Origin of the sequence: Paraburkholderia tuberum STM678, from assembly GCF_902833905.1 — a bacterium.
Lineage (GTDB): Bacteria > Pseudomonadota > Gammaproteobacteria > Burkholderiales > Burkholderiaceae > Paraburkholderia > Paraburkholderia tuberum.
On sequence record NZ_CADFGP010000005.1, the window covers coordinates 1 to 226,010 of the forward strand.

Genomic DNA, 226,010 nt, shown 5'->3' on the forward strand with positions numbered 1-226,010 from the left:
CCGCCCAAATTACGAGAGTAGACGCGATCCGGCCAAAGTTTACAAGCACGGCTTTCAAGTCATTGAATGTAAACGGCTTGCTGGCGCGGGCGGCTGCCGCAGCGAGATGTGTATAACGCTATGGGTCATAGCGGCGGACAGCAGGTAAGTCTTTTATTATGGGAGAACAGATGACAAACGACTTCTTTAACAAAAACAGCCAATATCTCAAGACCGACGAGAATGAAGAGTGGACCGAGGTCGGCACTGCCATTACCAATACAACTCCCGGGTCAATATCCAATGTCATAATCAATACGACGCCTATCTGTCCAAACATGAGCAACAAGGAATTCAGAAAGGAGGTCATGCGGGCACGCGATGCTGGCGTTTCGTTGATTAAGGAGCGCATTGCAGCAGTGGCACGTTGGGACGCAAAAGAGCGGGACCGTGCCGAAATTTATTTCGCTCGCGCAGATGAAGAAATCCGAAGCACTTTGGCTGTTGGTCTGCCGCGCCTGCTAGCTGCGATGCAGGAGCTTGTACCAGAAAAGATTGTTCGATGGGACAGCGTACTGAACAGGAGCCTTACATGCACAGTTGCGCTAGATAGCGGCGACAATCACGCCGCAGTGTGCAAACCCGATTCCCAAAAGCGCGTTATCGCTATCTACTCGAAGTTTTGCAATATCTCACATGGCGAGTTGTTTCACGAGTGCAAGATCAAGACGTTGATTCACGAGTGCACCCATTATACGGATACTTTTAATTCGATCGATGAGGTATATGCAGATACCGAGTCAGGAGCGAAATACTTTGCGAAAAATCATCCTGACCTCGCAATCAGAAATGCCGACAACATAACCGGCTATATTGCAACATTCGATGGGCGAAATATCAGATGAGTAAGAAGCTGAAAGTGAGGGGCAGTGTTGTGATCGTAGCGCTTGCCATTTCGGCTTGTTCTTATGGATCGGCTGGCGCATGTACCATCGGGGAAGAAGCAGAGATTGAATTGCCAGTCAATACAACTGCGCTGACCAATGCAAACAGGCTCGCAATTACGGATGCTGTCATTGAGGCGAAAAAATGGCCCGACGTTCAGATTCAGGCGGTTATTATGGCTGGCGCATATACTGTAGAGCGTAATCTGGATCAGTTGAAAGAAGACCGGGCTAGAAACGTCAAGGTGTATTTGCAACAGCTTGGTATAAGAAGTGAAAATATTTTGATCGAGAAGCATACTTTCACGGATGAAATGGTGGTGAAGCGTCCTGATGGCACACTTAGTTACCGTCAGGTCTTCGTAGAGTTCAAGCCGATCTGTAACGGTAGCTGTGCGTGGATGTGCGACGATCCAAGGGTGACGCCGCGCAGCAAGGTTATCAACCCGTAAGCACACGAACAGGGCTCCGCCGAAGCGGGGCCCATTCATAGACAGGTCAGGCAGGCAAGCGGCACCATCACGACTGGGCATAGGCGACATCGCCGATGAACTCGATGCCGGTAAGCATGAAGCCGTTAGCGATGGTGTTCAAAACTTGCTCAAGCCGCGATTGATTTTCCGTCTGGCCATGCCGCCATGAATACGGTGAGATGACCCGATGCTCTTGTTCTGCTAGCGCCTTCCAGGCTTAAAACTCGCCGACCACTTCATCGCAGGCAACTCAACGAGCCGATAGAACACATAGGCGGCCGGCACCGCGACCAGCATATAGCCGAACGACGGCCAGATCGACATCTGCAGCGACGAACGAAACAGCCACGCCGACAGCAGTACGAAGATCGGCAGATGGATCAGATACAGCGAGAAGCTGAAGTCGCCGACGCGCGACAGCAGGCGCGCTACTGCATCCGACCCGGCACGAAGCAGCGCGCGCACGCCGCCCGTTTCACGCCGGGGGGCATGACGTCCATCGAGCGCCTTGTACAGATAGCACGCAAAGCCGAGCGCCCATATCTGGAACGCGCCGTACTGGCCGAAGTGAAACGCGACGCAGCCTGCCGCGATCAATACCGCCGCGAGCACGTACAGCGATGCCGGCGCACGCGCCGCTCGCACGCTGCGCGCTTTGGCATCGGCGATCCACGCACCGAGCGTCCAGGAGAACCAGTACGACGTGAAGAACTGCACATCGTGGCGCTCCAACCCGTACGCGGACGCAACGTTGATCGCGCCGACGAGCGCGAGCACGGCGTTCATGCCGATGCGTCTGCGTAGCGCGAACAGCAACGGATAAATCGCATAGAACTGCACTTCGAGCGACAGCGTCCACAGCGCGCCGTTCGAGCCATACGTTTTACCCGCCACACCCTGCAGCGAAAACAGGTTGACCAGAAACGGATGCCAGCCGATGTCGCGAATCTTGTGACTGACGGGCGGCAATTGCAGGCTCAACGAATCGAGCGCGAAGGTCAGTACGAGCGCCGCGAGCAGCACCGGGTAGATGCGCGCGAAGCGCCGCAGCCAGAAGTTGCCTGCATCGAGCCGGTAAGCGGGATTGCCCGCGAGCCGCAGCGCGCCGCCGCGATGGATGCAGTAGCCACTGATGACGAAGAACATCGGCACACCGGCCGAGCCCCATGCGATCGGAAACGTCAGGTACGCGGCGAGACTACTGGGACTCAATGAATGTCCGACGCTCTGATGAAACGCCTGCATGCCGACCCACACGATCTGGCGGCAATGAAAGTAGGCGACCAGCAGCGCGGCGAAGCCTCGCATCGCGTCGATCGCGTGCTCCTTGCCGGCGCTATCGACACGCGCGTCGCTGCGCGCATGCGCCGCGGCCGGGTTTTTCTCCGGGCGCGGCAGCGGGGAGAGGGGCAGGGATGAGCCGGCGGCATCCAGTGCTGGGTCGCTCATACGCGGTCCTTATCTGAAGCGGAAAAAAGAAAAAATTGCGCGGAACAGGCCTTCGAGCGGGCGTCTTGCGCACCCGCGACGCATCCATCCTAGAGCACCGCAATCCTGAAAAATGATTAAAAAATTCCATTTCGCATTGAATCCGATATCGATTTTGTGACGAATTGTAATTGCGCGTCGACGTATGGGGTATCGAATTATTTATCGCTTTTGTCGTGCTAATTTAAAGCAAGGATTTTCTGACCCCGAGGTGAAGTCATGAACCTGCATTTACTGGCCGGCGTGGCCGTCCTGCTGATCCTGGTGGCCGCCTCCGCCTACCGCGATGCCTTGCGCAACGAGCCGATCCGTCGTTACCGGATGAACCCAGGCAAGCTGCCACCGGTCGACGAACAGGAATGACGTGCTGCCGAAGGCGGTCATCGGGTCGCCAGGCGACCCGTGCCAGGGGTCGTCCGAAAGGTAAGACTTTCGGATTTGCTCGATCACCAACTGGCAATAGATACGTAATAATTTCATAATTTGTTCACAATATCGCATTGAGATTAATGCGTGAATTATCCGAATTAAATCGGAGAAAAACGCTTGCGTGAACCTCGCAGTTTTTCTGCTAGTCTTGCGCCGGCATTGATTGGCCGCCAGGTCCGCGAACACACCAATTTCTAACCGATGTGGGAATGCCTACCATGCTGAAAGTCACCAAAGCCGTGTTTCCCGTAGCAGGCCTCGGGACACGATTCCTGCCGGCTACCAAAGCAAGTCCGAAGGAAATGCTGCCGATCGTGGACAAGCCGCTGATCCAGTACGCGGTCGAAGAAGCGATCGACGCCGGCATCACCGAGATGATCTTCGTGACGGGCCGCAGCAAGCGCGCGATCGAAGATCACTTCGATAAATCCTATGAGATCGAGTCCGAACTCGAAGCGCGCAACAAGCAGAAGCTGCTCGACCTCGTGCGCAGCATCAAGCCGGCCAACGTCGACTGCTTTTACGTGCGCCAGGCCGAAGCGCTCGGTCTCGGCCATGCGGTGCTGTGCGCCGAAAAACTGGTGGGCGACAGCCCGTTCGCGGTGATTCTCGCCGACGACCTGCTGCATAGCGCGAAGCCCGTGATGAGTCAGCTCGTCGATACCTTCAACCACTATCACAGCTCGGTGATCGGCGTCGAAACGATCGCGCGCGAGGACAGCCGCTCGTACGGCGTCGTCGACGGCCGCGAGTGGGAAGACAACGTGATCAAGCTGTCGGGCATCGTCGAGAAGCCAGCGCCGGACGAGGCGCCGTCGAATCTCGGCGTGGTGGGCCGCTACGTGCTGATGCCGACGATCTTCAAGCATATCCGCGCGCTGAAGCCGGGCGCGGGCGGCGAGCTGCAACTGACCGACGCGGTGCAGTCGTTGCTGACCGAGGAGCAGGTGCTAGCGTATCGCTACTTCGGCACGCGCTTCGATTGCGGCAGCAAGCTCGGCTATCTGAAGGCGACCGTCGAATTCGCACTGCGCCATCCCGAGGTGAAGGCTGAATTCGAGGCGTATCTGCAAGCCTTTATGCAGAACGAGGCGTCAGGTGGCGAGGCGTCGCAATTGACGGCAGAAGCCGCGTGAAGTGACACCACCTGGAAGGAAAAACGGGCGCCGCATTACACGGCGCCCGTCGTCGTTTCGGCCGGACGGCCTCAACCCCGCTTCTTCACCTCGAGCCGGAACTTGTGCAGCAACGGCTCGGTATATCCGCTCGGCTGCTGGCGCCCCTCGAAGACGAGCGCCTGCGCGGCCTTGAACGCGATCGTGTCGAAGCCGGGCGCCATCGGCTGGTAGAGCGGATCACCGGCGTTTTGCGCGTCCACCACCTTGGCCATGCGCTTGAACGTCTCCTCGACGAGCTCGCGCTTGATCACACCGTGATACAGCCAGTTGGCGATGTGCTGGCTCGAAATACGCAGCGTCGCGCGGTCTTCCATCAGGCCGACGTTGTGAATGTCCGGCACTTTCGAGCAGCCGACGCCCTGGTCGATCCAGCGCACCACATAGCCGAGAATGCCCTGCGCGTTGTTGTCGACCTCGGCGCGGATTTCGTCGTCGCCCCATTGCGCCTTTTCGACGACCGGAATCGTCAGCAGGCCGTCGAGCAGTTCGTCGCGCACCGTCGCATAGTCGGTGCGTTCGAGTTCCTGCTGGACCGCCTGCACGTCGACCTGGTGATAGTGCAGCGCGTGCAGCGTCGCCGCGGTCGGCGAGGGCACCCACGCGGTGTTCGCGCCGGCCTTCGGATGGCCGATCTTCTGCTCTAGCATTGCGTGCATCAGGTCGGGCATCGCCCACATGCCCTTGCCGATCTGCGAGCGGCCGCGCAAGCCAGCGCTCAAACCGACCAGCACGTTGCTGCGCTCGTACGACGTGATCCACTTGCTCGACTTCATGTCGCCCTTGCGCATCATCGGGCCCGCTTCCATCGCCGAGTGCATCTCGTCGCCGGTGCGATCGAGGAAGCCCGTGTTGATGAACGCAACGCGCGCCGACGCTTCGGCGATACAGGCGAGCAGATTCACGCTGGTGCGGCGCTCCTCGTCCATGATGCCCATCTTGATCGTGTTGCGCGGCAGCTTCAGCAGGTCTTCGACGCGCGCGAACAGTTCGCTCGCGAACGCGACTTCGGCCGGTCCGTGCATCTTCGGCTTCACGATATAGATCGAGCCGGTGCGCGAGTTCAGCTTGTTCTGGCGGTCGCGCAGCGCGCACAGCGTGGTGATCACCGCGTCGAGAATGCCTTCCGGAATCTCGTGGCCGTCTTTCGTCAATACGGCCGGGTTCGTCATCAGATGGCCGACGTTGCGGATGAACAGCAGCGAGCGGCCATGCAGCTTGACCTGCGACTTGCCGTCGGCGCCGATGTATTCGCGATCGGCATTGAGCCGGCGCGTGAAGGTCTTGCCGTTCTTCGTGACCTCTTCGGTCAGGTCGCCGCTCATGAGGCCGAGCCAGTTGCGATAGAGCTGCACCTTGTCATCGGCGTCGACGGCCGCGACCGAGTCTTCGCAATCGATGATCGTGGTGACGGCCGCTTCGACGACGACGTCCTTGACATGGGCCGCATCGGTCTTGCCGACCGAATCGTTCGCATCGATCTGGATCTCGACGTGCAGGCCGTTGTGCTTAAGCAGCACCGCCGATGGCGTGCTCGCGTCGCCCTGATAGCCGACCAACTGCGCAGGTGTCTTCAGCGCCGTGGTGCCGCTCTTCAGCGCGACGACCAGCCGGCCGTTCTCGACGCTATAGCGCGTTGCGTCCGCGTGCGAGCCGTTCGCGAGCGGCGCGGCCTGATCGAGGAGCTTGCGCGCGTACGCGATCACGGCGGCGCCGCGCACCGGGTTGAAGCCCTTCTGCTTTTCCGCGCCGTCCGTTTCGGGGATCGCGTCGGTGCCGTACAGCGCGTCGTACAGGCTACCCCAGCGCGCGTTTGCGGCGTTCAGCGCGTAGCGCTGGTTCGACAGCGGCACGACGAGCTGCGGGCCGGCCTGTCCGGAGATTTCGCTGTCCACGTGGTCGGTCGTGGCCTGGACGCTGGTGGGCACGGGCACGATGTAGCCGATGCCTTCGAGAAACGCACGATACGCGCGCAGATCCCGCACCGGGCCGGGATTGGCCCGATGCCAGTTGTCGAGTTCGCTTTGCAGGCGGTCGCGCTCGGCGAGCAACGCCCGATTTTTGGGCGCCAGCTCGTGCACGAGGGCGTCGAATCCCGACCAGAAAGCGGCGCTGTCGATACCGGTGCCGGGCAGGGCTTCGGATTCGACGAACTGGTCGAGGTTGGCGGCGACCTGCAGTCCGCCGCGCGGGTTCATCTGAGTCATCGACTGCTCCATCTGTTATGGGACCGACGAGGGGGCATCGGTCCGCGTTGTGTCTCGGGATTGCTTTGGCGCTCGGCGCTTTACACGCCGAGCGCGTGAATGCCGGCTTTCGCGATCTGCGCATCCTGCTCCGACTTGACGCCCGACACGCCGACCGCGCCGACCACGTGGCCGTCGACGATCACCGGCACCCCGCCTTCGAGCGTGCCCTGCAGCGGTGCGCTGAGGAACGCGGTGCGGCCGTTGTTGATCATGTCTTCATAGACCTTGGTTTCGCGCCGGCCGAGCGCCGCGGTGCGCGCTTTTTCGGTCGCGATATACGAGGTGGAGGGCGCCGCGCCGTCGAGACGCAGCACCGCGAGCGGATGGCCGCCGTCGTCCGCGACGACGATCGCGACAGGCCATTTGTTCTTCTCGGCTTCCGCGCGGGCGGCATCGACAATGCGGGTCGTCTCGGCGACGGTCAACACGGGTTTGCTCAGCATAATGAATTTCCTGTCTCGGTGATGGGAAGGTGGCTTCTACAGCTTCTTTCGGTAACCGGCGATGCGGCGCTTCAGAAGATCCTCGGGGCTCCGTTGCAAGCTTCTTGCGGCTCTCCGGCGCGCGCCTGATTCGACGATTTTACTTCCGCGCGAGGCAGCGCGAAACGGCGGCCTCGCCAGGCGGCTCTGCCCGTGCGCTCGACAGTGCCGCCGCAACGCCACGCGCCGGGCGGTCCACAAGCGCGGCCTGGTTCAGAAATAACGAGGTAGACCAGCCGATGAGCTGGTTTTCGAAGCCTTCATTGCGGCCAGACAATGGTCGCGCCGCGAGCCGTAGCGGGGGCGACGGCTTCGGTTCATCGTCGGATCGCGGCAAGCGAACTAGGCCCGGTTCACGCTTTCACGAGTGAGCCAGACCCGCGCATGGGCGACGCGAACACCGCTTAGCCGCCCCCGAACCAGTCGAAGCCAGTGGAAGGCAGCCGAAACTGGCTGATACGCCCGAAGAAACGTTCGATCTGCGTTCGACCTCTATCAGGTCGGTTTCCCGCACTCGCCGACAATGAGGCCAACCGGGGCAGCAGCATTGACTATGATCGCGCTGTCAGTCCGGACCACACGATGACGGCTCGGCGGTGCGACCCAGTCAGCGATCGGGGCGCGTTGATGAATGGCGATCGCGGAGAAATCCTTGCACCCGGTTTTCGGGGCGACGTCCGAGGTCGGGTGCGCGATGGCAAGCTGGGCGAAGCCCAAACATATTCCAGCGCATAGTGCAGGCAGCGTACGCATGGTGTGGCCTCCTGTGCGAGAGAACCAGTAGAGTGCCAGTCAACTGTCTGTCAGCTTCGATCAGTGGGGCTCTGCAGCGATCAACCTTGCCCCGCGTCGGCAGTGGCGGATCGATCGTTGGCTCGTTGAAGGCACGACAGGCCTGGTACGCTTTCAATCTATGCAGTGGCGATTAAAGCAGGCTTAAAGGCTTTCCCCGTGCCGGCACGATGATGATCGCCCGTTCTCTCCGCTGTGCGGGAACACCTTGTGGCAGGTGCCTGCTACCCATACGCCGAAGGCCCGGCAAACGAAGAAGGTGGACCTGCACGAGTCGCCGGTCGGAAGCGTCGGGGCGACGCTCGACGAGCCCGGCGGCTTCGCAGCGGGACACGAGCGCCGCGGTGCCGTTGGGCGCGGCCTGCAACCGTTCAGCCAGTTCGCCGATACTGGCCCAGGAGCGGTCGGGAAATCCCCTGACGTGAAGGAGCATCTGATATTGCAGAGGCGTGACTCCTTCCGCGTGAGTAATTTCTTCCGAATACCGCAGGAACCTGCGTAACTGGTAACGGAATGCCGACATGGCTTATCGCAACTTCATCGTCGTGAAGCAATCCGATGCGGCGTTCGAAGTGATCAGCGAACTCCGGCAGCGCCGCGCGGTGATGGCGGTGGTCGTCGTCGATGCCGCTGTCGATGGCGCGTTCGACGTGTCCGGCGTGATTGCGAAGGAGCATATTGCGCACGCCGTCGCCCGCAGTATCGATATTTTCCAGCCCCGGGCTCGCAGAAGGACCGCCACGTCGACGCAATCCGTGCGCGTCAACGACGCTTCGTATGCCGTGCACGGCAGGGGTCTCAAGGTGGGCGATCGGATTGCTGAGGACTTGATGCCGCCGGATTCATCGGGTCACTGGGCCGGGATGAGGTTGTCGAGCGGCTCGCTTCGCGCATCGATTGGTGATCTCGATCTCGGTAGGTGATAGGCGAGCCGCGCGACACCGCGCGCTCGACCGGCCGCCACGGATCGATGTAGCGGTAGCGAGGCGGGCTGGTATTGCGTGACCGTGGCAGGAACTTCCCGCGTCCTCGACCATATGCCGCGGCTATGCCTCCTCGCCTTTTTCATCCTGTCCGATAACGACGCTCGTCGACGACGCAAACATGTAACGCGGCACATCCAGATTCTGGGGCGCGGGTTTGTCTTTGAACACTCGACCGGCCAGGTCGTAAGTCGAGCCGTGACAAGGGCACAGAAAGCCCCCGGGCCAATCGTCGGGCAGACTGGGTTGCGGCCCGGGCTGGAAGCGGGGCAGCGGGGTGCAGCCGAGATGGGTGCACACGCCGATCACAACGAGTATGTTGCGATGATCCGGGCGCGACCGGTATTCGTTGTTGCAGTAGGCCGGCAGCGGTATCGAGAACGGATGCTCGGTATGCGGGTCGGCGACCATCGGGTCGGCCTTGAGCACGGCCGCCAGCATCTCGTTGGTTCTGTTGACGATGAAAATCGGCTTGCCGCGCCACGCCACGGTCATCATGCTGCCAGGCTCGAGTCTGCTGATGTCGGCGCTGACCGGCGCCCCGGCTGCCCTCGCACTCGCTGGCGGCGCAAACGAGTCGACAAAAGGAACGACGACCGCCACGCCTCCTATGGCGCCGACGGCCGATGTGGCGATGAGCCATCTGCGGCGGGTTTCGTCGAGAGGCTCGCTGGAACCGTTTTTCATGGCAAGCTCCGAGTCGGTTCGGTTGCCCATCGCGACTTTTCACGAGTACCGTTTACGAATGCACCGCCGCGGTCGTCACGCGCCGGAAAGCCGGCGAATCGGATCGCGTGCGGCCAGAAACGCGAAACGCCGGTCTACATCGACCACAGGAACACTTCATGCACATGCGACGACGGAGCGATATTCACGTCCCTGCGCTCCGTCTTGCCGTTATATGTGGCGCTTACGCTATACCGGCCGTGAGGCAGCGACGCCAACAGGAAAGGACCCTTTGCGGTGGTCTGCAATATCGTATTGCCGTGCATGTCGGATAGCGTCACCGGGATATTCGCAAGGTATTCGTTGCCGCTAGCCGCCTTGCCCGCAAACTCGAGCGTGAGTGGATACCTTGGCATGACCTCCTTGATAGCGGTGGATTGGCCAAGGCCGATCCCGCCGCTCAGGAACGTAACCTCACCCTCGTGCTGTACCGCGGGTAAAGGCTGAGTTGCCGCGAACGCGTATTGGACGCTTGCACTCAGTGCGAGTGCCGTCAAGCCAACTTTGACGATTGCGTGCTGGTTCATTTCGAGCTCCTCGTAAAGTGTGGCGATGAGGTACGCGCCGCCACTGCGCTGCCAGGGTCTATTTGCATATATAAACAGACCCTAGCCCATGTCGATGGTGACGAACATGCGCTGTCCGTCGCGTTGGACCAATAGCGCGACCGCGTTACCGCTGTTCGCCGCTTTCCGCCGGAACTGGGCGGGACTTGATACATGAGTGCTGTCGACCATCAGGATGATGTCTCCCGGTTCGATGCCGGCGAGCGCGCCGGCCCCCGTGCTTTTTTCGACCAGGACACCACCTTCGACACCTGCGTCGTGTCGCTCCTGTGCGGTCAAACCACGCACGGTCAACCCATCGGGCGCTGCGACCTGCGCAATGGCCGGGGTCTCGGCAGGAGTGGCATTCAGACTGCCAAGCGCGACTGTCGTATCGTGCGTGGCGTTATCGCGCCAGTACACGAGATGGACGGATGTGCCCGGTTTGAGATCGGCTACTGTGACGGGCAACCGGGTCGAATCTGGAATATCAACGCCATTGATCTTCATGATGACGTCGCCTGGTCTGAGACCGGACCTGGCAGCCGGTCCTCGCGGGTCGACCGAGCTGACGAGCGCCCCTTGCGGCCTGTTCAGACCGAAAGATTGCGCAAGCGGCCAGCTGACATCCTGAATCGTGATGCCGAGGCGTCCGTGTTCCGCCTCGTGGTGCAGTTGCAACTGTCGGGCAACTTTCATCGCTTCATCGATCGGCAGCACGAACGCGGCTCCTTCAACGTCGCCGATCTCTTTCGTGATAGGCATTTCGATCCCAATGACGTTGCCGTTCAGACCGAACACCGGGCTGCCTGCATCGCCCGCATTTTCGGTCACGTCAGTCTGGATAAGCGGTACATACGACTCGCCTGGCAAAGCCCGCGACATGTTGCTGATGATGCCTGCCGTCACCGTGTCGTTCAGTCCATAAGGGGAGCCGATCGAGACGACCCACTGACCGGCCTTGTTCGCGGACGGTGAGCCAATTTTGACTGTCGGCAGTTTGGTGGCGGGAATCTTGAGCAGCGCGATACCGCTCGCTGGGTCGTCGCCGACCACCTTGGCCTTGAACTTGCGACCGTCCCTTAGCGTCACGCTGATTCGGGTTGCTTTCGTTATCAGGCTGGAGTCGGTGAGAATGTATCCATCGGCGGCGATGATGAATCCTGAGCCGCTGCGTTGCGAAGCCAGGCCTGCCGCGCCAGGAGGGGCGTAGGCGAACTGCTGGAACTGCTGGGTAAATGGATCGTCTTCGCTGCCGGCCGGCGGCCAGAGGGGAGTGACGGTGGCGACGGGTTGAGCCGCTGTCACGCTGATATTGACGACTGCTTTGCCTTCTTCGCTGACGAGGCGCGAGAAGTCCGTCACTATCGCGGGCGCCGTGTCGTGGCCTGGAAGCCTGGCAGCCGGCACATTCGCGCCGGAGCTTACGTTGTTCGGAGGGGATTGCGCCATGCAGCCCGCGGACACCGCCACGGTCAGACATTCCACGATCAGGAAGTACTTGAGTTTGTCGCGTCGCATCACATGCCCCCCGACACGAGCAGTTGAGTCGGTTGAGTCGGAGTAACGCGTCTGTCCGATGCGTTCTCCATGCTGCTGTGATTCGACTCTAGGTCGCCACTTTTAAAACAAGCTTAAAAAAACCCGATGAGAGGGTCCGGCTCGCACGTCCCCGTCAACGCTAATTTCGGTACTATACGGATCTACTTTCAGTCCCCGATTTTCGCCGGAACTGCGCTCCCGACGCGCGTGCAACCATGCCTACCATCAACGAACTATTCGTCTATCCGATCAAATCCTGCGCGGGCATCGCGCTCACCGAGGCGCGGCTGTTGGCGACGGGCCTCGAATACGACCGCAACTGGATGATCGTCGATCCCGAAGGCGCGATGTTCACGCAGCGCGCGTATCCGCCCATGGCGCTGATCAAGGTCGAACTCGGCGCAGAGGATCTGATCGTCAGCGCGCCGGGCATGCGTGAGCTGCGCACGCCGCTCGATGCCGCGCGGCTCGCCGCGGCACCCAGGGTCGCTACCGCGGTGTGGCGCGACGCGGCCTACGGGCTCGACACCGGCGCAGAAACGGCGGTCTGGTTCACGGAGTTCCTCGGTCTGCCCGCGCGCTTGCTGCGCTTCGATCCCGAGCGGGAACGCGTCGTCGATCCGGGCTATACGGACAGCACGGGGGGCGCCACGACCTTTTTTGCCGATGGCTTTCCGCTGCTGGTGGTCGGCCAGGCCTCGCTCGACGATCTGAACGCGCGCCTGAACGGCAAAGGCGCACCGTCGATCAGAATCGATCGCTTCAGGCCCAATATCGTGCTCAGCGGCCTCGATGCCTATGAAGAGGACTATGTCGAGACACTCGCCGTCGGCGCGAATGCGGACTCGAGCGCGCGCGTCGAGTTACGGCTCGTCAAGCTGTGCACGCGCTGTCCGATGCCGACCATCGATCAGGCGCGCGGCGCGCCCGATCCCGACTGGCCGAACGAGCCGACCGACACGATGCTCGGTTACCGAGTCAGCGAGCGCTTCGACGGCGCGGTCACGTTCGGCAACAACGCGCTGGTCGCGAGCGGGGCGGGGGCCTGGCTGCGCGTCGGGCAGCAGGTCGACGCGGAGCTCGGGTTCGGCGATTGATGGGATGAAAGGCGGGCGAGGCCCGCTTCGAGCGCCGATCAGGCTGCCCGCGCCATGGCCGACGCGGGTAGTGTTTGTCCATCTCGAATCACGCGCGCCTGCGGCGCGAGCGTCACGATGTCGGGATTCGCGAGGTGGTCGAGCAGCACGACGTCGGCGGCCGCGAGCGCCTTGACGGCCTTCAGGGTCAGCAAGTCGAGGTCGCCCGGGCCGGCGCTCAGCAGCGTGACCTTGCCGGTGTTGGTGTTCATGTCGGTGTCCTTATGCCGTTGGTTTCCGTTGGCCCGAAACGAAAACGGCGCCCGCCCGTGAAGATCACGAGGGGACGCCGTTGTCCGTTGCATTGCCTGTCGACGGTTGAGTCTGCGCGTCGCGACGACGTTGCCGCGATGACGTTGCGCAAGAGCAATGCAAGGACCACGCCATCGATCCGATCAAGGCGCGCAAGCCGTTGCCGCACATTGCGATTCACGCGGAAAACATGACGGCGATCGCACGCCCGTGCGCCTTCGTTTCGCACGTCGACAGTGCTGCGTCGCACCATCCCTGTGCCTGGCCGCCTCAAAACGCGTCGCGCGCGGGATCCGCTCCGAAGCCGCGCGACTTGCCGCAAATCCCCGCCACACCGCGCTTTCGGGCGCATTTATCGAAATTGGCACAGCCCTTGCGATAGGCGTTGCCATCGGACCAACGTGGGTTCGTCGCGCTTGCAGCACAACTGCACGCGCCCCGCAGCACCCAACAGGACAACGGCGTCCCCCGAATTCGGCCCCTCGGCTGGATTCGCGGGACGCCGTTTTTTTTTCCGCAATCGCTTTCGCCAGACACCAGAGGACAGCGTGCTCATGAAAATCATCGTTATCGGTCACGGGATGGTCGGCCACAAACTGGTCGAATGCCTGGCGCAACGGGCCGCGCACGATCTCGACATCACGGTGCTGGGCGAAGAATCGCGACCGGCCTACGATCGCGTGCATCTGTCCGAGTTCTTCTCGGGCAAGACCGCCGATGACCTGTCGCTCGTCGAGCCGGGCTTCTTCGAGCGCCACGGCGTGCAACTGAAGCTGAACGCGCGGGCGGTCGCGGTCGATCGCGACGCGCGCACGGTGACGGTCGCGACCGGCGAAACGCTGCCGTACGACCGCCTCGTGTTCGCGACCGGCTCCTATCCGTTCGTGCCGCCGGTGCCGGGCCGCGAGCGCGGCGACTGCTTCGTCTATCGAACGATCGACGATCTCGAAGCGATGCGCGAATGCGGCGCCCGCTCGAAAACGGGCACGGTCGTGGGCGGGGGCCTGCTCGGTCTCGAATGCGCGAAGGCGCTGCGCGACATGGGTCTGCAAACGCACGTGGTCGAATTCGCGCCGCGCCTGATGGCGGTGCAGGTCGACGACGGCGGCGGCCGGGTATTGCGCGGCCGGATCGAAGAGCTTGGCGTCACGGTGCACACGCAGAAGAACACGACGGCGATCGTCGACGGCGAAGCGGGCACGCACCGCATGCAGTTCGCCGACGGCAGCCATCTCGACACCGACATGATCGTGTTCTCCGCCGGCATCCGTCCGCGCGACGATCTCGCGCGCGCATGCGGCCTCGAACTCGGCGCGCGCGGCGGCATCGCCATCGACGACGCGTGCCGCACCAGCGATCCGCACATCTATGCGATCGGCGAATGCGCGCTGTGGCACGGCCAGCTGTTCGGACTCGTCGCGCCCGGCTACGAGATGGCGCGCGTGGTCGCGAAGCAGTTGCTCGGCGACCCGGCCGAATTCGCGGGCGCCGACATGAGCACGAAGCTGAAGCTGATGGGCGTCGACGTCGCCAGCATCGGCGACGCGCACGGCAATACGCCGGGCAGCCGCACCTACCAGTTCAGCGACGAACGCAAGCAGATCTACAAGAAGCTCGTCGTGTCCGATTGCGGCAAGCATCTGCTCGGCGGCGTGATGGTCGGCGACGCGAGCGAATACGGCACGCTGCTGCAGATGATGCTGAACCGCATCGAGCTGCCAGCGTCCCCCGAGTTCCTGATCCTGCCGCAAGCGGACGGCAGCGCGAAGCCGGCGCTCGGCGTCGAGGCGTTGCCCGCGGCCGCGCAGATCTGCTCGTGCAACAACGTGTCGAAGGGCGAGCTGTGCGCAGCCGTGTGCGCGGGCGCGACCGACATCGGCGCGTTGAAGAGCGCGACCGGCGCGGGCACCTCGTGCGGCGGCTGCGTGCCGCTCGTCACGCAGGTGATGAAGGCCGAGATGAAGAAGCAGGGCCTCGCGGTGAACAACCACGTCTGCGAGCACTTCCCGTATTCGCGCCAGGAGCTGTATCACCTCGTGCGCGTCGAGGGAGTGCGCAGTTTCGGCGCGCTGCTCGCCAAGCATGGCCGCGGGCTAGGTTGCGACATCTGCAAGCCGGCGGTCGCGAGCATTCTCGCGTCGTGCTGGAACGAATTCGTGCTGAAGAAGGAGCACGCGTCGCTGCAGGACACCAACGACTACTACCTCGCGAACATCCAGCGCGACGGCACCTATTCGGTCGTGCCGCGCATGCCGGGCGGCGAAGTGACGCCCGACGGCCTGATCGCGGTCGCGCAGGTCGCGAAGAAATATGGCCTCTACACGAAGATCACCGGTGGCCAGCGTGTCGATCTGTTCGGCGCGCGCGTCGAGCAATTGCCGTCGATCTGGGAAGAGCTGATCGCGGCCGGCTTCGAATCGGGTCACGCGTACGGCAAATCGCTGCGTACGGTGAAGTCGTGCGTCGGCTCGACGTGGTGCCGCTATGGCGTCGGCGATTCGGTCGGTCTCGCGGTCGAACTCGAGAATCGCTACAAGGGCCTGCGCACGCCGCACAAGATCAAGTTCGGCGTGTCGGGCTGCACCCGCGAATGCGCGGAAGCGCAGGGCAAGGACGTCGGCGTGATCGCGACCGAGAAGGGCTGGAATCTGTACGTGTGCGGCAACGGCGGCATGAAGCCGCGTCACGCGGAACTGCTCGCCGCGGACCTCGATAAGGCGACGCTCGTGCGCTATATAGACCGCTTCCTGATGTTCTACGTGCGCACCGCCGACCGACTGCAACGCACCAGCGTGTGGCGCGACAACCTCGAAGGCGGGCTCGACTATCTGATCGACGTGATCGTCGACGATCGCCTTGGCGTTGCCAACGAGCTCGAAGTGGAGATGCAGCATGTGGTCGACACGTACGAGTGCGAATGGAAAAAGGCCGTCACCGATCCCGAAACGCGCAAGCGCTTCCGCCATTTCGTCAACAGCGTCGAGTCCGATAGCAACGTCGCCTTCGTCGAGGAGCGCGGACAGATCCGGCCGGCAACGCCCGCCGAGCGGCAGGTGCAGCGCATCGCGATTCCCGTTGTCGTCGAGACGGTTTGACCTCATCCGATTCCCGCTTAACTCAAAAAGAGCCCAGTCATGAAGAACGAACGCTTGCCCCGCGCCTGGACCGCGATCTGCGCACTCGACGACATCGTGCCGAACACCGGCGTTTGCGCGCTCGTCAATGGCGAACAGGTGGCCGTGTTTCACGTCGATGGCGGCCAAGTCGAGTCGCCGGCCGAGCCCGCGGTCTACGCGATCGAAAACTTCGATCCGGGTTCGCACGCGGCGGTGCTGTCGCGCGGACTCGTCGGCAGCCTCGGCGAGCGCATCGTGGTCGCGTCGCCGATCTACAAGCATCACTTCGATCTGCGCACCGGCGAATGCCTCGAAACGCCGTCGTATTCGGTCAGCGCATTTGCCACGCGCGTCGAAAACGGCCAGGTGTGGGTCGCGGTTTGAGGTAGCGGCCTTTGTCCATCGTTCTGATGTTTCAACCCGATCATTCGCGCATGTCTGCTACCAGCGTAAAGAGCGTGTGTCCGTATTGCGGCGTCGGCTGCGGCATGGTGCTGCACGTCGAGGACGGCCAGGTCGTGAAGATCGCTGGCGACAAGGAGCATCCGGCCAACTTTGGCCGGCTCTGCACCAAAGGGCAGTCGGCCCACGTCGCGCTGCGCAAGTCGGGTCGTCTCGAAGGCGCGTTCGTGCGTCGTGCGCGCGACGAAGACCCGGTGCCGCTGCCGATGGCGCAGGCGCTGAGCGATACCGCCGCGCGTCTGCGGCGCGTGCTCGACGAGCATGGTCCCGATGCGCTGTCGTTTTACGTGTCGGGGCAGATGTCGCTCGAAGCGCAGTATCTGGTCAACAAGCTCGCGAAGGGCTTTATCGGCACGAACAATATCGAAGCGAATTCGCGCCTGTGCATGGCGAGCGCGGCGAGCGGCTACAAACTGTCGCTCGGCGCGGACGGTCCGCCCGGCTCGTACGAAGACTTCGATCACGCGGATCTGTTTTTCGTCAGCGGTGCGAATATGGCCGACTGCCACCCGATCCTGTTCCTGCGCATGATGGATCGCGTGAAGGCGGGCGCGAAGCTGATCGTCGTCGATCCGCGCCGCAACACGACCGCCGGGAAAGCCGATCTGTTCCTGCAGATCAAACCCGGCACCGACCTCGCGCTGCTGAACGGTCTGCTGCATCTGCTGCACGAAAACGGCGCAACGGATGCGGCTTTTATCGCCGAACACACCGAAGGCTGGGACGCGATGCCCGCGTTTCTGGCCGGGTACACGCCGGAGAACGTCGCCCGCATCACGGGCCTCGCCGCCGACGACATCCGTCGCGCCGCGCAGATGATCGCGTCGGCCAAAGACTGGATGAGTTGCTGGACGATGGGCCTGAACCAGAGCACGCACGGCACGTGGCACACCAACGCGCTGTGCAATCTGCATCTGGCGACGGGCCGCATCTGCCGGCGCGGCAGTGGGCCGTTCTCGCTGACGGGCCAACCGAACGCGATGGGCGGCCGCGAAATGGGCTATATGGGCCCTGCTCTGCCGGGGCAGCGTTCGGCGCTGGTCGCCGCAGATCGCGCGTTCGTCGAAGCACTGTGGGGCATCGCACCGGGCACGCTCAAAGCGGACGCAGGCACCGGCACGATCGACATGTTCGCGCGCATGGCCGCGGGCGACATCAAGGCGTGCTGGATCATCTGCACGAATCCGGTCGCGACCGTCGCGAACCGGCAGACCGCGATCGCCGGTTTGCGCGCGGCCGAACTCGTGATCGCGCAGGACGCGTTCCTCGATACCGAAACGAACCGCTACGCCGACGTGCTGCTGCCCGGCGCGTTGTGGGCCGAAGCCGAAGGCGTGATGGTCAACTCGGAGCGCAATCTGACGCTGATGCAGCAAGCCATCGAACCGCCCGGCGCGGCGCTGCCCGACTGGCAGATCATCGCGCGCATCGCGTGTGAAATGGGCTTTGCCGATGCGTTCAGCTATGCGAGCGCCGACGAAGTGTTCGCCGAACTCACGCGCGCGGCGAACCCCGCGACCGGCTACGACCTGCGCGGCGCGAGCCATCGCCGCTTGAAGGACTCGCCACTGCAGTGGCCGATCGCGTCGGCCGATTCGTCCGAGCGCAATCCGCTTCGCTATCTGAATGACGGCGTGAGCCAGACACTCAGGGAGTCGGAAGATGGCGGCCACCCGCGCATTGCTTTTCCGACCGCGAGCGGCAGGGCGAAGTTTTTCGCGCGTGCGTATCAGCCCGCGGCCGAGTTGCCCGATCGCGAGTTTCCGATCGTGTTGAACACGGGCCGTCTGCAGCATCAGTGGCACACGATGACCAAGACCGGCAAGGTCGCGATGCTGAACAAGCTGAACCCCGGACCCTTCGTCGAAATTCATCCGGACGACGCGGCCGAACTCGGGATTCGCGCGAAGGACGCGGTCGAGATCCGTTCGCGGCGCGGCCGCGCGGTCCTGCCCGCCGTCGTCACCGATCGTGTGAGCGCGGGTCAGTGCTTCGCACCGATGCACTGGAACGACGTGTTCGGCGACGAACTGTGCATCAATGCGGTGACCAACGACGCGGTCGATCCGGTTTCTCTGCAGCCCGAACTGAAAGTCTGCGCGGTCGCGCTGAGTCCGGTGACGGCGGATCGCGACGCGAGCACTCGCAATGACCACGATGCGCTCTCTACCCCCGCCGACGCAGCGGTTTTAGCGCCAAGCGCGAAGGATCAACCCATGCCTCGTATCGAAGCCCTCACGACTTTGCTGCAACTGCCGCCCGAGCCCGCGCCCATGCCGTCGCTCAGCGACGCGGAGCGCGCTTATCTGGCGGGTTTCGTCAGTGGCCTGCGTTCGGCCGAAGCGCAAGGTCTCGTCAACGTGCCGGTGCTGCCGCACAGCGCACCGTTCGATGCGGTGAAGCGGCTCTATGTCGATGGTCTGCTTGCGGGACTGTATAGCCGCAGCGCGACGACAGCCCAGACGCCAACCGCTGCCTTGCGGCCGAATCTCGCACAGGAAGAGCCACGCGAATCGGGCGTGCGCATCGTGCGCGTGCGGCCGAAGGTCACGCTGTTGTGGGCCTCGCAAACCGGCAACACCGAGTCGCTGACCGAGCGTTACGCGACGCGTCTGATGGAATCGGGCTTCGAAATCCGCACCGCGTGCATGGCCGACTATTCGTTCGCGACGCTCGCGAAGGCGCAATACGTGCTGCTGATGACGAGCACGTTCGGCGACGGCGATGCGCCCGACAACGCGCAGGACTTCTGGACGCAACTGAACGCCGCCACGGCGCCGCGCCTCGACGGCGTGCGTTTCGCGGTGCTCGCGCTCGGCGATCGCAACTACGATCAGTTCTGCGGTCACGGCCGCCGTCTGGACGAGCGGCTCGCCGCGCAGGGTGCGCTGCGTCTGACCGAGCGTGTCGATTGCGATATTGAATATCAGCAGGGCGCCGATGCATGGCTCGAACGCGTGATCGTCTGCATCAAGCAGGCGGATGCCGCGCTGTACGCGGTGCCGCCGGGCGGCATGATCAACGCGGTGGTGGGCGCGGTGCCGACCAGGGCGCGGCCGGCCGCGTCGCGCGTCGTCGGCAATCTGCGCCTGAACCGGCAGGGCGCCGCAAAGGATACCCGCTACGTGTCGCTGCAAACGGGCGAGACGAACCTCGAATACGAAGCGGGCGATGCGCTCGGCGTGTGGCCGAGCAACTGCCCCGAACTCGTCGACGAACTGATCACGCTGAGCGGTCTGCACGCGGAGGCATCGGTGCACGTCGCGGGTATCGGCGACATGCGGCTCGCCGATGCGCTCGGCAAGCACTACGAGATCGCGCGGCCGAGCGCCGAAGCGCTGGCGTTCGTCGCGGCGCGCAGCGGCAACGGCGCGCTGGGCGATCTGCTCGCGCCCGAACGCAAGGCGGATCTGAAGCAATGGCTATGGGGACAGCAGCTCGCCGACGTATTGCACGAGTTTCCGGTGAGCCTCTCGGCCGCCGAGCTGACCGGCATGCTGAAACGCCTGCAGCCGCGTCTGTATTCGATCGCATCGAGCCCGAAGGCGCATCCGGGCGAAGTGCATCTGACGGTGTCGGCGGTGCGGTATACGAATGGGCGGCGGCACCGCAAGGGCGTGTCGTCGACGTTTCTCGCGGATCGCGCAAGCGACACCGACGTGCCCGTGTTCGTGCAGAAGTCCGCGCACTTTCGTCCTCCTCATCAATCGGACACGCCGATGATCATGGTCGGGCCGGGCACCGGCATCGCGCCGTTTCGCGGCTTTCTGCACGAACGGCAGGCACGAGGCGAGCGCGGACGCAACTGGCTGTTCTTCGGCGAACAGCATGCCGCGACCGACTTCTACTATCGCGACGAACTCGAAGCGATGCGCGCGAGCGGTCTGCTGACCCGGCTCGACGTCGCGTTCTCGCGTGACCAGGCCGACAAGATCTATGTGCAGGACCACATGCGCGAACACGGTGCGCAACTGTGGGCATGGCTCGAAGACGGTGCGCACTTCTATGTATGCGGCGACGCGAACCGGATGGCGCGCGATGTCGATGCGGCGCTGAAGGACGTCATCACGACTCACGGTGGCATGAGCGAAGAGAAAGCACTCGAATACGTGAGCCGTCTGACGCGCGAAAAGCGTTATGCACGCGACGTGTATTGAGCCGCCGATGCGTTGCAGAAGATGCCTTTAAAAAGGCCTCGTAACGGACAACACGATGGCATGACGCTTGCGTGTCGAGTCCCAGTGAAAACTCCGGGCGACATGCCGGCGCAAAACACAAGTAACGCAGCAACTGGACTACCCGGCATTTTATTTACTGAGGATCTCTGATGAAAAACGTGATTCACTCCCTGCGAAGCGGTGATTGGCGCGCACTCGTCGCCTGCTTTCTGTATTTCGACACGGGCTTCACCGTCTGGGTGCTGTATGGGCCGCTCGCGCCGTTCATCAGCAAGAGCATCGCGATGACGCCCGCGCAGCAGGGTCTGCTCGTCGCGGTGCCGGTGTTGTCCGCGGCGATTCTGCGCGTGACGCTCGGCAATCTGTATCAGTCCGCGCATGGCAAACGCATTGCGTTGATGGGCGTGCTACTGTCGGCGGTGCCGACGATCGTGCTGCCGTTGCTGCAATCGGTGCCGTCGTACGAAATGCTGCTGGTGCTCGGCGTGTTCCTTGGCGTCGGCGGCGCCAGCTTCGCGGTCGCGCTGCCGATGGCCGGCAGTAACTATCCGCCGAAAGTGCAGGGCCTCGTCTTGGGACTGGCCGCGGCCGGCAACATCGGCGCGGTGCTCGACGGCTTTCTGTTCCCGCAACTGGCGACGCGCTACGGTTGGCAACTCGCCGCGGGCGGCGCCTTGCCGCTGCTCGCGATCGCCGCGATCACGCTGTACTTCTGGGCCAACGACGCGGGCGTCAAAACCGGCAGCGTGCTGCGCGCCTTCGGCAGTTTCGCGACGACGCTGGTCGGCCTGATCGCGCTCGTGCTGCTCGTCGAAGCGGGGCTATTCGGCGCGGGCAAGACCGGCGTGCTGCTGCTGCCGGTGATCGGTGCGCTGCTGGCGATCGCGGTGCTGCCGCAACGCTACCGCTCGGTGCTCGCCGAGCGCGATACATGGGTCATCATGCTCGTCTATAGCATCACGTTCGGCGGTTTCGTCGGTATGTCCTCGTATGTGTCGCTGCTGCTGACCAACCTCTATCAACTGTCGAAAATCGACGCGGGCCTGTTCATGGCGCTGCTCGCCGCGACCGGCGCGATGGTGCGCCCGCTCGGCGGTCTGATTGCCGACCGCGTGTCGGGCGTGCGCGCGCTGACCGTGCTGCTGGCGATCATCGCGGTTTGCGATTTCCTGTTCGCGGCGGCGATGCCGTCGCTCGCGGGCGGCATTGCGTTGCTGCTCTGCCTCTATGTCGCGTTCGGACTCGGCAATGGCGCGACGTTCCAGCTCGTGCCGCATCGCTGGGCCGGCCGCACCGGGCTGATGTCCGGCATCGTCGGCGCGGCGGGCGGCATCGGCGGCTTCTATCTGCCGGTCGTGATGGGCATCGCGAAGGAAAGCACCGGCAGCTATCAAATGGGCTTCGCGACGTTCGGCACACTGTCGGCTTGCGCGTTCCTTGCGATCGTCGCGCTGCGCCGGCCGTGGATGGCGTGGTCGATGCAAACCGGCGTCATGCACGCGCATGCGACGGAGTAAGGCGCCGCGCTCGCGCGTCTGGCGTGCGCTGTCCAACGCCGAGGAATTCGGCAAATGGTTCGGCGTGAATCTCACCGGCAAGCGGTTCGTCGCGGGGCAATCCACGCAGGGGCACATCACCTATCCAGGCTATGAGCATCTGCTGATGAACGTGCTGGTCGAGCGTGTCGAGCCCGAGCATCATCTGTCGTGGCGCTGGCATCCGGCCGCGATCGACATCACGATCGACTACACGCCTGAGCCGACCACGCTCGTGGAATTCGATCTGAGCGACGTCGAGTCGGGCACGCTGCTGCGCGTCGTCGAATCGGGCTTCGACCAGTTGCCGGTCGGGCGCCGCGCGCAAGCGTTCCGGCTGAACGACGGCGGCTGGGAGCAGCAGATGGTCAACGTCGAGCGATATGTCGGCGCGAGCTAGGGCGGCCCCCGCGAGGGCGGGCCTCAAGGCGGCGACACTGCGCAGTTCGGCGGCGGTGTTCGCGCGGCGCTCGGTGACGAGACGCGTCTGCGGCTTGTCGCGGCGTTGTGCGCGGGCAGTGCGATGTCGATCGCGCAGCTGACGGCCGGCACCGACATCACGCGGCAGTCGGTCACGCAGCATCTGCAGGTGCTGGCCGACGCGGGCCTCGTGCACGACGTGAAGGTCGGACGCGAGCGCCTGTGGGCGTTCGAGCCCACGCATCTCGACGCGGCACGCCGCGCGCTCGACGCGATTTCGCGGCAGTGGGATCAGGCGCTGCTGAAGCTGAAGACGATGGTCGAAGAATGAAGGGCGGGCGTCCGTGGTGATTGCACGAACCGAGCCGGCCCGCGGATTGGCCGCCTGCCGGTAGGCTGTACGCGACGGCGGGTGCCGCATTTTTTACCGACTGCGAGCGGCACGTCGTGCATGGAAGCGCGGAACAACGCAAAAAGGGGCCAAAAAATTGGCCCCCAATCCGCTGTAAAAAAGGAAGAAAAACGAGCCCGCGACTAATCGGCGATCCGCTTGTCGGCCAGCGCGTTCTGGCAGTCGGCCAGAACCTGCCGGACGAGCCGGGCTTGCGGGTCGAGTTCGTCGGTATCGAGAATTTCTTCAACCGCGTCGCGCGCCCAGTCGGCATCGACGAAGCGCGCGTGGCGCCGCGCGATTTCGACCGCGGTGGCCGACAGCTTCGCGACGCACAGCCAGTCGGCTTCGCGCGCGCGGCGGTCGAGCCACTTGTGCGCGGACTGCACGTGAAACGCCGCGTCGGGCCAGTCTTCGTTCAGATAATAAGCGCCGAGGCTTCCGCATGTGAGCCAGCACAACAGCTCCAGGCGGTCACGGGGACTCAGATGTTGGCGTACATCACTCATGGCGACGCTCGCTGCAGTAAATGGCTTCCCGGTGAGGCCGGCGGGCGCCGTCCTCCGCTTTTTACACACGCTTTTTACAAACAGTAGCATGCGGAATTCCCGGGCGGCAATTCCTGACCACCCTTAGCGTGCGGCGCCGCCACAGGTGGGGTTTTCGGGCGGTGCGTCAGCGTGGTGCGCCGGCGATCTGATCGCCCCGGGACGACCCGCCGCAGCCGAAGCGCCGGCATTTACCGGCTCGCAGCGGTTCCCGGCGCGGCTTCAACGTTCGCCGCGCGTCGTCGCGACGATGAAAAACCGCGGAAACGGCAGCAGCACCGTGCCATCGGCGAGCGCCGGGTAGGCTCTGACGATTTCGTCGCGATAGCGTTGCACAAACGCGCCGCGTTCGGCGTCGTCGAGCGCGGCGAGAAACGGCCGCAGCGCGCTGCCCTTGAACCATTCGACCACCGCGTCGGCGCCCGCGAGCGGGTGGTGATAGACCGTGCGCCACACGTCGACGCGCGCACACAGCGGCTTGAGCAGCGCGTAGTACCAGTTTGCGTCGTAGCGCATGGTGCGCTCGATACCGTTCAGCTTCGTCGCCCAAGGCCCGTCGATGGCGATTTCGCGCAGCAGCCGGTGCGCCGGTTCGTCGAGATTGTCGGGCATCTGCACGGCGAGGCTGCCGCCCCTGGCAAGTTTTGCCACCAGCGCGGGGAACAGCCGCTCGTGGTCCGGCACCCATTGCAGCACCGCGTTCGCGAGGATCACGTCGTAGGGGCCGTGCGCGTCCCACGTCGAAACGTCGCTGATCTCGAAGCGACATTGCGGCAGCCGCCGACGGGCCGCCGCGATCATGTCGGCGGAGCTGTCGATGCCGCTGACCGACGCGCCCGGCACCCGCTCGGCCAGCACCTCGGTCGAGTTGCCCGGGCCGCAGCCGATGTCGACCGCGAGCCGCGCGCCGTTCAAGGGCACCGCCGCGAGCAGATCGCGGACCGGCCGCGTGCGCTCGTTCTCGAACAGCATGTACTGCTTCGCGTGCCAATCGCTATGCTCGTTCGTGGTTTTGTCGGTCATCTTTTGCTCCTTCGCGGGGTTCGTTGCGGCCTCATTCTCGGCCGCTGACAGCCTAGAGTAAAATGAATTTATAATCCCGATTACTTCATTTTTCTAATGAAAATCGACACGCTCGGCGTGCAGGCTTTCGTCGCGATTGCCGATCGCGGCAGCTTCCAAAGCGCGGCGGATTCGCTGCACGTCACGCAAACCGCGATCACGCAGCGGCTGCGCAAGCTCGAAAGCTATCTCGGCGTCACGCTGATCGAGCGCACCACGCGTTCGATGGCGCTCACCGAAATCGGTCGCAATTTTCTGCCGCAGGCGCGTCGGCTGCTCGGCGAGCTGGCGGACGCGCTCGTCGAGATCCGCGAAACGGGCATCGCGCGACGCGGCGACGTGTCGATCGCGTGCGTGCCGACCGTCGGCGTTCAGTATCTGCCGCGCATCCTGCAGGCGTATTCGGCGCGCTATCCGCACAATCGCATCAAGATTCTCGATCACGCGTCGTCGGCGGTGGAGGAGGCCGTGTTGCGCAGAGAGGTCGAGTTCGGCATCAATATCGCGCGCGAGCATCATCCCGATCTCGCCACCGTGCCGCTCACCGAAGACCGCTACGTGCTGATCTGCCACGAGGACCATCCACTCGCGAAGCGGCGGCGCATCGCATGGCGGCAGTTGCAGCCGTTCCCGCTGATTTTCGCCGGCGAGGTCAGCGGTAATCGCGCGCTGCTCGACGTCGCGCTGGAATCGAGCGAGCTCGCGCTGCGTTCGTTCTACGAGGTGCAGCGCAGTTCGACCGCCGTCGGACTCGTCGCGCAACGCGTCGGCGCGGCCGTGGTGCCCGCGCTCGCGCTGCAGAACGGCGCGTATCCGAGCGTGCGCACCGTCGAGCTCACGCAGCCCACCGTGTCGCGCACGCTGGTGCTCGTCGCGCGCAAGACCGCGCAGTTGTCACCGGCCGCGCAGGCGCTGTACGACATGATCCGCGAACAGGCGACGCTGAAAACCGGATGACGGCGCGCCGCGCGCAAGGCAAACTGGCTGGCTTCCGAGTTTCATTCCTTCAACCCGTTCAATCCACGCGGTACCCAACGACTCATGCTGCAGATACTCGGCAAGACCACCTCGATCAACGTGCGCAAGGTGTTGTGGACCTGCGCGGAACTTGGGCTTGCGTTCGAACAGGAAGACTGGGGCTCGGGCTTTCGCTCGACCGAGGTCGCCGAATTCCGCGCGCTGAACCCGAACGCGATGGTCCCCGTGATCCGCGACGGCGACTTCGTGTTGTGGGAATCGAACTCGATCATCCGTTACCTCGCGAACCGTTATCGGGGTGACGGGCTGTATCCGGCCGATCCGGTCGAGCGCGCGCGCTGTGATCAATGGATCGACTGGCAGGCGAGCGAATTGAACCGCTCGTGGAGCTACGCGTTTCTCGCGCTCGTGCGGCACTCGCCCGAGCATCAGGACCCGCGCCAGATCGCCGCGTCGTGCGCGAACTGGTCGAAGCATATGGCGATCGTCGAGCAGCAACTCGCGCGCACCGGTGCGTATATCGCGGGCGACGCGTTTTCGCTCGCCGATATTCCGATCGCGCTGTCCGCGAACCGCTGGCTCGAAACGCCGCAGCAGCACGACGATTTGCCGGCGCTGGCCGCTTATATGGCACGCCTGGCCGGGCGCGACGGGTATCGCAAGCACTGCCGAAACGGCACGCCGTAATCGTTGATTCGCGCGCTTCTGCAATCTGCCGGTGCTTACAGAAGCCGCCTTCAATGCTGACGCTCTGCTTGTGAATTCCCGCGCTCGACGGCTTCTGCGCGGTGCACCCCGCGTCGCCTACAATGGCGGCCATCTAGCGACATTGAAGGTTCAACGATGCGGTTAACGAAATTCGCGCTGGCTTTGCTGGCGGCGTGCTTCACTCTGAACGCGAGCGCCGAAATGACGGCCGCGCAATACAAGCGCTGGGCACACGCCGACAACAACTCGATCTATGCGGCGTACATCACGGGCACGATCAACGCGTTCGGCTGGGCGAACGGCGATCTGGTCGCGAGGAAACAGCCGCAGCTGTTCTGTCCGCCACCAACGCTCGCGATCGGCAACCAGACGGTCTATCCGTTGCTCGATGCGTTCTTCGCGAACCATCCGGGCATTTCCGAGGATTTTCCAATCGGGCTCGCGATTCTGCGCGCGTTGCAGGGCGCGTATCCGTGCTGACGTGTTGAAGGAGTGAGGGGAGGGAGGCAAAGAGGGGCAACCTCAGGGGCGAACTCGCGAAACGGGCCCGCCCCCGCTGGATCAAACCTGCACGAGATTCGGAATCTGCACGTCCGGATTGACGTCCGCGTCGTAATCGACGCCCTTCATTTCAAAGCCGAACAGGCGCAGGAAATCGGTCTTGTAGCCCGCGAAATCGGTGAGTTCGTAGATGTTGTCGTTGCTCACCTGGTTCCACAGCTCCTGCACGCGGCCTTGCACCTGCGGATCGAGTTCCTTGTAGTCGGCGCGCAGACGGCCTTCGTCGTCCAGATGCGGCTGGCTGCCATAGAGGCTGTCCTTGTACAGGCCGTAGACCTGCTCGATACAGCCTTCGTGCGTGCCTTTTTCCTTCATCACCTTGAAGAGCAGCGACAGATAGAGCGGCATCATCGGAATCGCCGAGCTTGCCTGCGTGACGACTGCCTTCAGCACCGCGACGCGCGCATCGCCGCCCTTGGCCGCGAGCTTTGAGCGGATCCCGAGCACTTTCTGGTCGAGATCTTTCTTGGCCGCGCCGATCGAGCCGTTCCAGTAGATGTCGTGGGTGATCTTCTCGCCGAGGTAGGTGAACGCGGTGGTCCTGGCGCCGTCGGCGAGCACGCCGGCAACGCCCAACGCGTCCATCCACATCTGCCAGTCCTCGCCGCCCATCACCGCGACCGTGTGCGCGATTTCTTCCGGCGTGGCCGGTTCGAGCACGGTTTCCTTGATCACTTCCTTGTCGGTGTCGATGCCGCGCAGATTGACAGCCTTGCCGATCGGCTTGAGCACCGAGCTGAACACTTCACCGGTCTTCGGGTGCTGGCGCTTCGGCGCCGCGAGGCTATAGACGACCAGATCGACCTGGCCGAGATCGCGCTTGATCACTTCGATCGTGCGCGCCTTCACTTCGTCGGAGAACGCGTCGCCGTTGATGCTGGTCGCGTACAGGCCTTCGGCGGTGGCGAACTTCTCGAACGCCGCGGTGTTGTACCAGCCGGCCGTGCCAGCCTTGGTTTCGCTGCCGGCGCGCTCGAAGAACACGCCGAGGGTCGACGCGCCCGAGCCGAACGCTGCGCTAATGCGGGCGGCGAGGCCATAGCCGGTCGACGCGCCGATCACGAGCACCTTCTTCGGGCCGTTGGCGATGGGGCCGCGTGCCTTCACATACTCGATCTGTTCCTTGACGTTGGCTTCACAGCCGGTCGGATGGGTCGATACACAGATGAAGCCACGCACACGCGGTTTGATGATCATGAAGCACCTCTTGTCGGAATTGGCGACATTATAGTGGCCCCGCCGGAGCCGCACTCCATGCCGCGAACGAAGCAAAAACCGGCGTACCCCCCACATCTTGGTACGATTGCGCCTTTCCCAGCCGACGACAGCAAGTGAAGCGCCTCTTTTCCTCCTTTCTGGCGGCCCTCGACAAAGGGCTGACGCTCGCGAACCCGCTGTTCGCGAAGGCCGCATGGCATCTGCGCCATCCGACCCGCCGCACGTTCGCGTGGGGGCTCGCCGCGCTGCCGGTGCTATTCGTACTGTACGTGCTGCTGCTGATTCCTTTCACGCCGAGCATCGGCGACATCCGCAAGGCCAAGATCGAGCAGCCCGCGCAGATCCTGTCGGCGGACGGCAAGCTGCTCGCCGAGTTCAAGCCGTCGAACCGCGAGTGGGTCAAGCTGAAGGACATCTCGCCGAACGTCGTGAACGCGCTGATCGCCACCGAGGATCACCGCTTCTATCAGCATTTCGGGATCGACTGGCGGCGCACCGCTTCGGCCGCGCTGCACACGTTCTCCGGCGACCGCCAGGGCGGCTCGACGATCACGCAGCAGCTCGCGCGCAATCTGTATCCCGACGAAATCGGCCGCGCGCCGACGTTGACGCGCAAGCTGAAGGAAGCGATCACCGCACTGAAGATCGAGGCGTTCTACACGAAGGACGAGATCCTCGAAACCTACCTGAATACGGTCCCGTTCCTGTACAACGCGTACGGCATCGAGATGGCTGCGCGCACCTATTTCGACAAGTCCGCATCCGACCTGAACGTGCTCGAAGCGGCGACGCTGACCGGCATGCTGAAGGGCAACGCGTACTACAACCCGGTGCTGAACCCCGAGCGCGCCTTGCAGCGGCGCAATACGGTGCTCGCGCAGCTGGTCAAGTACGGCAAGCTGACACCCGCCCAGTACGACACGCTCGCCCGCAAGCCGCTGCGTCTCGACTTCGAGCGCCAGATCGAGCCGCCCGGACCCGCGCCGCACTTCACGCAGCAACTGCGCAAATGGCTCGTCGCGTGGGCCGATCGCAACGACTACAACATCTATTCCGATGGACTCGTCGTGCGCACGACGATCGACTCGCGTCTGCAGACGATGGCGACCCAGGCGGTCACGCTGCAGGGCAACCAGTTGCAGAACATCGCGAACTCCGCGTGGGGCACGCGCGCGGGCTGCTCGGCGGACAAGGACCTGCTGCGCACGTTCCTGCGCGAAACGCCTGATTTCCGCGCGGCCAAAGACACGGGCCTCGCCGACGACGAGGCGCTGAAACGCCTGCTCGCCGATCGCAAGCTCGTGCAGAGCGTGTGCGACACGAAGACGCGCGTGCAGGCCGACTTCCTCGCAATGGACCCACGTACCGGCGAGATCAAGGCGTGGGTCGGCAGCCGCGACTTTGGCGTTGATCCGTTCGATCACGTGCAGCAGGCGCGCCGTCAGCCGGGCTCGACCTTCAAGCCGTTCGTCTACGCGGCGGCCTTCGAGGCCGGCGCGAAGCCGGACGACAAACTGCCGGACAATCCGGTTCAGATCGAACTCGCCGGCGGCGAAATCTGGAAGCCGAACGACGAGGACGAGCCGAGCGGCCGCATGATCAGCCTGCGCGACGCGCTCGCCTATTCGCGCAACCGCATCACCGCGCAGGTGATGGAGTCGGTGGGTCCGAACAGGGTCGCCAGGCTCGCGCGCGCGATGGGCGTGCGCGACAGCCAGCTCGACCCGGTGCCGTCGCTCGCGCTCGGCACGAGCCCGGTCACGCTTAAAGAAATGGTGTCGGCGTACGGCACGATCGCGAACCTCGGCGGCTACGTCGAGCCGCTGATGGTCACGCGCATCGAGGACCGCAACGGCAACCTGCTCGCCGAATTCAAGCCGGCCACGCCGAGTCGCGAGCTGCCCGCCGACACGGCGCGCACGCTCGTCGACGTGATGCGCGACGTGATCAGCCGCGGCACCGGCGCGAGCATCCGCACGCGCTTCGGCGTGCGCGGCGATGTCGCGGGCAAGACCGGCACGACCCAGGGCAACGCGGATGGCTGGTTCATCATGATGCAGCCGCAACTGGTGGCGGGGGCATGGGTCGGCTTCAACGACAGCCGCGTGACGCTGCGCAGCGATTACTGGGGGCAGGGTGCGCATAGCGCGCTGCCGATCGTCGGCGATTTCTTCCAGCGCGCGCAGCGCTCGCGGCTCGTCGACAGCCACATGAAGTTCGATACCGCGCAGCAGCCGGGCTGGTTCGCCGAGCGCGCCGAACGCTTGCGCGACTGGATCGGGCACCTGTTCACGCGCACCCCGGCGCAGCCGGACAAGCAGGTCGTGGCGCGTGCTCCGGCGCGGCGCGCGCCGGTCGCGTCGGTGCAGCCACCGACGTCTGCCGTGGCGGCACCGGCGGCGGTGTCAGAGGCAGCGGGCGCGTCCGCGGTGCAGGGCGAAGCGCGCGCGTTGCCGCCGTTGCTGCCGGCGCCGGGGTCGGGGTCGGCTCCCGCGCCGGCGCCGGGTAATACCGTCGACGGTGAAGCGCACGGCGGCGGTGCGGCAGCGCTCGCGCCAACCCCGACGCCGGACGACATCGTGCCGCCCGATGCGGGCGGTCAGGGCACAGAAGGGTCGAATAACGGCAGCGGGGCGAATTGAAGGCGACCCGGGCAGGCTGCCCGGGTGCGTATTGAACGGCGCGTGGGACTAGCGCTAAGACCTCGCGACCCCCGCTTCACCCGGCGATCGCGCATGCGGATTGCCATGCGTCGTCTCGAGCGACGTGTCGTGATGCAGCAGCAACACCGCCGCCATGCCGATGAGTCCCGCGCCCGACAGGCATAGCAGCCCGGCGCCGAAGCCGCCGGTGCTGTCCTTGATCCAGCCCATCGCGAACGGCCCGAAGAAACCCGCCAGATTGCCCAGTGAGTTGATCGCGGCGATGCCGCCCGCGGCCGCCGCGCCCGACAGGAACGCGGCCGGCAAGGTCCAGATTACCGGCAGGCAACCGAAGATGCCGAAGCCGGCAATCGATAGCGCGATCATCTTCTGCACCGGATCGTCGAGGCCGGCCGCGGCCGCGATGCCGGCCGCCGCGACGAACAGCGCAATCGCGACGTGCCAGCGGCGTTCGAGGTGGCGATCCGAATGCCGTCCCCACAAAATCATGCTGACGAGGCCGACCACGTACGGCAGCGACGTCACGAAACCCGTCTGCAGATTAGTGAGGCCGAACGACTTCACGATCTGCGGCAGGAAGAAGCTCAGGCCGTAGTTGGTCGCGTTCGCCCCGAAATAGATCAGCGCGATGGCGAGCACGCGCGGATTGATCAGCGCCTCCTTCACGCTGAAGTGGCGCACCGCCTCGCGATGCTCGCGCTCCTGCTTCTGCCGCGCGATCAGCCAGTCGCGCTCCTCGGTGCTGAGCCAGATGGCGTCGGCGGGCTTGTCGGTCAGATACAACAGCACCGCGACCGACAGCAATACCGCCGGCGCCGCCTCGATCAGATACAGCCACTGCCAGCCGCCGAGTCCGCCGTGGCCGTCGAGCGACAGCAGCGCGCCGGAGATCGGTCCGCCGATCACCGTCGACAGCGGAATCGCCGCCATGAAATAGCCGACCACGCGCCCGCGATACGCGGCCGGAAACCACAAGGTCAGCAGAAAAATGATGCCCGGGAAAAAGCCGGCCTCGGCGACGCCAAGCAAAATGCGCAGGCCGAAAAACACGTGCGCGGGCGAGAGCCCGGTGAAGCGCGCGATGTCCGGGATGAACGCCATCGCGCCCGCGAGAATACCCCACGTAAACATGATCCGCGCGATCCAGCGGCGCGCGCCGAATCGTTCGAGCAGCAGGTTCGACGGCACTTCGAAAAAGAAGTACGCGATAAAGAACACGCCCGCGCCGAAGCCGAACGCGCTCGCGGACAGATCGAGCGCCTTGTTCATCTGCAAGGCCGCGAAGCCGACGTTGACGCGATCGAGATAGGCGATGAAATAGCACAGGATCAGGAACGGCACGAGCCGAACCGTGACGCGCTGAAGGGTACGTGCCTCGAGATCCATATATGTCTCCTCCGGTTCGGCGACCGGTGTATGCCGCTATGTGGTGGGGTCCGTCTGCGGTTCGAAATGCCGGTCCGTCGAACAGGCATCGTTACAGACTAGACGCTCAAAAGGGATTCCGGAAGGTCTTTTGTGAACCATGTGGTCCGCTCATTGCCGACGCCGTCGCGGCGTGGCGCTCGCGTCCATTGTTGGGACTCGCGCAACAGTGTTTTCGGTTGTATCGGCTGATCTTGGGCGAACGATTCCGGATAATTGCTGCCTGACTAATCAGTTAAAAATGCAGGTGATCCACGATGTCGAATCAGGGTTCGGACATGCTCGCTGAGGCGCGAAAAACGGTGCGGGTACGCGAAGTCGCGTCCGTCGCACGAGCGGAAAGCACGCAAAGGAAGAGGGCGCCGCTGCCCACGCGCATGCGCGGGGTGGCGGCGGTGGCGGCGGTGGCGCTCGCGTGCGCGAGTCTCGTCGGGTGCGCGTCGAGCACGGATGTGGTCGCGAGCGGCAAGCCCGGCAGCTACACGGTCGCCGCCAGCGCGACCGGAGGACGCATGGCCTGGGCGCGCGCGCACGAACTCGCGATGAACGAGGCGCGCGACTACTGCGATCGTCTCGGTATGCAAAGCAGCGTGAAGACGGAGACGGTCAGCGGCGTCAGCGCGATGACCGAGCACGGGTCGTCGGTCAGTTTCGAGTGTCATCCGCGGTTCTGACGCAGCGTTGCGCGCGGGCGGCGGGTGCCGCCGCCCCATGACGATCACTTTTTATCGAACGTCACCAGGTGTGGGTCGTTCGTATCCGCGACGAAAATCGCGAGCAGTTTTGCCGGTTCGGTCGTGCTCGCGTTCTCGCTGACCGTGTGATGCGCGCCGGGCTTCTCTGTCCACGATTCGCCCGCATGGTAGACGGGCTCGGCGCCGTTATCGATACGGCTGCGGATCGCGCCCGCCAGCACATAGCCCACCACGAACGCCTGACCATGCCGATGCGGCGCCGAGTTGCCGCCCGGCGCGTAGTCGACGACGAGCGCGGTCATCGTCTTGCCCGGCACGTTCGCGATCGGTACGGCGAAGGCGGGGGTGATGGTTTCGTGAGGGGCTGCGCTCGCCTCGCCGGTGTCGCGCCGGCATAGGCGTACTGCCACGTACCCGTGAGCGCGGCGCCGGCGAGCAACGCCGACGTGAAAACTGTGCGGATCGTGTTCATGGCGTCACTCCGCGTCAGCCTGACACAGCGCTTCGGTTGCGTGGTTTGCCGCGCGTGCGCCTTGTGCCCACCGCGCCGCAACCGTGGCCAATTCTCCACGCGCACGTTCGAGCGCCGCGGCCCGCGCTTCGGGACTGGCGAACTGCAGCGGCTGCGCATCGACGAAAGTCGGCCCTGCGACGCCAAGAAAACCGAATGCCGCCTTCAGCGCCGGCGTCAGCGCATCCATCGATTCGTACGGCGAGCCCGCGCGCAGATCCGCGCCGCGGCTCGTGATGAACAACACCTTGTGCCGGCCGAGCTGTCCGACGATGCCGCCGTCTTCCGCGTGCAGATAGGTCACGCCGGTCCGCGTGATGCTATCGATGAACGCCTTGAACGCAGACGGCATCGACCAGTTGTACATCGGCATGGCGAACACCAGCGCGTCGGCGGCGAGAAGGCGCGCGCACAGGGCATCCGATGACGCCAGCGTCGCCCGCATCGCCGCCGTGCGCTCGTGCGCGGGCGTGTACGTGGCGATCGCGAACGCTTCGGTGACGTGCGGTGGCGTGTCGACTGTCAAGTCCAGATAATCGACGTCGAAGTCGACGCGTGCTTCGCGCAGACGCTCGAGAAAATAGCGGGCGAGCGCGCGGGAATTGGATCGCTCGCGTTTCGCGCTGGCCTCGACGTGCATGATCTTCATGTGGTCCATCCTTGCGGTGGGTTTGACGTGAGATCAGGTTAGAGGGTCGACTGGCTTGGTGGAATAACCGGTTTTGTCGAATTCAAGGTAACCACTTATCGCGACTCGCGTGGTGACATGCCGCCGGGGCGCCGGCAGTCCTCAGTCTTCGCGTGGTTTGGCGTTGGTCGAACGTTTGACGAACGGTGCGCCCGAGAAGCCCACCGTCGCGCGGCCCTGCACGGGTGATGTTTCGCGGGCGCGGCGGGCAGGGCGCGCGGACGTTTTTTCTGTTCGCGCCGTCTCGATCTGACGCGAGAGCGTGCCGATACGCTCGCGCAACAGGTCGGTCGCCGCCACCCGTTCAGCCAGCAACGCATCCTTTTCCGCAAGCTGCCCGCGGGTCGCGGCATGCCGCGCAGCGGAGGCAGCCAGTTCTGCCTTTGATGCGGCCAACTCGTCCCGAATCGCGTCGCGCTCGGCCCGCGATTCGGCTTCGAGCGTCGCCGCCCGCTCGTGACTCGCCTGGAGCTCCTTGCGCAGACGTTGCGCCACCGCTCGTTCACCGTCGATTTCGAGCAAGGCGCGCTTTTCCGCCGCGGCGAGCCGCTGCTCGTTCTGCTCGTGCGAGCGGCGCAGCTTCGCGAGTTCGTCGGCGAAATCGCGGCGGGCATCGGCGAGCGCGGCGGCTCCTGCCGCGATTTCTTCCTTCGATGTCGCCAGTTGCGCCGTCAGCATGTCGTTGGCCGTCTGCAGCTCGACGATGCGCGCGTCGAGTCCGGCAATCCGCGCGCGCAGGGTCGCGACATCGTTGGCCGCCTGTTCGGCCTTGTCGACGGCGTCCTGACGCTGCCTGTCGTGTTGCTTGGCCTGTTCTTGCGCGGCGGCGATTTGCGCGTCCGCGTCCTGCCTGAACACGTCGAGCGCGGCGTTCGCGGCGTCGCTCGACAGACGCCACAGCTGGGCCGCCAATTCGCCGGCAGCCGCTGCGACCTCGGGCGGCAAGTCCGGACGGCCGACGTCCACACGCGTCTTGTCGCGCACGTCGGTCCAGAAATCGCGCAACGCTTTGGCCGGCGCGCTCATGCTGCCTTTGCGCACCAGCTGGTACAGACGGTTCGCGGTCGGTGTTTCGCCGTAACGGAAAAACAGCAACGCGCAGACCTCGCGATAAAGCGTCTGCGTGTCGGACGCGTTTTGACGGGCGACTTCGATGTCGGCTTCGAGGGTCATGGTGGAAGCGGCTTTGGGGGAATATGGATGCGTTGATAATACAACGTAAAACGCACCATATACTACACAATTCAATCATCAACACGACATTAGTACTATAATGTCGTGTTCATGATTGGCGTCCGGATTATTCAATCGACGGGTCGGCAGCGAATATCGATCAGAGCGCGGGGAACTGCATTTCGCGCTTGCATGGAACGGGAAGCCGCACCATGCTGCAACGCAGGCTAAAGCGCGCCAGCGTGTGTCGGGCCGCCGTCGGTCAGTGCGTGCGCGCTCGCGCTGCGATCGTTTCGAGTTCTTGTTCAGCGAGATCGAACGCGCCACGAATCGCCGCCTCGGCGTTGTCGCCTGCGCAATGAGCGATCGGCTTGAATTCGTGCGCGGGCGTGATCAGATCGAGTCGCACGTCGTAAAGCAGGCTGCTGCGGTCTGGGCGTAATGCCTCGATCGCCAGATGGCAGTTCGACAAGAGCGCTTCGAACCGCGCGAGACGCACCAGTTGCGCACCTGCCTCCGCTTCAAGCTGCGCCGCGCCTGGGAAGCCAAGATAGACAATCTGCATGCCGATGCCCATCCTCCGCTCCCCTCTCGTATATGGTCCGGACGCTCTGCGAGCCGTCCGCGGTCAGCGCCAGTTACCACCGGCTTATAGTGTTACGACGCAAAACGTGGTCATTGACCTAAGTCAAGCGCGATGAAGAGCGGTGCAAGCGGTCATTGGTCCGCGCGCGTCACCGAATGCCTATCGGCGCTTAAAACCGCGCGCTCATCGCAGGTACCTGTTCATCGGGCGGGAACACATCCCACGAACCGGTGCCGTTCCGGAAAAAAACGATCGTCAGGCGTCTTGAAGAAATCGCGCCTTCGAGCCGGACATAACGCGCCCGCGTGATCGCCATGCGGCCGGTGCGCACGACATGCGCGGGTGTCGCGCGGGTTGGCGCAAGCCATTTCTCGACCAGTGCCCGCAACGGAATGACAGTGTCGTTCATTGCCTACTCCTCAGTCTCGCCGAGCTTGACGCCGTGCAATGCGGCGTGCCTTCGAATCTATTATTGGCAACGGACCGCGTTATCTAAATCAGCGACGGCGGAAACGCGGGTAGTCCGTGGAGACCGATCGTAGGAATCGGCTGACCCTCGATGAACGATCGGACGACAGCGTCACCTTGGCGCGGACTGATATGCTCGCGTGCACCGGCGGCCTGCGTCATCTCGCCGAGCGCATCCATGCGCGAAACTCGCCTTCGACCGCGACGATCGCATCCGCGCAGGTCGAATACAGCAGGCTCGCTTTGCCGTCGGTGTCGTACATACCGCGGCACATCGCTTTCAGCTGGATCTGCGTGTTACCTTCGTCGGTGTGCTCCTTCAGCGCCGCGAGATACACGAAGCCGAACGAATGCGGTCGCGCGGTTTCGATCTGTGTGTCGTCAGCGCGAACGATCCGGCTCGCCGAATGGGTGGCGACGAACGCGCGTGCGCGCGCCCACGCCGCCTCGCAATCGTCCTGGGCTTCGCAATGCACGGCGGCCTGCTGGCGCGCCTCGAACAGCGCGACCTCCTCGCGACGGAAGGCCGCTTCGCGCGCCGCGCTCGCGCAGCCGGCGATCAGCACCGGACCGAGCATCGACACACAGAGCCAGCACGCGGCGCGCTTCATGACTGCCCCCGTGCCGACGTAGCCGGCGGCACGCAGGCGCCCGTCGCGGCCAGTTCGGCGATTTCGGCGATTTCGGCGGTGATCTCGTCCTGCCGGACGATCCGGTAGTCGCGCGTGAGTTCCTGCAGCCGGTCCTTCACATGACGGCTCGCCGCCAGCATCGCCCCGACGCGCGCGGCGGCGATGCCGCGCATCGCGCCGATCACCGTGTCGAGCTGTCTCGCCGAGGCAATGCGGCTCTCGATCTCACTGAGTTTGCTGCTCATCGCGGCTCCAATCTGCTTGCGTCGCGTCCGCCCACGGCGCCCGCGTCGCGCACTCCACGATCGGTTCTGGAATCCCCACGATAGCGGTACGCCGCGGATGAAATCTGATCCTGATCAAACCTCGCAAGCGACACCGGCCGGGGACACGCGCCGAGACCCGCGTCGCGATGCCGAACCGCGCTTTATTGACGACGATCAAGCCGAACCTGCGCGACGCGCTTACGCTGGCGATGCACACGGCCACGGCCACGTGATCACCCCGCAGCGAGGACGACATGAGAGTGGCTCTGATCGTTTCGATTCTGTTTGCGCTGCTTTGCATGTCCGGATGCGGGACCGATCCGGCGCCGGCTGCCGATCACGAACTCGCCGCGGCGTTCGCCGACGTGCTGGACCTGTACGACGCACGCCTCGACCTGACAGCGCAGGCGCTCACGCTCGCGCGCGGGTATCTGCCGCCCGATGCGCCGGTGCTCGCGAAAGTGGCAAGGTCACGCGCGGCCGTCGCGGATCTGCAGGCGTCGCCCGCGCTGCTCGATTCGCCGGCTTCTTTTGAACACTTCGATGTCGCGCAACGCGATCTGACCGACGCGATTTCGCAACTGCTGATCGCCTGCGAGGGTGTCCACCGTCTGAGCGCGAGCCCGCCGTTTCACGCGCTGCAGTCGCGGCTCGCCTCGTCGGCCGGCCGGATCGCCTTCGCGCGCGAGCGCTACGACGAAGCGGCACGGCGCTACGACGCGGCGCGTCACGGCTTGCCTTTGCACCTTGCGGATGTCATGCATCCGCAGCGCGACAAGCCGACTTTCACGGTGCCGGACCCAACGCCTGTCCACCGTCATCCACGCACCGACTTCGGCGCGTTGCGCGGCTCGCTGCGGGTTTAGCGCGCTTGATCTGCGTCATCAGCCGCGCTTACGCGGCCCCTGGACTCGATCTCAGCACGGGCAGCCGCCCGTCTCTCCATGTTCAACCACGGAGCACCGGCGACGAGCTACAAAAGCATTCTCGTTCATCTCGATACGAGCGCGCGTGGCGCAGTTCTGATCGGCAGCGGACTGGCATCGGTTGCCCTGACTCAGCGTTTCGTCGACAAGCACAGTCTGGTACTCGGTCAGAAATGTGCTCGGTACTCAACGGCGCGCGATCGAATCGCCTAACTTTTCGTCGTGCTCAGCGGCGTCAGATAGAAAGTACTCTCTTCTCGCCTCTCGATAACACGCGGGACGTAGGCGTCGTACCCAGCGTGACCTATCGATTCCATATTCCAGTTGCACGTCTCAGCATCTACCGCGTGGATCTTCGGCAGCGGGACTGGTGTTTCCACCCGGTCTTCACCTGCTGGTTTGTCCTGATGGATCTTTCTTTGCCATTTGCTGCTCCGGGGAAAGTTTGGAAGGCCGCGATGGCAGACACGATGCCGACAGCGGGTTGTGGTGATCAATACTCTTACTACCGCTTATCCGACATGCAAGGATTCAAGGCTTCCCGTTAATCGCCGTCAGATATCGTGCGATCTGATCAACCTCATCGACAGCCAGCGGCGCACCGTAGACCGCACGCATCTTGGCCACTTCCGCTTTCCACTCCTGAAACGACAATGGCGGTTGCCGGGTGACCATTCCGGCTGAATGGCAAATCACGCATTGCGCGTTCGCGAGGTTCGAACCAACGCCGGGCGGGAAAGTCAGGCTGCCATTGGGCAGCGTGACGTCGACGGTCCGGATTACGGCAGCGCCTCCAGGCTTGTCCGGCCCAGCCATGGCAGACGCGCTCACACAACTCGCCCATACCAGCAGCACTGCAGCAGACGCTTTCATGTTCGCCTCCTCACGCGACGACCACAGTTGCCGATTCGACGACATTGCGCATATAGCCGCCGCTGTTCCAGTTCGGTGTGTCCGGCTGCTCAACGCCGTTCTCGTTGACCGCCTTCACCTTCAACACAAACTCGCCGGCGTAATGGGGTGTGAACTGCGCATCCCAGCGGCGGAAGCTGTATTTTCCATAGCTTTTTTCAAGGCGCGCCGGCATCCATGAACCGCCCCCGTCGGAGGAAAACATAACCCGCTGCACACCCGCGTCGCCACCGAATGCGATTCCCCTGACCGTCTGCGTCCGCATCACGGGGAGCACGGAACCGTCGCCGAGGTTCGTGAAGAACGATCTTGGCACCATCCGGTTGATGGGCACCGTCTTGACGCCAGTCTGTCCGGGTTCGACATTCGCGTGAGGTGTGTCAGGAATCTGGTACGCCTTGGCCATCCAGAAATTCTCGTCCGGCCGGTCGATGACCTCGATGTCGTTCAGCATCTTCATCCAGTATGTCGAATACCAACCGGGTACCACGAGCCGCAACGGGAACCCGTTCAGAAACGGCAACGCCTGGCCGTTCATCCCGAACGCCACGATCACTTCGCCGTCGCGGGCATGGTCGACAGTGAGCGTTTTGATGAAGTCGGGCGTGGCCGCGATCACCCCTGTGTCGAGCCCATTGAAACGAACCTGAACGGCGCCCGCCTTAACCCCTGCCCGATCCAGAATATCCTTGAGCCGCACGCCGGTCCACACGGCGTTGCCCATCGCGCCGTTGCCCCACTCTCCGCCGGCCACACGCGGTTTGAAGAAACCACGAGAGTTGCCTGCGCACTGATTCACGGCAGCCACTTCGACGTGAGCAAAGCCATTCATGATTTCGCTGACGCTCAGGCTAAGTTCGCGGCCGACCAGTCCCCGCACCACCAGTCGGAAGGCGCCGCCGTCGACCCGGGTCGGAATGCCGGCCAGATGCCAACGCACGAAAAACCGGTCATTTGGGGTGAACACGCCTGCGTCGAATACGGAAAACGGTGTTTCGAGCAAAGGCGGGCGGCTTCGCAAGAGGAGCATCTCACCCTTATGCGGAAACCCACTCGTCAACTCTCGCAGACCGTTCGCGAACGGCAGCGTCACTGCATTGGCAGCCCACGAGCGGCGTACCCAACCGCCACCCATGCCTATCAGGCCGCCTGCCGCCAAGGCATGAACGAACTGTCGGCGTTTCGTCCCGTATTCGTCTCTCATTGTGGTCTCCTGTGCACGCCTATCGGCTTCTTTACGTCCCTATCGGGTCTGCGGAAATTAAGGAAACGCAGGTATGGTCGGATCCGTGTCCTCGACCTCCGCTGCGCTGCGCAAGCGTCGCTGCGGGCAAGTCTTCGAGCGGTACATCGGGGCGGGCCAGCACGTGGATATCCGCCATTCGACGCGCTTGAGAAGGAGTTCGTCGATGATCCCTTTTGCGCTCTCGACGTTGGGCAACAGGAAATAGATGCGCCTCATCTCGTGCCTCCTGTAGGGAATACCCGGAACCCCGGCCGGTCACCCATGACTGTGCGCCACCCCAACCCGCGCGATGTGCAAGGAAAATCTGTCATTCAATATAGTCTCAATTCCGACTGACTTCCTTCGTCGCACCGATCAGACTGACCCGATCCGGCTGGCATCCTCGGAGAGTGTCATCGTGGACGACCAGCGCGCACTACAAAGCGTCGACGCGGTTCACATCGGGAAGCCACGGGAGCATTCAACATCGCACGCTCTGCCGCCATGTCGCTCGTCTACAAGCCGCGCCGATAAATCTGAAGCGGTAATGGACCAGCCAGCGCAGCACACGGGCAGCGAACATTTCGGCCAGATTGATTTGCATCAAATGCGGCGGCGGACACGTCACTAAGCTTGGTGGTGATGCCCGTCAGATTGGCGGCCATACTGATCCTGGACAACATCGTCCGGGCGGCTCGTTAGGGTGTCCGCATATTTCAAATGGAGTTCGCCATGTCCCACAATGCCGACGAAGTCGCCTACCTGCTAGACCGTGCGGCCTCGCTTGACGCCGCCGCGCGGGCATTGTCGGTTGCGCTGGAGGCGCCCTGCCATGAACCCCGCTTCACACTCAAAGGTATCGTGTACGAGGCGTCAGGCAACAAGCCCGGCTTTACCGTCGCCCTCCACGGCGTCACCTTGCTGCCCGTATATGAACACGTGCTGGACCGATCTGGCGACAGTCCCGATCTCTTTGCAAGGATTCAACTGTGCTTGCCAGGCGACGGCACGAAACCGGGTAAAGTTCTGATCAGCCTGCTCGTAGCGGACACCGGCGACTACTCGGACGATGGCACATCCAGTTTGGCCTACAGCACCTACGACCCTACCGGCCGACCCAGCGACCTCTGTCGCTACAGACTCTCGCTTGCCATTGCCGAGGCAGTACAGGCCTCTTTGCCGGTGCTATCTCCCACCGACGCGTCAGCGCGGCCGGCGAAAGACGACGCACTGCGCGTAGCCTGACGCAACGCGGCAGCACACATCGCGCACCAGCGTCTAACCAGCACGAAGACGATTGACACGCGCGCGCAGCGCATCGATTTCGTCGAGCAGATCGAGGGCGAGCGCGATGCCAGGAGGGTTGATTTGAAGATCGCGTGCGAGCCGCTGTGCGGTCCGTACGCGCCGAAACGCCGCACCACTGAAACGCCATTCCTGCGGTTGATCCCCCTTGGGTTCGAACACGCCTTCGGAGACCCAAAGCCTCAATTCCTCTTCCGATGCCCCGCTCGCCCGACTTAATTCGACGAGCGTAAACTCGACACTCTCGTCGACAACCTGTCCTTGCAGGCAGGTCGTCGTCCTGGTCTCTTTCACGATGATCCTCCATAAAAGTGCGCGCGCGGATCGAAGTTGAAGGCCCGTTGCATCGATTCGTAAGCGGCCTCCGCCGTTTCGCTGTCCGCCGGCGGCAGAACGATGTTCAGTATCACGTAGAGATCGCCAGGCGGGTTGGCGGGGATCCCCTTGCCTCTGAGTCTCAGGCGTCGGCCGCCAGCGGAACCCGGCGGTATTGTCATCTCGACCATACCATCCGGCGTCGGCACCGCGATCTTCGCGCCCAGCGCGGCTTCCCACGGCGCGACCGGCAATTCGAGCGATACGTCGCGGCCGTCGACGCGAAAGCGTGGATGTTCGCGAAACCCGATTTCCAGGTAGAGGTCGCCAGCGTCCGCGGGCGTGGCACCCGCGCCGCCCTGGCCGCCGAGCCGAAGATGCTGGCCCGCGCGTATCCCTTTCGGAATCGATATGTCGAGCGTGCGCGATTCCAGTGCGACATGGCCTTGCGCATCGATCACCGGCACTTGCAGCGAAATCGAACGCTGCGCGCCGCGATACGCGTCTTCGAGATCGATCAGCACTTTCGCGTGATGATCTTCGCCTCGCACGTTGAACGCCTTGGGCCCCGCACGCGCATGCGCGCCGCGCGCGCCGCCGAACATCGACTCGAAAAATTCATGGAAGTCGGTCTGCGCACCCGGCTGACTGCCCGCGCCGCGGAATTCGAAGCCTTCGTCCCAGTTAGGCGGCGGCTGAAAATCCTGACCGTCGCGCCATTTGTCGCCCATGCGATCGTAGGCGGCGCGCTTCTCGGGGTCCTTGAGCACCTCGTAGGCCTCGCCCAACTCCTTGAAGCGGTCTTCCGCATCGTCATGCTTGCTGACGTCAGGATGATATTTGCGCGCGAGCTTACGATACGAACGCTTGACGTCTTCCGGAGAAGCGCTGCGTTCGAGACCCAGGATCTCGTAATAGTCCCTGTATTTCATTTTGGAGGCTGACCGATGAGGAACGGGGGCGGCAATATGGGTCCAACGCGCCAGTGGCGGCGCCCGGTTCACTTTATACCAATCCGGACAGCCCGGCAGAGCCGCGGCAGTTCTCTCGCCGACGGCCGGCCGTTCAAATACCCGGCATGACCGGATACGGCTCCGTATGGTCGTCGACGCCCTTCACGCCGGGGATGCTCTCGGCTGCCACGCGAACCGCCTGAACGGACTCCGCCGAGTGGAAGACGCCCCAGAGATGGATCACGCCGTCGCTCACGACGATGTTGCGTCCTGCGAATGCCCACTTGTGGCCGGCCAACTCGCCCATCAACATCGCACGAATCTCCCGGTCCGTGACGTCGGCGCCGGCGTCGCGCGCAGGCTCCTCCGGGAGACTGGCCAATGCCTGAATCAGATTGGCTCGGCTGATAATGCCGCTCATCTTGCCGGCCCTGGTCACGGGCACACGTTTGATATGCTGCGTTTCGAGAAGTGTGGCGACGTCGCTGATCGGCGTGTCTTCGTCCACGGAGACGACCTCGCGCGACATCACGTCTTCGACTTTCAGTCCATGCGACTTCACATAGTTGCGAGCGTCGTCGCTCGCGGAGAACAGGTCGAGCCATGACGAACGCACGGGTTTATCGGTGTCGAGCTCGACGCGTCGAAGCAGATCGCCTTCGCTGATCATGCCGACGATAGCGTCGGCCGCATCGACTACCGGCGCGCCACTGATTCTCTTTTCCACGAACATCCTCGCGACTTCGCGCACCGTCATGTCGGGCCTGACGGATACCACGTTACGGGTCATTATGTCGAAAGCACGCATGGCAAGTCTCCTGACTATTGCGTTGAGTGTGGTTTGAGTTGAGCTTGGTCTGCCGCCTGAAGCGACAACGTCTTTGACATCTTCAGTTGCATCCACACCATCCCCTCGCGCAGCCCGGCGAGCACGGCTTCGCGTTCGCTCGGAAGTACGCTGCTGTGCGTGAACTCGTGGGTGAAGACGCCTTCCGGTGTCGTGTGACTGAGCTGTATCGAGCAGTTGAAACCGCCGGCCGTCGGATGCGTCACGACCGATACCGACCAATGGCCGTCGCCAACTTTTCCGGAAAGCGTCATGAGTCGCTCCTGATGTTTCACGCAGATGAAGTGACGCGGGCGCACGCAAATGCGCGCCGGCCGCCACGCCGCAAGCTAGCCCACGGTCAGATTGTCGATGACCGCATGCACGCCCGGCGCCGACCACGCGGCCCCGCGCACAGCCGAGCGCTCCGCCGCCGAATCGAGCTTGCCCGTCAACGTCACGGTGCCTTCGTGTGCCTTGATCGCGATATGCTTCGCTTCACGGTTCGTGTGACGCTGCAGGGCCTGGCTGATTTGCTCGCCGATATCCTGCGCGGCCGCGTCGCTAACAATACGGATCACGTTCGATACGCCCGTCACGCCACGCATATGCGAAATGGTGCGGGTCGCGACATGACTCTGATAGGCATTGTCGACTTCGCCGCTTAGTGTCACCCAGCCCTTTTCGACCTGCACCTTGACCGACTCTTCGCTCAGCCCGACGGTCCAGCGCAGGATCGTGCGAACGGCTTTGGCGATGTCTTCGTCGGTGCGCACATCCGTATGCAGCAGGCGAACATCCATTTCCACGACCACGGCCTTCACGCCCGCGACACGTTGCGCCGCCTTTTCCGCCGCGACTTTTTCCGCGTAGCTGACCGGGTGGCCGGACAGCGTGACGACGCGGTCGCATACTTCGACGCCGATGTCCGTGACGCTGACGGCCGGATCCCAAGCCAGCTCTTCTTCGACCTGCTGCTGTAATTCCATGTCTGACTTCATTGCCTGCTCCTTGTTGGCATGCAAGGGTTGCCGCTGCGCCGGGACGTACAGCGGTGCGCCCGGCGCCGCGCCAATCAGTTGATCGGCAGGCGTTTGCGCGCGGAGGCCGCTTTCTTGGGCAGCGTCAGCGACAGCACGCCGTCCTTGTACTGCGCCGTTGCAGTGGCTTCATCGATCTCGCTCTGCAGCGAGAACGAACGGCTGATGGCGCCCGAATAGCGTTCGCGACGAACCACGCGTTCGCCCTCCTTCAGCTCCTGCTTACGCTCGACCTTGGCGCTGATCGATACGAGATTGCTGTCGATCTTCACGTCGATATCGTCTTTCTCGACGCCGGGCAGTTCGGCTTTCACGGTGTACTGGGTATCGCTCTCCGTCACATCGATCTTGATATCTGCAAGCGGCGCCTCCCCGCCCGCGCCACCGCGCAGTGGGCGGAACAGGCCCTGAAAGAGATCCGACATGGGTTCGATTGCAAACGGGTCAAAACGGGTCAAGTTGCTCATCGTGTTACTCCTTGGATCATCCATTACGGTCATGGATAGGGGGCTGGGTTAATGGCGCGGGTGCGCATGCGTCCGCGCAACGCGCCGGTCAGGACACTTCATTAATCACTTTCAGCGCATGCGTGTCCGCGGCACGGCTGAAGGTATCGTAGGCACCGGCCACGTCTTCGAGCTTGAAGCGGTGCGTAATCGGCCGCGCGGGATCGATGCGGCCCGCTCGGACCGTCTTTAGCAGCATCGGCTCGTCTCGGCGTGCGCAATGCGCACGTACTCGGCCTGGGTGCCATCAATCTTGTTGCCCAGAACCCAGCCGCCCGTATGTGCTAACTCCGTTGAGGGAAACTGGCCCGCCATACGACCGACTTTAGGCCGTCCCGCGCCACATGGATTGACATGTATCAAGCGATAGTCGTCGGTCGCCGCCCGCTCGAAACGTTCTCCGCGCCGCTTCAGCCCATATGCATCCCACCGTTGATGGCGAAGTTCGCGCCGGTGACGAAACCTGCGTCGTCCGAACAGAGGAACGCCACTAGCGCGGCCACTTCGTCGGGTTGCCCGAGGCGGCCAACCGGAATCTGCGGCAAGATCTTCGTCTCCATCACATCCTTCGGGACGGCCGCGGTCATCGCGGTCGCGAGGTAACCGGGCGAGACGGTGTTGACCGTCACGCCATGTTTCGCAACCTCCAGCGCCAGCGACATCGTGAAGCCATGAATCCCCGCTTTCGCCGCCGCGTAGTTGGTCTGGCCGAAGGCGCCGCGCGCGCCGTTCACCGAGCCGATATTCACGATGCGCCCGAAGCGTTGCGCGACCATCCCGCCGAGCAAGGGCTTGGTCATATTGAACAGCGAGTCGAGATCGGTGCGTAGTACCGCATCCCAGTCGTCCTTGTTCATTTTCGCAAAGCTCGAATCGCGCGTGATGCCGGCATTGTTGACGAGAACGTCGACCGCGCCGAATTCGTCGAGCACGCGTTCCGCGCAATGCGCGCACGAATCGAAACGGGTCACGTCGGCTTCGTAGGCATGAAAACGGCGGCCGGCGTCGCGCTCGCGCACCAGCCAGGTGGCGACGTGATCGTTGCGTTCCGAATGCGACATGGCGACCACCATGCCGGCATCGTGAAGGCGTCGGCTAATGGCGGCGCCCAGTCCGCCCATACCGCCAGTGATGAAGGCAACGCGCTTAGTTGACATGCTGTTCTCCTGATTGCGCAAAGCGGCGTGCCGTCGCGGGAGGCGTCGCCGAATCCGTGCGCCAACCGAATGGCGCGCCGCCGTCCAGCGCGTTCCTGACCGTCTGTTCGAAGCGCCGCATCCAGTCCTGCAGCGGCAGCGTCGCGAGATCCATGCCGGCGCCCTGCTGCCGGTTGCCGGTCCATGCGGCATGCCATCCGGCGAGCGCGTCACGCATGTCGTCGCTGCAAGCGGTTTGGTGCCGAGCCGCCGAAACGAGCCCCTGTTGCCAGAGATTCGTGGTAGCCGCCATGTAGTCGCGCAGCATCGTCTGATAGTCAGGACGATGCTCAGGCGTCGGCGGCGCTTTCCCGAACCAGCAGCACGGGGCACGGCGAATGCCGCACGAAACGCTCGGCGACGCTGCCGAGCACCATGCGCCGCATGCCGCGCCGGCCATGCGTACCCATCACCACCAGATCCGCGCCGCGCCGCTCGACACAGCGTGCGATGCAACTCGCGATGTCTTCGGCGATGCCCTGGGTTTCGATGATTTCAGAATCGCCGGCCACGTCGAGGACTTCCATTTTCGCGAGTGCGTCGTCCAGCAGGCTTCGTCCGACCTGGCGCGCGGCATCGGTCAACAGATGCGGGTCGCACGCGCCCGCGTAAATAAAGGCCGCCGACTGGTCGATCGCATACGCTGCGGTCAGCTTCGCATGCGCCAGCTTGGCCATACGGGTAGCCTCACTAACCGCGCGTTTCGACGCCTCGCTGCCATCCACGGCAACCAGAATGTTTTGGTACATGACTTGCTCCTCGTAGGGCATTAAAAAGCGCTGCCGTCGCACGACTCGTTGCGATGATCAGGACCGGCTACGCACCGGATTGCACGCCAGTTGCTCCTCGGCGGAATTGAATGCCGCCTGGATCGCTGCTTGCGCGTTGGCGTCGACACAACGTTTGATCGGGACGAGTTCGCCGCTGCGCATGATCAGGTCGAGCCGGGCCTCGAACAGCCGACCGCGCGCATCGCCTGGCTGCACGTTGGCCCGATGGTCAGGAAGCGCGGCATGGACCGATTCGATCACCAGATCACAACCCGCGATTGACCTGCTGAACCGCTCCAGGCGCACCAGTTGCGAAGCCGCCTCAGCTTCGATTTGCGACGTCCCGGCAAAGCCGAGATAGACGATTTGCATGCCGACTCCCATGTGCCCTCTCCCAGGCTTCCAGCGTTTTCGCGCGGGTTCCGTAGCGAATTCGCCCGCTGCAGTGGCGGGGGTGAGTTGACGAGACGCAACCGGCGGGATGATTGGATCATCGGCTGGGACGGTTTGAGCCACTTGACTTGCGTCAAGACATCGAGTGGATGCCGGCCTTTCCCTGATCACTGGACCATCGTATGAGGGCAGCTTCGGGCGAACTTGATGCGGATCACAAAGAGGCGAGATACGCAGCGCAGCGCCGACCGCGTCGCCTTTGCGAATCAACCTGAGTTCGACGTCCGCCCGAGCGCGCCGCCGCGATCGTTGCTTGATCCAACTCAATCGGATCACCCGAGCCTCGCGTATGTTGGAACAACGCCCGCTCTGCGCGGCAGGGCGGTCCGGCTGCAGTTCGATTGCAGCGAACCTCGACAGGGAAAACAACGTGCAAAACTCTGATCCGATTCACGCACATGCGCCGCGCGCCGACGTCGACCGTGACGGCCATCCCGCGGAGAACGGCAAGTTCTATCTTGTCGGCGGCGGCATCGCTTCGCTGGCGGCCGCTGCCTTCCTGATCCGCGACGGCCACGTGCGCGGCTGCGACATCACCATTTTCGAAGCGCTCGACAAGCTGGGCGGCAGCCTGGATGGTGCGGGCAATCCCGAAAGCGGCTATGTCGCGCGCGGCGGGCGCATGCTCGAAAGCAAGTATCTGTGCACGTATGACCTCTTCTCGTCGATCCCCACACTGGACGGCACTAAAAGCGTGACGCAGGAAATCTTCGACTGGAACGAAACCATGCGAACCTCGTCGCGAGCGCGGCTCGTGCGCGAAGGCAAACGCGAAGACGCGCCGGCCTACGGGCTCGATGAAAAGCATCTGGTGACGCTCGGCCGCCTGTCGATCGAACCGGAAGCGATGCTCGGCGCTAGCCGGATTGCCGATCACTTCGACACCTCCTTCTTCGAAACCAATTTCTGGCTGATGTGGTGCACGACGTTCGCATTCCAGCCGTGGCATAGCGCGGTCGAATTCCGCCGCTATCTGCTGCGTTTCGCGCATATGTCCACCGGTTTCAACCAGTTGCACGGCATCATGCGCACGGTCTATAACCAGTACGATTCGATGATCCGGCCGCTGCGCCGCTGGCTCGACGACCACGGCGTGGCATTCCGGCAGGACACCCGGGTCACCGATCTTCGCTTCGACGAAACGGGCCCACTGAACCGGGTCAGCGCAATAGCGGGCGAAACGGCGCACGGGCGCTTCGATCTGCCGGTCGATCCCGCCGACAAGGTGATCGTCACGCTCGGCTCGATGACGGCCGCCTCCAGCCTGGGCGGCATGGACCGTCCCGCGCCGCTGGATACGGTCGACGCAACGGGGGCCTGGAGCCTGTGGAAAAACATCGCCTCGGGCCGGCCGGAATTCGGTCATCCGTCCATCTTCGCCGATCATGTCGACGCGTCGAAGTGGCTCTCCTTCACGGTGACGCTGCGCGACCCGACGCTGTTCCGGCTGATCCGCGATCTGACCGGCAATGTGCCCGGCGAAGGCGGCCTGATTACTTTTCCGGAGTCGAACTGGCTCGTGTCGATCGTGCTGCCGCATCAGCCGCATTTCATCGGTCAGCCGGCGGACGTGCAGGTGTTCTGGGGGTACGGCTTGCGAGTCGATCAGCCCGGCGACTTCGTCGACAAGCCGATGCAGGCCTGCACCGGCCGCGAGATCCTGACGGAGATCGTAGGTCATCTGAAGATGCAGTCGGAGTCGGCCCGAATCCTCGAGCACGCGGTTTGCATTCCCTGCATGATGCCGTTCATCACGAGCCAGTTCCTGCCGCGCCGTCGCGGCGACCGGCCTGCCGTGGTACCTGACGAATGGCGCAATCTCGCCTTCATCGGGCAGTTCTGCGAGTTGCCCGACGACGTCGTGTTCACCGTCGAATACTCGGTGCGCTCGGCGCAGAACGCGGTGTATGCACTGCTCGGGCTCGATCGGGCCGCACCGGCTGTCTACAAGGGGCAGCATGACCCGCGGATCGTCTACAAGGCATTCGCGACGCTGCGGGACCATTAGCGAGGTGATCGGGTGGAAGTCGACAGTTTGCGGCATACCAAAAGCGTGCGGACGCTGCTCGCGCGTCTGAAGGAGCATCCGCTGGCCCATGTCGGTCCGGGCCTCATCACGGGCGTCGCCGATGACGATCCGAGCGGCATCGCCACTTATTCGCAGGCTGGCGCGCAGTTCGGCCTGAACATGCTGTGGACGATGCCGCTCGCCTTTCCGTTGATGGCCGCGGTTCAGTCGATGTGCGCGAACCTCGGCCGGGTGACCGGCAAAGGGCTCGCCGCCAACATCAAGAGCGCGTTCCCACCTGTCGTGCTGATGGGCGTCGTGTCGTTGCTGCTGGTCGCGAACGTGCTGAACATCGCCGCCGATGTTGCCGCGATGGGCGAAGTGGCGGAACTGGTGAGCGGCGTCGACCGGCACCTGATGACGGCCTGCTTCGTGTTCGGCACGCTGCTGCTGCAGGTTTTCGTTCCGTACCATCGGTACGTGTTCTTTCTGAAGTGGCTGACGGTCTCGCTGCTCGCCTATGCCGTCGTGCTGTTGACCGTTCAGGTGCCCTGGCGCGAAGTGGCCTGGCGCATGCTGTGGCCGCATCTGACGCTGAACGGCAACGCGGCGGCGATGGTCGTCGGCGTGTTCGGCACCACCATCAGCCCCTACCTCTTTTTCTGGCAGGCATCCGAAGAAGTGGAAGACATGCACGCTCATCGCGGCGGTGTCGCGCTCATCCTGGATGCCGGAGCGGCGCCCCGAGAGCTTGAGCGAATTCGCTGGGACACATGGTCCGGCATGTTCTATTCCGACCTCACCGCCTTTTTCATCATGCTGGCGACTGCCGTCACGCTGCACGCGGCCGGCGTGACCGATATCACCACAGCGGCGCAGGCGGCGAGCGCGTTGCGCCCGCTCGCCGGCGACTTCGCTTACCTCCTGTTCGCGGCGGGCATCCTCGGCGTCGGTCTGATCGGCGTGCCGGTGCTGGCGGGTTCAGGCGCGTATGCGCTATCCGAAGCGATGGGCTGGCATGAGGGGCTCGAGCGCAAGGTGCGCGACGCACGCGGCTTCTACGCGATCATCGCCGTAAGCGTGCTGGCCGCGCTCGTGATCCAGTATTCGCCGATCAGCCCGATGAAGGCGCTGTTCTGGAGCGCGGTCATCAACGGCGTGGTGGCGGTGCCGTTGTTGGTAGTCGTGATGATCCTCGTGTCGAGGAAATCGGTGATGGGCGCGTTCACGGCCAGCAAACCGCTGATCGTGCTCGGCTCGATCGCCACCTTGGTGATGGGCGTGGCCGCGCTGCTGATGTTTATTCCCGGGTAAGAGAAAAGCAGGAAAAAGCACACCGCGACACGGTCACAGTGAACGTGCGATGCGGTTGTGCATTCGCATGCTGGATTCGCAGCGCATGCCACGAGCATAGGCGCGGTTGAGCGAATTCTCATGATCCATATCAAGCGACGAACCTGGCCGTCATGACGGGGCATCGTTGCGTAGGAAAAACCTGACAAGCATGCAGAACGTCCTACCTGAAGCTCGGTGCCACCTGATTTGTACCGGCCGGGTGCCGACCCATACTGGATTCGTGACAGCCCGAATCGATTGCCCTCGCGATGCGCCCGGTGCGCGTGCCGAGGTAGACCCGTAAGGAGACCGGCCATGTCGGACACAGCCTTTTTCGCCCGCGCCGCGACATCGGCGGAACCATCACAGGACGCGCGCAACGCGATCCCTGAATTCGATGCCATCCTCGCGCTCGCGCGCGAGTCGGGGCTGCTGATTACGCTCGACGGACAGATCGGCCGCGAAAAATACCAGAGCATCGGGGGCTCGCTGCATGCGTTCAAACGCTTCGCCGAAGCGCTGTGCGATACCGTCGGTCAGCGTGCGCCGGTCTGACGGAATGCAGGACGCCAGCAGCCGCGTCTCCGAAACAGATGATGCAGATCAACTCACCGGAGCCTCGGCATGACTTAATCGACGTACCTGAAACTCACACGGCATCGTGTCGTGTCGGAGCCATCGTGAACGACAACCTTTTGCGCAACCGCACTTTCGGCGAAATCGAAATCGGCGAGTCGGCGTCGCTCGTACGCGTGGCCCTGCAGAACGATATCGATCTGTTTGCGGCCGTATCGGGCGATCTCGATCCCGCGCATGAAGATGCGGCGATCGCCGCGGGCGCGCTGTCCGGCCATGGAGTCGTACACGGCATGTGGACCGCCGCGCTGATTTCCGCGCTGCTCGGCAAGCGGCTGCCCGGCCCCGGCACGATCTGCCTCGGCCAGACCCTGCAGTTCCGTCATCCTGTCTCAGCGGGGGACAGCATCACCGCGATGGTCAAGGTGAAGGAAAAGCGCAGTGACGGACGCATCGTCCTGCTCGACATCTGCTGCACGAACCAGAGAGGCGACAGCGTGCTGCTCGGCACGGCAACGGTCGTTGCACCGTCGATGCCGGTAGTGTGGCCATGCACCGCGAATGCCGAAGTCGCCTTGCGACGTCACGACCGCTACGACGCGTTTATGCGGCAGGCGCGCGTGCGTCCCGCATTGCGCACGGCGATCGTTCACCCCTGCTCGGAAGAAGCCATCCTGGCAGCGATCGAAGCGCGCGACGAAGGCCTGATCGAACCGGTGCTGATCGGCCCCGAAGCCAAAATCCGCGCCGCTGCCGAGGCCGCCAATCTCAGCCTCGCGGGTGTGCCGATCGAAGCGGTCGAGCACAGTCATGCGGCGGCTGCGCGTGCCGTGGAAATGGGCGCGACCGGCCGGATCGCCGCGTTGATGAAAGGCAGTCTGCACACGGACGAACTGCTCGGCGCGGTCGTCGCGCGGACATCCGGCTTACGCACTTCGCGGCGCATCAGCCATGTCTATGCGATGGACGTGCCGGCCTATTCGAAGCCGCTGGTGGTCACCGACGCCGTGGTCAATATCACGCCATCGCTCGACCATAAGCGCGATATCTGCCAGAACGCCATCGACCTGTTGCACGTGCTGGGCATCGAACTCCCGCGGGTCGCGGTCCTCGGCGCGATCGAAACGGTCAACTCGCGCATGCCGACCACGCTCGACGCTGCCGCGCTGACCGTCATGGCCGCGCGCGGTCAGATCACGGGCGCGCTAGTGGACGGCCCGCTCGCCTTCGACAATGCAATCAGCCTGGCGGCCGCGAAAATCAAGCAGATCGATTCGCCCGTGGCCGGTCAGGCGGACATCCTGCTGGCGCCAGATCTGGAAGCCGGCAACCTGCTCGCCAAACAGCTCATGTACTTCGCCGGCGCCGACGCGGCTGGTCTCGTGCTCGGCGCGCGGCTGCCGATCATCCTCACGAGCCGTGCCGACAGCGTGCGCGTAAGGCTCGCATCCGCCGCACTCGCCAAGCTGACGGCGGAACGTGCGCTGGCAGGCTCAGGGCGCCCGTGAACGGGGCGTTTGCGGACCAGCGCGCCCCGTCGTCTTCAGGTTCCACTGTCCCCGCCCCCCCAGTCGCACGGTTGATCTGAATCAACGCCGCAGCGCCATCGGCTCATAGACTCAGTTCACATGGTCGGGCGCCGCCCATTCACTTTCCGGGAGCTTTGCAATGAGCTACAAAACCATCGTCGTTCATCTGGATACGAGCCGGCGCGCGCATCCGCGGCTCGAAATCGCGCTGCGCCTCGCGAAGCACTTCGGTGCCCATCTGACCGGCGTATTCGCCCTGTTCAGTCCCGATCCGCGCTCGCTGTACGTGATGGCCGGCACCGCCAGCTACTACGCGACGCATGAGCAGCTGCGCGCCGAGCGGCGCGGCGCGCTCGAACGCCTCTTCCATGCGGAGCTGAGCCGGGCCGGGGTGGCGGGCGAGTGGGTCGCCGTCGATCAGTCAGCCAGTCTCGCGGTGCCGCACCGGGGACGCTGCGCGGATCTGATCATCGCCGGCCAGGACGATCCGGATGATCCGGAGTCGTACGTCGGCAACTATTTCCCCGAAAACCTGGTCATGTCCGCGGGCCGGCCGGTGCTGCTGGTGCCGAACGCCAGCAGCGTCACTTCCCCCGGCGGCCATGTGATGGTCGGCTGGGACGGCAGCCGCGAAGCCACCCGTGCCGTGCATGACGCGCTGCCGTTCATGCGCACAGCGCGGCTCACCACGATCGTCGCGGTCAACGGCGCTCGCAGGGAAACGGGCCCCCGTCTTCCGGGCGCCGACATCGCAGCGGTGATTGCGCGGCACGGCATCAAGGTCGAAGTCAAGGACGTCGAAGCCGGTCCGGCCGCGTCGGTTGGCGACACCCTGTTATCGGAAGCAGCCGGGCTCGGTGCGGACCTCCTCGTGATGGGAGCCTACGGCCATGCCCGCTGGCAAGAACTGGTGATGGGCGGCGCAACCCGCACGGTGCTGCAGTCGATGACCGTGCCGGTGCTGATGTCGCACTGATTCGAAACGGATTCTCGTCCAGATCCCGTTCGCGCCGGACCAGCAGGACCGGTACCTCGGTGCGCCGCAAGACGGCTTCAGCCACACTGCCCACCAGCAAGCGTCCTATCCCGTGCCGTCCATGCGTGCCCATCACGACGAGATCGGCTTCGCATTCGCCGGCGATACGGCAGAGCACACCCGCGATGTCCTCGCCGTACGCGTCGACAACTCGCGTCAAGCCACGCACCCCACGCTGCTCGAATAGCGCGCGAGCATCTTCCAGCGTCGCCATCGCGGCCTCGGCCGACACCGTCGAGCGGCTCTGCTGATCGATCAGGCCGATGCCGACGTCGACCATTTGCGCAGCATGTTCGGCGACGAATACCGCTGTCACGGTCGACTGTGCCGCCTCCGCGATGGTCAGCGCTTCCTGAAGCGCGAGTTGGGCTGCTTGACTGCCGTCGATTGCTACGAGAATCCGCTTTTACATGACATGCTCCTGAACTTTGACGCATCCCCAACGAATGCGTCATCAACCGCAGCTACTGGCATGATCCGTGCGAATCGCGCAAAATAAACAGCGCAGCATGGTCTGTCGCCCATCGCAGAGGCTGCCGGCGGCCGGCGTCGTGAGTTATCCGTTATCCATCGAGGCGCGCATGCCCCTTCGCGATAAAACGCCCTTCGCGCCCGGGCCGTCCTTACGGTCGCGAGTCGCGACCTATGTACGACACCCTGTGTTCGTCGGCGCGCTGGCCTTCGTCGTCGGGCTCACACTGGCGCTCGGCATCTGGCGCCGGCTGGCGCAATGGTCGCTGCGCGAAGCCCCGCTCCGGGACAACAGCTTGCTGACGGCATGCATCGCCGCTGCCTGTCTGTTCGCCGTCGTGGCCTTTCTGCTTGCCCGCGCACGCGGCGTCTCGACCTTGACTAGCGAGGCGCGAAGCCAGTCGAGCGTCAACGAGGCACGCATGATGGCGATCATCCGCTCGTCGATGGAAGCCATCATCACCATCGATGAACGACAGAAGATTGTCATCTTCAACCCGATGGCCGAACAGGTATTCGGCTGCAGCGCGGCGGACGCGCTCGGCGCTTCGCTGTCGCGCTTCATTCCGGAACGTTTTCGCGCGGCGCACGAGCGGCATGTCGACCAGTTCGGCGTCACGGGCGTGTCCGACCGCCAGATGGGCAAACAGCAGCGCGTGCTATTCGGGCTGCGCAGCAACGGCGAAGAATTTCCGATCGAAGCGTCGATTTCCCAGGTGGCCGACGGTGACAGCAAGCTGTACACAGTCATGCTGCGCGACATCACGGAACGGGTCAAAGCGGAGAACGCGCAGCGCAAATCGCGCGAGGAATTGCGCGAACTGTCGGCCAATCTGCAGATGGTTCGCGAGGACGAAAAAACCCGTATTGCCCGCGAATTGCACGACGACCTCGGCCAGCAGTTGACCGCACTGAAAATGGACCTTTCATCGGTCGAACAGGCGCTCGAAGCCACCGCCGAGTCCGGGATTCTGCGGCAACTCAGCGACATGCGACGGCTGATCGACGCGACGGTCGCGTCGGTGCGCCGGATCGCGGCCGACCTGCGCCCGGTCATGCTCGACGATCTCGGCCTGATCCCGGCCATCGAATGGCTCGCCAACGACTTTACGAACCGCTACGGCATCGAGGTGAAACGTGACATCGAAGTCGGCGACACACCCTTTACGCCGGCAGGCGCAACCACACTATTCCGCATCGTGCAGGAGGCGCTCACCAACGTCACCCGCCACGCGCAAGCCACGCTCGTCACGCTGACGGTGCGCCGCGAAGAGGACGCCTGCATTGTGCGAGTGGCGGACAACGGTCATGGTGTGGGCCGTTCGGACGCGCGCGCCGAAAAATCGTTCGGGCTGCTCGGGATCCGCGAACGTGCGCATATGCTAGGCGGCACCGTCGAAATACATACGTCCAGCGGCAAGGGCTTTTCACTGACCGTCACGTTTCCGGCCGCGGCCGTGCAACAGCAGGAGACGCTAACATGATTCGCGTGCTGATAGCCGACGATCACGCGCTCGTGCGCGATGGCCTGCGACATATTTTGCAAAACACAAACGGCTTCGAAGTGGCCGGAGAAGCCAGCGACAGCGTCAGTACGATTGCTCTGGTTCGCTCGCACCCGGCCGATGTGCTGGTGCTGGATCTGTCGATGCCGGGGCGCAACGGCGTCGAGTTGATCAAGCAGATCAAGGACGAGATGCCAGCGCTGCGCATTCTCGTACTCACCATGCATGCGGAGCAACAGTACGCCGTGCGTGCTTTCAAAGCCGGTGCATCGGGCTATCTCACCAAGGAGAGCGCGAGCGCGGAACTGGTCTCGGCGGTGAGCAAGGTCGCCTCCGGCGGCGTCTATGTCAGTCTCGCGATGGCCGAGCGCTTCGCGCAAAGCCTGAACGAGCCCGCCGACACACTGCCCCACCAGCGCCTGTCGGATCGCGAATTCGACGTTTTCCGGCGCATCGCCGCAGGACAAACCCTCACGGAAATTGCCACCGAATTATGTGTCAGCAGCAAGACGGTAAGCACCTATAAAACCCGCATTCTCGAGAAAATGCAGATGCCGCACGAAGCCGCGCTGGTGCGCTACGCGCTGCGCCACAAGCTGCTCGGGGAAGACGACGAAATCTAGCGCCGTCACGGCGCCGCTGTCACTGGGTCCGCTCCGTCGTGACCCCCGTCACATCCGTGGCTCCTCGCGCGGCTGCTTTGCCGTCACAGAGTGTGTGTAGGAAATTTCCTACAACACTTCGCGCTCGCCTACCCGAAGCTCGTTCCCCGCTGATTTTATTTTGAGATGACGCGGCCGATACTTCGAGCCATGAACACAAGCCCGTCACACCCAGCCGTACGCGTGTTCCTCGTGGACGACGCGATTTCGATCAGGAAACGGGTCGCCGCGCGTTTCGGTGCGATCGAAGGCGTCGAGATCGTCGGTGAAGCGGAGGAACCCGGTGCGGCACTGGACGGCATCGGCGCGACGGCAGCCGACGTCGTGGTGATGGATTTACATCTGAGCGGCGGCAGCGGCATCGACCTGCTGCGCAACCTCGCGCAGAGCATGTCCACCGTGATCACGATCGTACTCACGAATCATTCGGGCACGTGGTTCAGGCAGGCGTGCGTCGCCAACGGCGCGCAGTACTTCTTCGACAAGACCAGTGAATTCGATCTTGCATGCAACACCATCGAGCGAATTGCCCACGAGCATTGCGCGCGCGGTCTCTACCATCTCGGAGCCCATCATGTCTGACGTTGCCGAATATTCCCAGACCCGGACCATCGCGCAGATTCCGCTGCACGCGCTGAAAGATCCCGGATTCGCACCGGCCCGGCCGAAGCACGGCGGCGCCAACTGCCCGAGTTGCGCGATGCGTGCTTCCTGCTTGCCGGAAGGTCTGACGGCGACAGAGACCGAACGGGTCGACGCGCTGATCTGCCCTTCGCGCACGATCAAAAATGGCGAATCCCTGTTTCGCGCAGGCGATTCGTTCCAGAGCATCTACGCAGTTCGCGCGGGCTCGTTCAAGACCGTCGTGATGCATCGCGACGGCCGTGAACAGGTCACCGGGTTTCATCTTGCGGGCGATGTGCTGGGTCTCGACGGCATCGGTTCAGGCAAGCATAGCTGCGATGGGCTCGCCATCGAGGACAGCAAGGTCTGCATCATCCCGTTCCATTTGCTCGAAGCCATGTGCCGCGACGTCAAGGCATTGCAGCAGCATGTGCACAGGTTGATGGGCGGCGAGATCGTGCGCGAGGCGACGCTGATGATGCTGCTCGGCACGATGTCCGCGGACCAGCGGGTCGCGACGTTCCTGCTGAACCTGTCGGGCAAGCTCAAGTCGCGCGGTTATTCGCAGGCGGAATTTCATCTGCGCATGACGCGGGAAGAGATCGGCAGCTACCTCGGGATGAAACTCGAAACCGTCAGCCGTATGCTGTCGAAGTTTCAGAAGGACGGCCTGCTCGATACCCACGGCAAGCAGATCAGGATTCTCGACAGGGAAGGTCTCGCCCGCGTTTAGCCGCGCGCGCTCGCCGCCGTTTGATCGGAGTCAAGCCCGCCGTAGCGCATCAGACACTCGTCGCCGGCTCGCCATTGCTGCTGTGCATCGGCACCGGCACGGACGACGCGGCCGCATGGCTCGCGGCCGGGCAGGCGCTCGAACGGGTGCTGCTCACCGCCGCCTCCGAAGGCATGACGGCTTCCTACCTGAATCAACCGATCGAAGCGGCTTCGCTGCGCGAGCGCCTGCGCGCCGCGCTCAATCTGGACGCCGTCCCGCAACTGCTGATCGGGGTTGGCCGTGGCGGCGCCGTGCGGCATTCGTCGCGGCGCCCACTTGCCGAAGTGGTGTCGTAGAGCGGCGCAGTCAAAGGGCCGATCAGCGACCCGGCCGCGCGGCTTCAATCGCGGAAGCGAAAGTAGCCGCTGTGCATCATGACCGGCTTCGCGCCCACTTCTTTCAGCAAATTTCGCGCGGCGGCCTCGATGGGCAGCCGGTGTGTATCGAACGCTTCGATCAGATCGTCTTCACGCAACGACGGCGCGCCGAAGTGGTCTTCCAGCGCCTCCGCGGTAATGGCGCACTGCACGCGCTCACCGTCGACCTCCGCCGGAAAGGCGACGACGAGATCGCGCGCGCAGTACTCGGGACGTTCCTGCGGGAAATGGATATGCATGGCCGGTACCTGTGAGAGTGAAAGTACGTGGCTTGAACAAAGCCGACGGAAGCGGCGCGGATAACCAGAGTGCGGCCACGCTCGGCGCTCCGATGTGTTCAGAATAGACCCGCTTGAAACGTCGCCAATTTTTTGGTGGCGATCCTGGCTGACTCGGATCAAGCGGGTGACATCACCTGACGGCAGGCCTCGAACAGCCCCATGTTCGCGAAAGCCGGTTGATTTGAGTCAATCATTAAATGCCGCGGTGGTCGTGCAGAACGTCTATCTCTTCTGCGCGGCCGGAGGACTCGCTGTCGCGGCGCGCGGCTGGCTCAACCGCAGTGCGCTGAGCGTCGAAATGCGCCTGCCGCGCGACAGCATTCCGGTGCTCGCTCAAACGGTGGGCAACTTTGATTTATCCGCTGGCGCCGGCGACGCCCGATGACTCACGCAAACGCTCGATGGAGCGCGGGCAAACGTCGGCTTGACGTGAGTCAATTGCAACCGCGTCGTCAAACGTAGACTGAGCCTGCAACCTTTCGTGGAGTGCGTCTCGTGAAAGCCATGTTTCCGCCGTACCTGGCCGCGCATGTCGTCGGGCTCCTGCTGACAGCAAGCGGCGCGGCGTTCGCGCAGTCCGAGCCGACCGCCCTCGTCGATCAACAGCATTGCATGTTCTGCCATACCCGCGACGCGCCGTTTCTCGCCCCTTCGTTCCAGCAGATCGCGGAACGTTATCGCAACGAGCCGAATGCGCAGGTGATGCTCGAACACAAACTGCGGGTCGGCGGCAAGGCGCATTGGGGCGACATGGCCATGCCGCTGCCGCCAGATCGCGGTGGACCGCTTACGCCCGAAGACGCCCACACGCTGATCCAGTGGGTCCTGAGTCAATGAACAGCAACGAACCGACTAGCCGCTTACTGCGGACGCACTTGGTACAGATGGAGAAAATCATGCGCCTGACCATCCACCTCGACACATTCGACCGTGTCAATCGGATGGCATTCGCCATCCTGTGGCTCGACAACGAAACGCGTCAATGGTCGCGCGAGGGGCACCTGGGCCTCGAACTGCCCGAATGGGGCACGCTGCAAGTCGACTGCGGCAATACACTCGTGTGCGGCCCGCACGATTCGGTGCCCTGCTGTGTGCTTGAGGGGCTTGATCTGAACGTGTCCGGCGGCCCGTTCGAAGGTGAGGCCGGGCGTGCGCAATGGTGCGCCAATGCAGGCAGGACGCTGATGAGCGGCCACTGGCACATTCAATGTGTCGACCACGAGGGCGCGGAGCCTGAAAATGGCATTTTCGCGGATGACGACACTGCCTGAACCTTATTTGAACCGTCACGACAACGAGGTGCGCTCATGGGATTGACCGCGGATCTGGACGGCGTACGGCACGCGTATGGACTCTGTTTCGTGCGCGCCCCGTGGGCCTATTTCACGCGTGTGCCACTCGATCAGCAATGGGGCGACGGCTGGGAACAGGTGCCGTATGAACAACATGCCGGCGTCCCCTACGCTGACATGCCGCAGCAGATTCTGACGGTCGCCTTCGACGGTCCCTTGTATCCGCCCGATGCGGGCTACGACGGCAAGACGCGCAGCGTCATCGAGATCAATCGGGGCGACGCTCCGTGGCTGCGCACGCAGGATCTCATCAGCAACGCGCCGATTCACATCATGGCTGGCGTGACGCTCGAATCGTTTGTCGAGCAGGTCGAGCTTGCTGGCGGCCGCGTGTTTGCTCCGCTCGGCTGGGGCGCGTTGCGGCTCGAACGTTGCGAGCGGGACCAGCCGGGTGACGCGCCGGCGTCGACGGCTTCCGCACCTAAGGCGAGCAACGTCTGAGGCGCACGCTGCGCGGGCCTCGATCCCGCGCCCTCCACGCATCGCCCTCCCGGCGCCATGCCCGCGAACTCTCACTCGAAAACTTGCCCGGTCATTGCCCGCTCTCCCATCCCCCACCCAGCGCCGCATATAACGCGACCGTATCCTGCAGCCGTTGCGCCACGCCCTGTAGCCACGCGATGCGCGCCATGAACTCGGCTTTCGTGTATGCGACGTAGCCGAGCGATTTCACCACTTGCTTGATATGCGCGATATCGGCTGGCGACTTCGGCTCGACGAGGATGTACGAGGTGGTGTAGCGGGTCGTGGGGATGTAGGTGATAGCACGCTTGTAAGTGGTGTAGAGCGTGGGTGTGCCGAACAGGCCGCTGCTCGCGACAGTCGCGATGCCGACCACCACGCCGCGATGATCGTTCAGCTCGAAATCCGTGCCGAGCGTGGGGTTCTTCAGCTTCACTAACTCGGCGATCGTCGATCGCGATGAAGCCGTTCTCGGCATAGATGTCTTCGATCTTGCCCTGCTTCATGATCGGCCAGCCGAACAGGCTGGCGTCGTCGAGTCCGATCACCGTGACGGCCTGATAAGTGCCGTCGCGCAGCTTGACCAGCGCGCCGCCCGAATACAGCGGCACCGCGTATTTGACGCCGTCGGTGCTGCGTACCGCGTCGAGGACGTAGTCCGGCATGCCCTCCTCCAATCCCGGCCAACGCTGTGAAAATGGCCACTGCGGCGACGATGATTCTTGGTTCTGCGCGGACCATGATGTCCTTCCTCCGTCAGTTGACGCACGCGATGTCTGAGCGCGTGTCGGCTTGCGAGCCGTCGCGACGAATCCATCATCGACCCGATAGCGCTATTGCAATTGATACGCGTCAAGCATCGGTTGCTTTGCGTGGTCAGTGCCACGTGACGGCAGGCGCGGCGACATCCGGCCGGGGAAATGTTGCAGTGCGCCCGTCAGCGTGCGTCGCGGTGGCCGAGGCCGCAGTGGTCGGCCGTCCCGACGATACCTTCGGGGAAGCGATCGTGGCGTTCATGGTGCTCAAGACGGCGCGGCCGAACGGCCCGGACCGACGCGTCTGATCGCAACTCGTCGTTCATCGCGTCGCCCCATCTCGGCCGACGGCAATCGAGACGCATGAAAGCCGCAGATTAGCGAGCCTATCGGCCTCATTCATATGAATTTCACCTATTTTTCGAAGACATAGGTTCCCGGCGCGTCGCAGAAGGCGCCGTCGACTGCACGGGCAGTCACCTCCCCGCTCGACTGCTCGCGTAGCCACTGGTTCCAGCAGAGCCACCACGACCCCTCGACAGGTGTGGTCTGGGCGAGAAAATCGCGGCGGCTGCGGTAAGGCGCTCCGCGAGGACGGGTTACACATCGGTAGTAACGGCCCACATGGCCGGGCTCGGACACGATTCCCGCATTATGTCCGCCTGCCGTCAGCAGGAAAGTCAACGGATTATGCGTCAGCAGATGCAGCATGTAGACCGAGCGCCAGGGTGACACGTGGTCCCGCTCCGTCCCGACGACAAAGGTCGGCGCTTCGATGTCGGACAAGGCGACAGGCCGGCCATCGACACAGTAGCGTCCCTCGGCAAGATCGTTGTTCAGGAATAGCCGCGTGAGGTACTCGCTGTGCATGCGATAAGGCAGGCGCGTGGTGTCGGCGTTCCACGCCATCAGGTCGTTGGGCTTCGAGCGCCGTCCGAGCAGGTATTCGCTCATCATCCTCGACCAGATCAGATCGCGCGCATTCAACAGCTGGAAAGCGCTCGACATCTGCCGTCCGTCCAGATAGCCCTGGTGCCACATCAATGCGTCGAGCGCGGCAAGTTCACTCGCATCGATGAACAGGCCCAGTTCGCCCGGCTCAGCAAAGTCCGTTTGCGCCGCAAGGAGCGTCACCGTCTTCAGTTCGTGCCCTCTTCCATCGCGAAACAGCGCTGCAGCCGCCATCGCGAGGAGCGTGCCCCCAAGGCAATAGCCGACGGCATGCACCGGCTGTGCATGACGTAGACGGACCTGAGCCAGCGCGGCAAACAAACCGTCGCGCAGGTAGTCGTCGAGTCCGACGTCACGAAACGCTGCGGGCGGGTTGCGCCACGATATTGTGTACACCGTGTAGCCAGCGTCCACGAGATAGTGAATCAGGGAATTGTGCGGCTGAAGATCGAGAATGTAGTACTTCATGATCCACGACGGGACGATCAGGAGCGGTTCGCGCGCCACGGTGGCTGTTGCAGGCGCGTACTGAATCAACTCGCACAAAGCGTTGCGCCACACTACCTTGCCCGGGGTAATGGCCACGTCTTTTCCGGGCAGCCACGCATGCGAAGGGGATGCCAGGTCGTCTTTCGCCGCGCCGGCAAGCTCGCGCAGGTCCTCGAGCCAATGCTGCATGCCCACCGCGAAATTCAGTCCGCCGCTTCGCCACGCCGCCGTCTGTATCGCGGGATTGGTTGCGATGCAGTTGCTGGGTGAGCATGCGTCCAGCCATTGGCGCACGAGGAAGCGCACCAGTTCCTCATGATGCCGTTCGACGCCCGGTATCGCCGTGGTCGCCGCTTCCCACCATTGCTGGACTTGCAGGAAGGCATCCCGATATAGCCAGTAAGGCCACCGCGACCATGAATCGGCAGAGAACCGAGGGTCCTCGCTCACCGGCTCGGCGCGCCAATGAGCCGTAGGCGCGACCTGTATGTGTTCTGTCAGCTCGCTATACGCCATTGCGCACCGGTTCACCAGGTCGAGTGCCTTACCGGGCGAGAGCATCATGTGCAGTGCCCAGTCTTGGGCCGCCATGAATATCGAAGCCGGCGACAAACCGCCTGTCAGCGCCGCGACCGCCGCGTGCGCGGCCAGGTCCAGTTCGTTGCGCGAAAGTGCAGGCACGGGCGCGCCATGGCCGTCCCGCGCCCCGGACAGTTGGTTGGCACCGGCCAGGGTAGTCGGCTGAGATGGAGAGCGCTTCATAGCTTGCGGCGCATGGGGGAATTCAGTCGGATCGTCTACGCTCACGTTCGCTCATCCTTGTCGAGGTCATCGTGTATGAATGCCGCGCCTGATGGCCGAATCCGCGCTCAATGGCGCTAGCCGCCATGCGAGCCAGAGCGGGCGCGGGGCACGTCCCTTCGCCATCGAAGCGCAGCAGCGCTCAACCGGTTGCGACTGCGTCTGGTCGGCGTGCCGGGCACCGCGGACGCACGTTGAACAACTGTCGGGCATCCCTGATACCAGCAGTGAGACTACGTACGCGGCTGCGATGCGGGTTGATTTGCATCAACGAGAACCGGGCAACCATGAGCGCCGTACGATTCATGCGCGGCGAGAAGGCTCAGTTGACACGCATCAAAGCACAGGCGTTCAGCGCGGCTATGGTGAAAACGCGTGCGCGGTTCACCTGCGCATGCACCGGCGCTGACCTTGAACGGAGTCGATCATGACCGATATGCAACTGCTGTCCTATGAACCGGCGCCCGGACGCGCCCCCGCTCGTACCCGCGGCGAAACGCCTGCCGTGATCGCGCTGCCCAGACCTGACATGGCCGGCGGCGTGCCGCTGATGAAAGCGCTCGCGCTGCGCGCCAGCACCCGCGAATTTTCCGACACACCCTTGATGCCCGCGACGCTTGGTGCGCTGCTATGGGCGGCGGACGGCGTCAACCGTCCGGCGACAGGCGGCCGCACGGCGCCGTCGGCCCATGCGTTCAATGAAATCGACCTTTATGCGGTGCTGCCGAACGGAGTCTATCGGTATGATGCGCCAAACCATCGGCTCGTACTCAAACAGGAGAGCGACGCGCGCAATATGACGGGATACCAGGATTTTGTCGGCGACGCACCGCTCGATCTCGTGTATGTCGTCAACATGTCGCGCCTGCTGACGATGCCGCCTCAGCAGCGCGATATTTTTTCCGCCGTCACAGCGGGCGCGATGGCACAGAACGTGTCGCTGTATTGCGCTTCAGCCGGACTCGGATGCGTCGTACGGGGTTGGATCAATCATCGCTCGCTGAGCGACGCACCTCTCGGCGAATATCCAGCACGTTCGCGAGGAGGAAAAAACCCGTATCGCGCGCGAGCTGCACGACGATCTCGGCCAGCAACTGGCTGCATTGAAAATTGAGGTCGCCAGAATCGAAAACCGCGCCGAGGCCGCCATGACGGCATTGGCCGATGCGGATCTGGGCACCATATACGCGTTGATCGATCAGCTCGTTGGGTCCGTGAGGCGAATTGCTGCGGACCTGCGTCCCGCGATGCTGGACGATCTCGGCCTGATCCCGGCCATCGAATGGTTCAGCGACCAGTTCTCGGCGCGGCATGGTGTACGCGTCATCCGTCACATCGGCGCAGATGATATCGACTTCAATGGCGAGAGTGCGTCTGCGGTGTTCCGAGTCGTCCAGGAAGCGATGACCAACGTCGCACGCCATTCAGGCGCGACCGAAGTGACGCTCAAAATCGTGCGAGACGGGCCGAACTGTATCGTCAGCATCATAGACAATGGTCGAGGGTGCTTGAGCGATAGGCGACCCGCAAGGAATTCGTTCGGCTTGTTGGGCATGCGCGAGCGTGCCGTAGCGCTCGGCGGCGAATTACGGATTCGGACTGCCCCTGAGCAGGGCTTTGCCCTATCCCTCTCATTGCCGCTTGCGATGGTCGAGGGCAAAGGACAAAGGTAAGCTGCCCGAGAACGTCAAAAGCGCAGCGGTCATCGCCTGCAAGTGCGCGGGGCGCTTGCGGACCACGTCGAGGATCGAACGCAGGAAGCCCAAAGGACCCGCACGCCGCCGGACTTCGACCTCGTGCATCCGTTCGTGGTCCCCTTCGAGTTCGGAGGCAAGCCGCCCGGCAAGCTCTGCCGTCGTCTTACTGCGCGAATAGCAGACCATCGGCACCGTGTGCGACCACGCGCAGGCGTAGACATGACGTCGCCGGCGTACAGCTTGCCCGCCTCGGCATCTGGCCTCACCACGGCCCGCACGATGTCTCGATTGGTCAACACGCCGAGGGGCACGCGTACGGCCTCGTCCTCTCGCACCGCAACGAGATCTCCGGCGTTCACTTCGCCCCGTCCGTTCGGCCTGCAGCTGTTCGCACGAGTCCATCTGGTTCACGTCCTCGCAAACGAGTGCGAACGGGAAGCCGGCATTCGCCTACGCATACGATGGCCGACGCCGCCACGATACCGAACGCCAGCCGTTCGAATCTGCGAAAGAAGCGATACATGGCAGTGCTCCCTGCATCACGGCCACGCGTGGCCAGTGAGCGTTGCGCTGCACGGGCGACCAGCGCGCCCGTGGGGCGTTTCATTCGACGTTCGGCAGACTGACGAGCGTGCGCACGCCGGTCGCGCAGCAACCACATCGTGCTGCCCAGCGTCGCCACGCCGTCCGCGACCGTGATAGGGATCGCCCGCGAACTCCCGCTGCACGCCGCGCGCGAGAGCCGCATAAATGGGCTCGGCAACGTGGGCCACGGCGTCGCTGTCGGGTACGTCGAGCCGGTTGGTGTCAATCGAACTAAACATAGAACCGCGGCATCGGCTGAAACCCGCGTCAGGCCGCGACAACGTTGATGAACATCAAAAACATCTACTCACTTCGTGGCGTTCTGGAGAGCTTTTCCGCCGAGTGTGCTGCCAGGAACCACGATCAGAGTCAGCTGGAAAGAGTCCACGCGACAGGTACTGGCCGTCACCATCCTCAGCGCATCCGGTCTTGAACGCACGTACGCGGTGCGAAGGTGTAGCCATCGTAACGACGGAGCAATGCGATGGAGAACACCAGCGCTCAGCGCGACAAAGGACGCGGCGAATGCGAGCACGCATGCGCACCCAGCGCGGTGGCCGCTTCATCTTCCGGCTCCGCGGACAGATCCCGTTTGAAAGTCTCGGCGAGGAAAAACGCGCACACCAGGCTCAGCAACCCCGTCGCCGGATCATGACCGACATCGGTGCGCGTTATCGTGGGTACGTGGCCGATGACGGACGCGGTTTCACCTACGGTCCGGCGAATCCGAGCGAAGCGCGCGGCCCTGGCACCGGTCACGGCACCGGCATAGACCCGGAAGAAGAAGCGCCGTGGATCGGGCCGGGCAACAGGACCGTGCTGCAGGAAAACATGGTCTTTACCATGAAGGCGACCATCACGGTGCCGAACGTCGGCGGTTTGCGCACGGAACGTATCGTGCGGTTGACCTCGGGCGGCGTCGAAACGCTCGACCAGTTCAGACCCCCTGATCGAACCGCGCAAGGTGATTAGCTCGCTACCGACTCACGACGACAGATCCGCCAGCCGCCCTAACCACAGACCTTCAGGCACGTTGCGCTCGAGGAATATGTTGCAGGCGAAGTCCGCGTTGCGCTCGGGAAAGTCTTCGCGGTAATGACCACCCCGGCTCTCGCGCCTGACAAGCGACGCCGAAGCCATCAATTCACCGACCTGGATCAAGTTCGCCAATTCGATGCCCCGCATGAGCTCAGCCGGCGTGCCGATCACCGTGTCGTGAAACAACTGGTTTCGCGTCTCCCTGCAGACACGCCTGAAGGTCCGAAGCCCGGCTTCCTCGCGCACGATCAGCAAATACCGGTTTGCACACTGCTGAATCCGTGCTTTCAGTTCGTCCAGCGTGTGCCTGCCATTTCGGCGGAATTGCGTGGCGACCGTGCGGTTGTCGTCCAAGGCCCCGGTCATCGCGCGGTGCGTCATCTTTTTCGCGCGTTCGGCCGCGGCGAGGCCCGCCCGGCGGCCGAAGACCTGGCACGTCAGGGCCATATTGCCGCCGAGACGGTCTGCGCCATGTGGACCCGCTGCCACCTCACCCGCAGCGAACAGACCCTTCAGATTGGACTGTGCGTTTTCGTCTATATATAAACCGCCGTTGATCGCATGCGCGGAACAGGTGATCTGCACTCGGTCCCGATAAAGGTCAACGCCGTGCTCCTTATACCATTGGCAGGTTAGCGGCCACATCCTTGCAATGCTGCGGCTCTTGTCGGCCAGTATCGATTCGAGATCGCATCCGGCGAAGTCGAGAAACACGCCTCCTTCAGCCGTGCCGCGGCCATCGTTGAGTGCCTTCTGAATCGAAATTTCGACGTAGCGTGAGATGTCGCTCGAGCTGAACGGAAAGTGCCGCTCTTTTTGCCGAATGACGTCTTCCTGAGCCAGCCCCGTCGGCAGATAGTCAGGGACGAACGCCCTGCCATCGCGGTCGGTGAGATTCGGGTGCGCGTCCCACAGGTAGTTGCCGAACAGGTTGACGAAAGGCGTCAGCACGCTCACACCGGCCTGCATGAACTCCATGTTGACCAGTCGCGCGCCCGCGCGATAAGCCATTGCATAGCCGTCGCCGGTAATGTCCGATGGATACAGGTTTTGGGCGAACAGCTGACTTGCACCCCCAGTGGTAAGAATCGTCGACTTGGCACGGATCAGCATCGGGTTTCCATCCGAATCGATCGCGTATGCGCCGAGACATTCGCCGTCCTGCGACAGCAGGTCGACGATCATCAACCGGTCCATGACCTTGATGCCGCGCCGGGACGCTTCGGTCCCCAGCGATTTCACGATTGGTTTGAAGTGCTCATGAATCACATGCGAGCGCGGTTTGGAAGAAAAGCATGCGCGAAAAACCAGGTAGTGGTCGTCCTCGCGCTCAAACTTTACGCCGTATCGTTCGAGGTAGCGCAGAGACTCATGCGCTTCGTTCGCGAGAATCGCGCTCAAGCGCGGGTCCGCCATGCCTTGAGCGGCGTGCAGGATATCGGCGAGAAAAACATCAGGATTATCGCTGTGATCCCCTGCTCCGTCCGGCACATTGAAGGCGCCTACTTCAGCTACGCTATGAAACGTCGCGCCGCTTTTGCGAAATTCCCCTTTGATCACAACCAGCACGTCAGCGCCGCTGGAATCCGCCTCGAGCGCGGCCCGCAGCGCAGCGCCGCCGCTGCCAACGACCAGCACATCCGTACTGACTTCCCTGCACCTGTCACTCATGCCTGCTTCCCCTGTTTTCATCGACGCGTACGGCACGCTCGCCGCATGGATGGCTTCAACCCCGCTTCACGCGACTCCGCCTTTTGCCGCGGCCGCCGCAACGGCCTCGGCGTCCTCGGCAACGCCGATTACGCCGTCCGCCAGCAGCGAGTCGATCATCGGCCGGTTCATTCCCACCCCTGACAAGATGTCGATCGTGTGCGCGCCCAACCGTGGCGGCGGCATACGGATAGCTGGCGCGCTGCCGTCGTAGCGCACCGGGTGATTGACGAGCGTCACTGGGGTGCCGGTTGCACCCTCGACTGTCTCGAAGCTCTTCAAGTGGCGCACCTGCGGATCGGCGACCACCTGCGCATAGTCGTTGACGCGCGTGTGCCAGACATGATGCCGTTCGAATAGTGGCAACCAGTGTGCCGTCGTGTCCTGCGCAAGCCGGCGCGCAAGCCGGTCGGAGATTTCCTGCTGCTCGTCGAATGCGCGCTTCGCGGGAATCCGTTTCTTTTCCGGGATCTCGAGGATCTGATAGATGATGTCGAGAGGACTCAGCGACAGTGCGATGAAACCGTCCGCAGTGGCATATATGCCGTACGGTGCGGGGAAGTACCAACCTGATACACGCCCCGCCTGTCGCACGTCGTCATGGCCGTCGCCGTTCAGGAAACACGTGAGAGACTCCTGTTGCAGATCGAGCGCAGCCGCCAGCAAGCTTACGTCGACCCGGCAGCCCTCGCCCGTACGCTCGCGGTTGAGCAGTGCCGTCAGGATACCGTTCGCATACAGCGCAGCGCCGTGATGATCCACGACAGACACGCCCACCGCGCGTGGACCGTCCTCCCGGCTTCCGGTGATTGTCGCGATACCCGACATGGCCTGAATGATCAGGTCCTGCCCCGGCCGGCCGGCATAGGGTCCATCCGGACCGAATCCCGAGCCGGACGCATAGATGATGTCCGGCTTGACTGCCTTGAGTGCCTCGTAACCCAATCCCAGCTGTTCCATCACACCGGGGCGGTAATTCTCGGCGACCACGTCGACTTGAGGCAGCAAGCTCATGACGATATCGATCGCCCGCGGGTCCTTGAGATTCAAAGCCAGACTGCGCTTATTGCGATTACCCATCAAAAGCAGCATCGTCTGCCCATCGATGGCGCGGTTCGCGCCGCCCCACTTGCGCTGAAATGCGCCGTCGACGGGTTCGACCGATATGACGTCGGCCCCGCAATCGGCGAGGTGCTGCACGCCCAAAGGCCCCATCAGAAAATGATTGAAGCTGAGAATGCGGATACCATTCAGCCCGTTCATATAATCTCCGTTACGTCGTGAGTCCGGCTGTCGGGTGAGATGGACCAGGGTTCTACTGCACTCCGCGTTCGCCCTGAACATTCGGAAGACCGCGGCGTGGATATCTGCATCGATGCCGGTCAGAACTAAAGGAAAGCGTTGCCGATCGCGTCGAGAGGCGCATGCGCGAGGCACCAATGGTCAGCGACCCTTGAAGCGCGGCGGCCGCTTTTCGACGAATGCGCGGTGGCCTTCGGCGCGATCCTCGGTCTTGAACACGTCGAGATTCGCCTGATGCTCGCACTGCAGGCCTTGTTGAAGGTTGGTCTCGAACGAATCGAGCACGGCGCGCTTGGCCAGTCGAACCGCGAGCGGCGCGCGGGCGGCGATCAGCGACGCGATCTCGACGGCGCGTGCGATGCTGCGTGCCGGCGCGACGACCTCGGTCACAAGTCCGTGGCGCTCGGCCTCGGCTGCCGTCAGCGGCTCGCCGGTAAGCACGAGTTTCATCGCCAGTGTCTTGCCGAGCACCCGCGGCAGGCGCTGGGTCGCGCCATCGCCCGGAAGGGCGCCGATGACGATCTCTCGCTGCGAGAAGGTCGCGTCGTCCGCCGCGACGACGATATCGGCCAGCATCACCAGCTCGTGGCCACCACCGATGGCGAAGCCGTTGACCGCGGCGATCAGCGGCTTCGGAAAGGTTTCAATCGCCTTCCAGCTCGCGAGGCGCACCGGGTCCGCATACGCTGCGACCCCGCGTGCCGCCATGTCGGCAATATCCGCACCGGCGCTGAAGAAACCCTCGCCGCCGGTGAGCACGACAGCCCTGACTTCGTCGCTGACTTCGGCTGCCGCGAGCACGCGCGCCAGTTCCACCAGCAGCGGCACACACAGCGCATTGCGCTTGTCGTGATGATTCAACGTGATTAACCAGACGAAGCGAAGTGGTTGTTCGAGCTTCAGGTACTTCAGGTCCTCGAATGCGGCCAGCGGGACCGGCGCCGCGCCGCTTCGCTCGACGTGAGTCGTGTTCATGATGAGCCTCCGTTCTCGTGTTATTTGATTGCCAGCAAGTTCGGCAGGAAGCGTGGGATATGCGGGAAGACGATGATCAGCAGCAGGTCGACCGCCAGCGCGAAGATGAACGGCAGGATCGCCCGAGTCGCTTTTTCGACGGACACGCCGCCGATGGACGCAGCCGTAAAGAGGCAAAAACCGATCGGCGGCAGGTTGATGCCGATGGCTGAGTTGACCAGTACGATGACGCCGAACACCACCGGGTCGATATGCATTTGCACGACGAGCGGCAGGAACACAGGGATCACCACCGCAATACTCGAGATCGTTTCGAGTACGGTATGGGCTACCAGAAGAAAGAGATTGATCAGGATCAGCAACACGAACGCGCTGGTCGTCACGGCCAGGAAGCTGTTGGCGACGTGTAACGGAATTTGCGCCTCAATCAGATAACGGCCGAGCACGAACGCGAGCCCGAGAAGAAACGATACCCGCGTGGTATTGATGGCCGTGCGCGTGAGTATTTCCCCGAACTGCGACAGCTTGAGCGACTTGAAGATGAAGGCGCTCACCAGCGTCACATAGAACGCCGCGACGACGCCTGCTTCTACCGGCGTGAAGACGCCGCCAAGGATCCCGCCCAGAATGATCACGGGCGTCAGCAATGCCCAGATCGCCTGTCTGAAAGTCGTCCACAGCCGCCTGGCGGAAAACGCTTCGACCGCCGTATAGTTCTGGCGCACGGCAGTCAGGTAGTTCACGAGCATGAAGGAAACGACCACCAGCAGCATCGGCACTATCCCCGCGACGAACATCGTTCCGACCGAAACGTTGGCGGTGTAGGCGTACACCAGCATGCTCATCGACACGGGCGACAGCAATCCGAGTGAGCCCGCTGCCGACTGCAGCGCGACTGCGAACGCGCGTGAATATCCCTGCTTGACCATCCCGGGGATCATGACCGAGCCGATCGCTGCGGTATCCGCAGTCGCCGAACCGGAGAGGTCGGCGAAGAACATACTCGCAACGATCGTCACCTGTCCGATGCCGCCGCGCATGAAGCCGACAAGCGCCTGCGAAAAGTCGATGATCCGGCGCGAGACGCCGCCCGCATCCATGATTGCGCCTGTCAACATGAAGAACGGGATGGCCAGCAGGCCGACGTTATTCAGGTTCGAAAACAGCTGCTGCGGAATCACCAGCAGCGGGGTTCCATTCAGCGTCAATGCAATCGTCGCCGCAATGCCGATGCAAATGGCCACCGGTACACCCAAGCCGAGGAACCCGGCGCCTAGAGCGAGTGCCCACATGTTGATTCACCTCAGATATGTTCGGAGACGCCCTGCAACAGAGACTGCCTCGTTTGCGCGCCGGGCGCGAGATGAGAAACCGCGATTCGGACCGCGGAATGAAAGACCAGCAATGCGCCGCAGACGGGAATCGAGAGATATGGGTACACCATTGAGATCGGCAGAGAGGTCGCAGTTTCGGTGCCCATCAGCTCCAGCATGTCGCCACCGTACATAAGGAAGACCACGCCGAGCGCGAGGACTACGCAGTCGGTAAGGTCCGTCAGTGTCTGCGCGAAAGCGGGCGGACAACGGTCGGCCAGTACCCGCACCTCCGGATGAACCCGCAGCTTGGCTCCTGCCGCCGCACCGAGGCACGTGAGCCACACGAACAGATAAGCCGCGAGCTCGTCGGACCACGACAGCGAGTTGTGCAGGATGAAGCGGAAGACCACCCCGAGGCCAGCGACGAACACCATCATGAGAAGTAGTCCACCGCATAGGAACAGCGTGATCTTCAGGACCAGGTCATCGATAAACAGGAGATTACGGGCAAGCTTTTCCATGGCACTCTCCCTTCATTTCGAAGCGACAGCGGACTTGTCGGCCGCCTTGATTTCCTGATAAAGCGCCTGGCCATCGGGAATGTCGCTGAGCAGGCCCTCGCGCGCCCTTGCGGTCGCGGCGGCCCACGGCACCGTGTTTATCTCGGTCACCTGGGTGCCATTCTTCTTCATCGTTGCGAGCGCGTCGTCGTACTCGTGCTTGTATTCCTTCATGTCATAGTCCGCGGCGACGGCGGCAGCGGCATGAAACGCCTGCTGCTCGTCAGGCGAAAGACGCGTCCAGGCGCTCTTGCTGATTGCCAGCACCACGGGCAGGTAGTTCACGTGGGTCAGGTAGTAATGCTTCGCGACATCGGAAAATTTGTCCTGGATGAACTGCTCCGGTGACGTATCGCCGCCGTCGACCAGGCCTTGCGAAAGCGCCAGAAATAACTGGTTATAAGGCAGCGGCGTCGGATTTGCGCCCAGTGCCTTATAGCCCGCGATATAGCCGCGACTCTGCATCACTCGAACTTTCATATCCTTCATGTCATCGAGCGAGCCGACGGGCTTTTTAGCCGTGAACAAATTGCGTTCGCCCACCGACAGCCACGTCAAGCCGATCATGTTGACCGCCGGCATCATGTCGAGGAACTTGCGGCCGACCGGTCCTTGCAGAAGCCGGTTGGCGTCGTCGATGCTGCTGAAGAGATAAGGCGTATCGAAGATCTGCCACTGCTTGATCGTGTTTCCGATCGGCGCCTGTGCGGAAATCATGAGCTCCTGGGTGCCGGTGCGCAGCGCTTGTGCCATCTGCACTTCGCCGCCGAGCTGTGACTGCGGAAAGATCTCGATCTTGACCTTGCCGTGGGTTCGCTGCGCGACCTCCTTCGCGAACACTTGGGCAGTCAGCTGATAGTGGTTGTCCGGGGCGAGGGTGTGGCCCAGCTTCATGACGATCGGCTCGTCCGCACGGGCAACGCTTGCGACAACGACGCCCGCTGCGAGCAGCGTACCCACCATCATGGTGCGCCATGCGCGGCGCGCGCTGAAGAATGATTTCATTTCGTCTCCTTCCGTACTGGAATGTAATTTTCGCGCCGCGTCAGGCCGATCCGTCTGCAGGCGCTCCAAGTATTCGTGAGTGCACGCAACGGGCGTTAGGACCGGCCGACCGATTTCTTGTACTTTTTTACGGCGTCTTCGATAGCACGCGTTTGCCAGACTGCCTGGCGATTTATCCGGCGCACACGAGGCGAAAACCCTTGGTGGTATTGACTGATAGCTGACCGGGGGCAATCCGCGGCCGCTTGCGGATCGGCCGAAGACTGCAATCACTGCGTGCATACAGTCAAAAAAGTCCAAGCATTCGCCCAAACCGTCCTAACGGTCAGCAACCCGCACTCATTAAATTTGAGTCACACCCGCCGGCCCCAATCAACAAAGAACAGGCCGGCTCCGCAACCGACTCTCACTTCCAGAACCACCATGGCCAAACGCCCGCACATGGATTGTTACGCGGTCGGCGACACTGCCGATTTCGCCAAGACCGTAACTGAATTCGATATCTACGGCTTCGCCGGGATCGTCGGCGATTTCTATGCGGTGCATTTGAACGAGGAATTCGCCAAAACCACGCGCTTCGAGAAGCGCATTGCGCAAGGATGTCTGTCGGTCGGCTTCTTATCGACCGTGATGGGCTATATGGCGCAAAAGGCGCCGAGCCCCGGTGCGGTTTCTTACCGATACGACATCACGTTCAATGCGCCGGTATTTATCGGCGACACGGTCACCGCCCGCCTCACGCTGCGCGAGAAGGACGACGATCGCAACATGTGCGTTTTCAGGGCAGACGTCACGCGCCAGGACGGCACGCTGGTCGCATCTGGCGATACCTATCTGAAGGTGCTGTAACGCAGCCCCCTGCTTCAACCCATCTCCCGCTTTTTCACAGAGTCGAACATGCCGCATTGGTTAAACGAACAACACACCGCGATACGCGACGCCGTGCGCCGTTTCGCGGAAAACGAAATCGCTCCTGTCTCGGAAGAGCTTTGGGAAGCGGAAGCCTTTCCTTACGACATCTGGAAGCGTGCCGGCGAGCTCGGCTTCGCCGGCCTGCCTTATCCGGAGAGTTGGGGTGGCGGCGGTGGCGAATGGCTTTCCTATGTAATCGTGTTAGAGGAACTCGCACGGGTAGATTGCGCAATCGCCAACTCTCTAATGGCCAATTCGACGGTCGCAAGCCTGCTTTCCAACTATGGCACCGATGAGCAAAAGGATCGTTATTTGTGCCCTATCCTCGACGGCCGCAAGGTCGGCGCGATCGGATTATCGGAGCCCAACGCGGGCTCCGACGCGGCCAACATCGCGACGCGTGCGACGCTGGAAGGCGACCAATACGTCATCGATGGATCGAAGACCTTCATTAGCAATTCCGGCACGGAAGTGACCGGGCCGGTCGTCATCGCCGCGGTAACGGGAACGCGCCCCGACGGCCGCAAGGAAATTTCTAACTTCATCGTGCCCAACGGCACCCCCGGTTTCAGCTACGGACGCAAACTGCGTAAGATCGGCTGGCGCGCATCGAGCACCTACGAGTTGTTCTTCGAGCGCTGCACGATCCCGACCGCCAACCTGCTCGGCGAACGCGGTGCGGGCTTGCGACAGACGCTCGCCCAGATCAGCACGGGCCGAATCCTGATCGGCGCGCTCGCGCTAGGCATCCTGCAGGGTTCACTGGATCGGTCGATCGCGTACATGAAGGAGCGGCGCGCATTCGGCAAGCCGATCGCCGAGTTCCAGTCGCTGCAGTTCAAGATCGCTGACATGGCGGCCCACGCGCACGCCGCACGCCTGATGCTCTACGATGCCGCCGCGCTCAAAGATGCAGGCGTTCGCTTCGATCAGCAGGCGTCGATGGCCAAGCTCTTCGCCACCGAGCGCGCGATGGAGGCGGCTCATCAGGCGTTGCAGATACATGGCGGTTACGGCGTGATGAGCGAGTACCCAGTGTCGCGCGCATTCGGCGACGCCAAGGTGCTGGAGATCGTCGAGGGCACCTCGGAGATTCAGAGAATGATCATCTCGCGAAACCTGCTTGCCTGAACCCTCAGTCAAACAGATACGGACACGCGGTCGGGAGACAAGTCATGCTGGAAGGCATCAAGGTGTTAAGTTTTACTCACTTCTTGCAGGGCCCCGCCGCCGTGCAGATGTTGGCCGACGTCGGCGCGGGCGTGATCAAGATCGAACCGCCGGGCGGCGCGTTCGAGCGCAGTTGGACCGGCTTCGATGCGTATGTCGAAGGTGTGAGCATGTTTTTTCTGCTCGGCAACCGCAATCAGCGCAGCATCTCGCTGGATCTGCGCGACGAGCGCGCGCGAGAGATCGTCTGGCGGCTGATCAAGGAAGCCGATGTCCTGATCGAAAACTACCGGCCAGGCGTCCTGCAGCGCATGGGCTTCGGTTACGACGATGTCCGCGAGATCAACCCGCGGCTCGTGTACTGTTCGTGCACCGGCTACGGGTCATCGGGACCGTATCTCAAGCGGCCAGGGCAGGACCTGCTGCTGCAGGCCATCAGTGGCATGACGATGCTCTCCGGCGAGGCCGATTCCCCGCCCACGCCCGTCGGATCCGCGATCGTCGACCAGCACGCGGCGGCGTTGGCAGCCTTCGGCGTGGTCGCGGCCTTGCAGGCGCGTGAACGCACCGGCAAAGGCACGCTGGTCGAAAGCAACCTGCTCAACGCGGCGCTCGATCTTCAGATCGAGCCGTTCACCTACTACCTGAACAAGGGACCACTCTGGCCGCGCACGAACCCGCCGACCGGCAGCCGGTTCCATCCGTCGCCCTATGGGGTTTACAGGACTCTCGACGGCTGGATCGCCGTTTCGCTCACGCCCACTGAGAAGCTGGCGGCGGCCTTGTCTCAGCCCGTGCTGGCCGGGTTTTCGCACCCAAAGGACAACGTGCGCCGCCGCGACGAATTGAACCGCATCGTTTATGACGCGCTGACTGCGCGCACGACGGCCGACTGGATGACGACCTTCGATGAGCACGACATCTGGTACGCGCCCGTGAACGACTACCCTCAGGTCGAGGCCGACCCGCAAGTGGCGCACAACCGCATCATCATGGAGGTCGAGCATCCGCAGGCCGGGCCGATTCGTTTGCTCGCGCATCCGGTTCGATACGACGGCGCAGCACCACCGCTCACCCGTCAGCCGCCGCGGCAAGGCGAACACACCCGCGAGGTGCTCGCCGAACTGGGCTACGAGCCGGACGAAATCGATACGCTGGTCGAAGCGGGCGCGGCGCTGACCGGGCGGAGAACTGCATGAACACTCATCTGAATCAGTGCCACGAGATGCTGCGCTTTGACGATATCCAGATTGGCCGCTGCCAGGTACTCGTGCGTACCATCGCGGAAAGTGACGTGAACGCTTTCGGCCATCTGTCGGGCGACCTCAACCCCTTACACATGGATCAGCACTTCGCGGCACGCACGCCATTCGGCCACCGCGTGGCGCACGGCCTGCTGACCGCGGCATTGGTGTCGACGACCCATACCGGGTTGACCGGTCCCGGCTTCGTCTACGTCGGGCAGGAGTTGCGCTTTCTCGGACCCGTCTTCATCGACGACACGATCAGGATCCATGTGACCGTAGTCGAGAAGAAACCCGCCAAGCGCATCCTCGTGATGGACACCATGGTTCGCAATCAGGACGGCAAGCCGGTGCTGACCGGACTGTCGGCGCTGAAGGAATTGCGTTTCCAATGATCTGACAATCGGCAGGCGAGGCCAAACCTTTGCGGGTTTTCGACAACAGCCGTCACGCCGCTTTGCTAATTACAATTACACTACGTTCGATGCCGACCGGCGAAGGAGAAACAGCACGCTTGATTTAGCCAAGGAGTGAGCTGGCCAAGCGAGCCAAACAAGTGAGCTGGATGCAGGAGACAGATTAAATGCTTAGAGGTTGTGGTTGTCAGTTGCCGGTCTTCAAGATCGCCAACTATGAGTATGGGTCGCGAATCAAGTCGATCGACTTTCATTTCGCACCCCTCGAAGATATGAAATCGACGTTGCCGTATCCTCATCGGCACGAGTTCTATCACATCGTCTGGGTCGTGTCGGGCAGCGGTCACCACATCATCGACTCGATTCGCTACGAGGTGCGGCCCAATACGCTGTTCTTCATGGCGCCGGGCCAGATCCACGACTTCGCGTTGTCCGAAGATACAGTCGGCCACGCGATCAGTTTCTCGTCCGAATTTTTCGCCTTCAAGGTGCAGAACCGCCATTCGCAGACGGAAATTCCGGTCTACGATTTCGAGCGAATTCCGAACACGGTTTATATGAGCGACGCACAAGCTCAGGACCTTCATCATGTGCTGGATGGAATCGATGCGGAATATCAGGGTGAAGAGGCAGGCTACGAGGACGTCATCTGGTCGTATCTGCGCGTTCTGCTAATCAAGTCCGTGCGCCTGGGCGGCGACGCCGTGACCGACGTCAATTCGTCGCGTAGCGTGCTGTTGTCGCGACGCTTCAAAAGTCTGCTGGAAAAACATTTCACCACGGTCCACGACGTCGCTCGCTACGCATGCCTGCTGAACGTCACAGAACGCGCGCTGAACGATGCGACGCGCCAGGCGCTCGGCAGCACGGCGGCCAAGCTGATTCGTGAACGCGTGATGCTGGAAGCGAAGCGTCTGTTGCTGCATTCGGAGGTCAATGTGGCGGAGATCGCAACACAGCTTGCCTTCGACGACCCGGCCTACTTCAGCCGATGTTTCCGCAAGCACACGGGCCGCTCGCCAATCGACTTCCGCCGCAGCCTGGAGAAACTGAGCATTTGAAGCAGTGGGACGATAGGCGTCCGGGTGCGACGTAGGAAAGTCCAATATAAGCCGCGCTTCGTCCTAACCGCTGGAACCGCCGCGCTCCTAGAATTTGCGTGCCCCCGTCACTCGGGAAACGCGAAAATCATCAGGAGACAAAGGCGTGAATGCTTCGTACCAAGACCAAGGACTGTCCTCTGACCGGTCCGCCCTCTTCACCGATATCCTCGATCGCATTGCGACCAAAGTTGCAGAGGACGAGCCGACGCTCGGCGTCGAATTCCCCCAGATCACAGCGCCCGACGGAAAGTGGGTCCGGCTTCCGGCGTCGCTGTCCGCAGGCTACAGCGGTTCAGCGTGGAGCCACGGCAATTGGTTTTGCGGGTTCTGGGTCGGACTTTTGCTGACGTCGTATTTGCACACCGGCAACGACAAATACCTCTCGTGGGCCCGCGAGCGCATGCGTCTCGTCGCGCAGCGCGCGCAGGATCCTAACACGCACGACATCGGCTTTATCTTCGACAGCAGCGCCGTCCCGGGCTACGAAATCACCCGCGACTCGTGGTACGCGCACATTGCGATGGAAGCCGCGGACAAACTGCGCGCGCGTCTTGTCACCACGCGCAGCGGCGCCTATCTCGCTTCCTGGGGTCCGCTTGACGATCCGCGCGGACGCAGCGCCTCGGCTATCGACACGATGGCTAATCTATCGTTGCTTTACTGGGCGGCGAACCATTCCGGGGACGGCAGTTATCGCCTCGCCGCCGAAGCGCACTCCGTCATGACCGCCAAGGCGTTTATCCGCCCCGACGATTCGACTTATCACGCGGTGGAGTACGACGTGACAACCGGTGCGCGCCAGCGCGGCTACACGTTTCAAGGCGCATTCGACGAATCGGCGTGGAGCCGGGGCCAGGCGTGGGCCGTCTATGGCTACGTGAACACGGCGCGTGAAACCGGCAAGCGCAACTGGCTAGACCTTGCCGGGCGGCTAGCGGCGTACTATCTGCGCCGGCTCGATGGACGTCCTGTGCCACCGTGGGATTTCGACGCCACTGGCGCGGACGCGGAAATCAAGGACACTGCCGCAGCAGCGGTGATGGCGTCAGCGCTGATCGAGATGGGCCGTCTGCATCCCGACCCTGCTGATGCGCTTCGCTGGCGCGAACACGGACTCGCGATGCTCGAAGCTCTATGTCGTGACGAGTTTGCCTACGAACCTGCGCAGCGGGGACTTTTGAGGAATTCCTGCTATTCGAAGCCGCACAATGAAGGTGTCGATGGCGCGACGATGTTCGGCGATTTCTTCTTCGCGGAAGCACTGAGTCGCGTGATGCTGCCAGGCAGGCTTCGGCCGGCCGACCCGCAACGCGTATCGCTCGCTTGAAGCGTATCTCCCTCGCGGTTCCCAACTCTCGCTAGCCAGGCCGTCCATGATATCGAACGATCTTCCGCATTTTGTACCTACTGACCTACCCGATGCCCTGCTGGTCGGACGCATCTGGCGAAACGCGCCGATTGACGGGCCGTCGGTCGTCGTTGTTCGCGCCGGTCAGGCCTTCGACATCACGGCGTCGGCGCCGACGACCTCCGATCTGTTCGAGCACGTGGACCTCGTCGAGTTTGCGCATCACGTCGAGGGCGAGGCGCTCGGTCCCGTCGAGAACATCGGCCGCGCATTGCTGGCGCCGTGCGATCTTCAGGCCATCAAGGCATGCGGCGTGACCTTTGCCGTGAGCCTGCTCGAACGGGTCATTGAAGAACAGGCCAACGGCGACGCGACTCAAGCCGACATGGTCCGGGCGACGATCGCGCAACTGATCGGCACTGATCTCTCCAGGATTCGCCCCGGCACGGCAGCTGCCGACTGTCTGAAGCGGGAACTGGAACGGCGCGGCGCATGGTCGCAATATATGGAGGTCGGCATTGGGCCGGACGCAGAGGTGTTCACCAAGTCTCAACCGATGTCGGCGGTCGGCTACGGCGCGGACGTTGGGCTGCACCCGGCCTCCCGCTGGAACAATCCCGAGCCAGAAATTGTGCTGGCGGTAAACAGCCGCGGAACGATCGTCGGCGCAACCCTCGGCAACGACGTCAATCTCCGCGACATCGAGGGCCGCAGTGCGTTGCTGCTCGGCAAAGCGAAAGACAACAACGGCTCATGCGCGATCGGTCCTTTTATTCGGTTGTTCGATGAACGCTTCACCATGGACTCGGTGCGGGCGGCCAGCGTGTCGCTCAGGATAGAAGGCGCGGACGACGGATTTATTCTCGAAGGCGTGAGCCACATGCGCGAGATCAGCCGTGACCCAGAGGAACTTGTGGCCCAGACTGCCGGGCCGCATCACCAGTATCCAGACGGCTTCATGCTGTTCCTCGGCACGATGTTCTCTCCAATTGAAGACCGGCATGCTCCGGGCAGCGGCTTCACGCATCACCTCGGGGACAAGGTGACGATTGCAACACCGGAGCTCGGCGCACTTGTCAACACCGTGCAGTCGTCAACCGAAATCGCGCCCTGGCGATTCGGCGTACGCGCTCTTTACGAGACCCTTGCAAAACGGCGGGCGCTTACCCGCGCCATGGCGTAGGTACCATTCACGTGGACCGCCTCCGCTGATTCCAGCCTCGCCAAGCTACAAAGACTTTGTTCGCGAATCAGCGGAACGGGATACTAAATTTAGAAGCCCGGCGTCAGGACGACTTTCCCTGACGCCGTCCTGCCGTTCTGCAAATCGTCGAACGCCTGGCTTCCGGCATCGAGCGGCCGCACGTCGAGCCAATCCAGCGAACCGAACGCGCCTTCGTGCAACGCCGAAACCGTCGCGCGAAGATCCGCCATCGTATAGGTGTACGTACCCAGCAGCGTGATTTCAGCGAGCGTCAGCTTGCGCATATCGATTTCGCTTGCCCAGTCCTGGAGGCCGATGTGCATCACGACGCCGCCAGGCTTCACCGACGATAACGCGAGCGCGCGTGTCGGCTTTGCGCCCACGGCATCGATCACGAACTCAAACCGGCTTTCAGGCGCCGGCGCGTCCAACGGATCCCATGTCTCGCACTGCGCATGCTGCTGCGCCGATCGTCGACGCAGCGGATTGACCTCCGCCATTTCAACCGACCGGCAGCCGTACGATTTCAGTAACAACGCCGACAGCAATCCAATCGCCCCGCCGCCAATGACCAGCGCGCGGGTTTCCGGCAACGGTCTTTGCAGCGCGCGCATCGACAGATTCAGCGCATGCAGCGCCGTAGCAGCCGGCTCGGTCACCGCGGCGTGCGTTGCAGGCATCTCCTGCGGAATTTCGACAACGCATCCCGCAGGCAACGACATATATTGTGCAAATGCACCCGGACGCGTCATGCCGACCATCGTCCGGTTCGCGCACAGATTGTCGCGCCCCTGCACACAATATTCACAGTGCCCGCAGGTGATCAACGGATTGCCCGTGACGCGCAAGCCTTTCATCAGATGCGGTGCGCGCGTCTCCACGATCGTGCCGGCGAACTCATGACCGAGAATGAGGCCGGGTTTGCGTCGCGGATCGTGGCCGTGGAATGCATGCATATCGGAGCCGCAAATACCGACCGCATCGATCCTGAGTATCACCTCGCCGTCGGCTGCCAGCGGTTCGGGCCGATCCAGCAACTGGACCTCATTGGGCTGCGTGTAGACAAGTGCTTTCACAAGCGTTCTCCGTCGTGCAATTGCGTTACCGCCTACCGCGCGGTGTACCCGCCGTCGACCATGATGGTCTGGCCCGTGACGTACGCGGACGCGTCACTCGCAAGAAACACCGTGACGCCATACAGATCGTCGAGTTGTCCATTGCGTCCGATGCACGTGTTCTGCGCGTGCATGTCCGCGACGCGCGCGTCGTTGAAAACGGGAGCCGTCAGCGCAGTGGGGAAAAAGCCCGGCCCAATCGCGTTGCACGTGATGCCGTAGCGTGACCACGCCTGCGCGATAGCACGCGTCAATTGCACGACACCGCCCTTCGCCGCGCCGTATGGCGCGCTATCGTTGAATGCACGGTATGACTGCAGCGACGCGATGTTGATGATGCGACCATGTCCGCGCGCCTTCATCGAGGGTGCGAGCGCCTGCGTCATGAAGAACGGCGCGCCAAGATGCAGTGCGAGCTGCTGTTGCCACGCTTGCGGCGTCACTTCATCGAATGGTTGACGCAGATTGACGCCCGCCGCGTTGACGAGAATGTCAATCTGGCCGTGCTGTGCCGCTGCATCGAGCGCGCAGGCGCGCGCCGCATGCGCGTCGCTCAGATCGCATGCGTGCATGTGCGCATCAATTCCGTCGTCCCGCAGCCGCATTGCCGCTTCGTCGAGCGCATCACTTCGCCGCGCCACCAGCACGACGCGCGCACCCGCCCCGCCCAGCGCGCGCGCCATCGCTTCGCCGATGCCCGAGTTGCCGCCGGTCACGAGCGCGGTTCTGCCATTCAGGTCGAATAGTCGAGCGATATTCAACGGTGTCCTCCTTCGTCGTACCGATTGCACATGCCGATGGCGTTCATACCTGTACCGGTTCGCCACGCACGAATGCTTCGTCGGGAAAGTACTTCTGCAAGCGGTCGTCAGCGGTACGGGCGTGGGCTTCCATGCCTTCGAGCCGCGAGATACGCGCCGTCACTTCGCCAATGCGCTTCGCCGCATCGCGCGTCATGCGCTGCCACGTCAGCGTCTTCACGAACTTGTGCACCGAGAGCCCCCCTGAATAGCGCGCTGCGCCCTTGGTGGGCAGAACGTGATTCGGACCGCTCGCCTTGTCGCCGAATGCGACCGTCGTTTCTTCGCCGAGAAAGAGCGAGCCGTAGCACGTCAGATGTTCGAGCCACCAGTCCAGATCGGCAGCCTGCACTTCGAGGTGTTCCGATGCATAGCGGTCAGACACGTCCACCACTTCCTCTCGCGTGTCGCACAGGATCACTTCGCCGTAGTCGCGCCACGCGGCGCCTGCGGCATCGCGTGCGGTCGGCGGCAACGCATCGATGAGTTGCGGAACCCGCTCAATGACCTCGTCGGCGAGCGCCTTCGACGTCGTGAACAACCATGCCGGCGACTCGTGGCCATGCTCGGCCTGGCCGACCAGATCGCTCGCGACCATCGCCGGGTCGGCACTGGCGTCGGCGATCACCGCAACTTCCGACGGCCCCGCAAAGACGTCGATCCCAACCTTGCCAAAGAGCGCGCGCTTCGCCTCCGCGACGAACTTGTTGCCCGGCCCCACCACAACGTCCGCCTGCTTGCCGGTAAAAAGCCCATACGCCATCGACGCGATCGCCTGCACGCCTCCCAGCGTCATCACGACATCGGCGCCTGCCGCCTTGAACGCATACAGCACATACGGATGGATGCCGCCTCCGCGAAACGGGCTCGAACAGGCAATCACCGTCTTCACGCCCGCTGCCTTGGCAGTCGCAACGCCCATGTATGCCGACGCGATATGCGCGTACCTGCCAGCGGGCGCATAACAGCCGACCACGTTGACGGGCACCACTTTTTGCCCTGCCGTCACGCCTGGATACAGTTCGACCGAGAAATCCCCAATCGAGCGCCGCTGTGCGAGCGCGAAGTCGAATACCTGTTGCGCGGCGAAATCGATATCGGCCTTCACGTGCGCGGGCACTTCGAGCGCACGCCGTTCGATCTCATCGGCGCAGACGATGATCGGACCGTCCCAGTTATCGAGTTTCTTCGCATACGCACGCGCGGCGTCTTCGCCATGCGCCTGAATCTGCGCAAGCATTTCACCGACGACCTGTTGCGCCGTCGCGGTCTCGGTTTCCGGCGTCTTGGCTGCTTTCTTCAGGTAAGTCACGCTCATCGCCTTCTCCTTCATCGATGTTAAAAATAATGCAAGCGCTTGCAGCGAGGGGCTTTTAAAAGGCCACACCGTGGCCTTTTTGCGCGATCGCGACCGCGCGTCATTTGCTGCCGTCCATTGCGAACGCCGCGAGTTTAGGGTCGTCCAACACACGCTTCATCGCGCTGTCGTCGATATAGTCTTTTGCTTCGGGGACGGACGCGAGCGCGCCCGATGCATGCATGAACTGCGCGATCTTCGTGAACGAATCGTCGGCCTGCGATGCGCCTTTCGTGCGGTCCATCGCGGCGAGTTGCTGCTTCAGGTCGAAGGTCGGGCGCGTAGCGAATTCCTTGCGCATGGAATCGTCGCTGATGTTGACGCCGCCCTCCTGGTAAAACTTCTTCATCATCGCGACGGCCTGGTCAGGGTGCGCCTTCATCCACGCCCATGCATGCAGATAGACGGCGAGAAACTTTGCCACCTCATCGGGATGCTGCTTCTCGAATTCGCCACGCGTGACGAGCGCGCCGGGCACCGATGCGCCGCCGTCCTTACCGGAGCACAATACGCGCGCGCCCGCCTTCTCTTCGAGCGTGTAGTCATACGGCGCCCACACGCCCGCGTAATCAGCATTGCCCGACGACACAGCCGAAATGATCTCGGCCTGGCCCATGTTCTTGAGCGTCACGTCAGCCTTCGTCAGCCCATACTTTTTCAGGCATGCCTGTACCGCGTAATCACCCGTCGAGTTGGACGTCAACACGATGGTTTGGCCTTTCAGCGACGCCGGATTGCGGCGCACCGCGTCATAACGCGCCTTGCTCGCCATCAGAACGTTGCCCTGCGATTCGTCGTTTGTCAGGCCGATCACCTGAATGCCGAAGCGCTGGTAGCCGAGCACGGCCGGCACGGAACCCGTGCCGCCCACGTCCCAGGATTTCGACGCCGCCGCCGCAATCTGCGGCACGCCGGCGGGAAACACCGAAAACTCGGGCTTCAATCCGACCTCCGCCCACCACCCTTTTTCGGTTGCGACATAGAACGGCAACGCCCAATACAGCGCGGGCTGATAGCTGACCCTGATCGGAGTGAGATCGGCGGACCACACCGTGCCCGGCAACGCCGCACTGCCCGCGCAGAGCAACGCAATGAAAGGGATCGCACGCAGACGTTTCATGTTGGTCTCCTGTTTTATGGGGTATTGCACTCAGCCGTTGGAACCGGTGGCAGTTTTATGCAGCTTCATGCAGCGACACGTTCGACAGCGCCGTGTTCGTCGCGCAACGACTTCCAGATATGCGTGCGCAACCGGACGAACGATTCGAGATCCATCACGTCTTCGATCCGCTTGCACGCGTCCCAGCCATGCTGCTCGCGCACGGACTTCACATCGATCACTTCTTTCACGCGCCCCGGCCGGCCCGTCATCACGACGACGCGATCCGCGAGATACACCGACTCTTCGACCGCGTGCGTGATGAACAGCACCGTGCGCGGATTCACGCGCGTGAGCCGCACCAGTTCTTCCTGCATGACGACCCGGGTTTGGGCATCGAGCGCGCCGAACGGCTCGTCCATCAGCAGCACGCCGGGGTCGAGCGCATACGCGCGCGCGATCGCGACGCGCTGCTGCATGCCGCCCGATAGTTGATGCGGATACGCCTGCTCGTAGCCGCGCAGATTCATCAGCGACAGATAGCGTTCGATCGTTTCGCGTCTTGCGTCGGCGGCCATGCCCTTCGCGCGCAAGCCGAGATCGATGTTGTCCCACACTGTCTTCCATGGGAACAGCGCGAACTGCTGAAAGACGACCGCGCGATCGGGTCCTGGCCGTGTCACCTTGCGGCCCGCCACCGTCACGCTGCCCGAAGTCGGAAACTCGAGACCCGCGACCATCCGCAGACACGTCGTCTTGCCACAGCCCGACGGCCCGACGATCGCAACGAATTCCTTGTCGGCGATTTCCAGTTCGACGTGTTCCAGCGCGACGACGCTCGCCTTGTCGCGCCTGAACATGCGGGACACATCATTGAAACGAATCATGCTCATCGTGCGCTCCGTCACGTTTGAGAGAGTGAAGCCACGGTGCTAGTGCCGCGCCACGCGCCGGTTGCGCATCGCGTACGCTTCGATGCGTCCAAGCAGCAGGTCGATTGCCGCGCCCACCATACCGATTGCGATCATCGCGCTCATCACCGTCGCCGTGTCGATTGCCGCTTGTCCCTTGACCATCATGTAGCCAATGCCGCTCGACGCGACGATCAGTTCGGCGCCGACCAGCGACATCCAGCCCAGTCCCGCCGCGACGCGCACACCTGCGATCACCGACGGCAACGCGCCTGGCAGCAGCACTTCGCAGACGATCATCCGGTTCGACGCGCCGAGCATGCGCGCCGCTTCGAGCAGCCTGGCGTCGACCTGCTGCGCACCGCGATAAGCATTGACGACGCACGGCGGAAACGCACCCGCAAAAATGATCAGCACCGGGCCACCGATGCCCGTGCCGAACCACAACGCGGCAAACGGCACCCATGCAATCGGCGCGATGAAACGCACGGTTTCGAACAGCGGCGTCACGCAGTAGTCGAGCCAGCGGAACCAGCCCATCATCAGACCGAGCGGCACGCCCAGCGCGACGGCCAGCAAAAAGCCCATCAGATAGCGCTGCAAGCTCGACCACAGATGCACTTCGAGCGTGTAACCGACAAACGGATGCGTGAGCAGATCGGCAAACTTGTGAACGACTGCAAGCGGCGTCGGTAGAAAGATCGCGGGGACGAGTTCTGCTGCCGATGCCAGCCACCAGATGCCGAAGAATGCGATCAGCCCCGCGGCATTCAGCGTCCAGAGCGGCACGTTGCGTCGAGCCACAGCACGCCCAGGCTCGCTGACCATCTTGCGCTGGCGCAACGTGCGTGCCGCACTGCCGGACTCGCGATCGACGCCGACGGGCTCGATGTCAGGATGCGCGACACCGCGCAGATGACCCGGTTTCATCTGTTCGCTCTCCAAGGCATGAGTTGCCGTTCGATTTGCCCAAGCGCGACCGTCATCAACCATCCACACAGCGCGACCGTCAGCATCGCAACGACGATCATCGCCGGATAGATGTCGAGCGAGCCTTGCGTCAGCAGATGCCCGAGACCTTTGACCGAACCGATCAGTTCGCCCGCCACGAGCGTCGTCCATGAAGCCTGCAATGACAGGCGCAAGCCTGTGAAAATCATCGGCAGCGCGCCGGGAATCATCACTTCCAGCACGAAGCGCGAACGCCGCAAACCCAGCATCTCGGCGGCTTCGAGCATCGGCACGTCGAGATTGCGCACGCCCGCGAAACTGTTGATCACGCATGGCACGAACGCCGCGAACCAGATCACCATCACCTTCGCGGAGTCGCCGAGTCCAAGCCAGACGATCGCGAGCGGAATCCACGCGAGCGGCGGAATGGGTCGCAACAGCAGAAAGATCGGGTTGAAGAACGCTTGCGCGCGCGCCGAGTAGCCCATCCATAGGCCGAGCGGCACACCCGTCACCGCCGCCGTCGCGAAGCCGTATAGAACGAGCTTCACGCTCTGCACGATGTGCTGGTCGAGACGGCCGTCGGCATAACCGACCGTCACCACCTGGGCAAGCGCCTGCCAGGTATCGAACGGAGTGGGGAATCTCGACGCTGCGACGATGCCTGTGAGAGCCGTCAGCACGTACCACGCGGCGAGCGTTGCAGCGAGCGTGCCGATGCTGCACAGGAAGCGCGGTGAACGGAATGCGGGGAACACATTGTCTCCTGCCTGTTCAGCGGGCGTGAAATGCAACGCGCCGCGCAATGAAATGTAACCGCTTGCATTTGAATATAGACGCTATGATCACGGGTCACATCGGGATTTATACCGATTCGAATGATGTTGTACTGTCGTTCGCTTGCAATCGGGCACTACAATCAATTGAGCCTATCCAAACCGGTCTGATCTGCCGCAATGAATACCTTGCCACGCGCCCGTATCAGCGATGTCGCCACACTCGCCGGCGTCTCGACGGCAACTGTGTCGCGCGCTCTCTCCAACCCCGACATGGTGAAAGCGGACACGCGCGCGCGCATCCGTGATGCGATCGCCACGCTGGGATATGTGCCCGACGGCGCGGCGCGCGCGCTTGCGCTGGGCCGTGCGCGAATGGTCGGCGCAATCGTGCCGACGCTCGACAACGCGATCTTCGCGCGTGCGGTGCAAGGCTTGCAAACCACACTGTCGAATTCCGGCTATCAGTTGCTGATCTCCGCGCACGAGTACAACCTGTCCGCGGAAATCGAAGTCGTGCGCGCGCTGCTGGAACGTGCTGTCGACGCAATCGTTCTGGTCGGCACCGACCATGCGCCGCAAACCTATGAACTGATTCGCGCGAGCCACGTCGCGCTGCTGCTGACCTGGTCGCACGCCGAGCGCCCCGGCGCAGCCGGCAGCGGCGACGCAGATACACCGCCGTCGATCGGCTTCGACAACCAGTTGATCGGGCAACTGGCCGCTGAACATCTGCTCGAACTCGGTCATCGCCGCTTCGGCGTGATCTCGGGCTTCACGCGCCATAACGACCGCGCGCGTCAGCGGATCGAAGGCTTCCGGCGAACCCTTGCACAGCACGAGATCCGTCTGCCTGATGCGAACATCATCGAACAGCCGTTCGGCTTCGAAGGCGGTCGCGCCGGGCTCAAGCTACTGACGCAATTGCGCCCTGCTCCAAGCGCCATTTTCTGCGGCAATGACGTGCTCGCGCTGGGTTGCCTGTTCGAAGCGCAATCGGCCGGTATCGCCGTGCCGCAGCAGTTATCGATTGTCGGTTGCGACAATCTGCCCATCGTCTCGCAGATCACGCCAGGTCTCACTACCGTGCTGTTGCCCACTTACGAACTCGGCGAACGCGTCGCGCGCGCACTGCTGCGCTGGCTCTCGGACGGCGTGCCGCCGCAGCGCGAGTGTCTGCCGATCGAACTGATCGTGCGTGGCACGAGCGGCCCGGCGCCCGCGTGAAGTGCCCGGGTTCCTTTCGGCGCATTCGCGCATCACGCGACCAAGGTCTGCAACTGTGTGAGCAACGCATCGGGAATCTCGATTCCATCGCGGCTTGCCGCGTCGGCCAACGCATGCCGCCGTTGCCCTGGCAAACGGACATCCGCATCCTGCAACATCGCCGCGACAAGCGCCTCGACCCGTTCTACGTACATCTCATTGCCCGCCAGCGCGCCCGGATCGATGGCCCAGAACAGATGGCCGATCCGCGAGCGTGCCCCCTCCTCGGTCAGGAACGAGCCCGCTTCATAGCCGAAGTTCGCGCCCGCCAGCGCCGCCGCCAGCAGTTCGACCATCAGCGCGAGCATCGCGCCTTTCGCGCCGCCGAACGGGAGCATCATGCCGTCGAGCGCCGCCCTGGCGTCGGTGGTCGGCGTACCGTCACGGGCGGTCGCCCAGCCGGACGGGATGGGCTTGCCTTCGCGCGCCGCAACCATGATCTTGCCGCGCGCCACTTGCGACAGCGACAGGTCGACCATCAATGCGTCGCCATTGCGGCGCGGAAACACGGCGGCAATGGGATTGGTGCCGAATAGCGCATGACGCCCGCCCCACGCGGGCATCGCCGCCGGCGAATTGCTGAACGCAAGGCCCACCATGCCCGCCGCGCCGATCGCCTCCAGGTGATATGCGCCGACGCCGAAATGATGGCTGCGGGTCACGCTCGCCACTGCGCTGCCGTGTTCGCGCGCACGGCCGATCAAGGTCTCGACAGCAAGCGCGCAGGCGGGAAACGCCATGCCATCGGCGGCATCGACGAGCACGGCGGCGTTGCGCGTCGCAACAATGGAGGGCTTCGCCTGCGGATCGACGCGCCCGTTGCGCAACTGCGCGACGTACATCGGCAAACGCGAAACACCGTGCGACGACAACCCGCACGAGTCCGCATACACCAACGCGCGGGCCGTGGCCGTCGCGGTCTCCGGCGTTGCGCCCGCGTTGCGGACGGCGCGCGTCGCAAGTTCTAGCAGTTCGTCGGCTGAGACTCGCGTCATCGTGAAATTCCTTCGGTTACGTGTGAATCACGCTGCGCAAGCAGGGCCTCCGTCACGCGCGCCGCAACGAGCGTGCTGACACGTTCGTTCGACTGCATGGTCAGCCCCGCAATGTGCGGCGTGAGAATGAGGTTTGGTGCGTCGGCCAGCGGGGAACGGGCGGCGAGCGGCTCATCGTTGAAAACGTCGAGCGCCGCGCCGCCAATGCGGCCTTCGCGCAACGCCAAGGCAAGCGCCGCTTCATCGACGATCCCGCCGCGCGACGTGTTGACGATGATCGCGTGGCGCTTCAGCGCCGCGAGTTGCGATGCGCCGAGCAGATTGCGCGTGCTGTCGACGAGCGGCACATGCAGCGTGATCACATCGGCGGCACGCAACGCTTCGTCGATGCTCACGCGGCGTGCGCCGGTCGCGGCCCAGCACGCCGCGTCGGCCGGCTGCAGCGGATCGTAGGCGAGCACCTGCATGCCCAGCGCGCGCGCGAGCTGCGCAACGAGTTGCCCGATGCCGCCGAAGCCGATGACGGCAAGCGTGCTACCCGCCGCTTCGCGGCCATTCGAAAGCGCCGCGCGCGGCCATTTGCCCGCCGCGACCTCCATGCTCGAACGGTATGCACCGCGCAGCAGCATCAGTGCCGTGGCGAGCACGTACTCGGCCACCGCGCGTGCATTCGCACCCGTCGCCGGGAACACCGATACGTTGCGTTGCGCGCATGCGTCCAGATCGATGTTGTCGAGCCCGACGCCCAGACGCCCCACTACGCTCAGACGCGGCGCGGCATCGAGCAGCGCGGCCCTTACCTGCGTGCGATTGCGCACGATCAGCGCGTCGGCATCGGCCAGCAACGCGTTCAACGCAACGGGTTGATCGACGAGCGACGCATCGGCATGCACGTCGAAGTGCTCGCTGAGCGCTGCGACTGCGCAAGTATCGATGAATTCGCTGATGACGATCTTCTTGCGCGTCGCGCGCGGATTCATATTCAGGTTCGTGCTCAATTCGAGCGCTCCTGTATATACGCGGGCGGCGCCATGTCGTTGACATCGCTTGCGTTCGCTTGCGGCTCGCCGCGTTGAACTTCCGGCGGCGCGGCCAGCAGTTTGCGCGCGGCCTGCACATCGAATGCGCCTTCCCAGCGGGCGACGACAATCGTCGCCACCGCATTGCCGATCATGTTCACGATCGCGCGAACCTCGTTGAGCACGCGATCGATACCGAGTATCAGCGTAATGCCCGCAACCGGAATGATGTTGTGCGTCGACAGTGTCGCCGTCAGTGCGACCAGCGCCGCACCCGCCACGCCCGCGCCGCCCTTTGACGTCACCATCAATATCGCCAGCAGCCCGATCTGTTGCAGTAGCGTGAGATGGGTATTGGTGGCCTGCGCGATGAAGAGCGAGGTCATCGTCAGATAGATCGCGGCGCCGTCGAGGTTGAACGAATAGCCCGTCGGCAGCACGAGCCCGACTACCGGCTTCGGACACCCAAGCCGTTCGAGCTTTTCCATCAAACGAGGCAACACCGATTCCGTTGTAGACGTGCCCAATACGATCAGCAGTTCCTCACGCAGATACTTGAGCAGCGGCCACAACCCCACGCCCGCCCAGCGGCAGATCGTGCCCAGCACCAGGGCGATGAAGAGAAAGCTCGTCAGATAGAAGCACACGATCAACAGACCGAGTTGCTGCAACGTCGAAATGCCATATTTTCCGACTGTGAACGCCATCGCGCCGAACGCGCCAAGGGGAGCCAGGCGCATGATCATTTCGACGATCCGCATCAGCGCTTCGCCGCTCTGTTCGATCACGCGCGACAGGAAGCGGCTGCGCCGCGACATGATCGATAGCGCGATGCCGAACAACACCGAGAACAGCAACACCTGCAACAGATCGCCCCGCGCGAACGCGCCCACGACCGAATTCGGCACGATCTCTTCGAGGAAGCTGGTGTTCGACTGCGCGTGAACTTCCGTCACGTAATGGCTGACTGCATGCGTATCGAGCGTCTTCGGATCGATGTTCAGCCCGGAGCCGGGGTGCAGCAGATTGGCGACGACAAGGCCGATGACGAGCGCCACCGTCGTCACCGCTTCGAAGTACACGATGGTTTTGAGGCCGACGCGCCCGACCTGCTTGAGATTCTCCATCCGCGCGATGCCGACGGAGACGGTACAGAAGATCACCAGCGTGATCAGCATCTTGATGAGCCGGATAAAGGTATCACCGAACGGCTTCATCTGGACGCCGAGATCCGGCCAGAAATAACCGACGAGAATGCCTGCCGCAAGTCCGATCAGAACCTGCACGTAAAGATGTTTTAGCACGCGCAAGATGGTGTCTCCTCCACTCGCTGCTGCTGGAAAATGGAACAGCGCCGTGCGGCGCGTGCCGGGCTTCTCGGGCCCGAGACGTCACGCGTGCGCGCGCTGCTGCGAAAACTCCATTGAATACGGGGGATCCGAAGCTGACGCGAAGCTAACTGTCATCGCAGCCGCCTGCGCGATCAGGATTCATGCGCTATGCAGCGCGGCCCGTCGCGAGGACGGGCCCGGAGAAATTACGCGCTTTCGAACAGGCGCGTCAACACGAACTCGCGGTGGCCCAGCGCTTCCGCCGACGTAAAGCGCCCGTTCGCGGTGCGCAGCATCGATTCCAGCAGTTTGTCGCCAGCCTGATCGAGATTCTGTTCGCGCTGCAACAGTCCCGACACATCCACGTCGATATGCTCGCTCATCGTGCGCACCGTACGCGGGTTCGCGCAAATCTTGATGACAGGCACGATCGGATTGCCGATCACGTTGCCCTGCCCGGTCGGGAAGAAATGCACGGCAAAGCCCGACGCGGCGCACAGCGTCACCATCTCGGCCGCGGCTGACGACGAATCCATGAACCACAAGCCCGGCCCCGTCGGTTCCTCGGCCTTGTCGAGCACGCCGTCGACTCTGCACTTCTTGCCGATCTTCTGGATATTGCCCAGCGCTTTTTCTTCGATGGTCGTCAGGCCGCCCGCGATGTTGCCTTTGGTCGGCTGCGACTCCGACAGATCGTCGGTCTTCCAGCGGTTGATCATGTCCTGATAGCGGTCGAACATGAACTGGAAGCGCTCGCGCACCTGGTCGTTCGCGCAACGCGCCGCAACGATCTGCTCGCCGCCCGTGAGTTCGGACGTCTCGCCGAAGACGAGCGTCGTGCCCAACCCGTAGAGCTTGTCGAACGCATTGCCGACAGTCGGGTTCGCGCCGCAGCCGGACGTGGTATCGGATTCGCCGCACTTCGTGGATACCCACAGGTCCGAAATCGGGCATTCTTCGCGATCGAGCGACGTGGCGTACTGCACCATCTCTTTCGCGGTTTTCGAGGCACGCATGATCGTATCGTGATCGCCATGCAGTTCGATGCCGAAGCCCATCACCGGCTTGCCTGACTTCGCAATGCCGTCTACGACGCGTTTGGTCCAGCCTTCCTCGATCCCGATCACGACGACCGCCGCGACATTCGGGTTGCAGCCGGCGCCGATCAGCGTGCGGAAATGCAGATCGAGGTCGGCGCCGAACTGCAGGCGGCCGTATGGATGCGGTAGCGCCATCGTGCCTTTGATGGCCGTTTCGACGGCCAGCGCGGCGGCGTTCGACAAATCGTCGACGGGCAGGATGATCACATGGTTACGCACGCCGACGCGTCCATTGGAACGGCGAAACCCGCGGAAAGTGGTGTTCTGGTCAATCACGCTCATGGTGGCTCTCTTCGATCTGGCTCTGTTGAGTGGGGAAGCTCGCTCGCAATGTCGATGCGCGAGCTGGTCGATCCTCGCGCCGGTTACCAGCGCTTCGTCTTGATGTTGTGAACATGCGCATGTTCACCCGCGCGGATCGGCGCAACGACCTTGCCGATGTCCACGCCGTACTTGAACACCGTGTCGCCGACCGCCATGTCTTTTAGCGCCACCTTGTGACCGATCGGAATGTTCTGTTTCGCCGAGATCGTCACGACCTCGTCGTCGTCCATGATCCACGCGTTCAATTGGGTCCCCGCCTTGATGCCTTCGACAACCGCCACACCGACGGTGTCTTTCGCTTCGTGCAGCACGATATGAATCGTTTTGCGGTCTGACGAAGGGCTGGCGGAAGATCCTTCACCGGGTTGTTGCGGTGCACCTGCTGCGGTGTGGCTCATCAGTTGTCTCCAGTCTGTTGGTACGGTTTGGTTCGCCTGCGTGAACCCATCTTAGGCGGCACATTTGCATATGTCAACCAGATCATCTATATGTGTTTGATGAACCGTATGAAGTAGAATCAATTGAAAGACAGCAGCAGTGAAGATGCAACGACAGGATGAGAACGATGAATACGTTGACGACGGGTATCAATCTACCGAACGGTGCGGCCGCCACGCCGGCAATCGGCGGCACGCGCTACAAGGAAGTGAAGAATGCGATGCTGGCCGCGCTGGCCGCGCACGAATGGAAGGGCGGCGAAACGATTCCTTCGGAAAAGCGGCTGGCCGAACGCTTCGGCGTATCGATCGGCACGCTGCGCAAGGCAATCGACGAACTGGTGGCCGACAACATTCTGGTGCGGCATCAGGGGCTCGGTACTTTCGTCGCGCAACACCAGCGTGATCGTCATTTCTTCCGCTTCTTCCGCATCGTCCGCCAGGACGGCGACAAGACCTACCCGAGCGTAACGCTCGTGCAGTTCAGGAAGGCCAAGGCTACGCGCGATATCGCGACGCTGCTGAAAGTCGAAACGGGCGCGCGCGTGTTCACGTTCATCAACCGTCTGGCGCTGCATGGCGAAACGGTGATGATCGACAACATCACCGTACCCGAGGCGCGTTTTCCGGGCCTGACGGAAGCCGCGCTGCGCAGCCGGCCGAGCACGCTGTACAACTTCTATCAGGATGCGTTCAACATCAACGTGCTCGGCACCGAGGAACGCGTGCGCGTCGCGGTAGCCAATGAACTCGAAAGCAAGCTGCTGGAAGTGCCGCACGGCACACCGCTTCTTGAAGTGCGGCGCGTCGCGTATTCGTACCATCAGGCGCCCGTCGAAGTGCGGATCTCGCATGCGAACACCGCACGCTACGAATACGTCGGTGCTTCGGCATCGCACGAAGAGCCGCTCTGACAAGGCCAGAAGCCAAGCGCGGTGCGCAGCGCCAAAAGCCGCCGGCCGCGCGCCGCACATGTCACGTTTTCCCGCATTTGCAATCAACAGCACGATCACCTACACTCGCTACTCATACAGATGAGTTAAATCACACGGCACTGAATTCGCTGAATGCCACGCTCACCGAAGCAAGGCATTTCACGCGCGATCCGGTTGCCCACAACACACCATCTGTGAACCTGATTCCGGCCGCGTCGCGCAAACCGTTTTGTCGCGAGCAGGCCGGCAACAAGGAGACACTCACGATGCGTACCCCGCCTCATCGTCATCCCGCTCATGTCCTTCATGTCGCGCCTTGCCGCGTGACGCATGCGTTGCGCCGGCCGCAGCCACGCGAGACCGAATAAGCACACGCAGCCCCCACCCATCCGGTTTATCCGGTGTCGCATTTCAACAGATTGGCCGTGCCGTTCCTGTCGCAAGGAGTGTCCAGCGATGAGCCTTCGTAAAGTTGCCGTATTTCTCTCAACGCTGCTCGCTCTCGGCGCAGCTCTCACCAGTGCGCCCGCCCGCGCCGAACTGTCGGAGATCCGGATCGCGCGCCAATACGGCGTCAGCTATTTGCCGCTGATGCTGATGCAGGATCAGAAGCTGATCGAAAAGCACGCCGCGCAACTGGGCGTGCCGAATCTGAAAGTGTCATGGGTCGAATTCGCGGGCGGCAACGTGATGAACGACGCGCTGCTGTCCGATTCGTTGCAGATCGCGTCAGGCGGCGTCGCGCCGCTTGTGCTGCTGTGGGCCCGTACGCGCGGCACGCCCGTCGAGGTCAAGGCGCTGTCGGCGATCAATTCGATGCCGCTGCTGTTGAACACCAACAATCCGACGGTGAAAACGTTGAAAGACTTCACCGGCAAGGACAAGATCGCGCTGCCCGCAGCGAAGGTGTCGATCCAGGCAATCACGTTGCAAATGGCCGCGGAAAAGGCCTTCGGCGCAGGCAACCAGGGGCAGCTCGATAAATACACTGTCTCGCTGGCTCATCCCGATGCGCAGCAGGCGCTGCTGTCGGGCAATAGCGAAGTGACCGCGCATTTCGGCTCGCCGCCGTTTCAGGAACAGGAATTGGCCCACCCTGGCGTGCGCACCGTTGTGAATTCGTATGACGTTCTGGGCGGCAAGTCGACATTCAATCTGGTCTGGTGCATGACGAAGTTCTATCAACAGAATCCGAAACTCGTGCAAGCCTTCATGGCCGCGCTCGACGATGCCGAAGCGCAGATCACCAGGGACAAGCACGCGGCCGCACTCGCCTACCTGCGCATCAGCAAGGACAAGAGCAATGTCGCCGACATCGAAAAAATGATTTCGTCGCCCGATGTCGCCTTCACGACCACGCCCGAAAACACGCTCAAATACGCGGATTTCATGGCACGCACGGGCCTGATCAAGACCAAACCCGCCTCGTGGAAGGACATGTTCTTTCCGACCGCCCAATCGCTTCAAGGGAGTTGATCATGCATCGCACGCGTGCTGGAGCCACCCGCGCCACATCCTCGCCGAGCGGCATGCCGTTACTGGATGTCGCCGGCGTAACGCTGCAATACAAGACGCCGCGGCATCTCGTGATGGCAACGTATCGCGTCGACTTTCAGGTATTCGAAGGCGACCGTTTCGTTTTGCTTGGGCCATCGGGTTGCGGGAAGTCGACGTTGCTCAAGAGCGTCGGCGGCTATCTGCTGCCGACGGAAGGTTCGATCACGCTGAAGGGCAAGACGGTGACGAAGCCGGGCCCCGACCGGATGATGGTCTTTCAGGAATTCGACCAGTTGCTGCCGTGGAAGACGGTCAAGCAGAACGTGATGTTTCCGCTGCTCGCTTCGCACCGGCTGTCGGCGCGCGAAGCGGAACAGCGCGCGATGCATTACATCGACAAGGTCAACCTCACGAAATTCTCGGACAGCCATCCGCATACGTTATCGGGCGGCATGAAGCAGCGCGTGGCGATTGCGCGCGGCATGGCGATGGAACCGGACATCCTGCTGATGGACGAGCCGTTCGCCGCACTCGATGCGCTCACGCGCCGCAAGATGCAGGACGAACTGCTGACGCTATGGCAGGAAACGCGCTTCACCGTGCTATTCGTCACGCATTCGATTCCGGAAGCGATCAAGGTCGGCAGCCGGATTCTGTTGCTGTCGCCGCACCCGGGGCAGGTCAAGGCAGAACTCGATACGGCGGCGGCAGGCGAATCCGCTGCCACGCTCGAAAAACGCATCCAGCACATGCTGTTCGAAGACGAAATCCACGAGGCAGAGAATGTCTGACGCTACCGCACACGGTTCCTCATCCGTCCATCCGCCCCGTGACGACATGATCACGCGCGCGCCGCGCGGCGAGATCATTCGCGAACCCAGCGATGCACAGCATTTCAGCGTCGTCGAAAAGCCGCTGTCACTGTTCGAGCGCCTGTACAACCAGAGCTGGCTGCGCAAGTTCCTGATCCTCGCGCTGCTCGCGCTGGTCTGGGAAGGCTACGGACGCTGGCTCAACAATCCGTTGCTGTTTCCCACTTTCAGCGCGACCGTCGACGCGTTCTGCACGAGCATCGCAAACGGCGAACTGCCCGGCAAGGCATGGGCGTCGATCCACGTATTGCTGCTCGGCTACGGCTGCGGTCTGCTGCTGGCCGCGTTGCTGACGGCCGCCGCGATCACCTCGCGCATCGGCACGGACTTTCTCGAAACGATGACGTCGATGCTCAACCCGCTGCCCGCCATCGCGCTGCTGCCGCTCGCGCTGATCTGGTTCGGGCTCGGCAACGGCAGCCTGATCTTCGTGCTCGTGCATTCGGTGACATGGTCGGTCGCGTTGAATACGCACTCGGGCTTTCTGTCGGTGAGCAACACGCTGAAAATGGTCGGGCGCAACTATGGCTTGCGCGGCGGGCGCTACGTCGCCGCGATTCTGGTGCCCGCTGCGTTCCCGAGCATTCTGACCGGCCTGAAGATCGGCTGGGCCTTCGCGTGGCGCACGCTGATCGCGGCGGAACTCGTGTTCGGCGTGAGTTCGGGTTCCGGCGGCCTCGGCTGGTTCATCTACGAAAACAAGAACCTGCTCGACATCGCGAACGTGTTCGCGGGTCTGTTCACGGTGATTCTGATTGGCCTCGCCGTCGAAAACCTGGTCTTCCGCGTACTCGAACGCCATACCGTGCAACGCTGGGGCATGCAGTCGTGAAGCATGGCGTGCACGCCCGGGAGGCTCGTTGCTAAGCGCCGACATCGCGCTGCTGGTGATTGGAGGCAGCGCGGTCGCGGGCTTCGTGTCCGGGCTGGCGGGATTTGCGTTCGGTCTCGTCGCGATGGTGTTCTGGGCATGGGCGCTGCCGCCGCAAGCGATCGGGCCGATGCTGGTGGTCGGCTCGCTGGTCGGACAGATGCTAACCGTGCATACGGTGCGCTCGCAGATACGGCCGAAGATCATCGGTCCGTTCATCGCAGGAGGCATCGTCGGCGTGCCGATCGGCGCGACGCTGCTGCCGTTCATCGATCCCGTCGGCTTTCGGATCGGCGCCGGTCTGCTGATGATCGTCTATTGCGGCGTGATGCTCGCCGCGAAAGATCTGCCGACGGTGACGGCAGGCGGTGCCTGGGCGGACGGCGGCGTCGGCGTGGTCGGCGGCATTCTGGGCGGCATTGCGGGGCTCGTCGGTCCGGCACCGACCATATGGTGCATGCTGCGCGGTCACAACAAAGATACGCAGCGCGCGATCTGCCAAAGCTTTTTCATCGCGATGCAATCGCTGACGCTCGTCACGTATGCACTGACGGGCCTGATCGGCAAGCAGACGCTAGTACTCTTCGGCTGGATGCTGCCGTCGTCGCTGCTGTTTGCGTGGCTCGGCTCACGGCTTTATCGGCGTCTGTCGGACACCGCGTTTCGGCGGGTGCTGCTTGCGCTGCTGTTCGCTTCGGGCGTGGCGCTGCTGGGCTCATCGCTTGTTCACGCGATAAAGTAATGCCGATGCGGCAACGTCAAGCGGAGTGAGCGTCATGAGTGCGATTCGCTATTTCGTCACGTTTCTGTCCGTCGCGCGCCACGGCTCTTTCGCCGCAGCCGCCGACGAAGTGTGTCTCACGCAGGCCGCCGTGAGCCTGCAGATGCGTTCACTGGAACGCGATCTCGACATCGTGCTGTTCGAACGGAGCGCGCGCTCGGTCGCATTGAGCGAACAGGGACGCACGATCGTGCCGCTCGCCGAAACGCTGGTCGCCAACTATCGGCGGATTCTGGCCACGGCGGGCCGCGACGAACTGGCGGGCGTCGTGCGGGTCGGCGCGCTGGTGTCGTCGCTGATGGGCGCGTTCGCCGATGCGATGCTGAATCTGAAACGCCGCTACCCGCGCCTCGAACTGAAGCTTTTCACTGGCCTGTCGAGTGACTTCACGCGACGCGTGGAGAACGGAGAACTCGACGCCGCCATCGTCACGCAGTCGCCCACCGGCTTTCCCGCCGCGTTGAAGTGGACGGTGCTGTATCACGAGCCGATGGTGCTGATCTCGTCGGCTGACAATCCGCGCGCGCAAGTCGACACGCTGCTTCGTGAGCCGTTCATCCGTTTCGACCGGCAGACGTGGACAGGCATGCTGATCGACGACGCGCTGCGCGGCCTCGACGCTTCCGTGCACGACATCATGGAGCTGAACTCGCTCGAATCGATCTGCGAAATGGTGAAGCGCGGTTTCGGCGTTTCGGTAGTGCCGCGTCTCGCGAATGCGAACTGGAATCACGAATCAGGGCTGCGCGTGACCGAGTTGCCCGAGCGGATCGCGCCGCGCCGCGTCGGCCTGCTGGAACGGCGCGAACACGGACGCGAAGCGTTCACGGCCGCCGTGAAGCGTCACTTCACGACGGCGGCCGACGTTTCCGCCAGTGGCAATGATTCGTCGAGCAGCGACTGACCAGGCTTCACGCGCGTGAACTGCACGCGTCGGCGGCTGGTTTCGAAGGCGTTCTGCTGAAGCCGCAGGCATACATACTCGGATGTGTCCAGATCTCCGGCGTCGGGAAAGTCTTCGCGGAAATGCGCGCCGCGCGAATTCTCGCGCAGCAACGCCGACTCGGTGATCGCGCGGCTAACGAGCGTCAGGTTGTGCAGGTTCATCCAGTCGTGCCACGATAGGTTGAAGCGCAGATCGCGTCCGTCGACACCCGTGCGGTCCAGCCGTTCGCCGATGTCGATCAATGCGTTTCTAGCGCGCAGCAAGCCCTGCTCGTCGCGCAGGATGCCGACGTCGCGCCACATCAACTCGTACAGGTCGTCGCGTATCGATTCGAGATCGCCCGCAGGCTGGCCGAGCGGCCGCGTGCAACGTTCGATGGCGCGCTCGATCTGACTGGCATCGGCGGTGGCGAGGCGCCCATGGCGCGGCACCCAGCGCGCGAGCGTCTCACCCGCAATGCCGCCGAACACCGTCGAATTCGCGACGCCGTTGCCGCCCAGCCGGTTCGCGCCGTGCACGCCGCCCGCATCCTCGCCCGCGACGAAGAGGCCCGGCAGCGTCGTCGAACAGTCGGTCTCGAACAGCACGCCGCCCATCATGTAGTGCGCGGTCGGCACCACTTCGACCTGGCCGCCCGCCAGATCGAAGCCGCAATCCGCGCAGCGTTCGACCATGCCCTTGAAACGCTGGCGCACGCTGTCGGGCCCGAGATGATCCATGCGCAGATAGACGCCGCCGTTCGGCGTCGTGTTGCCCGCGCGCAGTTCACGGAAAATGCTGCGCGAGACGATGTCGCGCGTCGCGCGCTCGCCGCGCGGATCGTAGCGGTGCATAAAGCGCTCGCCGTCGCCCGTCAGCAGATAGCCGCCCGCGCCGCGCAGCCCTTCTTCGAGCACGGTGCCCGTCATGCGGGTATGAGTGCCCGCCAGCAAGCCCGTCGGGTGGAACTGCACCATCTCCATGTCGCGCAACGTGAGGCCGGCACGCAGCGCCATCGCCATGCCGTCGCAACTCTTGTCTGCGCTCGGCGTGTGGTACTTGTACATCGTGGGGCCGCCGCCCGTCGCGAGCAGCACGGCCTTCGCGCGCACGAAGACGAATTCGCCGCTGCGAATGTCGATCATCAGCACGCCGGCCAGTGCGCTGCCGTCTTCGGACTCGATGAATTCCACCGCGCGATGTTCTTCGAGCCGCTCGATCCCGCGCGCCCACACCTGTTCGGCAAGCCGGTTGATGATCTCGATGCCAGTCTGATCGCCCTTGTGCACCGTGCGGTCGAAGGTTTGCCCGGCGAATGCCTTCTGCTTCAGCGTGCCGTCCGGGTTGCGGTCGAAGAAGCAGCCCAGTTCGTTTTCGAGTTCGTTGATCCGCTCGACCGCGCGTGTCACCAGCGTCCACGCGAGTTCCTGGTTCGACAGCCATTTGCCGCCTTCGATCGTATCCATGAAGTGACGTTCGATCGAATCGCCCTGTGCCAGCGCGACGTTATAGCCGCCCTGCACCATGCGCGTACAGCCGCATTTGCCGAGCAATCCTTTCACGGCGATCGTGATGCGCAACTGCGGCGCGTCGGCCTGCGCATGCAGCGCGGCAAACAGGCCCGCGCCGCCGCTGCCGAGAATCAGGATGTCGGTATCCACGTGCTTCATGGTCGGTTCCCGTGATGAACGACGCTGCGTTCGTTCAGCTTTTGATGCCCAGCGACGCGAGCACCGCTTCGCGCCGCTCACGCGTGCTCTGCTGGACCTTCGTGTAGACGCTGCCGCCGTGACTATCCATCGCGACGAGCAGCGGGCCGAATTCGCCGATCCTGAAGCGCCATAGCGATTCGGGGTTCAGGTCGTCGAGATCGACGTCTTCGATCTGTTCGATCCATGTCGTCTCCAGCGCCGCCGTGCCGCCGACGATCGCGAGATACACGCCGCCGTATTTTGCGAACGCATCGCTCGACGCCTGCCCGAGCCCGCCCTTGCCGATCACGATGCGCACGCCGTACTGCGCCATCAGCGCCGCGGTGAAGCGCTCCATGCGTGCGGACGTCGTCGTGCCGACGCAGACGGGCTCGTAGCCCGCCGGATGTGCGTCCGAGCGTGGCACCTTGCGCACGTTCGGCGCGGTGTGAATCACCGCATGGCCGCGCAGATCGAAGCGAGTCGTGCGGCCACGGTCGAACATATGGATCTGCGTGGCGTCGCGGATGCCGAACAGCGTGCCTGTCAACGTAACGGTGTCGCCCGTGCGCAACGCGCGAATCTGCGCTTCGCTAGCAGGCATGGACAGCGTGTGATGAGTCATCGATCGTTCCTTGACGGTGTGCGTGCCGATGCGGACAGCCCGCGTGTCAGTAGCCGTACTCGACGCCCGCCGGCGTCAGCGTGGCGCGCGCGCGGCGGGCCGAATGACACTGCATGTTCACGGCGACCGGATTCATCGTGATATGCGTCGCCGCCAGTTCGAGGTGGACCGCGAACGATGTCGCGTCGCCGCCGAGCCCCTGCGGGCCTACGCCCAGGCGGTTCACCGCGGCCGACAGTTCCTGCTCCAGCGCGGCCGCCGCCGGATCGTCGCAATGCGTACCGAGCGCGCGCGTCGCGGCACGCTTGGCGAGCCACACGCACAGATCCGATGTTCCGCCGATGCCCACGCCTACAATCGTCGGCGGACACGTCTTGCCGCCCGCATCGACCACGCAGTCGATCACGAAGCGTTTGATCGCGTCGACACCTTCCGCCGGAATCGCCATTTTCAGAAACGAGTTGTTTTCCGAACCGCTGCCCTTCGGAATCATTTCGATCACGAGCGTGTCGGCTGTCGAGTCGAAGTCGATATGGATCGCGGGCATCAGCACGCCGCAAGACGAATGTTCGTTGTTCCGCGTCAACGGATGCACGACCGACGAGCGCAATGGATGCTCGCGCGTGGCCCGTTCGCAGCCGCGCCGGATCGCTGCTTTCAACGCGACGCCGTCGAGCGCGAGGCCCGTGCCGATCGTCACGTTGTAGATCGGCAGCCCGGTGTCCTGGCACAGCAGGTTGTCCTGATCTTCGGCAATCGCGATATTGGTGCGCATTGTGCCCAGCACGCGGCGCGCGGTGTCGTCGGTTTCAGCGCGTTCGAGGCGCGCGATACCGTCCTTGATGTCGGGCGGCAAATGCTTCAGCGCGCGTATGTACAACTGCTTCGCGACCTCTTCGATCTGCTGGATGTCCATTGATGAATCTCCGTCGGGGGACCGTACGTTCACGACGTGAGCGACAGCGCAAACGCCAGCCCGATGACCAATGCGCCGCCCGCTGTCGCCGCGATCAGGTTCTTGCGCAAACCGCTCCATGGCCGGTATTCGATGAGCAGAATGCGCACGCCGCCGAACAGATGCGCGGCCAGCAACGTGACGAGGCCCCACTCGGCGAATACGAAGGCGGGTTGCCTCGTCACGGCGAGAAACGACTCGAACGATGCTGCGCCGTGCAAAGCGGTGCCGAGCGCCCAGAAGTGCAGCGGCAGAAAGAAGGCGAGCGCGAGTCCGGACAGACGGTGCACAAGAAAGGCCCACCACGCGGGATGGTTGCGCGCGCGCGAGTCGGCGCGCCGGCCAGGGGTGCGGTGTCCCGCGTGGTTCGTGTCTGTTGCTGGTTTCGCTGCGCGTGCCATGTCGCTCATTGCGGCCCTCCTACCAGCGCGAAGACCGCGCGCAGACCGGCAATCGCCAACGCAATGCCGACGATCACGCTCGCCACCCCGACGCTGCGCCCGCGCCAGCCGAGCCACTCCTCGGCGATCCTTCTCAAGCCGACAGGCACATGCGCGGACGACGCAAGCACGAACACTGAATAGAACACCGCCCACGCCGTATTGCCGTGCAGACGCGCGATCACGTTCGCCGCGCTCAGCCCGCCATGCACGACGATAATCATGGTGACAAGATGGACGGCCACGCATAAGGTCAGCACCATCGCCGACAGGCGCTGCAACTGCCAGCCGCTCATCATCGCGGTTCTCCTTTCGGCGCATGGCCGCGAAGCCGCTTCAGGCCAGCAATGCTGGCCGTCGGCTGCAGCGACTTGGGACACCGTTCGGTACACGAGCCGAGCGTATGGCACGAATGACAGCCTGCGTCGTTGGAGACGGCTGCGACGCGGGTTTGCTGCTGGATGTCGCGTACGTCGTTGACGAGCGTCCACGCACGATTGAGCGCGGCGGGTCCGAGATAGTCGGGGTTCCATGCGACCACGTCGCAGCTCGCATAACAGACACCGCAGCCGATGCATTCAATCCCCGCGTCGGCCGCCTTGCGTTCGGCGGAGGCGGGATCGACGCAAGCGGCAGGTTCGTTACGCGTGTGCTCGCCCTTGAAATAGCCCTTCGCGTCGCGCCATTTGTCGAAGAAGGCGGTCATATCCGTCGCCAGATCCTTGATGACGGGCAGGTGATTGAGAGGCGCGATTTCGAGCACGTCACCGGCATGCTTCATGACTTTGGTGACGTGCGTGCGGCAGGTCCATCGCGCGCGGCCGTTGACGGTCATTGCGCATGAACCGCACATGCCGACCCGGCACGCAAAGCGATAGGACAGCGTCGCATCCAGATGGCGCTGGATGTGGATCACCACGTCGAGCACGGTCTGACTTTCCATGCGCGGCACGTCGAAGCGCTGAAAGCTGCCTTCGTCGTTACCGCGCCAGACGTCGACCTTGAGTTGCGGGGGAGTGGTTCGCATCGTGACCGTTGAGGTTCGAATGATTGCGAAGCCAGTCTAAGGGGCGCGCGTCGCCCGTCAAAGCCAAAGATTCTTGTTGCAAGCTCAAGGTTTTTTTATGCTCGCGGGCGTGTGAGTGCCTGTGAGAACGCTCTTGAAACCGCCCCACCAGGCTTGTCATTTCAGAGTGCTCGAAATTCCGCGCTAACATATGTTCGATTGCCCAATTGGAGTGCGTACGCACTCGTCGACGCCTGGGAACGCCGCCGCGTCCGCGGGTCTAGGGGATCCTGAGTTGCCGCAACACGCAACTAATTCGCGAAGTCGGACAGCTTTAGTCAAACGGTCTGCAGAATGAGAAAACGATTACCTCCGCTTAACTGGTTGCGCGCATTTGAATCCTCTGCCCGGCATCTCAGTTTCACCCATGCGGCGACAGAGTTGAGCCTGACCCAGGCGGCGGTAAGCCAACAGGTGAAGGGACTCGAGTCGCAGTTGGGGGCAGTCCTCTTTAAGCGCTTGCCAAGAGGACTCGAGCTCACGGAGGCCGGGCTAGCCTATTTGCCGGTTGTCCACGAGGCCGTAGAGCGACTGGCGGCCGCAACTGAAGAGATCTTCGGGCAAGGTCACGGCAGAGTCCTTACCGTTCGGGTCAGCCTGGTGTTTTTTACCCATTGGCTGGCAATGCGCTTACCCGACTTTCGTGAACGCCACCCCGAGGTCAATCTGCGTATCACCAGCAACATATGGGGGGGCGATTCGAGCGTGACCGACGTCGAAGCCGATATGGAAATCCGCTATGGACATGGAGAATGGACGGGACTCAAGGCCGAGCGGCTGACCTGGGATACGTTGCTGCCGGTCTGCGCCCCATTCTTGCCCTCCGAACAGGCACCACTGGCTACTCCGAAGGATCTCCGTTACCACGAACTACTCCACGTCCTGGGCTACGAGGAGGGCTGGGGATACTGGTTGAAGAAAGCAGGCGCGGGACAGGTCGACTCTTCGAAGGGAATGCAGTTCGATACCTTGATCTCTGCTTTGAGAATGGCCGAGCTTGGTCAAGGGGTGGCCTTGGCGCGCTCGTCGCTGGTCCAGTCGATGCTGGACACCGGGCAACTGATAGCGCCTTTCAAATCCCGGCTTACGACCAGTGAAGCTTTCTACCTGGTCTATTCTCCTCACAGCATCGTCAACCCTGATGCCGCGGCGTTCGTGGCCTGGTTGAGTGCGAAGGCTCAGGAGGGGCGTGCGCGGAACTGATCAGGCAGGTTGACATCCCAGTCCATTTCGCCGGGCTGCCAGTGATCGACTGGTCATTTCCTGCGTGTTCACTCCGCCGGCCTCAGCCATAAATAAAATAGCCCCATCCTCGTTTTTTTTATTGCTTTACCGGCTCCCCGTTGTATCCGACAGTGATCCCCAGTTCGTCGCCAAGGCCCCTCGCCTCGCATTCGAAATGCGGTTGATTGGTGCTGGCGGCGACCCACCACAATGATGACCTGCGGTTCGGAAGATCTGCAGGTCCTGGAGATGAGTCGGTGAGCCATGGGAAAGCATGATCAACTGCCTTTTAGCGGCGTGAAAGTCATCGACTTTGGCCAGTACATCGCCGGCCCGGCCGTGGCGATGATCCTGGCGGATCTCGGCGCCACCGTCATTCACATCGATCCCCCTGCTGGGCCGCTTTGGGACAGCCCGGCCAATGCCGTACTGAACCGCAACAAGTATTGCTTGCAGCTTGACCTGAAGTCCGCGCAGGGGCTCGAGGCGGCCATGGCATTCATCGCGCGTGCCGATATCGTGATCGAGAACTTCCGGCCGGGCGTCATGACCCGGTTGGGTCTGGACTTCGCCGAGCTGCGTCGTCAAAGGCCCGAGCTCATTACCCTGTCCATCCCTGGCTTCGCCAGCAACGACCAGTTGCGTCGTCACTGGCGCGCCCTCGAGCCGATTATTGCGTCGGCCTCCGGGGTATTCACCGATATGGGTCAGAACCGCGTACTGATGGGAATAAACCCGAGCTTTTCGCCGCTGCCGCTAGCCTCGTCCTACGGCACCATGCTGGCTGTCTCCGCGGTGGCACTCGCTCTGCAAGCGCGGGAGCGCACGGGAGTGGGTGATCAAATCGAGGTGCCTCTGGCTGCGGCGGTGATGGAGGGGCTGTCTTACAACTCGATCAAGATCGACGGTTATCCCGAACGCTACAAGACCTTGCGCGAAAAGGAAATTGAGCGGCGGCGGTCGGAAAATCTTCCGATGAACCTCAGCTACGAAGAACTGCAAGAATATCTCGACCCCTTTTACCGCACCTACGAGTGCGCGGACGGTCGCAAGTTCTATGCGGTATGCCCGTCACACCGCTCGCACGCCAGGCGTTGCCTTCAGGCGATGGGGTTGTACGAGGAAATGCTATCTGCCGGGCTGCCGACAGTGAGCGACCCCTACCTTCCTATCTCTCAGTGGGAGGGGGACGCCTCACTCGGTGTCTACCCGTTGCCTGACCATTGGGCCCGGCGCATTTCGGCACGCATGAAGGAGGTGTTCCTGACCAAGACAGCGACCGAGTGGGAAAAAATTTTCGGCGAAGGCCGGTTTCCCGGTGCGCCCCACCGATCGACTCAAGAATGGTTGCATGACGAGCACGCCAACGCCGCGGGTCTGGTGGTCGATGTCGACGACCACCAGTACGGCAACATGAAACAGCCCGGCGCGATCGCCTGGCTGGAAGACAGTGCCGACTTGATGCTCTCGCCCGATTCACGCCGCACGGTGAGTCTCAAAGAAGCCCTGGCCATCCTGGATAAGTGCGCGCCCACGGCACTGCCGCCCCCATCTGAACAGCATGTTGGCGGCTGGCTTGACGGTGTGCGTGTCCTCGATCTGACCAATGTCATCGCGGGTCCGCATTCGACCTCCTACCTCGGCCGGTTCGGCGCCGAGGTTATCAAGCTCGACCCCGTAACGCCCAACTATGATCCCTGGAACACAGTGGTCTTTGGCATGTCTTCGGGCCGCGGCAAGCAAAGTGTCCTGGTCGACCTGAACCACCCTGACGGACGCGAGGTGTTTAACCAATTGGTTCGTTCGGTCGATGTGATCGTGATGAATGCACCGGATCGTCAACTGGCACCTTTGGGTCTTGACGAAGCCAGTCTCCAGGCCGTCAACCCTGGCGTGATCTTCTGTCAACTGGATTGCTTTGGGGGACCGCGTCGCGGCCCGCGGACCGATTATCTCGGTTACGACGACTTGATCCAGGCCAGTACCGGCATCATGCTGCGCTTCGGCGGCGGCATGGCAACGCCAGAGGAACACGCTCACGTCGGAACCATTGACGTGAATTGCGGGTTCGCTGCAGCGCTCGGCGTTGCCGCCGCGTTATATCGCAAAGCCAGAACCGGCCAGATCAGCCGCGCCCGGACCTCCCTGGCATCGCTCGGCAACCTGGTGCAGATTCCCTTCTGCTACGACTACCCACGGCGGGCCCCGTTCGATGAGCCTTCCGGCCGTAGCGCCCAGGGCTTTGGCAACCTGTCACGCTTCTTTCGGGCCGCGGATGACTGGTTGTATGTGGACGCCAGCGAAAAGGAACTGGACAAGCTAAACGCCGTAGAGGGGCTGACGGGCATCCGCGACGCGGCAGATCCCGCAGCGTTTCTCAGTTCCGCGTTCGCCACGGCCTCCGCCGAAACCTGGCAGACGCGGTTGCAAGCGGCCAATGTGGCGGCAGCCATTCCGGACAATATCGACAACTTGCGCCAACGCTACAGCCGCCCTGCAGACAATCGTCCGGGTATCGATAACGCCAGCTATTCATTCAGTGTGTATGCCGAGCATCCGAGTGGACGACGCGTCATCCAACTCGATCCTTTTGCGATTCGCCCTCACGTTGCTCCGATCCGCGCACTGGCGCCAGCAGAAAAGTTTGGTGCCTCGACCCGAGGGGTTCTGCGCAAGATGGGCTACAGCGATACCCAGATTGCGACGTTGATTGCGCGAGGGGCGGTCGGCGAAAGCTGGTGCGAAGAGTACTTGCCCAGCTGAACACATCACCGTTGCGGGCAAGCCGGAACAAATCGCGGCCGATAGCAGCAAGCACCCTAGAAGAAAAAAGGCTGTAGCGAAGGGGTGTTCGAATATTTATAAGATTGGAGACGAAGATGCACGTACGACACCGCAAGCTCCCGGGTACCGAAAACACCCGGCGAGGCGCAGAAATCGTTATCGAGAACCTCAATCGAGCTACGCAGCACATGGCGCGAAAACGCCCATGGCGAGGCACGGGGAAGGAGGTACCCTGTGCGCCTCCCTGTCGCCTCAGCCGATCTGCAGACACAGCACTACCGCCTGCGCTGCCAGGTGCCTTACGCACCGAAAGACATTGAGGGTAACGATCATGCAAGACCAGGGCAATACATTTGTGAGCTTCCGCAATGTTCGGAAGACATACGACGGAGAAACGCTCGTCGTCAAAGACCTGAATCTCGACATCCAGAAGGGGGAGTTTCTCACTTTGCTTGGTCCGTCCGGCTCGGGAAAGACCACCTGTCTCATGATGCTCGCCGGGTTTGAATACCCAACCGATGGAGAAATCTGGCTGGATGGTCAGTTACTTAATCGTATTCCGCCGCATAAACGCGACATTGGAATGGTATTTCAGAACTATGCACTCTTTCCACACCTGACCGTCGGACAGAACCTCGAGTATCCCCTCAAGGTTCGCAAGATGCCGCCAGACGAGCGGGCCGCGCGCGTCAAGCGGGCGCTCGAGATGGTCCATATGGAAAAGCTGGGTAAGCGAATGCCAGGTCAGCTCTCAGGCGGTCAGCAACAGCGAGTGGCGCTTGCGCGTGCGTTGGTGTTCAACCCAAAGCTTGTGCTGATGGACGAACCGCTTGGCGCGCTGGACAAACAGCTGCGCGAGCACATGCAGATAGAGCTCAAGGCATTGCACGAATCTCTTGGCCTGACCTTTGTGTACGTCACACACGATCAAGGTGAGGCGCTCACGATGTCTGATCGAGTAGCGGTCTTTGATCAGGGGGTGATCCAACAGCTCGACCGGGTCGACTCGCTCTACGAATCGCCGAGGAATCTGTTTGTAGCCAACTTCATTGGTGACAGTAACCGGGTGGAAGGCACCGTCGTAAGCCGGGATGGTAATTATTGCGAGTTGCGCATTGCAGATGGTACGACCGTACGTGCGCTGAATGTTGCCGGGCTCAATGTGGGTAGCCACGCCACAGGGGTGATCCGTCCCGAGCGGCTCTCGATTGGACGGCAATCCGAACAGCAGCGCAATGTCATCAACAGCGAAACGCTTGGGATGATCTACTTCGGCGATCACGTCCGGCTACGCTGCCGCTGCCCCGGAGAAACAGAGTGTTTCGTGAAGGTTCCGCTCGGGCAGGACGGGGCGGCCCATGTCCAACCGGGAAATCGAATCGCGTTGTCGTTTCATGAAGATCATCTGAGAGTCTTTAATTGACCACGCGTAGCGAAATCACCTTGTGCCAAGGAGAACGAAATGAGGTTCTTTAGAAATACGGTCGGCGTGGCTGCCATGATGTGTTGTTCCGCTTTCGCATTGGCCGATGGCCTTACGACGGTCAATTACGGTGGCGCCGTGGGGAACGCCGAGAAGGCTGCCTGGGTTGAACCGTTCTCGAAAGCGAGCGGTATTCCGACGAATGCGATTGAGTACACGGGCGAAATGGCCAAAGTCAAAGCGATGGTCGACGCCAAAGATGTCACGTGGGATGTCGTTGAAGTCGAGTCGGCAGACATCGGACGCGGCTGTCAGGACGGACTCTTCGAGAAGCTCGACTGGTCGAAGATCGCGAAAAAGGGTGATCTGGTGCCTGGATCGGTGACTCCCTGCGCTGCCGGCACATTCGTGTGGTCGACCGTGCTCGCATACAACCCGACGCTGACGAAGGGCACGCCACAGGGCTGGAAGGATTTTTGGGACGTCAAGAAATTTCCTGGCAAGCGTGGCATGAAGAAGGAGGCGCGTTATAACCTCGAGTTCGCACTGATGGCAGATGGCGTTCCGGCAAAAGACGTGTACACCGTGCTGGGCACGGAGGCTGGCGTCAATCGGGCGTTCAAGAAGATGGACGAACTCAAGCCATACATTCAGTGGTGGGAGGCCGGCGCACAGCCGCCGCAGTTCCTGGTCGCCGGTGACGTTTCGATGTCCACCGCGTATAACGGCCGCATCGACGCCGCAATGCGGGCAGGAAACAAGAACCTGGGTATCTCGTGGGACCAAAGCATCTATGAACTGGACTTTTTCGTGATTCCGAAGGGCTCGAAAAATAAGGATGCAGCCGAGAAGTACATTGCCTACGTGCTCGAACCTCAGGCTCAAGCTGCGTTCGCGCGGCACATTCCGTACGGGCCAACCAACAAGAACGCTTTAAAGTTGCTCGATGCAGCCACTCTTGAAAACCTGCCTAACTCGCCGAAGAACGGCAAAACCGCTATCCCCAACGACGTAGAGTTCTGGACCGACCACGGTGATGCGCTAGAACAGCGTTTCACCGCGTGGGCAGCGAAATAACGCGAATCGCGTACCCATCGCTCGAACGCATGGGTACGCGAAGGAGAGAGACATGAGCGCGGTAACTACTCAGCAGCAGGATTGGCATTTGCGTGAGCTCAAGCGATCGCTTAGGAACGTGAATTTACGTAAGCAAATGGCGGCGCTGGCGCTGGTCGCTCCTCTTGCTATTTTCATTTTTCTGGTATTCGTGATGCCCGTTGCATCCATGATTTCGCGGTCTATTCAGAGTCCGGAAGTCGTTGACGCGTTGCCAGACACGACGGCGGCGCTGCGAAACTGGGATCGGAAATCGGCAGTTCCGGATGACGCTTTTCGCGGGCTGATGCTGGATATCGAGCGCAACGGCGGGAACAACAGTTCGGGTACCGCTGCCGGTCGACTGAACGGGCAGAAGGAGGGTTTCCGTTCGCTGTTTTACAAGACTTCCAGCGCACTTCCGTTCGGCGACGATGATTCGGCGCTGCCGGCACACGAGGTTCGACAAAAGCTGATCGAAATCGACAGGCGTTGGGAAGATCCCGGTTACTGGCAGGTAATCGCTAAAGATTCATCCCGATACACAAGCCAGTATCTCCTCGCGACGATGGACTACCGTCGCAATTCTGCCGGTGACATCGTTCCGGTTGATCCAGGCGCCTCGGCATATCGGGAGGTATTCAAGCGAACGTTCGTGATTAGCGGCCTGGTAACGCTCGCCGCGCTGCTCCTCGGCTACCCCCTGGCATACTGGATCTCCAGTCTGCCGGCGGGTAAGGCAAATCTGCTGATGATCCTGGTGCTCCTTCCCTTCTGGACTTCGATCCTCGTGCGGATCTCCGCCTGGATTGTCATCCTTCAAGGATCGGGCCTCGTCAACAAGGCGTTGCTGTCGTTGGACCTGATATCGTCTCCATTGACACTGCTGTTCAACCGGACGGGGGTGCTGATCTCGATGACTCATATCCTCCTGCCGTTCATGATTCTGCCGCTGTACAGCGTCATGAAATCAGTGCCAGCCAGCTATACGAAGGCAGCGATCTCGCTGGGTAGTCACCCGTTCGGCGCGTTCTGGAAGGTCTACTTTCCGCAAACGCTGCCAGGAGTCGGCGCCGGCGGACTGCTGGTATTCATCACGGCTTTGGGCTACTACATTACTCCGGCATTGCTGGGCGGAGCCGGCGACCAGATGGTGAGCTACTACATCGCCTATTTCACGAATGTGGCCTTGAACTGGGGGATGGCGTGCGCACTGGGAGCGGTTCTGCTTCTCGTGACGTTGATACTTTTCGGTGTTTATCGAAAGATCGTCGGCAACGAACTGAAGGTAGGTTAGGACCATGAAAACGACCGTATTGCGTTTTGCACCTTATACATCGGCTCCCGAGATCGCGTGGCACTACGTTTTGCGATCGACCAATGTCATGATCCTGCTTTTTCTGGTCTTGCCGATACTGGTGATCATCCCGCTTTCTTTCACGGACAATACATTCCTGATCTATCCGATACACAAGTTCTCGTTCAAGTGGTACCACAATCTGTTTACGTCGATTGACTGGCTTCGTGCCGGAAAAAACAGCTTCATCGTAACCCCGCTTGCCACGATCCTGGCCACTGTCCTCGGGACGTTGGCCGCGTTGGGCCTCAACAAGGCGACGTTCAAAGGCAAGGGCGCGCTGATCGGCATTTTGATCTCGCCGATGATCGTGCCGGTGATCGTCACTGCCGTCGGGATGTATCTGTTCTTTGCGAAGTGGGGGTTAGCCGGGTCGTACCTTGGTCTGATTTTGGGTCATACCGCTATCGCTGCTCCATTCGTGGTGGTCACTGTCAACGCCACCCTTGCCGGGTTCAACCAGAATTACGTGCGCGCGAGCCTGAGCCTCGGTGCGTCGCCCGTCACGACGTTCTTCTCCGTCACCCTGCCCATCATTGCGCCGGGCGTTATTTCTGGAGCCCTGTTTGCATTCGCCACGTCGCTCGATGATGTCGTCATCACGATGTTCATCGCGGGTCCGACACAAGGTACATTGCCGTTGCAGATGTTCATCGGCCTCCGGGAAAACATTACGCCGACGATTGCTGCCCTTGCGACAATTCTGATTGTATTTTCGAGCCTGCTTCTGGTGACGATGGAGTGGCTGAGGTCCAGAAGCGCGGCGCGACAGATAGCAACGTGACATTGCTTGCCGCGGCACCTGTCGCATTATTCCCGTGGAAGCCGTCGGGCATGGCGTAGTGGTACATCCTTGAATGGTTTATGTTGTCCGGATGTATCACTTCGCCATGCCTGATCGCCTGCGTTTACCGTCAAAGAGGTCAAGCATGGCTTTTTCAGCCCTTTATCTGCAGCAGAATGACAATGGTTTTTCGGCCGGGGTTACCCGCCTCGATGACCGAACCCTCGACGAGCATCCCCTCGCAGCCGGCGAAGTGCTCATTCGTATCGCGCACTCGACGCTTAACTACAAGGACGCGCTAGCGGTCACGAACCGCGGTCCGGTCGTACGCGCCTGGCCAATGGTCGCGGGTATCGATGGCGCCGGCGAGGTGGTGACATCGACAGATTCTCGCTGGAAAGCGGGAGATATTGTCCTCGTCAACGGATGGGGCCTCGGCGAAACACACTGGGGGTGCCTCGCAGAGAAAGCCCGCCTGAAGGCCGACTGGCTGATTGCGGTACCGCAGGGACTATCAACGGCCGAAAGCATGGCAATCGGGACGGCCGGTTACACGGCGATGCTATCCTGCCTTGCGCTGGAACAGGCCGGTGTCAAGCCGGCCGACGGTGAAGTCCTCGTGACCGGCGCGAGCGGCGGTGTGGGCAGCGTGGCAATCTCGCTATTGAGCAGTTGGGGATTTACGGTCGTGGCATCGACGGGCAAGCCGGAGCAGGCGCATTTTCTGAAGCGTATCGGCGCCGCCGATGTGGTCGATCGGGACTCGCTGTCGGCAGCCGGCAAGCCGTTGCAGAAAGAGCGCTGGGCGGCGGTGGTGGATTCTGTCGGCTCGCATACGCTTGCCAACGCATGCGCACAGACGAAATATGGCGGCGCCGTAACGGCATGTGGTCTCGCGCAAGGCATGGAGTTCCCGGCGAACGTTGCGCCTTTCATTCTGCGCGGTATAAAACTGTTGGGCATCGACTCGGTTATGTGTCCGATCGCTCATCGTCAGATAGCGTGGAATCGGCTCGCTGCGGATCTGGATCGAGCAAAGCTCGCCGAACTCACGCACCGAATAGCGTTGCACGACGTGCCGGAGGCAGCCGTGCAAATGATGGATGGAAAGCTGAGCGGTCGCACGGTTGTCGACATTTGCCGCAGCGCATGATGTCGGGCGCTTCCGTTCGGATTTGAAGGTCTGCGACTTCAGGACCGGTGGTGTGCTCTCCCGTGCCGGGATGTGGCAGCACGGGAGCTGTAGCGGGTTTTGCAGTGGAAAGACTACCTCGCCGTCGGCATCGCGAATTCGGCACCTTGCTCGATACTCTCCGGCCAGCGTTGCATGATTGACTTCTGACGCGTATAGAACCGGACGCCTTCTTCGCCATACGCGTGCGTGTCACCGAACAAGCTACGCTTCCAGCCGCCAAATCCGTGCCACGCCATCGGTACCGGAATCGGTACGTTGATGCCAACCATTCCAACCTCAATTCTCCGGCCAAACTCGCGCGCGATGTGTCCATCGCGAGTGTAACAGGCGACGCCATTGCCGAATTCGTGCGCGTTGACCAGGTCGACCGCCTCTGTAAAGTCCTTCGCACGGACGCAGGACAGCACCGGTCCGAAGATTTCCTCTTGATAGATTCGCATCTCGGGCGTGACGTGGTCGAACAACGTGGCACCGGTAAAAAAGCCTTCCTCGTGCCCCGGAACTTTGAGGCCACGTCCATCGACAACCAGCGACGCGCCTTCTTCGACGCCAATCGCGATGTAGTTTTCAATGCGTTCCAGCGCCTGACGTGTGACGATCGGCCCCATCTCGGCGTCGGGCTCCGTGCCGTTCTTTACTATTACGGAGCGTGCTCGATCAGCGAGCCGCGGAATCAGCTTGTCCGCAACGTCGCCTACGAGGACTGCGACCGAGATCGCCATGCACCGTTCACCCGCGGAGCCGTAGCCTGCGCCAACCAAAGCGTCGACGGCTTGATCAATGTCAGCGTCGGGCATCACAACCATGTGATTCTTCGCTCCGCCAAGCGCCTGGATCCGTTTTCCGTGCTTTGCCCCCGTCTCGTAGATGTAGTTGGCAATCGGCGTCGAACCGACGAAACTGATCGCTTTTACGTCAGGATGTTCGAGCAGAGCATCCACGACTATCTTGTCCCCTTGCACGACGTTGAACACTCCGTCAGGCAACCCGGCTTCCTGCAGCAAACGGGCCATGTAGAGCGACGCTGAGGGATCACGCTCGCTGGGCTTCAGAATGAACGCATTGCCTGCGGCAATCGCGATCGGAAACATCCAGCAAGGAACCATGCACGGAAAGTTGAAAGGCGTGATTCCCGCGACAACGCCGAGTGGTTGCCGGGTCGTCCAGTTGTCGATGTCGGTCGACACCTGTTCCGTATGGTCACCCTTCAGCAATTGCGGAATGCCGCAGGCAAACTCGATCACATCGATGCCCCGTGCCACTTCGCCTTGCGCATCGCTGAACACTTTTCCGTGCTCGGCGGTCATGATCGCTGCCAGTTCGTCCTTGTGCTGGTTCATCAGTTCGAGAAAGCGGCGCATGACGCGCGCGCGACGGATGGGTGGCGTATTACTCCATCCCTGGAACGCCTGTTTCCCCGACGCTACGGCGGCACTTACGTCGGACGCGTCGCCGAGGTGCAGCATGCGTGCCGGAGAACCGGTCGCGGGGTTGAATATCGGCTGCTTTCGAGTGCCTGAGCCAGGCACGCGGCGACCGTTGATGAAGTGAACCACGTCTGCGTCGTCGTTGAAGGGCTGCATTTCATACTCCTTGCTGGGATTGGAACAGGTTCTAAGTGCCACAAAAACGGGCGATGGGAATAGGGTTTTGCCTCCCGATGGCAAGAGTTGTTGTTGCATCTGAATGACCGTCACTTCGACAGATCAGATGCGGTTTTTTGAGGGGGAATTCGCTTACCAGAGACCGCGGTAGAGCTCGACCATTTCCGCGACCGAGGGCACGCGTGGGTTATTGCCAGGCGAGCCAGAGGCCAGAGCCTGCTGTGCCATGGTCGGCATTAAGCTGAAGAAGCGCTCGCGGTCGATACCAAATTGTTCGGGCGTCGGCACCTGAAGGTCATCGTTGATCGACCGCAATTCAGCGAGCAACCTGGCGTTGGCGGCCTGCGTACTGTCCTGGCTGTCGGCCACGCCCATGGCACGAGCGCAATCAGCGTAGCGTTCTTCCGCCGCCGGGATCGAGAACGCGGTCACACTGGGCAGCAGCATGGCGTTGGACAGCCCATGGGGAACGTGGAAAAAGGCGCCGATCGGTCGACTCATGCCGTGTACCAGCGCCACGGACGCAGCGGAAAACGCCACACCGGCGAGCGTCGAACCGAGCATTAGGGCTTCGCGGGCGGCTGTATCCTGGCCGGATCGATAGGCTTTACGCAGATTGGGGCCAATCAAGCGCATGGCCGCCAGGGCCTGACTGTCGCTGTACAGGTTGGCTTTCTGGCTGACGTAGGCTTCGATCGCGTGGGTCAGCGCATCAATACCCGTATCGGCGGTGACGCGCGGCGGCAGGCTGAGGGTCAGGTTATAGTCGACCAAGGCTGCCACGGGCATGAAGCCGATGCCCACACAGAGCATTTTTTCGTCGTTCTGCTGGTCAGTGATGATCGTGAAACGGGTCACTTCCGAGCCGGTTCCCGCAGTGGTGGGCACCGCGATAATGGGCAACCCAACTTCGGTAACAATGCGCGGAAATTTATAGTCGCGCATTTCTCCGCCATGCTTGGCAAGAATGCCAATCGCCTTGGCGCTGTCGATCGGACTGCCGCCGCCCAGTGCAATGATACTGTCGTAGTCTCCTGCGCGAGCCTTCTCCACGCCAGCTCGAATCGAGTCAACCGTGGGCTCGGGGACCGTATCAGCGAAAATTTCGGCTGTCATGCCATTGGCGGCGAGATTTTCCTGAATGCGCCCGGCATAGCCCAGCTGCACCATCATCTTGTCGGTGATGATCAGAGGTCGACTGCAGCCGAGAGTCGCCAGAACCGTGGGAACTGTCTCGCTGGCGTTGGCGCCGACCTGGAGGATGCGCGGCAAAATCACATGGTTAGACATATCGAATCCAGTATGAATGTCGGTTAAATATAAAAAGCAATCCGGGATCTAATCATTAATTGAAGTCTTCATCTCGATGCCTGGTCTTTCTGATAATTTAGATAACCAGACATCGATATCTTTGCTATTGGGAGCTTCCACATGACTCATCGTCTCGTCTCCCGGACCCGCAGATTTTCTGCAATGCAGGTCATCATTGTCGTAGGTAGCCGTCAGCACTGATCAATCGCGTTTCGGCTGCAAGCTGCCGTGGCGGCGCGCTGAGGTGACTGTCGGGTAGAACGAGGAGCGGGTAAAGCAATAAAAAAGCCGATGATGGGTCCGCTTTACTTATGGCTATGGCCGTCGGGGCGAGGTGGAAGGCTATTTTTGCCCGTCCCCGCCGAACTGAGCGATCTGAAGAAGCAGTTACATTAATCTCGTCCACGTCATGTGAGCGGTCGCCGCGCGCGAGAGCGACCTTCGGCGGGGACATTTGCGCTGATCCGCCCCGCCGCCCTCGATCGATATGACAAGCAGTTCTTCCCCGCTTCGAACACGATCTCGGTCGCGACGTTCGGCTGGTGCGAACAGGAATGCTTTACTTGCGTATAGGACTTCAACGCCTGATGCCCTCCAGTGGCGCCACACAGACTGAGCGTTCGGCGCTGCAATGGCCGTTGCCAAGCCGGATCTTGAGGCGGGTGCCGCGCCTCACAGCGATCTAGCGCTTCTGTCTGAGCAAGTCGAATTGGCGCTGTTGTCTCAGCGAATTCAGTTCGCGCTGCTGCCTCAGCAAATCCAGGTCGCGCTGTTGTTTCAGTAATTGGAGTTGTTCGTTCTGGAGTTCGATCTGTTGCTTCTGCGCTTCCAATTGCGCTCTATAGGCCCCCATGCTTTGGTCAGCCAGCGCTTCCTGCGGGTAAGTCTGCGCGTAGGCGAGGGAACAGCCAGCCGTCAATGTCGCAGCAACGATAAGTGCTTTCATGATGCCCCTCGCACGGATGCTCCTTTGAAATATCTTAGGCCAGAAAGGCCGGGCATCGGCGGGACCGACGTGGCTGTCGGCGTCGTGCCTGGATCGGTGATTGCGTATGTTGAGCGAGCGGCGTGCGTGGCAACGAGAGGCCGGCATCGCCCCGATCCGGCCGCTGGACCCTTGTACACCTCAATGGCAGCTTCCAATGTTCAACGGTCATCCGCGCCTTCATGCCGGCCGACAACGTACAGCGCCATTCCGGCTGGTAGCACGGCGCCGGCGAATGGCCGTTATCGAGCATGATCGGGGTGGAGACCGGCCTCGACCCGGTCAGCTCCGGGCGTTCGCTCTTCGTGACAGCTAACGCCTACCACAACCGAAACCTGGCGGTAGGTGACCTATGATTGAGCCATCGAGGTGCGGCACTTGCACTCCCTAATCCGAAGGAGCGAGAACCGTGATCAAGGAGGCGACCAGATCCCGCGTTCATCAGGTCACAGAAATCATCGGGCGCGAGCCCCATTCTTTTGGTGGAGCGAGAACAAAATGGGGCCCGCTTCAGGGTCTCTCCCCTGCACGGGCCAAGACCCTGGTCTGCGTATTAACCATGCTCATCTTTGGCTTGGACTACTACTCGCCAGGCGACATCAATCCTGCGGTTTTCTATGTATGTGTAATTGTGGCCCTGGCCTGGACTCGGTCCGCTCGATGGTTGTGGGGCGGTACTGCGGTCACGGCGGTGCTGACGGTGGTCGGTTTTTCTGCGGGAAACACACCGGTAGGGCACCCAAATTTCGACTGGATTGACTGGACTAACCGCTGTATCACCGTCAGCGTGCTAATAGTGACCGCAGGCTTTGTCCACATTGGAGTCGGCCTGAGCAAGAAATTGGAAGCGCGTGAAGCGCTGCTCGCGGAAGTCGCCGCCCGCGAGCGTGCCGAGGCAGCGCTTAGGGACGTGCAGGCGGACTTTGCACATGCCGCGCGCGTCTCGACGCTGGGCGAACTGACCGCCTCAATCGCCCACGAGCTGAAGCAGCCGCTCGCCGCTATCAGCACGAATAACGAAGCTGGTCGAAACTGGATAGACCGGCAAGTGCCCAACATAGAGGAGGCGCTCGAAGCGAGCGCGCGCATCGCAGCCGACGTGCGGCGTTGTGCGGACATCATTGTCCGCATTCGCGAGATGGCGGTCCGGCGAGTGCCCGAGCACAAGCTGGTGTCGCTTGACGAGCTCATCGATGAAGCCCTTGTGTTTCTACGACCTGAAGTCCAGTCACGCGGCGTCACGGTATCGCACCAGTTCGCTTTGGGAGGGTTGAAGGTGCTCGCTGACCGCATTCAGCTCCAACAAGTAATCGTCAACCTCCTCGTCAACGCCATGCAGGCGATGGAGCAAGCGGGAAGCCCGGAGCGCAAGATCACCATCAGGACCACCGTGCGGGATGCCTCCATCGTGTGCTGCGCTATCGAGGACAGCGGGCCCGGCATCGCCCCCGAGCACGTCGACCGCCTCTTCGAGAGCTTCTTCACGACCAAGGAAAACGGCATGGGCTTAGGCTTGCCCATTTGCCGCTCGATCCTCGAATCCCACTACGGGCGCATCGCGGCGGACAACGCGTCCGCCCATGGCGGTGCTCGCTTCTACTTCACGATTCCGGCGGCCACCGCCATCGGCTAAGCGGCCGACGCGGCTTCGGTTCGCGTCGCCCCGATGGAGTACTTCTGTGCGCGCGGCGGTAACTCATCGCGGCGCAGTGTCGCCGTTATCCCGAGCCGACTGCTAGAGTCGCCCCATCGGGAGCTTGTGGAATCGATCGATCAACCGGGCGCTGAGATGTCTCCTGCTCCCGGAAACGAAGAGGTCGCAGATAGGCTCGACGTACGCGGGCCGTTTGGGCGTGCTTCGGTGCTTCGGCGCTGGCAGTTGCGCTCTTTCCGCGCTCGGACAGAGCGCATCGGTACCGCATCCACCCTCGTGATGTCCATGCGATTGATCGATTGATCAACGGACCCAGGTAGGCCGCTTCCTAGGTGGAGCGGCCGTTTGAGTGTCCATTTGTTGGTGCGGGCGAACGGCCGGAGATGGCCGACTATCGCCTCATGCGCCCAGCGTTTGCCGCTCCGCAAGTGGCGCTCGACTTTCTCACGCACGGTCGCTGGCGAAAGGTTGGTCTCAGGTAGTTCCGCGGCACGCACGACCCTCACGAGTAACCGGCAGCAGGCCGCTGCCGGTTTCAACTACGCTCTCATCCGTCAATTTGCTGAATGCCGGCCAGTCGCCACGCCTGGTTGCCACGTGCGTCGCTGACCATGTTCCAGACTTCCTGGAACGGCTGGGCAGTCGGCGCATCGTCTTCCCGCATTTGACCGTAAAAGCGAACGCTAACCAGCGTTTCATCCGCATTGCGTTCTGTGCCAAGCACTTCCGCGTCAAGTTGCGTGACTTCCGTATGACTCGCCTGGCGACCCCGCGCTTCGAGGTCCCGCTTGATTTGCGCGAACATCTCCGGCGTCGTCAATTCGAACAGGTCACCCTGCTCGTTCCGGTCCCATGCGCCTTGAAGGCGCATGAACAAGGTCTTTGCCGATACAAGAAACGCCGCCTGATCTTGCTCGAGTGGTAGTCCCGTTGTCCTCTCCGTGTCCGCTGCTCCCGTCGAACCCATCGCCGCGTTCGGCCTGCCCCGCAAGTTCGCTTCAGGCCGCGCTTGCGGGATCTGATTCAGAAACCGTGAGCCGTTCGTTTGCTGGCGGTTCACGGGACCGTGTCCATAGGCAAGATCCGGACGACGCCGGTTGGCGATAAAGCGGAATAGCATCACGCCGGCGAAAATCACCGCCCCGATCAGCAACGCATTCGACAGCATCTGCGCCAGCCCTTCGCCCAGGCCAAACGACGACAGTAATGCGGCAATCCCAAGGCCCGCAGCGAGACCGGCCAGCGGGCCCATCCAGCGGTTACCCGCTGCCGCAGCAGGCGCGTGCGCGGCCTGTTGTGCCGGCTGTGCCTGTTGGCTTTGCTGCGCTTGTCCAGACGGCGACGCCGTCTGCGACTGCCGCCCGATGCTTTGACTCCCGCCTACGCGCTTCGCCTCGGCGTCGTTCGACGCCACGGCGCCCAGCGCCAGCAGTCCCGCCAGACCGAGCGCGGCCGTCCCGCGCGTGACTGCACCGGCAGCACGTCGTAATTCGTTGATGATTTGCGTGTACATAAAAACCTCTTTCGATGAGTCGCGAAACTGCCCGCAACGCGCTCCATTAGCGCGCGCAAATACATTACGAACAGTAATATTTTTAGCTACGCACGCTCGCCGCTGGTTGTGCCTTCGATCCATCAAAAGCGGCGTGAAAACCGTTGCCGTGGATGTAGTGCTCCAGTTGCCGGATGGTGTGTTCCTGCTCGGAAATCAGGTTCTTGATCAGGTCGCCGATCGACACCATTCCTGTCACCTGCCCTGCGCTGATCACAGGCAGATGGCGAATCTGATGTTCTGTCATGATCGCCATGCACTCGTCCGTCGTCTGCTCCGGACTGACATAACGCACCGCCGTCGACATGATGTCGCGCACAGGCGTATTCGTTGACGAGCGTTCCATCAGAACGATCTTCCGGGCGTAATCGCGCTCCGTCACTATGCCGGCTATGCGCCCGTCGTGCGCGGCGATGAGCGCTCCAACCTCCCTGTGAGCCATGATCGATATCGCGTCGTAAACCGAAGCGGATGCCTCGATCGACCACACTGTCCGGGAAGCTTTCGCACGCAGCAATTCTGCAACCGATGCCATATGTCACCTCTGTCAGCTGTCATGAAACGCCCGCCGACGCTTCGGGGCGAGGTTTCAATCTAACTGAACCCATGCCAACATAAAATTCGTATTTTTATTGTTGATACTTCGAGAAAAACGTATCTTTCCGTAATCGGTGGAGGGTTCGTGAATTTCAAGCATCTCTATTACTTCTGGGTCGCGGCTCGCGCGGGCGGCATCGTGCGCGCGGGCGAGCAGTTGCACATCACGCCGCAAACGCTCAGTGGCCAGATCAAGCTTCTCGAAGAGGCGCTGGATAAGAAGCTGTTCAGGAAAACCGGCCGCACGCTCGAACTGACCGATGCCGGGCGCCTCGCGCTCGATTACGCCGATGAGATATTTTCGTTAGGTTCGGAACTCGAAAGCGCTGTGCGGCGCGAAAGCGAATCCGGTGCGCAAACGCGGTTTCGCGTCGGGATCGCGGATTCGGTCCCCAAGGCGATTGCGTACCGGCTGCTGGAACCCGCGCTGAGCGCGTCGGCGTCGCTGCGCATGATCTGTCACGAAGGCAAACTGCACGCGCTGCTCGCGCAACTGGCCGTGCACCGCCTCGATCTGATCATCGCGGACGCCCCCATTCCCGTCGACGTCAACATCAAGGCGTTCAATCACCGCCTCGGACGTTCGACGCTAAGCTGCTTCGGAACCCAGGCGTTGATTCAAAGCAGCAAAAAACGCTTCCCGATGTCGCTCGACAAGCTGCCTGTGCTACTGCCCGGCACGGAATCCGCCGTGCGGCGCAAGCTGGATCACTGGCTCGCCTCGCACGCCATTTCGCCGCGCATCGTCGGCGAGTTCGACGACGGAGCGATGACCATGGCATTCGGCCGCGAAGGCCGCGGCCTGCTGTTCGCGCCAACCGTGCTCGAAAGCCAGTTGCAGACAGAGCACAACCTGACGATAGTCGGGCAGATCAATTCGATCGTCGAGGAATTTTTTGCAGTCTCTATCGAGCGCCACATCAGCCACCCGGCTGTGGCGATGATCATGGACGCGGCGCGTAGCGAACTGTTCAACGTTTAGCGGGGCCGTTTCCGATGTGAACGCGACGTTCGAATGTCCTCGTGAGAGGACGTGCCGGTGGGTGGCGATGGCCGCACCCGGCCGGATGGCCACGCACTCGCATAAGCACCACGAATTGAGCAGCGGCGATAAATGAATAGGCTCCAGCAAAACGGTGGCGTTGGTATCAGGCGGAATGCCAGCAGGCGGAACCCGACTAAGGCGCCGGCGTCGTCCGCGATACAGCTGCGCTGACGATGATCGCAATGCGATAGTTCCATTGGGCCGATCGCGCCTTGCGAGCCGAGAAATGGAACCGTGCAAAGCTCGCCCATCGACCCTTTATGTCATTCGACAACAGCTCTTGCCACCGTCTCTTCCTGAAGTACTGCGGTCGTTCGTTCACTACTCTACCAACGGATGTTGGTGGAAAGCCGGCAGTACGCTGTTTCGCGGGTATTGACTGCAGTCGCACAATCGATCTCGCCTTTATCGCGGCGACGTCCCGGCAATTCGTCGCCGCGTTCGCCGGTTGCAACCGACTGAGGGGCCCGATATGGCAATGCCAGAAAGCGAATTACCCGGCGGCCGCCAAGCTCCGGTGATAGGTAGCGCCCAGCGGTGCGTTGCTATCCGAGCCTTCCAGAACGAATCGAGCGGCATTGTTTTAGGGGCAGTCCGCTAGGCCTTGTCGCGCCTAGAGGCCGCGACCCCGGTAAACCGCATCAAAATCACGGGGACCCCGAGTCGCAATGCGCGCCTGCTGCCTGCGGATGATCGAACGCGCCGCGCGGGCCAGCGCGAGATCGAGTGCGCCGCGCCAGTCTCTTGCGATCGAGGTCACGACGACAGGCGTCGCATCGGGCGTCTGCACCTGCACCTGGCAGCGTTTGTCGAGTCCGCCGCGCGGGCCGTTGATGTCCGACATGCTGACGGTCGCCTGCGAAATCAGCCAGTCCATGCGGCGAAACACGAACCGGATGCGTTGGCGCGCGAAGCTGCGCAGACGGACGGCTTCACGGTCGCGGGACTTGAACAGGACTTGCATGAGACACCTCCTTCGTGGGTACGGCTCAAGAGTACGGTGAGAAGGCGTCGAGGAAAAAGCAGAAATAACGGAAATGCAGCTTCGGAAAAACCGAACCTTCTTTTTCGTGATCACGAACGCGCTCACGCATGCGCCGCACTCAACACCTTTTGCGTCGAAGGATGATGCCGCCCGCGCCGCGACACGATTGCGTGTATTTCCTCCTTCACTTCCGGCGAGCGGCCGAGCCAGCGCAAGCCGTGATGCATGGGACCGTTGCGCTCGGCGCCGAACGCCGCGAGCGCAAACACGCCCATGCCGCGCGACGCGAGGCATTGCGGAAAATGATCGACATGCGTTTTTTGCACCACGGCGGCCGGCCCGTACCAGTCGATCGGCGAAGCGATCAGGCGCTCGCTGGATAGACGCAGATTCGAGTTGTGCGGCGCGGGCTGGCTGGACAGCACGAGCAGGGCACCGCGGGGAACCCTGTCCGCTTACACGCCGGCACCCGTCTCATCGAAGAATGAGGTTTTGTCCGTCCCGTTCGCTTTGGCGCGATACATCGCGCTATCGGCCTGGCGCATCAGGGCGTGTACATCAAGACGTTCGTCCGCGCTATTGGTACCGAGCATGCGCACGCCAATGCTGGCCGATACGGCGACGGGATGACCGCCGATCTCTCGAAGCCCATGAAGGATGTCGTGGATACCGTCGGCAATCGCGCGCGCGCCGGCGTCGTCATGCACGTGGCGGGCGAGCACCGCGAACTCGTCGCCTCCCAGGCGGGCAACCGTATCGCCGCGGCGAATGCGTGTCTGCAGACCGTTGGCGAAGCACTGCAACAGTTCATCACCCACCGCATGCCCATAAGCGTCATTGACGTACTTGAAGCCGTCGAGATCGATGAACAGCAAGACAGACTGTCCTTTATCGTCGTCTCGCGCCGCAGTCGCTTTGGCGATCGCCTGCTCGAGGCGAGTGCGGTTGCTGAGTCCTGTCAGAGGGTCCGTCGCAGCCTGCCGTTCGAGCCGATGCACGAGGGCCATCAAGTACACGGAAGTCGCCGCGATGCTGAGCATGATGCCCAATCCCACCGCGAGGTTTTCTCTCCACCACGGCTCGACGTGCATCAAAATCACGACGCCTGCAAGCGCAACTGCACATGAAAGTAGCAACGGCCGCTTGCCGTGGCGGCAACCGGCACCCACAAGGAACCAGAACACGACCCAGAGCAAGGGCAGCGCCACGCGCCCGCCGAGCGCCAAGGCAGTCATGACAAGCGCCTGGTCTGCAATGGTGGTGACCGTCAATCGAAGGCGCGGCCGAACTGTCGCGGCGGTCGCGGCTACGTATGTCGCCACGCCGAATACCACGTATGCGAAAACCACGCCCAGAGTGTCATACGCGGCGGCCGTGCGTTGGAGCGCGGCGACGGCGATATAGCCGATCAACACGACCGTGCCCAGGCATATCCGGAGGAGCGCCTGCTCCTTCTCAGGTTGTCCGCGAAAGACACCTAGAAACGTTTGCTCATGCCAACGCTGCGCGCCCGGCCGCTCCATGCCGTGTACCCCGTCAATATTGTCTTTTGCAGAGCGGGCATTCTATCGCTTTTGCCGGCGACCAATGCTTCTTGCCGCTCTCTCCGTCTACTCACAGGCCCGGCTTAATGCAGTAGCAAGGCGGCTCAATGAACGCCCTCGGAAAACACTAAACTTCGACGCACCAGCTGAGCGATTTCATCAAACTGTTGCATCGACCGGTTGAATCCGCAAGCCAGAACGGCCGAAAGATCGATGAAAGCAAGAGGGCGACTTTCCGGCGAAGACGCTTTGAAGGGGGCAAACTAGGATGCTTTCCGGCAACGCCTCGCTCGGCGACACCACGCCTCGCAGACGAGGCCGCAACCGGTTCTGCCCCCCCAACCGAGGAGTTCCACGATGCCAGCTCATTCGCTCAACTTAAACGATCGCGTCGCCTTGGTGACCGGCGGCTCGCGCGGAATCGGACGCGCCATTTCGATCGCGCTTGCCTCAGCCGGCGCAGCAGTCGCGGTCAACTATCGGCAACGCGAGAACGACGCGGCCGACGTCGTCGCGGAAATCGAACGCGCCGGAGGCCGCGCGATAGCGGTATGCGCCGACGTATCGGTCGGAGACGACGTCGAAGCGATGATCGCCGAGGTGGAAAACCGCCTCGGCCTGATCGACGTGCTCGTGAACAACGCGGGCACCGCGACGATCGTCGACATCGATGATCTTGTGGAAGCGGAGTTCGATCGAACGCTCGCCGTCAATCTGAAATCGGCGTTTCTCTGCACGCAGGCAGTGCTGCCCGGCATGCGCGCGAGGCGCTGGGGCCGCATCGTCAACGTCTCGTCGGCCGCCGCCCGCGGCCCCGGCTTGGTTGGCGTTCACTACAACGCATCGAAAGCCGGGCTCGAAGGCTTGACGCGCGGCTATGCTGCACGGCTCGCCCGCGAAGGGATCACTGTCAACGCCGTTGCACCGGGACCGATCGACACCGAAATGGCTGGACCGCTTAAGGCGTCCAACGTCGCAGAAAGGCTGCCCGTCGGGCGCTTGGGCGAAGCGAGCGAGGTCGCGGAGGTCGTGCTGATGGTCGTCGGCAACGCATTCATCACGGGCCAAACGATCCCCGTCAATGGAGGCGCAAGCTTCATATAGATCCTTGGCCGCATCGCGCGCGGGCAAGATCCGATATGGGCACCGCTTGGACCACGCAGCCGCAAACGGTCCAGTTTGAGGATGCGTTTAAAGCAGGTTGCTTGAAGTGACGCGACAACTGCGTTGACAGCCGCCGGTCCGCTGATAGTCAATGAAATATCAGCGGACCCACGGGCAATGGAGCGACTACGACTCCGCTTTCCCGGTATGCCCACGAAGAATGCTGGCGAGCAGTGCGCCGACCCCAAACTCCCAGGGCGCAATGCGATGCGAATGGTTGACCGTGTTGATGAGCGCACCGAATCGCGGGCTCGATATCGTTACCGTATCGCCGATCTGATGCGTGAATCCTTGCCCTGGCACGCTACGATCCGCGGTCGGTGCAAACAACGTCCCGAGATAAAGCATCATTCCGTCCGGGTATTGATGGTGAGAGCCCATCGCTTGCGCAACGAGTTCTGTCGGGTCCCGGCTGATGCGTTTCATGGAGCTAGCCCCTGTCAGAACATATCCATCTGTTCCTTCTACGCGTAGCGAAAGCTCCGCAGCCCGAACATCATCGAGACCGAATGTACTGTCGAAGAGGCGAATGAACGGGCCAATCGAAGCTGACGCGTTGTTGTCCTTCGCCTTACCGAGCAGCAGCGCACTCCGGCCTTCGAAATCCCGGAGATTGACGTCGTTCCCAAGCGCGGCGCCGACGATTTCCGCCCGGCTGGTCACCGCCAGCACGATTTCAGGCTCCGGGTTATTCCACTGCGAATTTTCATGAATTCCGATTTCGCTGCCGGTGCCGACGGCGGACATGGGCTGCGCTTTCGTGAAAATTTCCGCATCGGGACCGATGCCGACTTCCAGATACTGCGACCACATTCCTTCCTGAATAAGTACGTGGCGCACCGCTTCGGCTTCGGCAGACCCCGGGCGAACGCTTGCGAGCCGATCGCCCAGTACTGACATGACACGCGCGCGCACTTCGTCGGCCCGGCTCGCGTCGCCTCCCGAGCGCTCCTCGATCACCCGCTCCAGAAGGCTTTCGACGAACGTCACACCGCTCGCCTTGACCGCCTGAAGGTCACATGGCGCGATGAGCCAAGGAGTCGACGGATCGCGCCGATCGAAGGCGGAATTGGCAAGAACCAGGTCCAGTGTCGCAAGTCTCGGCAGGTTCGCAGCGGCCTCCTTCAGCCGAAGGCCGATTCCTGGTTGCTCAAGCAGCGTGCTGGTCGTCAGCGCGAACGACGACACATCCACCAGTGCGCCCCCGATAACGGCAACAGGACACGGCGCGCCGATATCGGGGCACCACGCGCGCCCCACGAGCACCGCCTGCTCCAGATCGTCAGGCAACGCGGATCGGTCATTCAATGGCATCTAATCTTTTTCCAACCTGGTATGGGTTATTGCTGAGCATCAGTGCGGTGCACGCTCTACTTGTGCCGGACAACAGCGGCTCACATGATTGCGCTGATTTGCCAAGGCACGAATTCGTTTTGCCCGTAACCGTGCTGCTCGCTACGAGAGCGTTTCCCGGAGGCCACGTCGAGCAGCAGTTGGAACAGCACTGCGCCAAGTTGCTCGATCGTTGTGCTGCCTTCCAGCACTTCTCCGCAGTTCAGGTCCATATCGTCGGACTGACGTTGCCACAGCGCGGTGTTTGTCGCGAGCTTTACCGATGGCGAGGGCGCGCAGCCGTAAGCCGAACCGCGTCCCGTCGTAAAGCAGATCAGGTTCGCACCGCCGGCAACCTGGCCGGTCGCCGACACCGGATCGTAGCCAGGCGTGTCCATGAACACGAGACCGCGCGCCCTAACCGGCTGGGCGTATTCGTACACCTCGACCAGGTTCGTGGAGCCTGCCTTTGCGATGCCGCCCAACGATTTCTCGAGGACGGTCGTCAAACCGCCGGCCTTATTGCCCGCCGACGGATTGTTGTTGATCTGCGCCCCTTGCCGCTGCGCGTATGCTTCCCACCACCTGATGCGATCGACCAGTTTCTGTCCCACTTGGGGCGTTACCGCGCGGCGGGTCAATAAGTGCTCGGCGCCATAAATCTCCGGCGTCTCCGAGAGAATCGCGGTACCGCCGTGCCGCACGAGCAAATCGACGGCTGCACCCAGCACAGGATTGGCCGTGACGCCCGAATATCCGTCCGACCCACCGCATTGAAGGCCAATGGTGAGATGACTTGCCGAAACCGTTTCCCGCTTAACGTCATTCGCGTCGGGCAACATCTGCCGAACCAGTTCGATACCTTTTGCAATAGTCAGGGTCGTGCCACCGGTGTCCTGAATCGTGAAGGTTCGCAAGCGGTCGTGTTCCCTGAGCCCCTGGGTTTCGAGCAGCCGCGAAATCTGATTCGTTTCACAGCCCAGGCCGATAACCAGCACGCCCGCGAAGTTGGGATGGCACGCATAGCCGCCAAGTGTGCGCTGGAGGATCGCGAGGCCGTCGCCTTCGGAGTCAATAGCGCAACCCGAACCATGGGTGAGCGCGACGACGCCATCGACGTTCGGAAACGCGGCCAACGCTTCAGGATGAATGTCACGGCGGAAATAGTCGGAAATGGCTCGCGCGACCGTGGCGGAGCAGTTCACCGAGGTAAGGATGCCGATGTAATTGCGCGTTGCCACGCGGCCGTCTTCACGCACAATGCCGCGAAATGTCGCCGATTCAGTTGATGGGACAGCGGCACGTACGCCCTGACTGAATGCGTAGTCACGGGCGAATTCGCCCATCGCGAGATTATGGGTGTGAACGTGCTGCCCCGCGCGGATCGGCTGACTCGCAAAGCCGATGATCTGGCCATAACGGTGCACCGCTTCACCTTCACCGATGTCGCGTGTCGCCACTTTGTGACCGGGCGGGATCAATCCCGAGACCGTCACCGCTTCCTCATCCAGCACCGTGCCGGACATGAGCTGATCGAGGGCGATGACGACATCGTCAGCGGGATTGAGTCGAATGACGCGAACCGGTCTGGCCGCGGTCGATGCGACGGACTTGCCCGCAACAGGGGACGACATGGAACTACTCCTTCGTTTCTCAATGCGTAACGACGGTTTCAGGATCGGCTGCACGACGTCGCATTACGCGCGGTGCAGCCGTGTTCAAACGACGTTTCAGCCAGCGCTCCACGGCGTCTTGCAGCGCGTGTACTCGAGTTGATAGAGCGTGGAGTCCGGCGCAACCGCAGCGGCCCCTGGCAAAGCAGTGAGCCCGGCAAGGAAAGCGTCCACTGTTGTGCGGACGTAGTCGGCACGGCATCCTTCGATCATCACGATCCATGTCGGCACCTGGGTGCCTTCCGAACGCGCCTTCTTCTCAGCAGTTTCGACCTTGCTGACGGCCTCATCGGCCAGACACAGGTGCACGCCCGTGATCCCTGGCCGGTCGACGAGCGGCGGCAAGACCCGTTGACGCAATCCCTTCACGACATCGGCCCGCGCCGCGGAAGGCACGTCGAAGCGCACCGTCATGAGATTGACTCCCTGCCCAACACCTTCCGAATACGCCACATGGCAGATCGAGCGGGCCACGCTGCGAAACGAGGCGACGACCTGCTTCGTCCACGGCGTCGGCGAATTGAGCCGAAGCAGGTAGTCCTGCGCGCCGAGCACCTCCACGGTGTCGGCTTCATACAGATTGAAGTACTCGGGGCCCGCATCCAGCGCAATGTAGCGCCGCCCGCGCCTGAACCCCGGAATTCCGGCGCGTTCCGGCATGTGCTCGCGGTTGTGCCACTCGTAGAATTCATCCTTCGCTTCCGGCAGCAGGTCATGCCAGATTGCGACGACGCCCGTTCCAGCAAGGCTCATATCTCCTCCTTCTACAGATCGAATCGTTTTATCGTGCCAACGGATATTCGCCACGGCCCCATGCCGTGCCAAGCGAATCCGCATACCGCACGACCTTCTGGCTCTGCTCGCCGAGTCCGCTGCCGCCGAGGCTCATGGTGTCGCCCGCTTTCAGAAAGACGGGCGGCTTCTGACCGAGGCCGACACCGGGAGGCGTCCCGGTAATAATGACGTCGCCAGCCATCAGTGGCATGAAGCGGCTGAGATACGCCACGATATGCGCGACGTTAAAGATCATCGTGCGTGTGTTGCCCGTCTGACGACGTGTGCCGTTGACGTCGAGCCACAGGTCGAGCACCTGCGGGTCGGGCACTTCATCACGCGTTACGAGCCACGGGCCGAGCGGCGCAAAAGAGAAGCCGCTTTTGCCCTTGGTCCACTGGCCTTCGCGTTCGAGCTGATACGCGCGTTCGGAAACGTCATTGGCAAGGCAGTAACCCGCCACATGATCGAGCGCGGCGGCTTCGTCGATCTGCCAGGCGGGTTTGCCGATCACCACGCCCAGTTCAACCTCCCAATCCAGCTTTTGAGCGTATGCCGGCAAGATAACCGGATCGTTCGGACCGCTGATCGAACCCGTATGCTTGTTGAACACGACCGGTTCCCGCGGGATGGGCGTATCGGTTTCAGCGGCATGATCAGAGTAGTTCAGACCAATGCACACGAGGTTACGGACATTGCCGATACAGGCGCCCAGGCGCGTGCCCGCTTCCACGACGGGCAGGCGATTCAGATCGAGTTCGCTCAGCTTCGCAAGAGCCGCAGGCGAAACAGTCGTTCCATCGATGTCGTCGACGATGCCGGTCAGATCGCGGATCGCGCCGCTTGAATCGATGACACCGGGATGCTCCTGACCAGGCTGGCCGAAACGGACGAGACGCATTTGAAGACTCCTATCAAGACAAAAAAAGTATCGGCAACGTGCCGAGATCACCGAAGCCGATATGCAACTCACTGCCGATCGGCAACTCGAGCACGCCCGCGTAAGAGCCCGTGATCACCGCCTGGCCGGCATGCAATCCAAGGCCGCGGACGCGGAGAAAATTGACGAGCCACACGATCGGCGCGAGCACGCTGCGATCAGGGTGGCGGCCAGCAAAACTGATCGTGTCGTGTCCGGCGCGAGTCAGACTGACGGTGAATTCGACCGGGAGATCGGCCGGCGTCGCGCCATCGCGCAATTGAACGCGTGGCCCCATGACAAGACCGGCGTTGAACAGACCGTCTGCAAGCAATTCAGGAAACGTCAGCGATTCTGGATGCGCATAGCGACTGCCCAGCAGTTCGAGCGCGAGGTGAACATTCCCCAGTGCGTCGAGCACCTCGGTTTCGCCATAGGCTTCGCGCCGTGGCGGCAGATCGCGAGCCAGCAAACAGGCGAGTTCGGGTTCTGCCCTTACAGAAGACTGCGCAAGCCCGGCGCGAGTGCAGCATTGGGCGCCTCGATGGATAACGGCGTCATAGATTGGCGCAGCGATGAGTTTGCCCGCCGGCGGCAGCGCGCATTTCCAGGCGCCGGCCTGCCAACCGAGCTGATCGCCCACCTGTTGCTGGATTGCGAAACCCTCATCCAGATTTTGGGGACGCAGTTCGACGGGAAGGCGCTCCGCGAACGTGCCTCGCTGGCGCGCCGTGACGAGAAGGCGTGCTGCCTGCTCATCCAGCGCGGTGAGTCGCTCGAGAGCCTGAGCTGCGCCCGGCGCGTTCATGCCGCCTCGCTCGCATGCGCACAGACGCTCTGGCGCGGCCATACGGCACCCAGCTTCGCGGACGCTTGCTGCAATAGCGCGTAAAAGGCCTCGTAACGCTCCGGCTGAACCCGTGTGACCGGCCCGGCAATGCTCATGGTGCCGACCACCGCACCGTCAGGCCGCGCACGCACCAGCACCGCCAATGCGACGACACCCGGCTCGGCCTCTTCGACGACAAGGCCATAGCCACGCTGCCTGGTCCGCTCCAACTCCGGAATCAGCTGCTCGACGCTGGTAATGGCCTTCGGCGTCCATGCGCCCGCGGCGGACGCTTTTCCGAGTCCACCACGCAGGGCGTATTCGATCGCCTGGTCGTTCGGCATTCCAGCCAGCCACGCCTTGCCAACCGATGTGGCATGCAAGACGATGGGACTATGCATGGACGGCGAATACATCAGGCCCGGTGCCGCGCCCTGGGACGCTGCCAGCCACGCGAGTGTTCCTTCGTTGACCACCGTCAGCCGGACCAGCTCGCGGCACTGACCCGCGACCTCATCGAGGATCGGCTGCACCAGACCCGGCAGACCAAGCCCATGCAGGTACCGCTGACCGAGCAAAGACAGCTTCAAGGTCAGACGGTACTGGGAGGTCTGTTCATCCTGTTCCGCCCAGCCCTGCTCGCACAGTTGCGCGAGTACGCGGTGGGCGGGCCCTTTTTCCAGCTCGAGCTCCCCGGCGATGTCAGACATACGCATCCACCGCGCCTCTCTTGCCAGCAACTCGATCGCCTGCAGCGACCGGTCAACTGCTCCCTTGACAACTCTCATAATTGACGTAACATGATTCTTAATGGAACTGTGTTACAACAATAGACAAACAGCACCGGAAAGTCAATCACGATGGAGACAAGCATGAATCGGAACACCCGGGCTAAGCCTCACGGCAAGCGCCAGTCGAAGATCGCCGCGGCCAGCGGCTGGATCGGCTCGGCGCTGGAGTACTACGACTTCTTCATTTACGCGACTGCGGCGTCGCTGGTGTTCCCGCAGCTCTTCTTTCCGTCTGATAATCCAACGGTCGCCATCATCGCCTCACTGGCAACCTTCGGTGTCGGCTATATCGCCCGCCCGGTGGGCGCCGTCGTCCTCGGCCACTGGGGCGACCGCCACGGCCGCAAGACGGTGCTGCTCCTCTGCATGTTCCTCATGGGCTTTTCAACGATGGCCGTCGGGGTCCTGCCAACCTATAAGCAGGTCGGCATCTGGGCGCCGGTGCTGCTCGTGGTTCTTCGCCTCATCCAGGGCTTCGCGGTCGCCGGGGAGCTCTCCGGCGCCAGTTCAATGATTCTCGAGCACGCACCGTTCGGCCGGCGCGGCTACTTCGCGAGCTTTACCCTCCAGGGGGTGCAGGCCGGACAGCTCATGGCGGCAGCGATCTTCCTGCCTCTCGCGCATTTCATGCCCAGGGACCAGTTCGCCTCCTGGGGCTGGCGGATTCCGTTCCTGCTCAGCATCGTCGTTCTCATCGCGGGCTACGTCATTCGCCGCAAAGTCGATGAGACCCCGGCGTTCGCCGAGGAGCGCGTGCACGGCGAAATTCCCGCCTCGCCAGTCGTCGAAGTGCTCCGGCAGAGCTGGGACGATGTCGTGCGCGTGGTCTGCATGGCGCTTACCGCCGTCATCGCCCTTGTCGCCGCGGTCTTCGGCACCGCCTACGCGGTTCAGCCGGCGTACGGCATCGGCTTCCCTCCCGGCATGTATCTGTGGATCCCTGTTCTGGGCAATATCTGCGCAGTGATCCTGATTCCCTTCGTCGGCAACCTCTCAGACAGGATTGGTCGCAGGCCGCCAGTCCTTGTCGGCACCCTCAGCGCCGGACTGCTCTCGTTCGTGTATCTGTACGCTATCAGCATCCATAACGTGTGGCTGGCGATGGTTCTCTCGGTGCTCATGTGGGGCATCGCCTATCAGGGCTTCAACGGCGTATTCCCGAGCCTGTTCTCCGAACTGTTCCACACGCGCGTGCGCGTGTCCGGGATGGCCATCGGGCAGAACGTCGGGACGACGCTTTCCGCGCTGCTCCCGGCATTCTTCGTCGCGGTCGCGCCCCCCGGCTCCGCCGATATTCCACTGAAGATCGGAGCCCTGACATTCGGCATCTGTGTCGTGGCCGCGATCGCCGCCTTTACCACGCGCGAGACGTACCGGGTCCGGCTCCACGATCTCGGCGACCGCAACGGGGTCCCTGTACCCAAAGGCGAATACGATCGTCTGCGCGCCGAGATGTTGCGTGAGGCGACCGGAACAGCCGGCTCACAGGATCTGACGAACCAACTGCGCTCGTAGCCGAAAGCAAGGGCCATATCGGCAGCGACCGCCCGGCGCAACTTACGCTGTTCGGACGAGCCGGGCAGGAACACGCGGCCGCGGCACTCGCCAATATCTGATGCCACACAGGAGAAAGACACATGCACAACCAAGGTACGCCACGTTACGATGGCCCGCGCGAACTCGCGCAATCCCTGACTCCGTTCGCACGTGTGAGCGCATCCGCAGCGGTCTGGAACAAGGAAGGGCTGCGCGCGGACTCCGAGTATCGCGACCTCGGACTCGCCGCGGTGACCAACGGTCGCATCGGCGCCAAGCACATTCGCGCGCTGACCCCGTTCACCGATGCCACGGGCTGGCATTGGCACGACATGACTGCGCACTATCTGTATGTGCTGCGCGGATCGGTGACGTTCCGTTTCGCCGGCGTCGAGGGCGATGTGACTCTCAACGCCGGGGACGACCTCTCGCAACCCGCCGGCGTTCCGCACAATGTGATCTGGCGCTCCGATGACCTTGAAGTCATCGAGATTAACGAGCCCGCTGTCTACGGAACATGGGATCTCGCCGAAGCCCCGGCACCCTGGAAGTGAGCAGTAAGCTATGACTGCACCTTCCGTCAACATCGGACATGAGGCCGCAATGCATCCACATATCACGGGAAGAACGCGACTTTACGGGTTAGTGGGCGATCCGCTGACGGCAGCCAGGTCGCCGCAACTGCTGAACCAGCTTTTTATCGAACAGCGCGCGGACGCGGTCTGCGTTCCGTTTTGGGTCAAGGCGGAAGACCTGTCCGCATTCGTCGCCGGCGCACGAGCGTTACGCAATCTTTCCGGCCTGCTGGTCACAATGCCTCATAAGCAACGGATGCTGGATTTTGTCGACGAACTCCATCCCACTGCTTCCAGGGTCGGCGCACTCAACGTGATACGTTGCAACGAAGATGGACGCTGGGTCGGCGCCATATTCGATGGCGTGGGCTGTGTGCTTGGCATGCAATGGGAAGGCAATCAACCGGCGAATAAGTCCGTTCTTCTCGTCGGTGCCGGAGGCGCGGGCAGGGCTATCGCATTTGCAGTCGCGGCGGCGGGCGCCCGAACGTTAACCATATTCGACGTCGACGAGCAGCGGGCTGGCGAGCTCGCGGAATCCGTTGCTGCCGAAACCGGTTGCATCACGCATTCCGGACCTCCCGACCCGCACGGTTTCGAAGTCGTGATCAATGCCACACCGCTCGGCATGAACGCGAATGACGCCATGCCGGTAAATCCCGAGCGGCTCGCACCCGGCACCATCGTCGTAGACATCATCAATGCGCCAGAGCCGACGCAGCTTCGCCGCGCCGCGCATGCGCGCGGCTGTCGTACCCAGGACGGGGGGCCGATGCATGAAGGGCAGGCAGTGCATGCCCTACGCTTCCTTGGGTTCGATTACCACCTTGCTGGCAGGTCAGCACCAGACGACGGCGTGCTTTTCGCGCCTGCAACGAACGCAAGTCGTTAATGCCCTAACGCCTCTGGGAAAGTGCCCGGAATCGACAGTTTTACCAGTTTGAATGGAGGGAAGATGCGATGAACAGTTTCAACGTTTCCACATTGGTATGTGCGGCCAGCTTTAATGCGCGCATCGCGCAAGCACGGAGTCGATTCGTCGACGGTGCGAAGGGAGAACACGCATGAAAGTCGCATTGCTGGAGGCCAGCCATTGGCATGTCCCACTCTATCTCGATGCGCTTGAGGCGCCCAGTATCCAGGTGGTAGCCGTTTCAGATGCGGAGCAAGTAAAAGGACAGGCAATTGCCGCGCGCTTTGGGAGCACGTTGTACTCGTCGGCGTATGAGTTGCTCGAGCGCGAGGATGTCGATTTCGCGTTTGTGTTTGGGCGGCATTCCGAAATGCCGACGCTCGCGGAGGCGGTGATCGAACGAAAAATTCCGTTCGCGCTGGAGAAACCCTGCGGCGTAAACATGTCGCAGGTCACGCGGCTGCGCAAACTGACCGAGGAAGCCAATCTTTATTGCGCCGTACCGTTGATCTTCCGGATGAGCGAGTTGCTCGGCGCACTGGAAGATGCGGAGGATTGCATACCGTCGGACTTTAACTACATGTCTTTCCGTTTCATTGTAGGTGCGCCTGGTCGTTACGAAGCTGCAGGCGCAGGTTGGGCACTCGATCCTGTGTTTTCCGGAGGCGGATCCACGATCAATGTCGCAACCCACTTCATCGATCTCTTCAGATTACTGACCGGCAAAGAAGTCGCGCGAGTCTCCGCCACCATGAACTCCCGAACGCATCGAGGCGCCGTCGAGGACTACTCGTTGCTGACAATGCAAACCGAAGACGGCGTGATCGGGCTCGTGGAGACCGGATACAGCTTTCCCAGTACTCAAGACGAGCAGCGCGAATTCTCCTTCACCCTTTCATCCGATCGCATGTACGCAAAATCGGGCCCCGACCGGATCGAGATTCGGGACCGGAACAATCTTGCCGCCGGCACTCGCAGTCGCCGTCTCCAGTTAGAGACCGACATTTACTACCCACTGTTCGTCAAGCGAGTGCTTGGTGAATGCCGCACAGGTGCAAGGCCGATCGCGTCCTTGCGCGACGCCGAGGCGATGATGCAGGTCATGGATGCGGCCTACGCTTCTGCTCGGCAGGGGGGTGCGCTTCAGACTCTTGAACCGATTTCCGGGTAATCCAGGCCATCGGATTGCGTCGCACGCCTATGCCGCTAACGAGATGTTGCAATTTGGCCGATTATCCTGCACCGAAGGAAGGCGACTGGATCGCGCGAGACTTCCGTTTCCACACCGGGGAGGTGATGCCGGAGGTGCGGCTACACTACCGAACCATCGGCGACCCGTCCGGCGAGCCGGTCCTGGTCCTGCACGGCACGACGGGCACAGGCGCCAGCATGCTGACGCCCGCGTTCGCGGGAGAGCTGTTCGGGCCCGGACAGCCGCTTGATGCCAACAATTATTTCATCGTCCTCCCGGACGGAATTGGAGCCGGCGGATCGTCCAGGCCGTCGGACGGGCTGCGCACGCGGTTCCCGGCTTACAACTACGACGACATGGTGCTCGCGCAGTACAGGCTCCTGACCGAGGGCCTGGGCATCAGGCACTTGCGCCTGCTGATCGGCAACTCGATGGGCGGCATGCACGCGTGGATCTGGGCGGCGCGATATCCGGACTTCATGGACGCGCTGGTGCCAATGGCGTCGCAACCGACCGAGATGTCGGGCCGCAACTGGATGCTGCGCCGCATGCTCACCGAGATGGTCCGCGACGACCCGGAGTACCTGGATGGCAATTACGCCAGCCCGCCCCGCTCCTTGCGGGACGAATGGAAGCGTCCGCTCCGCAGTCCGAAATGAACTCCGGTGCGATCATTGAATGTCGGCGGCCTTGGGGCCCAAGACTATCGTTCAAGCCGATTCCCGGTTGTAAGTCTGCGAATATGGGTGAACCCTTTTGGCGTCGTCGGACACGAGTATTGCCCGAGTCGCTCGAGAGCCTGAGCTGCGCCCGGCGCGTTCATGCCGCCTCACTCACATCCGCACCGACGCTCTGGCGCGGCCATACGGCACCCAGCTTCGCGGACGCTTGCTGCAATAGCGCGTAAAAGGCCTCGTAACGCTCCGGCTGAAGCCGTGTGACCGGCCCGGCAATGCTCATGGTGCCGACCACCGCACCGTCAGGCAGCGCGCGCACCAGCACCGCCAATGCGACGACACCCGGCTCGGCCTCTTCGACGACAAGGCCATAGCCACGCTGCCTGGTCCGCTCCAACTCCGGAATCAGCTGCTCGACGCTGGTAATGGCCTTCGGCGTCCATGCGCCCGCGGCGGACGCTTTTCCGAGTCCACCACGCAGGGCGTATTCGATCGCCTGGTCGTTCGGCATTCCAGCCAGCCACGCCTTGCCAACCGATGTGGCATGCAAGACGATGGGACTATGCATGGACGGCGAATACATCAGGCCCGGTGCCGCGCCCTGGGACGCTGCCAGCCACGCGAGTGTTCCTTCGTTGACCACCGTCAGCCGGACCAGCTCGCGGCACTGACCCGCGACCTCATCGAGGATCGGCTGCACCAGACCCGGCAGACCAAGCCCATGCAGGTACCGCTGACCGAGCAGGGACAGCTTCAAGGTCAGACGGTACTGGGAGGTCTGTTCATCCTGTTCCGCCCAGCCCTGCTCGCACAGTTGCGCGAGTACGCGATGCGCGGGGCCCTTCTCCAGCCCGAGTTCGGCGGCGATATCGGAGATGCGCATCCAGCGCGCCTCACGTGCGAGCAACTCGATCGCCTGTAGCGACCGATCAACTGCACCCTTGACAACTCTCATAATTGACGCAACATGATTCTTAATGGAACGGTGTTACACACCATAGACAACCAACACCGGAAAGTCAATCAAAACGGAGACGAGTGATGAAACTGAACACCCCGCTTGAGCCCCACGGCAAGCGCCACTCGGAGACGGCGGAACTCGCCGAGCGGCTGATTACCCGCGGCATTCCGTTTCTCATCGAGAAGCCTTGCGGGCTCAATCTCCCGGAGGTCCGCCGGGTCCGGCAACTCTCGGAGAAGCACGGCGTGTACGTCAGTGTTCCCTTCATCATGCGCGTGAGCGATCTGGCTGCCCGTCTTTTGCCCGCGAATGGATTTACGCCGGAGGGATTCCAGCATCTCGCGTTCAGGTTCATCGTTGGCCCGATAGCTCGGTATGAGCGCGGCGGGTGCAGCTGGATGCTGGATAAACGGCACGCAGGTGGAGGGTCCATGTTGAATGTCAGGGGCATTTCATTGACCTGATCTCATCCCTCACAAACAGCCCCATCACCCACGTCTCGGCGCAGATGCGAACGTATCGACATGATGTGACCGTCGAGGAGCAAGCCGTGTTCACGTGCCGAAACGCTGCGGGACAAATCGGCGTGGTTGAAACGGGTTACCTGTATCCATCAACAGCGGAGGATCAGCGAGACTTCGCGTTTTCCATCTCGCATACCTCCTCCTACGTCCGGGGTTATGCCGACCAGCTTTACATCAAAGCGCGGGGCCAACAGCAAGGGCGCGCCACGAAGGTGGAGTACAACACGGACGAGTTTTATTCGGTGTTCTTAAAGCGCAGCTGGGCCGATCTGGCGAATGGTTGTCCTCCCGTTGCAGGGTTGCGGGAGGCCGAGCATGCGATCGCTGTCGTCGAGGCAGGATACCGCTCTGTCGCCAACGGCGGCGCACCAGAACCGGTCGACAATGCCTTCTAGGTCCGTTGCCGCCTAACGGCTCTACCCGCCGCTACGCCTTGCGACGAGTTGTTGTGCGAGTCAAATTTCAACGCAGACCTGAACTCCGCCGCCAAGGGGCCGCTCTTCGCCGCTTGCGGAAGACCGCACCACGCGCGCCCGCCATCCGCCGCAACAGCGGCTAGAGAGCTTCCGCGCTTCACACAATCGCCAAACGGTACGAAACCGGCAGTCTCATAATGACCAACCTGCGGTTCGGCAAGTCGGACTGGACCTTCGCCGACGCGGCAACGCTCACGGCGGTGCTTCTCGATCGGCTGCTTCATAACGCGGATCAGCGGAATCAGACCGGCATGCAGGAAATCGGCCGGCATCTTGTCGACCAGACGCGAACGGCCCTGTGCAAGCGGCTCGACCGCGCTCGAGATAGCACCAGCTGCGTTCCCGGAGCATTGATTCAGTCGCAATCGTTTGGCGTCCCTAATACTCGGATGCGTTGACGCTATGCAGACTACGAGCCTCGCCTCTCGACATTTGCCCATCCTGAACCTCTCGACGGATGCGATTGTTCTGGTTGGCAAGACGGTTGTTCACTTCGACGCGCCGGGGATGGTTGGCGGCCCATTGCCCCGCTTGCGATCGATGCGATGGCGAGTGTCCCGGCCATTGCGACGACGACACTGCCAATCAAGGTTTTGCGGCGCGCGGCAATCGAAACTCGCGAAGCGATCGCTGCATTTGTTGGCGCGCGAAGTAGTATTCTCGCAATGCACGCGGTCGACCGATCATCTGACTTGAGGAGCCGGGCCAATGGAAAGCATCGACACACTCGTCGTGGCGGCATTCGCTTTTGTCGGCAGCCACTTTCTCCTGTCCCATCCGCTGCGGGCGGGTATGGTCCGGGCAATCGGCGAACGGGGTGCGATGGGCGTCTATTCGCTGATTGCGATACTGACGTTCGGCTGGATGGTCGTGGCTTACGACAGGACGCCCGTCTCCGCGCCGCTATGGCCGGCAGGCAATGCGCTGTGGGCGGTTGTGACCGTGCTCATGCTGATCGCGTCGATCCTTCTGATGGGCTCCCTGATCCGCAACCCGGCGTTGCCCACCGGCGGCCGGCCCACCGCGTTTCCCGACGCGGCGCGCGGCGTGTACGCAGTGACCCGTCACCCGATGATGTGGTCGTTCGCGCTTTGGGGACTGTGCCATATCGCCGTGTTCCCGGTCACCCGGAACATCGTGCTTGCCGGGGCGATCATCATCCTCGCGCTGGTCGGTGCCGCGCTACAGGACCGCAAGAAACGGCGGCTGCAACCCGATCTGTGGCCCGCATGGGAATCGAAGACGAGCTATCTGCCGTTCGCGGCGATCGCCGCCAACCGCGCGCGGCTGGGTGGGTTCGGCATGCACGCGCTGGCGGGCGGCGTCGTTTTCTGGCTCGTCGCGACCTGGGCGCATATCCCGCTCTCCGGTTGGCCCGCGGGCATCTGGCGCTGGCTCTAGCCGCACGGTTCCACGAGATTTGTTCTCGTGGCGCAAGACTCTTTGTCCACGGTGTGTGTTCGAATTCGCGGCGGATGCGCCTACAGTGCCCTCCATCGGGTCCATCGATTCGAACGGCCAGCAGGCCGGATCAATCACACTGTGAGACAAACCATGAGCACTTCCAAAGTCGTCATCGTCACCGGCGCATCGCAAGGCATCGGCGCTGAAACCGTCAAAGCCTTCCGCGCGCAGGGGCATCGTGTCGTCGCCACGGCTCGTTCCATCGCACCGGCCGTCGAGGCCGACTATGTCGCCGTGGCCGGCGACATCGGCGACGCCGCTAGCGCCCGCCGCGTCGTCGACGCTGCCGTCGAGCACTTCGGACGTGTCGATACGCTCGTCAACAACGCGGGAATCTTCATCGCGAAGCCGTTCACGCAGTACACCGCCGAAGACTACGCGGCGATCCTGAACGTCAACCTGAACGGCTTCTTTTACATTACCCAGTACGCGATCGACGCGATGCAGAAGCACGGCAGCGGTCACGTGGTCAGCATTACCACGACGCTCGCCGAAAAGGCGAACAGCAAGGTTCCGTCGGTGCTCGCGTCGTTGACGAAGGGCGGCCTGAATGCCGCGACGCGTTCGCTCGCCATCGAATATGCGCGCGCCGGTATCCGCGCCAACGCGGTGTCGCCCGGCATCATCAAGTCGCCGATGCATCCCGCCGAATCACACGCGACGCTCGCCGGGATGCACCCGGTCGGGCGCATGGGCGACATGAGCGACATCGTCAATGCGATCCTCTATCTCGACTCCGCACCGTTCGTGACCGGCGAGATCCTGCATGTGGACGGCGGCCAGAGCGCAGGCCAGTAAATGGTCTGGCGTCACCCGCACTCGCCCGGCAAGCCGATCCACACCCGCACCCATGACGCGATTGATCGTCAGTGCGGGTGTCCGCACATTGCGCGCATGATCTGATTCGCGCGCTCGACGCCACACTCAAGGAGCCCACCATGTCCGTCCAACAGAAACTCGCAGAACTCGGTCTCGAACTGCCCTCGCCTCCGCAGCCGCTGGGCAGCTATACGGCTGTCAGCGAAGCCGGAAACCTGCTTTTCATCTCGGGACAGGTGCCGCTGTCCGACGGCAAAATGGTCTATTCCGGGCGTGTCGGCGAGAACCTGACGCTCGAAGAGGGCCGCAAGGCTGCCCAACTCGCGGCGCTCAACGTACTCGCGCAGATCTCGCGTCATCTCGGCGGTTTCGAGCGCCTGCATCACATCGTTCGCGTCGAGGGGCACGTCAGTTCCGCCGATGGATTCTACGGGCAGCCTGCCGTGGTCGACGGCGCTTCGGATCTGTTCGCCGCCGTGCTCGGCGACAAAGCGGGACATGCGCGTTCAGCGTTCTCGCATAGCCAGGGTCCCGCCGACGCCGCTGTCGTGATCGTCGTCATCGCCGAAATCCTGCCCGCCTGATCGACGCGCGCCAGGCGTGACGCACGCCCTTCCCGCTTGGCGGCGCGGGCCTCGAAACGCCTCCAAACGTGCTTGCCGCCAGCCTCCCGCTGATCGCGAGACGGGATGAAAGGCCCGGTGATCATCTCCGCATAGCTTTGTCCCGGCCCGACCATGGGAAACACATCGGCGTTCTGGTCGATCATGACTTCGAGGAACGCCGGTCCGGCGAATTCGATGAACGCCCTGAGTTTCTGTTCCAGTTCAGCGAGCGATTCGTCGGCGCGGCGGTCGGTTACGACGAAGCGGCTTCGGATGGCGGCGGCAATCGCGCCGCGGCCCATGCCTGGCGTCAGCGATCCGCCCGCCGCGATCCGCGCGCGGGCGTCGTTGGAGTCACCACTCCTCGACGGCCACTTCGTAGTTGTCGTCGTAGAACGCGACGAGAAACTCCTCGGGCATCAGCCACGAGTCGACGCTCACGCTTTGCGTGCCAACGTCGACCTCGACTTTCGCGTCGGGATCGACCGATTTCATCGCATGCTCGAGCTTGGTCACATCATCTGCACGGATTTCAGTTTTCATCGAGAACTTCATGTTTCACCTCCCCAGTCAGCAACGTTCGAACCAGGCGGCGGCTCGCGATCAATCCCGGCTCGCCTGAACCTCGACCACCGTCCCGCGAGGCGTGCCGATCCAGTGAATCGCGGCGGCGAGAATGCCGAGCGCGATACCGAACGCGACGATGCCCGTCCAGCAATAGCGTGTCATCAACCAGCCGCTGACCGTCGCACCGAGCGCACCGCCGAAAAAGGTGGCCGTCATATAAAGACTATTGATGCGGCCCTGCGCTTTCGGATCGACCGCGAACGCGCGGGTCTGGTTCGATACGAGACCGGACTGCACGCCGATATCGAGCACGATCACGCCCACGATCAACAGCGTCAGCGAGTTCGCCGCGCCCGACAGCAGCAGATACGCGAGCGTGACGATGCCGATACTAGCGCCGATCACCTTGCGGAATCCGATGCGATCGGTCGCATTGCCGCCGAGTGAAGCGGCGAACGCGCCGGCCGCGCCGATCACGCCGAAGCCGCCTGCCCATGCACTGCCGAGATGCCACGGTCCGCTCGCGAGAAGCGCGGCGAGATTGACCCAGAACGCATTGAAGCAGGCCCACAGCAAGGCCTGGATCAGCATCGATTCCCGGATCGGCCGATTGTCCCTCGCGAGCGGCCACAGCGAAGCGAGCAGGCGCCCATAGGAGAGATTCGTCGACGGCACGCCGCGCGGCAGCAGGGCCGCGGCCGCGATCCAGACCGGCACCATGAAGGCCGCTTCGGCGACGTACACCGCGCGCCATCCATACGCCGTACCGATCACGCCGGCGATGGTACGGCCGCTCAGGATGCCGACCATGATCCCGCTCACGACGGTGCCGACGTTACGCCCGCGCTCGCTTGGCAACGACATCACGGCGGCGAACGGCACCAGCTGCTGCGGAACGCAGCTCACGATGCCGAGGCCGAACGACGCCGCGACGAGCGCCCAGATGCCGGGCGCGACGGCCGCGGCGACGCCGAACACGCAGGCGAGCGCGATCTGGATCAGCACGAGCTTGCGGCGATCGAACCGGTCGCCGAGCGGCAACAGCAACGCGAGCCCGCTCGAAAAACCGAGCAGTGCCGCGGCGGCGACGAGATCGACGGTCGTCACGTCGACGCGCAGACCCGCGGCGATCAGCGGCAGGATCGGCTGCGTGCAGTAAATGTTGGTGATCACCGCGCCGGCGATGATCGCCATCATGACGATCTTGCCGCGCGATGCGAATGCGGGCGTGGCGGCACTATCGGCTAAGTGGGTTGAGTCGCGCATGACCAGCTCCTTGTTGTTCGTTCGCTCCGGTATTCGCAGCGACATGCCGCGATCCGGGTTCCAGTTTTGAACGGCGAGCGGCCCGTTGCCCGTTATCCGCCGTAGGTCGACTCCCATCCCCCTCCGAGCGCTTTACAGAGCGTGATCAGATTGGTCGCGGCGGTGGCTTTGCTCTTCTGCAGATTGCTCTGCGCTTCGAGCAATTGCCGCTGCACGTTCAGCACGTCGAGATAGTCGAGCGCGCCCGCCTTGTAGCGTTCCCGCGCAACGGCTAGCGCGCGCTCGTTCATGCTGACGGCCGTGGCGAGCCGATCGCGGCGGCGTTGTTCGGCGTCGTAGGTGACGAGCGAATCGTCGACTTCCCGCCACGCGCGTAGCACCGTCTGCCGGTAGACGATTGCGGCTTCCTGTTGTTGTGCTTCACGCAGTTCAAGCGTGCCCTTCAGACGGCCTCCCTCGAATATCGGCAACGAAATCGAAGGCCCAACGACGAACTGCCCGGACGCCCAACTGGCGAGATTCGACAATTGAAGACTCTGAAACCCCGCGCTGCCGTTCAGCGTGATGCGTGGATAGAAATCGGCCTTCGCGACGCCGACGGTCGCGGTTGCAGCATGCAGGTCCGCCTCCGCCTTGCGGATATCGGGCCGGCGCTGCACGAGCTCGGACGGAAAGCCGATCGGCACCTGCGCGGGCAGCACCGGCACCTCGCGCGGTTCGGCAAGCGTCTGCCGCAGCGCACCGGGTTCCTGCCCGAGCAGCAGCCCGATCGCGTTGATGGTGGTCTCGCAGTGCGACTCCAGCGTCGGAATCAGGCTTTCGATGTTTTCCACCTGCGCGGCAGCGTTCGACACGTCGAGATCGGTCGTGACGCCTTCATGCGCGCGAACCCGCGTGAGCTTCAGCACATCGTTGGCGATGTCGAGGTTCTGTGTCGCGATCTGCAGCAGATCCTGCGTGTGGCGCAGCTCGATATAGTCGCGCGCCAGTTCCGCGCGCGCGCTCAACAGCACCGCGTTGCGGTCCTCGTACGAGGCCTGGGACAGCGCGCTCGCCGCTTCGACGCTGCGTCGCACGTGCCCCCACAGATCGATCTCCCACGACGCATCGAACCCGGCCTGATACAGGTTATAGGCGGGCGAGCCCGCCGAGCCCGGCAACGGGGCCACGCCGAGCGGCGCGCTGCCGGAAGCCGATTGCGGCTGACTTTGCGTCGGCGTGACGCCGAGCAGCGACAGGATGCCGTTTTCGCTGCCGCGTTCGCGGTTGTACGAGGCGGCGCCGTCGAGCGTCGGGTATTCGGCGGCGCCGGCAACGCGCCGCTCGGCCCGGCTTTGCAGCAAACGCGCGGAGGCCGCGGCCACGTCGAGGTTGGCGTCGGCCAGTTGCTTTTCCAACTGGTTCAGTACCGGATCGTTGAACAGCGTCCACCAATCCGGACCGAACTGGGCTTCCATCGCCCGGCTCGGCGACTGCGCGGTTTGCGTGCGCTCGAAGACCTGCGGCGTGGCCGTCTGTGGACGTACGAAATCCGGACCCACCGTGCACGCCGTCAGCGCGACACAGGTCAGAAGCGCCGCGACGATCGCGCGCGCAGAGTATTGGCTCGTGTTCATTCTTTTTCCGCTCCCTCGGCCGTCGCTTCGCCACTGTGGCCCACCACGACGTCCGCTTCGACCGAGAGGCCCACACTCAATGCCGATGCACTCGCCTGGCCGCGATCGATCGTGATCTTGACGGGCACCCGCTGCACGACCTTCGTGAAGTTGCCGGTGGCGTTGTCGGGCGCGATCGGCGCAAAGCTGACGCCGGTCGCCGGCGCGAGGCTATCGACACGGCCGCGGATCACTACGCCGGCCAGGCTATCCACCGTCACGCGTACGCTTTCGCCCGGTCGCATATTGCTGATCTGGCTCTCCTGGAAGTTGGCGACCACGTACGCGTCCGACAGCGGCACGATCGCCAGGACCGGTGCGCCGGGCGTCACGAATGCGCCGACCCGCGCCGAACGGCGGCCGACTTTGCCGTCGACGGGCGCGCGTATCTCCGTGTACGAGAGGTTGAGCTTCGCCTGCTCGAGCACCGCCTCGGCGTGTTCCAGCGCGCCCGCGGCCTTGTCGCGCTGCGTGCGCAGCACGTCCAGATTCTGCTCGGTGGCCAGCAAAGCCGCCTGGTCGTGCGACTGCTGCGCAAGCTGCTGAGCGAGCGTGCTCGAAGCGCGTTGTTGTTCCTGCGCCGTCCCCGCGCCGGCGTCGGACAGATTCTGGTAGCGCGACGCGTTGGCCCGCGCAAAACCGGTCGATGCGTCGTCGGCGCGCAGCGTCGCGCGCGCCTGCTCGACCAGTGACGGCTGCCGCGTAATCTCCGCATCGAAGTTCGCCACCGACGCCTTCGCCGCGACCACTTCCGCCTCGGCGCTCATCAACGCCGCGCGAAAGTCGCGGTCATCGATGCGCACGAGCAGTTGGCCCGCTTTCACGTCCTCGTTGTCGTTGACCAGTACGTCCGTGATCTGGCCCGGGACGCGCGGCGCGACGAGCGTGAAGTCTGCGGTGACGTAGGCGTCGTTGGTGGACTCGGTATTCGGGCTCGCGAGCAGCCTCGTACAGCCCCATGCGGCGAGGCCGACGACGCCGATGACCGCGGCAGCACGAAAGATCTTCAATGGGGATGGCATAGTCGATGACATGGGAATCGTTCCTCAATGCGAAGCAGGCGGCGTCGTGCTCCACGGCGGATAGATGCGCACCGGCAGCACTGGAACCAGCAGAAGAAGCGCAACGGCGACACACGCCATCACGCGGTACAGATCGGCGGAAGTCAGAACGACCGCCTGTTCGTGGATCCGGTGCGCGAGCTGACCCAGACCGTAGTCCGCGCCGACGCCCTGGTTCGCCATCAGTGGGCGGTTGCCCAACTGGTCGACCAGCATGCTCGAATGGAAATGCTCGCGCGCGGTCCCCACACTTTCGATGAGCCCGCTCGCCACCGCCGCGGAAAACGTCTTCAGGGAATTGAACATCGCCGAAGCAAACGGACCCTCGGTGGGCGGCAGCCCCGTCGTCACGCCCATCAGGATCGACATGATCACCATCGGCTGCGCGACGATCTGCAACGATTGCAGCAGGTAGAAATTGTCGCGAATCCACTCGGTCGTGATGAAGCTTCCCATCGCGCAGGTCACGAACATCAGCGCGAGACCCGTGGCGATTACCCAGCGGTGATCGGCGCGGCGCGTGTTCAGCAAAGCGGCCGTCAGCGGCAGCGTGATCAACAGCGGCACGGCCAGAAACAACGACAGCGGCGCGGTCTGCAGCGGGCGGTACGTATGGACTATCGCGAGATACTGGGCCGGTATTGCCGCCATGCCCACCAGCAGGATCACGGTGCCGAGCAAGGTCGATAGTGCATGCGTGAAATTCCTGCGCGCAAGCAGTTGAAGCTTGAAAAACGGCACCGGCTGACACCATTCGTTGACGAGAAATGCAACGAGCAGCGGCGCCCCCGCGCCGAACATCACGCGAATGAACCCCGAATCGAACCAGTCGAGACGATCGCCCTGCAAAAGACCGATCACCAGCATCGCGATGGCGGGAAATCCGGTCACGAAGCCGATCCAGTCGAACGAGCGAAACCGCTCGAGCTTCATCGGGTCCGCGGGAAGCCCCCGCTGAATGGCGATGCAGCACAGCACGCCGAGCGGAACGATCTGCCAGAACGCCATGCGCCAGCTGACGAACTCCGTCCACAACGCGGCGAGCGGCGTGCCGAGGGCCGGCCCGAAGGTCGCTGTCAGCGCATAGCCGGCGAGGCCATACAGCTTGAGATTGGGCGGCAGATAGCGCAGCGCCACGATGATCAGCATCGGCGGAAGACTTCCGCCCGCGATTCCCTGCAGGATGCGCAACACGTACAGCGTCGGCAGGTTCGGGGCGAACGGGCACAGCAAGCCGAAGAACATCGTCGCGAGTACGGCGCCGATCGTGAACCGCTTCAGCGTGAACGTGATGCCGAACCACGGCGCAAACACCATCGTCGCGACGTTCGCTGCTTCGAACAGCGAAGTGAGCCAGGTGCCGTCGTCATGTCCGATCAGGAACGCGCCCTGGATATCGGCCAGCGCGGCCGCGGTGACCTGCTCGTTCAGGATCGCCAGCAACGACGCGAACAGCATGCCGACGAGCCCGAGCGCAATACGCCTGGTAAAAGCCAACTGCGCAGGAGCCGTCCGGGGCGGCGCCGCTACCACGCGTACAGGATTGCGTTCCAGCGATCGCGGGATACTCGGCGCTTCCGGTTCAGTCGTCATAGGTTTCACCCGCTCTGGTTTAGTTAGCTCTACTGCCCGACGTGGATAGTCAGCTGTCGGCTCACCGCTCTTCGTTGCTGTTCACCGATTGCTTAATTGTCAGAGATCAGGGCGATTTCTTAAAGCTTCGGCTAGGCGGGTTTTGGGCCATCCAGTACGGAAAATTGGCCAGGCCGTGCTGTGTCGACCGGCTGTGCGCCGCGCGCGCGGCATGGGCGGAAAAGCGTGCATCGTGACGAACCATCGTGGTTCGTCACGGGCCGACCCGCATGGGCTCGGGCAAAAGCGTGAGACGAGGCTTAGCGCGCTGCAACGGCGGCAACGCGCGCGTATGGCGACAACCGCCGTCTAGTCGGGAAGCGCCGGCTCCGCCGCAAACCGGAGCTCACGATAGGCGCTCACGAGTGCATCGAGGCTGAACGTTCGGTTCAGGCCGCTTGGGTTTGGCAGGACCCATGCGCGCGCACCGGCGAAATCGCGGGCTTGCAAGCCCCATTCGATATCACGCTGGCCGGACATTTCGGCGAGCGCCACCTTGCCAAGAAACGCGATGAAGCGCGGCGCGTAGTGTCGAATCTTCAGTTCGAACTGCGCCGCGGCGGCTTGAATCTCCACCTTCGACAGTTGGTCCGCACGAGCCGTGGGACGTAAGACCGCCGTGGTCAGACCATATCCACAATTCAACAACTGCCGGTCGTTCTCGGGGCGAAACACCTCGTCCGTGAAATCGGCGAGATGGAGAACTCTCCAGAACCGGTTGCCCCTGCCTTCAAAATGGTGCCCTGTCGACGCCGCGCGTAATCCCGGGTTGATGCCGCAGAAGAGGATCGACAAGCCGGGCTGAATAATGTCGGGAAGCAATTGCGCCGAATCGTCGTTCGTCAACGACGACACGTCCGCCAGATCCGCGGTGAATTCACTGTTGCGCACTCGCCTCCCCTCGGAATCGCATCCGATATTGCTTCGGCGTGACGTTGAGCCGCCGCGAGAATGTCGTGCGCATGTGCGTGGCGTTGTGAAAGCCACAATTGAACGCGACCGTCTTCAGCGGAGCATCGGTATCCTCGAGCAGTTTTCTCGCCGTATCGACGCGCACCTGCTCGACGAATACCGAGGGCGTCATCTTCGCGTGCTTCGCGAATACCCGCGACAACGTGCGGCGGCTCACCGAGGCCGCGCTCGCAAGCTCCTCGATCGACAGCGTCTCGGTAATATGCTCGCTCACATATCGATAGACCTTGTGGAGGATCGGATCTTCGTCCTTGCCCGCGCCGATATAGGGGCTGTACTGCGACTGCCCGCCTTCGCGCTGGATATACACGACCAGACGCTTCGCGACCCGCACCGCGAGTTCGTGCCCCCAGTCCTCGGCGACGAGCGCCAGACACAGATCGATGCCTGCGGTCACGCCGGCTGACGTGAAAAGCCGTCCGTCGCGAACGAAGATCCTATCCGGCTGCACGTTAGCTTGCGGAAATTCATTGGACAGCCGATTCGCGTCCGACCAGTGCGTCGTGACCTCCTTGCCATCGAGCAGCCCCGCGTGCGCGAGCACGAATGCACCATTGCATACGGAGCCGAAGCGGCTCGCGCTGCGCGCCTGATTCTGCAACCACGTCAGGAATTCATTCGACGGCTGCGCATCGGGCAACTGAGGTCCGCCCGCGACAAGCAGCAGGTCCCATTGAATGTCACGGTCGGCATAGCCAAACGAAACAGCCAGTTGCATGCCATTCGAACAGGTCACGGTGCCCGCTTCGCGTCCGACCAGCGTGACCTCGTAGCGCTGATGCTCGGGAAGAAACGTGTTCGCCTCGGCGAACACATCGAGTGGGCCTGCTACATCCAGCGCCTGCACACCATCGAATACAACAATGGCGACTTTCATGCCGTGACCTTCATGGTGGAAACTATGTTTGCGATGCCGTGGCGCAGCTTACCGCATCATCGGCCGCTGATGCCGTCAGCGCCCGGAAAAACTATTGTGTCTGGGCGTAACAAATCTCTCGCCGCAACGATGCCCGACACGAGGTAAGCCAGCACTGCGCGCGTGGCCCAAAACTTGGACTAGTTGGCAGACGAACGCACCATCCGCGCATTTCCGCCACAGCATCGATTAACTAGACTGTCTACACGACTGCGACTGGGGATATCACCGGGCGTGCCGGGAGGTCTCCCGCCAAGGACGGCGCTTGTGACGCGCGTCGATGCCTGGCTGTTCGGTGGGTGGCTACAAGCAACGATAGTCGTCACTCCATATGTTGCGGCCGGCTCACGGCCGCACAGCGAGCAAGGGCAGATTCATCATGTTGAAGGAACGTCAGAGCTCTTTCCTGTTCGGGGGCAACGCCCCCTACGTCGAAGAGCAATATGAACTTTACCTGGCTGACCCGAATGCGGTCACAGCCGAGTGGCGGACGTGGTTCGACGCATTGCGCGACACCCCCGCCATCGATGGCAGCGATCGTGACGACCAGCCGCACGCACCGGTGATCTCCAGCTTCGTCGATCTGGCTAAACGAACGCCGCGTGCCGTCGTCGCGGCCAGCAACGAAGCCGGTAGCGAGCCCGATAAGCAGGCCAATAAGCAACCCAATAAGCAGGCCAACAAGGAGGCCGCCGACGCGCTGGGCCTCGCGAGAAAGCAGGTGGCGGTGCAAACGCTGATTGCCGCGTTCCGGATGATCGGCACGCGCGTGGCCGATCTCGACCCGCTGGCGTGGACGCCGCCACGCTCCTACGCCGAATTGACGCCGGCCTACTACGGCCTGACGGCCGCCGACATGTCGACCACGTTCAGCACCGCCGACACGTTTCTCTTCGAGGACGACGCGACGCTGAAGGATATCGTTGCCGCGCTCGAGCAAACGTACACCGGCACACTCGGCGCCGAGTTCATGCACCTCGCCGACGCGCAGCAGCGGCGCTGGTGGCAGCTACGGCTCGAATCCTCGCGCGCCACGCCGTCGCTGCAGGCCGCTGAGAAACTGCGGCTGCTGGAGCGTTTGAGCGCAGCCGAAGGGCTCGAAAAACACCTGCACGCGCGCTATGTCGGACAAACGCGCTTCTCGCTCGAAGGCGGCGAGTCGTTGATCGTGCTGCTCGACGAACTGGTCCGGTATGGCGCGTCGAAGAAGCTGCGCGCGCTCGTGATGGGCATGGCGCACCGCGGCCGCCTGAATGTGCTCGTGAATGTCGTCGGCAAGCCGCTGCGCGCGCTGTTCGACGAATTCGACGGCAAGGACGCCGAAAAACTGACGGCCGGCGATGTCAAGTATCACAAGGGCTTTGCCAGTTCGGTCGAGACCGACGCCGGACCGGTCGAGGTGACGCTCGCGTTCAACCCGTCGCATCTGGAAGTCGTCAACCCGGTAGTGCAAGGCATGGCGCGCGCGAAGGCGGATCTCGCCGGCAGCGCCGACGGCGACGACGTGCTGCCGGTCGAAATCCACGGCGACGCGGCGATGAGTGGGCAGGGCGTGGTCATGGAAACGCTGAGCCTTTCCTACACGCGCGGACACGGCACGGGCGGCACCGTCCACGTCGTCGTCAACAACCAGATCGGTTTTACGACTTCCGATCCGCGCGACACGCGTTCGTCGTTCTATACGACGGACGTCGCGAAGATGATCGAGGCGCCGATCCTGCACGTCAATGGCGACGACCCCGAAGCGGTCGCGATGGCGGCGCGGCTCGCCCTCGACTATCGCAGCACGTTCAAACGCAGCGTAGTCATCGATCTCGTTTGCTTTCGCAAGTACGGGCATCAGGAACAGGACACACCCGCCATCACTCAACCGCTGATGTATCGCTCGATCGCGAGTCATCCAGGCGTGAGGACACGTTACGCGAACCGGCTGATCCAGCAAGGCGTGCTGACGGCCGACGAGGCGCAACGCTACGTCAGCACGCGTCGTGAACTTCTCGAGCGCGCGCATGAAACCGTGGGTTCCTATGCTTCGCCGCTGCACGAGGAAGCCGGCAGGCGCTCGCGCTCAGCCGCGCAAACAGGCCCGGCTCGCCACCTCGTCCCGTCGGCCGACGATCTGCGCGGCCTCGCGCAGCGGATCTCGACCGTCCCCGCGGACCTGACGCTGCATCCGCTCGTCAGGAAGATGATGAACGGGCGTCAGGAGATGGCATCCGGAAAACGCCAGCTCGACTGGGGCATGGGCGAACATCTGGCATTCGCATCGTTGCTCGTGGCCGGGATCAGTATCCGACTGAGCGGGCAGGACAGCGCACGCGGGACGTTCAATCACCGGCACGCAGTTCTGCACGATCAGACACGGATAAATCGTCCCGATGGGGTCTATGTTCCACTCGATCATATCGGCGCAACCCAAGGCCGGTTCACCGTGACGAACTCGATTCTCTCCGAGGCCGCCGTGCTGGCATTCGAGTATGGCTATTCGACGGTGAATCGCAATGCGCTGGTGATCTGGGAAGCGCAATTCGGTGATTTCGCCAATGGCGCGCAGGTCGTGATCGACCAGTTCATCGCGGCGGGCGCGGCCAAGTGGGCACAACACAGCGGCCTGACGCTGTTCCTGCCTCACGGGCAGGAAGGCCAGGGCCCCGAGCACGCGTCGGCGAGGCTCGAGCGCTACCTGCAATTGAGTGCCCAAAACAATATGCGGGTTGCGGAACCGACCACGCCCGCGCAACAGTTCCATTTGCTGCTGATGCAGGCCCGCGCCTCTGAACGGCGCCCGCTCGTCGTGATGACGCCCAAGTCGCTGCTGCGCCACCCGGAAGCGACCAGCACGTTCGACGAGTTGAGTCACGGCGAATTCCGCGAGGTTCTGCCGGACACCCAGATCGACGCGTCGCGCGCGACTGATGTGGAGCGTGTGATCGTGACGAGCGGCAAGGTCTACTTCGAATTGCTCGCGCATCGCCGCAGCGCCGGTATGACCGACACCCCGATCATCCGCGTCGAGCAGCTCTATCCGTTTCCGGCGCAACAACTGGCCGCCGAGCTCGCTCGCTATCCGAACCTGAAGAGCGTGGTCTGGTGCCAGGAGCAAGCGCGCAATCAGGGCGCATGGAGTTTCGTCGAGCCGCTGCTACGCGAGATTCTGCCTGCCGGCACGACGCTGCTGTACGCGGGACCTGATGCTTGCGCATCGACCGCGCCGGGATCGCATGCGGCGCATGTGGCGACACAATCCGCGCTCGTGTCGCGAGCGTTCACCGGCTGAGTGCGCATGCGTGTCGCGATGATGCTCTATGCGGGATTTCAGCTGCTCGAGGTCAGTGGTCCGATGGATGTGTTTCATCAGGCCAACCGCCTGTATGGCGGCGTCCTCTATGAGGCGCATCTGATCGGGCCGTCGCCGGGGCCGGTGTTTTCGTCGAACGGGACGGCCGTGGGTACGACCGAGTGCCTGTTCGATACGCGCCCGCCCTTCGATATTGTCGTGGTGCCTGGCTCCCCGGTGGTCGGTTCTGCCCGTGAGCATCGCAAACTCGTGGACTGGTTGAGCGATGCGGGACCAAGGACCCACAGGCTCGCCTGCATTTCGAACGGCGCGTTTCTGCTTGCAAGAGCCGGTCTCGCCGATCGCCGCTGGCTGACCACGCATTGGCGCGACGCTGACCGCCTCGCGGCCGAATATCCGCTGGTCCATGTGATGTCGAATCCTGGCTGCCTGAAGGATGGCAACCTGTACTCGTCGGGCGGCGCGAGTGCGGGCATCCATCTCGCCCTGTCGCTGGTGCGGGAAGACCTCGGCGAACATGCCGCGGGAACGATCGCCACGGCGTTGCTGACGCCGCCGGCAGGAAGCGCCAAGCGCGCACGGAACAATTGATGATCGACACGAACCTGATTCACAAAGCGCTCGCGAATCCGCTGCGGCGTGACATCCTCGCGTGGTTGAGAGCCCCCGCCGAGACCTTTCCGAACGCCTATGTCAACCATGGCCGCGGCGTACCCGTGCACGCCATCCAGGCGCGCAGCGGTCTGGCCCAGTCGACGGTATCAATGCATATCGCCGTGCTCGTCGAAGCGGGACTTCTGGTTCCGAAGCGAGTCGGCCAATGGATTTTCCTGTCGCGCAATGAAGAAGCGATACGGACATTTACGGAACAGGTTCGCGTGCATTTGTAATGGACAAGCTCAACATGATGCGGATATTCGTCCGCATCACCGAAGAAGGAAGCTTCACGGCAGCGGCCTCGCGCCTGAACATTCCGACAGCCAACGCGTCGCGGGCGGTCGCGCAACTCGAGACGCATTTGCGCACACGTCTGCTGCACCGAAGTACCCGGCGCCTCGCGCTGACCGAGGCGGGCGAGCGATATCTGGACCGCTGCCAACAGATACTCACCTCTGTCGACGAGGCCGAAGCCGAGGCAGCCAATGCGCAAGTCAGACCCTCGGGGCGGCTGCGCGTGCATGCGTCGCCAGGCTTTGGCACGACCTATCTGGTGCCGGCAGCGGTCCGGTATCAGGAGCGCTATCCTGCCGTGTCGGTCGAGCTGACGTTATCGTCAGGCACGCCGGATCTTCTCGACGATGGCTACGACCTGATGCTTCGATTGAGTGCGACGCAGCTGCCCGACTCGGGGCTCGTTTCGCATCGGCTCGGAGAGGTCCACAGCGTGCTCTGTGCAGCGCCCGCTTATCTGCACGCGCGCGGTACGCCGCACACGGTACAGGACATTCGGGGTCACACTTGCCTACAGTTCGTTATGTCGATTTTCCCGCGCGATCGCTGGCATCTGGACGGACCCAACGGCCGTGAAACGGTCGAGCTTCCGAAGGCGGCGGTCGAAATCAACCTTCCTGACGCGCTCGGTGTCGCGCTGCGCGAAGGGGTGGGTATCGGAGCGCTGCCGATGTCGAGCGCGCTGCCCTCGCTCGACAGCGGCGCACTGGTGCGCGTGCTGCCGCAGTATCGGCTGCAGAAACTGACGGCCTTCACGGTCCATGCGTCGCGCCAGTATCTGGACGCCAAAATCAGGACTTTCGTGGATTTCCTGCGCGAGGCCGTACCGACGGCATTGGCCGAGGACGAGGCGGCGCTCGGCCGTTGAGCCCCGCCTCGGTGACCTGCCGCTTCACGCTGTGTCGCGACAGGCTGCGCTCGACGCGCTTCAACCCGCATTTGCCTTGTGTTCGTGCGACGCCACGCGTTGCGATTGCGATTGCGATTGCGATTGCGATTGCGATTGCGATGGCGATTGCGGTTGCGCGGCCATCGCGCGGGAGATCATTTCGTTTTGCTTGATGATCTTGTCGATCTCGGCGTCGGCCTGCGCATCGTAGTGCGCGAAAACATCGGTGCGATAACGCGTGTTCTGCGCCGCGCCCAACTGCGAACCGGATTCGTCGCGCGTGTCGGCGTCGACCGCCATCGACAGGCCGATACGCAGCGGATGCGCGGCCAGCTCGGCCGGGTCGAGCGCGATGCGAACCGGCAGCCGCTGCACGATCTTGATCCAGTTGCCGGTGGCGTTCTGCGCCGGCAGTGTCGCGAACGCGCTGCCGGTGCCGGCCGAAAAGCCCTCGATACGCCCGTGATATCGCGCGCCGCTACCGTAGACGTCCGATGTCAGCGTGACCCGCTGGCCGATCCGCATGTGCTTGAGCTGCACTTCCTTGAAGTTCGCGTCGACCCATACGCCGTCGAGCGGCACGATCGCCATCAGCGGCGTGCCGGGCGCGACGCGCTGGCCGACCTGAACCCGGCGCTGCGCGACGTAGCCGGTCACCGGAGCCGGCAACGTATCGCGCGCATAGGCGAGCCACGCGGTCCGCACTTTCGCGGCGGCGGCCTGCACGTCCGGATGCTGCTCGACCGTGGTGCGATCGGTCAGCGCATGGTTGGCTTCACCCTGCTGGCGCGCGGCTTCGAGCGCGGCCTGTGCGACGCTGACCGCGTCGCGGGCGTGTGCGATGTCCTCGGCGGACACGGCGCCCGTGTCCGCGACGGCCGCGCGGCGGTGCAGGTCGTCGCGGGCGCGGCCCAGATCGGCTTCGCGCTGAGCGACGTTCGCCGCGTAGAAGTCGTTGTTGACATACAGGCCGCTCACGCGTCGCACGGTCTGGCCGAGTTGCGCTTCGGCATCGGCAAGCGCCAGTTTTGCATCGGCCGGATCGAGCGTGACGACAGGGTCGCCCTGCTTCACGATCTGCGTGTCGTCGGTGTTGACGGCGATCACGGTGCCGGTGACCTGCGGCGTCAGTTGCACGAGATTGCCGCTGACGTACGCGTCGTCGGTCACTTCGTGATATCGGCCCTCGGTCAGATAGTACCCGCCGTAGGCCGCGCCCGCGAGCACGACCGCAGCGCCGAGCAGCGCGATCAGGCGTTTGCGGCGTGCCGGCGGCGTGGCCTTGTTGTCGTCCTGGGGCGTGGCAGGCGCTTGCCCGCCGGTCTTCTGTTCGTCTTGCCGATCCGCCAGTCCGCGGTCGGTCGTGATCGAATCGCTCATTGCAGTTCTCCTGATAGGTTTTCCGACCTGCCGTTCAACGTGCGGCAACCGCGGCATTGGCTTGACGGGTCGGGACGGCGGCGACGTCCGCGTGATGGTCGGTGCTGGCCGACGTATCGACGTAGCCGCCGCCTAACGCCGACGCGAGCTCGATCTGCTGGTCGCGGCGGTTCATCTTCAGATTGGCGATCGCCTCGTCGGCGTTCAGCGCGGTGACGTCGGCATTGAGCACGGTCAGCTGGTTGGTGAGGCCGGCCTTGTATTGCGTGGTCGCCAGTCGATCGGCATCGCTCGCGGCCTGCTGCGCGGCCTGCGCATCGCCGAGCTGCGCGTCGCTCGAGCGGATCTGCGCGATCTGCGCGGCCACGCCGCTCAGCGCGCCGATCAGCGTCTGGTTGTAGGTCGCCACCGCATAGTCGAACTCGGCGTAGCGGCCCTTCAACTGCGCGCGCAACTCACCCCCATCGAAGATCGGCAGATGGATCGCCGAGCCCACCGAGGCCGTGCGACTCGCGGCGCTCAAAAGGCGGCCGAAGCCGAACGCGTCGAAACCGATCGCGGCGCTCAGGTTGATGTCGGGATAGAACTCGGCCTTCGCTTCCTTCACCTCGTGCGTGATCGCATCGACGCGCCAGCGCGCCGCGACGATGTCGGGCCGGCGGCCCAGCAGATCAGCCGGAAGGTTGTCCGGCAGACGCACGTCGTCGCCGACGCCGAGCGTCGGCCGCGTGATCGCGAGTCCACGGTCGGGACCCTTGCCAAGCAGCGCCGCCAGTTGATACCGGGTGGTCAGGATGCTGCCGTCGAGCGCGCTGACGCGCGCACGGCTCGTGAACAGATTCGCCTCGGCCGTCTTGCGCTCCACTTCGGTATCGAGGCCGGTTGCGATGCGGCCCGCGGTGATGCGGTCGATCTGCTCGCGCCGCGCGACTTCCTGCTGCGCGATGTCGCGCAATGCGTAGAGCCGCGCCAGCTCGTTGTAAGTGCGGGCGATCGAGGTGTCGAGCGTGAGCCTGACGACTTCCACGTCGGCCTCGCTCGCGGACGCCTCCGAGACAGCCGCGCGCAGCGCCTCGCGGTTCTTGCCCCACAGGTCGAGATCGTAAGAAGCGCTCAGCAGCCCCTTGTTCTCCGTCTGCCATGAGCCGGCGTACGGCGGCGGAATCAACGCGGTGCTGCTGTACTGCTGGCGCGTCAGCGTGTACGACGCATCGACGCGCGGCAGCGTGTTCGCCTTCGCCGTTTCGCTATAGGCTTGCGCCTGCTCGACTCGCGCGCGCGCCTGGCCGAGCGTCGGGCTACCTTGCAGTGCCTCGGCGATCAATGCTTTCAGTTGCGCGTCGCCGAACTGGTCGACCCAGTCGGCGGATGGCCAGTGCCCCTGCTCTTGCGGGAGGCTCTGGGACGTTTCCAGCTGCCGTGGTTGATCGATCTGCTTGTCGCTGTGGATGCCCGCATAGTTTGCACATGCCGCCAGCACCGCGAAGGAGATCACCGAAACACCGAGCTTCAGCGAACGGGCGACGGTGTTTGCCCTAGAAGTCTGCGTTTTCATTTTCTGACAAATCAGATTAATGGGTAAAAAAAGCGCGGCACACGGCCGCGCCGCTCAATCGCCTGTGAACTTGCGAAGCAGGCGGTCCAGCTCGGCAAACTCGCCCTTCGTGAATTTGCGCAAGCGGGCGTTCAACACATGCGGTGCGACTTCCGGAATCCGCGCGGCGACTTTCTGCCCCTCCGCGGTCAAGGTCAGATTGACCACGCGGCGATCTTGCGGGTCGCGCGATCGTACCAGCAGCCCCTTCGATTCCAGCTTGTCCAGCATCCGCGTCATCAGGCCGGTGTCGATTCCGAGCAGCTTCGACAGCTCGAAAGGCGTGGTTGCCACACCCTGCTTCAGCGAAAGCAGGATGCCCATCTGCTGGCCGTTGATTTCGAGGTCCTTGAGCGCCGCGTCCATTTCCGCGACGACGACGTTACGGGCCTTGACGAGCCTGAAGCCGATACTGTTCGTAAGCATGAAGTTCTTCGTCGTGTAATGGTCCATGGCGGTGTCCTCCTCGTTGATTTGAACAATATCTGCATTATCAGATAATGTCAAGGAGAGGATGGTCTGTTTCATTTTCCGTCCGAACCGGGTTGCCAAATTGGATTCAATGTCCGCCGGCGGCTGCCGCGCCCGCGGCACCACCCTTGGCCGGCTTCGTCACCCAGATCAGCGGGATGATGACGACAAAGATCACCGCCGAGATCCAGAAGATGTCGTTCAGGCCGAGCATCGTCGCCTGCGCGTTCAGCGAGGCTTCGTAAAAGGCCGTGGCCTTGGGAACGCCCGCGTCCAGCGCCGCCTGCAGGTGCGCGATCGCGCCGGTAAAGCCAGGATCGTCCACGCTCGATTGTTCGGCAAGTCGCGCATGGTGCAGAATCGTGCGGTCGTTCCACGCGGTGCTCATCAGTGACGTGCCCACCGCTCCCGCAAAAATGCGCACGAAGTTGGACAGACCCGCTGCCGCTGGAATCTCCTCCGGCTTCAGACCCGACAGGATGATCGCGGTGAGCGGCGTGAAGAACAGCGCGGTCGGAATGCCCTGCAGCAAGGTGGGCAGCACGAGCGTCCAGGCGTCGACGCTGGTCGTGTAGTTCGAGCGCATGAAGAACACGCCGGCGAATCCGACGAACGCAAGCGTGGCAAGCACTCGCATGTCCGAGCGCGGCATGATCTTGCCCATCACCGGGGCGAGGATCACGGCGAAAATGCCGAGCGGCGCGGTCACGAGCCCCGCGTCCACCGCTCGGTAGCCGAGGAAGCCCTGAATCCACTGCGGCAGGATCACGAGGTTGGCGAAGAAGATCGCGTAGGCGACCGAAATCGCAATCGTGCCGCCGAGGAAGTTACGTCTGGCGAAAAGCCGCAGGTTGACGATCGGCTTTTCCTCCGTCAATTCCCAGATCAGGAAGAACAGGAAGCTCACCACGGCGACGATCGTCAGCGCCCAGATCACCGGCGAGCTGAACCAGTCGAGGTCGCGGCCCTTGTCGAGCATGATCTGCAGCGGTGCGACCCATGCGATCAGCGAGATCAGGCCGACCTTGTCGATCGGGAGCTTGCGGGCCGGCGTCTCGCGGTCGCGGTAGATCGCCCAGATCGCGCCCGCGGCGAACAGGCCGACCGGCACGTTGATGTAGAAGATCCACGACCAGCTGTAGTTGTCGGTGATCCAGCCGCCGAGCGCCGGGCCCGCAATCGGCCCGACCGTCGCCGTCATCGCCCACAGCGCGAGCGCGCTCGAGCTTTTTTCCTTCGGAAACGACGCAAGCAGCATGGCCTGCGACAACGGCACCAGCGGCCCTGCCACCGCGCCCTGCACGACACGGGCGGCGAGCAGCACCATCAGGTTCGGAGCGAGGCCGCACGCCGCCGATGACAGCACGAACAGCAGGATCGCCCCGACGAACAGCCTGACCTGGCCGATGCGCTGCGTGAGCCACCCTGTCAACGGAATCGACACCGCGTTGGCCGCGGCAAACAGCGTGATGACCCATGTGCCTTCGTCGATCGACACACCGAGGTTGCCGGACAGCGTAGGAATCGCGACGTTGGCGATCGACGAATCCAGCACATTCATGAAGGTGGCGAGCGCCACCGCAAACGTGCCGAGTGCAAATTTTGCGCCAGTCAGCTGGGCCGGCGCGGCTGGGTTGCTCGATGGATTCATGTTGCGTCCTCGTCTCGGTTCGAAGCGCCCGTCAGTGGCGCGTTATTATCTGCAATGTCAGATAAATGGTTAAAAAAAATGCCGCCTCAGCGGTCCAGCAGCCTTGAAAGAAGCTGGCTCAACGCGTCGAAATCGGACTTCGAGAGATGCGAAAGCCGCTCGCTCCATGCTCCCTGGACAACCTGTGTGTTCCTGGCGGCGACGATCTGCCCTTCCCGCGTCAACGACACATCCACGAGGCGACGATCCCTGCCGTTGCGGGCGCGCTCGATCAGTCCGCTGTTTTCGAGCTTGTCCAGCACTCGGGTCATCCGGGCCGGGTGGACGCCCGCCAATTTCGACAGTGCGGCCGGTGTTTTCACTCTCCCGCGCGCCAGCGTAAGCAGAACGCCGCGCTCCTGCAGATTCAGTCCTGCATCCGCGAGCCCCGCCCTGAGTTCGCTTGCAATCAGCTGACGCGCCTGACCCAGCACGGACGCCAGCTTCTGCGTGCGCTCAAAGTCTTCGTTGATCGAATCATCCATCGGTCGCCTCCTCGATATCTGACTTTAATATATTTGACTATGCAGATTGATGCAAGCGGATTTCCTCGCCGTATGCGCTACATGGTGTAAAAACTGAATTGAACTGCCGGCGACTATTGTCGCGATTCCTTGGGGCGAAAATCTTTCCGGCGCGGATTCGGGCGCTGCCCGCTCTCACTTCAGGAGTGACAGAAGGATGACTGACAAACCGCTTACGCTGGGTATCGATCACGTCGGACTCACCGTCCGCGATCTGAACCTCACACGCGACTTCTTCGTGAAGTGTCTGGGCTGGCAGCAGGTGGGAGAAAGGCCTGCCTATCCGGCTGCGTTCGTGTCGGACGGACACGTCGTGGTGACGCTCTGGCAGGTCACCGATTCAAGCCGCCTCGTCGAATTCGATCGCAAGGTCCATGTCGGACTGCATCATCTTGCGCTGCGCGTGGGCAGCGAAGAAGCACTGCAGGACATCTTCGCGCGCGTGTCCGCCTGGCCGGGCGTCAAAGTCGAATTCGCGCCCGAAGACCTCGGCGGCGGGCCCAAACGCCACACGATGGTGTACGAGCCGGGCGGCATCAGACTCGAATTCGATCACGACCCGCGAACCCAGGCATCGTGAACGCGGATGCGCGCGACAGACCGGCCGACACCAACAGGACCACTGCCGCTACGCGCCATCACTCACCGCTTGTTCCTGCGGCTCACAACTGTTTGTCCGTGCCTTGTGTGCAAAAGCGGAGCACGACCTCATAAATTAGTAGCCATCGGAGCCATCAGTCCGATCACAGATTGCTGATCCAACCTACTTCGAGGTTCACTATGAGTCAGTCTCCCAAAGTCATCGTGGTCACCGGTGCATCGCAAGGCATCGGCGCCGAAACCGTCAAGGCATTTCGCAAGCTTGGCCATAACGTGGTCGCGACATCGCGCGGCATCAAGCCGTCTGACGATCCCAACCTCGTCACCGTGGCCGGTGACATCGCCGATCCGGCCACGGCTCGACGGGTGATCGAGACGGCCGTGGCGCGCTTCGGTCGTGTCGACACGCTCGTCAACAATGCGGGCATTTTCGTGGCCAAGCCGTTCACCCAATACACCGCGGAAGATTACGCGACGATCACCGGCATCAATCTCGCGGGCTTCTTCCACATCACGCAGCTCGCGATCGCCGAGATGGAGAAGCATGAGCGCGGGCACGTGGTCAGCATCACGACGAGCCTCGTGGATCACGCGATTGACGGCGTACCGTCGGTGTTGACCTCGCTGACCAAGGGGGGCCTCGCCGCCGCGACCCGCTCGCTCGCGATCGAGTATGCGAAGCGCGGAATTCGCGCCAACGCGGTTTCGCCCGGCATCATCAAGTCACCGATGCACGCGCCCGAAACGCATGCGGCGCTTGGCGCATTGCATCCAGTAGGTCATATGGGCGAGATGAGCGACATCGTGAATGCGATCCTCTATCTCGACTCGGCGCCGTTCGTGACCGGCGAGATCCTGCATGTGGACGGCGGCCAGAGCGCCGGCCACTGAGCGGGCCATGCGATGAAGCGGCGCGCGCCGGTCAATGCGCGCGCGTGCTCGGCGCGGGCGTCGCGGGTTTGGCCAACTGCTCGACGAGAAATTCGACGAAAGCCCGCACGCGCGAGGTCAGGTAGCGCGCGTGCGGATAAAGCAGGATGAATGGCCGCGTGCGTCCGCCCGCTTCGCGCAACACTTCCACGAGCCGACCTTCGCGCAGGTCGTCCTCCACGACGAAGCGATACGTCTGAAACAGGCCCGCGCCGGCACGCGCGAGCGTCACGCCGGCGAGCGCATCGCCCGACGTTCCATAGCTTCCCGTCGTCAGCACGTCGCCATCTTCAGGCGAACCCTCGAAGGTCCAGGCGAGATGGCGCCCGCTGCTCGGCAGTTCGAACTGGATGCACTCGTGCGCCCGCAGGTCCTCGACGGTTTTCGGCACGCCCGCGCGCTTCAGATAGGCGGGCGCCGCCACCACGACCATTTCCGCGTCTTCGAGCTTGCGCGCGACGAGATTTGAATCGGCCAGTGCGCGACCGCGTATCGCGAGATCGAAACCTTGTTCCGCAAAGTCGATGTTGCGATTGCTCAGGTGCGTCTCGACCTGGACTTGCGGATAGCGCTCGCGAAACGCCGGCAATAGCGGCAACACGCGATAGTGTCCATACGGCGTCGGCATGCTGATGCGCAGCACGCCGGCCGGCGTGGTCTGCTCGCCCGTTACTTCGCGCTCGGCATCCATCAGTTGCGACAGCGCTTGCCGGCACTGCTCGAAGTAGCGCCGCCCCGCGTCGGTCAGACGGATCTGGCGCGTAGTGCGCACGAACAGGCGCACGCCGAGCCGTTCCTCGAGCCGCGCCACCGAGCGGCTCACCGCCGCCGGTGTGACACTCGCGGCGTTGGCCGCCAGCGTGAAGCTACCCAGCTCCGCCGCGAGACAGAAGAGCTCGATGCTACCCAGCAGGAGATCGTCGAATTTGCGTTGCATGCCTGTCCGCCTTTGTTTTGTTGGCTTGAGAACCCGTCGATCGCGGCCGCGCTGGACCGAATGCATGGGTGCGGAACTGAGGCTGGAAGCTAATCGGACATCGGCCCGCGCATGCCCCACGCGTGCCGATGTGTTCCATCTGTGCGATGGTATTGAAGCTGGACTGCTAGTTCCACACCGATTGCAGCCGCTCGATACTTTCTCGCGTTTCGCGTTCCAGTTGCGCCATCAGTTCGCCGGCAGGCAACGAACGCGCAAGGGGCGCGGCCTGGCCCGCCCATTGCGCGTCGTAGCCGAATTCACCCTTGGCCTTGGCGGCTGCATTGAGCGCCTTGCCCGCGTCATAGGTGATTGGATAGGACGGCGTGCGCGGGGCTTGCGGGTCCTCGCCGAGCGCGGTGAAGCGATTGACGATGCTGCGCGCGAGCCGCCCCGAAATGGCCGACGTGAACGTCGTCGAGCGCGCCGCATCGCTGAGCAGCGCGCGGCGATAGCCGTCGTCGATCGAGGTTTCCGGGCACGCGACGAACGCCGTGCCCAATTGCGCAGCCTGCGCGCCCAGCGCGAGCGCGGCCGCGATGCCGGCGCCGTCCATGATGCCGCCCGCCGCGATCACGGGCAGGTCGAACTCGCTCGCGAGCAGGCGCGTCAGCGCGAACGTGCCGAGGCGTTCGTCGCGCCCGGTCGTGTCGAACACGCCGCGATGACCGCCCGCTTCGATGCCCTGCGCGACGATCGCATCGACACCCGCCTCGACGGCCGCCGCCGCTTCGTCGAGATTCGTCGCGCTCGCCAGCAAACGGATGCCCGCGTGCTTCAGTTGCGCGATCACCGCATCGGGCGGCAAGCCGAAATGGAAGCTCACGACGGCCGGCTTCTCCGCGAGCAGCATCGCCTGCATTGCGGTGTCGACGACGAAGCTCGTGTAGATCTCGCTGAGCGCTTGCGGCGGCGTCGCGCCGTATTGCCGGAACACCGGTTCGAGCCAGTCGAGCCATGCACGCTCGACGGCCGCATCGGGTGTCGCCGGGCGATGGCAGAACACGTTGACGTTGAAAGGCTTCGTCGTTAGCTCGCGAGTCTGATGGATCGCGCGGCGCGCGTTCTCCGCGTTCATCGCGGCAACGCCGAGCGAGCCGAGGCCGCCCGCGTTCGACACCGCGGCGGCCAGCGCCGGCGTGGTGACGCCGGCCATGGGCGCCTGAATGATCGGCTTGTCGATGCCGAGCGTGCGCAGTAACGCGCGATTATCCGCTTGTGTGCTCATGTTCCCTTCCCACCGGATGCGTTAAACGATTCGATGTGCCTGCCAGCTTGCCAGCATGTCAGGCCCCAGCGCGGCGGTGCGCCCAGCCCGCGAGGCCGCCGCAAGCGATCAGCAGCGCGCCGGTCACGAAGAACACCGCGTGCAGCCCGAGATGAACGCCGATCACGCCGCCGATCACCGGTCCCACCACCTGGCCGCTGAATTGCGCCGATTGCAGATAACCAAGCATGCGGCCGGTCCTGCTTTCATCCACCGATTGCCGCGCCAGCTTGCCGATCGAGGGCAACAGGCCCGCGAGCGTCATACCCATCAGCACGCGCAAAGCCGCGAGCTGCCACCAGTGCGTGACGAAGGCTTGCGGCACCATCGCCAGCCCCGTGAGCACGAGGCAGACAACGATCACGCGCCAGCTCCCGAACCGGTCGGCCAGCGCGCCGAGGCGCGCGGCCGTCAGCATGCTTCCGAGCGCCGAGCATGCCATAACCACGCCGGCCACGCGCGCAAGATGCGTGGCATCCACGCCAAGGCCGCCGATATACACGGTGATGATCGGCTCGATCGACATGTTGGCGAGCAGCACCATCATCGCGGTCACGAGGAGCGCGGCCACCACCGCGTAATTGGCGCGTCGGGCGGGCGCGTCGGCGCTGCCGCGCGCATGAGCTTTCGCGTCGCTATCCGGGTGAAACTCTTCCTTCACCACGAAGATGGTGAGCAGCGCCGCCGCCGCGATCATCGCGCCGCCCGCGAAGAACGTGCCGCGAATGCCGATCCAGTCTGGCAGCACGCCGCCGACGAGCGGCCCGACCAGATTGCCCGCGAGCGCGCCCGTCGAAAGTATGCCGAGCGCCCAACCCGCGCGCTCGCGCGGCGCCTGGGTGCCCACCATCACCGTGGAAGCCGATGCATAGCCGCCCACCAGACCTGCGATCAGACGCAGCGCGACCAGTTCGTAGACATTGTGCGCCACGCCGATCAACGACATCACCAGGGCCATACCGATCGCCGCGCGAACAAGCATGGGTTTGCGGCCGAAACGGTCGGCCAGACGCCCCCACAGTGGCGCGGTAAGAGCGGTGCCGAGGAAGGTCGCGCCGAAGGCGATGCCCGACCACTGGATCACCGCGGACGGCGAACCGACACCGAGTTGCCGCACATAGAGCGGCAGGAACGGCAGCAGCATGCTCAGGCTCACGAGCGTCGTGAACGAGCCGAACACGCAGACGACGAGATTGCGACGCCAGTACTGGACGTTGCGCTCCGCATAGCCGCGCGGCCGCGCGTCGTGCTGCGCATACGGCCGCGCGAGCGCCGCCGGTGCAGAAGAATGCGTGGTATTCATTTCGCGCTCCGCGCGGAAAACAGCTCGACGGCGAGTGCGAGCAGAAGCGCCACCGCGCCAATCGCGTAGAGCGCGCGATAATTGCCGCCGCTCGAAGCGAATACGAACGAAAGACCGTAGGCCGCCAACGCCTGCATCACGGCGAAGCTCGTCGTCGCGCGGCTCCATGCGTCCTTGACGGCGGACGGATGGTGCGCGAGCAGCTCGTTCACGCGACCGAGCGCCAGCGGCACGATGCCCGGCGTGAACGCGCCCACGACAAATGCGGAGACCATCAGCCCCGTCGACCCGAATAAGCCCGCGGCCAGGATCGCGACCGCAGCGGCCTGCACCAGATACGCGACGCGCAGCGCGCGGCCGAAACCCACGCGATCGGCGAGATGCCCTGCCGCGAGCGGCCCGACGATCGCGCCCAAGCCGTACAGCACCCAGAACTCGGCGCCCGCATCGACGCCGCGGCCCAGCCCGCGCGCCACGAAATCGACGAGGAACAGCATGTGCGGCACGAGCCCCACGGCGTTCAGGCCATATTCGACATAGAGCGCGCGCAGGCCGGCGCGGGGATACGCAGGCGCTGTTTCGAAGCGCGAATGAGCACCGGCGTGCGCGGGCGCCGCGTGCTCGGGCCAGCCGTTCCACGCCACGGCGGTCAACACGAGCGAAACGGCCGCGAGCCCGAGCCACGTCCACGTGAGCCCCTGACGCAACAGAATCGGCACGATCGTGCCCGAGGCCGCGATGCCGAGCCCGATCCCCGTGAAGATGCCACCGCTCGCGAAGCCCCGGCGCGCCGCCGGCACGTGCGCGAGGATCGTGGGTGCGGCGAGCACCATCAACGCGCCGCCCGAGAGCCCCGAGGCCAGGCGCCAGATGAAAAACCACAGGAACGACACGGGCACCGCGCAGGCCACGAAGGCGATGGTCGCGAGCAGCATCATCGCGCGCAGCACGGTGGCGGGTTTCGCCACGCGTACCATCGCGCCCGCCAGCAGTGCGCCGGCCAGATAGCCGCCGAGGTTCGCCGCGCCGAGATAGGCCGCGCTCGAGGCGGGAAACCAGTGCGCGCCGATGATAGCCGGCAAAAGCGGCGTATAGGCAAAGCGCGCGAGACCGATGCCGATCAGGCTCGCGCTGGCCCCGGCGAGCGTGCCCCGCCAGACGTTGTAGCCGGCCGGAGCGGCCGGATTCGAGATGGCTTGCTGCATGACGACTCCCATGGACCGGTGCTGTTAAGCACCCGATGAATATGGGAGCCAGTCTAGAACGACTCGCATCTCGGGAGAATCACCGCACTGCGTAAGTGATTCTTCCGCGCGGCGATCGAATCAGCGTCGATCGGCGTCGGTGATTTGCTGAGCCCGCTCGAAATACTCGCGCAGCAGCGGCGTGGCGAAATCGACGAAACCGCGCACCTTCGGCACCGCAAGGCGCCCGTGCGGCGTCACCAGGTTGACGGGCAACGGCGCATGCTCGCTGTTGCGCAGCACGATTTTCAGCGCGCCGGCCTTGACCTGCTCGGCCACGTGATAGGAGAAAAGCCGCGTGACGCCATGCCCGGCCACGGCCGAAGACAGCGCAGCGCGAATCGTGTTGACGATGAAGCGCGGCGTGAACCGCACGACCTGCGGCAGCGCCGTTAGACGGGCCGCCGGAAAGCTCCACGAATCGAGCCCGAAATGCGTCATCGAGATGATCGGATGGCTGGCCAGATCGGCGGGGACATCGATGGCCGGGTGCGTGGCGAGATAGTCGGGCGAAGCGACCACCACCCGCCTCACCTCGCCCACCGGAATGGCGACGAGCGTGGAGTCCTGTAGATGAGCGATGCGCAACGCCACGTCGATGCCCTCGTCGACGAGGCTCACGGGCCGGTCGAGCAGGTGCAGGCGGATCGACGCCTGGGGATGGCGATCGAGAAACGAATCGACAATCGGGCGCAGCACCTCCTCGCCCACCGCCACCGCCGCCGTCACGCCTAGCAGTCCGCGCGGCGCGGAGCGCTCGTCGGCTGCGAGCAGGTCCGCCTCCTCCAGATCCCCGAGGATGCGCCGGCACGCCAGCGCATAGCGCTCGCCCGCCTCGCTGAGCCGGATCGTGCGCGTGGTGCGGTGTAGCAGCGGCGTGCCCGTGTGCGTCTCCAGAAACGCGATGGCCCGGCTCACAGCCGCGGGCGAGCGGCCCAGCCGACGGCCTGCGCCCGCCAGACTGCCCTCGTCGAGCGTGGCGACGAATACCTTCATGGCGTCGATACGGTCCATTGCGTGTTTGAGCTTGAGATTGGGCCTAGGTGGCGCCGCAGTCTTTTAGGGCGGTGAGTTCCGGCACGATCTTAGCGGAATACGAGAAGCGACAGCGTGGCATGCACGGCTGCACAATCGTAAGACTGAATGTGGCGCTAGTGCGGCGCTTGGCATACCCTGAAGAAGTTGTTCAGCAGATCCTGGTACGCTCCGCTGCCGCTAGCGGGCTGGGTACGTCAAATGTCGCGAGCACCGCGAGCTTGCTGCGCCCGTGGGGATGGCACTCCGCGTGCAAGCTCAGCCAGCGTTTTTTGTGGCGTCTCAGCCTCAACGTTTCCATCCCGTTCGCTCGACCCGATGACCAACCTCAAACATTCATCCGCGACCGCGACGGCGACGCGAATCGCAGCCGGCGATGACCGCACGCAATACGACTCTTTCTCGATCCTGTTGCATTGGATCACGGTGATTTTGGTGTTGGCCCAATTTGGACTCGCCCAAACCTGGGGGTTTGCGCCTAAACCCACGCGTCACCTGATGATCGTTTCCCACATGTCGTTTGGAATATTGCTTTCGGCCGTGTTGATCGTGCGCATTGGGTGGCGTCTGATGCCCGGACATCAAACTCCCGTGTCTGCCGCGGGATGGGTCGAGCGGGCCGCGAAAGGCGTCCACTATGTTCTGTACGCGCTGCTGGTCGGCGAAGCGGTACTGGGTTTCGTACTGCGATGGTCCGGCAACGAATCGATGAGCTTTTTCGGGCTGCTGATGCCATCTCCTTTCGCGCCCACCAGTAAGGCGACGCATCACGCCATTGGTGAGGCTCATGATTTCGTCGGCTGGGCCATCATCGTCATCGCGGCGGGACATGCCGCCGCCGCGCTGTTTCATCACTATGTGCTGCGCGACGACGTGCTCAAGCGCATGCTGCCGCGCAAAGCGGGCGACGCGTAAGCCGCTCACTTGCCCGCCCGGCGCTCGACCGATAACGAAACAATCGGCTTGCTCGCGCTGAAGCACACCCATTCGGGTGCGAAGGTGCGCGAGCGCTTTCCTGCAGACTGGCGCGCGCTTCAGCCGGACCTTCGCCGCAACAAAAAGGCGCGCCCGTGACAGCGCGCCATCCTCGCGTGTCAGTCGATGGTCAGCCGCTTGCGATCGCCCGACGCCTTTTTCGGCAAGCTGAGCGACAGCACGCCATCCCTGTACTCGGCTTCGCGTTCGCCTCCTCGACCTCGCCGCCGAGCGCGAACGAGCGGCTGAAGGTGCCGGCGTAGCGCTCGCGGCGGATCACCCGCCGCGACGACGCGTCGTTGATCCACGTCAAGCGTGCCCGCCCGACCCGTCACGCGCAAAACCTGAAAAACCCGCTATGCAGCAGCACGGGCCTGGCGCCGATCTCGTCGAGCAGACGCCGGGCGGCCTGTTCGATCTGGGAACGGTGCGCGAGGAACGCCTGGAGCAGATCGTCTTCCCGCAGCGAGCGCGCGCCGAAATGGTCTTCGAGCGCCTCGGCCGTGATCGCGCACTGCACGGGCCGATCGTCGACGAGCGCCGGAAACGCCAGCACCAGATCGCGGGCGCAGTATTCGGGCATGCAGGACGGAAAGGAAATGTGCATGGTGACGCCCCCCACGGGCATGAAGTGCCGCATCGGCGGATGCGAGGTAGCGGACCCGCCGCGACGTCTCCAGCTTAATCACGCAATCCACGGCGGATTTGACGTACGTCAAGGCGGAGTCACGCACGGTCCGCGGTGGCCCCGTTTGCCGCGGCGCTGTCAGCGCGAATGGTCATTCGCCCGTGCGCGTCACGGAACCCGCAGCGGCGTCGCTGCGTCGCGCGGCGGCGTCGATCGTCTGCCGCAACGCCTTCAGTTCAGCGTGCAGGCGCACGATTTCATCGTTCAGATGCTTGATATCCCGATGCATCTCGCGTCGCAACGCCCTCTCTTCCTTGCCGATGAATGCCGCGGCGATGCTCGCGAAGACCAGCGACAACATGCCGTAGCCGAGCAGCACGACAAATGCCGCGAACACACGCGAGGCGGGCGTCGTCGGCGCGATGTCGCCATAGCCCACGGTCGCGCTGCTTTCGAACGCAAGCCACAGCCCTTCGGAGTACGAGTGCACGTGTGGTTCGAGCCAGTAAAATCCGGCGCCGGCCATCGCGAGCACGAGCGCGCCGGCGAGCAGCAGCCACATCAATCGGTTCGGCGTGACGAATTCGCGCAGCGACAGCACGATGCGCAACGCAACGACACCCATGAACGACAGCCGCAGCAGCCATTCGACGGGCTGCCACGGCGGCGTTCCGAAACCGGTGCTGAGCGCCGCGCCCAACGCGATGAGCAGGTCGAGCCAGTTGTTCGCGAGCAGCGTCTTCGGCCGTCTGCTCAGATGGGCCAGCCAGGTGAACGACAACGCGAAGCCGGCGAACATGCCGACGTATAGTGTCCGCGACAGGCTCAGCGCCAGCGGCGTGGGCACCGTCAGTTCGACGTAGAACGCGGGGATCGCGCAAAAGCTCAGCGCGCACAGCCCCCAGCGCAGGCGGCGCCATGCCCGCACGGCGCGCGGACCGTCGTGCGCGCTGGCACCGCCCAATCCGTAGCCGCCGAGGCCGTGGTCGATCATGTGGTCCGTCATCGCGCGAATGGCTTCCGGCCTGTCGGGTTTCGCGCGATATCGTCGTGGTGCCGCAAACGCACCGAGGCCGCGCGATCATCGTTGCAGGCTAACCGACCCCCGGCTGTCAGCCTTGATGCAGATCAGTGCTGGTGCAAGGCGTGCGCGATCAGCCTGTCAGAGCGGGTGCAGCACCGTTTGCGCGACGCCGGCCGCCACACACAGCACGACGACCGCAAGCGGGGGCACCTTCCAGCGCAGCAACAGCAAAAAGCCGATGCACGCCACGGCGAAATCCGTCGCCGACAGGACCGCGCTCGTCCACACCGGCGAATAAAGCGCGGCGGCCAAAAGGCCGACCACCGCGGCATTGACGCCGGCAAGCGCCGCCGCCATCGCCGCACGCGCGCGCAGCGCCTGCCACCACGGCAATGCGGCGAGAACGAGCAGCAGACCCGGCAGAAAGATGCCCACTGTCGCCAGCAGTGCGCCGCTCCAGTGTCTGGGTGGCAGCGCCATCATCCAGCCGAGAAACGCCGCGAACGTGAACAGCGGTCCGGGTACGGCCTGGGCCGCGCCATAGCCGGCCAGGAAGTCGTTGGGCGCGACCCATCCGGTCGCGACGGTTGCCCGCTGCAACAACGGCAGCACCACGTGGCCGCCTCCGAACACGAGCGCGCCGCAGCGATAGAACGCATCGAATACGCGGATGCCTTGCGAGGTCCCGCTTGCCGCCCATAGCGGCAACGCGAACAGCAATGCGCAAAAGACCACTAGCGCGACGATGCCTGCCGTGCGCGACACCTGAAAATCGCCGGCCCGCAGAGGAATGGCGCGTGGCGCCTGCACCGCCGTGGTCCGGCACAGCGCGACACCGAGCACGGCGCCGGCGCCGATCACGATCAGTTGGGCGTAGACGGTGCCAGGCACGCTGAGCAATCCGAGCGATGCGAGCGCGATCGCCGCGCGGCGGCGATCCGGACACAGACGCCGCGCCATGTCCCAGACAGCCTGCGCGACGACGGCCACCGCGACGAGCTTCAGGCCGTGAATCACGCCCGTGCCGAGCGCGCCGCCCAGGTCCGGCGCGATCGCGGCAAAGGCCAGCATCACGAGTACCGACGGCAGCGTGAAGCCGCACCAGGCCGCTAGCCCCCCACCCCACCCGGCCCGCAGCAGCCCGATCGAAAACCCCGCCTGGCTGCTCGCGGGTCCCGGCAGAAATTGGCACAGGCCGATCAGGTCGGTGAAGGCTTCATCGTCGAGCCAGCGGCGCCGCTCGACGAACTCGCGCCGGAAGTAGCCGATGTGAGCGATCGGACCGCCGAAACTGGTCAGCCCGAGTTTCAGAAAGACGATGAAAACCTCGATCACGCGCGTGAGCCGTGAGCGGCGCGGCGACGACAAATCAGTATCCATGGATGTGCGGGTTCGAGCGCTGCCGATGTCGAGAGCCGGCGGGCAAGTCGCCGTCGAGGGGCTTCGTGTTTGACGACGCACAGTATAGAGGCCTACGGCGCGACCACGCGCCGCACCCGCGCTTGATCTGGGTCAATCGTGCCCCTTGCTTCCCGCCACACACTGGTCGCGACATCCGGAACACTGTTCGAGTCATGCGCGCAGCCGCGCCGCCGATGGTTGGATATCGGCAGTCGCGGTGTGCCCGTCCCATATCACTCATTCAAGCCAGCGAGGAGACTATGTCCACTGTCGCCATCAACCATCAAGCGCCGGAAACGGCCGCCCCGCCGCTTCTGACGGACACGGCCATCGACGGCATGGCCGCCTACGAAGCGCTCGTCAACGAAGCGCGCAGCGACCGGACCGGTTTCTGGGCGCGGCTCGCGCGCGAGCATCTGAGCTGGCACCGGCCCTTCACCAAGGTACTCGACGAATCGAACGCACCGTTCTTCAAATGGTTCGACGACGGTCTGTTGAACGCGTCGTACAACTGCCTCGATCGTCATCTGCACGACGGCAATGCCAACAAGACCGCGATCATTTTCGAGGCCGACGACGGCAGCGTGACGACCATCACCTACCGGCAACTGCATGCGCGCGTGTGCCGCCTCGCGAACGCGCTGCGCGCGCGCGGCATCGTGTGTGGGGACCGCGTGATGATCTATCTGCCGATGTCGATCGAAGGCGTCGTCGCGATGCAGGCCTGCGCGCGCATCGGCGCGTTGCACTCGGTCGTGTTCGGCGGCTTCTCGGCGAAGTCGCTGCATGAACGGATGGTCGATGTCGGCGCCGTCGCCGTCATTACCGCCGACGAGCAGATGCGCGGCGGCAAGAACCTGCCGTTGAAATCCGTCGTCGACGAAGCGCTGAAAATGGCAGGCACCGACGGCATCCATACCGTGATCGTCTATCGGCGCACGGGCGGCTCGATCCTGTGGGACGAACCGCGCGACTGCTGGCTGCACGAACTCGAAGCGGCCCAACCCGACACCTGCGAGCCCGAATGGGTCGGTGCCGAGCATCCGCTGTTCGTGCTGTACACGTCCGGTTCGACCGGCACGCCGAAGGGCGTGCAGCACAGTACGGCGGGCTATCTGCTGTGGGCCGCCGTCACGATGAAGTGGACCTTCGACCTCCGCACGGACGACGTGTACTGGTGCACGGCCGACATCGGCTGGATCACGGGACACAGCTACATCTGCTATGGCCCGACCGCGGTCGGCGCGACCCAGGTGATTTTCGAGGGCGTGCCGACGTGGCCGGACGCGGGACGGTTCTGGGAGATGATCGCGCGGCACAAGGTCAGCATCTTCTATACGGCGCCCACCGCGATCCGCTCGCTAATCAAGGCCGCCGAGACGAACAGCGGCGTGCATCCGCGCCGCTTCGACCTCGACTCGTTGCGTTTGCTCGGCACCGTCGGCGAGCCGATCAATCCCAGCGCGTGGGAGTGGTTTGCGCGCGAAGTCGGCGGCGGGCGCTGTCCGGTGCTCGACACCTTCTGGCAGACCGAAACGGGCGGCCACATGATCACGCCGCTGCCGGGCGCAACACCGCTCGTCGCGGGATCGTGCACGTTGCCGCTGCCTGGCATCGAGGCGGCGATCGTCGACGAAACCGGCTGCGAACTGCCGAACGGCCAGGGCGGGCTGCTGGTCGTCAAGGAGCCGTGGCCGTCGATGCTGCGCGCGATCTGGGGCAATCCCCAGCGGTTCCGCAGCGGCTACTACCCCGCGGACCTGGGCGGCAAGCTCTATCTGGCCGGCGACGGCGCGATCCGCGATGCGCAGACCGGCTACTTCACGATCACCGGCCGCATCGACGACGTGCTGAACGTGTCCGGCCACCGCATGGGCACGATGGAAATCGAATCGGCGCTCGCCGCGCATCCGCTGGTGGCGGAGGCCGCGGTCGTCGGCAGACCCGACGAGACCATCGGCGAAGCCATCGTCGCGTTCGTCGTGCTCAAGGGCCCACGCCCGCAAGGCACCGAAGCAAGGCAGCTCGCCGACCAGCTGCGCGCGTGGGTCGGCAAGGAAATCGGGCCGATCGCCAAGCCGAAGGAAATCCGCTTCGGCGACAGCATGCCGAAGACGCGCTCCGGCAAGGTCGTGCGGCGTCTGCTGCGTTCGGTCGCGAAGGGAGAAACGCTCGCGCAGGACATGTCCACCGTCGAGAACCCCGCCGTGCTGCGGCAGTTCGGCCACCACGAGTAAGCCCCCCGGATCGATTCAGGAGACTTCACGATGAAACCCACCGCACCCAACCCCGCATCGCTCGGCCTTGCGGCTTTCGCGATGACCACGTGGCTGCTCAGCATGATCAATGCAGGCTGGTTCAGCGGCGGCTCGCTCGGTCTCGTGCTCGCCGTCGCGTTCGCGTTCGGCGGCAGCATGCAGATCGTTGCCGGACTGATGGAGATTCCGCGCGGCAACACGTTCGGCGCCACCGCGTTTCTGAGCTATGGCGCGTTCTGGTGGTCGTTCGCGCTGTTTGCGTTGTTCCTGCACGAGCAGGTGCCGGCCGCGTTCGTCGGCTGGTATCTGCTGTTGTGGGGCGTCTTCACGTTCTATATGTGGATCGCGACGTTCCGCTCATCGCGCGCGCTGCAGTGCGTGTTCGTCGCGCTGTGGGCAACCTTCTTTCTGCTCGCGGCCGGCGAATGGCTCGGTTCGGCGACACTGCGGCACGCGGGAGGCTATGGCGGACTGCTGACCGCGCTGCTGGCGTTCTATCTGTCGGCGGCGGAGATCATCAACGAGTCGTTGGGCCGCACCGTGCTGCCAGTCGGCGCGAAACCCGGGCTCGTCAAAATGGAAACGGTCGGCGCCGCGGTGGTGACGCGTTTTGCGGAGTGACTGATTGCGCGCATTCGGCGCTTCACCAAGCCCGTCGCGAATCCGACATGCGCGGCGCGTTTTGTCGTCTGGCCGTGCTCATTCAGGCGCGCAGTTCGCGCTCGATCGTGCAACGGGGCGCCATCCCATGCCCCTTGGCTTTGCCACGTCCCCGGGACGGATACCACTTGTGGCACGCACACGTCCCAGCATGATGCCGATCACCGTTTCGATCTGCCTCGCCTAAGCGGTACGGCTTTCGTTCTCACCGAGCTTGCTGGTCATCGGGGTTCCCTGCCGCTTGCGTCGCGCCCGCGCGTTCGTGCGTCGCCCGTTCGACGAGCGCGCGAATGCGCCCGCTCAGACTGTCGCGCAGCGTGTCGTCGAGCGCGTTGCGCAGCCAAGCCGCGGGGGCCGCGTCAGTGTGCGCGTCGTCCACCGAGCCGAGCTTGTCGCGCACCCACGTCGTCACCTCCGGCGCGACGCCGTCGAACACGCCAGCGGCGAGCGCCGCGAGCAGCGCGATCTGATCGGCGACGCGCAACGCGTTGAAACGCGGCTGCGTGAGCAGCGCGCGAATCCGCTTGCCCCGCTCGATCTGCGCGTTGACGCGCGCGTCCGCGAGACCGCCGAAGCGGCTGAACATCTCCAGTTCGAGAAACTGCGCGTAGTCGAGCCGCAAGCGGCCCGCGACGTCGCGCAGCGCCGCATGCTGCGCCTTGCCGCCGACCCGGCTCACGCTCAGGCCGACATCCACGGCGGGCCGCTGGTTCGCGGCGAACAGCGCGGCGTCGAGCACGATCTGTCCGTCCGTGATCGAGATCAGGTTGGTCGGAATGTAGGCCGACAGATTGCCGGCGTCGGTCTCGGCGATCGGCAGCGCAGTCAGCGAACCGCCGCCGAGCGCGGGCGACAGTTTCGCCGCGCGTTCCAACAGTCTCGCGTGCAGATAGAAAATATCACCGGGATACGCCTCGCGTCCGGGCGGCTCGCGCGTGAGCAGCGCGAGTTCGCGATGCGTCGCCGCGTGCTTGGTCAGGTCGTCGATCACGATCAACGCGTGCTGGCCGCGATCGCGAAAGAACTCGGCGATCGACACACCCGCGAACGGCGCGATCCATTGCAGTCCGGGCGGCGCGGCCGCCGAGGCGACAACGAAGATGCAGCGCTCGAACGCGCCATGCTCGCGCACGGCGTCGATCACCCGCTGTACCGCCGTCGCGCGCTGCCCGACGGCGACATACACGCAGATCACGTCGCTGTGCTTCTGATTGACGATCGCCTCGACGGCGAGCGAGGTCTTGCCCGTCGCGCGATCGCCGATGATCAGTTCGCGCTGCCCTCGCCCGATCGCGAACAGCGCATCGACGACGAGCACGCCCGTCTGCAGCGGCTCGCTGACGAAGTCCCGCTCGATGATCGCGGGCGCCGCGCGCTCGACAGGCAAACGCGTGGTGGTCCCCACCGCCTCGCCGTCATCGAGCGGCCGGCCGAGCGGATCGACGACGCGGCCGAGCAGCGCGTCGCCGACCGGCACGTCGAGCACGCTGCCGGTCCCCACGACGCGCATGCCGGCCCGCACCGCGTCGCCGCTATCGAGCAGCACGACGCTCGCGCTCGCCACGTCGAGCGAATGAATGAAGCCGCGCACGCCGCATTCGAGTTCGACGACCTCGTCGAGCGCGGCGTCGGGCAGACCCGACACGAACGCGATGCCATCGGCGATCTGTTCGACGCGGCCGATGCTCGCCGCCCGCGGTTCGAGCGCGACGCGCGCGAGCGCGGCGCGTTTGCGCGCGAGCCACGCGTCGGCGGTGTCAGCGCGCGTGGCCATCGTCGCGAAGCAGTTCACCGTGAATCTGGTCGAGCTGATCGCGCCAGCTATTGCGCACCACGGCGTGCGCGCCCGACAGTTCGAGCCCCGCAAGCAGCGTGCGGTCGATGTCGGTATCGAATTCGAGGCGCTGTGCGAAGGCGGCCGCGAGCGCCGTTTCGCACGCGGCGCGCTCGTCCGGCGTCAACGCGCGCGGCGCGCTAACATGCAGCGGCACATCCCCGGCAAGCGCGGCGCGCGCGCCGGGCGACAGCCGGCGCACGCCGTCCGCGAGTCCGTCGATGAACCCGGCAACGCGCAGGTCCTCGGGCGAGCGGTCGAGCAACCGGTCGAGCAGCTTGCCCGCGATGTCGACGGCGAGCTGCGCGGCCGCCGCCGACGCGGCTTCGGCCTCGCCCGCGCGCTCGCGCTGCCGGTCCGCAGCCGCCTGGGCGCGCAGCCGCTCGGCCTCGTTGTGCGCGGCGTCGAGCAGCGCCGCGTGCTGTGTGCGCGCGTCGGCCTCGATCGTCGCGAACGCCTGCGCGCGCTGCGCGGCGAGTTGCTCTCGTTCGGCCCGCAGCGCCTCGCGTTCGGCCTGCGCCGCGAGCTTCGCGGCGTTCGCGTCACCCGTCAGCGCATTCGCGCTCGCCTGTCGCTCCGCGATGATCTTCGCGACCGGACGGAACAGAAAGCGCGCGAGCAGCCAGACCAGAATCAGCGCGTTGAGCGTCTGCAGCGCGAGCGTCGACCAGTCGATTTTCATCGCATGCCCTACTTGACGAACGGATTGGCAAACAGCAACAGCAGCGCGACCACGAGGCAATAGATCGCCATCGTCTCGATCATCGCGAGCCCGACGAACAGCGTGCGCGACAGCGTGCCCGCCGCATCGGGCTGCCGCGCGATCGCGTCCATCGCGGCGGCGACCGCGCGGCCCTCGGCGAGCGCGGGCCCGATCGCGCCGAACGCCACGGCGAGCGCGGCGGCGGCGATACTGACGATTTCGATGAGGTTCATGCCGGTCCTTTCTGATTGTCGTGAACGGCGGCGCGCGACTCGCCGACGGCGGCGCCGATGAATACCATCGCGAGCACCGCGAAAATGTAGGCCTGCACCGCGCCGGTCAGCAGATCGAGCGCCATCAACGGAATCGGCACGAGCAGCCCGGCCAGCGACAGCACGATGCCTACCACGAAGACGCCGCTCATCACGTTGCCGAACAGGCGCACCACCAGCGAAAACGTGCGCGTGATCTGCTCGACGACGTTCAGCGGAATCATCACCCAGGCCGGTTCGGCGAACGTCGCGAGATAGCCGCGCCAGCCGCGCGAGCGCACGCCGCACACGAGCGTCGCGGCGAGCACGACGAGCGCGAGCGCGGCATCCGTTTCCAGGTGCGCGGTGGGCGGCTCGACGCCCGGAATCAGCGACGACCAGTTCGCGATCAGCACGAACAGGAACAACGTGCCGATCAGCGCGCGATACGGCGCGGGCTCGGTCTGCATCGTGTCGCGGATTTGCGCGTCGAGCGTGCCGACCAGCAGTTCGAGCGCGGTCTGCGTGCGCGACGGCAGGATGGACAGCTTGCGCGTGAGCCACAGCGAGACGACCGTCATGACCGCCATGATCACCCACGTGACGACCACGGGCGTGGTGATCACGAGCGGACCGAGGCGTACGAGCGGCTCGGTGACGAGCGGCGAATGAATCACGACGTCGCTCGCCGCATGCCGAGCGCCACACCGCGCGCCCACAGGAAACCGCCGATGCCGCCGAGCAACGCGAACGCGCCCGCTTTCGCCAGCAGGACGAATAAAGCGGCCGTCAGCGCGAGCCGCGCCAGTTGCAGCGCGAAGGCGCGCAGCACGCGCCCTCGTGCGAAGTACGCGACGTTCCAGCGCAGCGTCGCGAAGTGCAGCGCACCGCTCAGCAAGCCGACCGCCATTCCCGTGGCGGCAAGCGCGAACGTGTCGGTGAAATGAAACGTGGTGGCGTCAATCACGATCTCTCCTTTGCTGTCGATGCATCCAGCGCCATGCGGACCATAGGCCGATGCCCGCGCCGATCATCAGAAGCGGCGCCGCAAAAAACACCCGCGTACCGGCGATGCGGTCGAGCCAGCGCCCGAGCGCGAGGCAAAGCAGGATCGGCAGCACGATCGTCCAGCCGAGAATGCCGATCTGGCCGAGTCGCGCGCCCAGCGACGGCTCCGGATTCGCGCGCCCGGTCCGCTCGCGGCTCGCCGCGCGCTGCGCGGCTTGCGCGACGCGATCGGCGGGTTCGCCTGGTTCGTCGCGTTTGCCATCCGCTTTCCCGTTTGCCTTGCCGGCAGCAGGCCGCATCGTCATCCCGGTTCTCCACGTGTGGCTTGCGGGCGCAGATAGCGCAGCATCTGGCGCACGGCCTGCGCGTGCAGACGCGTCTGCTCCACGCGCGCGCGCCGCATCGCGTCGAGCTGCGCGGCACGCGCGCGGCGCACGTCCGCTTCGAGCGCTTCGAGCGAGTCGCCCTGCACCGCTTCGCGGCACGCAAGCGAGACGGCCGTGCCGTGCGACACGATCAGCACGCCACCATCGACGGCACAGTAATGCTCGCCGCCATCCGCCGTGCGCCAGCGCACCACCGATGCGCTCAACAGCGTGACCATGTCCGCATGCCCCACGCGCACGCCAAAAGCTCCGCTTTCATCCTCGGCGCGCAACGACACGACCGGCAAGCCGTCGACCATGACGCGCGCCGGTGTCGCGATCGTCAGAGACAGGCCATGCCGGGGCATCGCACACTCCTCGTCACGCCGCGACGGCGCTCGCGGCCGCCGACCTGCCGCGGGCTTCGTTGTCGCGCGCCTCGTCCAGCGCGCCGACCATGTACAGCGATCGCTCCTGCCAGTCGTCGCACTCCCCGGCGAGAATCGCCTTGCAGCCGACGATCGTCTCGGCGAGCGCGACCGTTCTGCCGGGCTGTCCGGAGAACGCCTCGGTGACCGCGAACGGCTGCGTCAGAAAGCGCTGCAGACGGCGCGCGCGCTGCACGGCGCGCCGGTCGTCGATGCCGAGTTCCTCGATACCGAGCAACGCGATCACGTCCTGCAGCTCACGCTGATGTTCGAGTAGGCATCGCACCTCGTTGGCGAGCGCCGCGTGCTCCGCGCCGACGACGAGCGGATCGAGCAGGATCGACGACGACGCGAGCGGATCGATCGCCGGATACATGCCCTCGGCGGCGAGCGCGCGCGACAGCACGATCATGCTGTCGACGTGCGAGGCGATCGTCGTCACGGCGGGGTCGGTGAAGTCGTCGGCGGGGACGTAGACGGCCTCGATCGCCGTGACCGCCGCGTTGCCCACCGACACGATCCGCTCCTGCAACGCTGCTACCTCGCTCGCGAGCGTCGGCTGATAGCCGACCCGCGACGGCATGCGCCCGAGCAGCCCCGACACTTCCGCCCCCGCCTGCACGAAGCGAAACACGTTGTCCATCAGCAGCAGCACGTTCTGGCCGCGCTCGTCGCGGAAGTACTCGGCGATCGTCAGCGCGGTGAGCGGCACCCGCCAGCGCGCGCCAGGCGGTTCGTTCATCTGTCCGTAGACGAGCACGGCGCGCGGCAACACGCCCGAGCCGCGCATGTCCGACAGCATTTCGTGCCCCTCGCGGGAACGCTCGCCGACGCCGGCGAACACCGACATGCCGCCATAGCGCGCGGCCATCGCGTGAATCAGCTCCATCACGAGCACCGTCTTGCCGACGCCCGCGCCGCCGAACATCGCGGCCTTGCCGCCATGCGCGAGCGGCGTCAGCAGGTCGACGATCTTGATGCCGGTCTCGAACAGCCGCGTGGCGCCGCGCTGCGCCGCGAGCGGCGGCGGGGCGCGATGGATCGGCCTGCGTTCCACGGTCTCGGGCGCGGGCTCGCCGCCATCGCGCATCACACCGGCGACGTCGAGCAGTCTGCCGAGCACCGCGTCGCCGACCGGCACCTCGATGGGGCCCGCGCCGACCCGCACGACGGCGCCGCGCGCGAGGCCCGCGGTGGCCTGCAACGCCAGCGCGCGCACCGTGCGCTCGCTGGTGTGCGCCTGCGCTTCCGCGAGGATCGAGGTCCCGTCCGGCCGCGTGATCCACAGCGCGGTATCGACTGGCGGCAGTTCGTGCGTGTCGAACTGGACATCGACGACCGCGCCGCGCACGGTGCTCACGCGCCCGCTTGCGGCGACCGTAGTCGTAGGCGGCGCGGTGTTTTGACGGACTGCGCTCTCTGCAATTGGCACGTGGCGCTCCAACGATCAGTTGCAAACCCCTTCACGCTGACGAAACGTCCAGCATCAAATCGGGACCGTCTATGACGCTTCGATCAACACCTTCAGCGCGCGCGTGCTCGACGCGCGGGAGAACGTTTCGTAAGCCGAAAGAATATCGTCGAGCCGGAAGCGATGCGTGATCAGACGCGTGGGATCGATCCGCCCCGCCTTGACTGTCTTCATCAGCATCGGTGTACTGACGGTATCGACGAGACGCGTCGTGATCGCGATGTTGCGATCCCACAGTTTTTCCAGATGCAGATCACACTTGACGCCGTGCACGCCGATGTTCGCGATCGTTCCACCCGGTGCGACCAGCTGCTGGCAAAGCTCGAACGTCGGCGCAATGCCGACCGCCTCGATCACGCAGTCGGCGCCTACCGATTCGGTCAGCTTCAGCACTTGCGCGACCGCATCGGCACGCGCGTTGTCGATGCAAGCGGTCGCGCCAAAGCGGTGCGCGACCTCGAGCCGGTTCGCGTCGGGATCGATCATGATGATCTGCGCCGGCGAGTAGAACTGCGCGGTCAACAGCGCAGCGAGACCGATCGGCCCGGCGCCGACGATCGCCACGGTGCAGCCCGGCTGAACCTTGCCGTTGAGCACGCCGCACTCGAAGCCGGTCGGCAGAATGTCGGACAGCATCACGAGCGCCTCTTCGTCGAGGCCAGCCGGAATGCGGTACAGACTGCTCTGCGCATGCGGAATGCGCACATATTCGGCCTGCGTGCCGTCGATCCGGTTACCGAGAATCCAGCCGCCCGTCGTGCAATGCGAATACATGCCGCGCCGGCAGTAGTCGCAGCGGCCGCACGAGGTGATGCACGAGATCAGCACGTGATCGCCGGCCGCGAGCCCGCTCACCGCCTCGCCGACCTGATGCACGACACCGACGCCTTCGTGGCCGAGAATGCGGCCCGGCTCGCAGGTCGGCACGTCGCCTTTGAGAATGTGCAGATCGGTGCCGCAGATCGTCGTGCGGGCGACTTTGACGATTGCATCGGTGGGCGCCGTGAGTTCGGGTATCGGCCGTTCGTCGAGCGACTTTTCGCCGGGACCGTGATAAACGAGTGCTTTCATGACGGACTTCTCCTATGGCCGGAATGAAACACGATGCGTGGCGGCAAACGTGTTCGCGCCTGAACCTGGTCGTGTCATGCGTCGGCTAGCGCCGGCGGGAACGTAATGCGTCACGCGCTTGCATCATGAGCCCCAGCGTGGCGGGCGGCTTGATCTGGGTCAAGCACTACGAAAACAACGCCGACGCGTCGATGTCGGCCATTTTCTCGAGTTCTTGCAGATAGAGGCCGGGAAAGGGGCCCGCGCCTGCCTGCACATCGGCCGCGAAGAAGCTGCCCGCGCGAGCACCTCGGTCACGTCGCCGAAGTCGGGGATGATGGCCGCGTGCGAACTGGGCGCGCGGCGGAACCAGAGTGGCGTCGGATTGCTCGACCTGATCGGCTCGGATGATCGCCCAAAAAAATCGAAGACATCGCTATATCACGGCATACGGTTTGCCGATATTGGAGGTTGCGGGGACGCATGCGCCGCGAGCAGCTGCTGATGACGTGCTTCGGTGGCGTCGTCGGCGGGGAACATGCATTCGATGCGCAACTCCTGCGCGGCCACGTTTTGCGGTGTGCCCACGGTCGTGACCATCGAGAAATAGCGCAGCACCACGCCCTCGCTGATGAAGCCGAGCGGAACCATCGGCAGCGTCGCGGGTGTCATGGACGAGCCATGATGCGTCTTCCAGTCGCGCGGCACGTCGGGATACGCAAGCAGTTCATCGAGTAGACGCTTCGTGTTGGCGCCGATTACATGACCGACCGACTCGCGATACACGCGTTGCAGCAGACTTCGCGCGACCTCCTGCCAATCGGCGACGAACGGACGCATGCCATGTGGATCGAAGATCAGATGCAGCATGTTGCGCGGGCCTTCGCGCGCGGTCATGTCGATGAAGCAGTTGAAGAAGCGCGGGGCCGCGTCGTTGGTCATCAGCACGTCCCAGTCGCGGTCCATCACGAGCGCCGGAAACGGCTCATGCTGACGCACGACCCGTTCGAGCGCGCGCACCACGCCGTGCATTTCCTGCGCATTCCACGGTGCTTCCGAATAAATCGGTGCATAACCCGCGGCAAGCAGCAGCGCGTTGCGCTCGCGCAGCGGCACGTCGAGGGTCTGCGCGAGCGTCAGCAGCGTGTCGCGGCCCGGCACGCTGCGCCCGCTTTCGATGAAGCTGATCTGCCGCTGCGAGATGCCGGCCTCGAGCGACAGATCGAGCTGACTCACGCCACGCACGTCACGCCAATAGCGCAACAGACCGCCGAGATCGCCCGGCTGCACTTTCGGATCGTGACTCGTGACGTTCATGGTGTTGCCCTCCTGTTGATGCCTGAACGGGATCGCTTCAGCGCGCGGGCGCGTGCCACGCGAATTCGGCGAACTGCGCTTCGAGCGGCGGCTCGGTCACGCTGCCGGTGTAGTTCGTGATCGTCGACGCGGCGACCGCCGCAACCACCTCGAGAATCTGCTCCGCGCTGAAACCTGCCGCGAGGAAGCGTTGCCGGTCCTCATCGTCGAGGCGGCCGCGTTTTTCGATCAGCATGCGCGCGAGCGTCGACAGCGCCGCGAGCCTCGTGTCGTCGGGCACGCCGCCGTGGCGGATCGCCTCGACATCGGCGCGACGCAGGCCCGCGTTCAAGCCGAGCGCGGTATGAAACGCAACCGCCCATTCGCTCGCGTTCGTCACGGCGTTGGTGAGCAGCAGCGTCTGGATCTCCGGTTCGGTCAGACTGCTCGCATGCACGCGCTCGAACAGGCCGATGAAGCCGTTGATCAGCACCGGTGAAGCCGCCATCTTGGCCGCGATGTTCGGAATCAGGCCGAACGCCTGTTGCAGTTTGCGGAGCACGGGTTTCGATTGCTCGGGAGCGGACTCGATCGTGTGAACGGGATAGCTGGACATGGTATCTCCTTGACTTTGCGCCATCGGAGCGACGGCGCGGTAGTCGAAGAGTAGAGGCAGCCGCGCGGCTCGCCAATTACATCGGATGTCATCGCCATGCACGATCGGCTCTTCGGAAACGCCGACCATCACGAGCTTGCCGTTCAGGCCGAGACCGCCGAGCGTCGCGGCCATCGCCTTGCCGCTCGTCACCGTGGCCAGTATCAGCTTCGCGCCGCCCAGTGCCTGCAGCTTCTCGGCGAGTTCAACATGGGACGCAACTCGGTGCAAGGCTGGCCCTCCGGCACCTCGGCCGATTCGCAGGACACGCTCGGGTTCAGCGCGCTCACCGGTGTCAAGCCGATGATCGAAGAGTATCCGCCGGCGCAGAAGCAGTGACGAGGCGAAGAAAAAGCGCGCTTGCCGGCATCCCGGCAAGCGCGCTCGATGACTTCGCAAATCCACCGTCAAAAACTGCGTCGACGTGGCAAAGAACCACTCGCCAGCACTGGCTGGATCAAGCCAGATCGAAACGATCCAGATTCATCACCTTGGCCCACGCGGCAACGAAGTCGCGCACGAATTTCTCCTTGCCGTCCTCGCTCGCGTAGACCTCGCCCAAGGCGCGCAGCACCGAGTTCGAGCCGAACACCAGATCGACGCGCGTACCGGTCCACTTGACCTCGCCGCTCTTCGTGTCGGCACCTTCGAACGTTTCCGCGGCCTCCGACACCGGCGTCCATTCCGTACCCATGTCGAGCAGGTTACGGAAGAAGTCGTTGGACAGCGTTTCCGGCTTGCTCGTCAGCACACCTTCGCTGCCAGCGCCCACCTTCAGCACGCGCAGGCCGCCGATCAGCACCGTCATCTCGGGCGCCGTCAACGTCAGCAGTTGCGCCTTGTCGATCAGCAGCTTCTCCGCCGCCACCGGGAACTTGCCGCCCAGATAGTTGCGGAAGCCGTCGTGGACCGGCTCCAGCACCGCGATCGCCTGGACGTCGGTCTGCTCCTGCGACGCATCCATGCGACCCGGCGAGAACGGCACCGTTACCTGCTGCCCGGCGTTCTTCGCGGCCTGCTCGATACCGGCGCCACCTGCCAGCACGATCAGGTCGGCAAGCGAAATCTTCTTGCCGCCGGACTGCGCACCGTTGAACTCGCTCTGGATGCCTTCGAGCACCTTCAGCACCTTCGCGAGCTCAGCGGGCTGGTTGACGGCCCAGTCCTTCTGCGGTGAGAGCCGGATGCGCGCGCCGTTGGCGCCGCCGCGCTTGTCCGAGCCGCGGAACGTCGAGGCCGAGGCCCACGCGGTCGTGACCAACTGCGACACCGACAGCCCCGACGCGAGGATCTTCTGCTTCAGCGCCGCGACGTCCTTGTCGTCGACGAGCGGGTGATCGACGGCCGGAATCGGGTCCTGCCACAGCAGTTGCTCCGACGGCACTTCCGGGCCAAGATAGCGGGCGCGCGGACCCATGTCGCGGTGCGTCAGCTTGAACCACGCGCGCGCGAACGCGTCGGCGAACTCGTCGGGGTTGGCCATGAAGCGCCGCGAGATCTTTTCGTAGATCGGGTCGAGGCGCAGCGACAGGTCGGTCGTCAGCATCGTCGGCAGCACTTTCTTCGATGGGTCGTGCGCGTGCGGATACGTGGCCTGCGCGTCCTTCGCGACCCACTGGTTCGCACCCGCCGGGCTCTTCGTCAGCTCCCACTCGTGGCCGAACAGGCTCTGGAAGTAGCTCATGTCCCACTGCGTCGGCGTCGCGGTCCACGTGACTTCGATACCGCTCGTGATCGTGTCGCCGCCCCTGCCGGTGCCGAAGCTGTTGCGCCAGCCGAGCCCCTGGGCCTCGAGACCGGCACTTTCCGGTTCCGGACCGACGTTATCGGCCGGCGCCGCGCCGTGCGTCTTGCCGAACGTGTGGCCGCCGGCGATCAGCGCGACCGTTTCCTCGTCGTTCATCGCCATGCGGCCGAACGTTTCGCGGATGTCGACTGCCGCGGCGAGCGGATCGGGATTGCCGTCCGGGCCTTCCGGATTCACGTAGATCAGGCCCATCTGCACCGCGCCGAGCGGGTTTTCGAGGTTGCGGCCGGGCGGATCGGTACGGCTCTTTTCGGTGCCGTGCAGCTCCTCGTCGGCGACCAGCACGCCTTCGTCGTCTTCCCTGCCGGCCGCTCCCTTGCCGTAGCGCACGTCGCCGCCGAGCCAGGTCTTTTCATTGCCCCAGTAGACGTCCTGATCCGGTTCCCATGTGTCCGCGCGGCCGCCGCCGAAACCAAAAGTCTTGAAGCCCATCGTTTCGAGCGCGACGTTGCCGGTCAGGATCAGCAGGTCGGCCCACGAAATTTTCTGGCCGTATTTCTGCTTGATCGGCCATAGGAGCCGACGAGCCTTGTCGAGGCTCACGTTGTCCGGCCAGCTATTGAGCGGCGCGAAACGCTGCTGGCCGCGCCCCGCGCCGCCGCGGCCGTCGCCGATGCGGTACGTGCCGGCGGCATGCCATGCCATACGGATAAACAGCGGGCCGTAGTGGCCGAAATCCGCGGGCCACCAGGGCTGCGAATCGGTCATCAGCTCGGCGAGGTCTTTCTTGACCGCGGCGTAGTCGAGGCTCTTGAATGCCTCGGCATAGTTGAAGTCTTTGTCTAGCGGATTGGAGCGGTTCGAATGCTGGTTGAGCAGGTCGAGGCGCAATTGCTTCGGCCACCAGTCCCGATTGGTCGTCCCGCCGCCGGCGGTATGGATGAACGGGCACTTTGCTTCGTTTGACATGCGTTCTCTCCTTTGGAGGATGTCTCCGTTGTCGATCGGAGTCGGTGCCTGGGTACTTTCTCCAATCCCATGCAAGGTACTTGTTATGCGTTTGTCATCGTGTCAGGCTTGCGTGGCAATTTGACGACCCGAAACCCGACAGTCAGCCGAATGGCTCGGCAGTGCACTCATGAAATCCAGGGTCGAGGGCAACGCAGCCGATGTCCGTAACGGCTGACTCCGGTCGGCGCTCCACTCCTATTCGAATATAGGCGAGGACCAAGTTCAATAGAATTCGAATACGGCAATGCCACTAATAGACGGCGACTATAGCGGGCGCAAAACGAGCGCCGCCCTGCATCACTATATGCCGATCGATCGTCGCCGCGTCGAAGCTTGAGCGCACCCGGCTGTTTTGCGCCAGGCGCAGCCGACTGTGTGATAGGGTTTCGCGTTTCGTCCGCAACAGAGTGGGCACTGCTTTCTTTTCAGGCAAGCGCTTCTGAGAGCACCTGAGCGAAGCAGAAGACGCCAACCGGCGTGCGCCCGAGGAGTGTCCCGAACCGTGTCCAAAGCCGTGCCGAAAGCTGCCCCGAACGCTGAGTTCGCCACCGTCCAGCCCGTCGAATCGCTCGTCGTGCCGGAACTGCTCGATGGCCGCGACGGCACCAATCGCGGCGCGGCGGAAAACTCGCAGCTATCGGCGCGCAACGACCTCGACGCCGTGCGCGCCTGGCTGTCCAATTACGCGGACACCAAGACCACCTTCGACAACTACCGCAAGGAAGCGGAGCGGCTGCTGCTGTGGGCCGTCGTGCAGCTCGGCAAGCCGCTGTCGTCGCTGACGCACGAGGATCTGCTGCTGTTCAAGGCGTTCATCGCCGATCCGCAGCCGGCCGCGCGCTGGGTGTCGGCGAACGGCGGCAAGTACGCGCGCGGCGACGCACGCTGGCGGCCGTTCAACGGGCCGCTGTCGCCGGCCAGCCAGCGCCAGGCGCTGATCATCCTGAACGCGATGTTCACCTGGCTCGTCAATGCCGGCTATCTGCGCGGCAATCCGATGGCGCTCCTGCGACAACGCGCGAAGCGCTCGGCGCCGCGCGTGACGCGCTATCTGTCGACCTCGCTGTGGGACGAAGTGAAGCTGTTCGTCGAGCAGCTGCCGCAAGATACCGATGCGCAACGCGCGTACTACGCGCGTTGCCGCTGGCTGACCACGCTGTTCTATTTGCAGGGCATGCGCATTTCCGAGGTGGCCGGCGGGCAGATGGGCCAGTTCTTCAGAAGGCTCGGCGCCGATGGTCAGGACCAGTGGTGGCTCGAGACGCTCGGCAAGGGCGACAAGGAGCGGATCGTGCCGGTGTCGGCCGAACTGGTTCAGGAGCTGCGCAGCTATCGCACGCTCAATGGCCTCGCCGCCCTGCCGACCCGCGCCGAGGAAACGCCGCTCGTGCTGCCGTTCAAGGGCCGCAACCGCTGCCTGTCGCGCTCGGCGATTCACGACGCGATCAAGGGCATCTTCGCGGGCGCGGCCATGTGGCTGCGTGCGCGCGGTCCCGAATTCGCCGATCGCGCCGACGAGCTCGAGCGCGCGTCGGCGCACTGGCTGCGGCATACGGCCGGTTCGCATCAGGCGGACGGCGGCGTCGATCTGCGCACGATCCGCGACAACCTCGGCCACGTTTCGCTGAATACGACCAGTCTTTACCTCCACACCGAGGACGACGCGCGGCATACCGAGACCGTTAATCGACACCGGATGAACTGGGACGACGCGAAGTCTGAAGACGGCAATTAAGCGCGGATCGGGCGGGTGAAACGCGCCGGAATTTTTGCGTTATTCCTTTCTATTTCCCGGTTGGATCAATTCATCAGGCGATGCGCGCCGGGCATGCGTTTGCGCCTGCGCGTTTACCCGCTTGTTTCCCCGCTCGTTTCCCTGGTCGTCGATTCATATCTCAAGAATGCAAAACGCCGACCGTTAAACGGGCGTCGCTCGACAAATAACCAATACAAACCGGGGAATGAACTTGAAAACCATCACCAACGCGCTGTTGGCGTCGGCTGCGTGCGCTACCTTTCTCGCGGGCTGCGTGACCAGTGGGCAAGGCCGGCTCGTCAGCGCCCCGAACCGGGTCAACGAAGTGAGCGTGACCGCGTATCAGCCGTTGCCGACCGATGTGTACGTCGCCAATGTGGTCGATCGCGATGTGGTGCTCGTCGGCGGCGATACGTATATCTGGGTCGTCGGCCGGGACGGCGTCCGGCATCGCCAGTTCTATGCTCATGGCGATCATCGCGCCGAGGTTTTCCATCGCCGTGAGGAACTGCATCGCGTGATGGCGAGCCATGGCGGTCATCTGCCGGAGCATCCGGGCGGCGGCGAGCATCCGGGCGGCGCGCATCCGCCGCTCGGGCACCCGGGCGGCCCCGCGCCGGCGATGGCCGCGCACGGACAGCCGCCGCGAGCCGACAGGCACGCCGCCGGACCGGTCAGGTCTGCACCCGCGACGGCCGCGCACGGACAATCGCGCCGCGCCGACATGCACGTCGCCGGGCCGGTCAGGCCCGCGCCCGCACCATCGGCAAAGCGGGTGTCGAAGGATCCGAAGAAGTCGTAACGTCGCTGATAGGCGCGCTGCCAAAGCGCCTTCCTGCATCGCCCGCTTCCCCCCAACTCCCCGCCAATCCCACCCCATTGCCCGCTAGAATTGCCGGCTTTGCCCGCGTCGGGCGCGCCGCAAGGCAAAATACGGGTTTTGCGCGCGCCGCACGCGCGGCCGACCCGGTCGCGCAGCGTCCCCAAGCCGTTTTCGGGCCCGGCGGTTGCATCGTCGCCCCGGGCCGCGCGCCGACCCGCAACATCACAGCCCCGCCCGGCCCGTCAGCTTCGCTGCCCGGCGCACGCGGCGCGGCGAGGACCGCTGGTCCCCAACAGAGCAGATCAGGAGCCTTTATGAGCGATTCGAATCCATCCTTCCTCGGCCGCATTTCGCTGGCCGTCGGGACGTTTTTCAGCATTCTCGGCAATGGCGACTTCGCCGCCGACGTCCTGCGCCTGCGCAACGGCGAAAAGATCGGCGCGGCCCCGGCAGCCGCCCCCGCCGCCACGCCAACCCCGGCCCCCACCGCCGCCCCGCAACCGAAGCCGCAACCCGCGCCGGTGCTGAAGGAGGCCTCCCCCGACGCCGCGCTGCAACTGCTCGGCCTGCTGCAACGCGACGCGCGCTTCATCGATTTCGTCGAGGAAGACATCAAGGCCTATAGCGACGCCGACATCGGCGCGGCCGCGCGCCTCGTGCACGAAGGCTGCCGCGCGACGCTGCGCGAGCACTTCACGATCCGCCCGGTGCGCGACGAAGCCGAAGGCAGCCGCGTGACGCTGCCCGCAGGCTTCGACGCGAGCTCGGTCCGGTTGACCGGCAACGTGGTCGGCAGTGCGCCGTTCAACGGCAGCATCAGCCATCGCGGCTGGCGCGTCGAGGATGTGCGTCTGCCAAAGCTGGCGGACGGTCATAACGCAAAAGTCATCGCACCGGCGGAGGTGGAGCTATGAGCGACGCACGCTATTCGATCGGCATCGATCTCGGCACCACGCACTGCGCGTTGTCCTACGTGGACACGCACGCGAGCGACGATGAGAAAACCACCCAGGACGTGCTGTCGATCGTCCAGCTCACGGGCCCCGGCGCAATCGATAATCTGCCGCTGCTGCCCTCGTTCCTGTACCTGCCGCATCCCGACGAACTGGCCTCCGGCGACCTCTACCTGCCGTGGACCGGCCAGCGCGAATTCGCGGTCGGCGAATTCGCGCGCAGCCGCGGCGCCGGCACCCCGATCCGGCTCGTGTCGAGCGCGAAAAGCTGGCTGTGCCATCCGGGCGTCGACCGGCGCGCGGGCATTCTGCCGAACGACGCGCCGCCCGAAGTCGCGCGCGTGTCGCCGCTGGAAAGCTCGGTGCGCTACCTGACGCACCTGCGCGAAGCATGGGACCACGCGCATCCGGACGCGCCGTTCGGCGAGCAGGACGTCACCGTGACGATCCCCGCGTCGTTCGACCCCGCGGCGCGCGAGCTGACGGCGGAGGCCGCCGAGGCCGCCGGCTTCACGCGCATGACGCTGCTCGAAGAGCCGCAGGCGGCGCTCTATAGCTGGATCCAGAAGAGCGGCGGGCAGTGGCGCAAGCAGGTCAAGATCGGCGACATCATCCTCGTCGTCGACGTCGGCGGCGGCACGACCGACCTGTCGCTGATCGCGGTGATCGAGCGCGACGGCAATCTCGAACTGCATCGCGTCGCGGTCGGCGATCACATCCTGCTCGGCGGCGACAACATGGACCTCGCGCTCGCGCACGTGGTCGCGCGCAAGCTCGCCGCGCAGGGTACCCAAGCCGACGCGTGGCAACTGCGCGCGCTCACCTACGCGTGCCGCGCGGCGAAGGAAACGCTGCTCAGCGACCCCGCCACCGACACCGTGCCGCTCGTCGTGCCGAGCCGCGGCTCGAAGCTGATCGGCGGCTCGATCCGCACCGAGCTGACGCGCGCCGAACTGACACAGACGATCCTCGACGGCTTCTTCCCGCAGGTCGACAGCGCCGCGCGTCCGGTGAGCCGCGCGCGGGTCGGTCTGACGCAGCTCGGCCTGCCGTATGCGCAGGACGCGGGCATCACGCGGCATCTGGCGGCGTTCCTCGGGCGTCAGGTCGGCGCGCTGGCGGAACTCGAAGGGCTGCGCGAGCATGTCGCGCCCAACGCGAGCTTCCTGCATCCGACCGCGGTGCTGTTCAACGGCGGCGTGTTCAAGTCGACGCTGCTGGTCGAACGGATCATGGGCACGCTGAACGGCTGGCTCGCGACCGAAGGCGCGGCGCCGGCCCGTCTGCTCGAAGGTGCGGACCTCGATCTGGCGGTCGCGCGCGGCGCGGCCTACTACGGCTACGTGCGGCGCGGCCGCGGCGTGCGGATTCGCGGCGGCACCGCGCGCGCGTACTACATCGCGATCGAATCGGCGATGCCGGCCGTGCCCGGGCTCGAGCCGCCGGTGCAGGCGCTGTGCGTCGCGCCGTTCGGCATGGAAGAAGGCACCGACGCCGAGCTGCCCGCGCAGGAGTTCGGGCTGGTCGTCGGCGAGCCCGTGCATTTCCGCTTCTTCGGCTCGTCGGTGCGTCGTCAGGATCAGGTCGGCACGCTGCTCGATTACTGGGGCCCCGAGGAGTTGCAGGAACTCGAGGAAATCGAGGCGACGCTGCCGGCGGCCGGCCGCACCGCCGGCGAAGTCGTGCCGGTGAAGCTGCACGCGCGTGTGACCGAAGCGGGCACGCTCGAACTCGAAGCGATCCCGCGCGGCTCCGACGAACGCTGGAAAGTCGAATTCGACGTGCGCGGCAACGCGAATGCGTGATTGACATGAAGCGGTACAGCGTCGGCATCGATCTGGGCACCAGCAACACGGTGCTCGCGTACGCGCAAGCCGGATCGCAGCAGATTCGTGTGTTCGAGATCGAGCAACTCGTGAGCCCCGGCGAAGTCGCCGCGCGGCCGCTGTTGCCGTCGGTGCGCTATCAGGCGGCCGACGGCGAACTGAGCGCGGCCGATCTGCAACTGCCGTGGTCCGCCGCGAGCGCGGCGGCGAGTCGAGGCGGGGACGCCGCGCAGCCGGTCGTGGTCGGCCGGCTCGCGCGGCTGCTCGGCGCGCAGGTGCCGGGGCGGCTCGTCGCGAGCGCGAAAAGCTGGCTGTCGCACGCGTCGGTCGATCGCGTCGCGCCGATCCTGCCGTGGGGCGCGCCCGACGACGTCCGCAAGATTTCGCCGCTCGAGGCGAGCGCGAGCTACCTCGCGCACATGCGCGCCGCATGGAACCAGCACTTTCCGAAGGCGCCGCTCGAACAGCAGGACGTCGTGCTGACGGTGCCCGCATCGTTCGACGAAGGCGCGCGCGCGTTGACCGTCGAAGCGGCGCGGCTCGCGGGGCTGCCGTCGCTGCGGCTGCTCGAAGAGCCGCAGGCCGCGTTCTACGACTGGCTGTTCCGGCATCGCGACACGCTTGCCGACGAGTTGGCGGACACCCGGCTCGTGCTGATCTGCGACGTCGGCGGCGGCACCACCGATCTGACGCTGATCGAAGTCGGCCCGTCCGACGACGGCGAGCCGCGCCTGACGCGCGTCGGTGTCGGCAATCATCTGATGCTCGGCGGCGACAACATGGACCTCGCGCTCGCGCATCTGGTCGAGGCGCGGCTGTTGGGTGGTGCCGGCGGCGGTGCGCAGGCGCCGCAACGGCTATCGGCAGCGAGCCTGTCGCAGCTGGTCGAGCGATGCCGCGTCGCGAAGGAGCAATTGCTCGGCGCGCAGGCGCCCGAGTCGGCGCCGGTCACCTTGCTCGGCGCGGGCTCGAAGCTGATCGGCGGCGCGCGCACGACGCAGGTCACGCGCGACGAGGTCGAGAAGATCATCGTCGATGGTTTCATGCCGCGGGTGGCCGCCGATGAGCGTCCGGGCCGGCCGCGCGGCGCGATCGTCGAATTCGGCCTGCCGTACGCGACCGATGCGGCGCTCACGCGGCATATCGCGGCATTTCTCGAACGTTTCGCCGCGCAGTCGCGCAAGGCCCTGGGGGCGGATTCCAGCACGCCGGACGCATCCGGCACAGCCGCCCTGCCCGTTCCCGACACGCTGCTGCTCAACGGCGGCGTGTTCCGCGCCGACGCGCTGTCGCGGCGTCTGGCCGACACGCTCGGCGGGTGGCGCGGCGCGCCGCTCAACGTGCTACACAACGACAACCCCGACGTCGCGGTCGCGCGCGGCGCGGTCGCCTATACGCTCGCGCGCGCGGGCTTCGCGCCGAAAATCGGCGGCGGTTCGCCGCGCAGCTATTTTCTGGTGCTCGACGAAACGCCGGCCGGCAAAGACGACGCCGAGCCGGACGCGGCGCCGGCGCAACGCGGCATCTGCCTGCTGCCGCGCGGCACCGAAGAAGGTCACGAGATTCTGATCGCGGAGCGCACGTTCGCGCTGCGGCTCGGGCATCCGGTGCGCTTTCACCTGGTGTCGTCGAGCGCGGACACCGCGTATCAGCCCGGCGAACTGGTCGACCTCGCGGGCGGCGACTTCGTGCGTCTGCCGCCGATCGCGACGATCGTCCAGCCACGCGACGGCCATCGCGCTCGCGAAACCGCCGTGCGCATCGCGACGTCGCTGACCGAGGTCGGCACGCTCGACGTCCATTGCATCGAGCTCGACGAGCCGTCGCAACGCTGGCTGCTCGAATTCCAGCTGCGCCACGCCGACGCGCAAGTGGAGCTATCCGCCGAGGGCGCACCGCAACGCCACCCGGCGCTCGATCGCGCGATCGAACTGATCGACCGTTGCTTCGGCGCCCGCGCGCAAAACGTCGACCCGAAGGAGATCAAACGACTGCGCGCGCAGCTTGAACATCTGCTCGGCCCGCGCGACAGCTGGAACAGCGCGTTGCTGCGCGAACTGTTCGGCGCGCTGTGGGAGCGCGCGCGCCGCCGCCGCCGCTCGGCCGATCACGAACGGCTGTGGCTGAATCTGGCCGGCTATTGCGTACGGCCCGGCTTCGGTTATCCGCTCGACGAATGGCGCGTCGAGCAACTGTGGACGCTGTTCGACGATGGCATCCAGTACGTGACCGACAGCCAGGTATGGTCGGAATGGTGGACGCTGTGGCGCCGCGCGGCCGGCGGCCTCGGCGAAGATGCGCAGCTGCGCGTGCTCGACGCGATGGACTATCTGCAGAAGGCCGCGCAATCGCGTCACAAGCTGCCGTTCGATGTCGCGAAGACCGGCTTCGCCGATATGGTGCGCCTGTCCGCATCGCTCGAACGGATTCCGGCCGAACGCAAGATCGAACTCGGCGAGGCGGTGCTCGCGCGCCTGAAAAAACCCGCGGAAAACCATCAAAGCTGGTGGGCGGTCGGACGGATCGGCGCGCGCCAGCCGTTTTACGGCAGCGCGCATAGCGTCGTGCCGCCCGAGGTCGCCGCGCAATGGCTCGATGCGATCCTCGCGCTCGACTGGAAGAAGGTCGACCCCGCCGCGTTCGCGGCCGTCCAGATCGCCCGCATGACCGGCGACCGCTCACGCGATCTGCCCGACGCGCTGCGCGCGAGCGTCGTGCGACGCCTCGAAGCGGCGAGCGCGCCGCGCGCCTGGGTCACGATGGTCAGCGAAGTCGTCGCGCTCGATAACGCCGACGAAGGTCGCGTGTTCGGCGAATCGCTGCCGGTCGGGTTGAAGCTGATCGGCGGCTAAAGCGTGTTGCGCGGCGCGAAGCTCAGCACCGCTCGTGCGGCGTCCAGATGCACCGCAACGCGCACCCAGGCGGATACCTGTGTGCGCGCATTGCTTCAGCACGCGCCGCTCAATTCGGCACGTTCACGGCGCCATTCGTTGCGGAAATCGCATTGACACCCGGGCTCGCCGCGATCGCCGGCAGGTTGGCCGTGGTCAGCGCCGGTGCGGCTCCGGGCACGCCGCCGCGCGGTATCGTGTGGATCACCTGCGACGGCGGCAACGGCGTGCCGTTCTTCAGATGAGCCCACATCAGGTTGAGCGCCTGAAGATTGTAGTAATGCAACGGCACGAAACGCGTATCGAAACCGGCGACGCCGAGGAACGCATCAAAGTGCTGACCGTTCGTGACTTCGTACAGCGCCAGCTTGCTCGCGCTGCCCTCGACCACCTGGTTCAATCCGAGATACGGCCGCGACGCGTGATTGATCGGCACCAGCGCATCCGCGCGTCCTTGCACGATGATGGTCGGCTTGCCATGCAGATTCGCGTTCACGCGAATTGCATCGACGCTGGCATTCAACGAACCGCTTGTCCACCGCGCGCGCAGGCATGCGGCGCCCGCGTAGCTCGCATCGGCGGTCGCGAGCCGATGATCGAACGCGCCGGAGCCGCCCGCGTTGTAGACGAGGTTGATGCCATTGGTCGGCGGCACGCCGTTGCCGTTGCCGAACACCGTCAGCATCGGCGACACCGCCGGCGTCACGCCGGCTGCGCCAGTCGCGCTGGTGGTGCCGAAGCTGAAGTCGCACAGGTTGTCGGCGACACTTGCGCGCGCATACGCATTCGCATAGGTCACGGCAACGGCCGGCACCGCCTGCGAGTCCCACATCGGCGCTTGCAGCAGGTCCGAGTCGGTCTGATAGCCGTTCTGATGCAGCAGCGCGAGCGCGTTGGTGGCCTGCGTCACCGTATCCGTTCCCGCGATCACGCCGGCCGCCGCGAGCGACGCGCAACGCGCGGTGCGCAGCGCGGTGGTGGTCGCGCTCGGCAGCGCGCTCAGATACGGCGCGCCGGTCGCGGCGGGCGCGAGCGCGGCGCACGGCTGCAGCAGGTTCGCGAGCGTCATGTAATCGGCGAGCGGTTTGCCGAACGCGCCGACCGGCACGCCGCCCTGCGCGACCGATACCTGCGGCGCAAGCCGCAGATTGATCTGCGGCTCGCCGACCACCACTGCCGTGATGAGGCCCGACGTGTCCTGCTCGGCCGCCGCGAGCGACGCGCCGCCGCCGTTGCTGACCGACGCGGCGATCGTCGTGATGCTGCCGCTCGCATAGCGCACCGTGCGCGTCGAGCCATTCAACGCGCCGTACGAATCGTTGAGCGCCCAATACGCAAACTGGATCGCCTCCAACGTGTTCTTGCCCCAGTCCTGCTCGGGGTTCTGTTGCGAGTGCGCATGCTTGAACGCATAGCGGTTCGGGAATTGCGCGTTGAACGCCGCCAGCGTGCTGCTGCCGAGCTTCGCGGTGAAGAGGCTCGCCGTGCCCGCGGCGGTCGCATCCTGCAACGTGCCGTCGATCAGCGTCACGCGATTCGTCGACAGCTCGTGCGCGCCGTTGCCGCCGCCCTTGTCGGTGTAGGCCACCGCGCAGCCGCGCTTCAGGCCCCACTCGCCGGCCGCCGAAATCGCGCCGTACACGCCGCGCGAACCGGACGACGTCGCGGTGACGATGCACGGTTGGTCCGGATTGAAGCTCGTGGGAATCTGCACGAGCAGGCTAACGTTCTGCGCGCCGCTGCCGTCATCGGCATAGGCGAGGTATTCCTTGCCCGCGATCTTGCCTTCGCCGAGCGTGTCGTTGCCGTTCAGGTCGACGTTGGGGCCCCAGAAGCGTCCATAGCCGCCGTTCGCCGTCATGTCGACGAGCGCCCGATAGTTCGACCAGATCGCGAGACGCCGCAATTCGGCGGCCGTAGGTTGCGCCGCATTCGCGATGGCCGGCGCCGTCGCCGATGCGAGGCCGGTCTTGCCGAGGCCCGCGGTCAGCAGATCGTCGCTGTTGCCGTCATAAGATTTCGTCGTCACCGCGCTTTTGATGAAGCCAGGCAGCACGTTGCTCGGCGGCGGTTGCAGCCCCTCGTTGCCGCTGCCACAGCCCGCCAGCACGATTGCGGACGCCATCACGGTCGCCGCGGTACCGAGCCTCCAAGGGTTGCGCATGGCCGCCGGGATTTTTTTCGGTGTTGTCATCTGTTCTGTCTCCGTCATTTATACGACGTTGTATTGGCAGCAGTACCCAACTTGTTGCCGACCCCGCTCCATCTGGTTCGCCAGAACGAGATGCTTCGGATACCGATGCATCGCTAGCGTGCATTGACCTCTCTGTGGAGTCAATACACGGTCATACCCTTACACAACGAGCATCAGGATTCGGGCGAAACAGCCGGCCGGCTAGTCGGAATCGGCCATGCGGGTGAACCCGTCGTCGCTCCAGTCTTCGGAGCCGACACCGTGGCGAACGAAGAAAACTCCGTGCGCTCTTCGGGCGTTGACAACCCTGAGCGCACCGTCCGCCGTAACGACCTCCGCTTCGAGCAATGAAGCAGATGCAATGCCGAATTGTTTGGAGTGCGTTCCAAAACCTCCGCCTTGAATCAGTCCCGCGACTCCCACTGTTCCACAACCGCCCGACGGCGTTTATTCGCGCGCGCGCCTCGACAATCGCGCAGCGGCGTGGCTGCGGCACGTCGCTGCGGTGACAGCGCTTTCAGATGCCCGCTTCCCTCACGCTCCGCCCTGCTTGCGCATCTGCCCGATAGCGCGAGCGCGTGCAGCCTCGGCCTCCCGGACGAGCCGGTACGCAACGTAATATTTAAAGACATTGCGCACGTACGTCGTTGGTTCGATGCCGATTTTCTCGGCGACTACGATTTCGACATTGTTGAACCACTTGTTAGGATCGAGACCGCGCGCCGCCGCTTCCTTGCGCATTCTGGCGATCTTTGCGGGTCCTGCGTTGTAGCTTGCGAATGCGAACAGCGAGCGGTCCCGTTCCGAGAAGTGAGCATCGGGAAAGTAACGGGCCATCAGCACATCGAGATATTTCGCTCCCGCATGTATGTTGGACTCCGCCACCCTGATGTCGCCAACCGCAAGTTCCTTCCCCGTGGCTGGCATCAACTGCATGATCCCGATTGCGCCAACGTGACTGCGGGCGCTCTGGTTCAGCTGGGATTCCTGATAGCCTTGAGCCGCAAGCAAAAGCGGATCGAAGCGGTACTGCGCACCGTATTTTTCGAAAAGACCGACCGTCTGCCCGAACCGCTTCAGCTCCGCTGACTCCGTATTGTTGGAGATCTGCTTGATGCGCTTCATTTCCTGCTGCAGACGGACTTCCGCGACACTCTGCTTCTTCACGTAATTCAGGTAGAAGTCGTTGATCGCGTCCCGCAGTTTGGGGCTCTTGAAGCGCACCGCCCAGCCGATGTAGCCTGCGTCGCGCACCGAAATATCGTTATGCACGACGATTCCAGCCAGTACCGGCGCCCATACCTTTGCCTTCCAGTCGTCCACGACGAGGATCTGGAGCAGCCCGACATTGAGCATCTCCATTGCGTCCTCGTCCTCGAGCGCGTCGGGCAGCGGCACGAGTTTCACCGGAGCTTTGCCTTCCTTGCCAAAACGCGCGTTCAACGCGTTCAGGCTCTCGTAATAGCTGCTGCTGGGCCGCACATGGACCGTCTTGCCGCTGAGATCGTCGAGCTTCGCGAGGGCCGGCGACTTCGGCCCGGTCACGACCACTTCGCGTACTGCTGTCCGGTCACGCGGCGCCACGAAGTCGACCTGCTTCAGGCGGACCTCCGTGACCGTCAGATTGCCCGCGGCGATGTCGCCCCGGCCCGCTATCAGCCCCGGGAGCAACTGGTCGCGAGTCGTCGGAATGATGACCAGGGTGAGCGGACGCTTGCCGAGCGTCGCCCGGTACTTCTTGTTCACATAGCGCTCAAAGTCCCGCATGAGACCGGCGGTCAGCCCACGTTCGTGACCTTGCTCATTCAGATAGAGCGTTCGACTGTAGGGAACCAGCACGCGGATCAGACGCCGGTCGAGCATGGCGTCGAAATCGCCCGTGAACGGTTGATTGCCGAGATCGATCCGGCGCGCCGCGGGAGCCGACGCCGCGGCGGTTGGGGATGCCGGGAGGGCCGACGAGGCGGCCGGCTGCGCGGCGGCACTTTGGGCGGCGACGCACGCCGCGGGGCCGACGATCATGCCTGAGCAGAACGCCGCGATGTACAGCAACGTTTGAATGATGCGCATCGTAAAACACCCTGCTGCCGCACCCGGCGACTGCGTCGACGTTCACTACGCGCATCCATATTGCCACGCTGGCAACGGGTGAAAATGGGACGATGGTCCTATAAGCAATGCGCCATGACTGAAGATAGAGCCGTACCGACGCAATCGCCAACGCCCGCTACGCCATCGTCACGCGATTTCGTCCTTGATGCTTCGAGCGATACAACGCACGGTCAGCGCTCGCGAAACCGTCGCGATGCGCGGGGCGCGACAGGTCGCAGATACGCGTGAGCGACGCGCCAATGCTGACCGTCACCACCCCAAGCGGCGACGCGCGATGCTCGATCGCGAGGTCCGCCACGCGCTGGCGCAGCGTTTCGAGCGTGTCTTCGAGCATCGATGGTTGCGCTTCGAGCACCAGCATTCCGAACTCCTCGCCGCCCATGCGCCCGACCACGATGCGCTCGCTGTCGGCGGCGGCCTGCATCACGGAGGCGACCAGACTCAGACAGTGATCGCCGGCCTGATGACCGTAGGTGTCGTTGTACTGCTTGAACCAGTCGACGTCGACGACCACCGAGCCCATCACGTCGCCGTCGCGCGCCTCCTTCCAGCGGCGCGCGATGGTTTCGAGCAGAAAGCGCCGGTTGTACAACTGGGTGAGCGGATCGATCGCGGTGGCCGTGCGCATCTTCAGATCGTTTTCGATCATCGCGCGCAGGTGGTAAAACACGCCGCGCCGGCCCGCGTCGAGCCGGCCCGGCGCCGGGTCCATCGCGCACAGCGCGCCGACGATCTCGCCGTTCGGCGCGCGCAATGCGATCGCCGCGTAAAAGCGCACGAACGGATGACGCTTGACGAGCATGCATTCGCCGAAGCGGCTGTCGTTGTGCGCATCCTCGATCACGAACAGGTCGGCATCGCGCACCGCGTAGTCGGCGAGCGAGCGCGCACGCGTGACGAGCGGCATCGCCATGCCGACCTCGGCGCGATAGTGCTGATGCTCCTCGTCGAGCAGCACGATCGCGGTAATTGCCGCGCCGGTCACGCTCTTCAGAATCTCCGCCGCATGCGTGAAGCACTCGCGCATCACCTGGTCGTCGTGCAACAGCCACTCGATGACCGAAGACTCGACCTCGGGTTCGCTGGCGGCGGTCGAGTCGACTGGCATCCGGCTGGCGAGACGGTCGTTACTGTAAGCGAGTTGCACGGAAGGGTTCCAGAATGGGCTTAGCTTATGTCAACGGCATAGGCACGCGAAACTTGAGCACAGAATGTGGGATCGCGCCCAGGCGCCGGAGCGCATCCGGGAGCCCCAAAGAAAATGGGCCGGCTCTCGCGAGCCGGCCCATCGATCGATGCGACGTTCAGGTAATCAGACGCGCCGCTTTACTCCTTGTCGCCCTTCACCTGCGGCAGCGCCGACGTCTCGTTCGACGACAGCAGGCCCACCTGCGAGTAGATGCGCAGCTTGTCGCGCGTGTCGGTGATGTCGAGGTTGCGCATCGTCAGCTGGCCGATGCGGTCGCGCGGCGAGAACGTCGATGCGACCTTTTCCATCGACAGACGCTCGGGCTGATACGTGAGGTTCGGCGACTTCGTGCTGAGGATCGAGTAGTCGTTGCCGCGGCGCAGCTCGACGCTCACTTCGCCGGTGATCGCGCGCGCGACCCAGCGCTGCGCGGTTTCGCGCAGCATGATCGCCTGCGGATCGAACCAGCGGCCCTGGTACAGCAGACGGCCGAGGCGGCGGCCGTTCTCGCGGAACTGCTCGATCGTGTCTTCGTTGTGGATGCCGGTGACCAGACGCTCGTATGCGATGTTGAGCAGCGCGAGGCCCGGGGCTTCATAGATGCCGCGGCTCTTCGCCTCGATGATGCGGTTCTCGATCTGATCGCTCATGCCGAGACCGTGACGGCCGCCGATCCGGTTCGCTTCGAGCAGCAGCTCGACCGCGTTCGGGAACGTCTGGCCGTTCAGCGCGACCGGCTGGCCTTCCTCGAAGCGGACCGTCACTTCTTCTTTCGCGATCTGCACGTCGTCGCGCCAGAACGCGACGCCCATGATCGGGTTCACGATCTTGATGCCGGACTCGAGGCTTTCGAGGTCCTTCGCTTCGTGCGTCGCGCCGAGCAGGTTCGAGTCGGTCGAATACGCCTTTTCGGCCGACATCTTGTAGTCGAAGCCCGACTGGCGCATGAATTCCGACATTTCAGAACGACCGCCCAGTTCGTCGATGAACAGCTGGTCGAGCCACGGCTTGTAGATCTTCAGGTCCGGGTTCACGAGCAGACCGTAGCGGTAGAAACGCTCGATGTCGTTACCCTTGTACGTGCTGCCGTCGCCCCAGATGTTGACGCCGTCGTCCTTCATCGCGGCGACCAGCATCGTGCCGGTCACGGCGCGGCCGATCGGCGTCGTGTTGAAGTAGGTGACGCCCGCCGTCGAGATATGAAACGCGCCGCACTGCAGCGCCGCGATACCTTCCGCGACCAGCTGCGCGCGGCAGTCGATCAGGCGCGCGCCTTCGGCGCCATATTGCGTGGCGCGACGCGGGATCGAATCGTAATCGTCTTCGTCGGGCTGACCGAGGTTGGCCGTGTAGGCATACGGCACGGCGCCCTTCTTGCGCATCCAGTGCAGCGCGGCGCTAGTGTCGAGGCCGCCGGAAAACGCGATACCGACCTTCTGGCCGATCGGAAGACTTTCAAGGATTGTACTCATAAGCAGTAGCGTTAAACTCGACGTACGGGGAGATTTTGGGGGTAACAGCTGAGTATCGGGCAAGCATGGCGATCAGGCAAGTTCCGCGGGAGTATACCGTGAACCGCCGTCCGGCCTTGGATTTTGCCGGTCGGCGCGGCCTCGCGCCGCAATCTCGCCGCGCCGAATTTTCGGATTAATTCACGCTGTATTTGCCGTAACGGGGGCGGATTTATTATCGTCTAAGCGTAGCATCGCGGGTTGCGTCAACGCACCGGCCGTTCACCCCTTTCATCCCGTTCATTCCCCTTGCCCGCCGCCCATGACCACGACCGCCCCGCGCCCCACGACGAACGCCTCGCTGGTCACCCACGTGCGGCTCGCCGACGGCAAGCGCGCCGAGGTGTCGATCGTCGCGTTTCCGCAATCGGGGCTGCTCGATCGCGTCGCCGCGCACGGCATGCAGGGACAAGTGGTGGTCAGTCACGCGTTCTGTCTCGGCGCGCTGCCCGAGCGCGAACGCGATGCGCTACGGCCTGCGCCGCGACGACGATCTCGCGCTCGCGTTCGATTGCGTCAGCGGCACCGCCGCGCGCATGCGCCACGCCGTCCGCTACAACAAAGACGTTTTTTGGACTCGAATGATCAATCTTTTTCAGGCCATGCAGGCCTTTGTCAAGGTGGCCGATGTCGGCAGCTTCGCGCAGGCCGCCGGGCAACTGAACGTGTCGACGTCGGTCGTCACGCGTCATGTGTCGAGCCTCGAACAGCATCTCGGCATTCGCCTGTTTCAGCGCACCACGCGCAAGGTCGTGCTGACCGAGGCCGGCGCGCAATACGCGGACGGTTGCCGCGTGCTGCTCGCCGAACTGGAGGAAGTGGAGTCGCGCGCGACCACGGCCTCGCGCGACGTGGCGGGCGACCTGCGCATCGTCGCGCTCGGCAGTTTTTCGCTGTTTCGGCTAACGCCGCTGTTCGCCGAATATCAGGCGCGTTTTCCGCAAGTCAACCTGCGCGTCACGCTGACGGAAAAACGGGTCGATCTGCTCGAAGGCGGCTTCGATGTCGGCATCGTGACCGAGCATATGATCCGCTCGGAGTCGCTGGTGGCGCGGCGTCTGATCAACTCGCACGCGGTGCCGGTGGCAGCGGGTGCGTATCTCGCGCAGGCCGGTCATCCGCAAACGCCGGCCGAACTGGACGGGCATCGGCTGATTGCCGCGCCGTTCGACACGACCGGCCCGATGTGGATCTTCCGCAAGGGTGACGGCGATGCCGAAAGCGCGAGCGAGGACGGCGACGACAGCGGCGAGAGCATCGCCATCGATGCATCGTTCACGGTCAACAGCATGATCATGCAGAAGCAGGCCGCGCTGGGCGCGATGGGCATCGCGCTGCTGCCGCTCGAAATGGTCGAGGACGAGTTGCGCGCCGGCACGCTGGTGCGCGTGCTCGACGGCTATGCGGTGCTCAATGGCGACGTGGCCGTGTCGCTGGTGTATCCGAGCCGCGAGTTCGTGCCGCGCAAGGTGCGCGAGTTCATCGATCTCGCGGTCGGTTTCTTCAAGTGACGCTTCAAGGCCGCTCGCCGCGCGCGAGCCGTGCGTCGATGTCGTACACGACCGGCATCAGATCCGCGACGCTATCGATCACGTAATGCGCGCCCGCCGCCTTCAGCCTGGCCATCGCGGCGTTGCGGCGCGCGGCGAATTCGTCGGCCGGCAACGCCTTCACCTCCGCCTCGCTCATGCCGAACGCGTTGCCGCTCACCGCGACACCGACCGCCCACGTGCCGGCGTTGATGCCTTCCTCGATGCCGACCTCGGTGTCGTCGACCTTGATCGCCTCTTTCGCGCGCCACACGCCGAGCAGCGGCAGCGTCCGGTAGATCATGTACGGTGACGGCCGCCCTTCCGGCGTATCGCCGGTGCACACGATGCTGTCCGGCGCAAAGCCCTGCGCGGCCGCGCCCGGTACGATTTCGTCGATGATCTCGCGGGTATAGCCGGTCGTCGTGCCGATGCGGATATCGTTCTGACGCAATGCGCTCGCGACTTCGGCGACGCCCGGGATCACCGCGCTGTAGCTCGCCGCGACCGCGATGTTCTTCGGCACGAACACCTCGTACACGGCGTCGATATCGGCGTCGGTCGGCGTATGGCCGTGGCGCTCGGCCCAAGCCTGCGCCACGCGCGGCAGCGCCATCAGCGCCGCGATATGCGGCCGCTTGGCCATGCCCATCGGGCCGCGCGCTTCGTCGATCGTGATCGGCACGCCGAACTGCTCGAAGGTCTCGACGAAGGCCCCCATCGGCGCGCGTGAACCGTAGTCGACCACCGTGCCGGCCCAATCGAAAATCACTGCCTTCACGTGTTTCATCTGCTTGAATCCCCAGGAATCCGAATGTATTGGGTTTGCCGTCGCGGGTTTGCTGTCGCGGCTCAGGCCGCCTGCGCGAGCGCCTTGCGTTCGTCGAGCGCGGCGGGCGGCGGCCCCGCGTGCGTGACGCCCATCGTGCGCAGCGCTTGCGCGCAGGCATCGACCACGCGTCGCATCACCTGCTCGTCGACCTGACCGATGCAGCCGATGCGGAAACTGTCGACCACCGTCAGCTTGCCCGGATAGATGATGAAGCCCTGCTCCTTCATCAGTTCATAGAAGCGCGCGAACTCGAACGACGGATGCGCCGGCGAAAAAAACGTCACGATGATCGGCGAGCGCCAGCGCCCGTTGAGCAGCGGCTCGAAGCCAAGCTCGTGCATGCCGGCCACCAGCACGTCGCGATTGTTGGCGTAGCGCGCGAGCCGCGCGGGCTGCCCGCCTTCGAGCTGGTAGAGACGCAGCGCCTCGAGGAACGCGGCCACCGTATGCGTGGGCGGCGTGAAGCGCCACTGGCCCGTGCGATTCATCACGTCCCATTGATCGTAGAGATCGAGCGCGAGCGAATGGCTGCGGCCTTTCGCCTCGCGCAGGGCGCTCTTGCGCGCGATCACGAAGCCGAAACCCGGCACGCCCTCGATGCACTTGTTCGCCGACGACACGAACGCCTCGCACGCGATCTGCCGCACGTCGAGCGGCACCGCGCCGAAGGCGCTCATCGAATCGATCAGCAGTTTGCGGCCCTGCCCGGCGACCGCGGCTGCAATCTCATCGAGCGGATTGAGGATGCCCGAGCTCGTTTCGCAATGGATCGCGACCACGTGCGTGATCGATGGATCGGCGGCAAGCATGCGCTCGACTTCGAGGCCGCGCGGCGGCAGGTAGTCGCCCTTGTCGAGCAGTGTGCAGGCGCGGCCGAGATAGCCAAGCGTGATCGCCGCGCGCTTGCCGTACGCGCCGTTCGCGAGCACGAGCGCGTGGCCGTCGCGCGGAACCAGGCTGCCGAGCATCGCTTCGACGCAGTAGCTGCCGCTGCCCTGCAGCGGCACGCAGTCGTAGTCGCCCGCGGTGTCGCCGGCGATCGCCAGCAGGCTCGCGCGCAACTCGGCGGTCATCGCGCGGAAGTCGCCGTCCCACGAGCCCCAGTCGCGCAGCATCGCCTGTTTCGTCGATAGTGCCGTGGTCAGCGGGCCCGGCGTCAGCAGATAAGGCTCGCCGCCAGCCGGCGCGGCGCAGGGTGTGGTGCAACGGGTCGATGTTGCCGCGGCTGCCACGGCCAATGTCGCCGCCGAACCGCCGATTGCGCTTTCCATGACGCCACTCCGATATCGCTATGTCGATAGCTCACACGATACAGAAGCGTTGTCCATCGGTAAAATCGATATAATCGATGACGGTATCGCAAAAACTTATTTGCTGGCGAGGCACACGTGCAATACGCGCAATTGCGGGCGTTCCATGCGGTCGCGGAACATGGCGGCTTTTCGAAAGCGGCGCAGGCGTTGTCGCTGACGCAGCCGGCGGTGTCGGATCACGTGCGGCGGCTCGAACAGGATTACGGCGTCAAGCTGTTCAAGCGCGGGCCGCGCGGCGTGGAGACGACCAAACTCGGGCTGCGCCTGTTCAGCGTGACACGGCATATGCTCAGTTGCGAGCGGGACGCGCGCCAACTGCTCGAATCAGCGGGCGGGCTGGAGTCGGGTTCGCTATCGCTCGCGGCCGATGCGCCCGATCTCGCCGTCGCGCTGATCGGCGCGTTTCGCCAGCGGCACCCGGGCATCGTCGTCACGCTGTCGATCGCCAATGCGGCAGAATGCATGCAGCGCGTGCTGTCGAGCGCGGTCGACGCGGCGATCACGGCCGCGCCGCAGGTGCATAGTCGCTTGCAGTCGCGCGTGTTGCGGCGCGATCCGCTGGTCGCGATGGTGCCGGCGAGCTACCCGGCCGCGAAGAAGCGCCGGCTGAGTTACGCGGAGCTCGTCGAACAGCCGATGATCTTCCGCGAGCCGCAATCGGTCACCCAACAACTGCTCGAAATCGAGCTCGTGCGCGAGTCGTTGCAAGTCGAGCCGGTCATGTACGTGGATGGCCGCGAGGCGCTGGAGGAAGCGGTCGCGCAGGGAATCGGCGTCGGCGTCATTGCGCGCGCAGAGTTCAACGAGTCGCGGCGGATCCGGATGGTGCCGCTGCTCGATTGCCGCGTGCAGATGATCGAATCGCTGACGCGGCTCGCCGAGCGGCCGGGTTCGAATCTGCTCGACGCGTTTTTTGCGGTGGAGTTGCCGGGAGCCGAAACAGAGGTCTTGGGGGGCGATGTTCAACGCGCGTAGCTCGCGCGCCTTCGCCGCGAGGAGCGGCGTGGCCTTCATGCTGCCGGCCCCGCCGCCCGCGATCGCGCTCGAATTGTTGCGCGGGTTGCCACCAGCGTTGGCAACCCCTCCAGACTTAACGCGAGCCGCCGCTCGCGATCAGGCTCTCGCCCGTCAACCAGCGCGCGTCATCCGACGCGAGGAACGCGACGACATCCGCGATATCGTCGGGTTGGCCGATACGGCCGAGCGGCGTCGTGCTGATCGCCCACGTTTCGAAGTCCGAGCCGATCACGCCGGCGCTGTGGGTGCCCTCGGTCTCGACCATGCCCGGATTCACCGAATTCACGCGGATCTTGCGCGCTCCGAGTTCCTTCGCGAGCACGCCGGTGATCGCATCGACCGCGCCCTTGGTCGCCGTGTAGACCGCGGTGGTCGCCGGCGTGATGCGGGTCACGACCGAGCTCACGTTGACGATGCTGCCGCCTTCGCCCAGATGCCTGGCCGCCGCCTGCGACACGAGCAGCAGCCCGAGCACGTTGACATCGAAGTGCTTATGGAAGTGCGCTTCGGTGATCTCTTCGAGCGCCGCGAATTCATAGACACCCAAGTTGTTGACGAGAACGTCGAGCCGCCCGTACGTTTCGATCGCCGTATCGATAATGCCGTTCGCGTCCGCGGCCTTCGACACGTCACCGCCAACCGCGATCGCCTTGCCGCCCGCTGCCGTGATATCGGCGACCACCTTGTCGGCGCCCGCGCGGCTCGACGCATAGTTCACCACGACCGACGCGCCTTGCGCCGCCAATGCCTTCGCAATCGCCGCTCCGATGCCTTTCGATGCACCCGTTACAACCGCTACCTTGCCTGTGAGCTTGCTCATCATCGTGTCCTTTCAATGGTTCGCGCCGGCATGCCTCGCGAGAAGCCGCGGGGTCCACGCCAATAAAAGCCGGAAATGCAGTGGCGCTGTCACTGGTCGTTAATTTAGGCATGGCGCGAGGCCGGATAAAGCGGCTCGAGACGAATTGATACGCCGCTTCCGACGAACAATCGATTCGCATCAGACCTCGATGGCCACGTTTACGCGTGGCTTACGACGATTGATGCTGTTTGGCTTGCGCCGCGGCGTCGGCGTCGGCGTCGGCGTCGGCGTCGGCGTCGGCGTCGGCGTCGCGCAAGCGCGCGCTGACCGACTGCAAGAGCGGCACGCGGCAGCAGAGACGTGCAACCGCTCAAGACTCCTACGGGCAGACGCCGCGATCAGGCGCTACACACTCAAAGCGCTTTTATTCATCGCACTTTTGTTCGCTGCTGAGCAGCAGCGCGATGTGCGCGGCCACGCTCGCGAGCACCGCGAGCGCGCCGAGCGTATCGAGAATAACGGGCCACACGATCTCCCTCCTCCTCCGCGATCCGCTGCTCCCAACGTCTTTTAAACGGATGCGCGCGCCATCGATTGAACGCCGGGGCCGAGCAGACAGATAAAGAACCGCGCACGCGCTGACCGAACTACCGCAACCAGCGTGCCGAGTACGATGCCCGCCAGCATCGGCCATAAGCGTCCGACGAACGCGCGCACGCCCGATCCCGCAAACAGCTGCCACCCGTTGGTGTCGAACGACGGCAACAGCATGCGCGAGCTGAATGCGCTGCCGCGCGCGGAAAACGCGCTCGTGCGTCATCTGGCCGGTATTGAGCGGCGCTGTTGCTATCATTCGTTGCCCTCGCGCAGCGCCGCGGCGGCAGCACCGTACCGCAACCGGCAGCGCCCAAGGCGCAGCAGACCAACGCAACACCAATCGCCGACGCATCACATCTCAGAGGCATGCATGGAATTTCGCCAACTTCGCTACTTCATCGCGGTCGCCGAGGAGATGAACATCACGCGGGCGGCCAATCGTCTGCATATGACACAGCCGCCGCTGTCGCGGCAGATCCAGCAGATCGAGGAAAGTGTCGGCCTGCCGCTGTTCGAGCGCGGCTCGCGGCCGTTGCGGCTCACCGAAGCCGGCCGCATTTTCTACACGCAGGCGAAACGTCTGATCGATGAAGCCGACGAGCTCGCGCCGCTCACGCGCCGGCTCGCGCAGCTCGCGGAACGCATCGTGATCGGTTTCGTACCGTCGACGCTGTATGGCGCGCTGCCCGCGGTGATCCGCTCGTTTCGCGAGGCCGCGCCGCACATCGAGCTGTCGCTGATCGAGATGTTCACGATCGAGCAGTTGGCCGCGCTCAAAGGTGGCCGCATCGACGTCGGCTTCGGCCGGCTGCGCTTCGACGATGCGCAACTCGCGCGCGAAGTGCTGGTCGAGGAACGGATGATCGCCGCGTTGCCGCAGGACCATCCACTCGCGCGGCAAAAGAAGCCGCTGACGCTTGCCGCGCTCGCCGAGGAAACCCTGATCGTCTATCCGAGCACGCCGCGGCCGAGCTATGCTGACCAGCAGATCTCGGCAATGCACGATCAGGCGCTGGAGCCGAAAGCGATCCATGAAGTGCGGGAGTTGCAGACCGCGCTAGGGCTGGTCGCCGCGCAGGTCGGCGTGTGTCTCGTGCCGGAGAGCGTCGAGGGCTTGCGCGCGCATGGCGTCGCGTACCGGCCGATTCCGTCGGCAAGCGCCGCGTCGCCGATCATCATGAGCCGGCGCCTGCAGGACGAATCGCCGGCGACGCTGCTGATGTGCTCGCTCGCGCGGCAGTTGTTCAAGCGCGTTTGAGCGCCGCGTGCGTGAGCACGGCGACGCGGCGCCGCGGCGCCGCGCGCCCGGTCAATAGAGCGAACCGTCGACGGCAAAGCCGCCCCGCACAGGCGACAATGCCTTCACCTGGCTTCCCGCACGGAGTCTTCATGAAAGCGCAGCGTCCGCGGCCTCCGCACTTTCCCGCCGAACCTACGCGCGCCGAATGGCGCGAGCACCTGCTGCCCTACTTCGTCACGGCGCTGCTGATCGCGTTCGCGATCGTGCTGATCGTCTGGATCGCCAATCCGGCGCCGCCGCGCACGATCACGATCAGCGCCGGCCCGCGCGACAGCTCGTTCGTCGTCACCGCGAACCAGTACCGCAAGATCCTCGCGCGCAACGGCATCCGCCTGAACGTGCTCGAATCCGAAGGTTCCGTGCAGAACCTGCAGCGGCTGCTGGATCCGAAGCAGCACGTCGATATCGCTCTCGTGCAGGGCGGGGTGGCCGAAGGGCTCGATACTTCGTCGCTGGTGTCGCTCGGCAGCGTGTGCTATGTGCCGATCGTCGTGTTCTATCGCGGCGCGGCGCTCACGCAACTGGCGCAGCTCGAAGGCAAGCGGATCGCGGTCGGCCGCGAAGGCAGCGGCACGCGGCTGCTCGCGCTGCAACTGCTCGCGGCGAACGGCATCGAGCCCGGCGGCGCCACGACACTAGTGCCGAGCGACGGCCTGCAGGCCGCCACGCAGCTGGTTGCCGGCGAGGTCGACGCGGCGATTCTGAACGGAGATTCGGCCACGCGCGACCTGATGCTGCGGCTATTGCGCGTACCCGGCATCTCGGTGATGAATTTCGACGAAGCGAGCGCCTATACACGCGTCTTTCCGTTTCTCGACCAGATCGACTTGCCGCCCGGCGTGCTCGATCTGAAGCGGCGCATTCCGCCCGAGACCGTTCACCTGATTAGTCCGACGGTCGAACTCGTCGCGCGCAGCACGCTGCATCCGGCGATTTCGGATCTATTGATCGAGGCGGCGCAGGAAGTGCACGGCGCCGCGGGCCTGTTGCAGCACGCCGGCCAGTTCCCGAACCCGGTCGAGCACGAATATCCGATCAGCGAAGACGCGCAGCGCTATTACCGGACCGGCAAGGGCTTTTTGTATCGGACGCTGCCTTTCTGGCTCGCGAGCATCGGCGATCGTACGCTCTTCCTGCTATTGCCGGTCGCCGTGCTGCTGTTGCCCGCCATGCGCATGATTCCGGCGCTGTACCGGTGGCGGGTGCGCTCGCGCATCTATCGTTATTACGGTTCGCTGATCGCGATCGAGCGGCACGCGCTCGCCGGCGCAACCGACGAGGAGCGCACGCAGCTACTGGGGCAACTGGACGAGATCGAGGCGGCGCTGAGCCACCTGCGCATGCCGCTCGCGTATGCGGATGCGTTTTACGTGCTGCGCGAGCATGTGGGATTCGTGCGCAGCCGGTTGACGGCTGCGCCGCCCGTCATGGCCTCGTGATCGAGGCCATGACGGGCTGTGCCAAAGTTAGGCTTGGGAGGGGGGCGAAGCGGGAGCGGTGGCTTGCGGTTCGTATTGCGCGCTGGTCTGCGCCTGGGTGTCCGCGCTCCCGGCGGCATCCGCCGCTACGGCTTCCGGCGACGCAGCAGCGGCATCCGCTTGGCGGGCCGCTTGTTCCGCAACTGCCGCTACCGCTGCTTCGGCATGTGACGCTTCAGCGGCCGCGCCCTCGGCCGGCGTACCTGCATCGGTCGGCGCATGCGCGCTTGCCGTCGCGGTGGCGGCCTTCTGCGCGCCCTTCGCCGCGCGATGCGCGAGCAGGCGCTGAGCACCCGCCGCTTCCTGCGCCGTGACCTTGCCGGCTTCGACGCCCGCCAGGTCGACGCGCGCCGCGCCGTCGACGAGGCTCTTCCAGTAGCGTCCGCCACGGCACCACGTCTTGATCGCGTCGCGCAGTTCGGCTTCGCTCAGCGACAGTTCCTTCGCATGCACGACGAGGTCTTCGAAAATGCCGATCTTCAGCGGCAGCTTCGGGGCTGGATTCTTCGGGAAAGCGACCGGGAAACGTTTTTGCAGACGACCGATCGAGCGCACCACCGGGTCCACCGGCTTGGCGTCCACCGCCGGCTTGGCGGGCGCGGTGTGGCGCGCCGGCTGCGGGCCGCCGGCTCGCGTACCTGGCTTGCCGTCCGGGCGAGCGCCGGCCTTTGCGGCCGGCTTCGCGCCGGGCCGGCCACCGGGCTTCGTGCCCGGATTGGCACCACGGTCGGCATGTGAACCAGGATGTGCCGCTGAATTTGAAGCGGGCTTGCCAGCGGACTTCGAAGCGGGGCGCGTGGCCGATTTGCGATCGGGCTTGCCGGCGGACTCTGCGGCGGCACGCGCCGCGGCCAGTTGCTTCTTCAGTTCAGCGAGTTGTTCGAAACCCATAGTGCACAACCAATCTGTCGATCCGTAAAAATGAGATTGTAGCAGCGTGCGCCTACGTGCTTGTGACAACCCGAGCCGCAATGACGATCGTCAATTCGCGGCCGTGACGGGCGCGTGGGCGGCGGGCGCGCGCAGCCCCGTGACGGACACCCGCAAACCGGGCGCCCCGACATTGTTGCTCAGCGACAGGCCGAGCTGATGCCGCTCGGCGATCCGCGCGACGATCGCGAGACCGAGCCCGCTGCCCTCGCCCTTCGACTCCTCGCCGCGATAGAAAGGGTCGAACACGCGTTCGAGTTCCGCCTCGGGAATTCCCGAGCCGCTGTCGACGACCTCGAAGCCCACGCGCTCGCCCGTGCGTCGCAGCACCACGTCGACACGGCCGCCCGCCGGCGTATGACGGATTGCGTTATTGATCAGGTTCCCTAACAACACGCTGATACTGTGCGGCTCCGCGAGCACGGTATAGGCGTCGTTCGGTGTGCGCGCGTGTTCGCATTCGAGGCCGAGATCGATCTCGCGCAACTCCGCGAGCACGGAACAATCGCTGACTGCCTGCTCGCCGATGCGGCGCAGGCTGACCGGCACCGTCGACGTAACCGGCTGCGCGTCTTCGCGTGCGAGCGTCAGCAGTTGCTGCACGAGGTGGATGATCCGGTTCACCCGATGTTCGACGCGCTCGAGCGTCTGCCCCTCGCCTCTCAGCGATCCATCGCGCGACGCCGCCTGCAGTTGCAGCTTCAGCGCCGCGAGCGGCGAGCGCAACTCGTGCGCGGCATCGGCGATGAACGTGCGCTGCGCCTGCGACGCCGTATGCAACCGTTGCAGCAGATCGTTCAGCGCTTCGACGAGCGGCCGGATTTCGACCGGCAGGTTGCCGTCGAGCCGCAGCGGTTCGAGCGAATCGATCGAACGCGTCGCGAGCGCGCGCGACAGCCCGCCGATCGGCGCGAGCCCGCGCGCGACCACCAGCAGCACCAGCGCGATCGTCACCGGCAGCAGCACGCCGAGCGGCCACAGCGTGTGCAGCGCGAGCTGCAACGCGAGTTCTTCGCGCACCGAGACCGGTTGCGCGACCTGCACGTAGCGGTCTGTCTGCGCGACGCCGAAGATGCGCCAGTGGTATTCGCCGCGCGGCACTGTGTGAAAGCCCGGCGGCAGACGCTCGAACTCCGGCGCCTGCGCGGAGCGATAGACGAGCGTACCGCCGCGGTCCCAGATTTCGATGACGATGCGGTCGTCGGCGAGATCGCCGAGGTCGGGTTCCCGCCGCTCGCGGCTGCCCGCGCCGCTCAGCGCCGACGGCAGCGACAGCGCGACGGTGCGCAGTTCGTAGTCGAACAGCTCGCTCGCCTCGCGCCGCGCGGTATGGAAGATCGCGAAAGCCGCGATCATCGACGCCGCCGCCATGCCGAAGATCAGCCAGCCGAGCAGCCAGCGGCGAATCGACGTCATCCGCACCTCTTCAGGCGGTAGCCGACCCCGCGCACGGTCACGATCTGGTCCGCGCCGATCTTGCGCCGCAGACTGTGCACATGCACTTCGATCGTATTGCTGCCGACTTCCTCGCCCCAGCCGTACAGCTTTTCTTCGAGCTCGGCCTTCGTGAACACGCGGGTCGGCTCCTCGATCAGCGCCTGCAGCAACGCGAATTCGCGCGGCACCAGCGGCAGCGGCACGCCGTCCTTGGTGACTTCATGCGCGGCGGGGTCGAGCGTCAGTTCGCCGTGACTGTAGACCGGCTGCTTCTGGCCGGTGCGCCGGCGCAGCAGCGCGCGAATGCGCGCGGCCAGTTCGTCGAGATCGAACGGCTTGATCAGGTAGTCGTCGGCGCCGGCGTCGAGACCGCGGATGCGCTCGTCGACCGCGTCGCGCGCGGTCAGGATGATCACGGGCGCCGGGCCGCCGTTGCGGCGATACGCGTTCAGCACGTCGATGCCGTCTTTTTTCGGCAGGCCGAGGTCGAGCAGCACGAGGTCGTACACGCCGTTATCGAGCGACAGTTCCGCCGCGCGGCCGTCCTCGGCCCAGTCGATCGCGTAGCCGGCGCGGCGCATCGCGCCCAGCACCGATTCCGCGATCATGTCGTCGTCTTCGACCAGTAGCAGGCGCATGGCCTCTCCTCTCCTCTCCTCTCCTTGGTGCGGTTTTGGCCGCCGCATTATCGTCCGTCGCAGCTTAACGAACGCTTACGGGGGTACGGACGACGCGTCGATTTCGCACGGCCCGGCTCGCGCGATTCGACGTTAAGCCTGTCTTATCGTGCAGTTGCCGCTCGTGCTGTTGCTGCTGCCGGCGTTGCTGAAGCTGTTGATGAAAAAGCAGCCGGTGTGAGCGTGGCCAAAGTTTTCCGCGTTTCTCGAAGCATGGCGCTACGCAAGCACATCCGCGAACCCGCCGAGCCGCCCCCCAAGCGCGCGGATCGCGGCGGCCACCCGTGGCGACAGCAGCGCCTGCAACTCGTCGGCATGCCGGTAGTCGTGCATGCCGTCGCTCAGCGCGTCGCCGGCCAGCGCCGGATGACAGTAGATTTCGCCGACACCATGCGGCAGATTCGCGAGCGCGGCGAGCCAGGTCGCCTCATCCATGCGCCCGCTCGCCGCGATGCCGACCACGTAGTCGTTGTGCGCGATCCCCGCGCGCTCGAGCCGCGTCTTCACGTGCGCGATCCACGGCCGCAGCCACAGCGGCGCGTTCGCTTCGAACGGCAGACGCATCGCCTTCATGCCGTAGTCGCGGCCGATGTCGAGGATCAGGCCGAGCACGGTCGGATGCAGATGAAAATGCTTGTGCGTGTTCACGTGGTCGAGCGTAAGGCCGGTCGCGGCGAAGGCTTCGAATTGCGCGCGAATTTCGTGCGCGAGCTGCCGGCGCACGTGCGGCAGAAAAAAGAAGCGCACACCGTCACGCACCATGTTGCTGCCGAAGCGGCCGTTCTCGTCGAGCAGCGCGGCGACCTGCTCGCGCGGCGCCAGCGCGGCGCCGTCGGCCAGCACCAGATGCAGGCCCACGCGCAGTTCCGGCAGCGCCCGCGCGCGCGCGACCGCGTCTTTGGCGGCCGGCGCGCCGACCATCAGACTCGCGGCGCGCAGCACACCGTTGCGATGCGCGCGCTCGACCGCGATATTAACGCGCTGATGCAGACCGAAATCGTCGGCGGTGATGATCAGTCCGCGCGACTGGGTGGGTTTTGCGCTCTCCATCACGTGAGGCTGTCCAGCCGGCCGCTGCGCTCGGCGGACGGCGTGCCGAACTGTATGCGCTCGCCGCGCCACACCACGTGCGAACCGAACGCGCTGACGAGCCACTGGAGCGCGAGCAGCGTATCGCGCAACGGCACCAGCGGCAGATCGCGCCAGAACGTGCGCGCGCGGCGTGCCGCGCGCAGGTGCAGCAGCAGGCGCGCGCCAACGCAGACCGCGGTGGCCGACGCGCTCGCGACCACCGCCGCGAAAGGCGCGTGAGCACACGTCGCGAGCGACACGGTCTGCCCCGCGCTCGTCAACAGCCACGGGGTGGGGAACGTGATCAGCAGCGACCCGAAGCCCGGCGGATTGACCGAGCGGATCGTGCGCAGCCAGCGCGTTTCGCGCTGCCACAGCGCCGCGAAGGTCGGCTCGATCACGTCGGTCGCGACCATCACGCGCGACAGCACCGTTTGCAGACCGAGCGCGCGCACGTGCTCGGCGAGCCAGTAGTCGTCGGCGAGGCAGTTTTTCAGCGCTTCGAAGCCGCCGATGCGCTCCAGCGTCGCGCGCCGCAACGCGAGCGTCGCGCCGAAGCCGAAGCGGCGCGAGCCCATCGCATGGGCGACCCGCACCGAGGGCGCGAACCACTCGTTGATGAACAGCGCACCGACACGCGGCCAGAAGCCGCCGACGCCGCGCGCGACGTACAGGCACGTGACCACGCCGACGTTCGGGTCCGCGAGCGGCGCGGCGACGCTGTCGAGATAGTCCGGGTCGACCGCGATGTCGCTGTCGGCGATCACGATCACGTCGTGGCGCGCGCGTGCCGCCATGTTGATCAGGTTGCTGACTTTCAGATTGCTGCCGTGTACGCGTGTGTCGATTGCAAGCTCGATGTCGCGCTTCGGATAGGCGGCCTGCAAACGGCGCACCACCGCGATGGCGGGATCGTGCGGCGACGACACACCCAACACCAGCTGAAAATGCTGATGTCGCTGCTCGCAGAAGGTTCGCAGATTTTCGTAGAGACGCGGCTCGGCGCCGCACAGCGGCTTCAGCACGCTGACACCGACCTGCGCGAACGGCCCGGTTGGGCAATCGAGCGAATCCATCAGCGAACGGCTGAGCGCGCGATTGACGGCCCTGCCCCCATGATGGTTCGATTTATGTCGGGCGGTGAAAAACGGCATGGCGAGCGCGGCGGCTGCCGTGTAGATCGAAGCGCTAACGCAGGCGGCTAACAGAAGCCATTGACATGCAATCAACGCGTGCGCCGCCATTGTGTGCCGTCCGTGTCCGTCAGTGCTCGGCCAGCACGAAAGGTTGCCCCGTTAGTCGCAGATGAAGCACGACGAGCCACCGGCGCGGACAATTCGCTGCGATCACGGCGGGCCATGCGCCGCGAGCAGCGCGAATCGCGCAGTCGCGCCGCACCGCGACCTCGAAGGCGACCTCGGCAAATTCGCGCGCGATCACCACGCCGCCGATGATCAGCGCGAGCGCGAACAGCCTGAACGATGCCGAAGCGAAAAAAGCGTCAGAGACCGGCAGTACCGGCAACGCCATGCACAGCAGCGCTTCGGTGCCCGCGGCCGTCAGAGACGCCACTAGCAGATGGGCTCGTAGCATGTCGATGGTGACTCGCTTCATAACGTGCCTCGTGCGCGGCCTTGCGGCCTGACCGGATGCTGGCAATGGGCGGGACTCGTCGAGATCGTCCGTTGACGCCATCGACCAGTATAAAGAATGCCTCGCGCGTCGCTCCATCGAAGTCCTTACGATCAGGTTGCGATGGCCTGACGACAACGTCGTCTCGCACATGCATTACGATCTGCGACGACCATTTTATAGCGCGTCGATGGTATCGATTCAAGCTGAAGGAAACCTTAACCACGCGCATGGCATGAAGCGGCTAACGAACGGCGTGGTTACACTTCGGAACGCGGCAGATTGTTCGTCTATGTGCATCAATGCCGCTTGCATCTAAATGCTCGACGTTATGCAAGAACGCCCCACAATGGAATATCTGCCTCATGCGCTTACTCCTCGTAGAAGACGACGAACTCATCGGCTGCGGTGTCGAGGCGGGCCTTCGTCAGGCCGGCTTCACAGTCGACTGGGCACGCGACGGCCACAAGGCCGGCCTCGCGCTCGACACGACTCAATATGCCTTGGTGGTACTCGACCTCGGCCTGCCGCGCGTGAGCGGCACGGAACTGCTCAAACGCGTGCGCGACGCCGGCAATGACGTGCCGGTGCTGGTGTTGACCGCAAAAGGCACGGTCGTCGATCGCGTCGGCGGACTCGAAGCGGGCGCCGACGACTATCTCGGCAAGCCGTTCGATCTCACCGAACTGGTGGCGCGGTGCCGCGCGCTGTTGCGCCGCGCACAAGGTCGCAGTATCGATCTGATTCGTTACCAGAATCTGACAGTGAATCCGGCCGCGCAAACGGTGCAGATCGACGAGGCGCGCGTGCCGCTCACGTCGCGCGAATGGGCGATCCTGCTGCAACTGCTGACCAATCTCGGCATTCCTCAGTCGCGCTCGCGGCTCGAAGAAAGCCTGTACGGCTGGCAGGAAGAAATCGAAAGCAATGCGATCGAGGTGCACGTGTCGAACCTGCGCAAGAAGCTCGGCGCAAGCCTGATCAAGACCGTGCGCAACATCGGCTATGTGATGGAGAAAGAATGATCGGTCCGTCGATTCGGCGGCGCCTCGTGCTGCTCGTGCTCGCAAGCATCGCGATCGTATGGGGCTGCGCGCTCGTGTCGAGCTACCGGCAAGCCATCCACGAAGTCGCCGCGTGGGAACGAGCGCGTCTCGCCGAACTCGCGCAGATGCTCGCGCTGCTCGATTCGACCAATCTGATGACTCTCGCCAATGCGCGCATCGACGTGCGTGAAGAAGAGAGAGGCGGTGAGCCCGGCGCGAGCGATCTCGACGACGACGACACGCTGCCGCGCGACGCCCTCTTCCAGGTGCGCGCGGCCAACGGCGCCGTTCTGGCGGGCAGCCCGCAACTGCATGCGCTCGCCGCGTGGGATTTGCCGTTGCCGCCCGCGAGCGGCGCGCAGGACGTCACGTTGGGCGGCCAGCTCTATCACTCGTTCACGTTGCGTGAAACGGCGCTCGGTCACAGCGTGCGCGTGTTCGAACTGGCCAACACCCGCAGCGACCTGGTGAGCGGTGTCGCGAGCCGCATCGCGCGGCCCACGCTGATCGCGCTGCCAGTGCTCGCGGTGCTCGTGTGGCTCAGCATCGGCTGGAGTCTCGCGCCGCTGAAGGTGTTGTCGGCCGCGATCCGTTCGCGCGACATCAACCGCATGGAACCGGTCGGCATCGGCCGCACGCCGCTCGAGGTGCGCCCGCTCGTCGACGCGATCAACCAGATGCTGGCGCGTCTGCACCATGCGCGCGAGCTAGAGCGCGCCTTCACCGCCGATGCCGCGCACGAACTGAAGACGCCGCTCGCCGCGATCAAGGTACAGGCGCAGGTCGCGCTCGCCGAGTCCGACATCGCGCTGCAGCGGCTCGCGATGGAGCGCGTCGTGCAAGGCGTCGATCGCAGCGCGCGGCTCGCCGAGCAACTGCTGCTGCTCGCGCGGCTCGACGTGCAGGAGAAGCTGCCCACCGTGCCGCTGAGGCCGGCGGCGATCGCGAAAGATACGCTGCTCGCGAACAGGCGCAATGCGCAACAGAAGCACATCAATGTGATGCTGGTCGGCGACATGCTCGCCGAGATCGACGCGGAGCCCGTGCTGATCGGCATCCTGCTCGACAATCTGCTCGATAACGCGATCAAGTACGGACGCACGGGCGGCACTGTCGAAGTGGCGCTGCGCCATGCCGACGAGCAGGTGCAGCTGATCGTGCGCGACGACGGCCCCGGCGTCGCGCCGGACGATCTCGCGCGGCTCACGAACCGCTTTTTCCGCGCGACCGGCAATCAGGCGACCGGCAGCGGGCTCGGTTTGTCGATCGTTGCGCGGATCGCCGAGCATTTCGGTGCGAGTCTGCAGCTAGGCGCCGGGATCGGGGACCAGGGGCTTGCGGTGCGGGTGTCGTTTCCGGCCTATCGCGCGACGCGCTGAAGGCGCGCGCCAATCGCTCAGCGCCGCTCGCCGCGCCGGTTCGCGTCAGCGACGCCCGAACGCTGCTTGGCCAGTTCGGCGCGCACGCCGTGCGGCGCGGCATGCGGCCGCGCGCTGCCGGACGCCTCGAACAGCTGCCACGCGATCAGGCCCGGCACGAATATCAGCAGATCGCGAATTCGCCGCGCGGCCGCGAGCGCGAGACAGGTGGCGGGGTCGAGCCCCAGTGCGCCGCCAATCAGTATGAAAGCGCCCTCCTGCACGCCGAGACCGCCCGGCACGAAGAACGCGGCACTGCTGACCGCCTGGATCAGCGATTCGATCACGATCGCCTCGACGAGCGTCACGCGCGCGCCGAGGAAATACAGCGCGAGCCAGATTTCGAGCGAGGTGAGCACGCATTGCAGCGGCTGCCAGAAGAACAGATAGCGCAGCACGACCGCGCGGCGGCGCCAGATCACCTTGATCGACTGATCGATCTGGGCGGACTGGCCGACCAGCGCGGTTAGCTTGCCGCTCGTCACGCGGTTCGCCACGCGCGTGATGCGCTCGAACGGATTGGCATGCTGGACGAGCCCGAACAGCAACAGCACCGGCGTCAACGCGACCACGCCCCACGCGAGCTGCCCGGCGAGCCGCAGCGCGCCCGATTGCGCATTGGCGAACAGAAAACCAATCCCGACCATCGTGAACATCAGCTGGCTGATCACGGTCAGCTGCATGTCGACGATGGTGCTGGCCACCGCTGTCGACGGCCTGACGCCCCAGCGCTTGAACATACGGAACGACACGAGTTCGCCGCCGATCCGCGCGACCGGCAGCATGCAGTTGACCGATTCGCGCACCCACACCAGATGCAGCATCCTGCCGAAGCTGGGGCGGTTCGCGCCGCGAATCAGCGAGCGCCAGTCGCACGCGTTGGCGATCATTGGCAGCACATGCGCGAGCGCGGCCACCACGAGGCCCGCGCCGGCCGCGCGCAACGCGCTGAACACCGCGCGCGGATCTTCGCGCCAGACGAGCCACAAAGAGATCAGCAAACCCGCGAGCGCAGCCGCGCGGCCCAGATGCTTCATCATGCGGGCACCTCGCACACGACCTCGGTATACGTGATGCGCCGCACGCCGCGTGTCGCCGGGGCGCTGCCATGCGTCTCCAGGGCGCTCCCGTTTCGCCCGCTCGAAACTTCTTCGTTCATTGCCAGCCCAATCTGCCGTTCGTTCGTCATTCGTCCTGCGCCGCCGACAGCAGCCCATCGCCGTCGACCTTGAAGCTGAAGCCCCGCCAGATCACCCGCGACGAGCGGAAGCTCGCGACGAAAATCGCAAACGATACGATATCCCATAACGGCAGAAGCCACAGATCGCGGCAGCGTTGACGCAACGCCCGATCCGCGCGCCACTTCAACGCGAGACGCGCGACCACCGTCACTGCCGCGAGCAGCCACGCCCACGGCGCGCCGCCCGAGCACGCGAGCGCGAGCAGCGCGAACGGCAACGGATGCACGAGCGCCGTGCCGAAGTGTCCGAGCGGATCGATGCGGCGAATCGTGCGGCTCCAGCGCAGTTCGTGCGTCACGAGTTGTGCGGCGCTCGCTTCGACACACGCATGCGCGATCGCGAACGGCGGAATCGTGACCTGCTCGCCCGCCGCGCGCACCGCCGCGCCGATCTCGTAGTCCTCGGCCAGATGCTGCACGAACGGCTTGAAACCGCCGATCCGCTCGTAGGTGTCGCGCCGCATCGCGATGGTCTGGCCGAAGCACGGCCGCGCGAGCCCGAGCGCGAGTCCAGTGACGACGCCCGGCAGGAACTGGTAGTTGGTTGCGATCGCCGACAGCCGCGGCCAGAAACCCGGATCGGGCTGGCCGCGATATGCGCAGGTGACGAGCCCGACGCCCGGCTGCTGCAATTCGCCGATCACGTTGCGCAGATAGTCCGGGCCGACACACACGTCGCTGTCGGCGAACACGAGCACGTCGTGGCGCGCCTGCGGCACCATGTTGAGGATATTGCTGATCTTGCGGTTCGGGCCGTACAGACGCGCATCGGCGACGACGGTGATGTCCGCCTGAGGATGGAGACGCCGCAGTTCGTTGACGGTTTGCAGCGCGGGGTCGGCGCAGTCATGCACGCCGAACAGGAATTGCACGGGCCCGGGATAATTTTGCGCGCAGAAGCTCGACAGATTGTCGAGCAACGCCCACTCGTTGCCATGCAACGGTTTGATCACCGTAATGGGCGGAAAGCTGGAGGGTTCGGCTACATCCCTCGCGAAGAAGCGCCCGATCAGCGCGCTCGCGAGCACGGTGTACCCGATGCCGACAACGGTCGCCGCCGCGCACGCGTACGCGAGCGTGACGGCGGCGAGGTGTGCGGCGCTCACGCCTCGTGCGCGCGCAGGAAGCGGAAAAATTCGACGCCTTCGCGCAGGCGCCGTTTCATCATGTCCCAGCTCGTCAGCATTTCGCGCAGGATCTCCCAGATCTTCGACGGCCGGAAATAAAAGCGTTTATAGAAGTTTTCGAGCTGATGGTACATCTCGTCTCGCGACAGATGCGGGTAGCCGATCGCCGCCAGTTGCACGCCTTCCTTGCTGACGAGATTGATCACCTTGTTCTCCGCGAGCCAGCCGTTCTCGACCGCCTGGTTGTAGAGCGTAGTGCCCGGGTACGGCGCGGCGAGCGACACCTGGATCGTCAGCGGATTGATCTCTTTCGCGTACTCGATGGTCTTCTGGATCGTTTCCGGCGTCTCGCCCGGCAAGCCGAGAATGAAGGTGCCGTGCACCTTGATGCCCAGCGTGCGGCAGTCCTGGGCGAAGCGCCGCGCGATGTCGGTACGCAAGCCCTTCTTGACGTTCAGCAGGATCTGGTCGTCGCCGGATTCGTAGCCGACCAGCAGCAGGCGCAAGCCGTTTTCCCTCATGATCTTCAGCGTCGAGTAAGGCACGTTCGCCTTCGCGTTGCACGACCATGTGACGCCCAGCTTGCCCATGCCTCGCGCGATTTCTTCGGCGCGCGGTTTGAAGTCGGTGAACGTGTCGTCGTCGAACATGATCTCCTTGACTTCGGGCATGTTGTCGCGAATCCACTTGACTTCCTCGAGCACGTTCTCGACCGAACGCACCCGATAGCGATGGCCGCCGACCGTTTGCGGCCACAGGCAGAACGTGCACTTCGAGCGGCAGCCGCGGCCGGTGTAGAGCGACAAGTACGGATGCTTCAGGTAGCCGTTGAAGTAATTCTTGATGGTCAGATCGCGCTTGTAGATCGGCGCGACGAACGGCAGCTCGTCCATGTTCTCGAGGATCGGGCGCGCTTCGTTGTGCTCGATCGAGCCGTCGGGGGTGCGATAGCTCAAGCCCAGGATCTGCGCGAACGGCTTGCCTTCGGCGATTTCCTTGCAGGTGAAATCGAATTCCTCGCGACACACGAAGTCGATGGCCTCGGTCGCGGTCAGCGAATTGTGCGGATCGACCGCGACCTTCGCGCCGACCATGCCGATCAGCAGCGACGGCTTGCGCTTCCTGAGGTCCTGGGCGAACAACGCGTCGGTCGGGAAGGATGGCGTGCTGGTGTGGATCACCACCAGCTCGTATTGCGAGGCGATGTCGAGGGCGGCGTCGACGGACAGGCCGTCTGCCGTGGCGTCGAGCACGCGGCTGTCGGGAACCAGTGCCGCGGGTTGGGCGAGCCACGTCGGATACCAGAACGAGCGAACTTCACGCTTGGCCTGATAGCGCGAACCCGCACCACCATCGAAGCCGTCGTACGACGGCGCCTGCAAGAACAGAGTTTTCATGGATGCTCCAGCAAGCCTTTATAGGCGCTTTCGGTTTTCAGTCGGGAATCTATTCTGTTCCATTGCCCGAATGCAGGTCGGGAAAGCCTGTGCCCGACCTGCACGTAGCGGCGGCCGCGGTCCGGAAAGGCCACGGGCAGTGGCGCAAATAGTACGGAGCAAAGCTGAAGGAAACCTGAAGAATAATACTGCGTTCAGACCGCGCGCGGCATGCTCCGATGGGGCGATTTGTGTAATCGACGCGCTCGTGCAATCGTGTCGCATCGATGTCGTATCGGCGTGGTAAATGGATAGGTTCTCGCGTGGCGTGCGGGCGAGCCCCGCCGGCGCCCGCCGATTCACGCCACCTTCACGGGCGCGAACGCTCGGCCCGACGCGTCGCTCATCGCGCGAGACGCCTCGCCCATTCGAGCCAGCCGAGATTGAGGGCCGCGTTTACCACTACGCCGAGCGCCGACGCGAGCGCGGCGATCATGGTCCAGAAGGCCGAGCGCCGCGCCGCGCGCGCCGACGTGTGGGCGGCGGCCGCAGCGTCGCGCGACGCGCTCGCCGCCGCCTGCGCGATATGCGACGACGCCTCCATGCGCGCGAGCGACCTCAGCGCGAAACCGCGCTCGTCGTCGTGCGTGGCGGCGGCCGCCTCATGCGCCGCGTCGTCGCGCTGCGCCTGCTCGAACAGATAGCGATGACAGAACGGCGTCAGCGGTTCGTCGGGATAGCGCGCGGCGAAGTTTTTCGCATAGGCGGCGCCGCCATTGCGCTCGATCTCCGCGTAGGCGGCGTCCTTATCCATGGTTGCCTCGCATGCGGACGAGCCGCCCGGCCGGCGTCACACGGGCTTGATGTCGGCAGCCTGTTTGCCTTTCGGCCCCTGCTTGATTTCGAAGCTGACTTTCTGGTTTTCCTGCAACGACTTGAAACCTTCGGATCGAATCTCCGAAAAA

At 63.7% G+C, this 226,010-nt stretch carries 207 protein-coding genes and 18 pseudogenes (1 of these 225 running past the window's edge); 94 read left to right on the forward strand and 131 right to left on the reverse strand.

The genetic code is table 11. The features are described 5' to 3' along the window. Positions 1-170 precede the first annotated feature (170 nt). Both HWY30_RS05150 and HWY30_RS05155 read left to right on the forward strand, forming a co-directional pair. Positions 171-884 carry a M35 family metalloendopeptidase gene (locus HWY30_RS05150; protein WP_167368653.1) on the forward strand — a complete coding sequence of 238 codons (714 nt, stop codon included), beginning with the start codon at positions 171-173 and terminating at the stop codon, positions 882-884. Further along, the gene (locus HWY30_RS05155) at positions 881-1,375 is read left to right on the forward strand and encodes a hypothetical protein (protein WP_167368654.1); all 495 of its coding nucleotides are present in this window, start codon (positions 881-883) and stop codon (positions 1,373-1,375) included. The genes HWY30_RS05150 and HWY30_RS05155 overlap by 4 nt, the downstream gene beginning before the upstream one ends. Positions 1,376-1,597: 222 nt before the next feature. Here the strand turns inward: HWY30_RS05155 and HWY30_RS05160 are convergent, their stop codons facing one another. Beyond that, on the reverse strand, positions 1,598-2,845 hold the full coding sequence (locus HWY30_RS05160) for an acyltransferase family protein (protein WP_090804854.1): 1,248 nt from the start codon (positions 2,843-2,845) through the stop codon (positions 1,598-1,600). Positions 2,846-3,103: 258 nt separating this feature from the next. Between HWY30_RS05160 and HWY30_RS05165 the strand changes: the two genes are divergently transcribed. Both HWY30_RS05165 and galU read left to right on the forward strand, forming a co-directional pair. Further along, positions 3,104-3,247, forward strand: a complete 144-nt coding sequence (locus tag HWY30_RS05165) for a hypothetical protein (protein WP_008921966.1) — start codon at positions 3,104-3,106, stop codon at positions 3,245-3,247. A 284-nt stretch (positions 3,248-3,531) separates the two neighbouring features. Then, entirely contained in the window at positions 3,532-4,449 is a 918-nt protein-coding gene (gene galU, locus HWY30_RS05170) for a UTP--glucose-1-phosphate uridylyltransferase GalU (RefSeq protein ID WP_090804856.1), read from the forward strand. A 71-nt stretch (positions 4,450-4,520) separates the two neighbouring features. Here the strand turns inward: galU and HWY30_RS05175 are convergent, their stop codons facing one another. From HWY30_RS05175 to HWY30_RS05190, 4 genes are all read right to left on the reverse strand, one after another. Then, complete coding sequence (locus tag HWY30_RS05175) at positions 4,521-6,695, reverse strand: malate synthase G (protein WP_090805767.1); 2,175 nt, start codon at positions 6,693-6,695, stop codon at positions 4,521-4,523. Between the two features lie 80 nt (positions 6,696-6,775). After that, a complete protein-coding gene (locus HWY30_RS05180; RefSeq protein WP_090804858.1) occupies positions 6,776-7,180 on the reverse strand; it encodes a heme-binding protein in 405 nt (134 codons plus the stop codon). A gap of 534 nt (positions 7,181-7,714) precedes the next feature. After that, positions 7,715-7,972: a hypothetical protein gene (locus HWY30_RS05185; protein WP_143037170.1), complete on the reverse strand. Its 258-nt coding sequence runs from the start codon at positions 7,970-7,972 to the stop codon at positions 7,715-7,717. Positions 7,973-8,144: 172 nt separating this feature from the next. Continuing rightward, a complete protein-coding gene (locus HWY30_RS05190) occupies positions 8,145-8,534 on the reverse strand; it encodes a MarR family winged helix-turn-helix transcriptional regulator (protein ID WP_244144781.1) in 390 nt (129 codons plus the stop codon). On the opposite strand from HWY30_RS05190, the gene HWY30_RS05195 reads away from it, so the two are divergent. Then, positions 8,533-8,934, forward strand: coding sequence for a hypothetical protein (locus HWY30_RS05195; RefSeq protein WP_176078849.1), 402 nt, complete (start codon positions 8,533-8,535; stop codon positions 8,932-8,934). The two genes, HWY30_RS05190 and HWY30_RS05195, sit on opposite strands and share 2 nt — an antisense overlap. Positions 8,935-9,057: 123 nt before the next feature. On the opposite strand, the gene petA is transcribed toward HWY30_RS05195, so the two are convergent. From petA to HWY30_RS05210, 3 genes are all read right to left on the reverse strand, one after another. Beyond that, entirely contained in the window at positions 9,058-9,681 is a 624-nt protein-coding gene (gene petA, locus HWY30_RS05200) for a ubiquinol-cytochrome c reductase iron-sulfur subunit (protein WP_090805769.1), read from the reverse strand. Between the two features lie 134 nt (positions 9,682-9,815). Further along, positions 9,816-10,247 (reverse strand): peptidase associated/transthyretin-like domain-containing protein, encoded by a 432-nt coding sequence (locus HWY30_RS05205; RefSeq protein WP_090804862.1) that lies wholly within the window; start codon positions 10,245-10,247, stop codon positions 9,816-9,818. 81 nt (positions 10,248-10,328) lie between these two features. Then, the gene (locus tag HWY30_RS05210) at positions 10,329-11,786 is read right to left on the reverse strand and encodes a trypsin-like peptidase domain-containing protein (RefSeq protein ID WP_244144782.1); all 1,458 of its coding nucleotides are present in this window, start codon (positions 11,784-11,786) and stop codon (positions 10,329-10,331) included. Positions 11,787-12,022: 236 nt separating this feature from the next. Between HWY30_RS05210 and HWY30_RS05215 the strand changes: the two genes are divergently transcribed. Then, entirely contained in the window at positions 12,023-12,904 is an 882-nt protein-coding gene (locus HWY30_RS05215) for an MOSC domain-containing protein (protein WP_090804864.1), read from the forward strand. 74 nt (positions 12,905-12,978) lie between these two features. Here HWY30_RS05215 and HWY30_RS05220 read toward each other — a convergent pair. After that, positions 12,979-13,155 (reverse strand): annotated as a pseudogene (locus tag HWY30_RS05220) (SAM-dependent methyltransferase); the annotation flags it as partial. A gap of 594 nt (positions 13,156-13,749) precedes the next feature. Between HWY30_RS05220 and nirB the strand changes: the two are divergent. The 6 genes and pseudogenes from nirB (at position 13,750) to HWY30_RS05250 (ending at position 23,237) form a co-directional block, all read left to right on the forward strand. Continuing rightward, a complete protein-coding gene (nirB, locus tag HWY30_RS05225) occupies positions 13,750-16,290 on the forward strand; it encodes a nitrite reductase large subunit NirB (protein WP_090804867.1) in 2,541 nt (846 codons plus the stop codon). A 39-nt stretch (positions 16,291-16,329) separates the two neighbouring features. Then, a complete protein-coding gene (gene nirD / locus HWY30_RS05230) occupies positions 16,330-16,695 on the forward strand; it encodes a nitrite reductase small subunit NirD (RefSeq protein WP_090804870.1) in 366 nt (121 codons plus the stop codon). A gap of 50 nt (positions 16,696-16,745) precedes the next feature. Beyond that, positions 16,746-20,930 carry a bifunctional nitrate reductase/sulfite reductase flavoprotein subunit alpha gene (locus HWY30_RS05235; protein ID WP_090805772.1) on the forward strand — a complete coding sequence of 1,395 codons (4,185 nt, stop codon included), beginning with the start codon at positions 16,746-16,748 and terminating at the stop codon, positions 20,928-20,930. Positions 20,931-21,100: 170 nt separating this feature from the next. Continuing rightward, positions 21,101-22,468, forward strand: coding sequence for an MFS transporter (locus HWY30_RS05240; RefSeq protein ID WP_090804872.1), 1,368 nt, complete (start codon positions 21,101-21,103; stop codon positions 22,466-22,468). Further along, positions 22,455-22,886, forward strand: coding sequence for an SRPBCC family protein (locus tag HWY30_RS05245; protein ID WP_090804874.1), 432 nt, complete (start codon positions 22,455-22,457; stop codon positions 22,884-22,886). Before HWY30_RS05240 ends, HWY30_RS05245 begins: the two co-directional genes overlap by 14 nt. Further along, positions 22,870-23,237 (forward strand): annotated as a pseudogene (locus tag HWY30_RS05250) (ArsR/SmtB family transcription factor). The gene HWY30_RS05245 and the pseudogene HWY30_RS05250 overlap by 17 nt, the downstream one beginning before the upstream one ends. Before the next feature lie 203 nt (positions 23,238-23,440). Here HWY30_RS05250 and HWY30_RS05255 read toward each other — a convergent pair. Beyond that, positions 23,441-23,806, reverse strand: coding sequence for a hypothetical protein (locus tag HWY30_RS05255; RefSeq protein ID WP_026225375.1), 366 nt, complete (start codon positions 23,804-23,806; stop codon positions 23,441-23,443). 261 nt (positions 23,807-24,067) lie between these two features. After that, a complete protein-coding gene (gene tam, locus HWY30_RS05260; protein ID WP_090804876.1) occupies positions 24,068-24,868 on the reverse strand; it encodes a trans-aconitate 2-methyltransferase in 801 nt (266 codons plus the stop codon). Between the two features lie 96 nt (positions 24,869-24,964). Between tam and HWY30_RS05265 the strand changes: the two genes are divergently transcribed. The 3 genes from HWY30_RS05265 to HWY30_RS05275 all read left to right on the forward strand — a co-directional run bounded on the left by HWY30_RS05265 (position 24,965) and on the right by HWY30_RS05275 (position 27,073). Continuing rightward, a complete protein-coding gene (locus tag HWY30_RS05265) occupies positions 24,965-25,864 on the forward strand; it encodes a LysR family transcriptional regulator (RefSeq protein ID WP_090804878.1) in 900 nt (299 codons plus the stop codon). An 84-nt stretch (positions 25,865-25,948) separates the two neighbouring features. Then, complete coding sequence (locus tag HWY30_RS05270; RefSeq protein ID WP_090804880.1) at positions 25,949-26,572, forward strand: glutathione S-transferase family protein; 624 nt, start codon at positions 25,949-25,951, stop codon at positions 26,570-26,572. Positions 26,573-26,728: 156 nt separating this feature from the next. After that, on the forward strand, positions 26,729-27,073 hold the full coding sequence (locus tag HWY30_RS05275) for a Rap1a family protein (RefSeq protein ID WP_090804882.1): 345 nt from the start codon (positions 26,729-26,731) through the stop codon (positions 27,071-27,073). An 81-nt stretch (positions 27,074-27,154) separates the two neighbouring features. Here HWY30_RS05275 and fabV read toward each other — a convergent pair whose 3' ends face one another. Further along, positions 27,155-28,351, reverse strand: coding sequence for an enoyl-ACP reductase FabV (gene fabV / locus HWY30_RS05280; RefSeq protein WP_090804884.1), 1,197 nt, complete (start codon positions 28,349-28,351; stop codon positions 27,155-27,157). A gap of 134 nt (positions 28,352-28,485) precedes the next feature. Here fabV and HWY30_RS05285 point away from each other — a divergent pair, with 134 nt between their 5' ends. Then, on the forward strand, positions 28,486-31,014 hold the full coding sequence (locus HWY30_RS05285) for a penicillin-binding protein 1A (RefSeq protein ID WP_090804886.1): 2,529 nt from the start codon (positions 28,486-28,488) through the stop codon (positions 31,012-31,014). Positions 31,015-31,068: 54 nt separating this feature from the next. On the opposite strand, the gene HWY30_RS05290 is transcribed toward HWY30_RS05285, so the two are convergent. Further along, the gene (locus HWY30_RS05290) at positions 31,069-32,421 is read right to left on the reverse strand and encodes an MFS transporter (protein ID WP_090804888.1); all 1,353 of its coding nucleotides are present in this window, start codon (positions 32,419-32,421) and stop codon (positions 31,069-31,071) included. Between the two features lie 296 nt (positions 32,422-32,717). On the opposite strand from HWY30_RS05290, the gene HWY30_RS05295 reads away from it, so the two are divergent. Next, complete coding sequence (locus HWY30_RS05295; RefSeq protein WP_090804890.1) at positions 32,718-33,134, forward strand: hypothetical protein; 417 nt, start codon at positions 32,718-32,720, stop codon at positions 33,132-33,134. Between the two features lie 44 nt (positions 33,135-33,178). Here the strand turns inward: HWY30_RS05295 and HWY30_RS05300 are convergent. From HWY30_RS05300 to HWY30_RS43300, 7 genes and pseudogenes are all read right to left on the reverse strand, one after another. Beyond that, positions 33,179-33,627, reverse strand: a pseudogene (locus tag HWY30_RS05300) (cupin domain-containing protein). 4 nt (positions 33,628-33,631) lie between these two features. Then, positions 33,632-34,315: an FMN-dependent NADH-azoreductase gene (locus HWY30_RS05305; protein ID WP_090805775.1), complete on the reverse strand. Its 684-nt coding sequence runs from the start codon at positions 34,313-34,315 to the stop codon at positions 33,632-33,634. A gap of 141 nt (positions 34,316-34,456) precedes the next feature. After that, on the reverse strand, positions 34,457-35,527 hold the full coding sequence (locus HWY30_RS05310; RefSeq protein ID WP_090804892.1) for a DNA-binding protein: 1,071 nt from the start codon (positions 35,525-35,527) through the stop codon (positions 34,457-34,459). A 262-nt stretch (positions 35,528-35,789) separates the two neighbouring features. Next, positions 35,790-36,104: a hypothetical protein gene (locus HWY30_RS05315; protein ID WP_090804894.1), complete on the reverse strand. Its 315-nt coding sequence runs from the start codon at positions 36,102-36,104 to the stop codon at positions 35,790-35,792. Positions 36,105-36,282: 178 nt separating this feature from the next. Beyond that, positions 36,283-36,522, reverse strand: coding sequence for a hypothetical protein (locus HWY30_RS05320; protein WP_090804896.1), 240 nt, complete (start codon positions 36,520-36,522; stop codon positions 36,283-36,285). A 217-nt stretch (positions 36,523-36,739) separates the two neighbouring features. After that, the gene (locus tag HWY30_RS05325; protein WP_090804898.1) at positions 36,740-37,192 is read right to left on the reverse strand and encodes a hypothetical protein; all 453 of its coding nucleotides are present in this window, start codon (positions 37,190-37,192) and stop codon (positions 36,740-36,742) included. A 170-nt stretch (positions 37,193-37,362) separates the two neighbouring features. Next, a pseudogene (locus tag HWY30_RS43300) lies at positions 37,363-37,458 on the reverse strand (F0F1 ATP synthase subunit gamma); the annotation flags it as partial. A 275-nt stretch (positions 37,459-37,733) separates the two neighbouring features. Here HWY30_RS43300 and HWY30_RS05335 point away from each other — a divergent pair. Then, the gene (locus tag HWY30_RS05335) at positions 37,734-38,345 is read left to right on the forward strand and encodes a LemA family protein (protein ID WP_090804902.1); all 612 of its coding nucleotides are present in this window, start codon (positions 37,734-37,736) and stop codon (positions 38,343-38,345) included. A 591-nt stretch (positions 38,346-38,936) separates the two neighbouring features. Here the strand turns inward: HWY30_RS05335 and HWY30_RS05345 are convergent. The 3 genes and pseudogenes from HWY30_RS05345 to HWY30_RS41430 all read right to left on the reverse strand — a co-directional run. Beyond that, positions 38,937-39,278, reverse strand: coding sequence for a hypothetical protein (locus tag HWY30_RS05345; RefSeq protein ID WP_090804906.1), 342 nt, complete (start codon positions 39,276-39,278; stop codon positions 38,937-38,939). A gap of 10 nt (positions 39,279-39,288) precedes the next feature. Beyond that, a complete protein-coding gene (locus tag HWY30_RS05350) occupies positions 39,289-40,521 on the reverse strand; it encodes a molybdopterin-dependent oxidoreductase (protein WP_090804908.1) in 1,233 nt (410 codons plus the stop codon). A 100-nt stretch (positions 40,522-40,621) separates the two neighbouring features. Continuing rightward, positions 40,622-40,779: pseudogene (locus tag HWY30_RS41430) on the reverse strand (DUF1269 domain-containing protein); the annotation flags it as partial. A 495-nt stretch (positions 40,780-41,274) separates the two neighbouring features. Between HWY30_RS41430 and HWY30_RS05360 the strand changes: the two are divergent. Next, entirely contained in the window at positions 41,275-41,787 is a 513-nt protein-coding gene (locus HWY30_RS05360; protein ID WP_090805776.1) for a hypothetical protein, read from the forward strand. A gap of 33 nt (positions 41,788-41,820) precedes the next feature. On the opposite strand, the gene HWY30_RS05365 is transcribed toward HWY30_RS05360, so the two are convergent. The 11 genes and pseudogenes from HWY30_RS05365 to HWY30_RS05415 all read right to left on the reverse strand — a co-directional run bounded on the left by HWY30_RS05365 (position 41,821) and on the right by HWY30_RS05415 (position 47,837). After that, on the reverse strand, positions 41,821-42,141 hold the full coding sequence (locus HWY30_RS05365) for a chaperone modulator CbpM (protein WP_090804910.1): 321 nt from the start codon (positions 42,139-42,141) through the stop codon (positions 41,821-41,823). Then, the gene (locus HWY30_RS05370) at positions 42,138-43,094 is read right to left on the reverse strand and encodes a DnaJ C-terminal domain-containing protein (protein WP_090804912.1); all 957 of its coding nucleotides are present in this window, start codon (positions 43,092-43,094) and stop codon (positions 42,138-42,140) included. Before HWY30_RS05370 ends, HWY30_RS05365 begins: the two co-directional genes overlap by 4 nt. Positions 43,095-43,227: 133 nt before the next feature. Continuing rightward, the gene (locus tag HWY30_RS05375; RefSeq protein ID WP_090804914.1) at positions 43,228-43,923 is read right to left on the reverse strand and encodes a CBS domain-containing protein; all 696 of its coding nucleotides are present in this window, start codon (positions 43,921-43,923) and stop codon (positions 43,228-43,230) included. A 14-nt stretch (positions 43,924-43,937) separates the two neighbouring features. Next, positions 43,938-44,216, reverse strand: coding sequence for a UDP-glucose 4-epimerase (locus HWY30_RS05380; protein ID WP_090804916.1), 279 nt, complete (start codon positions 44,214-44,216; stop codon positions 43,938-43,940). A gap of 75 nt (positions 44,217-44,291) precedes the next feature. Beyond that, positions 44,292-44,942, reverse strand: coding sequence for a BON domain-containing protein (locus HWY30_RS05385; RefSeq protein WP_090804918.1), 651 nt, complete (start codon positions 44,940-44,942; stop codon positions 44,292-44,294). A gap of 74 nt (positions 44,943-45,016) precedes the next feature. After that, positions 45,017-45,448 (reverse strand): Hsp20/alpha crystallin family protein, encoded by a 432-nt coding sequence (locus HWY30_RS05390; RefSeq protein ID WP_090804920.1) that lies wholly within the window; start codon positions 45,446-45,448, stop codon positions 45,017-45,019. 88 nt (positions 45,449-45,536) lie between these two features. After that, positions 45,537-45,689: pseudogene (locus HWY30_RS05395) on the reverse strand (alcohol dehydrogenase); the annotation flags it as partial. Between the two features lie 208 nt (positions 45,690-45,897). Beyond that, positions 45,898-46,644 (reverse strand): beta-ketoacyl-ACP reductase, encoded by a 747-nt coding sequence (locus tag HWY30_RS05400; RefSeq protein ID WP_090804922.1) that lies wholly within the window; start codon positions 46,642-46,644, stop codon positions 45,898-45,900. Further along, positions 46,634-46,861 carry a hypothetical protein gene (locus HWY30_RS05405; RefSeq protein ID WP_143037171.1) on the reverse strand — a complete coding sequence of 76 codons (228 nt, stop codon included), beginning with the start codon at positions 46,859-46,861 and terminating at the stop codon, positions 46,634-46,636. The genes HWY30_RS05400 and HWY30_RS05405 overlap by 11 nt, the downstream gene beginning before the upstream one ends. Before the next feature lie 112 nt (positions 46,862-46,973). Beyond that, positions 46,974-47,432, reverse strand: a complete 459-nt coding sequence (locus HWY30_RS05410; RefSeq protein ID WP_090805778.1) for a universal stress protein — start codon at positions 47,430-47,432, stop codon at positions 46,974-46,976. 57 nt (positions 47,433-47,489) lie between these two features. After that, positions 47,490-47,837, reverse strand: coding sequence for a hypothetical protein (locus HWY30_RS05415; protein WP_090804926.1), 348 nt, complete (start codon positions 47,835-47,837; stop codon positions 47,490-47,492). 457 nt (positions 47,838-48,294) lie between these two features. Between HWY30_RS05415 and HWY30_RS05420 the strand changes: the two genes are divergently transcribed. The 5 genes from HWY30_RS05420 to HWY30_RS05440 all read left to right on the forward strand — a co-directional run bounded on the left by HWY30_RS05420 (position 48,295) and on the right by HWY30_RS05440 (position 54,330). Continuing rightward, positions 48,295-49,914 (forward strand): oleate hydratase, encoded by a 1,620-nt coding sequence (locus HWY30_RS05420; RefSeq protein ID WP_244144806.1) that lies wholly within the window; start codon positions 48,295-48,297, stop codon positions 49,912-49,914. Positions 49,915-49,926: 12 nt separating this feature from the next. Further along, positions 49,927-51,228, forward strand: coding sequence for an NRAMP family divalent metal transporter (locus HWY30_RS05425; RefSeq protein WP_090804930.1), 1,302 nt, complete (start codon positions 49,927-49,929; stop codon positions 51,226-51,228). A gap of 336 nt (positions 51,229-51,564) precedes the next feature. Continuing rightward, the gene (locus HWY30_RS05430; RefSeq protein ID WP_090804932.1) at positions 51,565-51,804 is read left to right on the forward strand and encodes a hypothetical protein; all 240 of its coding nucleotides are present in this window, start codon (positions 51,565-51,567) and stop codon (positions 51,802-51,804) included. 125 nt (positions 51,805-51,929) lie between these two features. Further along, positions 51,930-53,333: a bifunctional enoyl-CoA hydratase/phosphate acetyltransferase gene (locus HWY30_RS05435; protein ID WP_090804934.1), complete on the forward strand. Its 1,404-nt coding sequence runs from the start codon at positions 51,930-51,932 to the stop codon at positions 53,331-53,333. Between the two features lie 160 nt (positions 53,334-53,493). Beyond that, positions 53,494-54,330 carry a universal stress protein gene (locus tag HWY30_RS05440; protein WP_090804936.1) on the forward strand — a complete coding sequence of 279 codons (837 nt, stop codon included), beginning with the start codon at positions 53,494-53,496 and terminating at the stop codon, positions 54,328-54,330. Between the two features lie 94 nt (positions 54,331-54,424). On the opposite strand, the pseudogene HWY30_RS05445 reads toward HWY30_RS05440, so the two are convergent. After that, positions 54,425-54,790, reverse strand: a pseudogene (locus HWY30_RS05445) (universal stress protein); the annotation flags it as partial. Between the two features lie 181 nt (positions 54,791-54,971). Here HWY30_RS05445 and HWY30_RS05450 point away from each other — a divergent pair. The 5 genes and pseudogenes from HWY30_RS05450 to HWY30_RS05470 all read left to right on the forward strand — a co-directional run. Then, a complete protein-coding gene (locus tag HWY30_RS05450; RefSeq protein ID WP_244144783.1) occupies positions 54,972-56,345 on the forward strand; it encodes a PAS domain-containing sensor histidine kinase in 1,374 nt (457 codons plus the stop codon). Next, positions 56,342-56,989 (forward strand): response regulator, encoded by a 648-nt coding sequence (locus HWY30_RS05455; RefSeq protein ID WP_090804939.1) that lies wholly within the window; start codon positions 56,342-56,344, stop codon positions 56,987-56,989. Before HWY30_RS05450 ends, HWY30_RS05455 begins: the two co-directional genes overlap by 4 nt. Positions 56,990-57,178: 189 nt before the next feature. Next, positions 57,179-57,610, forward strand: a complete 432-nt coding sequence (locus HWY30_RS05460; protein ID WP_090804941.1) for a response regulator — start codon at positions 57,179-57,181, stop codon at positions 57,608-57,610. Continuing rightward, positions 57,603-58,385, forward strand: coding sequence for a fumarate/nitrate reduction transcriptional regulator Fnr (gene fnr, locus HWY30_RS05465; protein ID WP_090804943.1), 783 nt, complete (start codon positions 57,603-57,605; stop codon positions 58,383-58,385). Before HWY30_RS05460 ends, fnr begins: the two co-directional genes overlap by 8 nt. Positions 58,386-58,420: 35 nt before the next feature. Then, positions 58,421-58,723: pseudogene (locus tag HWY30_RS05470) on the forward strand (nitroreductase family protein); the annotation flags it as partial. A 44-nt stretch (positions 58,724-58,767) separates the two neighbouring features. Here the strand turns inward: HWY30_RS05470 and HWY30_RS05475 are convergent. Then, complete coding sequence (locus HWY30_RS05475) at positions 58,768-59,043, reverse strand: DUF1488 family protein (RefSeq protein WP_090804945.1); 276 nt, start codon at positions 59,041-59,043, stop codon at positions 58,768-58,770. 223 nt (positions 59,044-59,266) lie between these two features. Between HWY30_RS05475 and HWY30_RS05480 the strand changes: the two genes are divergently transcribed. From HWY30_RS05480 to HWY30_RS05495, 4 genes are all read left to right on the forward strand, one after another. Then, entirely contained in the window at positions 59,267-59,470 is a 204-nt protein-coding gene (locus HWY30_RS05480; RefSeq protein ID WP_244144784.1) for a hypothetical protein, read from the forward strand. Between the two features lie 119 nt (positions 59,471-59,589). Continuing rightward, positions 59,590-59,922, forward strand: a complete 333-nt coding sequence (locus HWY30_RS05485; RefSeq protein WP_090804947.1) for a c-type cytochrome — start codon at positions 59,590-59,592, stop codon at positions 59,920-59,922. Positions 59,923-59,981: 59 nt separating this feature from the next. Further along, positions 59,982-60,356 carry a DUF3564 domain-containing protein gene (locus tag HWY30_RS05490; RefSeq protein ID WP_090805779.1) on the forward strand — a complete coding sequence of 125 codons (375 nt, stop codon included), beginning with the start codon at positions 59,982-59,984 and terminating at the stop codon, positions 60,354-60,356. A gap of 36 nt (positions 60,357-60,392) precedes the next feature. Continuing rightward, positions 60,393-60,878: a hypothetical protein gene (locus HWY30_RS05495; RefSeq protein WP_244144785.1), complete on the forward strand. Its 486-nt coding sequence runs from the start codon at positions 60,393-60,395 to the stop codon at positions 60,876-60,878. Positions 60,879-61,053: 175 nt separating this feature from the next. Here HWY30_RS05495 and HWY30_RS05500 read toward each other — a convergent pair. Continuing rightward, a pseudogene (locus HWY30_RS05500) lies at positions 61,054-61,567 on the reverse strand (ABC transporter permease); the annotation flags it as partial. Positions 61,568-61,836: 269 nt separating this feature from the next. Between HWY30_RS05500 and HWY30_RS41435 the strand changes: the two are divergent. Then, positions 61,837-61,950: pseudogene (locus tag HWY30_RS41435) on the forward strand (AMP-binding enzyme); the annotation flags it as partial. Positions 61,951-62,068: 118 nt separating this feature from the next. Here the strand turns inward: HWY30_RS41435 and HWY30_RS05510 are convergent. Continuing rightward, a complete protein-coding gene (locus HWY30_RS05510; protein ID WP_090804951.1) occupies positions 62,069-63,856 on the reverse strand; it encodes a PHA/PHB synthase family protein in 1,788 nt (595 codons plus the stop codon). Positions 63,857-64,322: 466 nt separating this feature from the next. Here HWY30_RS05510 and HWY30_RS05515 point away from each other — a divergent pair, with 466 nt between their 5' ends. Beyond that, positions 64,323-65,009: a SagB/ThcOx family dehydrogenase gene (locus tag HWY30_RS05515; RefSeq protein WP_244144786.1), complete on the forward strand. Its 687-nt coding sequence runs from the start codon at positions 64,323-64,325 to the stop codon at positions 65,007-65,009. After that, a pseudogene (locus tag HWY30_RS05520) lies at positions 64,909-65,568 on the forward strand (sensor histidine kinase); the annotation flags it as partial. The gene HWY30_RS05515 and the pseudogene HWY30_RS05520, both read left to right, overlap by 101 nt. Here HWY30_RS05520 and HWY30_RS05525 read toward each other — a convergent pair. Next, positions 65,527-65,778, reverse strand: a complete 252-nt coding sequence (locus HWY30_RS05525; RefSeq protein ID WP_143037172.1) for a hypothetical protein — start codon at positions 65,776-65,778, stop codon at positions 65,527-65,529. The pseudogene HWY30_RS05520 and the gene HWY30_RS05525 overlap by 42 nt on opposite strands. A 936-nt stretch (positions 65,779-66,714) precedes the next feature. Here HWY30_RS05525 and HWY30_RS05530 point away from each other — a divergent pair. After that, a complete protein-coding gene (locus HWY30_RS05530) occupies positions 66,715-67,149 on the forward strand; it encodes a M24 family metallopeptidase (RefSeq protein WP_244144787.1) in 435 nt (144 codons plus the stop codon). Positions 67,150-67,161: 12 nt separating this feature from the next. Here HWY30_RS05530 and HWY30_RS05535 read toward each other — a convergent pair whose 3' ends face one another. The 6 genes from HWY30_RS05535 to HWY30_RS05560 all read right to left on the reverse strand — a co-directional run bounded on the left by HWY30_RS05535 (position 67,162) and on the right by HWY30_RS05560 (position 74,152). Continuing rightward, complete coding sequence (locus HWY30_RS05535; protein ID WP_244144788.1) at positions 67,162-68,907, reverse strand: FAD-binding protein; 1,746 nt, start codon at positions 68,905-68,907, stop codon at positions 67,162-67,164. Positions 68,908-68,952: 45 nt separating this feature from the next. After that, on the reverse strand, positions 68,953-70,188 hold the full coding sequence (locus tag HWY30_RS05540; RefSeq protein ID WP_090804958.1) for a CaiB/BaiF CoA transferase family protein: 1,236 nt from the start codon (positions 70,186-70,188) through the stop codon (positions 68,953-68,955). A 180-nt stretch (positions 70,189-70,368) separates the two neighbouring features. After that, positions 70,369-71,202, reverse strand: a complete 834-nt coding sequence (locus HWY30_RS05545) for an enoyl-CoA hydratase-related protein (RefSeq protein WP_090804960.1) — start codon at positions 71,200-71,202, stop codon at positions 70,369-70,371. Positions 71,203-71,222: 20 nt separating this feature from the next. Then, complete coding sequence (locus HWY30_RS05550) at positions 71,223-72,494, reverse strand: TRAP transporter large permease (RefSeq protein WP_090804962.1); 1,272 nt, start codon at positions 72,492-72,494, stop codon at positions 71,223-71,225. Positions 72,495-72,505: 11 nt separating this feature from the next. After that, entirely contained in the window at positions 72,506-73,039 is a 534-nt protein-coding gene (locus HWY30_RS05555; protein WP_090804963.1) for a TRAP transporter small permease, read from the reverse strand. 12 nt (positions 73,040-73,051) lie between these two features. Further along, complete coding sequence (locus tag HWY30_RS05560; protein WP_244144790.1) at positions 73,052-74,152, reverse strand: TRAP transporter substrate-binding protein; 1,101 nt, start codon at positions 74,150-74,152, stop codon at positions 73,052-73,054. 207 nt (positions 74,153-74,359) lie between these two features. Here HWY30_RS05560 and HWY30_RS05565 point away from each other — a divergent pair, with 207 nt between their 5' ends. The 7 genes from HWY30_RS05565 (at position 74,360) to HWY30_RS05595 (ending at position 81,459) form a co-directional block, all read left to right on the forward strand. Further along, positions 74,360-74,932, forward strand: coding sequence for a MaoC family dehydratase (locus HWY30_RS05565; protein ID WP_244144791.1), 573 nt, complete (start codon positions 74,360-74,362; stop codon positions 74,930-74,932). Positions 74,933-74,980: 48 nt separating this feature from the next. Next, complete coding sequence (locus HWY30_RS05570) at positions 74,981-76,126, forward strand: acyl-CoA dehydrogenase family protein (protein WP_090804968.1); 1,146 nt, start codon at positions 74,981-74,983, stop codon at positions 76,124-76,126. Positions 76,127-76,170: 44 nt separating this feature from the next. After that, positions 76,171-77,364, forward strand: a complete 1,194-nt coding sequence (locus HWY30_RS05575) for a CaiB/BaiF CoA transferase family protein (RefSeq protein ID WP_090804970.1) — start codon at positions 76,171-76,173, stop codon at positions 77,362-77,364. Continuing rightward, positions 77,361-77,804 carry a MaoC family dehydratase gene (locus HWY30_RS05580; RefSeq protein ID WP_018424295.1) on the forward strand — a complete coding sequence of 148 codons (444 nt, stop codon included), beginning with the start codon at positions 77,361-77,363 and terminating at the stop codon, positions 77,802-77,804. Before HWY30_RS05575 ends, HWY30_RS05580 begins: the two co-directional genes overlap by 4 nt. Before the next feature lie 188 nt (positions 77,805-77,992). Further along, a complete protein-coding gene (locus tag HWY30_RS05585; protein ID WP_090804973.1) occupies positions 77,993-78,886 on the forward strand; it encodes a helix-turn-helix domain-containing protein in 894 nt (297 codons plus the stop codon). 145 nt (positions 78,887-79,031) lie between these two features. Next, on the forward strand, positions 79,032-80,255 hold the full coding sequence (locus HWY30_RS05590; RefSeq protein ID WP_090804975.1) for a glycoside hydrolase family protein: 1,224 nt from the start codon (positions 79,032-79,034) through the stop codon (positions 80,253-80,255). Between the two features lie 46 nt (positions 80,256-80,301). Then, positions 80,302-81,459 (forward strand): fumarylacetoacetate hydrolase family protein, encoded by a 1,158-nt coding sequence (locus tag HWY30_RS05595; RefSeq protein WP_090804977.1) that lies wholly within the window; start codon positions 80,302-80,304, stop codon positions 81,457-81,459. Positions 81,460-81,548: 89 nt separating this feature from the next. Here HWY30_RS05595 and HWY30_RS05600 read toward each other — a convergent pair whose 3' ends face one another. From HWY30_RS05600 to HWY30_RS05630, 7 genes are all read right to left on the reverse strand, one after another. Then, positions 81,549-82,556: a galactitol-1-phosphate 5-dehydrogenase gene (locus tag HWY30_RS05600; protein ID WP_090804979.1), complete on the reverse strand. Its 1,008-nt coding sequence runs from the start codon at positions 82,554-82,556 to the stop codon at positions 81,549-81,551. Positions 82,557-82,588: 32 nt separating this feature from the next. After that, positions 82,589-83,356: an SDR family NAD(P)-dependent oxidoreductase gene (locus tag HWY30_RS05605; protein WP_090804981.1), complete on the reverse strand. Its 768-nt coding sequence runs from the start codon at positions 83,354-83,356 to the stop codon at positions 82,589-82,591. A 43-nt stretch (positions 83,357-83,399) separates the two neighbouring features. Beyond that, positions 83,400-84,713 carry a sulfopropanediol 3-dehydrogenase gene (gene hpsN, locus HWY30_RS05610; RefSeq protein ID WP_090805781.1) on the reverse strand — a complete coding sequence of 438 codons (1,314 nt, stop codon included), beginning with the start codon at positions 84,711-84,713 and terminating at the stop codon, positions 83,400-83,402. A 100-nt stretch (positions 84,714-84,813) separates the two neighbouring features. Beyond that, positions 84,814-85,872, reverse strand: coding sequence for an ABC transporter substrate-binding protein (locus tag HWY30_RS05615; RefSeq protein WP_090804983.1), 1,059 nt, complete (start codon positions 85,870-85,872; stop codon positions 84,814-84,816). 65 nt (positions 85,873-85,937) lie between these two features. Continuing rightward, complete coding sequence (locus HWY30_RS05620; RefSeq protein ID WP_018422900.1) at positions 85,938-86,744, reverse strand: ABC transporter ATP-binding protein; 807 nt, start codon at positions 86,742-86,744, stop codon at positions 85,938-85,940. Positions 86,745-86,783: 39 nt separating this feature from the next. Beyond that, positions 86,784-87,692, reverse strand: a complete 909-nt coding sequence (locus HWY30_RS05625) for an ABC transporter permease (protein ID WP_090804985.1) — start codon at positions 87,690-87,692, stop codon at positions 86,784-86,786. Continuing rightward, complete coding sequence (locus HWY30_RS05630; protein ID WP_090805782.1) at positions 87,689-88,471, reverse strand: ABC transporter permease; 783 nt, start codon at positions 88,469-88,471, stop codon at positions 87,689-87,691. Before HWY30_RS05630 ends, HWY30_RS05625 begins: the two co-directional genes overlap by 4 nt. Positions 88,472-88,669: 198 nt before the next feature. On the opposite strand from HWY30_RS05630, the gene HWY30_RS05635 reads away from it, so the two are divergent. Beyond that, positions 88,670-89,716 carry a LacI family DNA-binding transcriptional regulator gene (locus HWY30_RS05635; RefSeq protein ID WP_090804987.1) on the forward strand — a complete coding sequence of 349 codons (1,047 nt, stop codon included), beginning with the start codon at positions 88,670-88,672 and terminating at the stop codon, positions 89,714-89,716. A gap of 32 nt (positions 89,717-89,748) precedes the next feature. Here the strand turns inward: HWY30_RS05635 and HWY30_RS05640 are convergent, their stop codons facing one another. The 5 genes from HWY30_RS05640 to HWY30_RS05660 all read right to left on the reverse strand — a co-directional run bounded on the left by HWY30_RS05640 (position 89,749) and on the right by HWY30_RS05660 (position 94,835). Then, the gene (locus HWY30_RS05640; protein ID WP_090804989.1) at positions 89,749-90,750 is read right to left on the reverse strand and encodes an Ldh family oxidoreductase; all 1,002 of its coding nucleotides are present in this window, start codon (positions 90,748-90,750) and stop codon (positions 89,749-89,751) included. Continuing rightward, positions 90,747-91,730 carry a hydroxyacid dehydrogenase gene (locus HWY30_RS05645; protein ID WP_090804991.1) on the reverse strand — a complete coding sequence of 328 codons (984 nt, stop codon included), beginning with the start codon at positions 91,728-91,730 and terminating at the stop codon, positions 90,747-90,749. The genes HWY30_RS05640 and HWY30_RS05645 overlap by 4 nt, the downstream gene beginning before the upstream one ends. A 14-nt stretch (positions 91,731-91,744) precedes the next feature. Beyond that, positions 91,745-93,079, reverse strand: coding sequence for a C4-dicarboxylate transporter DctA (gene dctA, locus HWY30_RS05650; RefSeq protein WP_090804993.1), 1,335 nt, complete (start codon positions 93,077-93,079; stop codon positions 91,745-91,747). Positions 93,080-93,306: 227 nt separating this feature from the next. Continuing rightward, entirely contained in the window at positions 93,307-94,482 is a 1,176-nt protein-coding gene (locus HWY30_RS05655) for a UxaA family hydrolase (protein WP_018422893.1), read from the reverse strand. Between the two features lie 83 nt (positions 94,483-94,565). After that, complete coding sequence (locus HWY30_RS05660) at positions 94,566-94,835, reverse strand: UxaA family hydrolase (RefSeq protein WP_244144807.1); 270 nt, start codon at positions 94,833-94,835, stop codon at positions 94,566-94,568. A gap of 254 nt (positions 94,836-95,089) precedes the next feature. Between HWY30_RS05660 and HWY30_RS05665 the strand changes: the two genes are divergently transcribed. From HWY30_RS05665 to HWY30_RS05690, 6 genes are all read left to right on the forward strand, one after another. Next, the gene (locus tag HWY30_RS05665; RefSeq protein ID WP_090805784.1) at positions 95,090-95,875 is read left to right on the forward strand and encodes a GntR family transcriptional regulator; all 786 of its coding nucleotides are present in this window, start codon (positions 95,090-95,092) and stop codon (positions 95,873-95,875) included. 477 nt (positions 95,876-96,352) lie between these two features. Continuing rightward, the gene (locus HWY30_RS05670) at positions 96,353-97,372 is read left to right on the forward strand and encodes an ABC transporter substrate-binding protein (protein WP_090804997.1); all 1,020 of its coding nucleotides are present in this window, start codon (positions 96,353-96,355) and stop codon (positions 97,370-97,372) included. A 2-nt stretch (positions 97,373-97,374) separates the two neighbouring features. Next, on the forward strand, positions 97,375-98,184 hold the full coding sequence (locus tag HWY30_RS05675; protein WP_244144794.1) for an ABC transporter ATP-binding protein: 810 nt from the start codon (positions 97,375-97,377) through the stop codon (positions 98,182-98,184). Further along, positions 98,177-99,097 carry an ABC transporter permease gene (locus tag HWY30_RS05680; RefSeq protein ID WP_090804998.1) on the forward strand — a complete coding sequence of 307 codons (921 nt, stop codon included), beginning with the start codon at positions 98,177-98,179 and terminating at the stop codon, positions 99,095-99,097. The genes HWY30_RS05675 and HWY30_RS05680 overlap by 8 nt, the downstream gene beginning before the upstream one ends. Before the next feature lie 28 nt (positions 99,098-99,125). Then, entirely contained in the window at positions 99,126-99,878 is a 753-nt protein-coding gene (locus HWY30_RS05685; protein WP_090805001.1) for a sulfite exporter TauE/SafE family protein, read from the forward strand. A gap of 34 nt (positions 99,879-99,912) precedes the next feature. Next, entirely contained in the window at positions 99,913-100,821 is a 909-nt protein-coding gene (locus HWY30_RS05690) for a LysR substrate-binding domain-containing protein (RefSeq protein WP_090805003.1), read from the forward strand. On the opposite strand, the gene HWY30_RS05695 is transcribed toward HWY30_RS05690, so the two are convergent. From HWY30_RS05695 to HWY30_RS05720, 6 genes are read right to left on the reverse strand one after another with little or no spacing between them, the layout of a single operon-like run. Then, positions 100,761-102,512, reverse strand: coding sequence for an L-aspartate oxidase (locus tag HWY30_RS05695; protein WP_090805007.1), 1,752 nt, complete (start codon positions 102,510-102,512; stop codon positions 100,761-100,763). The genes HWY30_RS05690 and HWY30_RS05695 overlap by 61 nt on opposite strands. 34 nt (positions 102,513-102,546) lie before the next feature. Continuing rightward, on the reverse strand, positions 102,547-103,158 hold the full coding sequence (locus HWY30_RS05700; protein WP_090805009.1) for a FumA C-terminus/TtdB family hydratase beta subunit: 612 nt from the start codon (positions 103,156-103,158) through the stop codon (positions 102,547-102,549). A gap of 46 nt (positions 103,159-103,204) precedes the next feature. Continuing rightward, positions 103,205-104,074 carry a fumarate hydratase gene (locus HWY30_RS05705; RefSeq protein ID WP_090805012.1) on the reverse strand — a complete coding sequence of 290 codons (870 nt, stop codon included), beginning with the start codon at positions 104,072-104,074 and terminating at the stop codon, positions 103,205-103,207. A 29-nt stretch (positions 104,075-104,103) separates the two neighbouring features. Then, positions 104,104-104,523 carry a succinate dehydrogenase, cytochrome b556 subunit gene (gene sdhC / locus HWY30_RS05710; protein WP_090805014.1) on the reverse strand — a complete coding sequence of 140 codons (420 nt, stop codon included), beginning with the start codon at positions 104,521-104,523 and terminating at the stop codon, positions 104,104-104,106. Continuing rightward, positions 104,520-104,852, reverse strand: a complete 333-nt coding sequence (locus HWY30_RS05715) for a succinate dehydrogenase/fumarate reductase transmembrane subunit (protein WP_018422881.1) — start codon at positions 104,850-104,852, stop codon at positions 104,520-104,522. Before HWY30_RS05715 ends, sdhC begins: the two co-directional genes overlap by 4 nt. Continuing rightward, positions 104,849-105,580, reverse strand: coding sequence for a succinate dehydrogenase/fumarate reductase iron-sulfur subunit (locus HWY30_RS05720; protein WP_090805017.1), 732 nt, complete (start codon positions 105,578-105,580; stop codon positions 104,849-104,851). Before HWY30_RS05720 ends, HWY30_RS05715 begins: the two co-directional genes overlap by 4 nt. A gap of 333 nt (positions 105,581-105,913) precedes the next feature. On the opposite strand from HWY30_RS05720, the gene gcvA reads away from it, so the two are divergent. The 7 genes from gcvA to acuI all read left to right on the forward strand — a co-directional run bounded on the left by gcvA (position 105,914) and on the right by acuI (position 115,439). Next, positions 105,914-106,822, forward strand: a complete 909-nt coding sequence (gene gcvA / locus HWY30_RS05725) for a transcriptional regulator GcvA (protein ID WP_090805019.1) — start codon at positions 105,914-105,916, stop codon at positions 106,820-106,822. A gap of 285 nt (positions 106,823-107,107) precedes the next feature. Then, complete coding sequence (locus HWY30_RS05730) at positions 107,108-109,606, forward strand: CoA transferase (RefSeq protein ID WP_090805021.1); 2,499 nt, start codon at positions 107,108-107,110, stop codon at positions 109,604-109,606. A gap of 352 nt (positions 109,607-109,958) precedes the next feature. Further along, positions 109,959-111,050: an ABC transporter ATP-binding protein gene (locus HWY30_RS05735; RefSeq protein ID WP_090805787.1), complete on the forward strand. Its 1,092-nt coding sequence runs from the start codon at positions 109,959-109,961 to the stop codon at positions 111,048-111,050. Positions 111,051-111,089: 39 nt separating this feature from the next. Next, positions 111,090-112,127, forward strand: a complete 1,038-nt coding sequence (locus tag HWY30_RS05740; protein WP_090805024.1) for a polyamine ABC transporter substrate-binding protein — start codon at positions 111,090-111,092, stop codon at positions 112,125-112,127. 52 nt (positions 112,128-112,179) lie between these two features. After that, the gene (locus tag HWY30_RS05745; protein WP_090805028.1) at positions 112,180-113,442 is read left to right on the forward strand and encodes an ABC transporter permease; all 1,263 of its coding nucleotides are present in this window, start codon (positions 112,180-112,182) and stop codon (positions 113,440-113,442) included. Between the two features lie 4 nt (positions 113,443-113,446). After that, positions 113,447-114,286 (forward strand): ABC transporter permease, encoded by an 840-nt coding sequence (locus HWY30_RS05750; RefSeq protein ID WP_090805030.1) that lies wholly within the window; start codon positions 113,447-113,449, stop codon positions 114,284-114,286. 145 nt (positions 114,287-114,431) lie between these two features. After that, positions 114,432-115,439, forward strand: coding sequence for an acrylyl-CoA reductase (NADPH) (acuI, locus tag HWY30_RS05755; protein WP_090805033.1), 1,008 nt, complete (start codon positions 114,432-114,434; stop codon positions 115,437-115,439). Positions 115,440-115,552: 113 nt separating this feature from the next. Here acuI and HWY30_RS05760 read toward each other — a convergent pair whose 3' ends face one another. The 3 genes from HWY30_RS05760 to HWY30_RS05770 all read right to left on the reverse strand — a co-directional run bounded on the left by HWY30_RS05760 (position 115,553) and on the right by HWY30_RS05770 (position 119,342). Next, positions 115,553-117,064, reverse strand: a complete 1,512-nt coding sequence (locus HWY30_RS05760) for a CoA-acylating methylmalonate-semialdehyde dehydrogenase (RefSeq protein WP_090805035.1) — start codon at positions 117,062-117,064, stop codon at positions 115,553-115,555. Positions 117,065-117,217: 153 nt separating this feature from the next. Then, the gene (locus HWY30_RS05765) at positions 117,218-118,375 is read right to left on the reverse strand and encodes an iron-containing alcohol dehydrogenase (protein ID WP_090805038.1); all 1,158 of its coding nucleotides are present in this window, start codon (positions 118,373-118,375) and stop codon (positions 117,218-117,220) included. A gap of 703 nt (positions 118,376-119,078) precedes the next feature. Beyond that, complete coding sequence (locus tag HWY30_RS05770) at positions 119,079-119,342, reverse strand: hypothetical protein (protein WP_090805041.1); 264 nt, start codon at positions 119,340-119,342, stop codon at positions 119,079-119,081. 448 nt (positions 119,343-119,790) lie between these two features. Here HWY30_RS05770 and HWY30_RS05775 point away from each other — a divergent pair, with 448 nt between their 5' ends. Beyond that, entirely contained in the window at positions 119,791-121,014 is a 1,224-nt protein-coding gene (locus tag HWY30_RS05775) for a sensor histidine kinase (protein ID WP_244144795.1), read from the forward strand. Positions 121,015-121,582: 568 nt separating this feature from the next. Here the strand turns inward: HWY30_RS05775 and HWY30_RS05780 are convergent. Next, the gene (locus HWY30_RS05780) at positions 121,583-122,548 is read right to left on the reverse strand and encodes a Tim44 domain-containing protein (RefSeq protein ID WP_090805046.1); all 966 of its coding nucleotides are present in this window, start codon (positions 122,546-122,548) and stop codon (positions 121,583-121,585) included. Between the two features lie 82 nt (positions 122,549-122,630). Beyond that, positions 122,631-123,122 carry a CBS domain-containing protein gene (locus tag HWY30_RS05785; RefSeq protein ID WP_090805048.1) on the reverse strand — a complete coding sequence of 164 codons (492 nt, stop codon included), beginning with the start codon at positions 123,120-123,122 and terminating at the stop codon, positions 122,631-122,633. Between the two features lie 147 nt (positions 123,123-123,269). On the opposite strand from HWY30_RS05785, the gene nhaR reads away from it, so the two are divergent. Further along, positions 123,270-124,166 carry a transcriptional activator NhaR gene (nhaR, locus tag HWY30_RS05790; RefSeq protein WP_090805051.1) on the forward strand — a complete coding sequence of 299 codons (897 nt, stop codon included), beginning with the start codon at positions 123,270-123,272 and terminating at the stop codon, positions 124,164-124,166. Positions 124,167-124,842: 676 nt separating this feature from the next. Here nhaR and HWY30_RS05795 read toward each other — a convergent pair. The 3 genes and pseudogenes from HWY30_RS05795 to HWY30_RS05805 form a co-directional block, all read right to left on the reverse strand. Next, positions 124,843-125,193, reverse strand: coding sequence for a hypothetical protein (locus HWY30_RS05795; RefSeq protein ID WP_090805054.1), 351 nt, complete (start codon positions 125,191-125,193; stop codon positions 124,843-124,845). A 122-nt stretch (positions 125,194-125,315) separates the two neighbouring features. Continuing rightward, positions 125,316-125,642: pseudogene (locus HWY30_RS05800) on the reverse strand (type 2 periplasmic-binding domain-containing protein); the annotation flags it as partial. A 27-nt stretch (positions 125,643-125,669) separates the two neighbouring features. Beyond that, complete coding sequence (locus HWY30_RS05805; protein ID WP_244144796.1) at positions 125,670-126,737, reverse strand: GGDEF domain-containing protein; 1,068 nt, start codon at positions 126,735-126,737, stop codon at positions 125,670-125,672. A 79-nt stretch (positions 126,738-126,816) separates the two neighbouring features. On the opposite strand from HWY30_RS05805, the pseudogene HWY30_RS05810 reads away from it, so the two are divergent. Both HWY30_RS05810 and HWY30_RS05815 read left to right on the forward strand, forming a co-directional pair. Next, positions 126,817-126,942: pseudogene (locus tag HWY30_RS05810) on the forward strand (IS30 family transposase); the annotation flags it as partial. A gap of 173 nt (positions 126,943-127,115) precedes the next feature. Beyond that, positions 127,116-127,862, forward strand: coding sequence for an SDR family NAD(P)-dependent oxidoreductase (locus HWY30_RS05815; RefSeq protein ID WP_090805057.1), 747 nt, complete (start codon positions 127,116-127,118; stop codon positions 127,860-127,862). A 186-nt stretch (positions 127,863-128,048) separates the two neighbouring features. Here HWY30_RS05815 and HWY30_RS05820 read toward each other — a convergent pair whose 3' ends face one another. From HWY30_RS05820 to HWY30_RS05845, 6 genes are all read right to left on the reverse strand, one after another. Beyond that, a complete protein-coding gene (locus HWY30_RS05820; protein ID WP_090805059.1) occupies positions 128,049-129,236 on the reverse strand; it encodes a fumarylacetoacetate hydrolase family protein in 1,188 nt (395 codons plus the stop codon). Positions 129,237-129,316: 80 nt separating this feature from the next. Continuing rightward, a complete protein-coding gene (locus HWY30_RS05825; RefSeq protein WP_090805062.1) occupies positions 129,317-130,888 on the reverse strand; it encodes a UxaA family hydrolase in 1,572 nt (523 codons plus the stop codon). Between the two features lie 96 nt (positions 130,889-130,984). After that, a complete protein-coding gene (locus HWY30_RS05830) occupies positions 130,985-131,734 on the reverse strand; it encodes a hypothetical protein (RefSeq protein ID WP_244144797.1) in 750 nt (249 codons plus the stop codon). Further along, positions 131,709-132,602, reverse strand: coding sequence for a fumarylacetoacetate hydrolase family protein (locus HWY30_RS05835; RefSeq protein WP_090805067.1), 894 nt, complete (start codon positions 132,600-132,602; stop codon positions 131,709-131,711). The genes HWY30_RS05830 and HWY30_RS05835 overlap by 26 nt, the downstream gene beginning before the upstream one ends. Positions 132,603-132,615: 13 nt before the next feature. Then, positions 132,616-133,428 carry a 2-keto-4-pentenoate hydratase gene (locus HWY30_RS05840; protein WP_090805790.1) on the reverse strand — a complete coding sequence of 271 codons (813 nt, stop codon included), beginning with the start codon at positions 133,426-133,428 and terminating at the stop codon, positions 132,616-132,618. Next, on the reverse strand, positions 133,425-134,237 hold the full coding sequence (locus HWY30_RS05845) for an IclR family transcriptional regulator (protein ID WP_090805068.1): 813 nt from the start codon (positions 134,235-134,237) through the stop codon (positions 133,425-133,427). The genes HWY30_RS05840 and HWY30_RS05845 overlap by 4 nt, the downstream gene beginning before the upstream one ends. 84 nt (positions 134,238-134,321) lie before the next feature. Between HWY30_RS05845 and HWY30_RS05850 the strand changes: the two genes are divergently transcribed. The 5 genes from HWY30_RS05850 (at position 134,322) to HWY30_RS05870 (ending at position 139,115) form a co-directional block, all read left to right on the forward strand. Continuing rightward, entirely contained in the window at positions 134,322-135,755 is a 1,434-nt protein-coding gene (locus tag HWY30_RS05850) for an MFS transporter (RefSeq protein ID WP_090805071.1), read from the forward strand. A 194-nt stretch (positions 135,756-135,949) separates the two neighbouring features. Further along, positions 135,950-136,330 carry a cupin domain-containing protein gene (locus HWY30_RS05855; RefSeq protein ID WP_244144799.1) on the forward strand — a complete coding sequence of 127 codons (381 nt, stop codon included), beginning with the start codon at positions 135,950-135,952 and terminating at the stop codon, positions 136,328-136,330. Positions 136,331-136,340: 10 nt separating this feature from the next. Continuing rightward, positions 136,341-137,243: a shikimate dehydrogenase family protein gene (locus HWY30_RS05860; RefSeq protein WP_244144800.1), complete on the forward strand. Its 903-nt coding sequence runs from the start codon at positions 136,341-136,343 to the stop codon at positions 137,241-137,243. 172 nt (positions 137,244-137,415) lie between these two features. Next, positions 137,416-138,435: a Gfo/Idh/MocA family protein gene (locus HWY30_RS05865; RefSeq protein ID WP_090805080.1), complete on the forward strand. Its 1,020-nt coding sequence runs from the start codon at positions 137,416-137,418 to the stop codon at positions 138,433-138,435. A 29-nt stretch (positions 138,436-138,464) separates the two neighbouring features. Then, positions 138,465-139,115: an alpha/beta fold hydrolase gene (locus tag HWY30_RS05870; RefSeq protein ID WP_341809926.1), complete on the forward strand. Its 651-nt coding sequence runs from the start codon at positions 138,465-138,467 to the stop codon at positions 139,113-139,115. A gap of 160 nt (positions 139,116-139,275) precedes the next feature. Here HWY30_RS05870 and HWY30_RS05875 read toward each other — a convergent pair whose 3' ends face one another. Continuing rightward, positions 139,276-140,088 (reverse strand): IclR family transcriptional regulator, encoded by an 813-nt coding sequence (locus HWY30_RS05875; protein ID WP_090805082.1) that lies wholly within the window; start codon positions 140,086-140,088, stop codon positions 139,276-139,278. A gap of 86 nt (positions 140,089-140,174) precedes the next feature. Here HWY30_RS05875 and HWY30_RS05880 point away from each other — a divergent pair, with 86 nt between their 5' ends. The 6 genes and pseudogenes from HWY30_RS05880 to HWY30_RS05905 all read left to right on the forward strand — a co-directional run bounded on the left by HWY30_RS05880 (position 140,175) and on the right by HWY30_RS05905 (position 143,961). Beyond that, entirely contained in the window at positions 140,175-140,558 is a 384-nt protein-coding gene (locus HWY30_RS05880) for a Gfo/Idh/MocA family oxidoreductase (protein WP_090805085.1), read from the forward strand. A gap of 44 nt (positions 140,559-140,602) precedes the next feature. Then, positions 140,603-141,013, forward strand: coding sequence for a hypothetical protein (locus tag HWY30_RS05885; protein ID WP_425199357.1), 411 nt, complete (start codon positions 140,603-140,605; stop codon positions 141,011-141,013). A 179-nt stretch (positions 141,014-141,192) separates the two neighbouring features. Further along, positions 141,193-141,324 (forward strand): annotated as a pseudogene (locus HWY30_RS05890) (ATP-binding protein); the annotation flags it as partial. Between the two features lie 478 nt (positions 141,325-141,802). After that, positions 141,803-142,495 carry an NnrU family protein gene (locus HWY30_RS05895; protein WP_090805090.1) on the forward strand — a complete coding sequence of 231 codons (693 nt, stop codon included), beginning with the start codon at positions 141,803-141,805 and terminating at the stop codon, positions 142,493-142,495. A gap of 153 nt (positions 142,496-142,648) precedes the next feature. Then, entirely contained in the window at positions 142,649-143,356 is a 708-nt protein-coding gene (locus HWY30_RS05900; RefSeq protein ID WP_090805093.1) for an SDR family NAD(P)-dependent oxidoreductase, read from the forward strand. A 140-nt stretch (positions 143,357-143,496) separates the two neighbouring features. Continuing rightward, positions 143,497-143,961 (forward strand): RidA family protein, encoded by a 465-nt coding sequence (locus HWY30_RS05905; RefSeq protein ID WP_090805791.1) that lies wholly within the window; start codon positions 143,497-143,499, stop codon positions 143,959-143,961. A 68-nt stretch (positions 143,962-144,029) separates the two neighbouring features. Here HWY30_RS05905 and HWY30_RS42880 read toward each other — a convergent pair. From HWY30_RS42880 to HWY30_RS05940, 8 genes and pseudogenes are all read right to left on the reverse strand, one after another. Continuing rightward, a pseudogene (locus HWY30_RS42880) lies at positions 144,030-144,215 on the reverse strand (biosynthetic-type acetolactate synthase large subunit); the annotation flags it as partial. Positions 144,216-144,336: 121 nt separating this feature from the next. Further along, complete coding sequence (locus tag HWY30_RS05910) at positions 144,337-144,537, reverse strand: hypothetical protein (RefSeq protein WP_090805095.1); 201 nt, start codon at positions 144,535-144,537, stop codon at positions 144,337-144,339. Positions 144,538-144,585: 48 nt separating this feature from the next. After that, entirely contained in the window at positions 144,586-145,815 is a 1,230-nt protein-coding gene (locus tag HWY30_RS05915; RefSeq protein WP_090805793.1) for an MFS transporter, read from the reverse strand. 92 nt (positions 145,816-145,907) lie between these two features. After that, the gene (locus HWY30_RS05920; RefSeq protein WP_090805098.1) at positions 145,908-147,431 is read right to left on the reverse strand and encodes an efflux transporter outer membrane subunit; all 1,524 of its coding nucleotides are present in this window, start codon (positions 147,429-147,431) and stop codon (positions 145,908-145,910) included. Further along, the gene (locus HWY30_RS05925) at positions 147,428-148,504 is read right to left on the reverse strand and encodes an HlyD family secretion protein (RefSeq protein ID WP_090805101.1); all 1,077 of its coding nucleotides are present in this window, start codon (positions 148,502-148,504) and stop codon (positions 147,428-147,430) included. Before HWY30_RS05925 ends, HWY30_RS05920 begins: the two co-directional genes overlap by 4 nt. A gap of 12 nt (positions 148,505-148,516) precedes the next feature. Continuing rightward, on the reverse strand, positions 148,517-149,989 hold the full coding sequence (locus HWY30_RS05930) for an MFS transporter (protein ID WP_244144810.1): 1,473 nt from the start codon (positions 149,987-149,989) through the stop codon (positions 148,517-148,519). A gap of 483 nt (positions 149,990-150,472) precedes the next feature. After that, on the reverse strand, positions 150,473-151,054 hold the full coding sequence (gene mug / locus HWY30_RS05935) for a G/U mismatch-specific DNA glycosylase (RefSeq protein WP_090805103.1): 582 nt from the start codon (positions 151,052-151,054) through the stop codon (positions 150,473-150,475). Next, positions 151,041-152,012, reverse strand: coding sequence for a GlxA family transcriptional regulator (locus tag HWY30_RS05940; RefSeq protein ID WP_090805106.1), 972 nt, complete (start codon positions 152,010-152,012; stop codon positions 151,041-151,043). Before HWY30_RS05940 ends, mug begins: the two co-directional genes overlap by 14 nt. Positions 152,013-152,430: 418 nt before the next feature. Between HWY30_RS05940 and HWY30_RS05945 the strand changes: the two genes are divergently transcribed. From HWY30_RS05945 to HWY30_RS05960, 4 genes are read left to right on the forward strand one after another with little or no spacing between them, the layout of a single operon-like run. Beyond that, positions 152,431-155,328, forward strand: a complete 2,898-nt coding sequence (locus HWY30_RS05945; protein WP_090805109.1) for a 2-oxoglutarate dehydrogenase E1 component — start codon at positions 152,431-152,433, stop codon at positions 155,326-155,328. A gap of 6 nt (positions 155,329-155,334) precedes the next feature. Next, positions 155,335-155,940 carry an AraC family transcriptional regulator gene (locus HWY30_RS05950; protein WP_090805111.1) on the forward strand — a complete coding sequence of 202 codons (606 nt, stop codon included), beginning with the start codon at positions 155,335-155,337 and terminating at the stop codon, positions 155,938-155,940. Beyond that, entirely contained in the window at positions 155,940-156,239 is a 300-nt protein-coding gene (locus HWY30_RS05955) for an ArsR/SmtB family transcription factor (RefSeq protein ID WP_090805114.1), read from the forward strand. The genes HWY30_RS05950 and HWY30_RS05955 overlap by 1 nt, the downstream gene beginning before the upstream one ends. After that, the gene (locus HWY30_RS05960; RefSeq protein WP_090805115.1) at positions 156,239-157,168 is read left to right on the forward strand and encodes a LysR family transcriptional regulator; all 930 of its coding nucleotides are present in this window, start codon (positions 156,239-156,241) and stop codon (positions 157,166-157,168) included. Before HWY30_RS05955 ends, HWY30_RS05960 begins: the two co-directional genes overlap by 1 nt. A gap of 60 nt (positions 157,169-157,228) precedes the next feature. On the opposite strand, the gene HWY30_RS05965 is transcribed toward HWY30_RS05960, so the two are convergent. The 5 genes from HWY30_RS05965 to HWY30_RS05985 form a co-directional block, all read right to left on the reverse strand. After that, the gene (locus HWY30_RS05965) at positions 157,229-158,569 is read right to left on the reverse strand and encodes an HlyD/EmrA/EmrK family protein (protein ID WP_090805118.1); all 1,341 of its coding nucleotides are present in this window, start codon (positions 158,567-158,569) and stop codon (positions 157,229-157,231) included. A gap of 34 nt (positions 158,570-158,603) precedes the next feature. Then, positions 158,604-160,124, reverse strand: coding sequence for an efflux transporter outer membrane subunit (locus HWY30_RS05970; RefSeq protein WP_090805120.1), 1,521 nt, complete (start codon positions 160,122-160,124; stop codon positions 158,604-158,606). Between the two features lie 54 nt (positions 160,125-160,178). Then, the gene (locus HWY30_RS05975; protein WP_090805123.1) at positions 160,179-160,616 is read right to left on the reverse strand and encodes a MarR family winged helix-turn-helix transcriptional regulator; all 438 of its coding nucleotides are present in this window, start codon (positions 160,614-160,616) and stop codon (positions 160,179-160,181) included. 106 nt (positions 160,617-160,722) lie between these two features. Continuing rightward, positions 160,723-162,285: a DHA2 family efflux MFS transporter permease subunit gene (locus HWY30_RS05980; protein WP_090805126.1), complete on the reverse strand. Its 1,563-nt coding sequence runs from the start codon at positions 162,283-162,285 to the stop codon at positions 160,723-160,725. Positions 162,286-162,371: 86 nt separating this feature from the next. After that, positions 162,372-162,809, reverse strand: coding sequence for a MarR family winged helix-turn-helix transcriptional regulator (locus HWY30_RS05985; protein WP_090805128.1), 438 nt, complete (start codon positions 162,807-162,809; stop codon positions 162,372-162,374). Between the two features lie 196 nt (positions 162,810-163,005). On the opposite strand from HWY30_RS05985, the gene HWY30_RS05990 reads away from it, so the two are divergent. Next, positions 163,006-163,428, forward strand: a complete 423-nt coding sequence (locus tag HWY30_RS05990) for a VOC family protein (protein WP_090805131.1) — start codon at positions 163,006-163,008, stop codon at positions 163,426-163,428. A gap of 200 nt (positions 163,429-163,628) precedes the next feature. Next, positions 163,629-164,339, forward strand: coding sequence for an SDR family NAD(P)-dependent oxidoreductase (locus tag HWY30_RS05995; protein ID WP_090805134.1), 711 nt, complete (start codon positions 163,629-163,631; stop codon positions 164,337-164,339). Positions 164,340-164,370: 31 nt separating this feature from the next. Here the strand turns inward: HWY30_RS05995 and HWY30_RS06000 are convergent, their stop codons facing one another. The 5 genes from HWY30_RS06000 to HWY30_RS06020 form a co-directional block, all read right to left on the reverse strand. Beyond that, positions 164,371-165,315: a LysR family transcriptional regulator gene (locus HWY30_RS06000; protein WP_090805136.1), complete on the reverse strand. Its 945-nt coding sequence runs from the start codon at positions 165,313-165,315 to the stop codon at positions 164,371-164,373. A 166-nt stretch (positions 165,316-165,481) separates the two neighbouring features. Beyond that, complete coding sequence (locus tag HWY30_RS06005) at positions 165,482-166,582, reverse strand: NAD(P)H-dependent flavin oxidoreductase (RefSeq protein ID WP_090805139.1); 1,101 nt, start codon at positions 166,580-166,582, stop codon at positions 165,482-165,484. A gap of 58 nt (positions 166,583-166,640) precedes the next feature. Further along, positions 166,641-167,924, reverse strand: coding sequence for an MFS transporter (locus tag HWY30_RS06010; RefSeq protein ID WP_090805142.1), 1,284 nt, complete (start codon positions 167,922-167,924; stop codon positions 166,641-166,643). Beyond that, complete coding sequence (locus HWY30_RS06015; RefSeq protein ID WP_090805796.1) at positions 167,921-169,129, reverse strand: YbfB/YjiJ family MFS transporter; 1,209 nt, start codon at positions 169,127-169,129, stop codon at positions 167,921-167,923. Before HWY30_RS06015 ends, HWY30_RS06010 begins: the two co-directional genes overlap by 4 nt. Positions 169,130-169,249: 120 nt before the next feature. Further along, positions 169,250-170,182, reverse strand: coding sequence for a LysR family transcriptional regulator (locus tag HWY30_RS06020; protein WP_090805144.1), 933 nt, complete (start codon positions 170,180-170,182; stop codon positions 169,250-169,252). A gap of 222 nt (positions 170,183-170,404) precedes the next feature. On the opposite strand from HWY30_RS06020, the gene HWY30_RS06025 reads away from it, so the two are divergent. Further along, on the forward strand, positions 170,405-171,118 hold the full coding sequence (locus HWY30_RS06025; protein ID WP_244144801.1) for a cytochrome b: 714 nt from the start codon (positions 170,405-170,407) through the stop codon (positions 171,116-171,118). A 179-nt stretch (positions 171,119-171,297) separates the two neighbouring features. Here the strand turns inward: HWY30_RS06025 and HWY30_RS41440 are convergent. The 4 genes and pseudogenes from HWY30_RS41440 to chrA all read right to left on the reverse strand — a co-directional run. Beyond that, a pseudogene (locus HWY30_RS41440) lies at positions 171,298-171,461 on the reverse strand (Hsp20/alpha crystallin family protein); the annotation flags it as partial. Between the two features lie 48 nt (positions 171,462-171,509). Further along, on the reverse strand, positions 171,510-171,785 hold the full coding sequence (locus HWY30_RS06030; RefSeq protein WP_090805149.1) for a DUF1488 family protein: 276 nt from the start codon (positions 171,783-171,785) through the stop codon (positions 171,510-171,512). A 172-nt stretch (positions 171,786-171,957) separates the two neighbouring features. Continuing rightward, the gene (locus HWY30_RS06035; RefSeq protein WP_090805152.1) at positions 171,958-172,812 is read right to left on the reverse strand and encodes a potassium channel family protein; all 855 of its coding nucleotides are present in this window, start codon (positions 172,810-172,812) and stop codon (positions 171,958-171,960) included. Positions 172,813-172,968: 156 nt separating this feature from the next. Next, a complete protein-coding gene (gene chrA, locus HWY30_RS06040) occupies positions 172,969-174,210 on the reverse strand; it encodes a chromate efflux transporter (protein WP_090805155.1) in 1,242 nt (413 codons plus the stop codon). A gap of 359 nt (positions 174,211-174,569) precedes the next feature. Between chrA and acs the strand changes: the two genes are divergently transcribed. Both acs and HWY30_RS06050 read left to right on the forward strand, forming a co-directional pair. After that, on the forward strand, positions 174,570-176,468 hold the full coding sequence (gene acs, locus HWY30_RS06045; RefSeq protein WP_244144811.1) for an acetate--CoA ligase: 1,899 nt from the start codon (positions 174,570-174,572) through the stop codon (positions 176,466-176,468). Between the two features lie 30 nt (positions 176,469-176,498). Next, positions 176,499-177,110, forward strand: a complete 612-nt coding sequence (locus HWY30_RS06050) for an acetate uptake transporter (protein ID WP_090805160.1) — start codon at positions 176,499-176,501, stop codon at positions 177,108-177,110. A gap of 244 nt (positions 177,111-177,354) precedes the next feature. Here HWY30_RS06050 and HWY30_RS06055 read toward each other — a convergent pair whose 3' ends face one another. The 12 genes and pseudogenes from HWY30_RS06055 to HWY30_RS42885 form a co-directional block, all read right to left on the reverse strand. Further along, a complete protein-coding gene (locus tag HWY30_RS06055; RefSeq protein ID WP_090805162.1) occupies positions 177,355-178,923 on the reverse strand; it encodes a F0F1 ATP synthase subunit alpha in 1,569 nt (522 codons plus the stop codon). Next, positions 178,907-179,665, reverse strand: a complete 759-nt coding sequence (locus HWY30_RS06060; protein ID WP_090805164.1) for a F0F1 ATP synthase subunit B family protein — start codon at positions 179,663-179,665, stop codon at positions 178,907-178,909. Before HWY30_RS06060 ends, HWY30_RS06055 begins: the two co-directional genes overlap by 17 nt. 8 nt (positions 179,666-179,673) lie before the next feature. Continuing rightward, a complete protein-coding gene (locus HWY30_RS06065; protein ID WP_090805166.1) occupies positions 179,674-179,919 on the reverse strand; it encodes a F0F1 ATP synthase subunit C in 246 nt (81 codons plus the stop codon). Next, positions 179,916-180,614, reverse strand: coding sequence for a F0F1 ATP synthase subunit A (locus HWY30_RS06070; protein WP_090805797.1), 699 nt, complete (start codon positions 180,612-180,614; stop codon positions 179,916-179,918). Before HWY30_RS06070 ends, HWY30_RS06065 begins: the two co-directional genes overlap by 4 nt. Continuing rightward, the gene (locus tag HWY30_RS06075) at positions 180,611-180,904 is read right to left on the reverse strand and encodes an N-ATPase subunit AtpR (protein ID WP_244144802.1); all 294 of its coding nucleotides are present in this window, start codon (positions 180,902-180,904) and stop codon (positions 180,611-180,613) included. Before HWY30_RS06075 ends, HWY30_RS06070 begins: the two co-directional genes overlap by 4 nt. Continuing rightward, entirely contained in the window at positions 180,897-181,250 is a 354-nt protein-coding gene (locus HWY30_RS06080; RefSeq protein ID WP_425199358.1) for an AtpZ/AtpI family protein, read from the reverse strand. The genes HWY30_RS06075 and HWY30_RS06080 overlap by 8 nt, the downstream gene beginning before the upstream one ends. After that, complete coding sequence (locus HWY30_RS06085) at positions 181,247-181,678, reverse strand: F0F1 ATP synthase subunit epsilon (RefSeq protein ID WP_090805169.1); 432 nt, start codon at positions 181,676-181,678, stop codon at positions 181,247-181,249. The genes HWY30_RS06080 and HWY30_RS06085 overlap by 4 nt, the downstream gene beginning before the upstream one ends. A gap of 13 nt (positions 181,679-181,691) precedes the next feature. Further along, entirely contained in the window at positions 181,692-183,098 is a 1,407-nt protein-coding gene (gene atpD, locus HWY30_RS06090; RefSeq protein ID WP_244144803.1) for a F0F1 ATP synthase subunit beta, read from the reverse strand. Positions 183,099-183,239: 141 nt separating this feature from the next. Beyond that, entirely contained in the window at positions 183,240-184,280 is a 1,041-nt protein-coding gene (locus HWY30_RS06095) for a zinc-dependent alcohol dehydrogenase family protein (RefSeq protein ID WP_090805172.1), read from the reverse strand. A 420-nt stretch (positions 184,281-184,700) separates the two neighbouring features. Continuing rightward, positions 184,701-185,576 (reverse strand): helix-turn-helix domain-containing protein, encoded by an 876-nt coding sequence (locus HWY30_RS06100; protein WP_090805174.1) that lies wholly within the window; start codon positions 185,574-185,576, stop codon positions 184,701-184,703. A 37-nt stretch (positions 185,577-185,613) separates the two neighbouring features. After that, positions 185,614-186,171 (reverse strand): carboxymuconolactone decarboxylase family protein, encoded by a 558-nt coding sequence (locus tag HWY30_RS06105; protein WP_090805802.1) that lies wholly within the window; start codon positions 186,169-186,171, stop codon positions 185,614-185,616. Between the two features lie 102 nt (positions 186,172-186,273). Next, positions 186,274-186,417: pseudogene (locus HWY30_RS42885) on the reverse strand (alcohol dehydrogenase); the annotation flags it as partial. Between HWY30_RS42885 and HWY30_RS06115 the strand changes: the two are divergent. Continuing rightward, positions 186,406-186,531: pseudogene (locus tag HWY30_RS06115) on the forward strand (alcohol dehydrogenase); the annotation flags it as partial. The pseudogenes HWY30_RS42885 and HWY30_RS06115 sit on opposite strands and share 12 nt — an antisense overlap. Positions 186,532-186,667: 136 nt before the next feature. On the opposite strand, the gene katG reads toward HWY30_RS06115, so the two are convergent. Next, positions 186,668-188,926, reverse strand: coding sequence for a catalase/peroxidase HPI (katG, locus tag HWY30_RS06120; RefSeq protein ID WP_090805178.1), 2,259 nt, complete (start codon positions 188,924-188,926; stop codon positions 186,668-186,670). Between the two features lie 544 nt (positions 188,927-189,470). Between katG and HWY30_RS06125 the strand changes: the two genes are divergently transcribed. The 5 genes from HWY30_RS06125 (at position 189,471) to HWY30_RS06145 (ending at position 197,178) form a co-directional block, all read left to right on the forward strand. Beyond that, positions 189,471-190,703 carry a tyrosine-type recombinase/integrase gene (locus tag HWY30_RS06125; RefSeq protein ID WP_090805181.1) on the forward strand — a complete coding sequence of 411 codons (1,233 nt, stop codon included), beginning with the start codon at positions 189,471-189,473 and terminating at the stop codon, positions 190,701-190,703. 226 nt (positions 190,704-190,929) lie between these two features. Next, positions 190,930-191,526, forward strand: a complete 597-nt coding sequence (locus tag HWY30_RS06130; protein ID WP_090805185.1) for a hypothetical protein — start codon at positions 190,930-190,932, stop codon at positions 191,524-191,526. 335 nt (positions 191,527-191,861) lie between these two features. Continuing rightward, a complete protein-coding gene (locus tag HWY30_RS06135) occupies positions 191,862-192,461 on the forward strand; it encodes a DUF2760 domain-containing protein (RefSeq protein WP_090805187.1) in 600 nt (199 codons plus the stop codon). Next, on the forward strand, positions 192,458-194,305 hold the full coding sequence (locus HWY30_RS06140) for an Hsp70 family protein (protein WP_090805190.1): 1,848 nt from the start codon (positions 192,458-192,460) through the stop codon (positions 194,303-194,305). The genes HWY30_RS06135 and HWY30_RS06140 overlap by 4 nt, the downstream gene beginning before the upstream one ends. Before the next feature lie 5 nt (positions 194,306-194,310). Further along, the gene (locus HWY30_RS06145) at positions 194,311-197,178 is read left to right on the forward strand and encodes an Hsp70 family protein (RefSeq protein WP_090805193.1); all 2,868 of its coding nucleotides are present in this window, start codon (positions 194,311-194,313) and stop codon (positions 197,176-197,178) included. 109 nt (positions 197,179-197,287) lie between these two features. On the opposite strand, the gene HWY30_RS06150 is transcribed toward HWY30_RS06145, so the two are convergent. The 4 genes from HWY30_RS06150 to argG form a co-directional block, all read right to left on the reverse strand. Next, a complete protein-coding gene (locus HWY30_RS06150) occupies positions 197,288-199,411 on the reverse strand; it encodes a D-(-)-3-hydroxybutyrate oligomer hydrolase (RefSeq protein ID WP_425199359.1) in 2,124 nt (707 codons plus the stop codon). Positions 199,412-199,945: 534 nt separating this feature from the next. Next, complete coding sequence (locus HWY30_RS06160; protein ID WP_090805199.1) at positions 199,946-201,481, reverse strand: MltF family protein; 1,536 nt, start codon at positions 201,479-201,481, stop codon at positions 199,946-199,948. Positions 201,482-201,638: 157 nt separating this feature from the next. Then, positions 201,639-202,670 carry a diguanylate cyclase gene (locus tag HWY30_RS06165; RefSeq protein ID WP_244144804.1) on the reverse strand — a complete coding sequence of 344 codons (1,032 nt, stop codon included), beginning with the start codon at positions 202,668-202,670 and terminating at the stop codon, positions 201,639-201,641. Between the two features lie 179 nt (positions 202,671-202,849). Further along, complete coding sequence (gene argG, locus HWY30_RS06170; protein ID WP_090805205.1) at positions 202,850-204,184, reverse strand: argininosuccinate synthase; 1,335 nt, start codon at positions 204,182-204,184, stop codon at positions 202,850-202,852. A gap of 620 nt (positions 204,185-204,804) precedes the next feature. Here argG and HWY30_RS06180 point away from each other — a divergent pair. Then, entirely contained in the window at positions 204,805-205,734 is a 930-nt protein-coding gene (locus tag HWY30_RS06180; protein WP_090805804.1) for a LysR family transcriptional regulator, read from the forward strand. A 4-nt stretch (positions 205,735-205,738) separates the two neighbouring features. On the opposite strand, the gene phnX is transcribed toward HWY30_RS06180, so the two are convergent. Together phnX and HWY30_RS06190 are read right to left on the reverse strand one after the other, a co-directional pair. After that, positions 205,739-206,542: a phosphonoacetaldehyde hydrolase gene (gene phnX / locus HWY30_RS06185; protein WP_090805208.1), complete on the reverse strand. Its 804-nt coding sequence runs from the start codon at positions 206,540-206,542 to the stop codon at positions 205,739-205,741. A gap of 62 nt (positions 206,543-206,604) precedes the next feature. Next, the gene (locus HWY30_RS06190; RefSeq protein ID WP_090805210.1) at positions 206,605-207,855 is read right to left on the reverse strand and encodes a 2-aminoethylphosphonate--pyruvate transaminase; all 1,251 of its coding nucleotides are present in this window, start codon (positions 207,853-207,855) and stop codon (positions 206,605-206,607) included. Between the two features lie 117 nt (positions 207,856-207,972). On the opposite strand from HWY30_RS06190, the gene HWY30_RS06195 reads away from it, so the two are divergent. After that, a complete protein-coding gene (locus tag HWY30_RS06195) occupies positions 207,973-208,872 on the forward strand; it encodes a LysR substrate-binding domain-containing protein (RefSeq protein ID WP_090805213.1) in 900 nt (299 codons plus the stop codon). 115 nt (positions 208,873-208,987) lie between these two features. Here HWY30_RS06195 and HWY30_RS06200 read toward each other — a convergent pair whose 3' ends face one another. Next, positions 208,988-209,734 carry a glucose 1-dehydrogenase gene (locus tag HWY30_RS06200; RefSeq protein WP_090805805.1) on the reverse strand — a complete coding sequence of 249 codons (747 nt, stop codon included), beginning with the start codon at positions 209,732-209,734 and terminating at the stop codon, positions 208,988-208,990. A gap of 949 nt (positions 209,735-210,683) precedes the next feature. Here HWY30_RS06200 and HWY30_RS06205 point away from each other — a divergent pair. After that, entirely contained in the window at positions 210,684-211,571 is an 888-nt protein-coding gene (locus HWY30_RS06205; protein ID WP_090805807.1) for a LysR family transcriptional regulator, read from the forward strand. Between the two features lie 131 nt (positions 211,572-211,702). Further along, a complete protein-coding gene (locus HWY30_RS06210) occupies positions 211,703-213,052 on the forward strand; it encodes a TAXI family TRAP transporter solute-binding subunit (RefSeq protein ID WP_090805218.1) in 1,350 nt (449 codons plus the stop codon). 27 nt (positions 213,053-213,079) lie between these two features. Here HWY30_RS06210 and HWY30_RS06215 read toward each other — a convergent pair whose 3' ends face one another. The 6 genes from HWY30_RS06215 to HWY30_RS06240 form a co-directional block, all read right to left on the reverse strand. Further along, entirely contained in the window at positions 213,080-213,982 is a 903-nt protein-coding gene (locus HWY30_RS06215; RefSeq protein WP_090805219.1) for a ProQ/FinO family protein, read from the reverse strand. Positions 213,983-214,072: 90 nt separating this feature from the next. Further along, complete coding sequence (locus HWY30_RS06220) at positions 214,073-215,437, reverse strand: ATP-binding protein (RefSeq protein ID WP_090805808.1); 1,365 nt, start codon at positions 215,435-215,437, stop codon at positions 214,073-214,075. Next, on the reverse strand, positions 215,434-216,096 hold the full coding sequence (locus HWY30_RS06225; protein WP_090805221.1) for a response regulator: 663 nt from the start codon (positions 216,094-216,096) through the stop codon (positions 215,434-215,436). The genes HWY30_RS06220 and HWY30_RS06225 overlap by 4 nt, the downstream gene beginning before the upstream one ends. A 258-nt stretch (positions 216,097-216,354) precedes the next feature. Next, a complete protein-coding gene (hpnK, locus tag HWY30_RS06230; protein WP_176078853.1) occupies positions 216,355-217,185 on the reverse strand; it encodes a hopanoid biosynthesis-associated protein HpnK in 831 nt (276 codons plus the stop codon). Then, on the reverse strand, positions 217,185-218,450 hold the full coding sequence (gene hpnI, locus HWY30_RS06235) for a bacteriohopanetetrol glucosamine biosynthesis glycosyltransferase HpnI (RefSeq protein ID WP_090805224.1): 1,266 nt from the start codon (positions 218,448-218,450) through the stop codon (positions 217,185-217,187). Before hpnI (HWY30_RS06235) ends, hpnK begins: the two co-directional genes overlap by 1 nt. A 19-nt stretch (positions 218,451-218,469) precedes the next feature. Next, entirely contained in the window at positions 218,470-218,820 is a 351-nt protein-coding gene (locus HWY30_RS06240; RefSeq protein WP_090805226.1) for a hypothetical protein, read from the reverse strand. 383 nt (positions 218,821-219,203) lie between these two features. On the opposite strand from HWY30_RS06240, the gene HWY30_RS06245 reads away from it, so the two are divergent. Further along, positions 219,204-219,863: a response regulator gene (locus HWY30_RS06245; RefSeq protein WP_090805227.1), complete on the forward strand. Its 660-nt coding sequence runs from the start codon at positions 219,204-219,206 to the stop codon at positions 219,861-219,863. Further along, on the forward strand, positions 219,860-221,263 hold the full coding sequence (locus HWY30_RS06250) for an ATP-binding protein (protein ID WP_090805229.1): 1,404 nt from the start codon (positions 219,860-219,862) through the stop codon (positions 221,261-221,263). The genes HWY30_RS06245 and HWY30_RS06250 overlap by 4 nt, the downstream gene beginning before the upstream one ends. Positions 221,264-221,280: 17 nt before the next feature. On the opposite strand, the gene HWY30_RS06255 is transcribed toward HWY30_RS06250, so the two are convergent. From HWY30_RS06255 to HWY30_RS06275, 5 genes are all read right to left on the reverse strand, one after another. Further along, the gene (locus HWY30_RS06255) at positions 221,281-222,342 is read right to left on the reverse strand and encodes a lysylphosphatidylglycerol synthase domain-containing protein (RefSeq protein ID WP_090805230.1); all 1,062 of its coding nucleotides are present in this window, start codon (positions 222,340-222,342) and stop codon (positions 221,281-221,283) included. 145 nt (positions 222,343-222,487) lie between these two features. Beyond that, the gene (gene hpnI / locus HWY30_RS06260) at positions 222,488-223,648 is read right to left on the reverse strand and encodes a bacteriohopanetetrol glucosamine biosynthesis glycosyltransferase HpnI (RefSeq protein ID WP_090805232.1); all 1,161 of its coding nucleotides are present in this window, start codon (positions 223,646-223,648) and stop codon (positions 222,488-222,490) included. After that, on the reverse strand, positions 223,645-225,066 hold the full coding sequence (gene hpnJ, locus HWY30_RS06265) for a hopanoid biosynthesis associated radical SAM protein HpnJ (RefSeq protein WP_090805233.1): 1,422 nt from the start codon (positions 225,064-225,066) through the stop codon (positions 223,645-223,647). The genes hpnI (HWY30_RS06260) and hpnJ overlap by 4 nt, the downstream gene beginning before the upstream one ends. A gap of 382 nt (positions 225,067-225,448) precedes the next feature. After that, positions 225,449-225,859 carry a hypothetical protein gene (locus HWY30_RS06270; RefSeq protein WP_090805235.1) on the reverse strand — a complete coding sequence of 137 codons (411 nt, stop codon included), beginning with the start codon at positions 225,857-225,859 and terminating at the stop codon, positions 225,449-225,451. Positions 225,860-225,895: 36 nt separating this feature from the next. Continuing rightward, positions 225,896-226,010: the 3' portion of a cold-shock protein gene (locus HWY30_RS06275; protein ID WP_007181784.1), read on the reverse strand. 89 nt of this gene lie beyond the right edge of the window; only the last 115 of its 204 coding nucleotides appear in the window; its start codon lies off the right edge, out of view — the gene reads right to left on this strand; its stop codon occupies positions 225,896-225,898.

What these genes read in the sequence shown, in the direction of transcription:
- HWY30_RS05150 (WP_167368653.1), top strand. Translation starts at nt 171, where the DNA reads ATGACAAACGACTTCTTTAACAAAAACAGCCAATATCTCAAGACCGAC.
- HWY30_RS05155 (WP_167368654.1), top strand. Translation starts at nt 881, where the DNA reads ATGAGTAAGAAGCTGAAAGTGAGGGGCAGTGTTGTGATCGTAGCGCTT.
- HWY30_RS05160 (WP_090804854.1), bottom strand. Translation starts at nt 2,845, where the DNA reads ATGAGCGACCCAGCACTGGATGCCGCCGGCTCATCCCTGCCCCTCTCC.
- HWY30_RS05165 (WP_008921966.1), top strand. Translation starts at nt 3,104, where the DNA reads ATGAACCTGCATTTACTGGCCGGCGTGGCCGTCCTGCTGATCCTGGTG.
- galU (WP_090804856.1), top strand. Translation starts at nt 3,532, where the DNA reads ATGCTGAAAGTCACCAAAGCCGTGTTTCCCGTAGCAGGCCTCGGGACA.
- HWY30_RS05175 (WP_090805767.1), bottom strand. Translation starts at nt 6,695, where the DNA reads ATGACTCAGATGAACCCGCGCGGCGGACTGCAGGTCGCCGCCAACCTC.
- HWY30_RS05180 (WP_090804858.1), bottom strand. Translation starts at nt 7,180, where the DNA reads ATGCTGAGCAAACCCGTGTTGACCGTCGCCGAGACGACCCGCATTGTC.
- HWY30_RS05185 (WP_143037170.1), bottom strand. Translation starts at nt 7,972, where the DNA reads ATGCGTACGCTGCCTGCACTATGCGCTGGAATATGTTTGGGCTTCGCC.
- HWY30_RS05195 (WP_176078849.1), top strand. Translation starts at nt 8,533, where the DNA reads ATGGCTTATCGCAACTTCATCGTCGTGAAGCAATCCGATGCGGCGTTC.
- HWY30_RS05190 (WP_244144781.1), bottom strand. Translation starts at nt 8,534, where the DNA reads ATGTCGGCATTCCGTTACCAGTTACGCAGGTTCCTGCGGTATTCGGAA.
- petA (WP_090805769.1), bottom strand. Translation starts at nt 9,681, where the DNA reads ATGAAAAACGGTTCCAGCGAGCCTCTCGACGAAACCCGCCGCAGATGG.
- HWY30_RS05205 (WP_090804862.1), bottom strand. Translation starts at nt 10,247, where the DNA reads ATGAACCAGCACGCAATCGTCAAAGTTGGCTTGACGGCACTCGCACTG.
- HWY30_RS05210 (WP_244144782.1), bottom strand. Translation starts at nt 11,786, where the DNA reads ATGCGACGCGACAAACTCAAGTACTTCCTGATCGTGGAATGTCTGACC.
- HWY30_RS05215 (WP_090804864.1), top strand. Translation starts at nt 12,023, where the DNA reads ATGCCTACCATCAACGAACTATTCGTCTATCCGATCAAATCCTGCGCG.
- nirB (WP_090804867.1), top strand. Translation starts at nt 13,750, where the DNA reads ATGAAAATCATCGTTATCGGTCACGGGATGGTCGGCCACAAACTGGTC.
- nirD (WP_090804870.1), top strand. Translation starts at nt 16,330, where the DNA reads ATGAAGAACGAACGCTTGCCCCGCGCCTGGACCGCGATCTGCGCACTC.
- HWY30_RS05235 (WP_090805772.1), top strand. Translation starts at nt 16,746, where the DNA reads ATGTCTGCTACCAGCGTAAAGAGCGTGTGTCCGTATTGCGGCGTCGGC.
- HWY30_RS05240 (WP_090804872.1), top strand. Translation starts at nt 21,101, where the DNA reads ATGAAAAACGTGATTCACTCCCTGCGAAGCGGTGATTGGCGCGCACTC.
- HWY30_RS05245 (WP_090804874.1), top strand. Translation starts at nt 22,455, where the DNA reads ATGCGACGGAGTAAGGCGCCGCGCTCGCGCGTCTGGCGTGCGCTGTCC.
- HWY30_RS05255 (WP_026225375.1), bottom strand. Translation starts at nt 23,806, where the DNA reads ATGAGTGATGTACGCCAACATCTGAGTCCCCGTGACCGCCTGGAGCTG.
- tam (WP_090804876.1), bottom strand. Translation starts at nt 24,868, where the DNA reads ATGACCGACAAAACCACGAACGAGCATAGCGATTGGCACGCGAAGCAG.
- HWY30_RS05265 (WP_090804878.1), top strand. Translation starts at nt 24,965, where the DNA reads ATGAAAATCGACACGCTCGGCGTGCAGGCTTTCGTCGCGATTGCCGAT.
- HWY30_RS05270 (WP_090804880.1), top strand. Translation starts at nt 25,949, where the DNA reads ATGCTGCAGATACTCGGCAAGACCACCTCGATCAACGTGCGCAAGGTG.
- HWY30_RS05275 (WP_090804882.1), top strand. Translation starts at nt 26,729, where the DNA reads ATGCGGTTAACGAAATTCGCGCTGGCTTTGCTGGCGGCGTGCTTCACT.
- fabV (WP_090804884.1), bottom strand. Translation starts at nt 28,351, where the DNA reads ATGATCATCAAACCGCGTGTGCGTGGCTTCATCTGTGTATCGACCCAT.
- HWY30_RS05290 (WP_090804888.1), bottom strand. Translation starts at nt 32,421, where the DNA reads ATGGATCTCGAGGCACGTACCCTTCAGCGCGTCACGGTTCGGCTCGTG.
- HWY30_RS05295 (WP_090804890.1), top strand. Translation starts at nt 32,718, where the DNA reads ATGTCGAATCAGGGTTCGGACATGCTCGCTGAGGCGCGAAAAACGGTG.
- HWY30_RS05305 (WP_090805775.1), bottom strand. Translation starts at nt 34,315, where the DNA reads ATGAAGATCATGCACGTCGAGGCCAGCGCGAAACGCGAGCGATCCAAT.
- HWY30_RS05310 (WP_090804892.1), bottom strand. Translation starts at nt 35,527, where the DNA reads ATGACCCTCGAAGCCGACATCGAAGTCGCCCGTCAAAACGCGTCCGAC.
- HWY30_RS05315 (WP_090804894.1), bottom strand. Translation starts at nt 36,104, where the DNA reads ATGGGCATCGGCATGCAGATTGTCTATCTTGGCTTCCCAGGCGCGGCG.
- HWY30_RS05320 (WP_090804896.1), bottom strand. Translation starts at nt 36,522, where the DNA reads ATGAACGACACTGTCATTCCGTTGCGGGCACTGGTCGAGAAATGGCTT.
- HWY30_RS05325 (WP_090804898.1), bottom strand. Translation starts at nt 37,192, where the DNA reads ATGAAGCGCGCCGCGTGCTGGCTCTGTGTGTCGATGCTCGGTCCGGTG.
- HWY30_RS05335 (WP_090804902.1), top strand. Translation starts at nt 37,734, where the DNA reads ATGAGAGTGGCTCTGATCGTTTCGATTCTGTTTGCGCTGCTTTGCATG.
- HWY30_RS05345 (WP_090804906.1), bottom strand. Translation starts at nt 39,278, where the DNA reads ATGAAAGCGTCTGCTGCAGTGCTGCTGGTATGGGCGAGTTGTGTGAGC.
- HWY30_RS05350 (WP_090804908.1), bottom strand. Translation starts at nt 40,521, where the DNA reads ATGAGAGACGAATACGGGACGAAACGCCGACAGTTCGTTCATGCCTTG.
- HWY30_RS05360 (WP_090805776.1), top strand. Translation starts at nt 41,275, where the DNA reads ATGTCCCACAATGCCGACGAAGTCGCCTACCTGCTAGACCGTGCGGCC.
- HWY30_RS05370 (WP_090804912.1), bottom strand. Translation starts at nt 43,094, where the DNA reads ATGAAATACAGGGACTATTACGAGATCCTGGGTCTCGAACGCAGCGCT.
- HWY30_RS05375 (WP_090804914.1), bottom strand. Translation starts at nt 43,923, where the DNA reads ATGCGTGCTTTCGACATAATGACCCGTAACGTGGTATCCGTCAGGCCC.
- HWY30_RS05380 (WP_090804916.1), bottom strand. Translation starts at nt 44,216, where the DNA reads ATGACGCTTTCCGGAAAAGTTGGCGACGGCCATTGGTCGGTATCGGTC.
- HWY30_RS05385 (WP_090804918.1), bottom strand. Translation starts at nt 44,942, where the DNA reads ATGAAGTCAGACATGGAATTACAGCAGCAGGTCGAAGAAGAGCTGGCT.
- HWY30_RS05390 (WP_090804920.1), bottom strand. Translation starts at nt 45,448, where the DNA reads ATGAGCAACTTGACCCGTTTTGACCCGTTTGCAATCGAACCCATGTCG.
- HWY30_RS05400 (WP_090804922.1), bottom strand. Translation starts at nt 46,644, where the DNA reads ATGTCAACTAAGCGCGTTGCCTTCATCACTGGCGGTATGGGCGGACTG.
- HWY30_RS05405 (WP_143037171.1), bottom strand. Translation starts at nt 46,861, where the DNA reads ATGCGTGACGCGCTCGCCGGATGGCATGCCGCATGGACCGGCAACCGG.
- HWY30_RS05410 (WP_090805778.1), bottom strand. Translation starts at nt 47,432, where the DNA reads ATGTACCAAAACATTCTGGTTGCCGTGGATGGCAGCGAGGCGTCGAAA.
- HWY30_RS05415 (WP_090804926.1), bottom strand. Translation starts at nt 47,837, where the DNA reads ATGGGAGTCGGCATGCAAATCGTCTATCTCGGCTTTGCCGGGACGTCG.
- HWY30_RS05430 (WP_090804932.1), top strand. Translation starts at nt 51,565, where the DNA reads ATGTCGGACACAGCCTTTTTCGCCCGCGCCGCGACATCGGCGGAACCA.
- HWY30_RS05440 (WP_090804936.1), top strand. Translation starts at nt 53,494, where the DNA reads ATGAGCTACAAAACCATCGTCGTTCATCTGGATACGAGCCGGCGCGCG.
- HWY30_RS05450 (WP_244144783.1), top strand. Translation starts at nt 54,972, where the DNA reads ATGCCCCTTCGCGATAAAACGCCCTTCGCGCCCGGGCCGTCCTTACGG.
- HWY30_RS05455 (WP_090804939.1), top strand. Translation starts at nt 56,342, where the DNA reads ATGATTCGCGTGCTGATAGCCGACGATCACGCGCTCGTGCGCGATGGC.
- HWY30_RS05460 (WP_090804941.1), top strand. Translation starts at nt 57,179, where the DNA reads ATGAACACAAGCCCGTCACACCCAGCCGTACGCGTGTTCCTCGTGGAC.
- fnr (WP_090804943.1), top strand. Translation starts at nt 57,603, where the DNA reads ATGTCTGACGTTGCCGAATATTCCCAGACCCGGACCATCGCGCAGATT.
- HWY30_RS05475 (WP_090804945.1), bottom strand. Translation starts at nt 59,043, where the DNA reads ATGCATATCCATTTCCCGCAGGAACGTCCCGAGTACTGCGCGCGCGAT.
- HWY30_RS05485 (WP_090804947.1), top strand. Translation starts at nt 59,590, where the DNA reads ATGTTTCCGCCGTACCTGGCCGCGCATGTCGTCGGGCTCCTGCTGACA.
- HWY30_RS05490 (WP_090805779.1), top strand. Translation starts at nt 59,982, where the DNA reads ATGCGCCTGACCATCCACCTCGACACATTCGACCGTGTCAATCGGATG.
- HWY30_RS05495 (WP_244144785.1), top strand. Translation starts at nt 60,393, where the DNA reads ATGGGATTGACCGCGGATCTGGACGGCGTACGGCACGCGTATGGACTC.
- HWY30_RS05510 (WP_090804951.1), bottom strand. Translation starts at nt 63,856, where the DNA reads ATGAAGCGCTCTCCATCTCAGCCGACTACCCTGGCCGGTGCCAACCAA.
- HWY30_RS05515 (WP_244144786.1), top strand. Translation starts at nt 64,323, where the DNA reads ATGACCGATATGCAACTGCTGTCCTATGAACCGGCGCCCGGACGCGCC.
- HWY30_RS05525 (WP_143037172.1), bottom strand. Translation starts at nt 65,778, where the DNA reads ATGGTCTGCTATTCGCGCAGTAAGACGACGGCAGAGCTTGCCGGGCGG.
- HWY30_RS05530 (WP_244144787.1), top strand. Translation starts at nt 66,715, where the DNA reads ATGCGCACCCAGCGCGGTGGCCGCTTCATCTTCCGGCTCCGCGGACAG.
- HWY30_RS05535 (WP_244144788.1), bottom strand. Translation starts at nt 68,907, where the DNA reads ATGAAAACAGGGGAAGCAGGCATGAGTGACAGGTGCAGGGAAGTCAGT.
- HWY30_RS05540 (WP_090804958.1), bottom strand. Translation starts at nt 70,188, where the DNA reads ATGAACGGGCTGAATGGTATCCGCATTCTCAGCTTCAATCATTTTCTG.
- HWY30_RS05545 (WP_090804960.1), bottom strand. Translation starts at nt 71,202, where the DNA reads ATGAACACGACTCACGTCGAGCGAAGCGGCGCGGCGCCGGTCCCGCTG.
- HWY30_RS05550 (WP_090804962.1), bottom strand. Translation starts at nt 72,494, where the DNA reads ATGTGGGCACTCGCTCTAGGCGCCGGGTTCCTCGGCTTGGGTGTACCG.
- HWY30_RS05555 (WP_090804963.1), bottom strand. Translation starts at nt 73,039, where the DNA reads ATGGAAAAGCTTGCCCGTAATCTCCTGTTTATCGATGACCTGGTCCTG.
- HWY30_RS05570 (WP_090804968.1), top strand. Translation starts at nt 74,981, where the DNA reads ATGCCGCATTGGTTAAACGAACAACACACCGCGATACGCGACGCCGTG.
- HWY30_RS05575 (WP_090804970.1), top strand. Translation starts at nt 76,171, where the DNA reads ATGCTGGAAGGCATCAAGGTGTTAAGTTTTACTCACTTCTTGCAGGGC.
- HWY30_RS05580 (WP_018424295.1), top strand. Translation starts at nt 77,361, where the DNA reads ATGAACACTCATCTGAATCAGTGCCACGAGATGCTGCGCTTTGACGAT.
- HWY30_RS05585 (WP_090804973.1), top strand. Translation starts at nt 77,993, where the DNA reads ATGCTTAGAGGTTGTGGTTGTCAGTTGCCGGTCTTCAAGATCGCCAAC.
- HWY30_RS05595 (WP_090804977.1), top strand. Translation starts at nt 80,302, where the DNA reads ATGATATCGAACGATCTTCCGCATTTTGTACCTACTGACCTACCCGAT.
- hpsN (WP_090805781.1), bottom strand. Translation starts at nt 84,713, where the DNA reads ATGAGCGTGACTTACCTGAAGAAAGCAGCCAAGACGCCGGAAACCGAG.
- HWY30_RS05615 (WP_090804983.1), bottom strand. Translation starts at nt 85,872, where the DNA reads ATGAAACGTCTGCGTGCGATCCCTTTCATTGCGTTGCTCTGCGCGGGC.
- HWY30_RS05620 (WP_018422900.1), bottom strand. Translation starts at nt 86,744, where the DNA reads ATGAGCATGATTCGTTTCAATGATGTGTCCCGCATGTTCAGGCGCGAC.
- HWY30_RS05625 (WP_090804985.1), bottom strand. Translation starts at nt 87,692, where the DNA reads ATGAAACCGGGTCATCTGCGCGGTGTCGCGCATCCTGACATCGAGCCC.
- HWY30_RS05635 (WP_090804987.1), top strand. Translation starts at nt 88,670, where the DNA reads ATGAATACCTTGCCACGCGCCCGTATCAGCGATGTCGCCACACTCGCC.
- HWY30_RS05640 (WP_090804989.1), bottom strand. Translation starts at nt 90,750, where the DNA reads ATGACGCGAGTCTCAGCCGACGAACTGCTAGAACTTGCGACGCGCGCC.
- HWY30_RS05645 (WP_090804991.1), bottom strand. Translation starts at nt 91,730, where the DNA reads ATGAATCCGCGCGCGACGCGCAAGAAGATCGTCATCAGCGAATTCATC.
- HWY30_RS05655 (WP_018422893.1), bottom strand. Translation starts at nt 94,482, where the DNA reads ATGAGCGTGATTGACCAGAACACCACTTTCCGCGGGTTTCGCCGTTCC.
- HWY30_RS05665 (WP_090805784.1), top strand. Translation starts at nt 95,090, where the DNA reads ATGAATACGTTGACGACGGGTATCAATCTACCGAACGGTGCGGCCGCC.
- HWY30_RS05670 (WP_090804997.1), top strand. Translation starts at nt 96,353, where the DNA reads ATGAGCCTTCGTAAAGTTGCCGTATTTCTCTCAACGCTGCTCGCTCTC.
- HWY30_RS05675 (WP_244144794.1), top strand. Translation starts at nt 97,375, where the DNA reads ATGCATCGCACGCGTGCTGGAGCCACCCGCGCCACATCCTCGCCGAGC.
- HWY30_RS05680 (WP_090804998.1), top strand. Translation starts at nt 98,177, where the DNA reads ATGTCTGACGCTACCGCACACGGTTCCTCATCCGTCCATCCGCCCCGT.
- HWY30_RS05690 (WP_090805003.1), top strand. Translation starts at nt 99,913, where the DNA reads ATGAGTGCGATTCGCTATTTCGTCACGTTTCTGTCCGTCGCGCGCCAC.
- HWY30_RS05695 (WP_090805007.1), bottom strand. Translation starts at nt 102,512, where the DNA reads ATGAAGCACGTGGATACCGACATCCTGATTCTCGGCAGCGGCGGCGCG.
- HWY30_RS05700 (WP_090805009.1), bottom strand. Translation starts at nt 103,158, where the DNA reads ATGACTCATCACACGCTGTCCATGCCTGCTAGCGAAGCGCAGATTCGC.
- HWY30_RS05705 (WP_090805012.1), bottom strand. Translation starts at nt 104,074, where the DNA reads ATGGACATCCAGCAGATCGAAGAGGTCGCGAAGCAGTTGTACATACGC.
- sdhC (WP_090805014.1), bottom strand. Translation starts at nt 104,523, where the DNA reads ATGAGCGACATGGCACGCGCAGCGAAACCAGCAACAGACACGAACCAC.
- HWY30_RS05715 (WP_018422881.1), bottom strand. Translation starts at nt 104,852, where the DNA reads ATGATGAGCGGCTGGCAGTTGCAGCGCCTGTCGGCGATGGTGCTGACC.
- HWY30_RS05720 (WP_090805017.1), bottom strand. Translation starts at nt 105,580, where the DNA reads ATGCGAACCACTCCCCCGCAACTCAAGGTCGACGTCTGGCGCGGTAAC.
- gcvA (WP_090805019.1), top strand. Translation starts at nt 105,914, where the DNA reads ATGAGAAAACGATTACCTCCGCTTAACTGGTTGCGCGCATTTGAATCC.
- HWY30_RS05730 (WP_090805021.1), top strand. Translation starts at nt 107,108, where the DNA reads ATGGGAAAGCATGATCAACTGCCTTTTAGCGGCGTGAAAGTCATCGAC.
- HWY30_RS05735 (WP_090805787.1), top strand. Translation starts at nt 109,959, where the DNA reads ATGCAAGACCAGGGCAATACATTTGTGAGCTTCCGCAATGTTCGGAAG.
- HWY30_RS05740 (WP_090805024.1), top strand. Translation starts at nt 111,090, where the DNA reads ATGAGGTTCTTTAGAAATACGGTCGGCGTGGCTGCCATGATGTGTTGT.
- HWY30_RS05745 (WP_090805028.1), top strand. Translation starts at nt 112,180, where the DNA reads ATGAGCGCGGTAACTACTCAGCAGCAGGATTGGCATTTGCGTGAGCTC.
- HWY30_RS05750 (WP_090805030.1), top strand. Translation starts at nt 113,447, where the DNA reads ATGAAAACGACCGTATTGCGTTTTGCACCTTATACATCGGCTCCCGAG.
- acuI (WP_090805033.1), top strand. Translation starts at nt 114,432, where the DNA reads ATGGCTTTTTCAGCCCTTTATCTGCAGCAGAATGACAATGGTTTTTCG.
- HWY30_RS05760 (WP_090805035.1), bottom strand. Translation starts at nt 117,064, where the DNA reads ATGCAGCCCTTCAACGACGACGCAGACGTGGTTCACTTCATCAACGGT.
- HWY30_RS05765 (WP_090805038.1), bottom strand. Translation starts at nt 118,375, where the DNA reads ATGTCTAACCATGTGATTTTGCCGCGCATCCTCCAGGTCGGCGCCAAC.
- HWY30_RS05770 (WP_090805041.1), bottom strand. Translation starts at nt 119,342, where the DNA reads ATGAAAGCACTTATCGTTGCTGCGACATTGACGGCTGGCTGTTCCCTC.
- HWY30_RS05780 (WP_090805046.1), bottom strand. Translation starts at nt 122,548, where the DNA reads ATGTACACGCAAATCATCAACGAATTACGACGTGCTGCCGGTGCAGTC.
- HWY30_RS05785 (WP_090805048.1), bottom strand. Translation starts at nt 123,122, where the DNA reads ATGGCATCGGTTGCAGAATTGCTGCGTGCGAAAGCTTCCCGGACAGTG.
- HWY30_RS05795 (WP_090805054.1), bottom strand. Translation starts at nt 125,193, where the DNA reads ATGCAAGTCCTGTTCAAGTCCCGCGACCGTGAAGCCGTCCGTCTGCGC.
- HWY30_RS05805 (WP_244144796.1), bottom strand. Translation starts at nt 126,737, where the DNA reads ATGGAGCGGCCGGGCGCGCAGCGTTGGCATGAGCAAACGTTTCTAGGT.
- HWY30_RS05815 (WP_090805057.1), top strand. Translation starts at nt 127,116, where the DNA reads ATGCCAGCTCATTCGCTCAACTTAAACGATCGCGTCGCCTTGGTGACC.
- HWY30_RS05820 (WP_090805059.1), bottom strand. Translation starts at nt 129,236, where the DNA reads ATGCCATTGAATGACCGATCCGCGTTGCCTGACGATCTGGAGCAGGCG.
- HWY30_RS05825 (WP_090805062.1), bottom strand. Translation starts at nt 130,888, where the DNA reads ATGTCGTCCCCTGTTGCGGGCAAGTCCGTCGCATCGACCGCGGCCAGA.
- HWY30_RS05835 (WP_090805067.1), bottom strand. Translation starts at nt 132,602, where the DNA reads ATGCGTCTCGTCCGTTTCGGCCAGCCTGGTCAGGAGCATCCCGGTGTC.
- HWY30_RS05840 (WP_090805790.1), bottom strand. Translation starts at nt 133,428, where the DNA reads ATGAACGCGCCGGGCGCAGCTCAGGCTCTCGAGCGACTCACCGCGCTG.
- HWY30_RS05845 (WP_090805068.1), bottom strand. Translation starts at nt 134,237, where the DNA reads ATGAGAGTTGTCAAGGGAGCAGTTGACCGGTCGCTGCAGGCGATCGAG.
- HWY30_RS05850 (WP_090805071.1), top strand. Translation starts at nt 134,322, where the DNA reads ATGAATCGGAACACCCGGGCTAAGCCTCACGGCAAGCGCCAGTCGAAG.
- HWY30_RS05860 (WP_244144800.1), top strand. Translation starts at nt 136,341, where the DNA reads ATGACTGCACCTTCCGTCAACATCGGACATGAGGCCGCAATGCATCCA.
- HWY30_RS05865 (WP_090805080.1), top strand. Translation starts at nt 137,416, where the DNA reads ATGAAAGTCGCATTGCTGGAGGCCAGCCATTGGCATGTCCCACTCTAT.
- HWY30_RS05870 (WP_341809926.1), top strand. Translation starts at nt 138,465, where the DNA reads ATGCCGCTAACGAGATGTTGCAATTTGGCCGATTATCCTGCACCGAAG.
- HWY30_RS05875 (WP_090805082.1), bottom strand. Translation starts at nt 140,088, where the DNA reads ATGAGAGTTGTCAAGGGTGCAGTTGATCGGTCGCTACAGGCGATCGAG.
- HWY30_RS05880 (WP_090805085.1), top strand. Translation starts at nt 140,175, where the DNA reads ATGAAACTGAACACCCCGCTTGAGCCCCACGGCAAGCGCCACTCGGAG.
- HWY30_RS05885 (WP_425199357.1), top strand. Translation starts at nt 140,603, where the DNA reads ATGCGAACGTATCGACATGATGTGACCGTCGAGGAGCAAGCCGTGTTC.
- HWY30_RS05895 (WP_090805090.1), top strand. Translation starts at nt 141,803, where the DNA reads ATGGAAAGCATCGACACACTCGTCGTGGCGGCATTCGCTTTTGTCGGC.
- HWY30_RS05900 (WP_090805093.1), top strand. Translation starts at nt 142,649, where the DNA reads ATGAGCACTTCCAAAGTCGTCATCGTCACCGGCGCATCGCAAGGCATC.
- HWY30_RS05905 (WP_090805791.1), top strand. Translation starts at nt 143,497, where the DNA reads ATGTCCGTCCAACAGAAACTCGCAGAACTCGGTCTCGAACTGCCCTCG.
- HWY30_RS05910 (WP_090805095.1), bottom strand. Translation starts at nt 144,537, where the DNA reads ATGAAGTTCTCGATGAAAACTGAAATCCGTGCAGATGATGTGACCAAG.
- HWY30_RS05915 (WP_090805793.1), bottom strand. Translation starts at nt 145,815, where the DNA reads ATGCGCGACTCAACCCACTTAGCCGATAGTGCCGCCACGCCCGCATTC.
- HWY30_RS05920 (WP_090805098.1), bottom strand. Translation starts at nt 147,431, where the DNA reads ATGAACACGAGCCAATACTCTGCGCGCGCGATCGTCGCGGCGCTTCTG.
- HWY30_RS05925 (WP_090805101.1), bottom strand. Translation starts at nt 148,504, where the DNA reads ATGTCATCGACTATGCCATCCCCATTGAAGATCTTTCGTGCTGCCGCG.
- HWY30_RS05930 (WP_244144810.1), bottom strand. Translation starts at nt 149,989, where the DNA reads ATGCTGTTCGCGTCGTTGCTGGCGATCCTGAACGAGCAGGTCACCGCG.
- HWY30_RS05940 (WP_090805106.1), bottom strand. Translation starts at nt 152,012, where the DNA reads ATGAAAGTCGCCATTGTTGTATTCGATGGTGTGCAGGCGCTGGATGTA.
- HWY30_RS05945 (WP_090805109.1), top strand. Translation starts at nt 152,431, where the DNA reads ATGTTGAAGGAACGTCAGAGCTCTTTCCTGTTCGGGGGCAACGCCCCC.
- HWY30_RS05950 (WP_090805111.1), top strand. Translation starts at nt 155,335, where the DNA reads ATGCGTGTCGCGATGATGCTCTATGCGGGATTTCAGCTGCTCGAGGTC.
- HWY30_RS05955 (WP_090805114.1), top strand. Translation starts at nt 155,940, where the DNA reads ATGATCGACACGAACCTGATTCACAAAGCGCTCGCGAATCCGCTGCGG.
- HWY30_RS05960 (WP_090805115.1), top strand. Translation starts at nt 156,239, where the DNA reads ATGGACAAGCTCAACATGATGCGGATATTCGTCCGCATCACCGAAGAA.
- HWY30_RS05965 (WP_090805118.1), bottom strand. Translation starts at nt 158,569, where the DNA reads ATGAGCGATTCGATCACGACCGACCGCGGACTGGCGGATCGGCAAGAC.
- HWY30_RS05970 (WP_090805120.1), bottom strand. Translation starts at nt 160,124, where the DNA reads ATGAAAACGCAGACTTCTAGGGCAAACACCGTCGCCCGTTCGCTGAAG.
- HWY30_RS05975 (WP_090805123.1), bottom strand. Translation starts at nt 160,616, where the DNA reads ATGGACCATTACACGACGAAGAACTTCATGCTTACGAACAGTATCGGC.
- HWY30_RS05980 (WP_090805126.1), bottom strand. Translation starts at nt 162,285, where the DNA reads ATGAATCCATCGAGCAACCCAGCCGCGCCGGCCCAGCTGACTGGCGCA.
- HWY30_RS05985 (WP_090805128.1), bottom strand. Translation starts at nt 162,809, where the DNA reads ATGGATGATTCGATCAACGAAGACTTTGAGCGCACGCAGAAGCTGGCG.
- HWY30_RS05990 (WP_090805131.1), top strand. Translation starts at nt 163,006, where the DNA reads ATGACTGACAAACCGCTTACGCTGGGTATCGATCACGTCGGACTCACC.
- HWY30_RS05995 (WP_090805134.1), top strand. Translation starts at nt 163,629, where the DNA reads ATGAGTCAGTCTCCCAAAGTCATCGTGGTCACCGGTGCATCGCAAGGC.
- HWY30_RS06000 (WP_090805136.1), bottom strand. Translation starts at nt 165,315, where the DNA reads ATGCAACGCAAATTCGACGATCTCCTGCTGGGTAGCATCGAGCTCTTC.
- HWY30_RS06005 (WP_090805139.1), bottom strand. Translation starts at nt 166,582, where the DNA reads ATGAGCACACAAGCGGATAATCGCGCGTTACTGCGCACGCTCGGCATC.
- HWY30_RS06010 (WP_090805142.1), bottom strand. Translation starts at nt 167,924, where the DNA reads ATGAATACCACGCATTCTTCTGCACCGGCGGCGCTCGCGCGGCCGTAT.
- HWY30_RS06015 (WP_090805796.1), bottom strand. Translation starts at nt 169,129, where the DNA reads ATGCAGCAAGCCATCTCGAATCCGGCCGCTCCGGCCGGCTACAACGTC.
- HWY30_RS06020 (WP_090805144.1), bottom strand. Translation starts at nt 170,182, where the DNA reads ATGGACCGTATCGACGCCATGAAGGTATTCGTCGCCACGCTCGACGAG.
- HWY30_RS06025 (WP_244144801.1), top strand. Translation starts at nt 170,405, where the DNA reads ATGTCGCGAGCACCGCGAGCTTGCTGCGCCCGTGGGGATGGCACTCCG.
- HWY30_RS06030 (WP_090805149.1), bottom strand. Translation starts at nt 171,785, where the DNA reads ATGCACATTTCCTTTCCGTCCTGCATGCCCGAATACTGCGCCCGCGAT.
- HWY30_RS06035 (WP_090805152.1), bottom strand. Translation starts at nt 172,812, where the DNA reads ATGACGGACCACATGATCGACCACGGCCTCGGCGGCTACGGATTGGGC.
- chrA (WP_090805155.1), bottom strand. Translation starts at nt 174,210, where the DNA reads ATGGATACTGATTTGTCGTCGCCGCGCCGCTCACGGCTCACGCGCGTG.
- acs (WP_244144811.1), top strand. Translation starts at nt 174,570, where the DNA reads ATGGCCGCCTACGAAGCGCTCGTCAACGAAGCGCGCAGCGACCGGACC.
- HWY30_RS06050 (WP_090805160.1), top strand. Translation starts at nt 176,499, where the DNA reads ATGAAACCCACCGCACCCAACCCCGCATCGCTCGGCCTTGCGGCTTTC.
- HWY30_RS06055 (WP_090805162.1), bottom strand. Translation starts at nt 178,923, where the DNA reads ATGGCCACGCGCGCTGACACCGCCGACGCGTGGCTCGCGCGCAAACGC.
- HWY30_RS06060 (WP_090805164.1), bottom strand. Translation starts at nt 179,665, where the DNA reads ATGAAAATCGACTGGTCGACGCTCGCGCTGCAGACGCTCAACGCGCTG.
- HWY30_RS06065 (WP_090805166.1), bottom strand. Translation starts at nt 179,919, where the DNA reads ATGAACCTCATCGAAATCGTCAGTATCGCCGCCGCCGCGCTCGCCGTG.
- HWY30_RS06080 (WP_425199358.1), bottom strand. Translation starts at nt 181,250, where the DNA reads ATGACGATGCGGCCTGCTGCCGGCAAGGCAAACGGGAAAGCGGATGGC.
- HWY30_RS06085 (WP_090805169.1), bottom strand. Translation starts at nt 181,678, where the DNA reads ATGCCCCGGCATGGCCTGTCTCTGACGATCGCGACACCGGCGCGCGTC.
- HWY30_RS06095 (WP_090805172.1), bottom strand. Translation starts at nt 184,280, where the DNA reads ATGAAAGCACTCGTTTATCACGGTCCCGGCGAAAAGTCGCTCGACGAA.
- HWY30_RS06100 (WP_090805174.1), bottom strand. Translation starts at nt 185,576, where the DNA reads ATGAACGTCACGAGTCACGATCCGAAAGTGCAGCCGGGCGATCTCGGC.
- HWY30_RS06105 (WP_090805802.1), bottom strand. Translation starts at nt 186,171, where the DNA reads ATGTCCAGCTATCCCGTTCACACGATCGAGTCCGCTCCCGAGCAATCG.
- katG (WP_090805178.1), bottom strand. Translation starts at nt 188,926, where the DNA reads ATGTCAAACGAAGCAAAGTGCCCGTTCATCCATACCGCCGGCGGCGGG.
- HWY30_RS06130 (WP_090805185.1), top strand. Translation starts at nt 190,930, where the DNA reads ATGAACTTGAAAACCATCACCAACGCGCTGTTGGCGTCGGCTGCGTGC.
- HWY30_RS06135 (WP_090805187.1), top strand. Translation starts at nt 191,862, where the DNA reads ATGAGCGATTCGAATCCATCCTTCCTCGGCCGCATTTCGCTGGCCGTC.
- HWY30_RS06140 (WP_090805190.1), top strand. Translation starts at nt 192,458, where the DNA reads ATGAGCGACGCACGCTATTCGATCGGCATCGATCTCGGCACCACGCAC.
- HWY30_RS06145 (WP_090805193.1), top strand. Translation starts at nt 194,311, where the DNA reads ATGAAGCGGTACAGCGTCGGCATCGATCTGGGCACCAGCAACACGGTG.
- HWY30_RS06150 (WP_425199359.1), bottom strand. Translation starts at nt 199,411, where the DNA reads ATGACAACACCGAAAAAAATCCCGGCGGCCATGCGCAACCCTTGGAGG.
- HWY30_RS06160 (WP_090805199.1), bottom strand. Translation starts at nt 201,481, where the DNA reads ATGCGCATCATTCAAACGTTGCTGTACATCGCGGCGTTCTGCTCAGGC.
- argG (WP_090805205.1), bottom strand. Translation starts at nt 204,184, where the DNA reads ATGAGTACAATCCTTGAAAGTCTTCCGATCGGCCAGAAGGTCGGTATC.
- HWY30_RS06180 (WP_090805804.1), top strand. Translation starts at nt 204,805, where the DNA reads ATGATCAATCTTTTTCAGGCCATGCAGGCCTTTGTCAAGGTGGCCGAT.
- phnX (WP_090805208.1), bottom strand. Translation starts at nt 206,542, where the DNA reads ATGAAACACGTGAAGGCAGTGATTTTCGATTGGGCCGGCACGGTGGTC.
- HWY30_RS06190 (WP_090805210.1), bottom strand. Translation starts at nt 207,855, where the DNA reads ATGGAAAGCGCAATCGGCGGTTCGGCGGCGACATTGGCCGTGGCAGCC.
- HWY30_RS06200 (WP_090805805.1), bottom strand. Translation starts at nt 209,734, where the DNA reads ATGAGCAAGCTCACAGGCAAGGTAGCGGTTGTAACGGGTGCATCGAAA.
- HWY30_RS06205 (WP_090805807.1), top strand. Translation starts at nt 210,684, where the DNA reads ATGGAATTTCGCCAACTTCGCTACTTCATCGCGGTCGCCGAGGAGATG.
- HWY30_RS06210 (WP_090805218.1), top strand. Translation starts at nt 211,703, where the DNA reads ATGAAAGCGCAGCGTCCGCGGCCTCCGCACTTTCCCGCCGAACCTACG.
- HWY30_RS06215 (WP_090805219.1), bottom strand. Translation starts at nt 213,982, where the DNA reads ATGGGTTTCGAACAACTCGCTGAACTGAAGAAGCAACTGGCCGCGGCG.
- HWY30_RS06220 (WP_090805808.1), bottom strand. Translation starts at nt 215,437, where the DNA reads ATGACGTCGATTCGCCGCTGGCTGCTCGGCTGGCTGATCTTCGGCATG.
- HWY30_RS06225 (WP_090805221.1), bottom strand. Translation starts at nt 216,096, where the DNA reads ATGCGCCTGCTACTGGTCGAAGACGACGACATGATCGCGGAATCGGTG.
- hpnK (WP_176078853.1), bottom strand. Translation starts at nt 217,185, where the DNA reads ATGGAGAGCGCAAAACCCACCCAGTCGCGCGGACTGATCATCACCGCC.
- hpnI (WP_090805224.1), bottom strand. Translation starts at nt 218,450, where the DNA reads ATGGCGGCGCACGCGTTGATTGCATGTCAATGGCTTCTGTTAGCCGCC.
- HWY30_RS06240 (WP_090805226.1), bottom strand. Translation starts at nt 218,820, where the DNA reads ATGAAGCGAGTCACCATCGACATGCTACGAGCCCATCTGCTAGTGGCG.
- HWY30_RS06245 (WP_090805227.1), top strand. Translation starts at nt 219,204, where the DNA reads ATGCGCTTACTCCTCGTAGAAGACGACGAACTCATCGGCTGCGGTGTC.
- HWY30_RS06250 (WP_090805229.1), top strand. Translation starts at nt 219,860, where the DNA reads ATGATCGGTCCGTCGATTCGGCGGCGCCTCGTGCTGCTCGTGCTCGCA.
- HWY30_RS06255 (WP_090805230.1), bottom strand. Translation starts at nt 222,342, where the DNA reads ATGATGAAGCATCTGGGCCGCGCGGCTGCGCTCGCGGGTTTGCTGATC.
- hpnJ (WP_090805233.1), bottom strand. Translation starts at nt 225,066, where the DNA reads ATGAAAACTCTGTTCTTGCAGGCGCCGTCGTACGACGGCTTCGATGGT.
- HWY30_RS06270 (WP_090805235.1), bottom strand. Translation starts at nt 225,859, where the DNA reads ATGGATAAGGACGCCGCCTACGCGGAGATCGAGCGCAATGGCGGCGCC.